This window comes from Roseibium sp., assembly GCF_965276855.1.
GTDB lineage: Bacteria > Pseudomonadota > Alphaproteobacteria > Rhizobiales > Stappiaceae > Roseibium.
The window spans coordinates 2,730,966-2,957,443 of the sequence record NZ_OZ255700.1 but is presented as its reverse complement, the minus strand read 5'-3'; the positions used below and the strand labels follow the sequence as shown (position 1 = coordinate 2,957,443).

Genomic DNA, 226,478 nt, shown 5'->3' with positions numbered 1-226,478 from the left:
ACCGCGGCATCACTTACGAGGCTACGCTCCCGCCGAACTCGGAACTGGCGACCGGTGAATGGTGGCCGCAAGACTATTCCGGGCCTCCACTGGTCTCCTTTGACGCGGAGGCTGCAACAGACCTCGGCCTCAAGATTGGCGACACCGTTTCTGTGAACGTTCTTGGCCGCGAAATCTCTGCAGAGATTGCAAATACGCGGGACGTGGAATGGCAGTCGCTTGGCATCAATTTCGTCATGGTGTTCTCGCCAAACACATTTGCCGGGGCGCCGCATGCGCATCTGATGACTCTTGGCTGGGATGATAACGTCCAGACAGACACCGAGTTAGCCTTGTTGAAGACCGTCTCCAGCAGCTTTCCGACCGTCACTAGCGTCCGCGTGAAAGATGCGATCTCCCAGGTGAACAACATCGTGGCTCAGCTCGCATGGGCGATCCGCGGCGCCTCCTCCATCACGCTGATTGCCAGCATTCTTGTCTTGGCAGGCGCACTCGCCGCCGGGCATCGCAGCCGCATCTATGACGCTGTCATCTTGAAGACCATTGGCGCCACACGAACGCGGCTGATCCTGGCCTATGGCCTCGAATATGCGATCCTTGGCCTTGTCACAGCAGTGTTTGCCGTTTTGGCGGGCGGCATTGCTGCCTGGTATGTCATCACTGCAATCATGGGCGGAACCTTTACGCTGCTGCCGGTCACGGCGTTCAGTGCTGCCCTAATCGCGCTTGTCCTGACTGTCGGGTTCGGTCTGATCGGAACCTGGCGCGTTCTCGGGGAAAAGCCTGCACCGGTTCTTAGAAACCTCTGATACGTCTACAGACGATGTTAACCGTCAGAAAAATTCCATCAAACATACCGCAAATGTGCGCCGGATTGCATCCGGCGCGCCTTGCGTCATGCGGTTATCTTGGATATCGGAAGAGAGATTTATTTCTTAAAGGGGCACTCCGAAATGCCGGGCTATCGTTTGAAATCCATGTTTAAGACCACTCTAGCAGCCTCAATTGCGGCTTTGACCATGCTGTCAGCCGTGCCGGCCGCTCAAGCTGAAAGCCCGTTTCACACAGGCGTTTGGCAGCTGAATGATCCGGCTGGCAAGCGCGGCCTCGTTGTCAGTGACTGGCTGGTTTGGGAAGACGGCCTGCCGAAGCGCTGGCTTTACCGCCGCGCGGGAACCAATGACGCCAACCAATTCGACTTCTTCACCCGTTCTATCGGAGATAGCGGTTTCACGCCGGTCGGCATCCGCGTCTACCGCACCGGTGAACATGAGATGAAATACACCATCTCCGAAAAGGGCAAAGATCCGATTGAGGTTTCCGCAAACCGCTTGTCGATCCCGAACTACAAGAATTCCTGCCTATCGGTAGAAAACAAGGGCAACCGGCTGACCGGCGGCACCTGGACCGGGACACCGCAATCTGCCGGTAAAAAGCTCCGCCTGACCAAATCCAAGCTGACCATTGATGGAAACGCGCGCAATGTGACCGTCGAAGATGTTCGCGTGGGCCGCGTCGGCATCATGGAAGACGGCAAACCGCTGGCGTTTTTCACAGATGCCGGTGGCGACTATGGTGTTCTTCAGTGGTTCAAGCCGGGCGTAACGCCGGAAGTCATGCGCGACACCACCAAAGAAGTCATGGATTTCAAGGCAGAAGAGATTTTCCGCTGGCCACAAGGCACTTGCGACAGGCAGATCGAATCCCGTCTTAAGGCTATGAAATAAGTAACCTTCTTAATCATAAGGGTCGGAATTACGGGCCGTAGCAGAAAGATTGCGATTTTTTCAGGAAAGTCATCTTGTGCTAGGGTCCGTATTCTCCCATATGTTGAGGGAGCTGTGCTGCAGGAATCCCTGCGCGCACAAGTTTTGAATGAAGGGGAAACTTTAGACCATGTCGACCTTTGATCGCCAATCTCAAGGCGCTTACTCGGTTGCCGGCGCTCGTGCCGAGGCCGGCATCGATCAGGGCCTGCGCGCCTACATGCTGGGCGTATACAACTACATGACGTTCGGCCTCGCGCTGACCGGTTTCTTTGCCATCGGTACCTACATGATGTCCGTCGTGACCAACGACGCCGGCTCGATCGTAGGATTGACACCGCTCGGCAACGCCATCTTTGCCTCACCGCTCAAATGGGTGGTCATGCTGGCGCCGCTCGGCATGGTGCTTTGGCTCTCGTTCCGGATCCAGTCCATGAGCGCGTCAACCGCTCGGACGATGTTCCTCGTCTACTCCGCCCTGATGGGTGTATCCCTATCCTCGATCTTCATGGTCTATACCGGCGGATCGATCGCGCGCGTGTTCTTCATCACCGCAGCGTCCTTCGGTGCGCTGAGCATCTTCGGCTACACCACGAAGAAGGACCTGTCCGCTTGGGGTTCGTTCCTGTTCATGGGCCTGATCGGTATCGTGATCGCCTCCCTGGTGAACATCTTCCTCGGATCTTCCGCACTTCAGTTCGCGATTTCCGTGATTGGTGTTCTGGTGTTCGCTGGGTTGACTGCCTACGACACGCAGCAGATCAAGGAAATGTACTACGAGGGCGACTCCGGTGAAGTTGCCACCAAGAAGTCCGTGATGGGCGCTCTGCGTCTCTACCTCGACTTCATCAACATGTTCCTGATGCTGCTGCAGCTTTTCGGCAACCGCGAATAGTCTGCGCGCCATCATAAACGTAGAAAGCCCGGCCATCGCGCCGGGCTTTTTGTTGTCTTCCAACAAAAGACGTCGCTTCCAAATCTCAGATGGTCAGCACGTGAAAAACGGGTAAGTGGAGACCCCTCCGGGTTTCGATCCGTGCGCCCTGTGTCAGGCGTCGACGACCCGAAGATGCTTTTTCTTTTCCAGAACCCTTAGGACCTGCGCCAAATCGTGGCCACGTTTCAGGATCATGCCACCAGTCGCGACGACCGAATATGCGCCCTGCCGCCGCGCAAGTTTAGGATCCTTTTCGATGCGATAAAGAGGCATTTCAGAGGCGCGGCGGAAAATTGAGAAAACAGCCCTGTCATTCAGAATGTCAATTGCATAGTCCCGCCACTCACCATCGGCGACCATGCGGCCATAGAGCCTGAGGATGACATCGAGTTCCCGGCGGTTGAAGGACACCACTGGTAAGGAGGGAGGAGCTTTATGCCCAGGTCCGTTGAGGCTCAAGCTCCGGCTGTGCTGAGATGCGCTATCATCGGCTTCGCTCATTCCGCCTCCCTCTTGAACCGCCTTGCACCTTGCGCTGCCGTCAGCATTTGCTTGGCGCATGTCATCCAGATGTCATGATGGTCGTGGTTCGCCGCGAATTGCAAGTGCAGGCCGGTAGAAAGCTGAGAAACTGTTGCTTTCATTCATCAATCGTGACCGAAAAACATCAAAAACTGACGCTTGGGCAACTTTTCAAGAAAGAATACCAAAATTTTCATGTTTTCGCCGCATTCCAGCCCTTGGCCAGCCAAAAAGCACACCCATATTAGCATCATACCTTGATGGGAACGGTCTACGGGCACCGCGGTATGCAATAGCCCCCCAGCCCCCCGTGGTGAATGTAGAGCGACCAGATTTTTTGAGTCAAACATCAGGGCAACTGAAGGGCCGGCAACACGCCGGCCCTTTTCATTACCGGACACCTTTGGCGGCCAGTCTCAAGAATTCCGGCAGTTTTCCCGAACCGAAAACGTTTCAAGCTTCCCCTGCGAACGCCTTGTAGTATTCTTTTCCCAAGATGACTCTTGACCTGATTGATCTTCGTGCGGCGAGACCGGCAGACTGCGAAGCGCTCGCCAGCATCCATAGCGAAGCCTGGCTCGGCGCTTATCGCGGCGTGTTACATGGCCTTGACCTTCAGCGAATGGTCTCAAGGCGGGGTGAAAACTGGTGGCGCGGAGCTCTGGCGCGCGGCGTCAACATCAAGATCCTATCCGTTGCTGATGTTCCGGCCGGATATGCCACCTTTGGCCCGTGCCGGTTAACGAATACCAGCATGGATGGCGAGATATATGAACTTTATCTCAAACCGGAATATCAGGGCCTGGGATTCGGCCGCAGGCTTTTTGAAGACATCCGGGCATCATTCCTCGAGCAACATGGCTCAGGGCTAGCCGTCCAGGTGCTCAGCGACAACACGCCTGCCCGGGAGTTCTATCGTGCGGTGGGAGGCCAAATCGCCGGGAAATCATGGCACCGGATCGGCGGGAGACGGCTCGAATTGCTCATCTACATCTGGCCGAGGCAAACGCTCTGACAGCTTCACCGTTATGCCTTCCAAGACAAGGATCTGGCGCGCCTGCGCCACTTCCGGGCCATTAATCAATTAGGTGCAATGCAAAACTAAAGACTTGAACTTCTGCCGTCGGATTGCGATAGACGGCGCAACGATCCAACAGGAGTTCACAGATGCGTATTGACGCCGTGCCGATTGGCAAAAACCCGCCGGAAGACATCAACGTGATTGTTGAGGTTCCCGTTGGCGGTGAACCGATCAAGTATGAGATGGATAAAGAAGCAGGCGCGATGTATGTCGACCGCTTCCTCTACACGCCCATGCGTTATCCGGGGAACTACGGCTTCGTCCCGCACACACTTTGCGGCGATGGCGATCCGATCGACGTGGTTGTCGTCAACCAGCGCCCTGTTGTACCTGGCGCCATCATGACCTGCCGTCCGATTGGCGTTCTCCTGATGGAAGACGAGTCCGGCCAGGATGAGAAGATCATTGCGGTGCCGAGCCACAAGATCACCAAGCGCTACGATAATGTTTCGGACATTACCGATCTGCCGCAAATCACGATCGATCAGGTCAAGCACTTCTTCGAGCACTACAAGGATCTGGAGCCTGGCAAATGGGTAAAAGTGACGGGTGTTGAAGGTGCAGAAGCTGCAAAACGCATGATTGTGGAATCCATCGAACGCGCCAAGACGGAAGCTGCCGAATAAGCTAAGGCCCAATTTCCTTGAGGCTGCCGCCGCATCACCTGTCGGCAGCGGCCTCGAGACGCTCCATGTCCTGATCGCTCAAACCGAAATGGTGACCGATCTCATGGATAAGCACATGGGCGACCACATCTCCGAGCGTTTCGTCCATTGCGGCCCAATAATCCAGAATGGGCCGGCGGAAGAGCCAGATACGATTTGGCATTTGCCCGGTATGGGACAACTCTTCGCCCTCGTCCAAGCCGACACCTTCAAACAATCCAAGCAGATCGTGCGGATCTTCGATCGACAGTGCATCGAGAACATCATCAGGTGCATATTCGGCAAGTGTGATCTGCAAATTGCCACAGCGAAGCAACAGATCGTCCGGCATGGTGGCCAGAGTCTCGCTGGCCATTGCCTCAAAGTCTTTCAGGTCCGGCGCTTTGAGGTCGGTCCAGTGGCTTCGGCTGATTGGATGAATTGACGCCATATTTTGTTCCAGGCTCCAGTGAGCGCTGTATTTCCTTTTTCGCGAGCCTCCCAACTCAGTTGGAAGATTACCTAGAGGTAGGTAACGGCAAGGTAAATCACCAGACCAATTGCAAACATCAACCCAAGCGACCGGCCGATGCGCGTACCCCAGACTTCGATGTGGTCATCGGCATCCTTATCGGCCGCGCTCATATGGTCCCGCGCACGATCGGCCATGCGAACAAAGGTCGAGCCAACAACCGTTTCGCTTTCCGCTTGCGCGCGATCGATTGCTCTCAGCGCCTCGTCGCGCCTTTCCTGATCGGCCTTGTGTTTTGACGTGCTCATGCCGGAGACTTTGCCATGGGAACCCGGAATTTCAAAATCCCGGCAGCAAGGAGCCCAAGTCCGGCCAACCCGGCAGATGCAACAGCATTCCACCCGGCAAAGGACAGGCCCAGCATCCGCCAGCTGGCTTCCGTGCAGCTGACCACCCGTGTCGTCTGCAACGCTTGCAGCATGTTGGCAGCAGATGCCGGAGCCGCGGTGCCCCCGCCGCAATCATTCGGGCCATCCCAGAACTGCCACTCCGCACCGGCCTGATAGATCCCGAGACCAGCTCCATATGCGAACACAACCGCAACACCCAGCAACATGAGCGCGGCCAACCCTTTGCGCCCCGACACCAAGGCTCCCAACGCCACCAGAGCCATCGGCAGACCGATGTAATAAGGGACGCGCTGTTCCAGGCACAGCTTGCAGGGAACATAGCCGCCAATCAGCTGAAACCCCCAAGCCGTTCCAATCACCACAAGGCCACCGGCCAATATAAGAAGTGTCACCGACTGAGCCAGTTTTTCAGCGGACATATGATCCTCTTTGCCTAGATAAACTTCAGGGCCGCAAAACCACCGACAAGAAGCACCACAAACAGGGTGAACATAAGACCGAGGCGTTTTTCGATAAAGTCCTTGATCGGCGGACCAAAGAAATACAAAAGCCCGGCGACGATGAAGAACCGGATCCCCCGGGAGACAATGCTTGCAAGAATAAAGATCGGCAGGCTTAGGCCTGCAGCCCCGGAGGCAACTGTAATCACCTTGTAGGGAAACGGGGTCACACCTGCGATAAACACGAACCACCAGCCCCACTCGGCGAAAATATGGCGGAACTCCTCGACGTAATGGAGCTTGCCGTAAAAGGCGAGCACAGGCTGTGCAACCTGTTCAAAGAGGAACATTCCGATGAAATAGCCGAATACACCACCGGCCACAGAGGTCAGCGTGCACAGCAGGGCATACCACCAGGCCTTCTCGCGCCGGGCGATGACCATCGGGATCAACAGGATGTCCGGCGGGATCGGAAAGAACGAGCTTTCGACAAACGAAACCGAACCGAGCGCAGTTGGCGCACGGGGTCCGGCAGCAAGGGACAGGGTCCAGTCATAGAGACGTCTGATCATGACGCCTCCATACCTGTTGCAACGCAAAAAGTCACCTAACGAAATTCAGTCCGCGAAGGGTTCGAAATCAAGGGTAAACAAACCAGCACCGACATGGTGCGAGCTGCGTTATGGATCTCAACAAATGCCAACTGCGGCACCAGTCTGGTGATTACAGCTCTATGAACATTTTCGCTGCGTTGACCTCCTGCCCCTGAAGCTGAACCAACTCCGGGTTCGCCTCAAGGAACGCCGCGCTGTCAAAGGTGATTTCCCGGTTTTCAGCACGGCCAAACTCAATGTAGTGCCGGGCGCCAGCTTCAGCATCTGCCCCGAAGACCTCGATCAGGTCCTGATGCGAGGCAATGTAATCGAGCGCAGAGAAATCGATCGTGCGGCCCTCGGTCAAACCAAACTCGACAAAGTGGTCAAAGAGCAAGTCCTGATCCGTGGCGAATGCAGCTTCGATGTCCTGATAACTCGCGGCATACTCCAGGATTGACAGCTGTGTTTGCGCCAAGACCTGCAGATCGGCATCAGAATAAGCAATGGTTTCGACATTGGTGAGTCGATCGATCCCGTGGGCGCTGAACACGATCGTCTCGCCATTATCAAAGATGTATGTGTCAGCGGCGGTGCGGCTTTGATTAACAGCGAACACATCACTTCCGGCACCCGCATCAATCACGTTGTCCCACTGATTGCCAAAGACCACATCATCGCCCGCACCACCGATTGCGTTTTCGATGACAGCACCGTAAGCGATTGAAATGTTGTTTGTCAGGCCGGCCGCGCTGGAAAAACCGCCTTCATTGAGATTGATGACCGTGTTGACGACATATCCTGAGAAATCGATCGTGTCTGTCCCGCCGGCATCCCAGATCGAAAACACCGGCGTCGTATTCAGACCAAAATCGTAGATCGGTGAGTTTGTGTTGGAATTGAAGCCATAAACCGTGTCATCAGTCCGCGTCGACATGTTCACGCCGTACTTTGCTTGGATGGCCAAGATATCGTGAAGCATCGGGGTCTGGGCATATGCATCGCCGAAATCAGCGCCCGTATGGCTCTCATCCCAATATGACATGATCGAATACTGGGCGCTGTCTTCGGCATAAGCGGCGTTGTTTTGATAGCTCAGCTTACCGCCGTCAGCGTTGTAGTCGCCCGGATGCGGCTGGCCGATCGCATGGCCGATTTCATGAACAAGAACCTTGAAGCCATAGTTTCCAACGTCCGGGGCAGTGTTGTACGCGTAGTTGCTGTTGACCCAGACATCTCCTGCCCAAGATGAAAAGCCTGGCAGGTAAGCATGCGCCGCGGAGTAATCCGCCAAAGTATCGGAGTTGGAGAAGCGGATCGGTGCAAAGTACGAATTGCTCTCCTGAAAAGTGATGTCGGCGACATCAGACCATGCCTCCAGGGCCAGTCGCGCCATGTCCATTTGCTGGCTGTTGAAACTGTTGAACCCGTCGTACTCATCCAGGCCCTTCGCATAGCTTGGGAGGACCTTGGCGAAAGAATAAGTCACAACAGCAATGCCGCCCCAGCTGTAGTCGCCGCGGTTCAACTGCCCGATGATATAGTTGAGGGATGTGGTGCCACCGGGACCCGACGCAGCTGCGGCTGAAAATGTACCGTCTTGGGCATGCTCAATCCCGTCACAAAGAGCACTGTGACAAAGTCCGCACATAGGTTTTCATTCGGTGAAATGAATACACCGCCCCTGTTTATTTGAATGTTTGACGCATTAGCTTGTTATTTGCTTGTGAGGGCAGTATGCGCGGCAGGTGGTAAAAATTATTGAATCGAAATTCTAGTATTTTTTGTTTGTTGGAACGTCATTAATATTTTTTGAACATGCAATTAACTTGAAATTAATACTAAAATTTCGTTATTTACATTTACGATTGCTTAGGCATAGCAAACCGACAGGCATGAAGGTTTTTAGCCAGGCTTCGACCCACGGAAAAACAAAAGAACCATCGCCAGCCATACCAACGCTGCCTGTAATTCAGTGTCTTGGCGTGTCGTTGAGCGCGCAATTGCGTCCGGCGGACAACCATTGGGGAAACGGGTTGCGTCCGGACCAATCCAAAGCGCAAGCAAGAGCTCCGCTTCATATTGCCTCTCTCAGGACATCAGCTTTATAGGCATTCAAAAGGAGAATTTTGGCAGTCTATGCAGCCAAAGATAGAGGTTTCTTTGCCGGGTAATTATATTCATTTAAAACCAAGTAATAAGATAAGGCTTTATTGTAACAATCGGATTGTATCTTTTACCGATAAAATTGACATTCTTTACTTCCAAACTGGACTTAATCGAGGCGCCGCGTTAACCTTTACAAGCAATTAATTCGCAGACTAATGAGAATTAATTGCTTTAAATTCATTACCTTATAGATTTCCGGGGAATTTTCGATTTTCTTCACGTTAATAATCCTATTGATAAATTAAATAAAATATTTAGGTTTCCCAATGCGCAACCATCCCGCTTAATTCGGAGATTAAAACGCAAGCGAAAGCTAGTAGGGGGTATTTATGGCTTTTTCTATTACATCATCATTTGATCCTGCGTACTATCTCTCACAAAATCCTGACGTTGCGGCAGCAATTGAGGCAGGTTTATTTGAGAGTGCGGAACAACACTTCAATCAATTTGGCTTTTCAGAAGGCAGGGATCCAAACCCATACTTCGACACGTCGTTCTATCTGGAACAAAACCCGGACGTTGCTGCTGCCGGCATCAATCCGCTCAACCACTTCAACCAGTTTGGTGAAACGGAAGGCCGCAGCCCGAACGCGATCTTCAATCCCACCTATTATCTGGAACAAAACCCGGACGTCGCCGCATCCGGCATCAGTCCGTTCCTGCATTTCATCAATCACGGTGCCGGCGAAGGCCGGTCTCCGAATGCATCCGTCGCCTCACAGACCAGCGAAGGTTTCGATGAAGCCGCCTATTTGGCCGCAAACCCGGATATTGCTGATGCCGTCGCGAACGGCACCCTTTCCAGCGGTTTTGAGCATTGGCTGCTGTTCGGCTTTGACGAAGGCCGTTCTGGCGCGCAAAACGCCGCCGGCAACCCGATCGATCAACCCAACAACAGCGGCACTCCGAGCGATAATCCGGACGATTCGCCCGCGGATCCAGATGCGCCTGTCGGCGGCGGCGGAGCGCCAGATACTACTCCACCCACGATCACGTCTTCATCAACCTTCGAGATCAATGAAAACGAGACCGACGTAGGCACGATAATAGCCAACGAAGCGTCGACGTTTTCGCTTGTTGGTGGCGTTGACCAGGCGCTTTTCCAGATAGACGCCAACACCGGTGACCTGACGTTCGCGGCTGCTCCTGATTTTGAAATCCCTCAGGATGCAGGCTCAAACAACGTCTATGAGGTCGAGGTTGAGGCTCAGGACGCCAGCGGCAATACTTCAACGGCGGCAATCACAGTCACCGTTGTAGACGCAGCGGAAGTTAATGGCGGTTCGATCCAGGCTGCGATTAATGCCGCGACCGCAGGTGACACTATCTATGTAGCTGCGGGATCATACGCCGAAAATCTTGTCATCGACAAAGCGATCACGATCAAAGCGTTAAACGGTGGGGACGTCAACATCGCCCCGGCATCCGGCGTGGCGGTTACCTTTGCGACCGGTGTGGACGGTGACGTGACCCTCGACGGATTGGATCTTGTCGGCAACGGCACCAGCACGCGAGGTATCGATGTCACTCCGGGCGCAAATATTGGGACGCTGACCTTTACCAATGGTGAAATCAATGGGTTCACTGAACGCGGCATCTTCTCGACCGACGATGCGGACCCGACAAATCTTCTGGCCATGGGCGCATTGGTTGTCAGTAATTCGACGCTCTCAGACAATGGAGATGGCGGCGGGAATACGGCTCATATCAAGTTGTTCGGCTTCAACGGAAATGCCACATTTGAAAACATCAATATCGTTGGTCACCCCGGAGGTCCGGTGATTGGGTCTCGACCAGACAATGCGATCGAATTGATCGGCGGGTTGAATGCTCCCAACTCAGCAAATCCAGCTCCGGCAAGCTCTCCGGACATTGGAACTGTTGTCTTCAACGGTGTGTCCGTCAGCGGCGAGTATGACAAGAACCCGATTGCGATCTTCAACTTTGGTGAACTCGATGGACTGTCGATCACTGGTCTGGATCTCTCTGGCGCGGTTTCCTCATGGAAACTGTTCAACATCGATGGTGTGACAGAAACTAACATCGACGGCTCTTCATATGGCATCACGTTCCCGAATACGACAGACGTTGTCGCCGAATTCCAGGGCGAGAAGTCTGCCAATCAGGGCACTGTTGACTCAACCATTACCGGGACGTCGTCCAGCGACCAGCTGAACGGCAAAGAAGGCAACGATATCCTCAACGGCGGCGACGGAAACGATATCCTGATTGGCGGTGATGGAAACAATCAACTCAACGGTGGAGTCGGTATCGACGTTGCCGTTTTTTCTGGGAACTTTCAGGATTACACAACCGATTTGCTAGCGAATGGCAACTTTCATGTCGAGGACGCCAACGGTGTCAATACGCTGACGGACGTTGAAAACCTGGTTTTTGCGGATGCAGTGTACAACTTGGAACTGGAAGCGCTGACCAGATACGATCAGGACGTTACACCTGAGATTATTTTCGGAAGCGGGAACGCAAATGGCAGCTTTACCACGTCCATCGTAGACAATACCGACCACAGCCTTGAGCTTGGGATTCGCGGGAAGTTGCGATTTGATTCAAACAACCAACCGGCTGGCATTTACAACTCCAATGGCGATGGCACCTTTACGTTTGATGCGGCAATTGCCCCGGGTGGGTTTAGTTTTGATGCTAATTCTCCGACCACACCGGTCTGGAACTTTGAATTTGCTGTAAACACTGACCTTGATGGCGGGTCAGGGAAAGTACTCAGTGACTACACATACGTGTTGGAGTTGGATAGTGATCCTACAATCGACACCAACTTCCTGACCTTCGATCCGATTATCACCGACCTGGGCGCTGATCATGCAATTGGTGACAATTCAACAGGAAACGGAGCTGGGCAAACTGCAAGGGTCGCAACCGTAATAGACGCCGATCTTTATCAGCAGCTCATAGATGCAAACAACGTCGCTCAGCAGTCGTGGAATTATGAGTTCTTCAATGACGGTGCTGACAATCCGCTTGCAACGTTCGACCCAACAGATGAGGGCATCTATACCATTAAGCTGTCTGCTTATGACGGGGGTGATCTCGTGAACGTGGTGTCAATTAACATGGTCACAGAAGCCCCAGTAGTGCCGTAATGTAGAACCATCAACCAAGAAACAGGCCCGTATTTTTTCGGGCCTCTTTCAAACCATCACGGACACTGTAGGTGATGAGGGCAACGATACCCTAATTGGTATCAAACAACTGCGGTTCAGCGATGGAACATCTATCCTCTGATAGGTCCTTGATGCTGCAAACAGGAAAGGCCGGGCACAGCCCGGCCTTTTCGTTTTTTGGTTGAGGACCAGCAAAATGCTGCACACGTCATGGCTCGAGAAGGCACCAGAGGGGGCTGAACGGCACTTCAGAAGGTTGTCAGCTAGCCCATACATTTTTGGCAAGGACTGAGTAGAGATTCGGCGAAACCCGTTGTTTGTTGCAATCCAGTCAGATCAACCTAACGGCACCCGGGCTTATTCAAGAAATAGAAGCTAAAAGAAAAAAGTGGTGCCCCCCGCCGGAATCGAACCGGCACTCCCGAAGGAACGGGATTTTGAATCCCGCGCGTCTACCAGTTCCGCCAGAGGGGCAACTGACACCGAGGTGCGTGAATATCACCGCCCCCGTGCCGATGCAAGCAGAGATACGCCTCAAATCCGCAAACTATCCACGATCATTTCGACAGGCTGTCTGAAGTCAGCAGTAACCTGCCCGGCAGCGGCATCAGTGCACCGTTTGAACTTTAGATCTGAAGCGAAAGGGCACAAGATAGGCTTCAGCGGAGATCCGATATGGAGGCAGACATAAGCATAGGCTCTGACGCTGGCACTCGCACCGCAATTATGTGCCTCAAGGTAATCCAGCAGTGCGCAGGTCAACGCTGCAATGTTATCGGCTTGAGAAAACTCTAGAAAATTTGCCGGCGAAGAAAGGCGCAAATTGTGCGCTTTTTCTAGACAAGCTTTTTGGCTTTCGATACATCTTCACCATGACCAAATCAGTACGTGAAATCGAGCTCAAACTCGAACTGGACCCGGCAGCGCAGGACGAGATCAAGCGGTCTGGCGCACTCAAGGATTTTGCCGCCTCCCGATCGGTCACCAAGACCCTGCAATCCATCTATTTCGATACGCCGGACCAGGCCCTCCGCCAGGCCAAGATCTCCTTGCGTGTGCGTAAATCCGGGCGCAGCTGGGTGCAAACCGCTAAGCTTGGAACCGGTGTCATGGGTGGCCTGTCCTCCCCAGTAGAAGCCGAACATGCCGTTTCCGGACGTGCACTCGATTTTTCTGTCATTGAAGATGCTGACGTGCGCGCAAAACTTGTCGAGACGATCGGCGACGCCGGTGTTTCCGAGTGCTTTGAAACGGTCATGAAGCGCACCACGCGGCAATTGACGCGGGAAACCGACGGTGCCCATATCGAACTTGCCTTCGACACGGGTAACATTCTCGCCGGGCCGGAAAGCCATCCGCTGGTCGAGCTGGAGATGGAACTAAAGGCTGGACCAAGCGCCGCGCTCTTCGAAGTTGCCAAACAGCTTCTAAATGATGTGCCGTTCCGCTTTTCACCCTACAGCAAGGCCGAACGCGGCTACCGGTTCGCCGAAGGCCAACCGGACGGAAAAGCCGTTCCCTTCTTTGCTGAAAACGTGGTCTTTGAGCAAGGCATCACCGTGGAACATGCCTTCCGAGATGTGCTGCGCTCCTGCCTCACTCAGATTGCAGAAAACCGCCTAGCAGTTCTCGCCAGTGAAGACCCGGAAGGGCCGCATCAGCTGAGGGTTGGCCTGCGCCGGCTCCGCAGTGCATTCCGGCTGTTCAAGCCAGCCCTTAATCCGGCGACCATGACGCCGCTGGACCAACTGGCCAGAACCATCGCGGCCGAAGCCGGTGCCTTACGCGATTTCGATGTTCTGATTGACGAGATCGTCGAACCGGTCGTGGACAAAGCACCGGAAAGCATTTCCTTCGACGCCCTGCTCGCCGATCTTCATGCATCCCGCGGCAAGGACACCCGCACCGCACTGGTGACCCATCTGAAATCAGCGGAGGTGAACGCGTTCCTGCTGGATCTGGCGGCTTACACAGAAGGCCGGGGATGGCTCGATCCGGAAAACTTTGACCAAAGCCGCCTCTTGGCGCAGCCAATCGAGGATTTTGCAGCTCAAGCCCTCGCCAAACAATGGAAAAAGGTCAACAAGTACGGCAAGCGTCTGGACGAGTTGACCATCCCGGAGCGTCACGAGATGCGCAAGGCCATGAAAAAACTGCGCTATGGCATTGAGTTTTTCGGGAGCCTTTACCCGAAAGATACGGTCAAACCGCTTCTGAAGCGGATGAAACGGCTACAGGATATCTTCGGCTATCTCAATGATGTCGCCATGGCAGAACGCCTTCCCGAAATGAGCAATGTGACCGGCAAGGATGCGTTGACCGCCGGACAAGCCATCGGATTCACGATCGGCTGGCATGAAGCCCAGAGCCAAGCCATGTGGCAGCACGCCCGGGGTTATTGGGATGCGACCAAGGATGTGCCGAAGTTCTGGTCGTAGAGTATCATCCGCAAATCGGCGGGCATGTCCCGTGAACGTGTTGTCTATCACATTTGTGTTGCATTCGGCCTGATATGCAAACACCAGACTTGATAGGCATTTTCAAAACACGGGATTGATGAAACATGGCAGCCATTGGCACCCAAAACCGCTATGCGGCACCCTCCAGGTTGCTGCACTGGGCAATCGCGCTGCTTGTGCTGTTGACCTGGCCGTTGGGGCTGATGATTGGGTTTGCCAAGAAAGATGTCGTGCTCGATTTCTATCTCTTACACGAAAGCATCGGATTTATCGTCCTGTGGCTCATGCTGATCCGGGTCGGAAACCGCTGGCTGAACAGACCGCCGCGCCACGAGGCTCCCCCGCTTGAGAAATATGCCGCCGAAGCGGTCCACAGTCTCTTGTATCTGTTTTTGGTCCTCATGCCGGTGTCGGGTTTTCTTGCGACCAATGCGCATGGTTTTCCGCTGAAGTGGTTCGGTATTGTTGAGGTATGGAGCCCGATCGGCAAAAGCCCGGATATCGCACCAATCTTTTCAGCAGTCCACGAATGGTGCGCCTGGATACTGCTTGGATTGTTCGCCGTCCATATTGGTGCAGTCCTGATGCATCATGTCATCCGCAAGGACGACACGCTCTACCGGATCATCTGACGCGCCCGGTCTGTGTCTTGGGATTGGCAACCGCGCGCCCGGACCAGATCCTGAGATCCCAGATTGCCTTGAGGGTGGCGACAACCGCGGCAACACAGAGGATTGCCTTGGTGACGGGCTCCATGGTCCCTTCAATCAGAAACGCATGAGCCGAGCCGCCCACCACAACACCCAATGCAAGGGTCGAATGGATCTTCTGCCAGGTTTTCGGACGCCAACGAAGGCCCCGCCGCAGCACCGCAACGAGCGCGGCTGCAAAGATGCACCACATGGCGATGACACCCCATGCGGAAAAGGGTGTCGGGGATCTGAATAAAAGCGCATCGACAACATCTGGAGGGCTGGTGACCCATAATCCGCCAACGTGAAGGACCACCATCAAGACCAGCAGTCCGCCAACCCAGCGATGGACTGACCTGCTCTTTGCAAGAGACACCCCTGGCAACCATCCGCTTGCCAGGAGCGGCTGCAAAACCATCAAGGCCATTGCCAGGATGCCGGCAAAACCTGCGACAATGTAAACGGGATCACGCCATGCCAGCAAAGGGCTCAAAGCGGCCGCCACCAGTGGAGCAATCACGACCGCACCGATGAGACCCCAAAGAATGGCCTTTTGGGATGGTCTCATTCCAAACGCGACCTGCTTATGCCGGGTTCAAAACGAAATGGGCTTCAAGGCTCTTGTCTTGAGAGCTTGGCATCACGGGGCGCAAAAACACGGTTTCAAAGTCGCCACTGTCATAGGCAAGGTGCCCATGGGGCTGGCCAAAGGCCGGCACGATCTGGGGCATTTCCAACCGGAACACACCATTCTCATCGGTCAGGGTCGCGCCGTGGCTCTCCGGATCACGTTCGTGTCCTTCCGTCGTATGAGCCCAAATCTGAATCCGTTGCCCGGCCAATGGCGCGCCGTCACCTGCCCGGCGTACAGTGCCTGACATCCAGAAACCACCACCACCGATCCGGTTCACGATCGGTGCTCCAGGCCGGTAGTTGTTGGCACCGCCGCGCATCGACGGGGTCGGTGCAACGCCTTTCGCTTGCGCAGGAACAATCAGCCCGGAAGCCCCGGTCGCCAGTGCCATACCGCCAGCTGCAAGAATAGTCCGGCGGGAGAAATCGACTGCCATGAACATCCTCCTATCGGTCAGAAAAAGTCGGACGCTGCACTTTGTTGCAGCGCATTACCGGAGGATATAATGCAGATCGGGACATTTCCGAGGCCACGGCCAAGACTTGAGCCATTTCTGAGCCTCACGGTTTCGTGAACCAAAGTCGAACAGCCCCTTCACATCAGGGAAACGAAAGAGCGTGAGCGGACTGAGCTCGCAAATAATTGCCCATAGTTTGCGAGCAAGGTAAGCAAACAAAGATGCAACCAAGACAACATCGACAGGCGCCAGCCGACGCAATTGTCCTGCTGGGAGCTGCGGTCTGGACAGGCGGGCGACCCAGCCCGACACTTCTCAGGCGGATCAAACACGCAGCCGAGCTTTATCACGCCGGCGCGGCGCCAATTATTGTTGGATGTGGCGGGCTTGGAAACCATCCCCCGGCAGAAGCTGAGGTCATGAAACGTGAGTTGGTCGCCTTGGGTGTTCCGGAAAGCGCGATCCGCACCGAGACCCGGTCACGAACCACCTTGGAAAATGCTGTCTTTTCCGCACGTATCCTGCGGCGGGAGAAGCTTGAAAATATTCTGATCGTCTCCGACCGGTATCATCTTCCCAGGGCGGTTTTGTGTTTCAAAACGCTCGGATTTTCAGCGGCAGGTTCTGGCCCTGGACGTTCCGTTTCAAATACACCACTCAACAGATGGCTCTATGCCTGTCTTCGAGAAACGGCAGCTTATCCGCTTTATCTGGCCAAGATGCGTGCGATACGAAAACGGTCTCGCTTTTGATCGGGCCAGCCGCTTACATCATTCCCCAATTCACAACGAGCTGGATCCTGTCAGCAGCGGCGCGCGTGCGGGTGTATTGCAGCGGTCGGCCATCGAGATCGACATTGACGCTCTCAATCACCACAACCGGCTGCCCCAAGGCAATGCCAAGCTGCTGAGCATCTTCGGTATCGACCAGTTCTGCCGAAATCCGGCTTTCCCGCCGGCTGTAGTCCTTGATGCCGCCCCGGCGCAAAGCTTCGGTAATGGTGCCGCATTCCGCGTAGTCGGCCACCAAATTCGGAACCCGGGCCTGCTGAAGCCAGCTGGTTCCAACCATCATTGGCACACTGTCGGCAACCCGTAAGGTCTTGAGGCGGATCAACGGTGTTCCCAGCGGAACCTCCAAGTGCTGCGCCAACAACGCATCCGCATCTTCGATTTCTGATCCAATCAAGCGGCCGCTTGGCGAGCGGTCCTGGCCGGAGACAATCTCCGAAAACCGTGTCCGGGCATTGATGGGGTAGCTCAGCGGAGCGCTCGCCACAAACGTTCCACGGCCTTGATCGGCGCGCAAAAGACCCTCCGCCGTTAACGCAGCGATGGCCCGGCGGACCGTATGCCGATTTACTCCAAACCGGGATGCTATCTCGGATTCCGGTGGAAGGCGGCTGCCTTTCTCGTAGCCACCGGCGGCGATTTCGCCCTTCAGCATTTCCATGATCTGGCGCCAAACGGCAATGCCTGCAGCCCGGTCCAGTTTGCTTTGTCCTGTCATGCGCCCGTCATCAAATTTCGCTACTCAAGAGTCAATAAGTTTATTTGTCTATACAAATAGACAAATTGAGTCTACAACCCGCTCACGCACCGGCCTCAAACTCTCAAAGCGGCCAACAAACACAAAGGCGTGTTCATGACCGAGACCACACCGTCTTCCACAATTGCCGGCGACCAAGCCGCCCGGCAGAAGAACCTTGCCATTCTCGCCCAGGCTCCAGCCGAAATCCTGGACCAGAAGTTCAAAAACCTGACGCCACCATCTTACGAACTTGTGCGCCAGCCGGAGACGGGTCTGGTGATGGTCCGTGGCCGAATGGGCGGGACCGGCAGCCCGTTCAACCTTGGAGAAGTGACCGTGACCCGCTGCGTTGTCCGCCTCGACAGCGGAGAAACCGGCAGCGCCTACGCACTTGGCCGCGACAAAACCAAGGCTCTGCAATCGGCCGTCATTGACGCCCTATGGCAGCGCGGTGAGACGCGGGCACAAATCGAGGCGGACATCCTCGGCCCACTTTCGAACAGCCAGACAGAGCGCAAAACCACCGTCCGCGAGGAAACCGAAGCAACGCGGGTCAATTTCTTCACGATGGTGCGGGGAGACAACTGATGACCGCAACCGCTGCACTTGCCGCCGGATTTGCAGATCCTGTTCACGACGCACAAGGGTGTTTCCGGACCATTATGAACGCTATGGCGCGACCGGGAACGCTTCAGGTCCTTGGTCAAACCCATCTCACACCACCAGCGCCGCTGACACCAGCAGCCGCGGCCATCGCGCTCACCCTGTTCGACTATGACACACCTGTGTGGCTCGACAAACAGCTTGCACAATCCGAGAGCGTAAAGGCCTTCCTTCGGTTTCACACCGGCGCACCAATTGTCAGCGAGCCCGTCGAGGCAGCCTTTGCCCTGATCGCAGATCCGGCCAACATGTTGCCGCTTGCAAGCTTCAATCAGGGCTCGGCGGAATACCCGGACACGTCCACGACACTCATCCTGACAGGCCAAAACCTGAACAACACAGACGGTGTTGTGCTCGAAGGACCCGGCATAAAAGACACGCAGACTTTTGAAACAGGTCCAGTGCCGCAAGTGTTCTGGGATCAGGTCATTTCCAACAACGCCCAATTCCCACGCGGGGTTGATCTGATCTTCGCAGGCAAAGACACCATTGCAGCCCTTCCCCGCTCCACCTCAGTCACTCTAAAGGAGGCCTGAGCCCATGTATGTTGCTGTAAAGGGTGGCGAAAAGGCCATCCGCAATGCCCACAAGCTAACCGCCAAGCGGCGCCGCGGTGATACCTCCGTTCCCGCACTTACATTGGAGCAAATCGCCGAACAGCTGTCACACGCGGTGGCGCGGGTGATGGGAGAGGGTTCGCTCTACGATGAAACGCTCGCTGCTCTTGCAATCAAGCAATCGCGCGGCGACCTGATCGAGGCCGCTTTCCTGATGCGCGCCTACCGGACAACGCTGCCGCGGTTCGGCTACAGCCAGCCTGTCGATACGGCCAAGATGCTTGTCGAACGCCGGATCTCGGCGACGTACAAGGACTTGCCCGGCGGCCAAATGCTGGGTCCGACATTCGACTACAGCCACAGGCTTCTGGATTTTGCGCTGGCCGCTGAAGGGGAAGGCGGGGACCTTGATGCAGAAACGGCTCCGGTCGAAAACGAACCGATGCCGCGCGTCACCGATCTCCTTGGGGATGAAGGCCTCATTGAATCGGACCCGGCAGCCGATGAAAACGCTCCGGTGGGCGATCTCACCCGCGACCCGCTGTCTTTCCCGGCAGACCGGGATCTGCGCCTGCAAAATCTCGCACGGGGCGACGAGGGCTTCTTGCTCGCGCTCGCGTACTCCACGCAGCGCGGTTACGGCCGCACGCACCCTTTTGCCGGTGAAATTCGGTACGGTGAGGTCGAAGTGGAGTTTTTCGCGGAAGAACTCGGCTTTGCCGTCACCCTTGGCACAATCAAGGTGACCGAGTGCCAGATGATCAACCAGTTTGCTGGATCGGCGAAGGCTCCGCCCGCCTTTACGCGCGGCTACGGCCTCGTCTTCGGACAGGTTGAACGCAAGGCCATGTCCATGGCCATGGTTGACCGGTCTCTGCGCTGGGAAGAACTCGGCGAAGAACAGGTTGCCCCGGCCCAGGACGGTGAGTTCGTTCTCTCCCATTCCGACAACATTCAGGCGACCGGCTTCGTCGAACACCTGAAACTCCCGCACTATGTCGACTTCCAGGCCGAACTCGATCTGGTGCGCCGCATGCGCGGCGAGTGGTTCGAAAAACGGGCGCGCGAAGACGCCGAAACTGCTGCCAAAGAGGCTGCAGAATGAGCAGCGGCCTCAGCCATATGACCTTCATCGTCAGTGATCTGGACAAGATGACCCGGATCCTGACGGATGTCTTGAAAGCGCAAGAAGTCTATGACAGCGGCCAGGACACCTTCTCCTTGTCGGAGGAAAAGTTCTTTCTGGTCGGTGATGTCTGGATTGCGATCATGAAAGGCGCGTCACTTTCCGAGCGCACCTACAATCACGTTGCGTTCAAGATCAAAGAACAGGACTTTGAGGCCCGGCTTGCCGCGATCAAGTCCCTCGGCCTTGAGTTTAAGCCGCCGCGCGACCGCGTCGAAGGCGAAGGCCGATCCATCTACTTCTACGACGCCGACAATCATTTGTTCGAGCTGCACACCGGAACACTGGAGATGCGGCTCGAAAGCTACCGCAAAATACTCGATGAACGGAGGGCCGCACAATGAACGCAACGGCTCAGATTTTCGATCAGGGCGAATACAATTTCGCCTATCTCGATGAACAAACCAAACGCATGATCCGCCGCGCGATCCTGAAGGGCATCGCGATCCCGGGATACCAGGTACCGTTTGCCTCGCGAGAAATGCCGATGCCCTACGGCTGGGGCACCGGCGGGGTTCAGGTCACCGCCTCGATCCTTGGCAAGGATGATTGCCTGAAGATGATCGACCAAGGCTCTGATGACACGACCAACGCCGTTTCCTTGCGCGGGTTCTTCGAAAAGACGGCAAATGTGCGCACGACTTACGAAACGTCTGAGGCAACCGTCATCCAGACCCGCCACAGGATCCCGGAAAAGAAACTGCGCGAGGACCAGGTCTTGGTGTTCCAGGTCCCGATCCCTGAACCGCTCCGGTTTCTGGAGCCGCGGGAAACGGAAACCCGCAAGATGCATGCCCTCGAAGACTACGGTCTCATGCATGTGAAGCTTTACGAGGACATCGCCAAGAACGGCCACATCGCCACCACATACGCCTATCCGGTGATGGTCAATGACCGGTATGTGATGGACCCCTCGCCAACACCAAAATTCGACAATCCGAAGATCGACGAAATGGCCGCGCTGCAGCTCTATGGCGCGGGCCGGGAAAAACGCATCTACGCAATCCCGCCCTACACCAAGGTAAAGAGCCTCGACTTTGAGGACTATCCGTTCGAGGTCCAGAAGTTTGACAAGCCGTGCGGCCTTTGCGGCGCAGAGCATGTCTATCTCGACGAGGTCATTCTCGATGACAAGGGCGGGCGCATGTTCGTTTGCTCAGACAGCGACTATTGCGAAGAACGGCGCGCCGCAGGGCATGTCGGACCGATGGCTGCAAACCCGGCGGCCCAGCAAATCGGCGGACACGACACAAACGCAGAGGAGGCGTCCCGATGAACGTCTTTCAAGCTGACGACCCGCTGCTGCAGGTCCATAATGTAACCCGCTATTACGGAGACCGGATCGGATGTACCGACGTCTCCTTCGATCTTTGGCCCGGCGAAGTACTGGCCATTGTTGGGGAAAGCGGTTCAGGCAAAACAACTCTTTTGAACTGCCTGTCGACACGCCTGGCCCCAACTGCAGGCGCTATCGAATACCGCATGCGCGATGGATCGATGCGCAACCTCTATCAGCTTTCAGAAGCCGAACGCCGCTTGCTGATGCGCACAGACTGGGGATTTGTCCATCAAAATGCTGCAGACGGCCTGCGCATGAACGTCTCTGCCGGCGCCAATGTCGGCGAACGGCTGATGGCGGTCGGCGATCGGCACTACGGCAAGATCCGCGAGACGGCAGATGATTGGCTGGGCCGGGTTGAGATCGCCAGTGACCGGATCGACGATGATCCGCGCTCGTTCTCAGGCGGCATGCGGCAACGGCTGCAAATTGCCCGAAATCTCGTAACCCATCCGCGGCTGGTCTTCATGGACGAACCGACCGGCGGTCTGGACGTTTCGGTCCAGGCGCGTCTACTCGATCTTCTGCGCCGTCTTGTGGCGGATCTCGGCTTGTCAGTCGTGATCGTGACACACGATCTGGCGGTCGCCCGTCTGCTGTCGCACCGGATTATGGTGATGCGCCACGGCCGGGTGATAGAAGCGGGATTGACCGATCAGGTGCTGGACGATCCGCGCGAGCCTTACACCCAGTTGCTTGTCTCCTCAATTTTGCAGGTCTGATCATGCCAGTGCGTCTTTATCTGAACAGTGTCGGCAAGTCCTTCACCATGCACCTTCAGGGCGGCACGGTGATCCCGGTTGTCGAAAACGTTGAATTCTCTGTCGAGGTCGGCGAATGCGTGGTCCTTGGCGGCCCGTCAGGAGCGGGCAAGAGCTCAATCCTGAAAATGATTTACGGCAACTACCGCTGCGACCAGGGTCAGATCCTGGTAACTGTTGGTGATGAGATCATCAACGTTGCAGATGCGGAGCCGCGCCAGGTCTTGCAGCTACGAGACAACACAATCGGTTATGTCAGCCAGTTCCTCCGCACGATCCCGCGTGTGTCTGCCGAGGAAGTGGTCGCTGAACCACTGATTGCCCAAGGCACAAGCGAAGCCGAAGGACTCGATACGGCGCGCAGCCTGCTCTCCCGGCTGAATGTTCCAGAGCGGCTCTGGAAGCTCCCACCGGCAACCTTTTCGGGCGGTGAACAACAGCGGGTGAACATTGCCCGCGGTTTCATCGCGCACTACCCGATCCTGCTCCTTGACGAACCCACCGCCTCGCTGGACGCCGCGAACCGCGCTGTTGTCGTTCGCCTGGTGGAAGAGAAGAAAGCCAAAGGCGTTGCCATGGTAGGAATCTTGCACGATGAGGATGTCCGGCAGGAAATCGCCGACCGCATCATCGACGTCACCAGCTTCAGCGCCGACGTGGCTGCTTAACCGAAATAACTTGCCGGGAGCGGTGGCATGTCACAGAACAGTCATCGCTTCTGGTTATGGGCTTTGCTTCTGCCAAGTCCGGTCTCCTAATTCGCGACTTTTTCCATGCGCTACGCCATCTATTTCGCAGCCGACGCTGACGCACCGCTCATGCAGCTGGGCAACACCTGGTTGGGCCGTGATCCCTTCACCGGATCACGCCTGCAGCAACCTTCCATTCCGGGCCTGGATCCCGCTCGCTTTGAAGATTTGACTACCAGCCCCCGGCGGTACGGATTTCATGGCACGTTGAAAGCCCCATTCTCGCTTGCAAACGATGCAACCGAAGAAGCCTTCATCGCTGCCTGCACCGGTTTTGCAAAAACAGTGTCTCCCTTCGACCTGAAGGGACTCAGTGTCAATCAACTTGGCAAGTTCCTCGCGCTGACCCCGGCTCAGACAGAGCCGGATCTGGAAGCCTTTGCGTCTCTTTGCGTGCGCCAGTTTGAACCGTTCCGCGCGCCTTTGAGTACCAAGGATCTGGACCGGCGCCGGCAGGCAAATCTCACGCCCAAACAGGACGCATATGTCGAGACCTGGGGCTATCCATATGTTTTCGACGAGTTCCGCTTCCACATGACGCTGTCCAACAAGCTGGAGGACGACGAAGAGGCTGCACTCCTGGCTCGGAGCGCGGAAACGCATTTTGAAGCCGTCACCAATTCAGCGCTTACCTGCCGCTACTTCGGTCTTTATGTCGAACCAGAGCGCGGCGCCGCGTTTGACGTCGACCGCATATTTGAACTGACGGGCCCGCAAAGCCCTACCGCTGCGCTTAAAAACACGCTGGCAAACTCCAACGAGGAAGTCTCATGAGCACGCATCCGAAACTCTTCAAAAATGCCAAGCTGGTTCTGGCGGAAGACGTGATCAACGGCTCTCTGACCGTCGATCCTGACGGCCTGATTTCCGATATCGGATCAGCAACTGAGGCCGCGGGGCACGACTGTGAAGGCGATTTCCTTCTACCGGGCCTGATCGAGCTGCACACCGATCACCTCGAAGTTCATTATGCTCCAAGGCCAAAGGTCCGGTGGAACCCTGTTGCGGCCGTTCAGGCACATGATGCCCAGATCGCCTGTGCCGGCATAACAACCGTGTTTGACGCCCTTCGCGTTGGCATGGATGAGGATGACGACAGCAACGACACCATGAAGGTCGCGGACATGCGGGCCCTCGCAGATGCGATTGAAACGGGTCAAAAGGAAAACCGACTGCGCGCAGATCACTATATCCACCTGCGCTGCGAAGTCTCCGCGCCGGATGTCATCCGGGCCTACAATTACTTTGATGGGGATGACCGCGTCCGGCTCGTCTCCCTGATGGACCACACACCCGGTCAGCGCCAATTCGTGTCGCTCGATTCCTACATCAGCTACTATCAGGGCAAGCGCGGCTTCACCGATGAGCAGATGGCCGAATTCATTGAAATGCGCAAAGCCAGGGCCGACAAGAACACCCCGGGCAACCGCGAGGCGATTGCCGCACATGCGGACAAAAACACAATCGCAATTGCCAGCCATGATGACGCGACCATTGCCCATGTTGATGAAGCGATTGCGCTGAACACCAAGATTGCCGAATTCCCGACCACAGTGGAAGCTGCCAAAGCCTCGCATGAGGCCGGCATGGCCGTTTTGATGGGCGCACCGAACGTCGTGCGCGGTGGCTCCCACTCCGGCAACGTATCGGCCCGTGAACTCGCCGAAGCCGGATACCTTGATGTTCTGTCGTCGGACTATATCCCGGCATCCCTCCTCCAGGCTGCGTTCCAGCTTGCAGACGAGATCGATGGCATCACTCTGCCAAAGGCGGTTTCAACAGTGACTTCAACACCGGCAACTGCCATTGGTCTTTCCGACCGCGGTGTACTGGAGCCCGGCAAACGGGCGGATCTCATTCAGGTCAAGCTGGTTGGCAATGTACCGATCGTGCGCGGTGTCTGGCGCGAAGGCCGCCGTGTTGCCTGACGCTCAAATGCATGCGCAGGACAAAATCGGCCCGGGACGGATGGTTCTCGTTGTCGGTCCCAGCGGGGCCGGTAAAGACACGCTTATGGCCGCCTTGAAAGACCGCCTGGAAGGCAACGACAGCGTTGTTTTTGCCCGGCGCGCGGTCACCCGGGATGCCGATGCCAGTTCTGAAGATCACGACACGCTGAGCCGGTCGGACTTCGAGACCCTTGTCTCGGCCGGAAACGTGGCCCTTTCCTGGGAAGCCCATGGATTGGGGTATGTTGTGCCCCAATCATATGACCGCGTAATTCGGGACGGCAAAACGGTCATCGCCAACGGCTCCCGCAAGGTGCTGCAAGAAGCCTCAGACAAATATGAAACGGCGATCGTCCTTTTGATCACCGCCCCGATCGAGATCTTAGCAGAACGCCTCGCCGCCCGGGGCCGGGAAACCCGCGAGGACATCGAAGCCCGTTTGAAACGGGCGGATCTGGAACCGCAGAACGTTCCGAACCTCATCCGGATTGAAAACACCGGCACCATAGAGACGGCGGTTTCCGCAATGATGACTGCCTTGCACCTTTAAACGCCCGACATAGTATCCTCCGGCTTTTCGCTTACGCCCGTTTGACGGAAAGCCTCACACTACCCTTGTTGTTGAAATACATCTGCCAAGCATCGTTGGCGAAGGCATACAGGTATCCACCCGACTTCGGAGTATAAGTCACGCCATTGCCTATAACAAAAACTTCATGCTCAATTAACCTGCTGTTTTTCCCAATTCCCTTTCCATTCGCAATCACACCTACCAGAGCAAACCAATCGACGTCCTCATACCTCCGGGTCAACCAAAAGTTGGCCTCATCATTCCCAGTAACCTTTTTAAAGATAGTCTCGATCGAACCAAGCGCTGCTCCCGCCACGTGGAACACTTCCCCCGGTGAAAATTTGCCGTCTTTCGTTCCACTCGGTCCGCATTTGATCGACCTGTCGACCCACTCTCCAAGTGCAGAAAACTCGTATGTCTTTCCTTTTTCCAGGTATAGTCCTGTCGAGTTCCATTTTTCTCTAGCGAAAACATCAACCGTCGTCATTTCCCTGACTGAAAGGGTCTTCGACGGCCAATAATCAGGTTGTGCAAGCGGGGGATTGGCCTGCCGTTCCAAGGCCGAGACATGAAAATTTTTCGGTGCCTTAACTCCACTAATACATGGAACACTGCGAGGCCGTGTTGTCAGGGCTTTAAATGCGCCGGACAATGAGTCATGCAGGACATCGAGAGGATTGGGATCAATTTGGGCTACCGCTCCCTCCCGGAAAACTAGACCGCTAGCCTCCGCTTCCTTTAACATCCACAGCAAAGCACCATCTGAAAGCCCGGTTTGCGGGTAGCCACCCCCAACATCAGAGTGTACTCCTGGGAACCAAATCTGCTTTATGTCATTGTGTGCAGTCTGGTTTGTCCAAAGGGTCGGTGTAAAACTCCGCCGCTGCTCATCCATCGCCACCGCATGCCGAGCATGCATTACCAGATTGCTGAGTTTGGTATCGTGGAAACCATGTTTTTTCGGATTGTCCAGCAGATTCAAAAACGCCACTTCATCCGGAATACCTAAAGCTCCGACGGTATCCCAAACCCCAAGAAAATGAATAGGTGTTTTCCCAGCTCCAATCCTATCAGAACCGGCATTATGAAAGTCCATTCCCTTCAATTTGCTCGGATCCGGTTTTTTCCGGCGGTAATTGGCAAACACCTTGTCGACCCGCCGCCACAGTTTCGCCTCTGTCAATTGAGGGCTACTTAGATCCAGCAAGCCACATGCGCCAATCATGCCTGCCAAGCTTCGAACAGTGAATGCACCTCTACTAAAACCGAAGAGGAAGATCTTATCGTTTGGTTGATAATTGACGGAAAGCCATTTGTAGGCGCTTTTTACATTATCCCCCAGACCAACACCCAACCCACCACCAGCAAGACTATCGATAACTCCGCCGTCTGTTCCAACACCTGGGTGGTAGTATTTCTTTTGCTCTTTTCCCGATGCATCTACTGAAGCAACACAACCGGCTATCTTGACAACATTTGTTGGTGTTGGGACGCCGTCGGCCTCATCATCAGGTGTGTTCCAGGTACCGTCACAACAAACTATGAGATTAGTCATATAATTTTCCCCCAGAAGTTGATTTCCGGGAAATTCTAATCATAGTTTAGTTCTATCCGCTATATTCATCGGAGGTTGCGTAGCGGTTGTGGAGGCGGAATTGATCCAGAGTTAGTTTTGGTCCTGGGCTTGCTCCGGCTCTTGCGCCTTCTGGCGGCCAAAGACGTTGCCGAGCAAACCAGGAGGCAAACCAAAGCCCTCTTCCACGGCCTTCAGGACGTCTTCGTCGTTGACGTCCCCTTCGATCACCTTTTCGATGTCGATCTGGGTTTGACCACCAGTGGCACGTTGGATCACCTGATTGGCGGTGTCGGTCAGGCTTTCCGGCACATCCGCCTCGCCCTTCAGGATCGAAATTAGTTCACCACCGACTTGCTCAAGCTGCTCGTAGGCCGCCTGCGGATTTTCCAGAATGCCTGCAATATCCGGATAGATACGCGGATCACTCCAGGACCCATCCACTACAATAGGTACACCCAGACCGGCCATTTTCTTGTCGGTGCCTTTCGGGCGCGGCATCGGAGCCTGGCCTTCCAGTGTCGCCACAATTCTCGGCTCCACCCGCCAGGACAGCCGTTGATTGGGCATATCCGTGGTGCCGCCGCCGCTCATGCGGATCAACGGCCCGATCAGAGACAGGTCACTGGTGGTCGCAATTCCGTTTTCGATCTGAAAAGAAGCCCCGAGCGACGAAAAGTCCGTCTTCTCGGAGGGGCTCGCCTGCCATCCAAGCAAGGTCTCAACTGAGAGGCTGCGCACCATCTGCGGAATATTGATCCCGCGGATTGCGCCGTCTTCAAACATGTAGCTGGCGGTGCCTTTGAGGTTCTGAACCATTTGCTGCTCGCTGGCTCCTGACGTTGTTACATCCAGGCCAATGAGCGTTTTGCCTTCGATCCAGGTGAAGTCCGCCGCATCCCGTAGAAGCGGATAGGCATTCAAGCCGGAGAGATCAAACTTTGCCGACACTGCAGGTGTTGCAGCTGCGCCATTCAGCCTGACGGAGCCCGTGCCTGTGCCTTCGTAAAGCGACAGTTTCTCAAGATCCGCCGTCAGAACGCCATCCTGGATCGCAACCGAGAGCGCGCTTTGTCCAATCCGGATCTTGTCCATACGGATCTCGTTTGCAGTTGCCTTGAAGTCGACATTCGCAGCTCTAAGACCCGAAAAGTCGATTGGCGCTGCACTCCAGAATGTGCCGCCGGCAGGAGGTGCAGCTGACGCCACTGTTTCCGGAGCCGAACCGCCCTCGCCTCCAGACTGACCGCCCGGTTGGCGACTGGATGGCCCGCCGGCAAGGTAGGGATCCAAAACGAGCTCGCGCAAATCAAGACGCGCCGTCACCGTCGGCTTACCGCCCAGGGTCACACGGCCATTGGCTTCGCCGGAGGTTTCATCCAGCGTGAAGCGTGTCTCCTCGAACGAAATCGTGTCCCCCTGGAACCCGAAAATCCCGGAGGCACTAAACGCACCCAAGCCACCACCGGCGGCCAAGGGTTGGCCCATCCAGGCCATCAAACCTCGAAGGTCGGCCGTTTGTACCCGAGCTGCGCCATCCACAGTGCTTGGCAGTTGAGCTGATCCATCAAATCCAACGCTCAGCCGATTGCCCTTGAGAGAGACAGAAACTCCGCCGGATTGGCCTGCCAACAGTTCGGACGTATCGGCTTCACCAGTCAGACTGAACCGTTCTCCGCGCCAGGTCAGTGCACCGCTTGCAGACAGTGGGGCTTCAAGTCCTTGCATCTCTAGAGCAAGAGACAGTCCGGTAATCCGGTCGGCTTCCGGGTCGCCGCCGACAGCATCTGCGAGGCCCAATCCGCCAATTTCACCTTCGGAGATGTTGACCGATCCGTTGACGTCTAGTCCGGCCAGCATTTCTTCACCTGTCAGGCCAACCGTTTCAAATGCCAGATCGGCGCTCAACAGCCCGCTTGCCGGCAGCTCCTGACCGGCGAGAAGCAACAAATCCGCAATCGACCCGTCTTTCAGGACAAGCCGACCGGAGACTTCCGGCACCAACCCAGAGAGATCCGCATCGGCCGCACCGCCAAGGGAAAGTTGGCCCAATACCAGATGGAGATCTGACACTGAGACCGCTGCTTCAGAGCCCCGCACTTGTGCATCAAACTGGTAAGCGCCTGGATCTGCATCGAGCGACTGTCCGCCCAGCGCGGCTAGAGTTTTTAACGACGGTCCTGACGCAGCGATCGCGAGTTCAGCACGGACCGGCTCCAGTCCTGTGGTCCCCTTGATCGTGATGGAGTTTTCTGACGAAGTCAGAGCCAAATCGACGGGCACCTGGTCGCCGGATGCCAATCCCAGCGGGTTGGACAACGTGCCCGAAACCTCGAGAGGAACGTCCTGAAATTGGAAATCGGAAGTAAGCTGGACATCTCCGGTCAAATCCGGGGCAGTCAGGGACAGATTGAGGGCCTGAATGACAAAGTTCTGATCTGCTGTGGCATCAATGTAGGTCAGCTCGCCGTTGGTGATCTGGAGACTGTCGACACCAATGCTCTCCAGGTATCCCTCGCCGGCATCAGCCGCAGCGTTATCTGCACCGCTGTCCGGCGTGGACTGCGCGCTATCACCTGCCGGAGCGCTGCTTTCTTCTGCCTCGCCGGTCAGAACTTCCAATGACCGGCGCGGTGCCCAACTGGTGGCGCCGTTTGCGTTTTTCTCGAGATAGATCAGCGGTTCGTCGAGTGCGATGCCGGTAACTTTCACATTGCCCGACAGTAGCCCAGACCAGGCAAGACCGAAGTCCATGCGTTTGGCTTTGGCGAACTCAATACCGTCCGCGCCAGCGGCACCGGAGATACCGATATCTTCAGCTGTCAATTGAAAGCCGGGAAACAGTGACAATGAAACAGGGCCATCGAGCCGGACACGCCAACCGAAGCGGTTGTCGATCTGTTGGACCACCTGCTGCTTGATCTGATCCTTGGGCAGGAAAAACGGAACCACAAGAAGAGCGGTGACAACCAGAAACAGGAAGCTGCCCAGACCGATCAAAAGCCGTTGCATATCAATGTCTCCTCGTGGCGAATCGCCACAATGTAGACCAAACCGACCAGCAACATGCCGGTAGATTTTGACAAAAGGTGGAAAAACGGCGGTTTATCAGGAATTTCCGTTGCAAGGCAAGTTCGGCTGGACCGATTTGGTAAGCTTAGATCCGAAGAGCCGTCATGTGATTGTCCCACGCAAAACCTGCGGGTCGGGCCAGTATTTCCGCCCGCTCTCCTGGCTCTGAGAGATAGGAAACGCCACCATTTCCGTCGGAGATCAGAAAACTTCCCTGATCAATAGGGGCAACACCGCACCCATCAGAGATGTTTTGGTGGTCAAGATAGTCCCCGGTCTCCGCATTCCAGAACAAGGTCTTGCCGCCACGCGGCGCGGACGTTGCAATCACACTTTGATCTATGGTGGCCGTCACAGACCCGATATAGTTTTCAAGCTGGCCCATAAGCTTCCCGGGCAGGTCCAACAAAACCGGCGTTTCATCCCTTGAAATGACGGCAACCAGCGGCGGAGTGTCTGTCTTCGAGCCTTCAAACTGCCCACCAACCCAGGCCCGGCCTGCCCCGTCCAAAGCCATGTGACGCAAAGACAACTGGTGCAGGGATTTATCCAAACGATGCTCTGCCAGCAGGTCTCCGGTTTTGACATCCAGGAACACCACGGATGGCGACATTGTCTCCAGATTGAGCTTTTCCCGCCCGTGATCGGGGTGCGTTTCAATCCCGCCGTTCGCAACGATCAGGACATTGCCATCCGGTCTCAACAGAACCTCATGCGGACCGATGCCGTGACTGTCGAGTTCGCCCAGCCGGGTGATGGTCTCTCCACTCACGTCATAGACGCCGACAACACCGCGAGCAGACGCAAAATCATTCTCCACCGCGAAGAGAATTCGCCCGTCCTTTGAAAAACAGCCGTGCCCGTAAAAATGCCGGCCGAGGGCGGCAACGATGGTCTGCATTGGCTTGCCGGAATATGGCCAGGCAACGATCGCAAATGTTCCCGGGCGGCGGGCAAAAGCGGCTAGGCAATCTCCCGTATCGGATACCGCAATGCCGTGACCGCGCCCGGGCAGTGTGATTTCCGCCTGGATCTGACCCAGATCGTCGAACACAGCTATGCCATATCCGCCTGCAGACTTTTTGAAAGCGCTGGCAAAGAGCGGTGCATCTGATGAGCTCAGCAAACTCGCCCCGAGACCGGATCCCGCAAAAGCCGGCAGTGCAGCCAGTCCGCCCAACGCGGACAAAAACCCACGCCTGGTAAACTCGACCGGCCTAGTCACCATCAAGGGCATTGAACCCTCCGGCCAGTCCCAACGCGCCCGCGACCCGCTCACCAACAAGCCGCTGAAGGGAATTCAAAGAGATGACCAAGAGCGACAACTGGCTATGGGCACCAGATGCTTCAAACGTCTCCCGCAAAGGCGACTGGAGCTGATTGAGTGTTTTCAAGGCGTTTTCGAACTCAAAGGTCATCGACCCGATCAGCCAGGCGTGTTCCTCCGGCATCATGGGTTCGAGATCCATGCTCTGGATCGCGTCCAGAATGCCGTTCATTTCGGATGTCAGAAATACAACGCCATTGCCGGACCGGGAGAACGGAATCCGGTTTGGCCTCGCCTTCTCTTTCGAGCTTCCAAGCGCTGGCGCAATGTTTTGGTCCCGAACGACGATCAGCGCCGTGGACAGCGTTTGAAACACATCTTCCAAGGCTTCCTGGTCGGTCTGATAACGGACGTTGTTGCCGCCTGTTTCCAGAAGAGTTTTCGAAAAACCATCCGCATCGAGCCAGGAGCGCATGACGTCCCGGGCAATGCCGGCAACATTCTCAGAGATCGCCAGCGCATAAGAACACGTGAAGTCCCCGCGCTCCCCCTCTTCGCCAAGCACGACGGCGCCGGTCTTGTCGAATGCAATCAACTGAAGCGCTGTCAGCCCTTGCAAAGCCACACTTTTTTCGGACAGGCTTTCCGCCGTCCTTACGCTCTCATCTTGAGCCCCATAGAGCTTGCGGATCTGCCTTTGTGCAATGCCACGTGGATCCGGCTGGAAAGCGAGACGGCTGATGCGATCTTCTTCAATCAGGGGGCCAAGCCGCAGGAAATGGATGCGGGCAAACTGACCAACAGCATCTGAGAAAACAACCCTGAAATCAGCCTTTGCCTCATCCGTCGGTTCTTGGCAGACCTCTTTGACCGCCTCAGGCAAGCGGGCTGCAACATCAGCAAAAATTCTGGTTTCAGGCTGAATGTAACCGGCAATCATCTTCTCGACGGGCTGCGTGAGATCAGCTGCAACTGCCGGCCATGTCATCAGGGCCGCAGCCGCGGAGACAAGAATTCGCTTCATCAAAGGGACTCCAGAAACCGGATAAGAGAGACGCGGTCGTCCGGCTCCATGGCGACCACCTGATTGCGGGCAGCTTTCGCTTCCCCGCCGTGCCACAGGACCGCTTCGAGCAAATTGCTCGCCCGGCCATCGTGCAGGAAACGGGTATGATTGTTGACCGTTTCGGTCAAGCCAATGCCCCAAAGCGGCGGGGTCCGCCATTCGCGGCCGGTCGCATCGCCAACCGGGCGGTTGTCGGCCAGATCTTCGCCCATGTCGTGCAGCAAGAGATCCGTATAGGGCCAGATCAGCTGAAACTGATGCGCCTCAGTTTCCGCATCCCGGCGCGTGACAAACTTCGGCTGATGGCACTTGGCGCAGCCCACTTCGTAAAACAGCTTTTTGCCACGCAGAACTTGCGGATCAGATACATCGCGCCGGGCTGGAACTGCCAGGTTCTCCGAATAGAATGTTACCAATTCCATGACCGGATCAGGCGCTTCCGACACCCCAAGATGCGCCTGTTCGCCGTGCGGCAAGACTCGGCATTCGGTCTGGCGTTGTGTGCAATCGCCATAATTGTCCGGCTTGTCCGGTGAACTGATGCCGATATCACCGGAAAAGGCACCGGCCGTTTGATCGCGGATGTTCGGGTTGGAGGCCTTCCAGCCGAACCGGCCGATGGTCAGCTCACCCGTCCGGCCGTCCCGGACCCGGCTGACTTTGCCGGAGATCCCGTCGCCATTGAGATCATCCGGATCCGCCAAGGCTTCAATATCCCCGGGGTGAATCGCCTGCAGCAATCCGAGACCAATCATCGGCGGTGCGACCCGCGGCGAGATCAAGGCTTCGGGATGCATGTCGCCAAATCCAAGATCCCGGATCTTGTAGACGGGCTTTTGCAAGATAACCGTCTCGCCGCCATTCAGCGGGACCACGATCTCTTCGTGTTCAATGTCGAAACGCCCTTCCCCTGCAAGGCCTGGGACAGCAAATGCCTGAAACTGCCCGCCATATGTGGGCTCCGGAATGCGGAGCAGTCTTTTGTCCTGAAGGGCCGCCCGGTCTTCGTCCGATTGTGGCGGAATGGAAAGGCGCAGGAAGAGAGAAACCGCCTCATCGCCCGGACGCGGCGGCCGCCCGCGGCCATCCTTCAGGTGGCACCCCTGGCAGGAGCGTGCGTTGTAAAGTGGGCCCAACCCGTCGGACGCTTTGGTGGATGCGGGCGACGAGGCCCAGAGCTTCTTGAAAAGCCCGTTGCCAACCTTGAAATTTTGCTCTTGCTCGAACGTCAGATTTGCAGTGGCATGAGAAAAAGCATCGCGGTTGATGCGCTTGCGGGACGTACCGGCACCGCCCTGCATCTGTTCAAAGGTTTCTGCCTTGGAAAAATCATCGGCGAGCGGGAGGACGCTTACAACCTTGGCCCGGTCCTGCTCTGACAGATCATCGCGATGGCTCAACAGCCCATCGGCCAAGGCGGTCTGGCCAATCAGGCCCGCACATAAAACAGCAGCGCCCAAAATGGCGCTTTGTCCTGGGACAGTCATAAGGTTCGCATCCTGATTTACGCCCGCCCGAGCCCCAATTCCGGCGGGGAATAATGGCGGGTAGCAGAGCCACCCGCCACATGGGTCTTACTCAAAAACAGCGGACGGATTGTCAAGGCTGTCGGAGCCTTCGAAAGCAATCTCGTCGAGCTCAAGCGTTTTGACGACACGCTCGATCGACGTGGTCTGGTCAACCAGCGCATCAACAGCAGCCTGAACAACAGCGTTGCCCTCGTCGTTGCCTTCGCCGATCATCTGGTCATACGCTTCACCGGCTTCGGCGCGCGCTTTCATCGCCTCGAATGCGGCCAGCGTGGCATCCAGCTTGGTTTGCATTTCTTCGGCCAGAGCCGGATCTTTCGCGGCGACCATCTCTGCAAGGGATGCGCCCTTCACATCGTTGCCGAGCGGGCTCTTGTACTCACCGAAATAGACGTTCCGGATGCCGACAACATCGTTGTAGTGAGACATGTGCGTGTTGTCTGAGAAGCAATCATGCTCCTCCTCCGGATCATGAAGCATGAGGCCAAGCTTCATCCGCTCACCCGCCAGCTCGCCATAAGAAAGAGAGCCCATTCCGGTCAGGATGGTCGCCAGACCGCCGGCTTCCCCCTTGCCGCCCAGTTCTTCGCGCGCAGCTCCGCCCGGTGCCCAGGCAGCAACCATTTCCTCAAGATCTGTAATCAGAAGATCCGTGGCAGCTTTGAGGTATTGCGCCCGGCGCTCGCAATTGCCACCCGTGCAGTTGGCTGCATCGAAATCACTGGCCGGACGATTGCCGGCACCCGCATCCGTACCGTTGAGATCTTGTCCCCAAAGCAGGAATTCGATTGCGTGGTAACCGGTGGCCACGTTGGCTTCAACTTCGCCTGCTTCCTGCAGGGATTCGGCCAGAAGAGCCGGCGTGATCACGCTGGCATCGATGGTCTCACCCCCGACTTTCAGGGTCGGATTGGCGATTACGTTGGCTGCATAAAACGCGTTCTCTTCGGAATCTTCGCCATAGGAAACGTCGACATAATCGATCAGTCCCTCATCCAGCGGCCAGGCGTTCACCTTGCCTTCCCAATCATCGACAATGGCATTGCCGAAGCGGTAGGCCTCTGTCTGTTGATACGGGTTACGGGCCTCGATCCACGCTTTGCGCGCCGCAGCTAGATTGGCGTCGGTCGGTTCGGCAATCAGCTTGTCGATTGCGCTCTGGAGCGTTTTCGCTGTTTCAAGAGAATCGGAATACTTGGCAAAGGCAATATCGCTGTATGTGCCGAGAACATCGGCAGGCGCTGCGGCCATTGCAGGCGTTGCCAGAAGGGTTGTTGCCGCAAGAAGCGCGCGCGTGAAGGATTTCATTGGAGTGTTCCTAAATCCGGGGCAATGCAGCCGGCCGGAGACCCGATCTGCATGCTTTTTTGAAAAATCCGCAGCGCAATCCTGCGCCGCTCGGACAGTGAAAAACATTTCATGAATAAAAAAGTCAAGTTATAAACTTGAGAAAAATCAATTGATTAGAATGATTCCAAAAAAGTTGAAGGTCAAAACCCACTTTTCTGCACTATTCAAAAGTTTTAAACCGCTTCCCAACTGTTTGATGCTAAACATGGAATGAGCCTAAATGGGCAAGAGAAGAGTTCGAGACTACGTAGTACACCTAAGTGCACTGCCAAATGGCTGACCCTTCGGCCAAACAATAGGGACTGACCGTATGCTGAACGCGCTGAAAAGCTTCGTCCGGGAGATCACATTCGGAGACAGTGGCAAGAAAACATTCGCCGAGGACGACAAGCGGCTGGCAGCCGCTGCACTGCTGTTTCACCTGGTTGATATCGACGGCATCATCGAAGACAGCGAAAGCGAAAAACTTCGGCATATCCTGCAGGTGCGCTACGAACTCACGGACGAAGAGACCAGTGAGTTAATCGCAGCGGCCAAACAGCGCGATGAAGAGGCGGTCGATCTTTACGGCTTCACGTCCGTTTTGAAACGCACGACAGACGAAGCAGAACGCCTCGCCATTATCGAAATGATGTGGGAAATCGTTTATGCGGACGGTCATGTTCATGAATTTGAAGACAACACCATTTGGCGCGTTGCCGAGCTGTTGGGGGTTTCGTCCCGGGACCGCATGACACTGCGCCACAAGGTGGCCAAAACCGCGCCGGAAGCCGATGAGGCTTGATGCTCAGAAATCTTGAGGCTTTATCACAATTGAGACGCAACCAACCCGCGCAAGAGACTCGATTTTTTCAAGCCGCTCGCTAATATTGGATCTATGGATTTTTCTTCGAACCACGGAACGTATCGCCCCAAAGTGCTCATTGTTCTTCACCAGGAGCATTCCTCGCCCGGACGGGTGGGGCACGAGCTGGTGAAACGCGGCTTTGCACTCGACATTCGCAAACCCCGCTTCGGTGACAGCCTGCCGGACACCATGAGCGGCCATGCCGGTGCCGTTATCTTTGGCGGCCCGATGAGCGCCAACGACCCGGACGGCTTCGTTCACAAGGAAATCGACTGGATCAAGGTGCCACTCCAGGAACAAGCGCCGTTTCTCGGCATTTGCCTTGGGGCGCAGATGATGGTGAAGCAGCTTGGCGGCACAGTTTCCGGCCACAGGGATGAACTGGTCGAAATCGGCTATTACCCGCTGAAACCAACCAATGCGGGCAAAGACCTGATGGATTGGCCCAAGAAAGTGTACCAGTGGCACCGGGAAGGGTTCGATCTGCCGTCGGGCGCGGACTTGCTGGCAACCAGCCCAACCTACCCCAACCAGGCCATTCGCGTTGGACCGGCAGCTTACGGGATCCAGTTCCACCCGGAACTCACCCACCAGATGATGGTGAAATGGACCACCAAGGGTGCCCCGCGGATGGAACTGCCCGGCGCGCAGCAGCGCCGCGATCATTTTGCCGGGCGGTTCGTCTACGACACCGCGGTTCGTGCCTGGCTGGACCGATTTCTGGACCTTTGGATCGGCACCGCCGAAGCCCCTGTTCAGCACAACCGCTTGAAAGCAGCCGAGTAAGCCGCTCTTTGCATCGCTTAGTGTAGTAAAAGGGCCGCTTGCGCGGCCCTTTATTTATGCCTCGAAGACCACCAGAAGATCCTTGGCGTCGATCTGGGCGCCCGGACTTACCAGCACTTCGGAGACCTTGCCGTCGCGCTCGGCGTGAAGGGCGGTTTCCATCTTCATGGCTTCGATCGAGACGAGCACATCACCGGCCTTGACCTCCTGTCCGGCAGCAATCGCAACCGTGGAGATAACGCCCGGCATTGGCGCGCCAACATGGGCCGCATTGCCGTCTTCCGCCTTCCTCATGGCGGCGGCGCCGACAGCACCATGCGCCCGGTCCGGAACCTTGACGTTGCGCGGCTGACCGTTGAGCTCGAAGAAAACCTTCTTCTCGCCCTTCTCATCGGTTTCGCCAATCGCCTGACAGCGCACCACGAGTGTCTTGCCGGGTTCCAGGTCAACAAAAATCTCGTCGCCTGCTTCGAGACCGTAGAAATAGACCGGCGTCGGCAGCACGGAGGTTGGTCCATATTGCTGCTGCGCCTTGTCGAAATCGGTGAAGACCTTCGGGTACATCAGATAGGACGCGAGCTCAGCGTCATCGATGTCATGACCCGTCGCGGCAGCGGCAGCGGCCCGTTCCGCTTCAAGGTCTGAATCATCCAGCAACGAGCCCGGCCGCACCGTAATCGGCTTTTCGCCTTTAAGCGCCTTGTCCTGGAGCGCTTGTGGCCATCCGCCAGGAGACTGACCGAGGTCACCGTGCAGCATCTTCACGACGCTGTCCGGGAAGGCAACGTCCTTGGCAGGATCTTCGACATCGGCAACGCTCAGACCCTGACTCACCATCATCAGCGCCATATCGCCAACCACCTTGGAGGACGGCGTCACTTTGACGATGTCGCCAAACATCTGGTTGGCATCGGCATAAGCCTGAGCAACTTCGTGCCAACGGGTTTCAAGACCGAGGGACCGCGCCTGTTCCTTCAGGTTGGTGAACTGGCCGCCCGGCATTTCGTGCAAATAAACCTCTGAGGCTCCTGAGCGAAGGTCGCTCTCAAAGGCCCTGTATTGCGCGCGAACAGCTTCCCAATAGAAGGAAATCTGGCGGATTGTCGCTGCATCAAGTCCGGTATCCCGGTCCGTGCCCCGCAGCGCCTCGACAATAGATCCAAGGCACGGCTGCGACGTCAGACCGGACAAGGCATCCATGGCCGCATCGACTGCATCGACCCCGGCTTCGACGGCTGCCAAAATGGTGGAGGCCGCAATGCCGGAGGTGTCATGGGTGTGGAAGTGGATCGGCAGGCCGACCTCTTCTTTCAGTGCTTTCACCAGGATCTTGGCAGCCTGCGGCTTCAACAACCCTGCCATGTCCTTGATGCCAAGGATATGGGCACCGGCTGCCTCCAGTTCCTTGGCCAGATTGATGTAGTATTTCAGATCATACTTCGGGCGCGCACTATCCAGCATGTCGCCGGTGTAGCAGAGCACACCCTCGCAGAGTTTGCCGGTTTCCTGGACCGCATCCATGGAAACGCGCATATTCTCAACCCAGTTCAGACAGTCAAAGACGCGGAAAAGATCCACGCCGTTTTCGGCCGCCTGATGGACGAAGAACTTGACCACATTGTCCGGATAGTTGGTGTAACCAACCCCGTTCGAGCCCCGCAACAGCATCTGAAGCAGGATATTCGGCGCACGCTCGCGGATCTGATGCAGCCGCTCCCAGGGGCTTTCCGTCAAGAAACGCATAGACACGTCGAATGTGGCACCGCCCCAGCATTCCAGGGAAAAGAGCGTCGGCAGACCGGTCGCATAAGCATCTGCGATGTTGACGATGTCGTGGGAGCGCATGCGGGTCGCCAGCAAAGACTGGTGGCCGTCACGCATGGTCGTGTCGGTGAGAAGCGCTCTTTTTTCCGACTTCATCCAGTCAGCGAAACCTTTCGGACCGAGCTCATCCAGAAGCTGCCGCGTTCCCTTCGGTTTCTCATCACCGAAATCCGGCACGACCGGCGCAGCAGCATCCTTCGGCGGACGGACCCGGTCTTTGGTTTCCGGATGCCCGTTCACCGAGACATCGGCGATATAGGTGAGCAGCTTGGTTGCACGATCCTGGCGTTTTGTCTGTTCAAACAGCGCGGGCGTGTCGTCGATGAAGCGGGTGGTATAGGTCTGGGCGCGGAAATCGGCATGATCGATGATGTTTTCCAAAAACACCAGATTGGTCGCAACTCCGCGGATCCGGAACTCGCGCAAGGCGCGGTCCATGCGTTTGCGCGCATCTTCGGCCGTCGGCGCCCAGGCCGTCACTTTTTCAAGAAGCGGATCATAGAACCGGGTGATCACCGCCCCTGAATAGGCGGTCCCGCCATCGAGACGAATACCGAAACCGGTCGCGCCGCGATACGCGGTGATGCGGCCATAATCCGGAATGAAATTCTGCTCCGGATCTTCCGTGGTGATCCGGCATTGCAGCGCATGACCGTTAAGGCGGATGTTCTCCTGCGCCGGCACACCGCTTTCCGGCGTTCCGATCTTTTCTCCATCTGCGATGTGGATCTGTGCCTGGACGATATCGATGCCGGTGACTTCTTCGGTCACCGTGTGCTCGACCTGGACCCGAGGGTTGACCTCGATGAAGTAAATCGCGCCCGTGTCTGCATCCATCAAGAACTCGACAGTGCCCGCGCCGCGATAGTTCACCGCCCGACCGATTTTCAGACCGTACTCGCAAAGCTCGGCGCGCTTGGCCTCATCGAGATAAGGTGCCGGGGCCCGCTCGACCACCTTTTGGTGGCGCCGCTGGATCGAGCAATCCCGCTCGAAGAGATGGACAACGGTTTCACCGTCCCCAAGGATCTGGACTTCGACGTGGCGCGCCCGTTGAACCAGTTTCTCCAGATAAATCTCGTCCTTGCCGAAGGCGGCCTTGGCTTCCCGCTTGGCAGCCAGCACTTCCTTTTCAAGGGTCGCTTCATCCGGAATGACCCGCATGCCACGGCCACCGCCGCCCCAGGACGCTTTCAACATCACCGGGTAGCCGATCTCCAGAGCCTGCTTCTTGATCTCATTCAGATCATCAGGAAGCGGGTCCGTTGCCGGCATGACGGGTACGCCAGCCTCAATTGCCAGGTTCCGTGCGGCCACCTTGTTGCCCAAACGGCGCATTGTCTCGGATTTCGGTCCGATAAAGGTGATCCCGGCCGTTTCGCAGGCGTCCACGAATTCCGGGCTTTCCGATAACAGGCCGTAGCCCGGGTGGATGGCATCAGCGTTGGAATGTTTGGCAACACGAATAATCTCGTCGATGGACAAATAGGCCTCGATCGGGCCAAGCCCCTTGCCGACCTGATACGCCTCATCAGCCTTGAACCGATGCAGAGCCAGTTTGTCTTGCTCGGCATAGATCGCAACGGTCTTCAGACCGAGTTCGTTGGCAGCCCGGAAAACCCGGATTGCAATTTCAGACCGGTTCGCAACGAGAATTTTTCTTATCGCCAAACGCCCACTCCCCCTAATAATCCGCAACATGCAAGGCACATTTCGGCAAGATTTCTACTTACGTCGAAGCCAATTGAAAAGGGGCAGCATGCTTGTCCTTTTTCCAGAAAGTGAAATATTTTTGCTCTGACGGCGATAAACCTTGGAAAAATGGGCACAAATCCTACGCCAGGGGATGAGCACTTATGGGAGATTTTTCTGCTGTCGGCCCGTTTCACTTCGCAGTGCGAACGCCAAACCACGCCCCAATCTGAAACACTCTCCCGTCACCGACGCGGAAAATCGTAAACACACGGGAAATTTTTTAGGCGCCCAATTGGTCTTTCGAGAAGACAACCTACCAGATCGGGTAGGAACAAATCAAAAACATGATCAAAACACCGATTCGTCAGCGATTCGTTCTGCATGTGTCCATGGTTAATGGCGAAAGGCGCAGCATGCCCGAAAAACGAATCTTTTTTTGATTTGGAGATTGACAGGTTTTTTGCCCTGAACTTCAGCCTCAGGGTGATTTGGCGCAAATCCCTGACCAGACTCAGCATTTCGTACTAAAAGATGGATTCAAATCCACATTTCGTAGGGAACAAATCCTGAATCCCCAAGAGTCCGCGATTCGGTTTCGGTTTGTTCCAGAGTCGTTCTCCACAACTTTCTGGATACACATTGATCCAACAAAGGAATAGCGAGAGCGCGTCGAAAAAGGGCAGGACAGAGCCACAACGCCTATGCTAGACACGCGCATCCGAGTTCAGGGCACGTGCCTTGGGAGAGCAGGCCGCCGGAACGGCGCGCCAAACACTGAGATTTCTGACCGCATCACCTCTATGTCCCGCCCCCAAACCCTGCAATTACCGCCGAGCGCCCGCTCACGCACGGTTACGGCCGTGCTCGGGCCAACCAACACCGGCAAGACGCACCTTGCGATCGAGCGCATGCTGGCGCAGCCGTCGGGCTTGATCGGGCTGCCGTTGCGGCTCTTGGCACGGGAGGTTTATGGACGGATTGCTGAACGCGCCGGGACTGACGCCGTTGCCTTGATCACCGGCGAAGAGAAGATCATTCCGAAACAGCCGCGGTTCTGGGTGTCCACGGTTGAGGCCATGCCGCTCGATCTGAACACCGAGTTTGTCGCCATCGACGAAGTGCAGCTGGCCGGAAATCTCGACCGCGGCCACGTCTTCACGGACAGGATCCTGAACTTGCGCGGCCGCTCTGAAACACTCCTTTTGGGGTCTGCCACAGCACGCCCGCTTCTTGAAAAGCTGATCCCGGGCCTGAATGTCGTCACCCGTCCGCGCATGTCGATCCTCTCTTATGCTGGTTCGAAAAAGGTCTCCCGCCTGCCTGCACGGTCAGCCATCGTCGCATTTTCATCCGATGAGGTTTACTCGATCGCCGAACTCTTGCGCCGCCAGCGGGGCGGGGCGGCGGTGGTCCTTGGCTCGCTGAGCCCAAGAACCCGGAATGCCCAGGTCGACCTGTTCCAGAACGGCGATGTCGATCATCTGGTAGCCACTGACGCAATCGGCATGGGCCTTAATCTGGATGTCCATCACATCGCCTTTGCCGGCAACCGGAAATATGACGGGTATCAGTACCGCCAACTGACGCCTTCGGAGATGGGTCAGATCGCCGGACGGGCCGGACGCCACACTAAAGACGGCACCTTCGGGGTCACCGGCCGCGTCGATCCGCTGGACGATGATTTGATCGAACAGATCGAAAGCCACCATTTTGACAGCCTGAAAGTGCTGCAATGGCGCAACAGTGCTTTGGATTTTTCATCCACCAATGCATTGCGCCGCAGCCTTGATTTGCCGCCTCGGGAAGAGGGTTTGGCCCGCGCGCCTACAGGCGACGACATCACGGCGCTTGAACATTTATTGCGCGATAGCGCAATTTCTGACATGGCAAAGGGCGCAAAATCAGTAGAACTGCTATGGGATGTGTGTCAGGTCCCCGATTACCGGAAGATAGCCCCAGCCAATCATGGGGACCTTCTGGCAACCATTTACAATCACCTGATGCGCCACAATGCGATTGAAGATGACTGGTTCGCCCGTCAATTAGCCTTCGCAGACCGTGTAGATGGTGATATCGACACACTCGCGAACCGGATCGCTCACATCCGGACCTGGACATATGTCGCGAACCGCCCTAACTGGCTGGCCGATCCGGCCCATTGGCAGGACGTGACCCGCGGCATAGAAGACAAACTATCTGACGCCCTTCACGACCGGCTGACACAGCGGTTCGTGGATCGGCGGACAAGTGTATTGATGCGACGTTTGAGAGAGAACGCAATGCTGGAAGCGGAAATTACATCGAGTGGGGATGTGCTCGTCGAAGGTCAGCACATCGGGAATCTGCTTGGCTTCCGGTTTGCCCCTGATGCGGCGGCCGAAGGCCCGGACGGAAAAACGGTCCGTGCTGCCGCACAAAAAGCCCTGACCACGGAAATCGAATCCCGTGCGGAAAAGCTTGGCAAATCAGAGAACAGTGATTTTGTCCTGACATCGGATGGCGCCATCCGCTGGCGCGGTGAACCGGTGGCAAAACTGTCCCCGACCGACGACGTTCTGGCCCCGGCAGCTCTGCTTTTGGCCGACGAGCACCTGACCGGTCCAGCGCGCGACACCGTGCAGAACCGTCTTGATCTTTGGGTCAAGGCCCAGGTTGATACTCTTTTGAAACCGCTGATGGACCTGAAATCCGGTGAAGGGCTCGAGGGCCTCGCGCGCGGCATTGCATTCCGGATCGTCGAAGGCCTCGGCATCCTGGAACGTCAGGAAGCATCCGATGAAATCCGTCAGCTGGACCAGGATATGCGCGCATCCTTGCGCAAGCACGGTGTCCGCTTCGGCGCTTACACGATTTTTGTTCCGGCACTTCTGAAACCGGCTCCAAGCCAGTTGCTGGCCCAGCTTTGGGCGCTGAAGCACGGCGAGTTGGACATGAACGGCATGGAAGAACTGCCGCAATTGTCCGCCTCAGGCCGCACATCCATACCGGTCAATCCGGAGATCCAACCGGCACTTTACAAGGTTGTCGGGTTCCGCGTGTGCGGCCCGCGGGCCGTACGCGTTGACATTCTGGAGCGTCTTGCCGATCTCATTCGGCCGCTGATTGCCTGGAAACCGCTCGACAGCGAAGTCGCTCCGCCAGAAGGGGCAATCGAAACCGGTGGCGGCTTTACCGTGACGGTTGCCATGACGTCTTTGCTGGGCTGCGCAGGCGAAGATTTTTCCGCTGTTCTGAAGTCCCTCGGCTACCGTCTTGAGACCAAGGAAGTGCAGCGTCCGGCAGCACCAAAAACCGACGCGACAGAAGTGACGCCAAACACAGCCGAACCCGCTGCAGTTGAGGACACACCTGCGACTGAGGAAGAGGCGCCTGCCGAAAGTGCTGAGACCGAAGCTGCCGCAACGGAAACAGCTGAAGCCTCTGACACTTCTGCAGTAGAACAAGCTGCCGAAGAAGCGCCTGCGACTGCCGACGCTGAAACGTCCGCAGAGGCACCAACTCCAGAAACCGAGGATGCCCAGACGGCAGAACCAACACCGGCCAGCGAACCGGAAATGGAAACTGTTACCATCGAAATCTGGCGCCCAGGCCGTCACGACCGCCGCCCGCGCGGCCGTCAGGACCAACGCCGGGGCGGTGACAATCGCAAGCAGCAAGGTCCCAAAGGCGCTCCTGGTGAACGTCGCCACGGCAAACCTGGCAAAAGTGGCCCGAACAAGGGGCGCGCAGGTCAGAAGTCCTTTGATGGGAGCAACCGCCGCGACAAAGCACCGAAAGACAAGCCGATTGACCCGAACTCGCCTTTTGCAGCCTTGATGGCGCTGAAGGAGAACATGGGCGACAAGGATAAGAAGTAATTCCGGGCGACGAACAAAAGTCGGCTGCCGCCTCAAATCAGGGCAGCCTGCGTGTCGACAAGTGGCTCTGGTACGCCAGGGTCACAAAATCCCGTTCCCTTGCGCAGAAACTCGCTGCAGGCGGACATGTCCGGATCAACAAGGACAAGATTTCCTCCGCCAGCAAGACCATCAAAACTGGCGACGTTTTAACCATTGCCTTGGAACGCCGCATTCTTGTTTTGAAAGTGGTTGCACTTGGCTCTCGGCGCGGACCTTACGAAGAAGCAAAAAAACTCTACGAAGACCTGTCTCCGCCACCGCCGCCAAAGGCCGAAGCCCCACCTCCGCCCCCCGGTCAGCGGGAGCCCGGCAGCGGGCGCCCAACAAAACGTGACCGGCGCAAAATGGATGCTTTCAGGCAAGAGGATGAACGCTAAAAGCTCTATGAGCCTGATCCGTTTTATGAATCTTGAAAAAAAGGAAATAGCTTTCTCAAACAGAGCTGCGATGCGACCTGTTGAACGCTTGCACCCGCCTCGCAAAAGCGATACCCAACTGCAATAATAAAGGCAGCAGAGGTCAGAGCCTGCGCATCAAACCGACGCCAGATGACTGCATCCGGTTACAGCTTTCGTACCCGATGCTCTGACTAAAGAGGATTGCGATGACCTACGTCGTCACAGACAACTGCATCAAGTGCAAATACACCGACTGCGTTGAGGTGTGTCCAGTTGATTGTTTCTATGAAGGCGAAAATTTCCTCGTCATCAACCCGGACGAATGCATCGACTGCGGTGTTTGCGAGCCGGAATGTCCGGCTGAAGCAATTCTTCCGGATACGGAACCAGGTCTCGAGAAGTGGATCGAAATCAACGCCGAATATTCGGAAAAATGGCCGAACATTACGGAAAAGAAAGATCCATTGCCCGATGCAGATAAATTTGATGGGCAGGAGAACAAACTGGAGAAGTACTTTTCTCCAAATCCGCCGGCATGATTCGCTTATCTGAAGTTGCGATAAATTCGTAAATTTCGATTTCCGCAACCTGAGATAAATTCGAAATACTATTGATTACAGCTGCCTGAGCGGAACCTTCGCTCGGGCCTTAATGCTGTTTCGCGCCCGCGAAAGAGTTCCTCTTTAATTTTCCACAAGAGTATGTTACGTTGTTTCGATAGTCGCCAACCACGAGAATAACCCCAAAAACGGAGTCGTGCTTACGTGTCCCGTGATCTTGATCTTCCGGGCTGCGAGTGATCCCGACAGCTTATGTATCCAAGCAAGGTTCTAGAGTGGAATTCGACGACTGACCAGCCCGACACGCCGCATATCAACAGGCGTTCCAAGATTTGGACGTCAAACCGATTGCGTGCCGCACAAACAAGGACCGTTTCAGCGGTCTATTTCTGGTCTGCAACAGACCGCTAACTGCGCAGGAGAAACTACGAGTATGGCAACAAACACCAAAAAGACCGCGCAGCGTCAAGGTTTCAAGACTGGCGAGTACATCGTTTACCCGGCTCACGGCGTGGGCCAGATTACCGCCATTGAAGAACAAAACGTAGCAGGTCACTCTTTGGAGTTGCTCGTCATCGTTTTTGAACAGGATAAGATGACACTTCGCGTCCCGGTCGCGAAAATCGCATCTGTGGGAATGCGGAAGCTCGGCGACCCGGCTGCTGTCAAGAAGGCACTCGAAACAGTCCAGGGACGTCCGCGTATCAAGCGGACAATGTGGAGCCGCCGTGCCCAGGAATACGAAGCGAAAATCAACTCCGGCGATCTGATTGCAATTTCGGAAGTCGTCCGGGACCTTTTCCGCTCCGAGAGCCAGCCGGAGCAGTCCTACTCCGAACGCCAGCTTTACGAAGCTGCCCTGGATCGTATGGCGCGCGAAATTGCCGCAGTGAACAAATGCTCGGAAACCGAAGCAATCAAGGAAATCGAGCAAAACCTCGCGAAGTCACCAAGCCGCATTAAAGCAGCCGCCGCAGCTGCCGCCGCGGCAGAAGATGACGAAGACGGCGACGACACTGAAGAAGCCGCCTGAAAGGCTGCTGATCGCTGATCCTTCATTTGCGAAGAGGCCCGGAGAAATCCGGGCCTTTTTCTTATAACCAACGGCGAGCAACCCTCTTCGAGATCAGCGGGCGTTATGACGAAACGCTTTCACGCCCGCTGATCTAGGCGGCAGCAAATCTCTACCTTTCTGTCACGACATTGTGCGTATTCGTGCGTCCGTGCGTTTTCGAAGTGATCTATTCTGACTTTGGGTCCGTAGTATCACTAACGTCACGCCTGGAGTGCTACATATGTCCACGTCTATGAGTGAAAGAAGGCATTTGGTGAAAGCGGCGATGAAAGCGCCGTATTTGACCCGCGAGGAGGAGCTGGAGCTCGCCATTCAGTGGCGGGACAACAAAGACGAAAAGGCTCTGGAGAAACTTTCTCTGTCCCATATGCGCTTGGTCATTGCCGTTGCCTCGCGGTTCAAGAACTTCGGCCTGAACCTCGGTGACCTGATCCAGGAAGGTCACGTAGGGCTACTAGAGGCCGCAGCGAGGTTCGAACCGGAACGTGAGGTTCGCTTTTCGACATACGCCACGTGGTGGATCCGAGCCTCAATCCAAGACTATATTCTTCGAAACTGGTCCATCGTCCGGGGCGGCACGTCCTCTTCTCAAAAGGCGTTGTTCTTCAACCTCCGCCGATTGCGCGCAAAGCTGTCCAACAATCAGACACCTCTGACAGACAGCGAGCTGCATCAAAAGATCGCAGACGCCATTGGCGTGAAGCAATCTGATGTCGCTGTTATGAATGCGCGTTTGTCCGGACCCGACACGTCGCTGAACGCACCGGTAACAGACACAGAAGGGTCCAGCGCCGACCGTCAGGATTTCCTCGTTTCTGATGCCCCGCAACCGGATGAGATCGTCACAGAGAACATCGACGCAGAACGGCGCAACACATGGCTCGCATCTGCGCTGGACGTCTTGAGCGAGCGGGAACTCAAGATTGTCCGCGAACGGCGCTTGTCTGAAGACGGTGCGACACTTGAGTCGCTCGGCAAAAAACTCGGCATTTCCAAGGAACGCGTGCGCCAGATCGAAAGCCGTGCACTTCAGAAGCTGAAGTCTGCACTGCTGGCAAACCAACCGGACAAGTCGGTTTACGCCATTTCGATGTAAGACAAGCCCGGGTCATCGCCCGGGCTTTTTAATCATGTTTTTCTAGCTGGTCAGTCCACAACCAACTTGACCGAAGTCCCTGCCGGAATTGGCTCGTTCGGGCTCAGATCATTCAGAATTGAGAAGAATTCCAGGCGCCGGGACGGCTCGACCCCGCTCATGCCTACGGCGAGCTTCCGCGGCGTATCGCCCGCCTGAGTGGTCACCACCTTGATCCTGAGAGATCGCAGGCGCGCACGTTCTGTCGGCGTTAATTGTCGAAAGCTCTCAATCGTTCTCCGGAAATCCTGGTCAAACTGATCCGACGGAGACCGGCTTGCAAAGATGAACCGGTATCCGGTCTTGCCGATCCGGACAACAGCTATCCGGAAGGACCAACCTTGGGTGATGGCAGCGCCTGTCACGGCCGGCAGACCACCGATTGTTGTTTCGCGCACACTTTGCGGCAACAGTCCATTGATCCAGCCGGACGTCATGTAATCGGCAAGACTGGAATAAGTGCTGACGTCAGCTCCATCGAAACGAATCGCCGTACCGGACCCGTTGCTTGCAAGGACAGCTTCCGGCGAGTTCTCCAGGATATATCCGGACGGCACCGTGAAACCTATGCCAAGCGCCTTGTGCAGGAAGGACCTTCCACGCACAAACCCCTCAAGGGGGTCATCTCCATACAACATGCCGTCGATCTGGCTGAGGTACCGGGTCCGATCCCGCTCACCAATACCAGGAGCCCCGATTTGGCGCGCAGAACGCACCGCGATCTGAAGCCGCTCGGGCGTAGACGGGTGCGAAGATAGGAAATCGGGTGCTGAACTGCCTTCTTTTCCAGCCGTTTGGTATTGCGCAAATTTAGCCATGGACCGCAGAAAGCGGGCCGCCGCGTAAGGATCAAACCCGGCTTTCGCCAGAGTTTTGACACCAATAGCGTCCGCCTCAAGCTCCTGGACCTGGCTGAAACGCGCGAAGGACAGTTGGGAGGAGACAATGGCCTTGCGCGCCACTTCCGTATCTTGGACCACATCGGTCAAGATTTGATCTGCAAGTTCCCGCGCTTCTGCCCGTTGCTGGCGTTTGATGGCGTGATTGGCGGTCACGTGCGCCATTTCGTGAGCCAGCACCGCAGCCATTTCGGACGTGTCATTGGCCAAGGCCAAGAGCCCGCGCGTGACATAAAGGTATCCGCCCGGCAGCGCAAAGGCGTTGATCGCCGGGGAGTTCAAAATGGTGATTTTGTAGCTTTGCGACGGATCCTGCGAAGCAGCAACCAGACGGCCAACCACGCTGGCAACAGCGCGCTCAGCGCCGGGGTCTTCGTAGACCCCGCCATAGGTCGCCACGACCCGCGGGTGTTCCCGCGCCCCGATGTCTGCTGCAAGGCTTGGGCGAAGAGTGCCAGGCGCGACAGTTCCAACCGATGTTCCATCGCCAAGCAATTGGCATCCGGCAAGCGCAAGGGCTGCGCCGGCGAGGATAGCCATCCGCAAACGCGCCTTCAAACGCTTACCAAGCCTGCTGCCCATTGGAACAGAAGCTGGTATATCAGCCAAGTTTTCAGTCCCGGTTTTGGCCGTCACGACCTGCCCTTTTTTGCTCGACAACAATCAGCTGCTCTGGATGATCCCACGCCATGAGCGGCCCATCTTTCACATCCAAAACACCGCGAATTTCGACAGCCTTCTGAGCAAGGTCCTCAAATGACAATCCGATCTCAGACAGATGCGTGGCAATCGCGTCCTCTTCGCTGCGCGCGATCGTCACGGTGAAATCCGTTTTCCAGTACCTTCCAAAATTCAGATAGCGGGTGCGCCGGGTTTTTCCAAGGGAAACAATACGGCCTTGGACAATCACATAGTCTCCGGCTGCTTCCAGCAGCAGATCCGGATTGCCCGTCCAGTATACCGGCGCAGCACGGTTCTGCCCCCACAGACCATGCCCGGCACGGCGCGCAGCTTGTTCACTCTCGCGAAGAAGTTTTGCACACGCACCACCGGAGGCTTGCGGCATGAAAATCGCCTCGCCCGCGGCCAGAAGTTCTTTTTGAAACAACGTCGGAGCTGAGTTCGCATTCCTCACGATCATCGCAGGTGTCATTTGCCAGCGGTTTTTAGGACCAATCGGCAATGCCTGAAAGTTGGCCTCATTGGCGGTCGGTCCGACACTTTGATGCCCGCCCGCCAAAACAAGCAAGACTTCACTGGCGTAGTAGTGCTGCCCGGCAGCATCTGAAAATACACCAGTTTCTACGGTCTCAACGACCGGGACAGGCACGACGTTTTCTGAGACACAGGAGCCAAGCTCGGCATGAGCGCTGGTGGCAAGGAAGACAGAGAACGCGGCAACCACGGCACCCGTCCACAATTGTCGTTGCCAGCAAGCCACGACGGTACGCCCTCCCTTGTTCCCTTAAGTTCCGCGCTCGTGTTTTCTGACCTGGAAAATAGGCAGAAAACTCTGATAGCGCTCCTTACCGATGAGCCCTTCCTTCGGGCTAAGCGGGAAATACGGCGCACCTAAGACAGACACGGATTTCCTGTAGAAATATCTGCCGATCCGAACCCACCTGCCATAACACTCGCCATCCCGGACAATTCATGATACTCGAGCAAGCGATAGGCCCCGTAGCTCAGCAGGATAGAGCATCAGATTCCTAATCTGAGGGTCACAGGTTCGAATCCTGTCGGGGTCACCAATTATTTCAATGACTTATAGCATGCATCAGTGAATTTTTCACTCCAAAACCGCGCTCTGGTAAGCACAGGGTAAGCAGACCGCAGCCGTTCAGAACACGCATCCGATGCCGCTACTCGGTCTTCCTTCCCTAGTTTTCAGAAAATGAAAAAGCCCGTCAGAGCCGTCAAAAGCTGTCTTTGCTTCGAAATTCCAACTACATCCGAATAGCTCTGACACCGTCAACGCTTGTCATCAGCCGTCATCCGCGCGCCCATCCTACGGCGAAACATAATGATGAACATGAAGATGACACGTTTTCAAAAACACCGCGTGCCTTTGAGTCCCACGGTCGCGAATAACCCCGTAGGACGTCAAATGCTCTGAAAGGACCCGCGCTAGAAGTAGATCACCTTCGTTAGATGGATGGTTTAACTAGCCGACACTAAAAACGTCATCAGATGCCGCCCGACTGGTCACTTTAAACCACGCCTATGATCATCAAACGTATCAACCGCCAACAAAAGCTACACTGGCATTTTAAGCGACATTGCCCCCACCATCTTTTCTTTTTTACCAACTTAAGGAATGCTCCTGCCAGATTTTCTTTGCTAACAGGAGCCCAAAATGGCTGAAGAAACAGCCGCACCATCTGCGGAGACCGATCCGCAACGGCGTGTCCGCAGGCTCACGTTGATCCTCTTAGCCCTCATGGCGCTTCTATTTGCTTGGTATCTGGTGGCGGACCGGCTAACGCCTTACACGGCAGCCGGGCGTGTTCAGGCGTTTGTCGTTGCCCTGTCGCCCGACGTGTCCGGCTATGTCAGTCGTGTCAACGTGGATCAGAATCAATTGGTCGAAGCCGGGCAACCGCTGTTCCAGTTGGACCCGAAACGGTTTGAGGTCGCCGTACGTGCGGCAGAAGCCGCGTTGGAGGAAGCGGGGCAATCGGTGGGCGCAAATACGGCCTCGGTCGCAGGAGCGACCGCGTCTCTCGTCAAGGCGCAAGCCGAACTCGATGAGGCACGTGTTCAGGCCGAGCGCGTCTTTGCGCTGGAAAAAAAGGGGATCTACGCAAAGGCAAAAGGCGACGAAGCACGCTCAAGGGTCGCAACGTCAGAGGCTTTGGTGGCCCAGGCCGCAGCGGACCTTGAACGCAGCAAAGAGCAACTTGGCGCACTTGGAGAAGACAACCCGAAAGTCCGAGCGGCGCTCGCCAGTCTGGAAACAGCACAGCTCGATCTGGCCAGAACAGTCTTGTCCGCCCCAAGCCGTGGACATGTCGCCAACATCGACATTGATGTCGGCACATATGCGACCGCCGGACAGCCACTTCTGACATTTATCAGCGCAGAAGAAGGATGGGTCGAAGCCTATTTCACTGAGAACAATCTCGGAAACATGAAAGTGGGCGACAAGGTGGATCTTGCTTTTGACGCCTACCCGGGCCGGATATTCAAGGGCGAGGTGACGTCTCTTCCTGTGGGCGTGGCCACGGGCACGGAAGACGCGCCTGGAACGCTCACAACGGCGCAACAAAGCACGGCGTGGCTACGGGATCCGCAAAGGTTTCCGGTGCTGATCGGCCCAAGCGATGTCACCTACTCTCTGGAAGACAAAAACGGGGTGCGCTTCAATTCCCAGGTCGATGTGATTGTTTACACGGGATCCAATTCGCTTTGGAACACGCTTGGCGGAATCTGGATACGTCTCGTGTCGTTTTTCTCTTACCTTTACTAAGGCATGATTCACACATCAGGGCAGCATGGCCGGGACATCGGGGATACAGGATATTGATCTGAAACGGGTGCTGCGGTTTGCCTGCGGCGTCTCCTGCGCGTTCCTCATCGCACAGCTTTTGGCCTGGCCATTGGCCTATGTGACCCCGGTCCTCACGGCCCTCTTGCTGCTCGACCCGGCCCCCTTGGCGTTGCGCACCGCCGGTAAGGTGCTTGTGACGGCCGTCATGAGCATCCTTGCCGGATACCTGATTGCAACAGGTCTGACACCCTACCCCATTATATTCATTCTTGCATTCGGCCTGTTGCTGTTCCGGCTGTATCTCTATCTGCTGATGTCAGGTGCGCATTTTATCGGCATCACCGGCGCACTGCTCGGGTGTCTCCTCATGCCCGTTCTTGTGCGAGTCCATCCAGATGTTGCCGCTGGTGTCGCGCTCGGGATCGTCGTGGATTTGGGTGTGGCGATGATGATAAGCTGGGTCAGCTTTGCGCTATTTCCCGTTCGCAGCGTCCCAACGGCACCATCTGCAAAAACAATCCCACTCGCGATCGCGCTCGGATTGTCCGCGCGGCTGACATGGGTGGCCATGCCTTTGTTCGTGGCCTTTTTGGTATTTGAATGGACCAATGCGCTGACACTCATTTTCGCAGTCTTGTTCGCAACGGGCATGAACAGCCAAGGTGGCGCAGCCCAGGGGATCACGTCCTTGATCGGCAACGTCCTTCTGGGAGGTGCGACGATGCTGCTGTGCTACGAGCTGCTGGTAGCCGCGCCGTTTCTGCCGTTTCTTGGCCTCATGATCATGACCCTCTGTGTCATCTTCGGCGCGCAAATATTGAAGGGTGGAAGACACCGGCAGATCTGGTGGTCCGGCCTGAGCGCGCTTTTGCTGCTGCTCGGATCGGCGCTGGCAAGTGAAGATGTAACGACGACCGGAAAGCTGATCGACCGCGGCGGGATGATCCTGTTGGCCACGCTTTATGTCGTCTTTGCCTACAATTTCCTCGACCTTGTTGAGCACGCTCTGACGAAGCTGAGGACCAAAGACCCTTTCATGAAGGTGGCGGGACAGTGAATGCGTAATTTTGTGTGGATCGGCGTTCTGCTGGCGGGTGTGTTTTGTCTCCTGCCCATCCTGACGGAACCCTCTTTTGCTGCGGCACCGGCCGGAGATCTGGATTTTCCGCCCAGCTTTGAAAGTTATGGAGATGCCGAGCTTGAAAGCATTGGTGCCATCCTTGCGAACCGGATCGCAATGGCCCCGTTTAATCTCATTGCAACACTGATCTTCTTTGCCGCAATCATTCACACATTTCTTGCCGGCAAGTTTCTCGATCTGGCGCATGCCCGCGCCCATGCTCACCAGGAAAGAATCAAACGCGGAGAGGCCAGGGAGACGTCTTCCGACATTCTGGCTGGCGTGTTTCATTTCCTGGGAGAGATAGAGGTTGTCTTCGGCCTTTGGACGGTCCCTCTCTTGATCGCCATTGTCTCCTTCTATGATTGGTCGACTGCGGTTTCTTATATTGATCAGGGTGTCAATCTGACCGAAGCCGCATTCGTCATCGTTATCATGGTGCTTGCGTCAACACGTCCAATTCTGAAACTTGCAGAAAGCCTGATGTTGGCGGTCTCCAGGTTCTTGGGCGGCACTCTTGGGGCATTCTGGGTGACCGCGATGACCATTGGACCGCTTCTCGGCTCCGTCATCACCGAGCCTGCCGCAATGACCATCACCGCGGTGCTGCTGGCACAAAAGTTCTACGATCTGGAGCCTTCAGCCGCATTCAAATACGCAACGCTCGGGTTGTTGTTTGTCAATGTCTCGATTGGCGGCACGCTCACGCATTTTGCAGCCCCGCCCATCTTGATGGTGGCCGGGCCGTGGGGTTGGGATTTCAACTTCATGATCACGACGTTCGGCTGGAAGGCGATCATTGGCATCGTTCTCAGCAACGCGGCTTACTTTCTCTTGTTCCGGCAAGAACTCACTGCCCTTCAGGATAAGTTCGCCCTTCAGGCCCTGAAAGACGATATCAGTCGCCGATTTGTGCCACGCGACCTCATGGAGCAGGAGTACAGGACGGCCGCAGACGAGGTGGATGCTGTCCAAAACACCGGTGCGGCTCTGGAGGCCAAGATCCGGGCGTTTTTCGCGGGCGTCAAGGACCGGATTGAGGCACAGGTGTTGCCGTCCTTGAGATCCGAGGGGGTCGATCAGGAGCTGATCAGGGAAGCACTCGACAAGCGGTTTGATGAAGTCGTTCTCCACCGGGTCCGCAAGTCGATACCCGGAGCCTTACCGGAGGACCAGCGTGCCCCGTTTGAAGATCCGGACTGGGACAAGCGGGAAGACGCAGTGCCACTGTGGGTGACACTCGTTCATGTCGTGTTCATGGCCTGGACCATTTTTAACGCCCACCATGCCTCCTTGTTTGTTTTGGGGCTGTTGTTCTTTCTCGGCTTTGCCCAGGTCACGGCTCAATATCAGAACCGCATCCAGCTTCAGGCCCCGCTCCTGGTCGGCTTTTTTCTGGCTGGACTGGTGATCCATGGCGGGGTGCAGGGATGGTGGATCGCCCCCGTACTCGGAAGTTTGAGCGAGGTGCCGCTCATGGTTGGCGCGACGGTCTTGACGGCATTTAACGACAACGCCGCCATCACGTATCTGAGCACGCTTGTGCCCGGTTTCACCGACGATCTCAAATACGCTGTCGTTGCGGGCGCGGTCGCAGGAGGCGGGCTGACGGTGATTGCCAACGCCCCCAATCCGGCTGGCCAGTCCCTGCTCAAAGGTTATTTTGGAGGCGCCGTTTCCCCGCTTGGGCTGCTCAAGGCAGCAATCGGACCAACCCTGATTTGTTGGCTTTGCCTTGCTCTGCTCTAGATCCATGAGAACATAAAGTTGGTCCGTAGCGCAATGAACGTCGTGTTGTTCGAAACGACACCGACTGGGTTGATTGGGAGCTGAAATGCCGAACAGGAATGCAATCTACAAGGTTTGGGACGTTGACATCCTGAATGAATTTGCGGTCCGGTCAGGATACCAGGCGCAGTACACCCAATTGACCCGGGGCGATCTCCAGGTCGCGGTCTGCCAGCACAATCGTGACGACTGGGGGTATAACCGGAAAGCGGTGTTCGGATCGGTGGAGTGCATTGGAGTCCCCGGGGCCGGATTGTGCAGTTTCATCCTGATCAAGGATCCGTCCAAAACCCGGTTGCACCGGCATGATGCATCCTCTGCCTCGCTCTACTTCGTCCCGCAGAACCAGGAAGTTGAAATTGTTACCCAACCGGGCGCATTCATGCTCACCGCGTCTGTCGCCCAAACGAAAATAAGTGACATCCTTCGGGCACATCGACTGGGGGATACCGTGCCGATCCCAAGACATGCCGGCCCCTTGGATGTGTCGGATCGGCACATTGAACGTGCAAACCAGTTGTTCGACAAGTTTGGTTCGGACGACGAGGCTGTCTTAACCCACAGGCTGGACGATTTTTTCATCGAAGCCCTTGTCGCACATTCCCAACGATCCCTTGATTTTAATGCCTCCTTGCTGAACCGTCGCCAGCAATTCGGCCGGTTGCGGAATTACATTCTTCAGAACCTGTCGCATCAGATCAAAAGCAATGCGATGTGTGATGTCCTTGACCTGAGCGAAAGGTCGCTCCAGCGCCTCGTTTATGCGGAAACCGGCTTATCCCCGAGCGACTATGTGAAGGCCTTGAGACTGGAACACGTGCGCCAGGCACTGGTGCAGTCGGAGGGGCCAAACCGGCGCATAACGGATTTGGCCCTTGAAAGCGGTTTCTCACACCTCGGCCGGTTCCCGTCGATCTTCCGGGAGCATTTCGGGATCCTGCCAAGCCAGGTTTTGCCCTACCGCTGAAGAGAGGCCACGTTGGCGGGCATTGGCTCTTGACGGTCAACGAGCTGCTGCATTCGGGCACCTCCCGGAAAAGATGTATATTGTTTTTCTACGACCATCCTGTCGGAATATGGATATCGCTCTTTAATTCAAAATCTTACCGTCCGCGTCGTTACTGAAAGCACGTGGCGTATCGATGGACAAACCATCTTCAAGCGGCTGTCTCCCTTCTCTGAAATGTTGGGGTGGATCGCATTATAAGTTCATCGCTGATCGACCTGAGTCCAGCGGTCCATCTGACCGCTGCGGCTGGCTCTTTCGAACACAAGCCGTTGCCATTCTTGCGATTTTTGCGGTCGGTTTGGGTGGCGCGAACGCAATGGCCGAGGACACACCGGTTTCTGCTACCACCCTTCCGGCGTTTGGCGGCCCCAATGTACCGGAGGTGTTTCTGGGAGATATCGACCGGCGGGAAAAGGATACTAAGCCAAACTATGTCCTGAAGAGCCTGGACCGGATCATGCAGCCTTGGTTCGCTTTCAAGGGACGCCTTGAAACGACGGCCAACGTCAAATTCGGTGGGCACTATCACTACGTTTATCAGCATGCCAATCCGGTGCTCCAGGATCCGGATTACTCCTCGGCCGGTCTCCTGCGCGTAACCGGAAACTGGACCCCGTTCGGCCGGGACAACCCGGATTCTGGACGGCTGGCGGTCACCGTCGATCATCGTCACAAAATCGGCAATGGTGTCACGCCGACCCAGTTGAGCCAGCAAATCGGATTTGTCGGTCAGACGTCAGTCATTTTGTCGGACAGCAAGTGGGACCTGGTCCACCTTTACTGGGCTCAACCGTTTCGGGATGGCAAAACCGGATTTGTAGTCGGGCGCATTGATCCCAATGATTATTTCTACACGCACGGCTTCGCCAATCCCTGGACAGGCTTCCAAAACAACGAGCTTCAACAAAACACGTCCATCGCACTGCCCGCCTCCAGCTGGGGGGGCTTGGTCGGGCACTATTTTACCGACAACATCTATGGTGTCGCCGGAGCCTTTGATGCCAACGGCAACGCCTCGGATGATGTCACACCTTTCGTGGATGGACCGGAGTTCTGGAAGGCGGCTGAGATTGGCTGGGTGCCGTCACAGGCCGAGCGCTTTGAGAAAAAGATCAGCCTGACGGTCTGGCATGTTGACGCCCGGGATGAGGCGAACATCGATGATGGTGCCGGGGTCGTCTTGTCTGCAAGCTGGACCTTTGGTGATTACAATCCGTTCGTGCGTCTCGGATGGTCGGACGGCGACGCCCCGCGCTACAACGCTGCGATCATGGGCGGCTTCACCAAGAAGATGCGAAACGGCGCTGACCTCTTCGGGATCGGGGTCAACCTCGGCCAGTCCTCGATCGGCCTCGGCAGCCAGCTCACTGTCGAGAGCTTTTACAACTATTACCTTTCCAAGAACCTGATGATCACGCCGAACGCGCAGTACATCCACAATCCACTGCTCAATCCGAAAGACAACGACATCGCCATTTTCGGCGTCCGGTCGCGGTTCACCTTTTGAGCAAAGTTCCACCAGCAATCAACGACACTCGATAAAGATCCAACCAAGGGAGATCCAAAATGGGCCGCATGGACAACAAAGTCGCAATCATCACTGGTGCCGCGTCAGGCATGGGCAAGGAAATGGCGTTGCTGTTTCTCGATGAAGGGGCAAAGGTCGTCGCCGCAGACATCAACCAGGACCGCCTGGATGAACTTGAAGGCGAAGTGAAGGCAAAGGGCCAGGAGGTGACCACGACCATTGCCAACATCGCAGACAAGGCACAGGTGGAAACAATGGTTCAAAAAGCCGTCGACACCTACGGACGGCTCGACGTTCTGGTGAACAACGCCGGGATCATGGACCAGTTCCAGCCCATTGGCGATGTCGAGGACAAGGGTTGGAACCTGATCATGGATGTTGACCTCAACGGGAACTTCTATGGCATGCGGTCTGCCGTTCAGCAGTTCCTCAAACAGGGCGGCGGAGTGATCGTCAACAACGGCTCGATTGCCGGGATCCGGGGCGGCCGGGCGGGTGCATCCTACACAGCGGCAAAACATGCCATGGTCGGCATGACGCTCAATACGGCTCACATGTATGCCAAGGACAACATTCGCTGCAACATGATCGCACCGGGCTCCACCGCCACCAATATCAGCGAGACCTATGGTGATCTGTCGGCCGTTTCTGACCGCATCAAGGACCGGGTCTTTACCGGGATGGCGATCAATCCGCGGCAAGCTCAAGCCATCGAGATCGCGCAGGTTGCTTTGTTCCTGGCAAGCGATGAATCGAGCGTAGTCAACGGATCGATCATCACCGCCGACAGCGGCTTCTCCGCCTACTGATTGAAATAACGACACCGGCCCGGCACCCACGCGGGTTCAACACTCACCTGAAAAGATCAAGCCGGAAATGTCCGGCAGGAGAAAACAATGAGCAGACTGGACGGAAAGGTCGCCATCATTACAGGCGGCGCAAGCGGGATCGGCAAGGCCGCCGCAGAACTCTTCGCCAAGGAAGGCGCGAAGGTATTGATCGCAGATCTCAGCGAAGATGCCTGCAAGGCTGCGGTCGAAGATATCGGCTCCGAAAACGTCAGTTACGTGACCGGCAATGTCACAAAAGCGGAAGACAACATTGCCATGGCAAAGGCGGCTGAAGAGCGCTATGGCGGGATCGATATTTTTGTCGCCAATGCCGGTGTTGAAGGTGATCACGCCAACATCCTGGACATTGACGACGGTGCGTTTGATTTTCCCTGGGAGGTCAATGTCAAAGGTCCGTTCCACGGCATCCGGGCGGTCGCCCCGTCCATGCAGAGCCGCGGCGGCGGCAGTGTCGTGATCACATCTTCCATTGCCGCGACAAGAGGGGGGTTGATTGCCTACACGACCTCAAAACATGCGGCGACTGGTCTGATGCGCTCGGCAGCCAAACAGTTGGCGCCGATGAACATCCGCGTCAACACGGTCAATCCGGGACCGGTCGCCACACCGATGATGGACCGGGTGGAAGCCTCGCCCGGCGGCAAGGAAATCGTCGACGCCATGAAAGCCAAAATCCCGCTTCACCGGTTCGCCAAGCCGGAGGAAGTCGCCGAGGTCATGCTGTTTTTGAGCAGCGATGCCAGTTCCTGGATTACCGGGGCCGTCTACATGGCCGACGGCGGCGAATCCTGCTGATCATGGCAAGACCCTTGACCATGTCTGACGCTTGGGCTAGGGTCGGCTGCGGACTTTGTGAAACGTGAAGGGAGATCAGATATGGCCACAATGAAAGCGGCAGTGGTCCGTGAGTTCGGTGCACCGCTGGACATCAGCGAGGTCGAAAAGCCGGAGGTCAAAGACGGAAAAATTATCGTCAAGGTGATGGCCTCTGGTGTGTGCCATACGGATCTCCACGCAGCGAATGGAGATTGGCCGGTCAAACCCCAGCCTCCCTTCATTCCCGGTCACGAAGGCGTTGGTGTGGTGGCGGAAGTCGGCAAGGGCGTCACCTCTGTCAAGGAAGGAGATCGCGTCGGGATCCCCTGGCTGCATTCGGCCTGTGGCCACTGCAGGCATTGCATGGGCGGTTGGGAGACGCTTTGCAATGATCAGCAGAACACCGGTTACAGCGTCAATGGCGGTTTTGCAGACTATGTACTCGCTGATCCGGATTATGTGGGACATCTGCCCAATGGTCTTGGATATGCCCCCGCGGCGCCGGTGCTATGTGCCGGGGTCACCGTCTACAAGGGTCTGAAGGAAACCGACACCCGCCCGGGCCAGACGGTGGTCATTTCCGGGATCGGCGGTCTGGGGCACATGGCGGTGCAGTATGCCAAGGCCATGGGGCTTCATGTCATCGCCGTCGATATCGCCGACGAAAAACTGGATCTGGCCACCAAGCTGGGGGCAGACCAGGTCATCAATGCGTTCAAATGTGATCCCGTCGCAGAAGTGCAGGCAGGCGGTGGCGCTGAAGGCGTTCTTGTCACGGCCGTGGCTGGCAAGTCCTTTGAGCAGGGTGTGGGCATGCTTGCACGCGGCGGCACCATGAGCCTTGTCGGTTTGCCGCCGGAAGACTTTCCTTTGTCGATCTTCGATACCGTCCTCAACCGCAAAACAATCCGGGGCTCCATCGTTGGGACGCGGCTGGATTTGGCGGAGTCCCTCGCATTTGCAGCGGAAGGCAAGGTTGCGGCGCATTTCACGGAAGAAACCCTTGATGATGTGAACAGCATCTTCGACCGAATGAAGGCTGGAACGATCGATGGCCGGATTGTGATGTCGATTTAGATCCATCCAAACAAACAAGCTTGAGGCAGTTCTCGACCGTAGGACACAACACCCAAGCGAAATGGCTCAACAGGAACAGTAGATATGATCAAGTCTAAACCCCTTTCCGGCATGCTTGCTATCTCTGCCACGTTGTTGTTGTGCACGGTGTCCCTTGCTCAAGAACGCACCGTGGAAGAGAGAACTGCGATCTTCGGTTTGTACGATACCAACAATGATCAAAAGCTCTCCCGCGATGAATTCGCAACCGAGTTGATCAATCTGTTCATATCCGCAGATGTCGATCAAAGTGATTTCATCGAGCGAGACGAGATGACAAATCCGGATCCCGAGGAAATCACCGACAATGACCGCAATAGGGATGGCAAGCTGAGCTTCGATGAGGTGATGCAGGAAAAACTTGCGGACTTCAATGCGGCAGACCGCGACAAGGATGGACATTTGACCTTAAAGGAAGCACTGGAGTTCAAACAATGAGCGCTCCGAAGAAGGCTGGATTGCGCATTGCTTCTGTGGGAGTGGCAGCCCTCATTTTGACAGGGTGCCAAGGCGGTGCTCCGGCAGGTGTTGGAACGGTCGGTGGGGCAGTTCTTGGCGGTGTCGTTGGCAGTGCATTCGGATCTGGAACCGGCAAGACAGCCGCGATAATCGGTGGGTCACTGTTGGGTGGTTTCATTGGAAATCGCACCATCGATAAGCGAAGAGCAGACAACTATCAGCGCCGGTACAAGCAGAATTACTAATGCTTGAGGATTCCATAGTTGCGACTGATGGCTCTTAGGAGCCAAACGAACGCCATTGCAGGATTTTCGCGCGTAGTCATTAGGCCGAACCAATCGTATGCTCATCACAACAGGTGCCCGCTCTGCTCATCAAAAAGCTCAAACTGAGCTAATAGCCTCAATACCAAATGGTAAGAGTCTCCTTTTCACTCATGTCCAAGGCAGAGGATGATCAATCGTCTCGCTCCCGTTGACCTTTTCGTCATCTGAATGCCGCGATGTCTTAAGAGCGGGGCGGCCCGATCGACGGCATTCCCAAGTGCATTCGGCTTTGCAGGCCAAAAACGGGAGCGGCGAAGGTCTTCGGAAACGATCCGATTGAGATGGCCGAGCAACTCCGTGGCGGTCCCCTCCCAGCCATTGGTGGGATGTTCTTCCTGAATGAATTTCAGAATGGCGACCGCGACCGGATCGGACTCAAACACCGCCTCTGTTGTGGCCTGCCTGTTGGCCGTATAGGCTTCCATGAAATCGCCCGCCTCCCAACCAAGCCCCGGTTCAGCCGCGGCCATCATGTGCGCAAAGTCCGCCATGCGCGGTTTCTGTTTAAGATCGGTGGTGTCCCAATTCCGAAGTGCGGCAGAGACTGCGTCGAGCAACGCGCCCAGAACGCCGGGCCGGATGGTCTCCCATGCCGTCCAGAACGCGTCTTCCGATTGGCGGGACGTTTCATCAATCCGCTGAAGCCGCACGGTCAAGGACCGTTCGGCAAGATCGGCCCGCTCCGTTAGGCTTGGAATGCCGTTTAAGAGGACCGGCTTTGACCCTTGAAACCAGAACGGATCGCCATCGGAATGAAGCTTGCGGGTGATAAACCCGGCCCCGGTGGCGAGACGGCAAATCGCGTCGGAAAACCAGGGCTCGACCTTCGAAACATTGTCGAAGGAGAGAACATGGGCGTTCAGCGCCATCACGACCAGGTCCCGTTCATCCTTTGGTGTTGAAAGAGCCGACACATGGCTTGGATCGGTCAGGCTGCGAAGCAATCTGGCCATGGTGGACTTGCCGCTGCCTTGCTCTCCCCCGAGCGCCAGAACCGGATAGGTTCTTGCTTTTCCGAAGAGGCTTGCGACCAACCAGGCAACGATCAGCTTGTAATCGTCATCACTGGCATTCACGAAGGGCCGCAGCTCTTCGATCATCACAGCCTTCTCCGGCTCTGGAAGCTTTTCCATGGTTTCAGTGCGCAGGAATTTCACCGGTGGTTGGTCAATCACCTCCCATCCATGCCGGGTAATGCGCACAGCGCGCCAGCCATCGTCCGCGAGATCCAGCCAACAAGCCTCGCCATCAAATCCGGTTCTGACGTAGGGCTGAAAACAGGGGCCGTCTTCCAGCGCCTTGACTTCCAGAATGCGCAGGGCGTCCGAGATGGACTGGCCGGAGGGAATATGAACAAAGTACTCGTGGATCCGCGCCGAAAACCAGCGTTTGAAGCTCCTGCTGTCCAAAGGCCAGTGCTCGGCGTGCCCGTTGACCGGCACGGTGGCGTAGGCTTGTTTCTGCGGGGAATGCCAGAGCTCCGCGTCTTTGGCCGCATCCAGGATCGACCCCCGTTTCTTTTTCTTGTGTGCAGACCGTGATTTTCGCGCGGTTGTTTTGCTGGGTATTTCAGGCTCTGAAGTCTCTGTTTCTTCTGCTTGGCGGACAAAATCGGCCGTTTGCTTGGATGTCCAACCCGCTTTCGAGGCGTCGGCGGCGTCCCACCCCTGTGAGACGTCTTTCGGCGGTGAAAGGACAACTGCAGAAGCAGCACCCGCACTCATCGCTTGAGCGCAGACCGCCTTGGCATATTTCTGGCCCGGTTCATCGGCATCCGGCCAGATGATGACGGTGCGGCCCTTCAAGGGTGAGTAGTCCACCTTCGCAACGCCGTTTGACCCGCCCGGGGCGGTCATCGTGACAAACTCCGGCAAAAGCTTCTGAGCGGCATCTGCGGCTTTTTCACCTTCGGCCACTAGAACCGTTGCCGCCGGTTTGGCTGCCAGCTTGTCCAATCCATAGAGAGGCCGATCGTCGGGCCAGGCTTGCCAGCGCCATCGAAGCGCCCCCGGTTCTTCATAGAGCGTGAGCGGCCGGAAACTCTTCGCCCCGTTTTCTTCTTCAAAGCGGCAGACAAAGCCGAGAAGGTCTCCTCGCAGGTCTTTGTAGCGCCAAACCTTCGAGGGGTGACCTAGCTTCGGATGCGTGGACGGGACTTCCGGTGCAGTCTCCGGAACGGGCACAATGCAGCGTCGGTTCCTTGTGCCTTGGTTCGATTGCGCACCGCCTAATATTGGCGCAAAGGGATCAGCTGTCATAGGGAGACACACGCAACATCTCAGCAATCCGAAGCGCTGCGTCTTTCTGGGGCATGCGGAAAATATAGGCGGCCAATCCGACGAGGTCGCCGCCCTTGTCACCCGTCGCAAAGTCGGCCCACCGCCCGGTGGAGAGATTGACCTTGAACGATCCAGGTCGCCGATCGGTCCGGCGCGGATTGCGCGCAATCCATTCCCTACCATCCTGGTACCCACCTGGAAGCCAGCGGCGGCACAGACTGTCGGAATGTATCAACGCTGTTCTGGCAATACGGGCGAAGTCGATACTTGGAGTTACCGGCATGGTGACCGCACCTCCAGTTCGATCCGCGCAATGAGAACCCGGTCCAAACCGGGTTCCGGGTCTTTTGGAATGGCCCAGACTTCGACCGCCCCACAGCCTGACAGTGTTGCTGGGATGCTCTCCGCAGCTGGCAATTCCTTGCCACAGATCGCTTGGGCAAACTGGATGAACTGCTGAAGCGCCGGACTAAAGATGCTTAATTTGGGAGGTCTCATGTGCGGACCTCCAGAGCGCTGGTGGAAGCCGCCATACGCTCATTGATCCAGGCATTCAGATCATCCGGCCGATACCGGACCGCCCTTCCTGCCTTGACGAAAGTTGGCCCCCCACCGCGGACCCTCCAGGCCTGCAGTGTCCGAACCGAAAGGCCGAGATACTCGGCTGCCTTGGTCTCGTTCAAAAGATTGGAATTTGAGTTCTCTTGAGGTCTTTCCATAACCATCGTCTCCGTTTGGGTTCGCGATGGTTTGAGGCTCTTCGAAAAGTGCCGACTAAAATAGGTTAAGCAATTCAGATTGCTTGCCTGATTTGATTTATCAAATTGATATTCTTATCTTTTTCAGGAAATTTACCTGCTCTTTTCCAGTCTTTCGGGGCTGTGTTTTTCCAAACCTCCTTAAACTTGAGATGCGACAGATTCGGAAATCTGTCTTTCGCAAGCTCCCAGACGGTCTCCTTGTCGCAAATCTTTTCCGCTCGAAAAATGTTTCCGCCATCCAGGCACCTACCCTTGGTTCAGAGATAGGGCCGTTTCGGGTCAATTGTTCCTGCTCATTGGTGCTTAGATTGAACTCCAGGCACTCGAAGACTTGCACCAGCTTCTTTTTCCGATACCGCTTGAGCGAGTTTTCCTTCCAGTTGAACCACAGCGTTTCAGGTTGGGTAGACCAATCAGACACCAGCAATGTTACAGCGTTCCCGTTTTGGCTCCGTGCTGAAACAATGACGCGGCCATCGGAAATAAGCTTGAACATGGAAGCGAGCTTTTGCCAGACACTCCGGACAGCTTCGGCGTCCCTGTCGGGCCAGGCTGAAATAACGGTATCGTCTTCGACTTTAATTCGTGGGGCTTTGCGTTTTCGCGAGCGCCGTTCATGGGGATCGACATAGAGAGGCTGTGTCTTTCCGATTATTACCCGCCCGCTTGTCATCCAGAACGTTTGCCCCTCGACATCAAAACAGAGATTTATTCTGTAGCTTCCGTACCTGCAAAGAAACGCGTTTGGGTCGGAAATTTTCTCGGCATTTTCACGCGATACGCGTTCCAGAGCGCTTTGAACCTCTGCAGAGCTCCAAACCAAAGTCTCAAACACCTCTGAAAAGGTGAGAGCCGAGATGTTCAAAAGTTCGGACCGAAGAAAACCAGACAATTTATCGCTCAGAATTCAGATTGTTTTCCATACATTACTCGCGCATAGATTGAATATCTAGACTCTAATCCTGATTTCCATTGTCCTCGTATGCAGGCGGCAGAAGTTGCGCAGGCGCATTCACAGTGTCAGCATCAGTGGCCTGATACTTTCCCATTCCTTCCAGAATCCGCTGCCCGATAGCTTCCGACAAAAGCCGGATCGGATTGAAGTCCTGAGAGACATATCGATCGGTAACTTGAATATTGCTGTGCCTCAACAAGTGACTGATAAGAAATGCGTTTCCGCCCGCTTGAGCGGCATAGGTGCCGACCGTGTGGCGCAAATCATGAATGCGAACGTCAGGTATTTCTGCAAAATGCCGGATGCGTCGCCAGCTGCTCTCCATGACCTCGCGGGACACGTGTTCGTCCGGATCGTTGTCGCGCGGCAACACGAAATGACTGCGCCGGTTCTTGCTTAGATCGGCAAGGATATCCATCACGGCAGAGCTCACAGGGTGTGGCCTACGGCCATCACCCTTGCGGCTTGGTAGGGCAACCGTGCCGATATGAAAATCAACGTGCCGCCATTCCAGGGAAATGATTTCATTGAGGCGCGCCCCTGTCATCAGGAGCAACCGTAGCGCCTTGACTGCCATTTCGTTGACCGGCGCGCGTTTGAGTTCCGGGCTCTTTGCCACGTGCCGCGCATTCCGGCCCGTCGCCTTCACAATCCACGGCAAACCTTCGGTTTCCGCTTCGTCCAACACGACCCCCAAACGGGTCAATTCTTCGTTGGTCAAATATCTGTCGCGGGCATTCTCCTTGAATTTCTTGACACCGCGCACCGGGTTGGTCTGCTCCGCACGCCATTCCCACATTTCGGCCAGATTGAACGCCTTGCTCAAATATCCGAGCATGTGATTGGCCTTGGTCGGTGTTTTGGCAAGACCGGTATGAACCTGCAGGATGTCCTTTCGCTTTACGCTTGCAACTTTCAACGAGCCAAGCTTGGGACCAATGACCGTCTCGAACATCCATTTGACGTGTTTCAGCGTCGTTGGCCGGTTGTGCAACTCAACATACTCGGAGATGTACTTGACCATCAAGTCGTTGACGGTCGGCGCTCTCCGGAGCTTGTGACGGTCCGCCATTGGGTCTTGGCCATGTTTGGTCTCCGACAACGCCTTGATGGCCAGTTTACGCGCCTCATCCGGTGTAAGCGCCCCGTAAAGACCAAGCGTCAACCGGCGCGACCTCCCTTCAAGTGTTCGGAACTGCACGATGAAGTTTTTCTTGCCACTTGGCAGAATAACCACGCCGAATCCCTTCAGATCGCCATCCCAGAGAAAGTACTTTTTTCCGCCCGGCTTTGCCGCATCGATCCGGCGTTTGGACAACTTGGGCATTGTCTTCCGAGCTCCTGACAGCTGGCACAGCTTTCCTGTAGGCTGCAACGCATTGAAACAACGGCAACCTTCTGGAATGCTTCGCGTTTAGACGGCCTGACGACTTCTGACGGCAGATCGGGATTTATATGGAACCCTATGCCCTCAGACTTTACGCAAATGCGGCTTACCGGCCATTCTGGTAAGCACATGGTCAACAGATGTAATCAAATAGAAGCGAAATCGTCAATACGCCATCGTAGACAAAAATTCTTAATATATTGAATTATCGCATTTTATCGCAAATTACATGAAAGTATAGCACAAGTAAAATTCGGTTCCTAATCTGAGGGTCACAGGTTCGAATCCTGTCGGGATCACCAATTATTTCAATGACTTATAGCATACCAGCTTTGTGACTGTGACGATACATGGGATCTCAGCTGTAATGCGCTTCGTCTTCCCGGCGTTCAAAGTCGTAGATTTCGCCGGTTGAAGCCAGCTGGCTGATCCGTACGGGCGCGCCATCGTCACTGAGTTCAACCAAACCGATCCCCGGGGCGTTCAAAATACGGCGTCCGTGCGGTGTGCCTTCCGGCTTGCGCGGAATGATGCGCATGCCGCGGCGCTTTGTCAGCCAGTTGAGCGGTGAGCGCGGTGCAAACGCCCAGCGGTTTCCATGATCCAGAACGGCGAGCAACCGGTCCGGCCATTTGTTCTTGATGCCGCTGGAACAGACTTGCCAGATCTCCGGGTTCTGACCGGCTTGCCGGGTGCGCGACTGCCGCCCGTTGCGCAACTCCACGTCATAGACAAAGGAGTAGTGTACGTCTCCGGACAGAATGACGAAGTGTTTGGGCGTGTTCCGATGCTGAAAAATATTGAGGATCGCGCTCGCCGTGCCTGGATGGGCCATCCAGTATTCCGCATCCACCATCAGCGGCTTGCCAAGGAGCGTAAACAGTTTCTGGACGGACTCGATCAGCTTTACTCCGAAGATCGGCGCAGCCGAAACCAGCAAAACAGCATCTTTGTTCCGCAGCCGGGCCTGTAATTCCGTTGCAGCTTCCCAGTCGAGAAGGCCGGACGGAAAGTGGCTGTTGCGCTCAGAGCGCCACCTGCGGGTCCGCGTATCCAGCGCGATCAAGGGCGGATCGGTCGGCCATTCGAAATCCCACTTCTCATAATCCAGAATGTGGTCAATCGCCGCTTCATGGTCTTCGGTTCCCGGTCGTTGCAGGGCCGCCTCGAATACGGTCTTCAGATCTGCCCGAATGGTTTTCGGCCGGTTTCCCCACCCCTGATTGATGCCATAGGCAATGAGCGCATTGCCGATGACCCGCCGGGCAAGCGGATGCCCGTAAGCGGCCTCTTCCCAGGCCAGCGAGAGGTTCCAGTCGTCGGTGACATCGTGATCATCAAAAATCATGGCTGTCGGTATGTGGGCCAGCAACCGGCGAACATTGGCAAGCCCGCTGACAAATCCACCAATATCCCGGACTTCCCGGTCATACATCCGCCGGTCTTTGTCCGAGAGATCCTCTGGCGCGACACGCGCCGGTAACACATCCCAGCAGGCCGGTGACCAGACAAGCAGGTACATCGCCAGCATTTCAGCCAGGGTCATCAGGTGATTTCTGGCATGCAGGGATGTGAAGATCGGTTTTTGCGTCCCACCAAACAGGACATCGAAGACCGAGGCATTCTGATCGATTTTCGGAAGAAGCTGGTCCCGCTTGTACAAAAAGCCGCCTTGATCCCGCAGATCAGTTCCACTAGCCGGCGCCCCAGGCTCAATCCCGGGCAGGTTTTCATCGGGCAGGCCCAGGGCGTGGACCAGCGCGGTGATGGCCTGCACCATCGGACCAGCAGCATCGTCCACATAGACCTGGTCTCCACTCAGGACCAACAACTCCGGCATGGGGTGTTGCGCCTCGTTGTCGGAAATCGCCTGCTCAACAGCCCGGTCGGCAGCAACCAGTCCGTCAGCACAGGAGCTGTGCGGTTTCCTGCATGAGCCGTGCATGACCGAAGAGACTTTCTTCGGGATCCGAATGAACGGAAGTTCGCGGCCCGGATAACAAAGATCTTTCGCCCAATGCGTGTGGTCTTCCCATCTGGGCCCGTCGCCCACTGGGTTTTCTACAAAAAGGCTTAGCCGATAGGGTATCAACACCTCCTCCGGCAAGGGATCAGACAGGACGAGGTCGATCAGAAGATAACTGAGTTGGTCTCCTGCCCTTAGCCACAACAATTCTGGTGCTGCTGGGTCCAATTCGAAGATCCGCGCGTCCATCTCTGGCGGGAACAGCTCAAGTTTGACCGGGCCCTGCGCCGGAACTGCAAGCCAGATTGCCAAACGGTCTGACTGGATACGCCGGATGATGGGTCCGGCTAATACAGTGGGAAGCAAATCAGATTTCTGCGACTTCGGATCGCTCAACAACGTTCTCCAAACTGACAGCCATCCCGTTTGCAACGCGCCGGCACGTTCTACACACAAACTGGACAGTTAGGGCTGCAGGCAAGGTTTTACAAATGTCAGCGTATCTAATTAAAAACAAATGAGATTAGCTGCCCGGACTTACAAGGTGTTGCGATGGCGGACTTCTGTTGGCAGCTCAACACTTTCCGGAGACTGCCCATTTAATGCTTCGATCAGAGCGCGGGCCGCCAATTGACCCATCCGCCGATGCGGAACATGGACAGTGGTCAGCGGGACAGGCGCGACAAAGGCCAACTCGATATTGTCAAAGCCTGTAATGGCGACATCATCCGGAACCCGAAGACCCAGTTCGGCCGCGGCCCTCAAGGCGCCAACGGCCAGAACATCGTTGCCGCACATAACGGCAGTCGGCGCACCTGCGCCGGACATCAACTGGTGGAAGGCCGCCTCGCCGTTTTCGATCGAATAAGACGTCTCGACAACCTTTAAAGTATCCGGGTCAAGGCCGGCATCCCGCATTGCCGCCCAAATGCCTTCCACGCGTTCCCGTGCCCGGTCGTTTGTCGCGGTATCAGCCGATATACAGCCGAGTGTCCGGTGCCCCTTGCCAATGACGTCTGCGGCAAGCTCCTTCATGGCCTTGCGATTGTCGAAGCCAACGGACAGAAAGTCCTGCGACGGTTCCGATGCCCAGGTCAGAACCGCTGGGATTTTGCGCTTTTTCAAAAACTCGTAGATCTGCGGATCCCTCTGATACCCAATCAAGAGCAAGGCATCCGCGCCGCGGGCGGTCAGTGTCCGGATTTGCTCTTCTTCGAGATCCTGCCTGTAGGAGGAGCTGGCAACGAGAAGCGTGCAACCGTTCTTTTGTAGCTCTTCCTGAAAAGCCTGGATGCCGCGCGCAAAAATGGCGTTTTCCATCGTAGGAATGATGGCGCCAATCATGTTTGTCCGTCCGGCAGCGAGCGCGCGCGCACTGTAATTCGGCGCATAGCCAAGATGATTGACGGCGTCCATGACGGTCTTGAGCGTTTTTTCCGTGACGCGGTCCGGTGTGTTCAAACATCTGGAAACGGTTGCCGTCGACACGCCAGCTCTTGCTGCAACATCAGCAAGTGTTGGCACTGAAGTGTCAGGCGATTTTGAAATTTCTTCCATCGATCGAACCGCTCGGAAACCGGTTTGTCACATAACGTTGGACCCGCCTTACAGGGCTTATGAATTAAACAAAACCATTTTTGTGCTTGCAATGAAAAATGTAAGCGCTTACATTTTTTTCAGCCGGGAGAATTGATCGTTGGGAGGTGATCATGCTTTTAGCTTTGGCAGGCGGTCTCTTTGCCGTCTTCGTGATCAACGTGTCGATTGGTTCCTTTGGTGGAACACCGTTTTTCGGAAATGTCGGAGAAATGCTGTGTCTGTTCGCTGTCTCGGCGGCGTTCACCGCGGCTGTGCTCAAGAAGGAAGCAGACAAGTAACCGGCATCATCAGGTTCAGACAGGATTTCTTGGGAGGAAATCATGAAAAAGACGGAAGACTTGGCCTCGCATGAGCGCCGCAATTTCTTGAAGCTCAGCAGCGCTGGCGCATTCACCGCTGCGGTGGTGGCTGGTGCAGCAGGTACTCTCTGGTCCGACCAAGCTGTCGCCCAAACCGCGCAGGAGGAGCGCGAGCGGGAGCAGGCCGCCGACCACACGATGACACTGGCCACCGCCTATGTCCTCGGGGCGTCCCGCAGCTACCCGATCATGCAGCTGGACCTGAAAGAAAACATCCAGAACGCAACAAACGGCAAGGTCTACGTCAAACTCGCACCGGGCGGTCAGCTCGGCGCTGGCGGCGCACTTGCCCAAGCGGTTCAAGGCGGCACCATCCAGGCAGCCCAGCACTCCTTGTCCAACTTCGCTCCGTTCGCATCCGCAGTTGACTTGATCAACATGCCGTATTTCTGCGGCTCCAACCAGCGCTTCACCAACCTCGTGACATCCGAAGCCTGGAAGAAGGAAGTCCACCCGAAGATCGAAGCATCGGGTTTCAAGGCACTCTTCTACGTTGTGATTGATCCGCGAGTCGTCGCGGTTCGAAAGGGCGGCAACAAAGTCATCACTCCAGCTGACCTCGATGGCGTGAAGTTCCGTGTGCCGGGATCTGCCATGCTTCAGCAGTACTACCGCATGGTGGGCGCGAATCCGACACCGGTTGCCTGGGGTGAGACACCCTCCGCGATCAAGCAGGGCGTTGCCGATGCACTCGATCCATCCGTCGGCGCACTCTACGTCTTCGGCTTCAAAGACATCCTGAGCCATGTGACGTTCACCCAGGCGGTGCCGGACAGTCAGGTCTACTCCATGAACCTCGAGTGGTTTAACTCCTTGCCAGCTGATGTCCAGCAAGGCATTGAGTTTGCAGGTGAAATCACTGCTCAGCAGAACCTTGCGAAGGTCCCGGCTGCCCGCTCTTATGCGATGGCCGAACTCGCCAAGTCAGGCGTTGAGTTCCACTCGTTGACAGACGATCAGCTGGCCGAATGGAAGGCTGCAGGCGGATATCAGCGCGAGGAATGGGATCAGTTCAAGGTTGAGCTGGCCGGTTCCATGGAAGCCTTCGGCCGCCTCGAAGAAGCTGCCAATACACAAGGCCGTCTGTACGTGCACGACGCCTAAGGACGAACACTTCTGCCGGCGCCCAAAAAGCGCCGGCAGTCCACACTGTGCGCTTTCCAATTCCCTGTTCAAGCGACCACCGCGTCAGGCATGCCGTCTGATGGGAACGGTCGAGGAGTGCCAATGTCATCTGTCCTTCAAGCTGTAGACAAGAACGGCGAGCGCTGGCTGCTTCTGCTGTTCTACGTCATGCTGGTGCTGACCATGTTCATTGAAGTGGTTCGGCGCGAAGTCTTCTCTTTCTCGTCGATCTGGGGCGAGGAAATTGTCCGTTACTCCTTCATCTATCTCGCATGGATCGGGGCGGCGGCTGCGGTCAAAGAGCGTGGTCATATCCGGATCGACGTCCTGATGCAGTATGTCAGCCCCAAGGTGAAGGCTGCGCTCTACATCTTTGGCGACATTATCATGGCGATCGTGGCGGTCATTGCGTTCTATTGGTCGCTTGAAACCGTGCTTGTCTCTGCAAAGTTCGGATCGGTGACACACGGCTTGCGCATCTCGCAAGTTTGGTTCCTGAGCGCCGTGCCTCTCGGCTTCGCCCTTATCCTTTTCCGTCTCGCCCAGTCGTTCCTGCGCGACTTCCGCGACCTTCGTGATGGCAAGCCCGTCTACGAAGGCGACAAACTCTTCGACTAAAGGGGGCGGCTATGCTTTGGCAACATATGCAACCGCAAACAATTGAACTTGGTTGGGATTTCTACGGTCCGGTTCTCCTGTTCGTTCTGCTTGTCGCGCTTGCGGTACCGGTCTGGGCTGCCATCGGCGCCGCCGCGAGCCTTATGCTGGTCTGGTCCGGGGCACTTCCCCTGTCCCTGGTCGGCGAAAAGCTTTTCAGTGGCATCGATGCGTTCGCATTGACGGCGGTACCGCTGTTCATCCTGACCGGGGATGCATTGGTCCGAACCGGGCTCAGTCGAAAATTTCTCGATGTGGCAGAAGCGCTCACGCAATTCGCAAAAGGTGGCTTCGGCTCTGCCACCGTCCTTGTCTGCGGCATGTTTGCAGCCATTTCCGGCTCGGACGCGGCCGGCGCGGCAGCTGTGGGCCGCATGACCATCGACCGGCTGGTGGAAAGCGGCTACCCGCGCCCCTATGCCTGTGCCCTGGTCGCAGCCGGTGCTTGTACCGGCATTCTGATCCCGCCATCCATCGCTTACATCATCATCGGTTTGGTGCTGGGTATCTCCGCATCAACACTGTTCCTTGCAGCCGTTATTCCGGGACTTGCCATTCTGGTCTCGATCCTTGCCACCAACATCATCATGAACCGGCTCTATGGCTGGGAAGGTGGTGGCAACATCAGCATGAATGAGTATTTTTCCCGTTTGTGGGTTGCCATCAAATCGGGTTGGTATGCCTTCATCGTTCCGGTGATCATTTTCTACGGCATCTTTTCCGGCCGCTTGACCCCAACAGAAGCCGGCGCCACTGCTGTCGTTGTGACCATCGTCATGGGCTTTATCCTGGGAACGCTGCGGTTCTCGGACTTCCCGGCCATGCTGGTGAGTTCGGCCAAGGTCAATGGTGTGATCATTCCGATCATCGCCTTCTCCATCCCCCTTGCCGAGGCCCTTGCCATCATTGGTGTGCCGCAAGGTTTTGTGGCGGTCGCCACCGGCATCAGCGACGAGCCCTGGGTGCTCATCATGATGATGATCCTGGTCTTGATCGCCGCGGGCTGCGTCATGGAAACCACGCCAAACATCGTGATCCTGGCGCCAATTCTGAAACCACTCGCCGACAACATCGGCATGAACGAGATCCAGTTCTGCATCATGATGATCACTGCACTCGGTGTCGGGTTCATCACGCCACCGCTCGGTCTCAATCTGTTCGTCGTCTCCGGCCTCACAGGTGAATCGATATTGAAAATCGCCGCCCGGGCCGTTCCCTTCGTCCTCTTCATGCTCGCCGTGACCTTGCTGATTGCCTACGTGCCGGCAATCTCAACCACGCTGCTGCCTGAAATTTACAAGTAGGCTCTGCCATGACCGTTGAATATCTGAAGAAAGCAGATCTCACCTCAAAAACCGATGCGTCGGAGACCACAAAGATCGTTCAGGAGATCCTCGATACGATTGAAGCTGGTGGCGACGCCGCTGCGATGGAGTATGCCGCCAAATTCGATAAGTATGACGGCGAAATCATCCTGAGCGATGCCGAGATCGAGGCCGCAAGTGCCAAGGTCCCGGAAAAACTGAAACGCGACATCGAGTTCGCCCACGCCAACGTCAAGCGCTTTGCAGAGGCCCAGCGCGAGACCTGCCAGAACATTGAGGTTGAGGTTGTCCCGGGCCTCATCGCCGGCCAGAAAAGCATCCCGGTCAACACGGCGGGCTGCTACATCCCCGGAGGACGCTACAGCCACATCGCCAGCGCGATCATGACGGTTACGACCGCCAAGGTGGCCGGCTGCGAAAACATCGTCGCCTGTTCACCGCCGCGGCCCGGTATCGGTATCAACCCAGCGATCATTTACGCAGCTCATGTGTGCGGCGCCGACAAGATTGTTGCCATGGGTGGGGTCCAGGGTGTGGCCGCCATGACCTTCGGCCTGTTTGGTCTGCCAAAGGCCAACATCCTTGTTGGCCCCGGGAACCAGTTTGTCGCCGAAGCTAAACGGATCCTGTTCGGCCGGGTCGGGATCGACATGTTTGCAGGGCCGACCGACAGCTTGATCCTCGCCGACAAGACAGCGGATCCGGAAGTGGTTGCCGCCGATCTCGTCGGACAGGCGGAACACGGTTACAATTCACCGGTCTGGCTCGTCACCGACACACGGTCTCTGGCCGAAGAGGTTATGGCGCTGGTGCCAAAACTCATTGATGACCTGCCCGAGGTGAACAGCCAAAATGCTGCAGCCGCCTGGCGCGATTATGCCGAAGTGATCCTGTGCGATACCCGTGAGGAGATGGCGGCGACGTCTGATGCTTATGCTCCTGAACACCTGACGGTGCAGGCCGAAGATCTGGATTGGTGGCTGGACCGTTTGTCCTGCTACGGATCCTTGTTCCTCGGCGAAGAAACCACTGTTGCCTTCGGCGACAAGGCATCGGGCACCAACCATGTGTTGCCGACTTCCGGCGCCGCGTCCTATACTGGCGGCTTGTCGGTCCACAAATTCATGAAGATCGTCACCTGGCAACGGGCCACCCGCGACGGCGCCAAGCCAGTCGCCGAGGCAACGGCGCGCATTTCACGCCTCGAAGGCATGGAAGGGCACGCCCGCACCGCCGACATCCGGCTGCGAAAGTACTTCCCAGGTGAGAACTTCGACTTGAGCGCGGAGGCGGCAGAGTAAGGCCATGTCCGGTCTGTTTGACGTATCCGGAAAAGTTGCTTGCGTCACCGGGGCCAGCTCGGGTCTCGGCCGGCGCGCAGCGACGGTGCTCGCCCAGGCGGGCGCGTCCGTGGTGGGCGTTGCCCGGCGTGCGGCTGACCTTGAGAAGTGGCGGCAGGAAACCGGCGGTTCGACCGCAGCCGTCGCGGCAGATTTGAGTGATCGCGAGAGCCTTGCCCAGATTGCAGATAGCATTGCAGAACCATTTGGCCCGCCTCAAATTCTGGTCCATGCGGCTGGGATCAATACCCGCGAAGCCGCCGATGATGTGACGGATGCCGGTTGGGACATCACCATGATGCTCAACCTCACCGTACCGTTTTTTCTGAGCAAGGCCCTTGCGCCCGCCATGAAGGAAAAAGGCTGGGGCCGGATCGTCAATTTTGCCTCGCTTCAGACAACACGGGCGTTCCCGGGCGGCATTGCTTACGGAGCTTCCAAGGGCGGCATTGGCCAATTGACCCGAGCCATGGCCGAGGCCTGGTCGAAAGACGGCATCACGGCAAATGCAATTGGCCCGGGCTTTTTCCCAACCGAACTGACGGCGGCCGTCTTCGGCGATGAAGACCGGGCGCAGCGCAATGCCGCCCAGACCTGTATCGGCCGCAACGGAGCGCTCGACGACATCGACGGGCCAATCCTCTTTCTGTGCTCGGATGCGTCCCGATACGTCACAGGCCAAGTCCTGATGGTCGACGGGGGTTTCACCGCAAAATGAAAGCCCTTGTCTACACAGGCCCGGAAACGCAGGCTTACCGGGATGTTGCTGATCCGACCCCTTCGGCAAGCGAAGCCCTTATCAAGGTGGCCCACACCGGCATCTGTGGCTCCGACATGCATGCCTTTCTTGGCCATGATGAACGCCGCCCGGCACCGCTCATTCTTGGACATGAAGTTGCCGGAACCGTTGTATCGGGCCCGCTTGAAGGAAAAAGGGTGACCGTCAACCCGCTGGTCACTTGTGGGATTTGTGAGGCCTGCCAGTCTGGCCGGGACAATCTTTGCCCGGACAGGCAGATCATCTCCATGCCGCCTCGCGAAGGTGGGTTTGCGGATTACCTCGCTATGCCGGAAGGCAACCTTGTCGTGGTGCCAGACAACATCACGGATTCCCAGGCGGCACTGGCCGAACCCATTGCCTGCGGCTGGCATGCCGTGCGCCTCGCGAAACGGGCCTTGATATCAGATCCGTCAGAGGCAAAAGCGCTGGTGATTGGCGGCGGCGCCATTGGTCTTGGGGCAGCTCTATCCTTGAAGGCGCAGGGCATCACTCAAGTCCGACTGATCGAACCGAATGCGGAGCGGGCACAGTTTCTCAAGTCATCCTGCGGAATCGAGGTTTTGACCCCGGATCAAGCTGAGACGAGCGGGCATTATGACCTGATCGTCGACGGTGTCGGTTATGCCGCAACACGGGCAACGGCAACCAAACTGGCCAAGGCAGGCGGGGTCATCAGTCACATCGGGCTTGGGTCGTCTGACGGCGGTCTCGATATCCGGCGGATGACGCTGCAGGAAATCACCTTCATCGGCACCTACACCTACACCGCCGAAGACTTCCGCGAGACCGCCAAGGCCATGTTCGATGGCCGGTTGGGCACTCTCGACTGGACCGAAGTCCGGCCGTTGTCCGACGGCCTCAAAGCTTTCACCGACCTGCGCCAAGGCGCGGTCGCTGTTCCCAAAATACTACTCACACCCGATAATTGAGGAGACAATTATGTCTGAAATTCCCCATCTTCTCGTCCACGAACATGCCGACAACGTCGGTGTGGTGGTTGTGGAAGGGCTGACGGCCGGCACCGACATGCTGTGCTGTGTCACCCACGACAATTCCACTTTCCGCCTGACCGCCGGCGCGGACGTGCCGATTGGCCACAAGATCGCGCTGAAAGACCTCGCAGATGGCGATACCGCCATCAAATACGGCGAAGACATCGGCAAAATCATTGCCGACATTCCAAAGGGCGGCCACGTCCACACCCACAATTGCAAAACCAAGCGCTGGTAAGGAGCCGCCCGAAATGTCTACCAAATACTCCAATATGACGGTGAAGGCTTACCGGCGCGAAAACGGCCGGGTCGGGGTCCGCAACCACGTGCTCATTCTGCCCGTCGACGATATCTCCAACGCCGCCTGTGAAGCCGTTGCCAACAATGTCAAGGGCACGCTGGCCGTCCCCCATGCCTATGGCCGTCTGCAGTTTGGCGAAGATCTGGAACTGCATTTCCGCACCATAATCGGCACCGGCGCCAACCCCAACGTTGCCGCCGTCGTTGTCATTGGCATCGAGCCGGGCTGGACCAAACGCATTGCCGACGGTATCCGCGAAACCGGCAAGCCGGTCGCCGAGTTTTCCATTGAGCAGAAAGGGGACTTCGAGACGATCCGACAGGCATCCTGGGCTGCGAAGGAATTCGTCCATATGTCGTCCGAGTACCAGCGCGAAGAGTGCTCTATCTCCGAGCTTTGGGTCTCTACCAAATGCGGCGAGAGCGACACCACCACCGGTCTCGGATCCTGCCCGACCGTCGGCAACATGTACGACAAGCTCTTGCCGGAGGGCATCACCGGCTTCTTCGGCGAGACCTCGGAAATCACAGGAGCGGAGCACATCTGCCAGAAGCGTGCGATCAACGAGGAAGTTGGCGAGCGCTGGTACAAGATGTGGAAGGCCTATTCGGACGACGTCATCTTCGCGCACCAGACGGACGACCTTTCCGACAGCCAGCCGACCAAGGGCAACATCGAGGGCGGCCTGACCACAATTGAGGAAAAGGCCCTCGGGAACCTGGAAAAGATCGGCCGCACTTCGCAGTACATCGACATTCTTGATCCTGCCGAGGCGCCGAAGTCGGGCAATGGCCTCTACTTCATGGACTCATCGTCCGCAGCTGCGGAGTGCGTGACGCTGATGGCCGCGGGCGGGGCTGTGATCCATACCTTCCCGACCGGGCAGGGCAATGTGGTCGGTAACCCGATCGTGCCGGTGATCAAGATCACCGCCAACCCGCGCACGGTTCGCACCATGAGCGAACACGTTGACGTTGATGTGTCCGGCATTTTGCGCCGGGAAATGACCATCGATGAAGCCGGCGATGCGTTGATTGAAATGATCTGCCGCACCGCCAATGGCCGGAACACGGCTGCCGAAGCGCTGGGTCACCGGGAATTCTCGATGACCAAACTCTACCGCAGCGCTTAAAACCGACTGGTCTGGTGGCTGGAAACCAGCCACCAGATTCTCAGCCTTACGGCTAGGGCATCGCCAAGCCCTAAAATTTGCAATAAGTGTCGGCGATCTGTTGTTTTTTGAAAGCATACACACCGATGGAAGCGACTGAACGCCTCAGCCTGTGCAACGCAGAACTTTTGATCAAGTCCGCCTTCCTGGCCGTAGGTGTGCCTGACATAGCCGCGCAGTCCGTTGCGAATGCGCTTGTTGCCGCAGAAGCGGAAGGTCAAGTTGGGCACGGGTTCTCCCGCGTCGAGGACTATGCGGCACAGGTTCAATCCGGGAAAATTACAGCCGCGGCGGAAGTCATGATCCACCAGAAAGGCGCCTCAAGCCTTTTGGCCGATGCAGGCTTTGGCTTTGCCTATCCCGCACTGGACGCTGTCATTGAAAAAGGCGCCGAGATCGCGCTGGACCATGGCTGCGCAACGATGGGCATCACGCGGTCGCATCATTGCGGCGCCCTGTCAGTTCAGGTCGAAAAACTCGCCAAAAGGGGACTGATGGCGATCATGGTGGCCAATGCTCCGGCGGCGATGGCCCCGTTCGGGGCGAAGGATCCCGTTTTCGGAACCAATCCGATCGCGTTCGCCGCCCCCCGGCCGGGCAAGGATCCGCTTGTCGTGGACCTATCCCTGTCACGGGTCGCCCGCGGCAAGGTGATGAATGCGCGCAAGGCCGGAAAGGACATTCCGGAGGAATGGGCGCTCGACAAGGACGGCAACCCGACCACGAACGCCGAGGCCGCACTCGAAGGCACGATGCTGCCGATTGGCGAGGCCAAGGGCACGGCGCTGGCGCTGATGGTTGAAATTCTGGCCTCGGTCATGACGGGAGCCTCGAAAAGCACCGAAGCCTCCTCGTTCTTTTCCGCCGACGGGCCGCCTCCCGGTGTCGGCCAGTTCCTAATTGCCATGAAGCCGATGGATACAGAACATTTCGCTGCCCGCATCGACGCTCTGCTCAGCCTAATTGAAACAATGGAGGGTGCGCGCCTGCCCGGCAGCCGCCGCGCTGCCGCCATCGCCAAGGCCAGAACGGAAGGCATTGATGTACCGGCCCGCTATGTCGATGCGGTCCGAAAGCTTGCAGAAGACAATGCCTAACCCTGACCAGTGGCGAAGTCAGGCACGGCTGCAGAAGTTTCAGAAAGGGAGGATTTCGATCCGATGTACAAGCATGTCCTGATACCGGTCGCTCTTGATCATGAGACATTGATCGCCCGAAAGCTGGAAAACGCCCGTCATCTGCTGGTGGACGGCGGGCAAATCACGCTTTTGACCGTCCTTGAGAATATTCCGGGGTTCGTTTCTGAATTCGTGACCATGAAGGTCGACAATCATCTGACAACCAAAGTCGAAAACAAGCTGCGCGAGGCAACAGGCGGCGATGACAGCATTCAGTGCAAGGTCGTGAGCGGGAAGCCGGGGGTGCAGATTGCAGCCTTTGCCGAGGACAATGGTGTCGATCTCATCATCGTCGGATCGCATCACCCGACAGCACAGGACTATTTCCTCGGATCAACCGCATCGCGCGTGGTTCGTCGGGCCGGATGTTCTGTCTTTGTGGTTCGCGATTGAGGCGCCCGCTACATCCGCCCGGCACGCTGAACAGTGAACTGGTAATTGGTCACCTCCGTAAGTAACAAAAGCAAATTGCTTCGGAGATCTGTAATGCCGCGTTTCGCCCCTGCCGCTGTTGTCATTTCCGGTATCCTCGCTGCAACCGGCCAAGCTGTCGCGGCTGATCCTGCGACACAGACGGGCAGCGCCCATAATTTCAGCTTTGAACTCGCAAACGGACTATCCCTGCCGATGAAGGAATACGAGGGCAAGGTGGTCCTTGTGGTCAACACGGCAACGGCCTGCGGTTTCAGTGGCCAGTTGTCTGGACTTCAAGAGCTGCACGAGAGATACGCTGATCAAGGCCTTGTCGTGCTCGGCGTGCCATCGAACGACTTTGGCGGTCAGGAACCGCGCAAGGACGGCGAAATTGCCGCCTATTGCGAAGCGAAATACGGGGCAACCTTCCAGATGACTGCGAAGACGTCCGTGCGCGGGGAAACTGCCCACCCGTTCTATCTATGGGCCGTTGAGGAACTCGGCGCGCTTGCGCGGCCAAACTGGAACTTCCACAAATACCTTGTCGGGCCGGATGGGTCCTTGGTGTCCTGGTTTGGAACTCCGGCCAAACCGACGTCAAAGGCGGTCGTGGCCGAAATCGAGAAGCAACTCAACCAGCTACCAGCTGATCAAAGCTCCTGATCCCGGGTCATGCTTTTTCCAAACTCGCCTGACAATGCGGGTAACGGTTGAAGCGGACTTTCGCAAACATGCGGTAAAGCACGCCTGCAAGCTGGTATATTCCCGGAAGGGAAACAAACCGGCTGAGCAGTGACCATCCCGAAAATTGACGCCAAAGTGCTATAAAAGCGTCAACTTCGGTCCGCATCACCCCCTCCGCATCGCGAACATGCATGAACATCAGGGCTTCTGCCTGGGACACGCCTGTGCCTTCCAGTTGCGCAGGATCGTTGGCGATGTCGTGCCACAAGATTGGGTGCTTCGGGGTCCGCCGCTTGAAGAAATTGATTTCCTTGGAGCACAAGCCGCATTTTCCATCGTAATAGACCGAGATCACCAAACCACTCCTTGTTTCTGGCTGATCTGTCTACGAGCGGAAAAACGGGATGGATTGGGATTGGCAAAGGGCACCGCCATCTGTGCGGTTTCGTCTCAGCTGGTCTTTTTTGTGTGTTCGTAGGTGGCATCCAGACGAGACCAGAGATAATCAGCCCCGGAGATCGGCGCGTACCGGGGCGGCCTGTCTGCACTGACGCACCCCGGAAGACAGGAGACTTCGGCATCCGGGTTTGGGTCCAGGAAAAACGCGATCGAATACCGCTCCCGTCTGCTGCTGTTCACGACGCGATGCGGCGTGGACACATAGACATCATTGGTCCAGCGCATCAGGCAATCGCCAATATTGCAGATGAATGTGCCGTCGATTGTCGGGGCTTGGAGCCATTCACCGTCCCGGCGCCGGACCTCCAGTCCGCCAACCTCGTCGGGGAGCAAAATGGTGATGTTGCCATAGTCTGTATGCGTCCCGGCCCCAATTTGACCGGACGCCGCATCGGCAGGCTGGGGCGGATAGTGAAGCAGGCGTAGGGTCGCCATTGGCGCGTCTAGCTTGTCTTCGAAAAAATCAGGTGCTGCCTTCAGATCAAGCGCGATGGCCCTGTGGATCCTCCGGCCAAGCCCCCAAACAGCATTGAAGTATTTGAGAACCGTGTCCCGCCATCCCGGAATATGCGGCCATTGGTTCAGTGCCCGGAAAGGCTCTCCGGCCAAAATACGCGGATCATCCGGCGCGAGTTCAAGGCCGACATTAAATGCTTCCTTCAGATCAGCCGGTTTGGATGGATCAAGGTTTTCGCCTTCTATCGGAACATAGCCACGGTTGGTCTTGTGGAAGTCCTTTGTCAGCACCAGTTTATCGGCGTCAGGCAAAGCAAACACGGCATGGGCAGCCACATTGATCCCGGCAATCAGGTCCGCTTCAATGCCATGGTTCTTAACATAGAAGAACCCAGTCTCCCGGGCCGCCTGGCCGATCTCTCGTGCGGCTTGCTCAAGCCCGCCGGGCGCACTGTCCACCAAACCGCCCAGGTCGATGATTGGAATATGCGCATTGTCCAAGAGGAAGTCCTTTCAGGAAATCGGCATGCCGGCGGCACACCCCGTTCCCTGAACTTCCAACTCTGGCTCAATGGTCGTCAAGGGCATTCCGGTCAGTTTGCCGGCTCTTCCTTTGGAGCGCGCCGCAACTCCGCCAGTTGCCGGGTATAGGCAGCGATTTCTTCCAAAACCGTCTGCGCCGCCACACTATCACGATTGCCCAGCGCGTCGCGAAGGCGGTTATGAAGGCCGGCAATGTGCTTTTTATCTCGAAGCCGGTAGACCAGCATGTTCATCAAGGGCTGCATAGCCTCGATTGCGCCCGAGACCTGAAACATCAGCAACGGGTTTCCGGTTGCCTTGGCAATGACCGAGTGAAACCGGACATCTGAATCGCAGAAGTCTTCGTCCGACAGATCCCCGCTTTGAAGGCTGATCTCCCGGGCCATTCCCGTCAGATCGCCTTCGCTGCGGTTTTCGCAAGCGAGTGCCAAACAAGAAGACTCCAGAAGGTAACGGGCTTCGATGGCATCTTCGAACGGGATATTGTTCATGCCGATGAGAAGTCGGGTCGTGCCCACCAGGTCGCCCCGAGCTTCATCAAACGTAATACGGTTGACGAACGCGCCGCCGGACGCGCCCCTTTCTGAGCGAATGAGGTTCTGGGCCGCAAGACGCTTCATCGCTTCGCGTACGGTTGCCCTGGACACTCCGAACCGATCAGCGAGTTCTGTTTCACTCGGCAAACGCTCTTCTACGCTCAACGCGCCATCGAGAATGGCCTTACGGATCGCATTGGCAATCTGGGTCGACAAACCCTCCTTGCGGATCGCCTGATATTCGATTGCCAATGGTGTCTCCTTTGCGCGCACCCGTCCCCGATGCCTCTCTACAAGACTAGGCCCGGCTCTGGAACAGGGTCAATGCAATTATTTTAAATGTCAGACAATTAATTATTTGACTTTTGCAACAGATGCGCTCAGCCTTTTCTCAACGATATGGGAGGACATTGGGTGCAGATCGCCCTTCACTTAGTTGACCGGCGCCAGGCCGCCTGGATCGCGTTTTTTGTCGCGGTGCTCGGCGCGTGGGCAGCTCTTTTCCTCATGCAACCGGATCTCGATCTGCCTGCAGGCTGGCAAGCGCTTGGCCTGGATTACCTGGCATCTCTCTGCCGTCCGGCTGCAGACACAAGCCTTGCCGGATTGATCGCAATGTGGGGCTTAATGTCCCTTGCCATGATGGCGCCAACCGTTGCGCCCGCGCTCAAGACGTATCTCGACCTCACCCACACGCAAGGCGCCACAATTGCCGGATTTTCGGCGCTGCTTACCGGCTACCTGCTCGTGTGGATCGGCTTTTCGGTTCCGGCAGCTCTTCTGCAGGCAACGCTGGACACACAAGGTTGGTTGGACCCCTTCGGCCGCAGTTCCGAAGTCTATCTGACAGCCGGTCTTCTGGCCCTTGCCGGAGCGTACCAGTTCAGCAAGCTGAAAGAGGCCTGTCTCAACCAGTGCCAGAGCCCGCTGATGTTCTTCATGGGCAAATGGCAAGATGGGCTTTCGGGCGCTTTCCGGATGGGATTGCACCTTGGCGCGATCTGCCTCGGCTGTTGCTGGGCCCTCATGCTGCTCGCCTTTGTTGCCGGCACCATGAACCTCGCCTTCATGGGCCTCGCGATGGTGCTGATGACCTTTGAAAAACTCCCACAGCTCGGACGTTACCTGACCGTGCCTGTCGGTTTTGCACTTCTGGGATCTGCCGCCGCGATCCTCATTATCGAACTCATAAAACATCTATAGTGGAGACAAAAATGACTGGATGGGCCATCCGTGGGGAATTGATCCTCAACTGCAACTGCACCGTTTTCTGCCCGTGCGTCGTTTCGCTTGGCAAACACGCGCCGACAGAGGGTTACTGCCAGGCCTGGGCCGGTGTCCGGATCGATGAAGGTCATTACATGGGCGAAGACCTGTCCGGTTTGAATGTCGGTCTCGTCCTCGAAATCCCGGGCCTGATGGCGCGCGGCAATTGGAAAGCCGCTGCCTATATCGACGAACGCGCCTCGGAAGCCGCCTATGATGGCCTTTTGAAGATCTTCTCCGGTCAGGCCAAGGGCACAACAGGTCTCTTCAAGGTCCTGGTGAGCGAATTCCTCGGCGCTGAACGCGCGCCCGTGACTTACGAAAACGAAGGCAAGAAGCGCCGCCTGATTGTTGGCAAGGCGATCAAGGGCGAAGTCGTTCCGGTTGGCGGATCTGATCCGGACCAGGATATCGTGGTCACTAACACCGAGTACTGGATGGGCTCGGACATCACGGTCGCAACCGCCACACAGGGCCGTGTCCGTGCCTATGGCCGTGTTTGGGATTTTGATGGCCGCAGCGCCGAAATCTGTCAGATCGACTGGTCCGGCCCAGCCGTCGAACAGGCCGCATAGGGAGGACCCGGCATGCAGGTCCCGTCTCTGTCCATCTCCCGGCGCACGCGCAAGACACCGTTTTCGCGCCGTGTCCAGGAAGCCGGTGTCAAAGCCTACACCGTCTACAACCACATGCTTCTTCCGACTGTCTTTGAGTCGGTGGAAGAGGACTATAAGCATCTGAAATCAAAAGTTCAGATCTGGGACGTGTCCTGCGAACGCCAGGTCGAACTCTGGGGCCCGGATGCCGGACGTCTGGCGCAAATGCTGACGCCGCGGGACCTGTCGGACATGGCGCTCAACCGCTGCTACTACACGCCGATGGTGGATGAGACCGGGGGAATGCTGAACGATCCGGTCACAACGAAACTCGCCGAAGACAAGTACTGGGTTTCGGTTGCCGACAGCGATTTGCTTTTCTGGATCAAGGGGCTTGCACACGCGTTCCGTCTGGAAGTCGATGTTGATGAGCCGGACGTTTCGCCTTTTGCCATTCAGGGACCCAAGGCTGAGGACCTTGTCGCCCGGGTCTTCGGAGAACGCATTCGGTCCATCCGGTTCTTTCACTATGACTATGTAGAGTTTGAGGGGCAGCGCATGGTGCTGGCGCGCTCTGGCTACTCAAAGCAGGGCGGGTTTGAGCTATATGTCGATGGCAGCAAATGGGGCGAACCTGTCTGGGATGCCTTCATGGACGCGGGAGCGGACATGGATGTCCGGGCCGGGTGCCCCAACCTGATCGAGCGGATAGAGGGGCAATTGCTGTCCTACGGCAATGACATGACCCGCAACAACACACCGCATGAGTGCGGGCTTGGCAAGTTCTGTCAGACACAACAGGCAATCGGCTGCGTCGGCCGGGACGCGCTGCTCCGTGTTGCGGTCGAAGGGCCTGTCCGCCAGATTCGCAGTGTCGCGATCGATGGCGATCCCGTGCCGCCCTGTGACGAATTGTGGCCGATCATCGGCGGAGGCCGTCAGGTTGGAACCATCAGCTCGGCCGCCTATTCCCCGGATTTCAGAACCAATGTCGCCATCGGCATGGTCCGCATGACCCATTGGGACGACGGCACGAAGGTTCAAGTCGACACACCGCACGGCATGCGCAGCGCGACGGTCTGGGAAACCCCATTCTCCAACCAGGGGGGCTAGCGTGAAAGACAATTACGACGCCCTGCCGCCGCAAACCGCCAACCACGTGCCGTTGTCACCGCTCTCTTTTCTGGAGCGGACAGCAGCTTTGTTTCCGGACCGGCTGGCTGTTGTCTACAACGACCGCCGCTACACCTGGTCCGACGTTCTGGTGCGGGTGCGCCGGATTGCTTCGAGCCTCAAGCAGCGCGGCATCGGGCTTGGCGACACAGTCTCTGTGATGGCGGCGAACACACCGGAGCTGTTTGAGCTTCACTATGCGATCCCGTTGACCGGCGCGGTGCTGAATACAATCAACACCCGCCTCGAACCGGAAACGGTCGCCTACATCCTTGAGCACAGCGACGCCAAACTGGTGATCGCGGACACCGCCTTTTCCGGCGTGATCTCTCAAGCGTTCGACAGCAACGGCAAGACTCTTCCGGTCATCAACATTGCCGACCCCGACGGCCCCGGCGGCGAATTGATCGGCGATAAGGTATTCGAAGATTTGGTCGAAAGGGGCGATCCGGAGTTTCCCTGGCAAGGCCCGGCCGATGAATGGCAGGCGCTGACGCTGAACTACACATCCGGCACGTCAGGCCGACCGAAAGGCGTCGTCTACCACCATCGCGGCGCTTATCTCATGGCGATGGGGACGCCAATCGCATGGGAACTGCCGCGCCATCCGGTTTATCTCTATTCCGTGCCGATGTTCCACTGCAACGGTTGGTGCCATGCCTGGACCATGACCTTAATGGCCGGCACGATCATTTGCATCCGGCAGGTGACTGGCGCTGCCGTCTTCGACCTGATCGCCAAGCACCAAGTGAGCCATTTGGGCGGTGCGCCCATCGTGCTCTCCATGCTGGTCAACACACCAGAGGCAGACCGGAAACCCTTGCCAGGCAAGGTCAAGATCATGACCGCAGGTGCCCCACCCCCGGCAGCTGTTCTTGCCGCCACCAAGGCGCTCGGTTTTGAAGTGATGCAGGTTTATGGCCTTACTGAAACCTATGGTCATGTCGCCCAATGCCTGTGGCGGGAGGAATGGGACGACCTTTCCTCCGACGAACAGGCCGAGCTTCAGTCCTGGCAAGGCGTTGGCTTCCCAATGACCGAGAGCGTCGATGTCGTTGATCGCGAGACCGGCGAACCAGTGCCATGGGATGGGGAAACGCAGGGCGAGATCGTCATTCGCGGCAACACCGTCATGAAGGGCTACTACAAGAACCGGGACGCGACGGATGAGGCCTTTTCCAGTGGTCATTTCAAGTCCGGCGATGCCGCCGTACGGCACGAAAATGGCTATGTGCAGATCCGCGACCGGCTCAAGGATGTCATCATTTCAGGGGGCGAAAACATCTCGTCCGTCGAGGTCGAAGGAGTACTGCACCGCCATCCGGATGTGGTCCTTGCGGCTGTTGTCGCCCTGCCCGACGAAAGGTGGGGCGAAGTCCCTTGCGCCTTTGTCGAGCTTAAGGAAGGCAGCCAGGAAACCGAAGACAGCCTGATCGCCTTTTGCCGGGAGAACATGGCCGGGTTCAAGCGGCCGAAGAAAATCATCTTTACCGAGTTGCCGAAAACGGCCACCGGCAAAATCCAGAAATTCGTCCTGCGGCAAGAGGCCCGGACACTCTCAAGTGAAACCGCATAACAGGGATATTTCACATGACTTTCAAAGCACTTGTTGTCGACAAGAACGAAGACGGAAAAACCAGCGCCGCCGTCAAGGAAATCGACGAGAACCAACTGCCGGACGGCAATGTCACGGTTGCCGTTGAGTACTCGACCTTAAACTACAAGGACGGCCTTTGCGTCGGACCGGGCGGCGGACTGGTCAAGGACTATCCGCATGTCCCGGGCATCGATTTTGCCGGCACTGTCGAGGAGTCCTCTGACGAATGGTACAAGCCGGGCGACAAGGTCGTTTTGACCGGCTGGCGTGTCGGCGAAGTCTGGTGGGGCGGCTATGCGCAAAAGGCCAGCGTCAAGGGCGAATGGCTGGTGCCGTTGCCGGATGGCCTCACCACCCGCGATGCAATGGCGGTCGGCACCGCCGGTTTCACCGCGATGCTTGCCGTCATGGCGCTGGAAGACCATGGCTTGAAGCCGGAAAACGGTCCGGTTCTGGTCACGGGTGCTGCGGGCGGTGTCGGCTCTGTCGCGGTCGCGATCTTGGCCAACCTTGGCTATGAAGTGCATGCCGTTACCGGCCGCGAAAGCACCTGGGACTACCTGAAATCCCTCGGCGCCAGCGCCATTGTTCCGCGGGATGATGTCGCCGAAACCATCAAGCGACCATTGGAGAAAGAGGTCTGGGCCGGCGCGATTGATGCCGTTGGCGGTGACATGCTCGCCCGCATCCTCGGTCAGATGAAATACGGCTGCTCGGTCGCCACCATCGGTCTTGCAGGTGGGGCAAACCTCCCGGCCAGCGTTATCCCGTTCATCCTGCGCGGTGTAAACCTCCTCGGCATCGACAGCGTCATGCGTCCTTATGATGACCGTGTCCGCGCCTGGCAGCGGATCGCCAAGGACCTGCCGCTCGACAAGCTGCATGGAATGATCCACCCGGCGACCCTTGAAGACCTGCCAGGCCTCGGCAAGGACATCCTGAAAGGTCAGGTCAAAGGCCGCGTGGTTGTCGACGTGAACGCCTAAGAGACATCGGGCGGCTAGCTTTCTAGCCGCCCGTATTTCTCCCTTAGAAAGTCGATCATCACCCGAACTTTTTGCGGCAGGTACGAGCGGCTCGGGTAAACCAACCAAGCTGCGGTTTCAAAAGATGCCGCCGCGCAAGCATAGTCGGGAAAAAGATCGATTAAACTCCCGCGCCTCAAATCTCTCTCAACGAGCATGATCGGCAACAACGCGACCCCCATTCCAAGACGTGCTGCAGACCGAATCGACAAGGCATTTGAGATCACCGTTGCGCCGCCAACCGGCACATTGAACGGCTCTTGGTCACCTTTTTTGAATTGCCACAACGTGCGGAAACCGGGAATAGCGAACCGAATACAATCCCGCTCGGAGAGATCGTTTGGATCACCAACGCGCCCCTCACGTTCCAGGTATTCCGGAGACGCAACGACCCGGTAGCGTGTCGTCATCAGTTTGCTAACAATCCAGTCGCCCTTCGGCATGGATCCGAACCGGACGGCCAGATCAATACTGTCGGCCCGAAGATCCAGATTGGCGTCAGAAGCCAGGAGTTCGATCTCAATATCAGGAAATCTATCCCGAAACTCCGGGAGAACCGGCACCAGGCACTCTTGTACGAACGAAATACTTGCTGTCATTCGCAAAGTGCCACGTGGCGACACCGTGGTTGTCCGAGCTTCATCGCCTGCTGCCTCCAACTCTTCAACCAGTGGCGCGATCCGATTCAGGTAGAGTTCACCCTCACCTGTTGCCGCGAGACTGCGAGTGCTGCGTTGGAATAAACGGAATCCAATATCCTGTTCCAGCTGGGCAATGACACGAGAAACGCTGGAGGCGTCGAGATCCAAGATCCGGGCGGCGGCAGCAAAACTGCCTAGGTCCCGAACGAGCAATGCGGTCTTAAGAGCTGCAAGATCCATTCATGCACAATACGCACGACTTCAGTGATCAGCGAACTATTTTCCGAATTCGCGCAGGGAACTAAGTCTCCTTTGCCAAACAAGAAGGAGGCAAAGTCATGACACAGTTGCTCCGCATCAACTCCAGTTCTCGCTTAGCCGGTTCTCATTCAGCCGCGATAGCAGATGCATTTGAAGCCGGTTTTCGCGCAAAACATCTGGCCTGCACTGTCATCACAAGAAATGTCGCAGATGGCTCCATTCCCTTCATCGCACAATCAACCATAGAAGGGTTCTATGCTCCTCAAGAAAATCTGTCGGAAGACCAAAAAGCGGCGACAGCCTTGTCTGATAAGCTGATCGCCGAAATTCAGGCATCGGATACGCTGTTGCTTGCGGTTCCGATATACAACTTCACCATTCCAGCAGCCCTCAAAGCTTGGGTGGACCAGATCTGCCGCATCGGACACACATTTGCTATGGACGAAAACGGATTCCAGGGGTTGGCGACAGCAAGACGTGCGATTGTCATCTGCACATACGGTGCGGAAGGCTACCTCTCTGGTGAACCGTTCGAAGCTGCGAACTTCGTTCAGCCCTATCTGACATTCCTGCTGGGGTTTCTGGGAATTGAAGATGTCGCGTTCATAAATGTTCAAGGCACAGCAACGAGCACTCCTGGCGATGTCGAAGACCGATTGAACAGTGCCAAGGAGATTGCCCGGTTAGCTGCGTGATGGATCTCAAAGGATAATTCACACGACCCGGCAGGATTGCCAGGAATCAATTGCACCTGCCGGGATTCCGGTTGCTTTTGCCTAAAACCTCCCATATAAGCGCCCGGTCCAGAGTCGTCCGGCTCGTTTTGGGCTGTCTTTTTGCATCTTGATGTAAGGCCAGGTCGAAACAACCAAGGGCATGCCGTGTCGGCTCTGAATGCACCAACAATGAAGTGTCTGCTTGCAGGCACACCAAAGAAAGGATGCAAAATGCCCAAGTTGAAGACGAAGTCCGGCGCTAAAAAGCGCTTCAAGGTGACTGCAACCGGCAAGGTGAAAACCGCGCAGGCCGGCAAGCGCCATGGCATGATCAAGCGCACGAACAAGTTCATCCGGAACGCCCGTGGTACCACCACGCTGAGCGATCAGGATGCAAAGATCGTGAAGCAGTTCCTGCCATACGCCTAACGCCAGCCTTTTAAGGAGATCACCTAGATGTCACGCGTCAAAAGGGGCGTTACCGCCCACGCTCGTCACAAAAAAGTTTTGAAGGCAGCCAAGGGTTACTACGGCCGCCGCAAGAACACCATCCGCGTCGCCAAGCAGGCCGTCGAGAAAGCGGGTCAATACGCTTATCGCGACCGTAAGGCCAAGAAGCGCAATTTCCGCTCTTTGTGGATCCAGCGCATCAACGCGGCAACCCGCCAGCACGGCATGACCTACGGCAACTTCATCAACGGCCTGAACAAGGCTGGCGTAGAAGTCGACCGCAAGGTTCTGTCCGACCTCGCCATCAGCCAGCCGGATGCCTTCAAGGCACTGGTTGACAAGGCTCAGGGCGCCCTGGCTGCTTAAGTTCTGTCGAACTAAAACAGAATAAAAAAAGCGCGGTCTTTCGGGGCCGCGCTTTTGTTTTGAGGATCAATTTCATTCCTTCCCGCGTCGTCCTCGGCTAAAGGCCGAGAAGCCATGTTTCGGATAGCTTATGGATGTTCGGAACACGTCCGAACATGACGCTAAATGGGAACTGCGCTCAAAGCCCTTCAAAAAGCGCAGTTGATAGATATCGTTCTGCAAAGGAGGGGATAATGACGACAATGGTTTTGCCCGCCATATCGTCCCGCTGACCGACCTTGAGCGCGGCAGACAGGGCCGCGCCGGAAGAAATGCCGACCGGAATGCCTTCGGTTTTCGCAACTTCACGGGCCATGGCAAAGGCGTCTTCATTACTCACCTTGGCGATCTCATCGAAGACACCTGTATCCAGCACACCCGGCACAAATCCCGCGCCGATGCCCTGGATCTTGTGCGGACCCGGCTGGCCTCCGGAGAGGATCGGGCTGTCTTCCGGCTCGACAGCCACCACATAAAGGTCCGGCTTGCGTTCTTTTAGGGTCTGCGAAACCCCGGTAATGGTGCCGCCGGTCCCAATGCCGGAAACAAAGACATCAACCGCACCGCTGGTGTCGTTCCAGATCTCTTCCGCCGTGGTGTTGCGGTGAATTTCCGGGTTGGCCGGATTCTCGAACTGTTGCGGCATAACGGCACCATCGATCTCGGACAAGAGTTCTTCTGCCCGGGCGATCGCACCCTTCATGCCCTTGGCCCCTTCCGTCAATTCAAGCTCTGCACCCAGGATCTTGAACATCTTGCGGCGTTCCACGGACATAGTTTCCGGCATAACGAGAATGAGGCGATATCCCTTGGCCGCCGCCACAAAGGCGAGCGCGATCCCGGTGTTCCCGGACGTCGGCTCCACAAGGGTCGTCTTGCCCGCTTCAATCTTGCCGTCGCGTTCCATGGCATCGATCATGGCAACGCCAATACGGTCTTTCACGCTGGCGATCGGATTGAAGAATTCCAGCTTACCGAGAAGGGTCGCCTTGACACCATGAGCATCCGCTAAACGATCCAAACGAACCAATGGTGTGTCACCAATGGTGTCCGTGATCGAGGAGTAGATCTTACCGCGTCCGTGCGTCTTGATTGTCATGGAAGTCTCCCAGCTAAAGCGAATGCGGTGCCAATCGCACCTTTCTAAATTGTGACTTCAAGATAGTACGGCACCGCGGGAGATATAAGGGGAAGAACCCCTAGAGAGCGCGCCCTTCGTAAAATGCCTTTTCACGAAAAGCTCACGGCTTAGAAAACAGCAAACCTGGGAGTGCGGACATGTCGTCGAAGAGATGCGCACCGGCTTCTGAAAGCGCTTCACGGTCGCAGGCAGGATCCTCGACATACGCGTAAACAGCCATACCGGCAGACCGCGCCGCCTGCACGCCCGGCAAACTATCTTCTATGACAACACAGTCTTTCGGCGGATATCCCATCGTGCTTGCCGCAAGAAGAAACACATCGGGCGCCGGTTTGCCGTTGGCGCAGTCTTCTGCGGAAAACAGTTTGCCCTCAAGGCGGGGCAAAAGCCCCGAACTGCCAAGCGTTGTCTTCATCTTGGCGTATTTGCCGGACGAGCCGACACAATACGGCAGGTTGCGCCGGTCAAGCTCGTCCAGAACTTCTGCAATTCCCGCAATGGCGGGAACGCCCGCCACGAACACTTCCAGATCGCGTTTCCGAACCTGATCGGGCCAATCGTCTGGCAGGCTCCGGCCAGTCAACGCCTCAACCATCTCCTTGACGTTTTCCAGGGTCCGGCCCATGAAGCGCTGCTGGCACTCCGGACCGGTGATCGGAAACCCAAGTTCTGTCACCATGTCCGCAAGACTGGCATTCACCATCCGCTCGGTGTCCACCAGAACACCGTCGCAATCGAAAATGACGAGTTTCGGATCCATGGTGAAGTCCCTTGTGTACCAGTCCTAGCGCTGTCCAGTCGACCCAAAACCACCGGTACCCCGGCTTGTTTCAGACAGGATTTCGACTTCCTCGATCTCAGCCTGCAGCACAGGCGCAATCACCATCTGGGCAATGCGATCGCCACGGGTAATCTCAAAGGCCGTGTTACCGTGATTTATCAGGATCACCTTAACTTCGCCGCGATAGTCCGCATCAATCGTCCCCGGCGTATTGAGCACCGTTACGCCATGTTTTGCAGCAAGGCCGGACCGGGGACGAACTTGGGCTTCAAAGCCGGCCGGCAACGCCATCGCCAGGCCGGTCGGCACAAGTGCCCGGCTGCCAGGTTCCAGCCACAGCGGGTTTTCGACAGCTGCAAGAAGATCGAAACCCGCAGCCAAATCACTTTGATAGGCCGGCAAGGGCAAATCCTGCCCATGGTCGAGGCGTTTGAATTCGAGCTTGATGGTCATGAAGCCGTCCCGTTTCGTTTGGGAACGGTTGACGACATTCGCGGGAACCTGTCAACCACAGCCTTGCCATGAAGCGGATATTCGAAAAATATCAAAAGGCTACTTGCAGCCGTCACGCTGTCCTGAAACTATCTGCCGTATCGGAAAGTTTTTCGAGCTGGGAGATCCTAAGAATGAAGTATTTGCTGAGCGCGATTGCCGCGGGAATGATTTTCGCCGCCGGCATGACGGCACAGGCGCAGACCGTTGGGTTTGCCGATGCCATCAAGATCCTTGCCGTCAGCTGCGGTGCAGACATCGACAAGTATTGCAAGTCAGCGACCCTCGCCAATAACGGTATTGGCCAGTGCCTTGATCAGAACCAGGCCAAGGTCTCGCAAAAATGCAATGCAGACCGGGCCGTTGTGGCCGGCCTTATTGCAGAACGGCTGGCCGCTCAAGCCGCAGCTCCGAAAATTTGCGCACGCGATGCCACCCAGTATTGCAAAGGCGTCAAGCCTGGTGCCGGTCACATCCTGCGCTGCCTGCTCAAGGCACAACCGTCGGTCAGTGAGAAGTGCAACACCGCGATTGACCTCGCAGGATACCGCTAAGCCGGGTTAAGGAGATTTTTCATGAAAAACCTGTTTCTTGCCAGCGCGGCCGCATGTGCACTCTGCTTCTCGGCAACACTTGCCAGCGCTCAAACTGAACTGAGCCGCAATCAGATCATCAACTCGCTTCAAGGCGCCCAACAGAAGGTGGAAGTGAGCGCGGATGCGCTGCAACGCGCCGCTCTGGAAAACATCCAGAAGTATCCGGGTGCGGATTCGCCGCAAACCATCCCGATGTATCAGCAGCTCGCGTCCTTGCGTCAGTTCAACATCGAAATCACGTTTGATTTCGACTCAGCGCGCATCCGGCCGGAATCCTATGAAGCCGTTGGCTTGATCGCCGATGCACTGCATACGCCGTATCTCCAAGGCCAGACGTTCTTCATCGTCGGACATACCGACGCCAAAGGGGACCGGACATACAATCTGGAACTGTCTCAGCGGCGCGCCCAAGCCATTCGTGAGGCCCTGGTGACGACATTCCAGGTACCGGGCTCCACCCTCTTCTCGGTTGGTCTTGGCGAAGAGCAATTACGCGATCCGGCGGACCCGTTTGCGGCTGTGAACCGCCGAGTTCAGCTCATCAATATGGGCTATAACTAAGTTATAGTGGTGCGGGTGCTCAGCGCCCGCTCCTCCTTTTCAGACTTCAAATTATCTCTCTTGATATAACCAATATTATCTATTCTGCAGTCGTTGTTTGATTTTACTGAACAATGTGTCAAGCAGCTCTGATCTTCAGAAAAGGCTCGAACGGTTTATTTCTATGATGAGGCCAACTTGGCCGTAAGCATGGAGTAGACCAATGCCGGATCATCAAACGCCAATACCTCCTGTTTTCTTCGCCCATGGCGCGCCGACACTGGCCGTGCGGGACACACCGGCGAGCCGCTTCTTGAAGAGTTTCGGCAAGAACATGCAACAGCCGCGCTTCATTTTGATCCTGTCCGCGCATTGGGAAACCGAAGGACTCAAGATCTCGGCTCCAGGACCCTTGCGCACTTATCACGATTTCCGAGGCTTTCCGGACGAGCTTTATGAAATCTCCTACCCCGCTTCGGCAGACGCCAGTGCGGTCGAAGAGGTGATTTCTGTCCTAAAGACTGCCGGACTGGAGCCTGAGCAAGACGCTGAATGGGGTCTCGATCATGGGGCCTGGGTGCCCTTGTCACTGGCCTTCCCGAACGCAGACATCCCGGTTGTTCAGATTTCGCTTCCAAACGACAGTTCGCCGGAAACGATCTACGCGCTCGGAGCGGCCGTGGCACCATTGTCCGAAAAAGGTGTCCTGATCGCCGGTTCCGGCAGCACCACCCACAATTTGAGAGCCATTGGGCCGGATGGATCGCAGGTTCCCGCCTGGGCAACGGGTTTCGACGCCTGGCTCGACAAGGGACTAGATGCTGGGCAGCTGAACTACTTTGACAACCTGGGAGCTGCGCCGGATTTTCGCCAAAACCACCCGACAGAAGAACATCTTTTGCCGCTGTTCTTCCCGTTTGGCGCTGCCGGCGAAGGAAAAAAACCAGAGCTCCTGCACCGGAGCTACGAGTACGGTTCGATTAGTATGAGCTACTATCGGTTCCAGTGATCCGCCCACGAAGCAGCTGCTCTTGAATAGAGCTGCCGCCGCCCTCAGTCTGGTTCACGGCCCAATTTTTCTGCAGCCCGGGCAATCAGCTGGCGAGCAACGTCTTTCTTGTCCATCGCCGGCCAGTCTTCCACACCGTTGGCGCTGACCAATCTGATTGTGTTGGCGTCGCCGCCCATGATGCCCGTTGCAGGGCTGACATCGTTGGCGACGATCCAATCGGCCCGTTTTCGCTCCAACTTCGAGGTCGCGTTTTTGATAAGGTCCTGGGTTTCGGCGGCAAAGCCGATCAGAAGTGATGGCCGCAGCGTTTCGTGGTGCCCGACGGTCTTCAAAATGTCCGGATTCTCAGTGAGTTCCAAGCCAGGCGGTTTGCCACTGCCGTCTTTCTTGATCTTCTGATCGCCTTCCGAGACAACGCGCCAGTCCGCAACAGCTGCCGCCATGAATGCGATATCCGCAGGCAGGTTTTGCTCAACAGCTGCCATCATCTCTGCCGCGGATTCAACGTGGATCGTCGTAACATGATCCGGGTCGGAGATCGTCACAGGACCTGAAACCAGTGTCACCCGCGCACCAGCTGCGAATGCGGCTTCGGCAAGCGCATGGCCCTGCTTGCCCGAAGAACGGTTCGCGATGTAGCGCACCGGGTCGATCGGCTCATGTGTCGGCCCGGATGTGATCAGGACATGCCTTCCCGCCAACGGCAGTTCCCCGGCTGCAATCGCCTGATCTCGTAACAGAAGCTCAGCTGCTGCGGCAATGTCCAGAGGCTCGCTCATGCGGCCGACCCCGGCTTCTCCTCTTTCGGCCATTTCACCGCTGGCAGGGCCGATGAACGCAATGCCGCGCTCCCGCAAGGTATCGGCATTTTTTAGTGTTGCCGGGTTTTGCCACATCTTCGGGTTCATCGCCGGGGCAAGCAAAACCGGTTTGTCAGTTGCAAGTAAAACGGCCGTCGCAAGATCGTCGGCAATGCCATGGGCTATCTTGGCCAACAAATTGGCCGTTGCAGGCGCGACAAGGATCAGATCATGATCCCGCGCCAAGCGGATGTGACCGACATCATGCTCCGCTTCCCGGTCGAACAGGTTGGTGAACACCTTTTCAGCGCTCAAGGCCCCCACCGCAAGCGGCGTCACGAACTCCTGCGCTCCATCCGTCATGACCGGGACAACCCGTGCGCCCCGTTCCTTGAGCCGCCGGATCAGGTCCAGAGATTTGTATGCGGCGATGCCGCCGCTAATGATCAGCACAATCTCTTTGCCGGCAAGCATCGGAACTATACTCCCAGGAGGCGATGGCGGTCAGAAACCGGAACGGAAATCCCGCGGAGCGGCGGACACAACCTGACTGCCGGAGCCTGTCACCTGATACACCGCAAGTCCGCGTTCATTAAGACCATTCGGCTTGAAGCGGAACAAGCCGTCAATTCCAAGGAACCCGTCCCGGTTGGTCAGGATGCTCTGTTGGAACCTTTGAGGTCCAGCGGAGCGGATCAGGCCGGCTGCCAATGTAACGCCGTCATAGACAAGGCTCGCATTGCGCGGCGGGGGTGCGCCATAGGTCTGTTGATAGCGCTGCGCAAACCCGCGGAACCCGCTGTCTTCGGGTCCTGCGAACCAGGATCCGGTTAGTGTGGGGTTGTTCTTGACCTGCGGCGTATCCCACTGCCCTGAACCGAGCAGTTTGATGTTGCCGATCTCCGCATTCAGTCCCATCAGGGTCTGCATCACCAGGCCAGGCACAGGTCCGCCTGCCGGGACAAAGAGAGCGTCAATGCTGGTCAAAGACGACTGAAGGGCGTTGGCCTTTGCAACCAGGTCGGACGTGTCCGAACCGCTCACGTTGTAGCGCTGAATCGTTGCAATGCGTCCGCCGGTGCGGCCAACTTCCTGACGGAACGCCGCCTCAACCACACTGCCATAAGAATCGTTCGGCAGGAGCGCTGCGTAAGATCGTTTCTGCTGGCTGCTGGCATATCCAATGATGCGCTTCACATCACTTTCCGGAAGGAAGCTCAACAGGTAGATGCCGCGCGCGGCAACTGACGTATCCGTCGAAAACGCTATCACTGGAACACCCGCCGCCCGTGCAGCGGAACCGGCACCCGACACTGCCGGCGCAAAGACAGGACCAAGAATTAGCTCGGCGCCCTCAGAGATCGCCTGCTGCGCGGCAGCACGGCCACCTTCCGTTGTCCCTCCGGTGTCTTTCACCAGAAGCTGCACATCCGAATTTGGAAAATTTTGAAGCGCCAGCGCAGCGGAGTTTTTGAAAACGGTTCCAATCGACGCATTGCCCCCACTTGAGGACAGAGGCAGCATAAGTCCGACCCGAACCGCGCCCGTGCCGATTGTTTCTCCAGTCACCTGCGGTTGGGCGCCCGGCTGGATCTGTTCGCCGGGCAACGTTCCAAGGGATGAGCCCAAACAGCCCCCGAGCGCCAGCGTGCTGGCACCGGCCAAAGCGGTTTTCAAGAATGTGCGTCTGCGATGCCGAACGACGGCGTCCGTTTCGTCCATGTGTCTGATTTCCATCCACCCTTTGCTCCAGACTTAAGGATTAACGAATGCGCTGTCCAGTTTTCAGCCGCACATCGCGGCATGAATGGTGGATTTGCCTTGCATTGCGTGTTTCTGACAGGTAGCGCAAGAAAATCGGGACATCCTTGAGATCGGAACCGAGTGTTTGAATTGAGGTGAAGGGATCCGTGATGACAGAGCCAGGCGGCGGACAAACAGGTTCCAAAAACCGTTACAGCTTGTCGGAACACGCCTTCACGGCGCCCAATTTGGAACCGGCGCTGTACATTGTCTCCACGCCGATCGGAAACCTCGGCGACATCACTGTGCGGGCACTGGAAACACTCGCGGCTGCGAGCATGATCGCGTGCGAAGATACGCGGATCACGTCGACGCTTACGCAGAAATTCGGCCTCAAGACCCCGCTTCTTCCTTACCACGAGCACAACGCCGATAAGCAGCGACCGAAAATTCTCGGAGAACTTGAAGCTGGCAACGCGGTTGCCCTGGTGTCCGATGCCGGCACGCCGCTGGTGTCGGACCCCGGCTACCGGTTGGTCCGGGACGTTGTGGCCGCCGGATACAAGGTGTTCCCGATCCCAGGCGCTTCCGCCCCCCTCGCAGGTCTGGTTGCGTCCGGGCTCCCCAGCGACACGGTTCTGTTTGCCGGTTTTCTGCCGCAAAAAGGTGGCCCAAAGACCAAGCGTCTTGAAGAGCTTGCCAAAACACCGGCGACACTGATTTTCTTTGAATCGCCCCATCGGACTGCGGCAACTCTGGAACTCATGGCAACGGTTTTCGGCGGAACGCGAGAGGCGGTGGTCGCGCGCGAGCTCACCAAACGCTTTGAGACCTTTGAGCGGGGAACGCTGCAAGAGCTTGGCAACCGGTTCACAGATCAAACCGTGAAGGGCGAGATCGTTATTTTGGTGGGGCCACCAGAAGAAAAACCGGAAGCAGACGCGGAAGACCTCGACACCCTGCTCCGGGAGGCGCTCTCGGATATGCCCGTCAGCGCAGCCGCTAAACAGGTTTCCAAGGCAACGGGTCTGGATCGCAGCGAGGTCTACAAGCGGGCGCTCGAACTCAAGGCTGGCACCTGACCATGGCAGAAGGCGACGGCCGCACTACCGAACACCGCCGCAAGGCTCATTCCCGCGGCCTTTCCGCAGAGACTTATGCGGCCTGGTATTTGCGCCTGACCGGTTGGCGCATCCTGAAACAACGCTACAAGACGAAGGCGGGCGAAATCGACTTGATCGCCAAGAAACGCAAGACCGTCGCCTTTATCGAGGTCAAGGCTCGTAAATCCAGGCAAGCCGCGCTTGAAGCCGTGACCCCGGCCAGCCAACAGCGGATCGTCCGGGCCGCAAAGATCTTCGTTGCAGAGCATCCGAAAGCAGGCTTTTTCACACTCCAGTTCGACGTCATGATCATTCGCCCGTGGGCCCTGCCTGAGCGGATCGTGAACGCCTTTGAGGCGAGAGACTGACACCAGGCCTCTAGACAAACCCTGTCGCGGACCGCATATCTGCCGCGAACAGTCTTTTGCCCCAAGCGCACCGTTTCAAACGGATGGCGCCCCGCCGGGAGTGGCCTCATGCCGATAAAAGTCGCGGTCCAGATGGACCACATCGAATCCATCAACATTGCCGGCGACAGCGCCTTTGCAATGATGCTGGAGGCCCAAAAGCGCGGCCACGAACTCTATCACTACACACCGGACCGGCTGGCAATGCGTGGGGATGAGGTCTTTTGCGCGCTTGAGCCTGTCACAGTGCGGGATGAAAAGGGCAACCACTTCACGCTCGGTGAGCGGACGCGCACCAACATGCGCGAGATCGATGTGGTGCTGATGCGGCAGGACCCGCCGTTCGATCTGTCCTACATCGCAGCGACGCACATCTTGGACAAGATCCACCCGGACACTCTGGTGGTGAACGATCCAACCGAAGTGCGCAACGCGCCGGAAAAACTGTTCGTCACCGAATTTCCGGATTTGATGCCGCCGACCCTGATCACCAAGGACCGTTCGGAGATCGATCTCTTCCGGGAAGAATACGGCGATATCGTCATGAAGCCGCTCTTCGGCCATGGCGGCGCGGCGGTGTTCCGGATCACAAAAGATGATCTGAACTACGGATCGCTGTACGACTTCTTTGCCGCCACATTCCGCGAGCCCTGGGTCGTTCAGCAGTTCCTGCCGAACGTGAAACATGGCGACAAACGCATTCTCCTCGTCAACGGGGAGTTTGCCGGTGCGGTGAACCGTGTCCCGGCGGCTGGCGATCTGCGGTCCAACATGGTGCGTGGCGGCGCGCCGACAGACAGCGATCTGACAGAGCGCGAACGGGAAATCTGCGCCCGCCTCGGGCCGTCCCTGCGCGAAAAAGGCCTGATCCTGGTCGGCATCGACGTGATCGACGGCATGCTGACAGAAATCAATGTCACAGCCCCAACCGGCATCCGCGCCATCCAGAACCTCGGCGGCCCCGATGTCGCGGCAAAGGTCTGGGATGTCCTGGAGCAGAAAATCAAGGACTGAACTGCAGTCCGGCTGCAGCAGCCAGAAAAAAACCCTCACACCGAGGTGTGAGGGCTGAAGTATGTGCTTAGACAATGCAATAGAGGGCCTGTTCAGGAGCCTCTGTGTTTAAAACACCCGGATAGATCCAATCTTCCGCGACCGCTTCAAAAAATATTCTAAACCTTCAAAAACAGTTTCAAGCCTCCTCTGCGAGCAAAAGGTATTTGGCGTGACATACGCCGAAATCCTCAAGACAAGAACTGTAGTCTCAAACAATAACCACAGCTTCAACGTTATTTAGGCACCCAATAGAAATTGGTTAACAATTGATTACCATATTCGAATCTTAACCAATTAAATCACTGAGGATATTTTCTTTTCAAGACCAATCTTGCGGCTCCGCTCAGACGTATAGCAATTCGTTAACCAAGAAAAAGTAGCGTCTTTTGAAATAATAACGCAAAGGAAGTTTTACATTTCTTTGGCTTGGGAGACACCGAATTCACCGACTATTGGAGGCACCATGCCCAGCCAGTATCCCTTGAAAGTTATGAGCGCCGCAGTCGTCGGCATTGGCTCCCTACTGCCACTCACCGCAGCAGCTGCAGACCTGCCAACACTCGATCCGATTATCGAAGCACGCCCTGTCAGCAGTTGGACCGGCTTTTATGCTGGCGCGTTCTTGGGCTGGGGATGGTCCGATGACGATGCGACCACAACGGGCACGAGCGGCTTTCAATCCCTCGGCAGTACGATTGTTCCATCGTCCCTCGACCTCTCAGGAAATGGGTTCCTGGGTGGCCTGACCGCTGGATATGATCATCAGATCAACAGCTTTGTGGCCGGTCTTGAAGGCGACATTTCCTGGGCCGACATCAACAAAAGCAGCTCGTTTACAGGTGCTGCGGTTCTCGGAACCCGCCTGACAACATCCGCAAAGAAGCGGATGAGCTTCTTCAGCACAGTGCGCGGCCGTCTCGGCTACGCCGCGTCTGACCGTTTTATGGTCTTTGCCACTGGCGGTCTGGCCATGGGACAGGTTGAACTCGAGACGTCCGTCAACGGTGTCGATGCACCCGCACTTGCGTGGAATGGCAGCGACGATGAGCTGAAATTCGGCTGGACCCTTGGCGGCGGCGCGGAAGTCAAAGTCACCGACAACATTTCAATGAAGCTCGATGGCCTCTACTATGATCTGGCAGACAGCAATGTCACAGCCACCGGGAATGCGGCCGTGCGATCGGTCGGAGCGCTGGATGGTATTGATTACGCAGCAGAATCCGACAACACAGGCTTTCTTGCCCGCCTCGGCGTGAATTACCGTTTTTGATTGGATATCAGACAAGGAAGCCCCCTCAGGCGCTCAGCCTGAGGGGGCTTTTCTTTAGGTACCGCCGTTATTCGGCAGCGTCTGTTGCCAGCACGCCCCGGCGGATCTGATCCTCCTCGATCGATTCAAAAAGCGCCCGGAAATTTCCTTCGCCGAAGCCTTCATCGCCTTTTCTTTGAATGAATTCAAAGAAGATAGGACCGATGACGGTTTTGGAAAAAATCTGCAGAAGGATCTTGGTCATGCCGCCATCGATGACACCTTCGCCATCGATCAGAATGCCGTGACGCTTCATCCGCTCGATCGGTTCATCATGACCGTGCACCCGGTCACGAGACATCTCGTAGTAAGTGTCCGGCGGGCCCGGCATGAACTTCAGCTCGTTATCTGCCAGCTTGTCCGTGCTGGTATAAATGTCGTCCGAGCCAACCGCGATGTGCTGAATGCCTTCGCCCTTGTATTTGCGCAAGTACTCTTCGATCTGGCTGGTATCATCCTTGGATTCGTTCAGCGGAATGCGGATCTTGCCGCACGGCGAAGTAATCGCCCGGCTGACAAGGCCGGTGATCCGGCCGTCGATGTCGAAGAAATGGATCTGTTTGAAGTTGAAGAGGTCGCGGTAAAAATCCCACCACTTGTCCATATTGCCGCGGTAGACGTTGTGCGTCAGGTGATCGAGGTAATAGAAGCCGACGCCTTCCGGTTTCGGATCCACTTCATCCAGCCAATCGAATTCCGCCGAATAGGCTGACCCCTTGTCGCCGTAGGCTTCAATGAAATACAGCAGCGAGCCGCCGATGCCCTTGATGGCGGGAACGTTTAGGGTCTTGTCATTGTCGGCGTAAGGCACCGCCCCTTTTGCAATGGCGTGGTCATAAGCCTTTTGCGCATCGACCACCCGCCAAGCCATGGAAGGAGCACAGGGTCCGTGATCTTCGACGAAACGCATGGCGTGGCTGCCAGGCTCCGCATTCAGAACATAGGTAATGTCACCCTGCCGGTAGAGCGTGATCTCTTTGGTCTTGTGTTTCGCGACCGGCACATACCCCATCTTGCGGAACAGGGCATCGAGCTTCTCCGGTTCCGGATGGGCAAACTCGACAAACTCGAAACCATCCGTGCCGGCCGGGTTCTGCGGGGTTATTTGCGCCGGCGGCGCATCATGCGGGAACGGTCCCATGGCGGATCCTCCTGGAAAGTGCAAACTTTACGTCTAGAATGCCCGGGACCGCGCGCAGGGTGTGTGCAATCTGCGTGATTTGCCGTATAGTGATGCGTGTTTCGTGCGCAGTTAGAGAAAAATCAGCATGCAAATTGCACTAGACAGCTTTGATGTGAAGTTGCTCGCCGCCCTTCAGGAAAACTCAGCTGCAACAAATGCGGAGATTGGCGAAACGATCGGCCTATCCGCCAGCCAGGTCTCCCGGCGCCGGCAGAAGCTGGAGGACAACGGCATCATCCGCCGGTACCGGGCAGCTTTGGATCCCGAAGCCCTGGGCTTTACCGTGACAGCCTTTGTTGGGGTGACCTTGGGCGCCCACAGCCGGGAGAACGCCCGCAAATTCCGCAACATGGTCACCGCCATGCCGGAAGTTCAGGAGGCCCATACGCTCACCGGGGACGTCGATTACATGCTGAAAGTGGTCGTCCGGGACCTGAAAGCTCTCAGCCGGATCGTCAACGACGAGCTCTTGCCCCAAGAAGCTGTCCAGCACGTGAAGTCCTCCATTGCGATGGACACGTTGAAGGACGACAATTTGCTGCCTTTGACGTGAATATAGGCACGGCGGTCGCTACCCAAACTGTTTGATGAAAAACCGTCATGAATCACGGCATAACCTTGCGACCGGGCGCAAAAATCCCATCTGAAGAACGATGATTTCGTCCTCGGCGGACATAGGGAGCCAAACATGTTTGATGCAAAATCCTTGCTGGATCAGTTTTTGGGTAGCCAGGGCGGCGCCCCCGGCGGGCAAGGCGGCCAGTATCCTGGTCAAAACCAGCGTGGCGGATCCGGTGATCTCCTCTCCCAGGGCAAGGATTTTCTGTCCTCACAAGGTGGCGGCCTGGCACTTGGCAGCCTTGCCGGTTTGATGCTTGGCTCAAAGTCCGGCCGGAAGATCGGCAAAAAGGCAGTCACCTATGGCGGTTTGGCGCTGGTAGCCGGTCTTGCCTACAAGGCTTATCAGGGCCATCAGGCCAACAAGCAAAACGCGCCACGCCCGCACTATCCGCAAGACGCGCCCATCCCGCTGGAAGCCCCGCGCGGCACCGCCTTTGACCCGGCGCAGCAGCCGGGCGGCGAAAATCAGTTCGCAGTCAACCTTCTCACCGCCATGATTTCCGCCGCCAAGGCTGACGGTCATATCGACCGGGACGAGCAGGACCGGATCTTTGAAAAGATTGATGAGGCCGGTCTCGACAGCGAAGCCAAGGCGTTCCTGATGGATGAGCTGCGTTCGCCGCTTGATCTCGACAAGGTCGTCGCCAGCGCAACTTGCCCGGAAACGGCCGCGGAGATCTACGCCGCGTCCCGGCTCGCCATTGACCCGGACCATCCGGCGGAAAAAGCCTATCTTCAGATGCTGGCCGCCCGGCTTGGCCTCGAAGAGGGTCTGGTGCAGGAAATTGAAATGGCGGTCCGCGAAGCGGAAATGGCCGGTTGAGACCTTCAGCCGGTGGGGGATCCGGGACGCGAGTTACGCCCCCGGCTCCCAGCCTTCTGGTGCCATTTCAAATCCTTCGAACTGAAATCCCGGAGCGACGGTGCAGCCTACAAGCGTCCACTCTCCGAGTGAGCGGGCTTGCTGCCAGGCCTCACGCGGCACGATTCCTTGCGGGCGCTCTCCGCCAACCAAGTCATTTCCAAGCACGATCACCTGCTTGTCGTTGCCATCCAAGCTGATGGACAGTTCCAACGCCGCACCGGCATACCAATGCCAGGTCTCCACGGCGTCCACCTTATGCCAGCGTGATACGATGCCGTCCGGCAACAGGAAATAGATCAGCGTGGAGGCCGCACGTCCTTGCGCGTCCGTGACATCATCACGAAAGGTTTCAGCATAAAACCCACCCTCCGGATGCGGCTGCATCTTCAGGAGGTCAACGATGTTGTCGGCGGAAAGAGTTGGATCAACCGGCATACCAGTCCCATGGTCTAAGGCAATTGGAACACCTGAATAGCAGGTGTTTCCAATCCGCGCCGGAGATTTGTGGGGAGTTGGACAATAATGTCAGTGATTGGGTTTGGACTCAGTGCAAAACGCGATGTCATCGACGGTTTCCCGGAGAGCGGCGACGATTTCTTCGTAGAGCACTTGCATATCGAGGCGGTGGCCACCGCCGTGGGTGAGTGGAATGGGTTCGGCCTGGCTTGCAATTCTCTGCACCACATCCTGGGCGCGTTGTTCCGGAGTCCGTCCGGATGGGTCTAAAGACCTATCAGCCGTCATGGTTTCTGCCCCTTACAGGATCACAACGACTTGGATATAGGAGCGGTTGGCCTGCGTTTTTAGCGGTCCGGTCAAAGTTTCTTGATCGAGCCGCACCATCAGGCGGGTGGTGAATGCAGCGTCAAGACGCTGCACCACGATCAGGCATTGTCTTTGCGCGTGCGGATTTCAGAAAACACTGCCTCTGCCGGCTGCCCCGCCATGCCCAGCGCGCCCGCGACCGACGCTTCACCTGCGCGAAGAAACGGGTTGGTTGCCTTTTCCGCTGCCATTGTCGTCGGGAGTGTTGGCTTGCCCAGAGCGCGGATGTCGGCGATCTCCTTCGCACGCGCCTGCAAGGCTTCATTGCCCGGCTCGATGGTCAAGGCGAACTTCGCATTGGCCTCGGTGTATTCGTGCCCGCAATAGATCGTGGTGTCATCCGGCAACCGGTGCATCAGATGGGACAGGGAGGCCCACATCATCTCCTTGTCGCCTTCAAACACCCGGCCGCAGCCCAGCGCAAACAGCGTGTCGCCCGTGTGAGCGACTTTGATTGAGGGAATGTACCAGGAGATCTGATCCAGCGTGTGACCGGGCGTTGCAATCGCCTTGACCTCATAGGGTCCGCACACAACATCGTCGTCGTCCTCTACGGTCCGGTCGAGCTCCGAAATCTTTTGGCGTGAGCGCTCCGGACCGATAACCTCCGCACCGGTTTTGGTCTTCAGCTCCCCCAGCCCCTGCACGTGATCCCAATGATGGTGGGTGATCAGGATATGGCTGAGTTTCCAGCCGGTTTCCGCCAAGGCCGCCTCATAGGCGGCTGCATCAGGCACATCGACAGCCACGGTCGTGCCGCTCTCGCGGTCATGTATGAGGACACCAAAATTGTCGTCCAGGCAGGCAAACTGATGAATTTCGGTGGTGTCGCTTAAAGACATGAGAAGCTCCTCGGCCGGGGATCGGAATGCGCGCCACAGTGGCAAAGACCGGCGCTGCGGGCAAGCCATTGAGGTGTATCCGCTTTGCGGGATTTCAAGTCTTGCGCTCCACAACAGTTCCCTGTTCAATCGCCGTCCGAGCTTCCATCAGGCGAATTTTATGTATCTCGACGTCGTTCATTTGCGGGCCTTTTATGATCTTCCACTTGGGCAGTTGCTGCGAGGCTTGATCGGCGCCCCGGTCGCGCAGATGTGGCCGGATATTCAAGGGCAAAGCCTATTGGGTCTCGGGTATGCCGGTCCGTTCATGCGCCGGTATCATGGGTCGGCCGAACGGGTGATCTCCGCCATGCCGGCCCCCCAAGGCGCCATTCACTGGCCGCGAGAACATGCCAATTCCTGCGCCCTGGTCGAAGATGAGGCTCTGCCGTTTTCCGACGCGACATTCGATCGGATCATGCTGGTCCACGCACTGGATCATTGTTCCGATCCATCGGCGATGCTCCGGGAAGTGTGGCGCGTGCTCGCCCCGGGTGGCCGCGTGATCGTTGTTGTGCCCAACCGGCGCGGATTGTGGGCCCGTTCGGAACTCTCCCCATTCGGTTACGGCCGGCCATACTCGGGAAGCCAGCTGAAGGAACTCATGAAGAATTGCCAGTTCAATGTCCTGAGCGATTCTGAAGCCCTCTTCATGCCGCCATCGCGGGCGGTCAGCATCCAGCGAACGGCGAGGACCTGGGAGAACCTAGGGCGCCGTTTCTGGCCGGCATTCGCCGGCATCCTGATCCTCGAAGCAGAAAAACTAGTGTTCCGCAGTTTGCCGGTGGATGGCAAGAAAAGCCGCCTCCGGGTTCTGCGTCCCGTGTTCATTCCAGACGGCGCCGCGACCGGGTTGAAACCGGTGCGCCGGGAACGGTCGGAGCAGTAGCGCCAGGTCCGGAATTCTTTTGCCTTTTTGCGACCGGATACATATGACTAGGCCGCGCTTGCACACGCTTGTTTTGAGGAATTTTAAATGACCCGGAGCCCGGATAACGGCGCATCAATCGATACCGCCCGCGCCCGTCTCGCCGAAATCGATGCGCGCATTCACGATGCGCTGGTGGAACGTCACCAAACAGAGACCAATCTCGCCGCTCTGCAAGAGGGCGCAGACACCTCCTCCCGAGCCCAAGACTTTGACCGTGACACCGACCTGATCCGGTCATTGGCAGAGCTCAATCAAGGCGCATTGCCGTTGGTTGCCCTTGAAGAAATCTGGCGCGCAATCCTCTCAACAAGCCTAAACCCGCCCGCTGGGTCCGCGATCCATCTGGACGGCAGCGGTGATCTCGTGGGCATGCTGGATCTTGCCCGTTACTATTTCGGGTTTTCGGCGGACCTTGTGCCAGGAAGCGATGCCGCGGATGTTGCCGGTGCTGTAAGCGATGCCGTCTCAGACATCGGACTTGTGGCCTTGACAGACCGGGCGGATTTGCCTTGGTGGCGCGGGCTGAATGAGAGCGGTGCTCAGATCCGGGCGCGCTTGCCCCTCGTTCTTGTTGATGAACGACCGGCAGATTTGCCGGCGCTGGTTCTTGCCAAATCCGACAGGATCATCGACAAGCCGGAAATTGCGGTTTATGACGCGCGTTGGTCTGACCGTTTGCCAGGCAAATTGATGGACCAGGGGATCGAAGTTCTAAGCTTCTACCGCTCGGCGACCGGTGTGGATGCACTGCTTGCCGTTTCCGGCGATCTGCCGGAGGACGCTGTCCTGGCAGCTTGCCTGGAAGCAGGCGCCGCACCAGACGTCTTGCGAGCGGTTGGCGGGTATGCAGCGCCAATTGACGGAGCCAGCGATCCAGATGATGTGTTTGACCCTGCAGATGCAGGGGACTTGGGATGAATGACATGACGATTGCAGTGACTGAAGTCGATCAGACGGCCGTTCAGAGCCGCCCGCAGCCGAAACAAGGCGTGTTGGATATTGCCCCCTATGTTCCGGGCAAATCCAAGGGCTCTCATGGCAAGACGCTTCATAAACTCTCGTCAAATGAAACGCCGCTTGGTTTCAGTGACGCGGTGTCCGCAGCAATCGAAGGCGTTGCAAAGTCTTTGGAGCTCTATCCGGACGGCGGGGCGACCGAATTGCGGGCCGCGATCGGGGATGTTTACGGCCTCAATCCGGATCGCATCATTTGCGGTGCAGGTTCGGATGAAATCCTGAGCATGCTCGCCAATACCTATCTCGATGAAGGTGATGAGGCGATCTATTCGGAGCACGGGTTCCTCGTTTACGAGATCGCCATCCGCGCCGCTGGGGCGACACCGGTTGTTGCGCCGGAAAAAGACTTCACCACCGATGTGGACGCGATCCTGGAACGGGTGACCGGCAAAACAAAGATGGTTTTCCTGGCCAATCCGAACAATCCGACCGGCACTTACATCCCGTTTGAGGAAGTCAAGCGCCTGCACCAGGCTCTGCCGCCGCATGTTCTGCTCGTGCTAGATGCCGCTTATGGCGAATATGTCCGCCGGAACGATTATGAGAGCGGGATCGAGCTGGCCGCGACAGCCGACAACGTCGTCATGACCCGGACCTTTTCGAAGATCTATGGTCTTGCCAACCTGCGTCTCGGTTGGGGCTTCGGCCCGGCGCACGTGATTGATGCCATGAACCGCATCCGCGGGCCGTTCAACGTCTCCGGTGTTGCGATTGCAGCAGGCACCGCAGCTGTCCGCGACCGGTCCTTCGTGACCGCATCAGTCGAGCACAATGAAAAATGGCTGCCGTGGGTGACGTCCGAATTGGAAAAACTCGGCCTGACCGTTACTCCGAGTGTCGGCAACTTCGTTCTGGTCCATTTCCCGGACGTTGACGGCAAACGGGCCACAGATGCGGATGCCTATCTTCTGGAGCGAGGCTGTGTTCTGCGCTTGGTGGGCAATTACGGCCTGCCGAACGCAATTCGCATGACCATTGGCAGCGAAGAGGCCAACCGCACCGTGGTTGCGCATCTGAAGGATTTTCTGGCGCAAGCCTAAAAACAAAAAGACCTTATGACCAACGCCCCCATTTTTGAGCGCATGGCCCTGATCGGGATTGGCCTGATCGGGTCATCCCTTGCCCAGGTTGCCCGCCAGCGCGGCCTTGTGAAAGAAATCGCAATCTCCACCCGCTCCGAAGCGACGCTACAGCGGGCTGAGGAGTTGGGGCTTGGAGACAGCTATTCGGTCGATGCCGCTGTTGCGGTCGAAGGTGCAGATCTTGTGATCCTCTGCGTGCCGGTTGGGGCAAATGAAGCGATCGCAAAATGGATTGCTCCCGCCTTGAAAAAGGGGGCAATCCTTACAGACGCCGGCTCGACCAAAGGGTCTGTTGTCGAGCAGGTCGCGCCGCATGTGCCGGAAGGTGTGCATTTCATCCCGGGCCATCCGATCGCGGGTACTGAACAGTCCGGTCCGGATGCCGGCTTTCCAACCCTGTTTGATCAGCGCTGGTGCATTCTGACACCGCCGGAAAACACCGACCCGGACGCGCTGGAAAAGCTGAAGGCTTTCTGGCAGGGCTGCGGTTCTGATGTCGATCTGATGGATCCCAAGCACCACGACCTCGTGCTCGCGATCGTGTCTCACCTGCCGCATGTCATTGCCTACAACATCGTTGGCACGGCCGACGATCTGGAAGCGGTCACGAAATCAGAGGTAATCAAGTATTCGGCCTCCGGTTTCCGGGACTTCACCCGTCTTGCCGCGTCGGACCCGACCATGTGGCGGGATGTGTGTCTGAACAACAAGGACGCCATCCTGGAGATGCTGGCACGGTTTTCGGAAGATCTGTCGGCCCTGCAAAGGGCCATCCGCTGGGGCGACGGCGACAAGTTGTTCGATATGTTTGAGCGGACCCGCAGCATCCGCCGCTCAATCATCGAGGCAGGTCAGGAAACCGATGCACCAGACTTCGGTCGCCACTCAGGCGACTGATTGGGCTTTAGGGTCAGGACCCATCAATTTGAGCGCGTGACGATGTAGTCCGCCAATGCGTTAAGCGCAGTGGCCTTGTTCCCATAAGGCGCCATCAGACCATTGGCTTCCTCAAGAAGCGCCTGCAGCTCTGCACGGGTCTTCTCTATGCCCATCAGACCGACAAGCGTCGCCTTTCCCGCTTCTGCGTCCTTGCCCGTTGCCTTGCCCATGGCTTCCGGACTTGCCTCGACGTCAAGAAGATCATCTGCCAGCTGAAAGGCGAGACCGATGACTTCTCCAAAGCGGGTCAAGCGGTCCACATCGGCATCTGAAGCATCGCCCAGAATGGCACCTGCCCGGCAGGCATAGCGCAAAAGCGCGCCGGTCTTCATCGATTGAAGGTGGCGGATCTCGGCCTCGGACCGGTCCCGGTGCTCCGATTCCAAATCCAGCATTTGCCCCCCGGCCATGCCGCCAATGCCGGACGCCCGGGCAAGCTCCCGGCATAATCTTAGCCGGGTTCCTGCCTGCGGATGCACCGCCTCATCGGTGATGACATCAAAAGCCAGCGTCAAAAGAGCGTCACCTGCAAGAATGGCGGTCGCATCATCATAGGCCTTGTGCACCGTCGGCTGGCCACGGCGCAGATCATCATCATCCATGGCTGGCAGGTCATCATGAACCAGCGAATAACAATGGATGAGTTCCAGGGCACAGCCCGCCTGAACCACACCGTTATCTGCCCGGCCGAAAAGCCCTGCCGCATCCATGACCAGCACCGGGCGCAGACGTTTGCCGCCGTTAAGCGCGCCATGACGCATGGCATTGATCAACCGCTCCGGACGGGAAATTTCGCCATCGCTCGGGCGGTTCTCAAGCAGGCTGGTAAGAGCCGTCTCGATACGTCCGGCCTGTGCCGCCAGATGGGATTTCAGGTCAAATGTCACACAAGGGCTCCCGAGCCGGGTTTACAGTCTTTGCCAATGGGGTTTCCCTGAAGCGAAATCGCTGTATCGTCAAGACTTGTCTTTGGAATTAGTCCGCTTTTGCCTACCCGCCGCACCGGCTGTAATCCCTTGGAGAATTGACATATGAAATTGCTGTCCAGCTTGCTCCGCACCTTCATCAAGAACGGACGGATGCGCGTTTATGATGTGTCCGGTGGGTTGCATGAATTTGGGTCCGGCGAGAACGGACCGACTGTCACGATCAGGCTGCATGACAAGAAGCTTTACACATCGCTGTTTCTCAATCCGGAACTGGCAGCGGGCGAAGCCTACATGGACGGCACACTCACCATGGAAGAAGGGTCGACCTGCTACGATTTCTTGTTTTTGTTTTCGATCAACCGGGCACCTTTGGGAGCGCATCCGGTCCAGGGGCTCCTCCGCAAGGGCTGGAAGGCTTTCCGCCGCCGCCAGCAAGCCAACAGCGTCGACAAAGCCAAGAAACAGGCGCGGCATCACTATGATCTCTCCACCGACCTCTACCGCCTGTTTCTTGATGACGGGATGAATTACTCCTGCGCCTATTACACCAGCCCGGACGACAGCCTTGAGGACGCCCAGGCGGCCAAGTTGACCCACCTGGTCGCAAAACTCGACTTGAAACCGGGCATGGAGGTTCTCGAGATCGGCGGCGGCTGGGGCTCGCTCGCGATCCAAATGGCGAAGGCCGGGGCCAAGGTCACCTCGCTGAACGTATCGCCTGAACAGGTAAAAATCGCGGAAGAGCGCGTTCGCGAAGCCGGCGTTGAAGACAAGGTCACATTTGTCCTCAAGGATTACCGGGAATTTGAAGGCCAGTTCGACCGGGTGATTTCCGTCGGCATGATGGAGCATGTCGGGATCGGTCATCAGGATGAGTATTTCGCCAAGGTGAAGGAGTGCCTGACCGATAATGGCTTTGCCGTGATCCACTCGATCGGCCGCATGACCCCTCCAGGAACCACCGGCCCGTTTTTCCGCAAGTACATTTTCCCCGGCGGCTATGTGCCCGCGCTCTCGGAAGTCTTTGCATCGACCGAACGCCTTGGGCTATGGGTGTGCGACGCAGAAATCCTGCGCCTGCACTACTATTACACCTGCCGGGACTGGCGGGGCCGGTTCCTGGACAAGTGGCAGGAAGCAGCCGATCTTTATGACGAACGCTTCTGCCGGATGTGGGAATTCTATCTATGTGCGGCGGAGCTCGGGTTCCTGCACGGGTCGAACATGGTGATGCAGTTGCTATTGTCCAAAGAGCGCAACGCCGTGCCGATCATCCGGGACTTTATCGTCGACAACGAACGGGAAATGAATGCCACGGGCTGAGGCCAAAACGGACAAGATCCGAAGGTCCAAACATGGGATCTTGACCTGGAAGGGGTTCCGCAAGCGGCTGGTTCAGCTTCTCGTGGTTCTCCTGTTGGTGCCGCCGATCCTGACAGTGATCTACTCTGTCGTGCCACCGGTCAGCACCTTGATGCTCGCCCGTTATGTCCAGTTCCTTTGGGTAGACCGCCAGTGGGTTCCGCTGGAAGACATTTCGCCCAATCTGATCCGCTCGGTCATCGGGTCCGAGGACGGTGGTTTTTGTTTCAATCACGGTGTGGACTGGGGTGCCTTGCGGGAACAGGTCGAAGCCCTGAGTGAGGGCGAGCGTCCACGCGGTGCCAGCACCATCACCATGCAGACGGCCAAAAACCTCTTCTTGTGGAATGACCGGTCCTACATCCGCAAGGGTATGGAAATACCGCTGGCGCTCATGCTGGACGCGATCCTGACCAAAAAACGGATCCTGGAAATCTATTTGAATGTCGCCGAGTGGGGTGAGGGCATTTTTGGGGCCGAAGCAGCCGCCCACGCCTGGTTTGGCAAACCTGCCAAAGACTTGAGCAACCGGGAAGCAGCGCGGCTGGCAACTGCTCTGCCCAATCCGCTCGGGCGGAACCCGGCAAAACCGTCGGCCGGACACGAGCGTCTTGCGTCCAAGAACGTCGCCCGGGTCCGCAGTGCTGGGCCCATTTTCGAATGTGTTCTGGGGAAATAATCACAAGCCCCTATCCGCTGGCCGGTATCCCGCCTATCAGGTCAAAAGAAAATTTCATCAATGGGGTGGCAAAACGCCGGCGTTGCCTGTATAACGCCGCGCATTCGAACACCTGCGTGCAGCCACGCCCCGGGCTTTCCCGGTCCGGGCCGCATGGGTATGGACCACGGAGAAAAACAAAATGGCCGTTCCAAAGAGAAAAACCTCGCGCATGAAGCGCGGTTTTCGCCGTTCTTCGGACGCCCTGAAACAGCCGACCTATGTCGAAGACAAGGATTCGGGCGAACTGCGTCGCCCGCATCATGTTGATCTGAAGACTGGCATGTACCGGGGCCGTCAGATCCTGTCCGCTAAGGACGACGCCTAAGACGGACATGCTTTCGGGCTAGTCCTGAAAGCAGCCGTTATCAGGCTGGATCGCCGTATGGCAAAACAAGATTGAGGCTGACCTTGTTCCGACAGGTCGGCCTTTTTCTTTTTGGGTTCGAATAAGTGGCTCGGTTGGCTGCAGTCTTCCTCAGAGACTTTCCGGGCCGAAGTTGCTAGACCTTCTGCAAGGATTTTCTTGTTTCACACCGGAGCCGCCTGATGCGCCTATTGTCCGCTCTTCCGTTCACGCTGTTCGCCCTTTTGATCTACAACGGCTTTGCGTTCACTGCAGGCGCGGCGGACCCGAATTTCTGGTCAACGCCGGTCCTCTCAATCGCAATGGTCTCCGGTGCCGACTTTCAGCTGCTCGCCAGCGATCTCCTGATCACGGCGGGCCTGTTCTTCTTGTTTATCGAAATCCTGAAAGCCACCCGGATCGGCAAGGCCGCGGTTGTCGATCACATGCTGTCCGTACTGGTGTTCGTTGCCTTCCTGGTGGAGTTCCTGATCATTCCGCAGGCGGCAACGTCCGTGTTCTTCATCCTGATGGTGATTGCCCTGATTGATGTCATCGCAGGCTTTTCAATCTCCATCACCGGCGCCCGCCGCGATGTCGCTTTTGGCCACGGTGAGATGCATTAATGGCAGTGACCTGGCCGGTTTGATGTTCAGGCTATCCCGGAAGAATACTGGCGACCAAGTTGGATACCATTTGTGTCACTCTTCCACGTAGGAACAACCAATCAGAAAACAGACAGGCAGCGAACATCATTCCGAGCTGGTAAGCAGGCGCGGCCCAGTCCTGGAGAAGTATAGAAAATGCCCAGTTTTGGTTGAAGATGTAGCCGTAAGCTGCCCATACCACATAACCCGTTACGACAATCGAGAACGCCCAAAAGCGCCAAGTCAACTGATTACGAAACAGTCCCAAGCCCATCATCAACGCTAGAACTACAGCATTGACAAGCCCGAAACGGCGCAGATCCCGAAGAAATCCATCCAAAGACTTTTCATAACGCTCAAGTACGAATTCTTGGAGCATTGCTTGTCCCAAACGGAGTTTGTAAATCCGTGCAAGCATAACCTCATCTATGGAACGTGACGCTTCGCTCCAAAAGTCGCAGTTTTCAGTGCAATTTTCAGAAAGTGTCTGAGCAAGCATTGCTTGCACAATTTGCTCTCTCTTCCGATCCAGGGTGAGTGCAGCGCCCCCCAACTTGTCAGATAATGCACCTAGACGCTCTACACTGCTGCTATCCCCATTCAGGCCAGCTGCAAACCATGCAGCATCGGCAGCAGCTTGAACTTCGGCAACCACAAACTGTTGCAACCGCTCTTCGATTTGTTTTGGGTTCAAATAGGTCAGAAAGACCAGTGCCACGGACAATATCAGCCCCGTGAGCTGAACTAAGACGACAGTGATTTTTGCAACGGATCGCAAACAAGCCTCTATTCTCGAAATTAATGGTTCTAAGAATCAAACTTCCAAAGCCGGCTGAACCGGGATTTATAAAACGGTGACTTTGGCCGCACTTTTTGAGCGCGTAGCAAGTGAATTCAACTCTGAACTATGAGACTTAACTCAAGCCCCCTCTTCGTCCTCGACGATTGCATGTTTCTGGATCAGGGGAAGCTGGGTGAGGGTAAAAATCAGGGTGATCGGCATGACCCCGAAAACCTTGAAGCTGACCCAGAAGTCGGTCGAAAAACTGCGCCAGACGATCTCGTTGATCGCCGCCAGCACAAAGAAAAAGACACCCCAGCGGAAGGTCAGCTTGCGCCAGCCTTCATCGGTCAATTTGAACGCGCTGTCGAACACGTACCCGAGCAGGGCCTTGCCGAAGAACAGACCGCCGAGAAGGATGGCGCCGAACAGGCTGTTGACGATGGTCGGCTTCAACTTGATGAAAAGCTCATCGTGGAGCCACAAGGTCAAGGCGCCGAACACGATCACGACCACGCCGGAGACCAGCGGCATGATCGGCAAACGCTTCGTCAGATAGAGGGATGCAACAAGCGAGATGGTGATCGCCACCATGAATGCGGCCGTTGCCAGAAAGATCGGTTCACCCACCGCTTTGAGGACCGGAAAACTCTCCGCAATTTGCTCACCTCTGGAATTGAAGAGAAAGAAAACGCCGAGCGGTCCCAACTCCAAGGCCAGCTTCAAGAGCGGCGACAGTTCCTTGCGGGACGGGTCATTCGGGGCGCGTTCCAATTCCATAAAGTCTCTCCGGTGCTCAGCTGTCCCGGAAATAGGGATAACCGGGGCGGCCGGTCAAGGCTTGGGGCGCGATAAAGCGCTCAAACCGTTCTGAAAGACACCATGGTCAAGGTTTTCGCCCGGAAACCAAATGGATATTCAAGTTGGCAAAACACCGGCCGGCACGGTCCCGCTCTTCAAGATCCTGCCAGAACCTTGCGTTTTCCGATGACGTGATGACGCCTGCTTCGACACTGCGGGCCGTAATATCGCCAAGGACACACATGCGGTTGAGGTCGGCCAAACTCTCGAACAACAGGGAATGCACACTGTGGTGGGTCAACTCCGTTTGCGTTCCGATCAAATCCAGAAGGTCCCGGCCGATCCGCGGATTGACGAGGGCACAGGCATAAACGGCGGCAATCTTTGTTGCGATCTCCGGGTAGCTTGAGGCAATCACGAAACTTCCCCAATCCGGCTCTGCCGCGCAAATGATCCCACCCGGCCGGACGATCCGGAGCATCTCTGCAATCGCCACCCCGGGCTCCGGGATATGCTGCAGAGACCGGTCAATGCGAACAGCATCAAAAGCACCTGTGTCAGCGGCCAAGGCCTTGATGTCGCTTTGCTGGAAGTAGATAGAGGCATCGATGCCGCCTGCTGCGGCCTGAATGCGCGCCCTTGCCGAGGCAAGAAACTTGGCGCTCAGGTCAAAGCCTGTCACAGCCCCCCTTGGAACCAGCGCTTTCAGGTGCGGCAGGTCGAAACCAAGGCCACAGGCCACATCTGCGACGTGGCTCTCGGGCGACAGTTCCAAAAGTCCATACGAGACCTCCTTGTAGGCCTGAAAGCCTGGATGCGCTGCCATCAGGTGTAAGAGGCCTTCCAGATTTTCCAACTCCGAACCGGAAAAAGCGTCTGCATTCTGGTAAGCTTGCGCAAGGAACTTCATAAATCACCGCCGCCCTTAAAACGTATAAGGCGATCATTGCAAGTGAGAGTTGCGCGCGCAAGGGATTATGTTCTTATGGCTTGGAGCAAGCCAACAGGTTTGCGCCGCGCTGCAACTGCCTTTGTCTACGCGGCGCTGACTTTTGCGATTGCGGTCGGTCCGGCAGCGGCCGTCACACCGATTGACTGGCCTGATCTCAAGGACCCGGCTGCCGCCCGGTATGAGGATCCTTTCGAAAACCTCTACCTTTCCGAAATCAGGTCACTTGCCGCAGTTTACAGGATCCGCAAAGCGCTGAAGAGCGATGGGCTGACCCTTGAGGAGCGCGCCAAGCTGGAGCGCCGCCTGAAGGATGAGGAGGCCAAACTTGCCGCAGCGGGAATCCAGACCGATCAGCTTCTCGCCCAGCGCGATGAGGTCGCGAAAAAAAGAGCCGAAGCGCGTTTGAAGGGCAATTCGGATCTCGCAGGCAAAGATGTTGCGATCACCGGCTACGTGATCCCGGTCCTGGATGAAACGGGCGCTGCGAAATACGGCTATCTCGTCTCAGGCTATGGCATGTGCAGTCATGTCCCGGCACCTGCGCCCAACCAGATCATCTTCTACAGGCTCGAAGAAGATTGGGCGGAGGCCGAACTCTACAAACCCGTTCTTCTGCAAGGCCGCCTGGATCTGAGTGTCTCAAGACAGACGATCAATCTTCTGGATGGCGATGTGACGATCACCGCATCCTTCGACATGGACGTGACCGATATCCGGACGCTGGAGCCGCAAAAAAGGGAAGTCGAAGATCGCGGTTTCCGCTCCTTCACACGGTAGCCTTAACAGCAAAAAGGCGCCCGTAGGCGCCTTTTCGGTAGATCGAACCGTCAGGCATTAAGCCATGTACTGGCCACCGTTGATGGTCATAACCGCACCGGTCATGAAACCGGCCTTGTCGGAAGCCAGATAGACAACTGTCTCTGCAATTTCTTCCGGTTTGCCAAGCCGGCCAACCGGGATACCGCCGACGATGGATTCCAGGACCTTCTCAGGCATGGCAGCAACCATATCGGTGCCGATGTAGCCCGGGCACACGCAGTTGACGGTGATGCCTTTGAAGGCGTTTTCCTGAGCCAGCGCCTTTGTAAAGCCGATCACACCGGCTTTTGCGGCGGAGTAGTTGGTCTGGCCCATCTGACCCTTTTGGCCGTTGATGGACGAGATGTTGATGATACGTCCAGAGCCCCGGCTGCGCATGCCGTTGATCACCGGGTGCGTCATGGTGAACATGGAATCAAGGTTGGTGGACATTACGGCCCGCCATTGATCGAAGTCCATCTTGTGGAACATGCCGTCACGCGTGATGCCGGCGTTGTTGACCAGAACTTCAACTGGACCGAGATCGCTTTCCACCTGGGCAATGCCGGCAGCGCAAGCGTCCGGATCGGAAACGTCCCACTTGTAAACATGAATGCCGGTCTCTGCCTTGAAGGCTTCAGCCTTCTCGGTGTTGCCGGCGTAAGTGGCCGCCACGGTGTAACCCGCTTCCTTCAATCCGCGTGAGATTGCCTCGCCAATACCGCGGGTGCCTCCGGTAACCAATGCCACCTTGCTCATGTATTCCCCTCCTGGTTTCCCCTCTACGGCCTTTCCGGCACGTTTGAGTTCATTACAAGTCTGTTCCGGGATGTAGTCATGGCAGGGCGCCTCCTGCCCAACCATGACCAATGTCAAAGAAACCTCTCTTTGGTTTCAGACTTTCGGGTAAGCCGTCTTAGCGCTCCAGGCACATGGCAACGCCCATGCCGCCGCCGATGCAGAGCGTGGCAAGGCCTTTCTTGGCGTCGCGGCGAACCATCTCGTGCAGCAAGGTGCAGAGAATGCGGGCACCGGACGCTCCGATCGGGTGACCGATCGCGATGGCACCGCCGTTGACGTTGACGATGTCCGGGTTCCAGCCCATGTCCTTGTTGACCGCGCACGCCTGAGCAGCGAACGCTTCATTGGCTTCCACCAGATCAAGCTCTTCCGCGGACCAGCCGGCTTTTTCCAGCGCTTTGCGCGAGGCCGGGATCGGACCGGAGCCCATGATGGTCGGGTCAACACCGGCTGTAGCCCAAGAGGCGATCTTAGCAAGCGGGGTGAGGCCGCGCTTTTCAGCTTCTGCTGCACTCATGACAACAAGCGCTGCCGCGCCGTCATTGATGCCAGACGCGTTCGCAGCGGTCACAGTGCCTTCCTTGTTAAAGGCCGGGCGAAGCTTTTGCATGGCGTCAATTGTCGCCCCGTGGCGGATGTACTCGTCATCTTCGACAACGATATCGCCCTTGCGGGTCTTCACCGTGAACGGAGTGATCTCGTCCTTGAACTTGCCGGCCTTCTGGGCAGCTTCCGCCTTGTTTTGGGAGGCAACGGCGAACTCGTCCTGCTGCTCACGCGTGATCTGCCATTTCTCGGCAACGTTCTCTGCGGTCTGACCCATGTGGTAGCCGTTGAACGCGTCCCACAGGCCGTCCTTGATCATGGTGTCGACCATCTTGTAGTCGCCCATCTTGTAGCCGGCACGCATAGGAGCACAGTGCGGCGACTGGGTCATGTTCTCCTGACCACCTGCAATCATGACAGACGCATCACCGGTCTGGATTTGCTGCGCTGCAATCGCAACGGTGCGAAGACCAGAACCGCACACTTGATTGAGGCCCCATGCCGTTGCGCTGTCGGGAATGCCAGCCGCCATCGCAGCCTGCCGGGCCGGGTTTTGGCCCTGCCCTGCGGTCAAGACCTGTCCGAACACAACTTCATCCACATCGCTGCCGTCGACCTTGGCCTGCTCCAGAGCGGCCTTGATCACGTGAGCTCCAAGCTCATGTGCTGGCGTGTTTGCGAAAGATCCGTTGAAAGACCCAACCGGGGTGCGGGTCGCACTGACAATAACAACGTCGGTGGAAGCGCTCATATTACTCTCCAAACTTCTGGCCGTCTGATGGCCTTGGATGGGTGACCTCTTTCACGGCCTCCCTGAGCCGTGACGATGAAGGGACTAGAACTTGCAGCGGGTAGTGTGTCAACCGTGACAACCCCTATGACGGCGTTGTTTTCGCTGTTGCGGCATTATCCTTTCGTCACTGCACATAAAAAGGCTGGCACGAGACAATACGATTGGCTTAGTCTCATAGTCGGAGGAGATGACAAGTCTGCGAAGACCTTGTCGTCAATAGATAAACAGCCACTGCAGGCGCGCAGCTGCGGAATGAAAGGCGGAACCATCCGATGGCCAAGACCAGCGAGCCGACAATCATCAAGAAATACGCCAACCGGCGGCTCTACAACACCGGCACCAGCACGTATGTGACCCTTGAGGATCTCGCGGTGATGGTAAAGGGGGAGGAAGATTTTGTCGTTTATGATGCCAAGTCCGGGGACGACATCACCCGGTCTGTTCTGACCCAGATCATTTTTGAGCAAGAAGCAAAAGGAACGAACCTTTTGCCCGTGTCCTTCCTTCGCCAGCTGATCGGCTTTTATGGAGACAGCATGCAGGGTCTCGTGCCCAGCTATCTGGAATACTCCATGACTTCGCTGACCAAGGAACAGGAAAAACTGCGCGCCCAGATGAGTGAAGCTTTCGGCGCGACCGCCTTCGACGCCATTGAAGATCAGGTCAAACGCAACACGGAAATGTTTGAGCGGGCGATGAAAATGTTCATGCCGTTCCCAACCGGTGAAGGTTCGGCAGCTGCAGCGGCGGGTTCTGAGAAGAAACCCGCGCAGCCGGAATCCAGCGACCTTGACGACATGAAACGGCAGCTGGAAGAAATGCAGAAGACGATCAGCAAACTGACTGACAAGCCCTGATCGGACGTCTTTCTGATACGAAAAAGCGGCGGTCCATCGGGACTGCCGCTTTTTTGCTTATCTGATCAGCCGCAGTCTGCGACGAGTTTGACGGCCTCAATGCCGGCGACCGCACAGGCTTCATCGTTTTCAGACGTATCACCGGTGATGCCGACGGCACCGAGGGTTTCGCCCTCTTCGTTTTTCACCAGCACGCCACCCGGCACCGGAATGATCGCTCCGCCGGAAGCTCCGTTCAGAGCATTCACAAAATGCGGACGGGTTTCTGCGTTGGCGTTGAGCCAGCGTGTGCCTGTGCCCACCGCCAGTGCACCAACCGCTTTGCCGGTTGCGATCTGCGGACGCATGATGGAAGACCCGTCCTGGCGTTTCAGCGCAATCGCATGACCGCCGGCATCGAGAACCACCACCGTCAATGGTTTCAGGCTAAGTTCTGCTGCTTTTTCGAATGCGGCAGAAATGATGGTCTCTGCGGTTGAAAGTGTGAGTTTGCGCATTGAGCTCGTTCTCCTTAAGGTGCGGGCCAAGATTGCCAGCTTGCTAACAGAGCAGCCCGGCATGGAATAGAGTGATTATTCAACAAGCATTTGCGGCCAATAGGAAACAATCGCCAGCCGCCATGGGGGGAATTCAGTGAAGCGGGACTTTCAAGCACCAGGCAGATCACCGGTATTTGCACGAGAAGCTGCTGTTGCGACCTCCCATCCGCTGGCGACAAGCGCCGCGATCGAAGTGCTGCAAGATGGTGGCAATGCCGTTGATGCAGCCATTGCGGCTGCGGCCGTACAAGCTGTTGTTGAACCACATATGACCGGCATTGGCGGTGATTGCTTTGCAGTCGTCACCGAGCCGGACGGCCGGCTCACCGGGTTCAACGGTTCTGGCGCTGCGCCGCGTGCCGCCAGTCCTGAAAAACTGGCAGAGCTGGGCGTTTCTGAAATCACCGACACCTCGCCGCATGCAGTCACGGTACCGGGTGCAATCCGGGCTTGGGAAACCCTCCTGAAAGCCCATGGCACTCGCCAGTTCAAATCCCTGTTCAAGCGTGCAATCGATTACGCGCGGGACGGTTTTCCGGTTGCGCCGCGTGTTGCAAGCGACTGGGCAAAGAACGTTGACAAACTGGCAGCAGATCCGGTCTCCGCAGCCCGGTATCTGGTCAACGGAGCCGCGCCCGAAATTGGACAGGTTCTCAAATACCCGCATCTCGCGGCAACACTGGAGGCCATCGGCGACGAGGGGGCAGATGCCTTCTATTCCGGCGCGATTGCTGAAGACATCGTTGGCGCCCTTGCCGCCAAGGGCGGTGTCATGACAACCGATGATCTTGCTGCCTGCCACACAACGGCCGTTTCTCCGGTTGTCCGCGAGTACAAGGGCCATGCGATTGCAGAGCTGCCGCCCAACGGGCAGGGCGTCATTGCGCTGATCATGCTGGGCATTCTGGAGCGCTTTCATCTTGAAAGTCTCGACCCGTTCGGGACCGAGCGCTTCCACCTGGAAATGGAAGCCGCCCGCCTCGCCTATGCGGTCCGTGATCACTATGTCACCGACCCAGGCTATATGGACATCTGCCATACCCGGTTGATCGGCGAAGACTACATCGATCAGCTTGCGCAGCGCATTTCCATCGACAAACGGCAGACCGACATTGCCGAAACCAGCCTCGCGCCGCAGACCGACACGATCTACCTCAGCATCGTCGACAAGGACGGATTGTCGGTCTCCTTCATCAATTCCCTGTTCAGCGATTTCGGCAGCGGCATCGTCGCACCGGAAAGCGGAGTGCTTCTGCATTGCCGAGGCCGCTCGTTCAAAGCGCAACCAGGCTTTGCCAACTCCATCGCTGGCGGCAAGCGTCCGATGCACACGATCATTCCCGCCGTGGCCTTGAAAAACGGCGCTCCATGGCTCTCGTTCGGCGTCATGGGCGGTCATTATCAAGCCTGCGGTCATGCGCATTTGCTGACCAACATCATCGATTACGGCATGGATGTGCAGGCGGCAATCGACTTCCCACGGATGTTCTTCGATCTGGAAACTCATGCCTTGCAGGCCGAGAGGCTCGTTCCGCCCTCCACAATTGAGGGCCTGAAGGCGCTTGGACATACTGTTGTGCCGGCACAGGGCGCCATTGGCGGCAGTCAGGCGATCATGATCGACAAGGCGCGCCATGTCCTGACAGCAGGATCCGATCCACGCAAGGACGGCCACGCGGCAGGGTATTAAAATCATTGCGCAACTCTAGGAAGAAATTAGACGGCCTCAAGTTAAGGGCAATCGGTTGGACAATTTGGGATCCGATCGGAATGCGGCCAGACGTAAAAAGCTGGGACGATGATGAAAACTGCACTTATCTGGATGAGTATGACCCATATCTTGCGAATGCCGCCGGCCGATTGAGGAATGGTGTTCCAGAGGCTGATGTGGTTTCATATTTGGTAGAAATCGAAACTGAGCATATGGGCTTGGGTCTCTCAGAAACTACAATAAAGCGCGCCGAAGAAGTTGTGACCGCTATGCGTACCGATGAGAGACTGTGGGTAGATTGAGGGCATGATCTTTGGCCTGAAGAACCACGCCTTGCAGGCCGAACGGCTGGTACCGGCCTCAACGGTCGAGGGCCTCTAGAGGCTTGGCCATTCCGTGATCACAGCTCCGAGCGCGATTGGCGGCTGCCAGGCTATCATGATCGACAAGGCGCGCCATGTCCTGACGGCCGGCTCGGATCCACGAAAAGACGGCCACGCGGCGGGGTATTGATCCAAAGCATGTCTCTGGACGGCCTGCGTCAGTAAATCTCCTTGAGCAAAACACGGTCCGGGTGCAGAACTGCACTTGGACGCGCCGATGACTTTTGGAGATTTTGAGATGTTGGGACTTTCCCGGCGCGAGCTGCTGCTTGGATCAGCGGCAACAGGTGCAGCCTTTGCAACCGGCGGACTGGCAGCGCGCGCGGCCAACAGCCCAGATCACACGCTGACCATCTCCCCATATGAACACAGCTTTCTGCCGGGAACCGTCACCCGTGACATGATGAGTTTTGCTCCAGACGGTCCGCCGCCGGTCCTGCGGATGAAACGGGGCGAGAAGGTCGTCATTGACGTCCAGAACACTTTGGATGAGGCAAGCGTCGTGCATTGGCACGGCCTCAGGATCGCCAACGCAATGGACGGTGTGCCGTATCTTACCCAGCATCCGATCGAAACCGGTCAGTCCTTTCGATATGCGTTTACCCCGCCGGATGCAGGCACCTTCTGGTATCACCCGCATTGCAACACTTTGGAGCAGATGGGCCGGGGCCTGACCGGTGTCCTGATCGTTGAAGAAGACGAAGACCCGGGGTTCGATCTGGATCTTCCGCTCAATATCCGGGATTTCCGTCTTGGCGGAGATGGTCAATTCATTGAAATGTTCAAGGCCCGCAACGCCGCCCGCGGCGGCACATACGGCACTGTCTCCACGGTCAATTGGCAGATCGATCCGCTTTATGAGGTACCAGCGGGTGGTCTGGTCCGGCTAAGGTTGGCCGTAACCGATGTCACGCGGGTCGGAACGTTCGGCGTTGAAGGCGGTGCGGCTCACGTGATCGCAATTGATTCCAATCCGCTCCCCGGACCAATGTCGGCAGAAAATATTCTGTTATCTCCCGGTCAGCGCGCCGACGTCGCCCTAAAGGTACCTGATGAGGAGGGACAAGACGTCACGCTGTTCTTGCGCCGGCCAAATGGAGACAAGGCACTGGCACGTTTCAGAGCGACGGGCACAAGCGCCAACCGCCAGCTGGCAGATCTCAAAGCTCTTCCAGCCAATCCGGTTCCGAGACCGGACCTTGCCAATGCAGAGGTGATCGATTTTGTCTTTGGCTGGTCGCCAGAAGGGGATGCCCCTCAAGCCAGCATTTGCGGGTCTCTTGGCTATACCTTCTGGTCGATCAACCGCGAGGCCTGGCCAGGCGATGTGCCGGGGCCGCTAGACCCGTTGGCCCGGATGAAACTCGGCAAATCCTATGTCTTGCGGTTGCGCAATGAATCGCCCAATGCGCATCCGATCCACCTGCACGGCGTCTCGTTTCAGCTGCTTCGATCCAACAAACGCAAACTCCCGCCGCTCGTCACAGACACGGCTCTGTTGCTTAAGGAAGAAACGATGGAGGTCGCGCTTGTCGCGGACAATCCCGGCGACTGGGCCTTTCATTGCCACGTGATCGAACACCAGAAAACCGGGCTTGCCGGCTTCTTGAGAATTGAAGACTAGATCAGAAAAGCATCAGACAGAAAACGAGACGCTTGGCACCGAACGCGCGGAGCGGTTGGCAGCCGCATAGCTTTCCAACTGGCTCGACCGGTCAAGCGCTGTTTGGGCATATGCCTGATGGGTAATCAGCAGGTGTGCCGTGCGCTCGGAATAAGCATGGGGCCTGGTTTCGACTGGAGTGGCAACAGCCGCTGGCGTAGCTTCTGTGCTGGTTGGAACAAATTCCGGCTGTGCGCGAGTTTCGCTATCGCCGGCTGAGGGAAGATCCGCAGCTGGACGCTGGCGGATTTTCGGTGGCCGGATGGCAATGATCGGCTGAACTTGCATTTGCATCTTCTCCGGTTTGGGCCAGTCCATGGCCAATCTGTTCGGAGGTCCGGGCTCTGTCCGGAACCAGGGTCACAATAGACCCTGTCCCGAAATGAAACTGTGTTTTCAGTCACAGTTTACCGTTCTGCTTGGATCCACTTGCATGCGCCCCAGAAACGAAAAAGGCCCGGAGCAACAGCTCCGGGCCAAGGTGTCCAGTGGTACGTCTGGAAACGTCAAACCTCACCGCTCCGTCTTCAGGACGTGACCGGCCCCCCGCTGGCGGGGAAGGGCAGCGGTCGCCCGGTAGGTGTTGACCCCGGTGAGGGGTTCTGTCTGCCTGCCGGACCTTGCCTGAAGCTCACCATCGCGGGTGGCGATCAAGTGAGCGAGAAAAATCGAATTCGGGCGATACCGGCCCGCAAAAGCATCCTGCTTGCGTTCAAGAACCGGCTCGAGCGGAACCGGCACATGCGCAGAAAAGGCCGTTCTGCGTTCACTTTCCGTCTCACCGACAGATGGACGCTTGCGCCTCACATTGGCACGGCCGGTTGATGTAACAGGGTTCACTCGCACGTTTTGACGCCTCATTGTGTCAGAATGGCACGCTTTCCGCGGCTCTCCCTCTGACCTCGCAACTCATGTGCCAGTTTAACGAGGCGTTAACCTTTTGTCCGCAGAAATCGGCCATTTCCGCTCTCAAAAAGTTAACAGCTTGATCAAATTTAGGACATTTCAGGCGAAAAACGGGGATTGTGGTGGAAACATCAATCCCGTCTTGAAACTTTGCGTTTCGATTTTCCGGTAGTGATTCCCAAGTTGGAAAACCTTGTGTTTCCCGAGTTCGCCCGGTCATGTTTCCAAGGTTGTGGCCAAAGCGTCCCGGTTGTTTAGCCCGAAAAACGCTCCCGGTAGGCCTGGGGACTGACGCCAAAGCGGCGCTGAAACGCCTGCCGTAAGGTTTCTTCCGTGCCGAATCCGCTGCGGCTTGCAGCTTGCGCAACCGGGCGATCCTGCTCAAGCAGCTGACGGGCCTGATCGAGCCGCAACTCTTCCAGTGTGCGCATCGGGCTGCGGCCAGTTTCCTTCTTGTAGTGACGGGACAGTGTGCGCGGGCTCATGACCGCCTGTTCGGCCATGTCATTCAGGGTAATTGGGTTCTGAAGGTTCTCGATCATCCAGGAATGCAGCTGATCGAAACGGCCACTGTCGTTTTGAAGTGTTAACGCGGCACTGAATTGGGATTGCCCGCCGGGACGTTTCAAAAACACGACCAACTGCCGGGCAACCTGTAGAGCCAGTTCCCGGCCGAGATCTTCTTGCACCAGAGCAAGGGCAAGATCTATTCCGGCCGTCACGCCCGCAGACGTCCAAATGCTGCCGTCCTGAACATAGATCGGATCGGCTTTCAGCCGGACTTCCGGAAACCTACGTTTGAATTCGGCGCAGCGTTGCCAATGCGTTGCGGCCTGTTTGCCATCCAGAAATCCGGCTGTCGCCAGCAGAAACGCACCGCTGCACACGGAAGCAATCCGCCGGGCATTCGCGGCCCGAGCGGTCAGCCAGCAGAGAATATCCGCGTCCTCACATAGGCGGTCGATCCCGTATCCGCCTGGAACCAGAAGCGTATCGATGGCGCTGACATCGTTCGGCAACGGACTTGCGAGAAGGGCAAGCCCGCTGGAACTCTTCACAGGAGAAGCCGTCGAAACCGTTTCGATCTCATAGGCAGCGGTTTTTCCGGCTGCGATCAACTGTTCATTGGCCGAGGCAAACACCTGCATTGGCCCGGTAATGTCCAGCACTTGGACGGCGTCATAAGCAAGAATTTCAATGCGGCGTGTCATTTGGCTTAATTCTTGGGGTAATTGTCCAGATCGCCAGATGGTGGGCTGCTATCACGGGCCTGTCAATATGGAGGTTCTCATGACCCTGTCTTTCGGAATTCTCATCTTTCCAAATGTTCAGTTGCTGGATGTTGCGGGACCAAACGATGCTTTTGCAGCCGTGCCGGGCGCGAAGGTTCATCTGATCTGGAAAAACTGTGACCCGGTCACAACGACCAGCGGTATGGAAATCCGGGCAAATACAACGTTTTCAGAGTGTCCGGACCTTGATGTCCTGTGCATTCCGGGCGGCGGCGGCGTCAATCCGTTGCTGCAGGACGAAGAGGTGCTCGGCTTTGTGCGCGGCGCGGCGGCAAACGCGCGATACATCACCTCCGTTTGCACCGGATCGCTGGTTCTTGGCCGGGCCGGGCTTTTGAAAGGCAAACGCGCGACAAGCCATTGGAACGCCGTCGACTTCCTGCCACAACTGGGCGCCGTCCCGGTCCGGGAACGGGTGGTGAAAGACGGCAACCTCTATACGGCCGGCGGTATCACCTCCGGAATTGATTTCGGACTGGAAATCCTTGCCGAGCTGCTCGGAGAAGAAGAGGCACGCACCGTCCAGCTCGCAATTGAATACGCCCCGGCCCCGCCATTTGCATCCGGCACTCCGGACGAAGCGGCACCCAATATCATTGCCGAGGCACGAAAGCGCATGGCGCACTCCCGCCAGGAGCGGCTGGACCTTCTTGGCGAACCGGCCTGACGGTTGTTTTAGCCTTTAAACACATACAATCTGTGCTTTTGCGGTCCCGGACCCGATCCGGGATCGGCAACCCTCCTGAATTGGTCCCGGCTCAAGGCCGGGACAGGGACGGACAACTGCTACGACCAAAAAACTCTCACCTCTCCTGCGAGCCGCTCCTGCGTCAGTCTGATTGGAAGAACGCGATCTGATTCGCGTAGCTTTTAGAGTATTGCTCGGGGTGAACAGCAGTATGTGTTCCCTGATCTGGTCAAAAACCGGCAGGCACCGGACAGTTCCTGCCGATTTTAACCAACGTCATCCCGACGTTGCGAAAGACACCTAAGTATCTGTATCCACTGGACAGATCGGTGCATTTTCGAACTCGACAATCCGAAAAAATACGTCGGCTCTCCGACGGTCAAGGAACACCGCAAACAATCGATCGCGAATTGTCTCCTGTCAGACTTGGGTAAGTCAGCTTCAAGTATGGTATCAGTGATATTTATGCGATGACGTAAGCGTGTTTGGCAGTTTGACTTTGGATCATTCGGATTGATGGAGATTGATATGACACCAAAACGGGCCGCACTGCGAATGGTGGCGATTGTTGCCGCTGCTTTGATAGCCACACCGGCCTTGGCCGCATCTTGTATTACCAGCAAGGGGCAATTTGGGGCCTACAAACAACAGCTGGCGCAACAGGCCGCCGCGTCAGGTGTCAAGAAACGCGGCCTTCAAGCGCTACAACAGGCAAAACTGTCCGGCATCACATGGCGGTTTGAATCAAATCCGGCGTCACAATCCAGTATGCGTTACCGCAGCCCTGAACAGTTCCTCAAGAGCCGCTTCTCGAGCGTGAACACGTTTGTTTCCGGTGCCAAACGCAAACTCAAACAAAACGCCAGACTGTTCCAGTCTATTGAGCAACGCTATGGCGTACCCGGATCGATCCTGGTGGCGATCTGGGGGTATGAAACCAACTGGGGCGGGTATACCGGCAACACGCCCATTGTCAGCGGCGCAGTTACGCTCGCGTCCTATTGCCGCCGTCATCCGCGCTTTGAAGACGATGCCATCGCCGCTCTTCAACTGGTCGACCGAGGCCTGATCACCGGCAACAGCCGCGGCGGACCGTCAGGTGAACTCGGGCATATGCAGTTTCTCGCAGGCAACTGGGTGCGCTTTGCCGTCGACGGTAATCGGGACGGCCGTTCAGATCCCAACAATGCAGCCGACGCGCTTGCGACAGCTGCAAATATGCTCCGCCGCAACGGTTGGCGGGCCGGACGGTCCTTCGCGGACGGGTCAGCCAATTTCCGGGTTCTTTCAACCTGGAACGACAGCGGCAACTACCAGCGCGCCATTGCCTATGCTGCCGGTTTGATCGACCAATAAGCCTGGTTCTGACGCATTAACCCTCAACAAATAAAACGGGCGCTTAAAAGCGCCCGTTTTTTTCATGTCCGATTAATGAGAACCGGAGCGCCCCTGAGCTCGCTCCGGATGCAGATATCTCAGTTTGTTACCAGGTTGCGCAGGACATAGTGCAGGATGCCGCCGGCCTTGATGTATTCCAGCTCGTCTTCGGTATCGACGCGGCACAGGCACTCAATGGTTTTGGTGGCGCCGTCCTCATAGGTCACTTCCACATCCATCATCTGACGCGGCTGGATGTCCGCTATGCCCTTGATGGTCACGCTTTCGTTGCCGGTGATGTTGTGCGACTGCCAGCTTTCTCCCTCTTTGAAGGTCAGCGGGATGACGCCCATTCCGACAAGGTTGGAACGGTGAATGCGCTCAAAGGACTGGGCGATGACGGCACGCACACCCAATAGCTTGGTGCCTTTCGCGGCCCAGTCGCGGGATGAACCGGTGCCGTATTCCTTGCCGGCGAACACCACCAGCGGACGGCCCGCTTCCTGGTATTCCATGCAGGCGTCGTAGATCCACTTTTGCTGACCGTCCTTCATGGTGACGCCGCCTTCGACGCCCGGAACCATCTGGTTCTTGATGCGGATATTGGCGAAGGTGCCGCGCATCATGACCTGATGGTTGCCCCGGCGCGAGCCATAGGAGTTGAAGTCCTTGCGGGCGACTTGATGCTCGGAAAGATACTGACCTGCCGGGCTGTTTTCCTTGATGGCACCGGCCGGTGAGATGTGGTCGGTGGTAATCGAATCCAGGAACAGCCCCATGACCGCCGCGTTCTCGATGTCCTCAAGCGGCTTCGGCTCCATGGTCATGCCTTCAAAATAAGGCGGGTTCTGCACATAGGTGGACCCGGCTGGCCAGCCATAAGTCATGCCGCCTTCGACCTTGATCGCCTGCCAGTGCTCGTCCCCCTTGAAGACGTCGGAGTAGCGTTCGCGGAACATCTCTTCGGTGATGGACGAACGGATCAATGCAGTAATCTCTTCTGTGGTCGGCCAAAGATCCTTGAGATAGACCGGGTTGCCGTCGCGGTCTTCACCGAGCGGGTCCTCAACCACATTGATGTGCATGGATCCGGCCAGTGCGTAGGCGACCACCAGCGGCGGCGAGGCCAGATAGTTGGCGCGCACATCCGGGTTCACCCGACCCTCGAAGTTGCGGTTGCCGGACAGAACAGAACAGGCGACCAGGTCATTGTCGTTGATGGTCTTGGAAATCGCCGGATCGAGTGGGCCGGAATTGCCAATACAGGTGGTGCAGCCATAGCCGGTCAGGTTGAAGCCGAGCGCATCCAGGTCCTTCTGGACATCGGCCTTTTCCAGATAGTCGGTGACCACTTGCGAGCCCGGGGCCAGCGAGGTTTTCACCCACGGCTTCACCTTGAGACCTTTTTCCAGCGCCTTTCGGGCAACCAGCCCGGCACCGATCAGAACAGATGGGTTGGAGGTATTGGTGCAAGAAGTGATCGCGGCAATCACTACGTCGCCCTCACCGAGATCGAAATCCTTTCCTTCAACTGCATAGCGCTGACCCGGCTTGTCCAGCACAGCCACATCACCGGCAGTTGCTGTCGCGCTCTTTATGTCTTTCAGCGCCTTGGCAAACTCCGGTGCGGCTTCAGACAAAGTTACCCGGTCTTGCGGACGCTTCGGGCCGGCAAGCGAAGGCACGACGGTAGAGATATCGAGCTCCAGGGTGTCCGTGAAGGCCGGTTCTTCCGAACCTTCCCGGAACATGCCTTGGGCTTTGGCGTATTCTTCCACCAGCGCGACGCGGTCCTTGTCGCGGCCGGTTGCTTCCAGATATTTCAGCGTGTCACTGTCCACGGGGAAGAAGCCGCAGGTCGCGCCGTATTCCGGCGCCATGTTGGCGATGGTCGCTGCATCTTCGAGGGACAAGTTGTCGAGGCCTGGACCATAGAATTCCACGAATTTACCGACCACGCCCTTGGCGCGCAGCATCTGTACTACGGTCAGAACCAGGTCGGTGGCGGTAATTCCCTCGTTCAGCTTACCGGTCAGCTTGAACCCGATGACTTCCGGGATCAGCATGGAGATCGGCTGGCCGAGCATGGCCGCTTCCGCCTCGATGCCGCCAACGCCCCAGCCAAGGACTGCAAGGCCGTTGACCATGGTGGTGTGGCTGTCCGTGCCGACCAGCGTGTCCGGATAGGCGATTTCCTCGCCGTTTTCCTGTTTGGTCCAAACGGTCTGAGCGAGATATTCAAGGTTCACCTGGTGGCAGATACCGGTGCCCGGTGGCACGGCGCGAAAATTGTCAAACGCGGATTGGCCCCAGCGCAGGAACTCGTAGCGTTCGCCGTTGCGCTCATATTCCAGTTCGACGTTTTTTTGGAACGCGTCGCCGGTCCCGAAGTAGTCGACCATCACCGAGTGGTCGATGACGAGATCCACCGGCACCTGCGGGTTCACCTTCTGCGGATCGCCGCCAAGCTTCACCGCTGCATCACGCATGGCGGCAAGATCGACCACGGCCGGAACGCCGGTAAAGTCCTGCATCAGGACCCGGGCCGGGCGGTAGGAAATCTCTTGCGTGGAGGTACGCGTCTTCAGCCACTCCGCGCAGGCCAGAATGTCGTCTTTCGTGACCGTGCGCCCGTCTTCAAAACGCAGCAGGTTTTCCAGAACAACCTTCAGTGAAAACGGTAGTTTGGAGACGCCCTCAAGGCCGTTCTTCTCGGCCTCTGGAATGGAGAAGTAGGTGTAGGTCTTGCCACCAGCGGTGAGGGTTTTCTTACACTTGAAACTGTCGAGGGACTGGGTCACGACGTGCGCTCTCCTTCGCATCCGTGGCAGCCTCGACGCGTTTTGCCGGCCGCCGGTCTACACATTTTGCAGGTACCCCGGAAAGAAAAGACACTTCATCCCAGAAGGTTCCGCAATGGACGCGAACAGAGCCTCTCCCCCATCCTTGTCCCAAAGAAACTTGCGAGAGTCCTATACAAAATTCCAAGCGATTTCACCAGAACAGGCGCAACACCCAGGGCAATAGACGGGTTCAAAAATGCATTATCTCCGCCCGGCAGACCCTTTTAGGAAACAGGACCTCATTTCCGATGGAGATGTATATTCATTATGGAATTACAAGGGCTTCTACACCGCAAAGGCATTTGTAGTATCTATCGGCAGACACCGGTGACTTAACCTGTGGAAGCACCACTCAATCCACGTCGTCATCGTCAGACATGTAGGCATCCCAAAGATCCGGACGCCGTTCGCGGGTCAAGCGCTCAGCTTCGGCGAGACGCCATTCGTGGATTTTCTTGTGATTGCCGGAGGTCAGGACATCCGGGATGGTCAGGCCCTCGAACTCCGCCGGGCGTGTGTAGTGAGGATGCTCCAGAAGACCGGTTTCGAAGCTTTCCGTATCCGCGCTTTCCATGTTGCCCATCACACCCGGGATCAGGCGAACGATCGCATCCAGCATTGTGATAGCACCGATCTCTCCTCCCGACAGAATGTAATCCCCGATTGAGATTTCCTCCAGGTTCCGCGTATCGATGACACGCTGATCAATGCCCTCAAACCGGCCGCAGACGATGATCGCCCCGGGGCCCTCCGCGAGCTCGTGAGCGCGGTCTTGCGTCAGCGGCTTGCCGCGCGGGCTCATCAGGATGCGGGGGCGGGGATCTTCGGCGGGAGCTGCGGCGTCAATCGCCTTGGCCAGAATGTCCGCCCGGAGAACCATGCCGGCGCCGCCGCCTGCCGGTGTATCATCGACCGACCGGTGCTTGTCCGTTGCAAAATCGCGGATCTGGCTGATTTCAAGATCCCACAGCCCCTTCTCCAACGCACGGCCGGACAGGCTCTGCCCGAGAGGCCCTGGAAACATGTCAGGGTAAAGCGTCAGAATGGTTGCCTTGAAGGCCATTGGAGCACCGCCTGTTTGCCGCAGTGGGTCAAGTTTGCACCGGACCAGCCTTAACGATCGATTTACCAAGTAAATTAGTAATTCTGTTGCTGTTTGCCCGTTTTAGGAGTTTGAAAGCTCTGATTAATCGTCCTTGTGCTAAGTGACAAGGAGATAACAATCAGGTGGTCTGTCGTGCGCCGTTTTCCGAGGATAAAATTCAAGCTTCCAGACATCTTTCTTCTTCGGGAAGACCCGCATTTCATTGAGTTGTCTGTGGGCCGTGTCCTGCCGCTTGCTGCGCTTGTAACCTTCGGCGTTCTGGTCGGGTTGGTGTTCCAGACCGGCGTCGATCACCCCTATGACAAAATCCTGCATATCGCGTTTTTCGCGCTTCTGACGCTCTCAATCCACGCCTTGTTTTGCTGCCGGCTGCGGATCTCGGCTTTCATCGCAATGAGCCTTGGCATCTTGGGCGAAATCGTTCAAGGCATGCTGCCGCATCACCAAATGTCGGTGCCGGACATCGTTGCAAACGCAATCGGCGTCTCACTCGTGGTCGCTCTGATCGCGCTGGTCCGCTCAGAAACCAGACAGGCCTTGAGTGACGAAACCGATGACATTGATCTTGGGGAAATGGGTTTGAAACCCGTACCGACCCGTTATTTGTCCGGGGAATCGGTCGACGAGCCCGGATCCGGTTTTTCGTCCGACAAATAGTCTTCCGGAAGATCGGCAACCACAAAGCCGTTTTCCAGATTGATCTGCGGAACGAATTCCTTGGTAAAGGGGATGTAGAAAGTCTTGCCACGCTTCGGGCGGATCTCCAGGAGATCGCCTGCGCCAAAGTCCTGGACCGCCACGATCTTGCCGAGCGGTTCACCTTGCGGGTCCTTCACGTCCAACCCGTTCAGGTCGGAATAGTAGAACTCGTCTTCGTCTGTCTCAGGCAGCTGGTCCCGGTCGATATAAAGCTCGGTGCCGTTAAGCTCCTCTGCCCTGTTGCGGTCTGTCACTTCCTTGAATTTCGTGACGACAACCGTCTTCTGCACCCGCGCACTAACCACTTCGAAGGACTGTTTGCCGTCCTTGGTCGTCAGCACACCGTAGTCGGTGAAGGAAAGCGGGTCATCGCCAAACGGCTTGACCCGCACTTCCCCGCGAACGCCATGCGCCGCGCCGATTTTGGCCATCAGTACCTTTTGTGTCTCTCTTGAGCTCATCTCAAAAGGCCCTCAAGCCGGATATCCACGCGGCGCAGTTGGTCTTATTCAGCAGCAGCTTCTTCAGAAGCGGCAGCTGCAGCAGCAGCGGCTTCTTCTTCAGCAGCCTTCTTCTCGTCGAGACGCTCTTGCGCCTTACGGCCGAGCTGGGCTTTCTTCGGGTTGTTGCGCGGCTCACGCTTCAGGAGACCGGCAGCGTCGAGGAAGCGGTGTACGCGGTCGGTCGGCTGTGCGCCGTTGCCGAGCCAGTACTGGATCCGCTCAACGTTCAGCTGAACGCGCTCGTCGGAATCCTTCGGCAGCATCGGGTTGTAGGAACCGACTTTTTCGATGAAACGGCCATCACGCGGAGCGCGGATGTCAGCAACAACGATGCGGTAGTACGGGCGTTTCTTGGAACCGCCACGTGCAAGGCGAATTTTCGTAGCCATTTTATGTCTCCAGTATGTTTCAGTTGCCGGCTTCAGCGGCAATGGCTTCATGGTGCCGGATCACTTCGCGAACGATGAAGTTCAGAAATTTCTCGGCAAAGTCAGGATCGAGATTGGCGTCGGCTGCGAGTGTCCGCAGCCGCTCGATCTGAATTTTCTCCCGCGCCGGATCAGCCGGCGGCAGGTCGTTTGTGGCTTTCAAGACACCAACCTTCTGGGTGCACTTGAAACGCTCTGCGAGCATGTGAATGAGCGCTGCGTCGATGTTGTCGATCGAACCGCGCAAGGACTTCAGCTCATCAAGAGCCGCGCTTTGTCCCAGTTGGGTTTCAGCCTGGCTCATCGTTTCTTACCCTTCCCCATGCCGGGAAGACCCGGCATTTTCGGACCGCCAAGGCCTGGCAAACCCGGCATTCCTGGCGGCAGGCCCGGACCACCGAGACCCGGCATTCCGCCCGGCAATCCTTTTGGCAGATCCATGCCGCTTGGCATCTGGCCGGACTTGGCCATTTCTTCCAGCTGCTTCGGATCGACATCCGGCATGCCGCCGCCCATGCCGCCCATCAGCTTGCCGAGCATACCTTTGCCCTTGCCCATCTTTTTCATCATGTCCGCCATCTGGCGGTGCATTTTCAAAAGCTTGTTGACCTCGGCCACCTCAACCCCGGAACCGCCGGCGATGCGCTTCTTCCGGCTCGCTTTCAGGAGATCGGGCTTCTTGCGCTCGGTCGGGGTCATCGACTGGATGATCGCAATCTGGCGCTTGAACATCTTGTCGTCGAGACCGGCGGCGTCGATCTGCTTTTTCATTTTGCCGACGCCCGGCAGCATGCCCATCATACCGGACATTCCGCCCAGCTTTTCCATCTGTTTGAGCTGCTCGGCGAGATCTTCCAGGTCGAAGTGACCCTTCTGCATCTTCTTCGCCATCTTTGCGGCCTGTTCCGCATCAATGGCTTCGGCCGCTTTCTCAACGAGCGAGACAATGTCGCCCATGCCGAGAATCCGGTCGGCGATCCGTTTCGGGTAAAAGTCTTCCAGTGCGTCGGACTTTTCACCCGTACCGATCAGCTTGACCGGCTTTCCGGTGACCGCCTGCATGGAAAGTGCAGCCCCGCCGCGCCCGTCACCGTCCATACGGGTCAGAGCAATACCGGTGATGCCAACGCGCTCGTCAAAGCTTTGCGCCAGATTGACGGCGTCCTGACCGGTCAAACTGTCGGCAACAAGAATGATTTCATGCGGGTTGGCGGCGGCCTTGACCTCGGCCATTTCCACCATCAACGGTTCGTCGATGTGGATACGGCCCGCAGTATCGAGCAGAACCACATCATACCCGCCTAGTTTGGCCGCGGACATGGCACGGTTGGCAATCTCGACCGGGCCCTGGCCTTCGATGATCGGCAGGGTGTCAACGTCGTTCTGTTCACCCAACACCTTCAGCTGCTCTTGCGCGGCCGGACGGCGGGTGTCGAGCGAAGCCATCAGCACCTTGCGCTTGTCACGCTGGGTGAAACGGCGGGCAATCTTGGCCGTGGTGGTGGTCTTACCGGAGCCTTGCAGACCGACCATCATGATCGCGACCGGAGCCGGTGCGTTCAGGTCGATCGGCTGACCTTCTTCGCCGAGCATCTCGACAAGCTGGTCGTGAACGATCTTCACCACCATCTGGCCCGGGGTGACGGATTTGACGACCTCTGCGCCAACGGCACGATGACGGACCTTGTCGGTGAAAGAGCGAACGATCGGCAGGGCGACGTCGGCCTCGATCAGCGCGCGGCGGATTTCGCGCAGCGCTTCGTTGACGTCGTTTTCCGACAGCGCACCACGGCCGGTGAGCTTGTCGAAAATACCGCTTAGTCGATCGGACAGGCTTTCAAACATCAAAGGGTCCTTGGCTCAATTCGTTTCGGGAAATCTCCCGAACCATATGGGGAACCGGCCCTCAAATCCAACCAATTGACCTGCGCAAAGCAGTTTGGCACCCGAGGGCGCATCGCGCTGTCGGGTGTGAACCTCCGGGATCTCTTTACACCTTTGCGGGTCCCGGTCGGCGGATTGAAATGTCAGTCACTCATATGGAGTTCGCGGGCTTATGCCGGAAAGAGAAAGGAGAGTCAAGGAAGGCTGCGGATTTCTGGTCTTTATCAGCGCCAGACACCGTCTGCCTTTACGGCATCAAGCTGCTCTGGACAAAGAAACCCCACGCAACACACCGCCCCATGGCTCCAAAACAACAAAACGGCTCCTGGATCACTCCAGAAGCCGCCTTGCGAAACGGGGCTTGAGAGCTGCTTATTCGGCAGCGGTCTCTGCAGCAGCTGCTTCTGCTTCGGCCTTTTTGGCTTCAGCCTTGGCTGCCTTTGCAGCAGCAGCTTCCGCGCGGGCGTCTTCGTTGAGACGCTTGGAGCGGGCGTTGGTGTTCTCTGTGATACGAGCAGACTTACCGCGACGGTCGCGCAGGTAGTAGAGCTTCGCACGGCGGACTTTACCGCGGCGGACAACCTCTACGCCTTCCAGCATCGGAGAGTAAATCGGGAACACACGCTCAACGCCTTCGCCGTAGGAAATCTTGCGGACGGTGAAGCTTTCGTTGATGCCGCCACCGGAACGCGCAATGCATACGCCTTCATAAGCCTGTGTACGGGTCCGGTTGCCTTCGGTGACCTTCACCAGAACGCGGACGGTGTCGCCCGGAGAAAATTCAGGAAGCTTACGCTGAGCTTCGATTTTCGCCATTTCTTCAGCGTTCAGCTGCTCGATGATATTCATGGCATGTTTCCCTTTTCAATTACAAAGCGGTCAGAGCGTCCTTGGGATCTAAGGTGCCAAGAACGGGTTCACCAGCTTTGGGCCATGTTGCATATCCGCCGGATTTTTATGGAGTTCGGTGCCCGGTAAAAGCATCGACCAGAACACAAGGCTTCCTGCCGGAAGACAAGCATTCATCCAACTTGGGCGGGCGTATACAGGATTTTCGGGCCGTTGTCATGCGGATTCTTGCCGTTTGTCTCAGAGGCAGGCCGCAGAGGTCTGCGGCCTGGCATTATTTGGCAAAGTCAGTTCACTGATACAATTTGTTCTGAGATTTCCTAAAACACAGAAAGAGCCGATTAGGCCGATTACAGCAGCAAGTTACTCGAACACCGGCGGCATTCCGCAGCGCCTCACAATTAAACGCTTGGAGCGTATTTACAGGAAATTCTATCTATGGTGCATTTGCACTATGATTTTGTTTAATTGATCTGTTTTTTATATTCAGGGGGATGCGGAATTATGGCAACCAATCTGGATACGTTATTAAGCAGGCTTTATTCTGCATCGCTTTTGGATGGCGGGCTAACTGGGGTCTTGTCAGACCTTGGAGCAGCCTATCCAGATCTGCCTCTATCTTATCAAGCACAATGTGTATTCCGGAATTCTCTCTATGAAGGCGCAGTCTTTAATTACGGCCCAAATGCACTGGAAGAAATCAGCGCAGCGGAGTCGCCAAACCCGTTCCCTCCGATAGCGCTAAAATGCTCGCTTAATCGTGTTGCTGTGACCAGCGACCACATACCTCCGGACGACATCGAACGGAGCGATTTCTTTGATGAGCACTTGAGGAAGCACGGTGAAATAAACCGGGCCTTAGGTATCATTCTTCATCGTCAAGGTCAGGATTCTGCCTTTATCGCAGCCAACTTGCCAAAACGCCTGAAACAACGGGAAGAAGATCATATCTTGCGGCTGTTTGAGACGCTCCGGCCACATCTGCAAGGGGCCTTCCGGCTTCTCATGGAGGTCAAACAAAGGGAAGTAAAGCTTCAGACTGGCGGTTTCTGGTTGGAGCAGATCCCGACCGCAGCCTTTGCCGTTACCCCGGACTACAAGGTTCTTCAAATGAACAGCCATGCGAACAAAATGACCAAGGCCGCACGCCACCTCCAACTCGACCGGTCCGTTCGGCTGTGTACCGTAAACCGTTCGGCGCAACGCGTGCTTGAAGCAAGTTTGCACAAGGCGCACGACGTGCAAAGGCCTATAGGGCCGATTAGCCTGACATCCGGCAAACAAGGCGGTCCACTCCTGTTTGTGATTCCGGTTCGGTTCCAGGATCAGATGCACCCGTCTCTTGCGCCCTTTCTGAGGCACTCCATGCCACTTCTGGTGACAGTTTTTGACCCGTCCGATACACCGCTTTCGTCAAACAAAGCTTTAAAAATGGCCTTTGGAATTACCGACGGTGAGAGCCGGCTTTTGCAGGAATTGATCCGCGGCGGGTCGCTACGCGATGCTGCAAACCGGCTGGAGATTTCCTATCACACTGCCCGCAATCAGCTGGCCAGCACCACTTCAAAGACCGGAACCCGGTCACAAACAGAAATCGTTCGCCGCGCAAGCGAGCTGTTGTCACGCATGTCCACACCAACAGTCCTGAATAGCTTTTCTAAGCTGGCCTCAGAAAAGAACGGCCCAAACTAACGCAGGGTCAAAGGGCACGCACAGCTTTTCAAAAAGCTGCTTGACTCTCTGGCCGTTCTCCGGAATCAATAAGAACAAATAGAGAACAAAAACCAGCGTGATTGGAATCAACGTGCACAATGTCCGCCGCATCCGAACATAGCACATCTCTTGCCGAGCTGCGTCGCCGCATTGCGGATCTTGAGGGTCGCCTCCCCTTTAAGACGCAGTTTGGTCCGGCCCCTGCGACCGCCGCCAACCCGCAGGGGCCGGACAGTTTTTTGAAAGACCGTCCGGCGGACGGCAAGACGCAGGCTGAGGGCTTCGAAGCTAAGCCGCCCGGAAAGGACGGATCAGACGATCTCGCCGCACGGTGCCCCTTGGGCCTGGAGACACTCGATCGGCTGTTTCAACCCGGCAGCAGCTTGTCGGGCAGCGGACTGAAACTGGGGGCCTTGCATGAGGTGGTCAGCTCCGAAAGCCGCAATGCCGGGGCACTCAGTGGCTTCGGCCTTGCGCTTCTTGCACGGCTTCTGGCCATAAGGTCCGGGCCGGTTCTGATGGTCCAGGATATCCGGGCCACTCAGGAATCCGGCCGGTTTCACGGCGCAGGGCTGCTGGACTTCGGCATTGATCCGGCCCGGTTGATCGTGGTGCGGGCGAAAAAGCTGGAAGACGTTCTGTGGTGCCTTGAGGAAGGCGCGTCCTGCAGGGCCCTTGCCGCCGTTGCCGGCGAAATCCAGGGCGGGGAGCGTCTCGTGGATCTCACGGCAAGCCGCCGAATTTCCCTGCGGGCCAGCCGCAGCACGGTCCCGGTCATCTTGCTCCGTCATGGAGCAGCACAGGAACCGACCGCAGCCGTCACCCGCTGGCAGATTTCTCCGGCCGCCTCAAAGGCTCCGGAGTTCTTGAAAAAAGCACCCCATGCGGGCCTGGGAGCGCCAGCATGGCACATCGACCTGACGCGGAACCGGGAGGGCCGTCCCGGCCGCCTGACCGTGGAGTGGGACCATGCGAGACAAACATTTGCCGCACCAGCGCATCCTCTCGCTCTGGATCGCGGATCTTCCCTGCGACCGGATCCTGCGCCGGCTGCGGGTCAGCTCCACACCCTCCGCCCGGCAGGCTGAACCGCCGCTCGCCGTTTTGGAAAAAATCCGGGGCGCCCGCCGGATTGTCTCCTTGAATGAAACCGCAAGGGCCTGCGGCTTGCGTCTCGGCGAGGCGGAAGCCGATGCTCGGGCCCGGGTCCCGCATCTTTTGTGTGAAGACGCCGATCCGGAAAAAGATGCTGCCTTGCTGGGCGCTGTCGCGGATTGGTGCGCCCGCTACACGCCTTTGGTGGCGCTCGACGGCAAGGACGGGCTGTTTCTCGACATCACGGGCTGCGCGCACCTCTTCAACGGAGAAGAGGCCCTTTTGAAAGATGCCTTGGAACGGCTTCACCGGCAGGGGTTTTGCGTTGCCGGTGCGATCGCTGGAACCGCAGGGGTGGCCTGGGCGCTTGCCCGCTTCGGTTCCGGCGGTGTCTTGGCGGACAGCCAAGAACGGCAAGCCCTCGCCCCCTTGCCCCTTGCAGCTCTTCGGGTGCCTCCTGAAGCTGTCTCCGGCCTGAACCAGGTTGGATTGAAAACCATTGGTCAGCTGTATGACCGGCCGCGTGCACCGCTCACAAACCGCTTTGGCGCAGACCTCATCCTCCGGCTTGATCAGGCACTTGGGCTTCAGGGGGAGGCAATCTCTCCCCGGTTCGAAGCTCCGCTGATTTCCGCAGAGCGGCGGTTCTTCGATCCCATCTCACAGTTGGAGGACGTCAAGGCGGTCGCGCTCTCCCTGGCTGGTCAGGCCGCCAAGGCGCTGGAACGCAGGGTCGAAGGCGGCCGCGTCTTTGAATTGAGCTTGTTCCGGGTCGATGGCGCGGTTCAAAAATTCCGCGTCGGCACCAGCAGCCCACTGCGCGACCCCAAACGTGTTCTCCGGCTGTTTGCCGAAAAACTGAAGGCTGATGAAGGGGCAATCGATGCCGGCTTTGGCTACGACCTTGTCCGCCTGGACGTTTTGGTCGCCGACAAGGTCCCGGCCGTTCAATCGGCGCTCACAGCACACGGTGCAGTAGAAGCCGATGCCAGCCTGGACGATCTGGTGGACCGGTTGGGTGCCCGCTTGGGCCCTGAGCGTATCACTCGGCTTTTGCCGGTCGACCGGCATCTGCCGGAGAGCCAGACCGGGTATGTACCGGCAGCCTTCGCCCAACAAGACGCGCTCATCTGGTCCGGATTTTCAAAAAGCGTAGCCGCTCCCGATCTTCACCGCGCGCACCCCTCATCCAGTCCTCAACTCGGGTTTGCTGAAGACACCCGTCCGGCTGGCGGGACAGAGACCTCCAGCTGGCAGGAAGGCCTGATGACACGTCCCTTGCGGCTGATCGAACCGGCAGAAGAAGTCGAGGCCCTGGCCATGGTTCCGGACGGGCCACCGTTAAGGTTCCGCTGGCGCCGCAGCATCTACCAGGTCGTCCGCTCTGAAGGTCCGGAACGCATTGCTCCGCCCTGGTGGATTGGCGCGAACGACCGGCCCTCAGAGGCCAAGGAGGGCGTGACCCGGGATTATTTCCGCATTGAAGACACCGAAGGTCGGCGGTTTTGGCTCTACCGGGAAGGTCTTTATGAGCGCGAGACCAGCCGCCCGCGCTGGTATCTGCAGGGTCTGTTCGCATGACATGGCGCCCTTCAATCACGGAGCCGCCCGCTTACGCGGAGCTGTGCGCTGCGACCAATTTTTCCTTTCTTCATGGCGCTTCCCATCCGGAAGAACTGGCGCTTCAAGGCGCACACTTGCAACTGGCCGCCCTTGGCATTTGTGACCGCAATTCCATGGCCGGTGTGGTCCGGGCGCATATGGCAGCAAAAGAGACCGGATTGAAGTTCGTGCCCGGTTGCCGTCTGGCGTTTCTCGACGGCACGCCGGATCTTCTTTACTGGCCGAAAGACCGTGAGGCCTATGGCACGTTGACCCGGCTTCTGACCATCGGCAACCGGCGGGCGGAAAAGGGTGCCTGTCATCTGACCCTGGATGATGTGAACCTGCTCTGCCCGGGCTCTCCAACCGCACTGATCCTGCCGTCGGGCCTGCCGGATCCAGATCCGGTCCTGAAGGTGCTGGAACAGCTGAAAATCCACTTTGAAGGCACGCTCCGGCTTGCCGTCGCCCTCCACCGCAAGGCGGAAGACCGGCGGCGGCTCGCTCTTGCCCGTAACATCATGCAAACGGCGGATGTGCCGATGCTCGCCATCAACGATACGCTCTACCATGCGCCGGACCGGCGCCCCTTGCAGGATGTTCTAACCTGCATCCGCCTGCATGAGCGGCTGGAGAGTGCCGGCCGCCAACTGCAGCAAAATGCCGAACGTCATTTGAAGCCGGCAGAAGAAATCCTGCGGCTTTTTGAAAACGATCCGGCGCCTTTGCATGAAAGCCTGAAGATCCTTCAAGAGGTCCGGTTCTCGCTGGATGACCTTCGCTATGAGTACCCTGAAGAACCGGCCGGGGAGAGTGCCTGCCCGCAGGCCGAACTGGAGCGGCTGACCTTGGAAGGTGCTAAACGGCGCTACCCGGAAGGCGTTCCGGACAAGATCCGAGCAACCATTGATCATGAACTGAAACTGGTCGCGGACCTCGACTACGCGCCGTATTTTTTGACCGTTTACGACATTGTCCGGTTTGCCCGCACACGCGGCATCCTGTGCCAGGGTCGGGGATCAGCCGCCAACTCCGTAGTCTGCTTCTGCCTTGGCATCACCGAGGTTGACCCAACCAGGGCAGATCTCCTGTTTGAGCGTTTCATCTCACCCGAACGGCGCGAGCCGCCGGACATTGATGTCGACTTCGAACACGAGCGGCGGGAAGAGGTCATCCAGTACATTTATGCCAAATACGGCCGCGAACGCGCCGGGCTTGCGGCCACTGTCATCACCTATAGGTCCCGCTCCGCCCTTCGGGAAGTCGGCAAGGTGTTCGGCCTTTCCGAAGACGCGATAGCGTCCCTTGCAGGGACGGTCTGGGGGCGTGCGTCGGCCGGAACCGAAGAGGACCAAGTGCGCGAGGCCGGGCTGGATCCGTCAGATCCCTTAATCACACAAATGCTGGAACTGGCCCGCACGCTGATCGGTTTTCCCCGGCACCTGTCCCAGCATGTTGGCGGCTTTGTCATCACCCGTGGCCGGCTCGACGAGGTCATTCCGATCCAGAACGCGGCCATGGAAGACCGCACCGTGGTGGAATGGGACAAGGATGATCTGGATGCCCTCGGGATCCTGAAAATCGACATCCTTGCACTTGGCATGCTGACCGCAATCCGTAAGGCCCTCACCATGCTGTCGGAAAACTATGGCCAGGATCTCACCATCTCCACCATCCCGGCTGAGGAGGCACCCGTCTATGACATGTTGTGCCGGGCCGATTCCGTCGGCGTTTTCCAGGTGGAAAGCCGGGCCCAGATGACCATGCTGCCGAGGCTCAGACCAAGGGCGTTCTACGATCTCGTCATCGAGGTTGCCATCGTCCGACCCGGCCCAATCCAGGGCGACATGGTCCACCCTTACCTGCGCCGCCGTCAGGGCAAGGAGCGTGTCAGTTACCCGAGCAAGGAGCTGGAAGCCGTCCTCGGCAAGACCATGGGTGTGCCGCTGTTTCAGGAACAGGCGATGAAGATCGCCATTGTAGCCGCCGGGTTCACACCCGGCGAAGCCGACAAGCTGCGCCGCGCCATGGCGACCTTCCGAAGGGTCGGCACGATCGGCACGTTCCAAACCAAGATGATCGAGGGCATGGCAAAAAACGGCTACGACCGGGACTTTGCCGAACGCTGCTTCCGCCAGATTGAGGGCTTTGGCGAATACGGGTTTCCCGAAAGCCATGCAGCAAGTTTTGCGCTGCTCGTTTATGCCTCGTCCTGGATCAAGGCCTATTACCCGGATGTCTTTTGCGCCGCGCTTTTGAATTCCCAGCCCATGGGGTTTTATGCCCCCGGACAACTGGTCCGCGATGCGCGCGAACATGGTGTGGATGTCCGCGAGGTTGATATCAACCTGTCAGACTGGGACGCAAAACTGGAACCTGGCTGGCAGGCAGCCCGGCATCTCCACCCCCGTCACCGGGAGATGAAGGAGATCGTGCGTACCAATCATGCGATCCGGCTCGGTTTCCGGACAGTCAAAGGCCTTAAACAGGACGATATGGACAAGCTGATCGAACACCGCGGTGATGGCTATGACAGCATCCGGGATCTCTGGCTGAGATCCGGCCTCAGCCGCCCGGTGATCCTGCGCCTTGCCGAGGCCGATGCGTTCCGCTCACTCGGTCTTGACCGGCGCGCGGCGGTCTGGGCGGCGCAAGGTCTGGAAGCTGGCAATCAGCGCGACCGGCTGCCGCTGTTTGATGTTGCCGATTTTGGAGACTTGCGGCCAGAACCGGACGCAGACCTGCCGCCGATGTTGCCGGGCGCCCATGTCATGGCCGACTACCAAAGCCTGAGCCTGTCCTTGAAAGCCCATCCGGTTGCTTTTGCCCGGCCTGCGCTCGCTGGTCAGCGCGTTGTTCCGTGCATGAACCTGCCGGATGTCCGCCAGGGCCGCCAAATTTCCGTGGCCGGACTGGTGCTGGTCCGCCAACGGCCCGGCTCGGCCAAGGGCGTCATTTTTCTCACGCTGGAGGACGAAGGAGGCATCGCCAACATTATTGTTTGGCCGAAGGTGTTTGAAAAATACCGGCCATTGGTAATGGGAGCGCGCTTCTTGAAGGTTTCAGGGCGCGTCCAGAATGAAGCCGGGGTCATTCACGTGGTGGCAGATCATGTCGAGGACGTCACCGCGCTGCTGTCCGATCTGTCCGACAAGTCCCTGGACGATGCCGGCCTTGCCCGCGCGGATGAGGTCAAACGCCCCGTGATTGAATTGACCGAAAAGATCAAGCCGGCCAGCCGCCTGGTCCAGCTGATCCGCGATGTTCCGGAACTTCGAAAGGATGTCGCACAGATCAAACCGCACAAGGCCGCCGCCCTTGAGCGGCAAACAGTGAAAGCTCTGCCCGGCGGGCGGAATTTTCACTAGATCAGGCTGGTTCCTTTTTGATCGAAGGCTTGCCGCGAAATCCTGCGATCCGCTCACTAATCGACTGGAAGACAACATAAAGAACCGGGATCATCAAAAGCCCGAGGGTGCTGTCGATGATCATCCCCACGAACACGGGAAAGCCGATCGACACACGCCCGGCAGCTCCTGCGCCGCTTGCCAGAACCAGCGGGAGAACACCAAGAATGAAACATAACCCTGTCATGGTCACAGGCCGGAACCGCATGTGAGCTCCCTGAATCGCAGCCTCTTGAATGCTGTGCCCCTCTTCCCGAAGGTTCTTGGCGAACTCAACCACCATGATTGCCTTCTTCGCGGCCAACCCGATCAGCAACACCATGCCGATCTGGGCGTAGATGTTGTTGTTCAGGTTCGGGATAAATTGCAGCGGGATCAATGCGCCGAACACTGCAAACACGGTCGATGCCATGACAGACAGAGGCAACACCCAGCTTTCATATTGGGCGACCAAGCAGAGATAGGCGAAAATCACCGCCAGGATCAGGATATAGGTGACCAAACCACCGGCATCGACCTCCTGAAGCGTGATGTCCGTCCAGTCAAAACCATAGCCTTCCGGCAAGGATGTTTGGGCGACCTCTGCGAATTTCTGAATGCCAGTGCCGGAACTGAAGCCCGGTTGGAGCTGGGCGTTGATCGAAGCCGATGTAAAAAGATTGTATCGGTAGATCGTCTGGGCGCCCAACACCGGTTCCGCCGTGATGAAGGTCCGCAGCGGCAACGCTTCACCGGCCGCATTCTTTACGTAAATGCCCCGGACCTGGCTGGTAGTCTGCCGGAACTGCGCATCAGCCGACATCACCACCCAGTAGACGCGGCCGTCCTTGACGAAATTGTTCACATAAAGAGAACCAAAGCTCGCCTGCAGCGCCGTAAAGATGTCGCTGACCTTGACCTGCAGGGCTTCGGCGCGATCGCGGTCGATCGTCAAACTGTATTGGGGGGCCGTGGCCGAAAAGCTGCTGAAGGCCGACTGGAATTCCGGCTCCTTCATCAGCGCCGACAGGAATGCTGTTTTGACAGCGTCGAAATCCTCAATGTTGTTGGCCTTGTAATCCAAGAGCTGCGCCGACAAGCCGCCGCTTGACCCAACGCCCTGGATCGTCGGCAATGGGAACACAAAGGACGTTGCTTCCGGGATCGCGGCCAGGGACCGGTTCAAGGACATCATGATGGCCCACCATTGGGTGTCGCGCGTCTTGCGTTGATCCCAAGGGTCCAGCAACAACACCAGAATTCCAACGTTCGACCTGTTGCCGGCGAGCAAACTGAACCCGGCGACAGACGTAATGGCTCCTACGCCCGGGTGCTTTTGAACCTGTGCGCTGATGTTTTGCACCACCTCTTGGGTCCGCTGGAGCGAGGCACCATCGGGCAGTTCAATGCTAACAAACAACACGCCATTGTCTTCCGGGGGAATGAAGCCGGTCGGCGTGGTTTCAAACATGTAGATCGTGGCAGCGACAACGCCCGCGAACACAGCCAAAGAGACAGGAATAAACCGGAGCATGAGCCGGACAATGGCAACGTAGCCATCCCGAAGCTTGTCGATCAGCATCGGGATTAGGCGGAAAAGACCTTTCGGATGCCCGGTCCGGCGCGACAGGAACAGCGAACAGAGCACCGGGCCAAGCGTCAGTGCATTGATGGCAGACAGCGCGAAGGCAAATGTGATCGTCAAAGCGAACTGGAGATAGATCTCGCCCGTGATTCCGGGAAAGAAGCACACCGGGACAAACACCGCCGCCAGAACGAATGTGGTCGCGATGATCGGCCGCGTCACCTGGCTCATCGCTTTCAACGTGGCTTCGCGCGGCTCAAGTCCATCCTCTTCCATGATCCGTTCGGTGTTTTCGATGATAACAATCGCATCATCGACCACCAGCGTGATCGCAAGCACGATGGCAAAGAGCGTGATCATGTTGGCGCTGAACCCGATCACATAGATGAGCGCCATGGTCCCAAGCAGGGAGACAGGAATTGCGATCGCCGGGATCAAGGTTGCCCGGATACTGAGGAGAAAGAAAAAGGTGACCGAGATGACCAGGGCCGCCGTTATCGCCAGGGTCGATGCGATCTCTTCGATTGATTTTCGAACCGCAGTGGTCACGTCATAGGCAAGGACATATTCCATGTCCTCGGGGAACTGTTTTGAAAGCTCCTCCATCTGGGAGCGGACGGCGTCCGCAACATCCAGGGCGTTTGCTCCGCTTTCCTCGAAAATCGCAATGATCGCAGACGGTTCGCCGTTGTAGAACGATGTCGCCGCATAACTCTCAGCGCCAAGCTCCACCCGCGCGATGTCTTTTAGCCGGATGAAAGAACCATCATCCTGCGCTCCGAGGATGATTTGCTCAAACTGCTCTGCAGTCTCCAGCAGCCCTTGAGCGTCTAATGTGAATTGAAAAGACGTCTGCGCGTCGCTGAAAGGTGGGGCGCCAATCTGACCTGCGGCAGCTTCGACATTTTGCGCCTCGATGGCCGAGGAGACATCCGACGCGGACAAATTCAGTGCCGCCATTTTTTCCGGGTTCAGCCACACCCGCATGCTGTAGTTCAACGGCCCAAACTGATTGACCAGCCCGACACCATCAATCCGGCTGAGCGGATCCTGAATGAAATCAGCTGCATAGTTGCTCAAATAGAGCTGACTGAACGTCCTGTTCGGTGACAGCAGATTGATCACCTGCAGCATGTCGCTGTTCTGCTTCGACGTGGAAATGCCGAGCTTTGTGACGGCTTCGGGCAGCAGAGGCGTGGCGAGCGCCACCCGGTTCTGGACATTGACCGCGGCAATGTCGGGGTCCGTGCCGATTTCGAACGTGACGGTCAGCTGATAGGTGCCTTCACTGGACGATTGGGACGACATGTAAATCATCCCGTCGACACCATTCACCTGTTCCTCGATCGGTGTTGCGACGGCATTTTGAATGAGGGCTGCGTTGGCGCCCGGGAAACTCGCAGTCACCTGAATTTGCGGTGGCGCAATGTTTGGAAACTGGGCGATTGGCACAAACCGGATGGCGAGTGCGCCAACCAGGACCGTGAGGACCGCGATGACGATGGCAAAGTTGGGCCGATCGATAAAGAATCTTGCAAGCATCGGACCGCCCCGGTTCAGGATTACGTTTCAGTCGGGCTGACTTTGACGCCCTCATGGATCTTCTGCAGCCCCTGGATGACCACCGGATCTCCGGCCTTCAGGCCTTTGCTGACAACCCAATCCCGCCCGATCTGATTGCCTAGGGTCACATCCCGCCGTTCAACGACATCGTCTTTTCCAACGACAAACACAAAGTGCCCCTTTGCATCGAGCTGAATTGCCGTTTGCGGAACAACGACAACTTCGCTTGCATTCGGGTCCTCGAATGTCACGGTAACCACTTGGCCGGGCACCAGAAGCGCATCCTTGTTGTTAAATGCGGCACGCATTTCGACCGTGTCTGTGGCTGTTTCGACTTTGTTGCTGATGTAGTCGATCTTCCCGGCAGCAGGGTAACTGGCGCCGTCTGAGAGCTGCAATTTCACATCAAGTGTCGAAGAATTTTCAGCAACGAGACCTTCCTGACGCTTCAGGATCAGGTCCCGCTCGCTGATAAAAAACTTCACATGGATCGGGTCTATGCTGGTGATCGTCGCGAGAACGCCAGTGTTCGACGTTATGAGGTTGCCAACATCGACAGGCGAGTCGGAGATCCGGCCATCGATCGGACTGGTGATGGTCGTGAAGCCCAGATTGATTTTGGCTGTATCGAGATCTGCTTGAGCCTCTCCGACTGCAGCTTGATCACCCTTGTAATCCGCTTCAGCTGAATCGTAGACCGCCTGCGAAACATCGCCCCGATCCAGCAGCTGTTTTTGTCGGTCGAGGTTGATTTTGCCGTTCAGGGCCGTGGCCTTCGCCCCGTCCAACGTCGCCTCTGCCTTGTCGGCACTTGCCTGATAGAGATCCTTTTCAATCTGGAAGAGCACATCACCCCTTTTGACGAGCCCCCCATCGGTGAATTTCTGGCTTTCCAGAACGCCTTCGACCCGCGCTTCCACTTTGACGGTGCTCACGGCTGCGACGCGGCCAACATAAACATCGGCCATTCCAGGCTTGGTGTTGGACGCCCGCTCCACCAGAACCGCAGGCGCCGGATCGTCGGCGTGAGCCGGGATTAAACCAATTGCGAAAATAAAAAAAACGAAAGCTGAGGCGAAAAACTTCATGAAGTCAGGCTCCTGCCGTTTGGCGGCTTGAACCTAGACTTGCACCCATTTGCAGACCGGTCAAATGAACGACTTAGGAAGCACCACGGAATTACTAGGCAGGCACGCCATCCATCTCAATGGATCACCGTGCGAGCTGCGGTCTCAGCGTTGTCAGGAGTGCCGGGTCATTTCGAACCCGCGCAATGATCATGCCTCCCTCAAGAAGTGCCAGAGCTGACAAGGCCTCTGCCTTAATCTCTTCTTCTGACCGATTTTGGGCCCATTCGGTTCTGCTCAGGCTCACGGTCATCCACTCTGAAACACGGTCAAAAAACGACTTGGCTTCAGAGACAACACTTTCCGGAAGCCCCGCGGATTCTGCTGCCAGAATTCCGCAAAGACACATTTGCCCATCTGAACCAAGCGCGGAGACAAACAGGCCGTGAAGCTTTTTAACTATTTCAGACGCGGTCACTGGCCCGTCTTCAGGATCACCGAGCGCATTTAAGAAACGGTCCGTATAGCGGCGCGCCACCTTCGCGCCGAGATCTTCTTTCGTCGGGAAATAATAATGGACACTTGAGCTCTTCACCCCAACGCCGGACGCCAGGTCGCGGAAACTCACACCGTTATAGCCATTCTTGCGAATGAGGCTCTCGGCGAGGTCCAAAATTTTTCCTTCTGTTTCGGCAGCATTCCGGCTCATAGCACCCTCAGTATCTATCAATCAGTAGATAGGCCTTGACACAAGCTTCTGCAATCCCGATATCCCGGTCATCGTATTCTACCTATCAGTAGATAGATATCATGGAGAAGCTGAAATGACAGAGACCGTAGCAATCATTCAAGGCGGAACGTCCGGCATGGGCCTTGCAACTGCGAAACGGCTGGCCGCCAGGAACGCGCCTCTTGTTCTCATCGGGCGGAACGCGGACAAACTCTCAACCGCAAAGGCAGAGATTGAAGCTGCATACGAGGTCAATGTTCAAACATGGCAAGCTGATGTGACCGATCAAAACGACGTTGCTGAGCTTGTTGAGCGTATTGAAGATCTGCAAACACCGATCGGATATCTGGTCAATGCAGCCGGTGCCTTCAGCCCAAAACCGTTCCTCGATCACTCACCGGAGGACTACGACCTCTATCACGCCTTCAACCGCGGCACGTTTCAGATCACTCAGGCCGTTGCGCGGAAAATGGTGGAGCGGGCAGCCGGATCTATCGTCAATCTCGGCTCGATGTGGGCACACCAGGCTGTGAAGGCGACGCCGTCTTCCGCCTACTCCATGGCAAAGGCCGGCTTGCACGCTCTCACACAGCATTTGGCCATGGAGCTTGGAGATTATGGGGTCCGGGTTAATGCAGTTGCCCCGGCTGTTGTCGAAACGCCGATTTATGGCGCGTTTATCCCGGAGGACCAGATCACGCAAACTCTGCAGGACGGGTTTGACGCCTTCCATCCGATCGGACGGATCGGCACGGCGGACGATGTTGCCGCGACCGTAGACTTTCTGCTCTCCGATCAGGCCGGTTGGGTGACCGGAGCAATCTGGGACGTTGACGGCGGTGTCATGGCCGGCCGGTGCTAAGCGTCAACTGAAACACAAAGGGCCGCCCAAATCGGGTGGCCCTGTTTTTCAGATCGCTTCCACATAATACCAGCGGCCGGATTTTTTCCGGAACCGGCTGTTTTCCCGGTGGGTGTGCAGCATGCCGCCGGATAGATACTTCGCCTCGAAGAGCACAGTTCCGTCGCGATCAACTTCGCTTCCTTTGCCGGTCTCAAGAACGCTCAAGCCCGTCCAGTGGTTTTCCGACGCCCATCGGGCCGTCGCCGCAAAATCGAACCCTGCCTGATACTTAGGCCAAAGTGTCTCTTTCAGATACGCGATGTCCTCACGCACATAAGCCGTGTAACGCGACCGCATCAAAGCTTCTGCGGTCTTTGGGGCTTGGCGTCCCTCCAGATAAGGACCGCAACAGGTCGAAAATGCTGCTCCGGATCCACACGGGCAATCCGTATCCGCCATGTCCAAATTCCGTTCCTGTTCTCACTCTCAGCTGCAGTCTCTATCACCGCCTGTGACAGGACGCTATGCTGCTCCCAACTTGATCAGATCAACTGCGGCGGCGGAATGAAACTTGCGACGTTTAACCTGGAATCCTTTGGGACAGACAAAGTGGATGAAGATCTGCTCGCGCGGCGGATCGACGCTCTGAGGCCAAAGCTTCTGGAGCTCGAAGCTGACATCTTGTGTCTTCAGGAAGTCAACGCCCAAAAAATCAAGGGCCAATCCAGCCGGCAGTTTCACGATCTGGAGCGTCTGATTGAAGGCACACCTTATCAGGACTTCTCCCTGTCCGGCAGCTTGCGTCCATCCGGCAAAGGGCCTGGCGACCGGCACAATCTTGTTGTGCTCTCGCGGTATCCGGTTCTTTTGGGAGAGAGCCTTTACCATCGTTATGCGGAGCCCCCATTGTGGCGGCCTGGAACCGCCAATCCTGGATATGACGGGCCACAGGCAACCGCTTTCGACCGGCCGGTTCAGCAGCTTCAAATCGATATTGGCACAGGACGCCCCTTACACGTGTTCAACGTGCATCTGCGCGCCCCGATCGCGGCCCAAATCCGGGGCGGGAAAGACGCGGAGCACAATTGGGCCTCTGTCTCTGCCTGGGCAGAGGGGTATCATCTCTCGGTCTTGAAACAGACTGCGCAAGCGCTTGAACTTCGTCTTGGGGCGGAGGCTTTGTTCGATCAGGATCCGGACGCCCAGATCATTCTGACCGGCGACTTCAACGCGACCGGCGAAACCCGGGCGCTGCGGCTATTACGCGCCGATCCACACGATACCGGCGTTCCGGACCTTGGCTACCGGCAACTTTATCAACTGGACGCAGCCCTTCCTTTGGAGCAACGGAAAACCGTGCTTCACAAGGGCCGGGCCCAAACCCTGGATCATGTGCTCGCGAGCCGCTCAATGACAGACCGGGTTGCGCACATCAAGGTGTTCAATGCGGCTTTGCCGGATGAGATCCTTGAAGGTGACAACCCGGATTATGCCGGCTCCTACCACGCTGCAATGTGCGTGGACTTCGACATGTCGTAAGAGGTTCGGTTATTCGTTTGCCAACGACTGAATATACCCGGCGAGATTGGCAATCTCGATGTTGCCGAGTGTCATGTTTGGCATTTGCGGGTGGGGGTTGGCGAGAAAGGTCGCCAGTTTCTGTGCATCCCAACTCTGATCCTTGGCCATGTCATAAAAACTCGGCAACGACACACTGGACGCCGTTGCCTGATCGTTGGAGACGAGATGACAGGACGCACACCATTGAAGCGCCAAGTCTTTTCCTGCAGCGACATCGGCCGCGAACGCCGACGACAGAGGAGTGACGACCGCTAGGCTCAAGCCCAAAACGAGCGCTCGAAAACCTCTCCGCCACATTTTGGACCGTTCAACCATTTTCGCTCTCTCCACATCTCAATCACGGTTCGCAGTCTGTCTGACCGAACCGGCCTCTTCCTTGTCCTGCATCAAATCATGCTCATAAGCCTGTCTGCAACTTTTCAGAAAACCCCATTGCCGCGTCCGGCATCCTCGTCCACAGTCTGGAGTTGAGGAAACATAAAAACAATCGGAGATCCGGATGATTCACCAAAGCCTGATCCGTGCGGCAACGGCAGTGAGCCTGAGCTTTGCGCTGGCCATTGGCGCAGGCGCGCCGACACTTGCTCAAGAAACGCCGATCTACTCCGGAAAAGACCGGTTTCATCCTGTGACCGCCGTCAACGGCATGGTGGCCAGCCAGGAAGCCGTCGCCACCCGGGTAGGCGTCAGCATTCTTGAAAAAGGCGGCAACGCCGTCGATGCAGCGATCGCGACCGGTTTTGCACTGGCAGTGACCTTGCCGCGTGCCGGCAACCTTGGTGGTGGCGGCTTCATGATGATCCACAAGGCTGACACCGGCGAAACCGAAGCGCTGGATTATCGGGAAAAAGCGCCAGCGAGCGCAACGCGTGACATGTTCCTGGGACCAGACGGAGAACCGGACAACGACAAGTCCCGTTTTTCGGGCTTGGCCATTGGGGTTCCAGGCACGGTGGCCGGCTTTGCGGCTGCATTTGAAAAACACGGCAGCGGAAATGTGACGTGGGAAGACCTGGTTGCACCTGCAATTGCGCTCGCAGAAGACGGCATTGAAGTAACACCGGACCTCTCGGCCTCACTGGCGGCCCGCATCGCCCGGCTGAGCAAAGACCCGGCAACGGCAGCCATCTTCTTCAAGGCCGGTCTGATCCCTTATGTGCCCGGCGAAACACTGAAACAGACCGATCTGGCAGCAACGCTGCGTTTGATCGCCGACAAGGGCGCTGCGGGGTTTTATCTGGGCGATGTTGCAGAGAAGATCGCAGCAAAGGTTCAGGCGGCCGGTGGAAGCATGACAGCTGCCGACCTTGCCGACTACAAACCCGTCTGGCGGGATCCGGTGACCGGCAGCTATCGGGGATATGAGATCGCCTCCATGCCGCCTCCGTCCTCCGGCGGCGTTCACATCGTGCAAATCTTGAACATGCTGGAGGCCTATCCGATGGCCGATTTCGGCCCCAACTCTGCCGATGCAATTCATGTCATGGCCGAAGCCAAGCGCCGCGCTTACGCCGACCGGTCCAAATATCTCGGAGATCCGGATTTTGCTGAAGTTCCGGTAAAGGGCCTGACCGATCCAGCCTATGCAGCAAGCCTCGCAGAAACCATCAATATGGAGACCGCCACCGATTCAAAGGACGTTGCACCTGGCAACCTCATTCCCTACGAAAGCAATGAAACGACGCATTATTCCGTTGTCGACAAGGACGGCAATGCAGTTTCGAACACCTACACGCTAAACTTTTCCTATGGCGTTGGTCTCACCGCCGACGGCACCGGCGTTCTTTTGAACAACGAGCTGGACGATTTCTCCGCAAAACCCGGCGCACCGAATGCCTATGGGTTGATTGGCGGAACAGCGAACGCGGTCGAAGGTGGCAAACGGCCCCTATCTTCCATGAGCCCGACACTGGTGTTCAAGGACGGCGACCTGTTCCTTGTCACCGGCTCGCCGGGCGGCAGCCGGATCATCACGACAACGTTGCAGGTCATCCTGAATGTGATCGACCACCAGATGAACATCGCCGAGGCAACGGCCGCACCGCGCGTCCACCATCAATGGTTTCCGGATGAAATTCGAATTGAAGAAGGTTTGTCCCCGGACACGATCCGGCTTTTGGAAGCGCGTGGCCACAAGGTCGAGGTCAAGAACGTGATGGGCTCAACTCAATCAATCATGAAAGTGGGCGGTCTTCTAGCCGGTGCTTCCGATCTACGCCGGCAGGGCGCACTGACAGCTGGCCACTGAAACAGGGTTGACGGAGACCGATGACATTTCATCGGTCTCATCGCTCCGGTCCAAGCTGCTTCTGCGGAATTAATTCGGCTCTGGTGGATAACGGCGGTTGATTGTGCTGTCGCTGTCGAGATCCTTGAGGTGCTGAAAGAAACTTTCAGCTGCGACCGCAAGGAAAGAAACCAGCAGGACGCCAACATAAGTCGAGTGCTCCAACAGCTCAGCCCTGTCGCCAACGACCACATCGAAGATTGCAAACCCAAGAAAAACGGCGATCGACACTGCAATCGCGAGGTCGGTCCGGTAGGCAACACCCGGCTGGTTTTTGACAAGCCGGATCCCGGCCACCAAAAACAAAGCGGCCGCAAAAAACTCGACAATGCCCGCGAATATGAGCGTCGCCGTTACGAAACCTGGATCGATGTCCAAGCGATCAAAATACATGGTGAACTTTTCGACGCGGTGATTGCCCCACCAATGGACAAACCCAATGTCCTGACGGGCAAAAAATTTATCGAGGCCGTTCAGAAGCCAAAAGCAAAACCAGAAAGCGATCACGACGGCGGTAACGGGTTGGCGCAAAATAGCCATATCTATCTTCTGTCTTGAATGTCGGAACTATCGTCAATTCATACAGGGCGAGTCCTTGAAAACTGGTTACACTCAACGCGCAAAACCGGTCCGTAAATCCACTTATCAAAGATCGCTGAAGACAAACCGATCTATTTCTGAGGCTGTTTCGCGCCGCGAGAGACAAGGTCTGCAAATTGCTGATCTAGTTTGAGGCGCTCTTCGGCAGTCATTTCCGGCCAGATGATCTGAGCGCCGACAAAGGCAGCGTATTCAATTTTCGCAATGCTGTTTGCAGTGGCATCATCCAGCCCTTGCGCAAGATACAACTGAACAATGAACTGGGTTCGGAGATCATCGACCTCGCGTACGGTTTGCCGGGCCGTCTGGTTGATCTGCGCAAACTGGCGCATGGCACGGTCCAGGTCATGATCGAGTTGAGCCGCCTTCAGTGCCAGCGTGCGCGCCTGGTCTTCGGGCGCACTCGCAAGCGTTTCTTCGGCAACATCAAGTGTGTTTTGTTTCTTCCAGGCATGAGCCAAAGCGGTCAGGAAAGCCTGATGATCCTTGAAGTGATGGTAAAAAGAGCCTTTGGTCCGTGACGCCGTCTGGCACAACGCATCGAGGGTCAGCCCCCCGATGCCCTCTTTGACGAGTTGCCCAAATCCGAGCGTGATCCAGTCCTCTTTGCCGAACCGTTTCTTCTCGCTCATAGGCTCCCACCCAACACACCGAGAATGACGATCGGCAGGAACAACCACCCTTGCGGCATATCCTTAAATGCTTGGTTCTTGAAGACCGGGACGGCTAGGCCGAGCACGCAGTAGCAGAATGTCAGTATGGTTGCCACCCACCCGAGATCCGTTCCGCCAGCATAGAGCGCCGCATAGCCGAACATCCCGGCAATGACTGCCAGTGTGATGGTGACGATGTGCCAACAATAGTAGGTCGTAAGTTTGGGAACTGGATGCAGCCCGGGCGCGTTCAAAAGCGGCTCGGCAATCGCCCTGCCTCCCAAGAAGGTATGGATCAGGCACACAATGGCGGCCAGTCCTCCAGCACTCGCAAAATAAACGTTCATTTCAATCCTCGAATTTACATACCATACTTTATGGTATGTATTGATATTTGAAATAGCAAGTGACAATTCCTGTGCCTTTCAAAGGAGCACAAAGTCACAAAAAAAACAGCGGAACCTGTTGGTCCCGCTGGAAAAGTCACTGAAGCAGTCGCAATCGCGTCTTGGGACGAAATACTGACAATTTCGCCATCCGCAGTTTGCACATGTAGATTAGTGGCCGGGCAATAACGCTAATATAAAGTTGCAAGACTTATTTGTTTCAATCATAGGGAAAATTGTCGCAAACAATCAGCGCAACAAAAAAGCCAGCTGCTTTTCTGCAACTGGCTTTTAGCACCGTTCGGTGAAATTGGAGCGGGCGATGGGATTCGAACCCACGACCCCAACCTTGGCAAGGTTGTGCTCTACCCCTGAGCTACACCCGCATAGTGTGCCAACTCGGTGGCGGCTGCCTCGTCGTTGGTGGCGCAGTATATGAACTAAGCCGAAACAGAATGCAACACCGAAAATGCAGAAATTTTTTTAGCTGTCTTTTTGTGGATTTTACAGCTTCGACACCCGCAAAAACGGCAGAAAATAGCCGCTCCGTGCGAAACACTCGCCTTGCGGATCAGCATCAAAACACGCTAGAGAGCTGGAAACAGTCAAATTTTTTCAGGAAAAGTCATGCCAGCCACCCGCGACGAGCTCATGGGCTTCTTTCAGGATCTGGGGATCTCTGTCACCACTGTGGATCATGATCCGGTGTTCACGGTCGCCGAATCCGGCGACCTGCACGACCGCATTCCAGGCGGCCACACCAAGAACCTGTTCGTCAAAGACAAGAAGGGTCGGCTGTTTCTTATAACCACCCTGCACGATGCCGACATTGATCTGAAGAAAGTGCATCAGGTGATCGGAGCTCAAGGACGGGTGTCGTTTGGCAACGCTGACCTTTTGATGGAAGTGCTTGGCGTTGAGCCCGGGTCTGTGACCCCCTTTTCGCTGATAAATGACCGGGAGGCACAACGTGTCACGCCCGTTTTTGATGCAGCGATGATGGCACATGACGTCCTGAACTATCACCCGCTGAAGAATGATGCGACAACGGCGATTTCTTCCGGCGACCTGATCAAGTTCGCGAAGGCCTGCGGACATGATCCGCAAGTGCTGGCAGTCAGTGCGCAGGCACAGGCAAGCGAAGTGCAGGGTTGAGAATTGTAATCCGATTGTAGCCGCGCCATGTTAGGTGCGGTTTTTCCAGCGAGACGGCCAACAAGGCCAACGTTCACAGCAGCCGAACAGCAAGAGGCAGATTAATGAGCAACGGCGACTACAGCATTGGCGGTCAAGTCGGTGGCGGTTTCGGCGCCAGCATGGGTGGCGGATATGGTGGCCAAGGCGGCGGTTTCGGCGGCGGTGGTGGCAACGGCTCTGGCGGCGCGCCGGATGGCGACCTGATTTTCGACGTCACCACACAGACATTTATGGCTGATGTGATGGAGGCCTCCCGCCAGCAGCCGATACTCGTGGACTTCTGGGCGCCTTGGTGCGGCCCTTGCAAGCAGCTGACACCGCTGATCGAGGCCGCTGTGAAAGCAGCTGGCGGCACGGTGAAGCTTGCCAAGATGAACATTGACGACCATCCGGAAATTGCCGGCCAGATGGGAATTCAATCCATCCCGGCCGTGATTGCCTTTAAGGACGGTCAGCCGGTCGACGGCTTCATGGGCGCTCAGCCGGAAAGCCAAATCAAGGCGTTCATCGAAAAGCTGGGCGGCCCGGCTCCTGCCAATCCTGCCGAAGCTTACCTGGAACAAGCGAACGCGTTATTGGCCGATAAGGATTACGGGCAGGCCGCTCAGCTGTTCGGGGCATTGATGCAGGCGGAACCGGATAATGTTCAGGCCATTGCGGGACTGACCCAGTGCTACCTCGGGGCCGACGACCTGGAACGCGCCAAACAGGCACTGGAGCTCGCACCGGAAGAAAAACGCACGGATGAAGCTTATTTGGCAGCCAAAGCTGCTGTGGACCTTGCCGAACAAGCCGCATCCCTTGGAGACTTGGCTGGTTTTGAGGAGCGCATCGCCCAGAATCCGGACGATCATCAGGCCCGCTTTGATCTTGCGCTCGGGCTGAATTCAAAGGGTGCCAAAACAGCGGCAGTTGACCAGCTCATAGAGATCGTCCGCCGCGACCGCGAATGGAACGAAGACGGCGCCCGCAAACAATTGCTGCAGTTCTTTGAGGCCTGGGGTTTCAAGGATGAAGCAAGTGCCTATGGCCGGCGCAAACTGTCTGCCGTGTTGTTTTCTTGACGATAGGCCACTCGCGCCACACATACCCAGTTATGCGGTACAACCGCACAAAGCGGTTGGTCGAGAACAACAACACAAAGGCCCACTCATGCAGGCTGGTAACGCCATTTACGAGACGATTGCTGATCTTCCTCCGGTCTTGCCTGTGTTCCCCTTGTCCGGCGCGTTGCTGCTTCCCAGAACGCAGCTTCCGCTGAACATTTTTGAGCCGCGCTACATCGACATGATTGATAGCGCCTTGGCGGGCAACCGTCTCATTGGGATGGTGCAACCGTCGGGACGGCAGAACACGAAAGACACGGATCAACCCTTGCTGGAAGGAGTCGGCTGTGCGGGTCGTTTGACCGGGTTCCAAGAAACCGGCGACGGCCGGTACCTCATCACACTCCAAGGTGTGACACGGTTCCGTGTCGCGCAGGAACTGACCGCATTGACGCGCTTTCGGCAGGCGGAAGTCGATTTTGCTCCGTTCGCTGCCGATCTCAGATGCGGTCAAGGCGAAGACGACGTCGATCGGAACGGACTTCTAACAACCTTGCGGGCTTATCTGGACGCCAACAATCTGGAAGCAGATTGGGACAGTGTCAAAGAAGCCGAGACGGAAGTTCTGGTAAACGCGTTGTGCATGATGTGCCCCTACGGTCCGCAGGAAAAACAGGCACTTTTGGAAGCGCAGGACCTCAAGACCCGCGCCGAAACCCTGATTGCCATTACCGAGATGGATCTCGCCAGGAACGACAATGACGGCGGCGCAACTCTTCAATAAGCCAGAACTGGCGGAAACTGGACAATGAACGAAACAACTGACCGGCCTATCGACCGGAAGCTATTGGAACTACTGGTGTGCCCCGTGACAAAGGCAACATTGGAATATGATGCGGAAGCGCAAGAGCTGATCTCCCGGACGGCCAAGCTGGCATATCCGATCCGAAACGGAATTCCGATCATGCTGCCGGATGAGGCAAGAAAACTCGAAGACTGAAATTGAAAAACCCGGGCTGAGACCCGGGTTTTTTGTATCTGCGCCTAGAAGCCGCGGAACATCGGCATCAAATTGTTCTGAATGATCATCTGAATGAAAATGATACCGAGCAGAAGAACCACAGGCGAAATGTCGACACCACCAAGGTCCGGCATGAAACGCCGGATGGGCCGCAACACGGGTTCAGTGAGGTTGTAAAGGACCTGCCCGATCATGCCGATGATCTGGTTTCTCGGATTGACGATATTGAAGGCATAGAGCCAGGAAAAGATCGCGCTCGCGATCACCACATAGGTATAGAGCTGCAGCGCGATGAGGATCACTGTGAAAAGGGCTGTCATTGTGCGGTCCGTTGCCTTTGGAAGCAGGTGTTGTTCTTCATGTAGCTTTCTGCACCGCTGCCTGCAACCCACTGTGCGCAGGCGGTTGGCAACCAAGGAGACTCTAGTCCCCGGTTACGCAGATGCGAAAATGCAACAGTCTGGCAAAACCCGACTCAATTAGCCTTTGCGTTACCGGTCTTCGTGCTATCTTCGCGCTCAACATTTTCCATACGTATGTGGGTCTCATGAAAAAAACCATTTTGCGCGCTGCAATGGCGCTCTTGGCCGGATCATTGCCAGGTTCAGCACTTGCGCAGGGCGGAAGCCTATCCGCTGAAGATGCGACGCGGCAATTCGTGATCGACCTCGGCGTCGGAGCTATGGTGAAGCCGCGCTATGAGGCCTCCGATTCCTATCTTGTTTATCCCTTCCCGTTGATTCAGATGGGGCGTTTCTATGTTCCCGGCCTCGGTCAGGTCGTTGAAGGCCGCGGACGGACTGGCGTGTTTTTCTATCCGTCCTTCGGATTTGTCGGTGAACGCAAAGCAAGCGATACGACTGATCTGACTGGCACCGACAAGATTGATTGGGCCTTGGAGCTCGGACTTGGTGGTGGTTTCCGGACCCAGCATTGGCGCGCATTTGGCGAGATCCGCCAGGGCATTAACGGCCACAATGGTCAGGTCGGTCAATTCGGTTTTGATGGAATCCTTTATCCGGGCGAGAAGTGGGAGTTGAGCTTCGGACCTCGCGCTGACTTTGCTTCTGGCAGCTACATGGACACCTATTTCGGCGTCACCTCTTCTGAGGCAGCCGCGAGCGGTGGCCAGCTGAGTGAATACAATCCGAGTGCTGGCTTTAAGTCAGTCGGCCTGGCAGCACGTGTCAGCTACGATCTCAATGATGATGTGCGCCTGCACCTTCAGGGCGGGTATGATCGCCTCGTCGGCGATGCCGCTGACAGCCCGATCGCAAAGGTCGGTAGCGAAAACCAATTCAATATTGGGCTCGGCTTTACATACCGGTTCGCGTTCGACGTATTCAAGTAACGTTGGCAAGAAGCTGGTACTGATTTGACAACACGGGGCTCTCACGGGCCCCGTATTTTGTTTCGTCATAAAGAAGGGAAACTTCCTGAAAGCTCTTTTGGCGACAGGAAACAAAAATCGGCTGAAGAATCCATACGAGAACTGATTTGACCTTGACGGTTACGTAAACGGCATGCTTCAAAGGGTCAACAGATGGCTTCGGCCTTAATCAATGGGAGAAAACACAATGTCCTTGGAACAACTCACCAACGATATCCGTGACAAGGTTTCTGGCGGCGGCATCGAAGAAAGCGTCAAATTCGACCTTGGCGATGACGGCACGATCTTTTTGCAGGGCTCTGAAGTCAGCAACGACAATGGCGATGCCGACTGCACCATCAAGATGTCCGCTGAAGACCTGGCTGACATGCTGTCCGGCGATCTCAACCCGACGGCCGCTTTCATGGGCGGCAAGATGCAGGTTGAAGGCGACATGAGCGTTGCCATGAAGCTTGGCAGCGTCGTCTGATTACATCTCTTCCCTAAGAAGCAGATACCTTGCAGCCGGTCTCTTTGGAGGCCGGTTTTTTTGTTGGCCCTATATAGAGGTCACCCAAAATGGCGAGCCGTCACCAAAGATCAAGCTCACCGTTTTCTTTCAGCGATTGGAACCACTCCTCAGGACTAAGCCCGATCTTGGCGTGCTTGACCATCGCTTCATTCATATCCGCCATGCCCTCGGTATTCGGCCAGGCCTCCGGCTGCCACAGCCCGGACCGGAAAACACATTTCGGACAGTGCATGAAAGCTGCGTGAACGTGAACGGCAAGAGCCAGCTTGGGAGGACGCCCCTCAACAGACAAGTCCTCAAGCAGCTTTGGATCGGTCGTCAACCGGCCTTCACCCCGAATTCGCAGGGTTTCTCCGCGCCCGGGGATCAGGAACACAAGACCAATACGCGGGTCTTTCAAAAGGTTATGGAAGGTGTCGAGGCGGCGGTTTCCGGGCCGGTCAGGGATCGCAAGAAGGCTTGGGGTTAAAACCTTCACAAAACCAGCCGGATCGCCTTTCGGCGAAACATCGACATGACCATCCGGATTGGCAGATGCGATAAAGCAGAACGGCGCTTTCGAAATGAAATCCTGACAAATCTCATCGAGCGCCGGCAACTCCTTTGCGGCGATCTGCGGTAAAGGGTGTCCGCAAACAGCCTCAAGTTCTTCCGCAGTGGCAATAAACCCGGAAAGAGCTTCGAACGGATCAGAATCAGACGGCATCAGCAACTACCCCAACCAGACCAGACAGCAGTATTACCCGCCGCTTTTAATACAATTGCGATGGTTTGTGGCGCCTTGATGGAAGAATGGGACAGCAGCATCAGCGGGCCTTGTTGGATGCGATCGCGGCATCGATGACATCGGCACCAATATCGTCCCGGAACATGTCCCAGACCGGCTTCATGATGGTGATCCATTCATCGCGCTGATCCGGGGTCAACTCCCGTACGACTCCGCCGTTTTCGATGATGCTTTGCTTGCTGTCTTCGTTGATCGCGTTTGAACGGGCGTTGTAGTCCTCAGAGACCTCGGTAAAGATCGTCATGAACTGGCTGTGCACATCTTCGTCCAGACTGTTCAACCACTCCTGAGATGTCACGGCGAGATAGGTCAGAAGCTGGTGATTGGTTTCCGTCGTACCGTCCTGAACTTCATAGAATTTCTGAGTCTGGATGTTGGACCAGGTGTTTTCCTGTCCGTCGACAACACCGGTTTGAAGGGCTTCAAAAACGTCCTTGAAAGCCAGTTTCCGTGCACTTCCACCCATGGCTTCGATCATGGCCACTGCAACATCAGACGGTTGGACACGAAATCTCAAGCCTTTGGCATCATCTGGCGCAATCAAGGGCCGGTTTGCGGAGAACTGCTTGAGGCCATTGAAAATATATCCAAGACCGACAAATCCGTAATCGGACATCGCACCAAGAAGCTCTTGCCCCTTTTTGCCTTCGGTGAAGGTGGTCACGGCATCCATGTTGGAGAAAACAAACGGCAAATCGAACACCCGGTATTTCAAGGTGTAGGCTTCGAATTTGGAAAGCGATGGGGCCGCCAGCTGGACGTCCCCCAACAAAAGCGCCTCCATCACCTGATTGTCGTCGAAGAGCTGCGATGATGGAAACACCTGCATACATGCAGTGCCGTCCATTTCCGCGTTTATCCGGTCCGCCAATGCGCTTGCCATTTCGCCCTTCGGATGGCCTTCGGCCGCAACGACATGACTGAACTTGATAACGATTTCGCCGTCATCACAGGCACCTAACGCATACGCAGCGCTGAACAAGAAGGAGGACAAAACCGCAGCGGTAAGGCCGGCGATCTTTATCATATGAGTTCCTCCCGGGTGTTCATGAATGGGCGTTACGTGTGTCGAACGGCCTCGACCCTAACCCAACGCCTCTTGCCGAACATTAAACACGCAGGAAGGAAAACCCTTTGTTGAAACTGCGATCAGTTCGGCTGAAGAGCACCGTTTCCGGTGTCGTGCCGGATCGACAGCGCCATCCCGCGCAGCTTATCCGGGTTCCGCATAATGAAAATCTGATCAATCAAGCCGTCCCCGCTGTATCCAAAATTAACGACTGAGACCAGTTTCCCGCCTTCATACAGCGCCAGACCTTCGATCCCGTTTATGATCCTGCGCTCCAGAGTTCCGCACGAGCCAACCCAAAGCCGCGACATGATCTTGGCAACGTATTTGGAGACATCTCGGCTGCCCGAAAGGATCCTGCCGAGGGCCGTCGCCTTGCCGCCACCATCTGACTGATATTGCACACCTTCAGACAACAGCCCGGCCAACTGTTCCGTCGAACCGGACATCACGGCATCAAGAAAGGCTGTCAGCATCTTTTCCTGATGCTCCGCTGACGGAACAAAACGCGCGCTCGGCCCCTGCACATGACGGCTTGCGCGGGAGACGAGCTGACGGGAGGCGGATTCACTCATTCCGAGAACACCTGCGACCTGTCTGTGCGATTGGCCGAACACCGAATGTAGCAAGAAAGCAGCCCGTTCTTTTGGCGACAGACGTTCCATCATGTGCAGGAATGCAATCGTGAGGGATTCAGCCCGCTCAATATCGCCTTCCGGTGTTTCACCGGCTTCAATATGAAGCGGCTCGGGGATCCAGGGGCCGACATAATCGACGCGCTTGTTGTGCGCGGATTTTAACAAATCAAGACACCGGTTGGTGCACGCGGTCGTCAACCATCCATCCGGATTCAGGATCGCGGCACCGTCGGTGCCCTGCCACCGCAAAAACGTATCCTGCACAGCATCTTCGGCATCCGCCCAAGAGCCGAGCAGGCGGTAGGCCAGCCCCAAAAGACGGGGTCTGGCCTGCTCAAATGTTTCGAGTTTCGATTGCTCGCTCATATCAGTAATTCGAGATCTGCACCCGATTCCAGAGGTTGATCATGCCGATCGCAGCGGTCAACAAGCTGATCTCCGCTTCGGTAAAGTGTTTTCTGAGTTCCGCGCGCAGCGGTCCATAGCTTTGCTCCGACTTCATGTAAGTCAGCGCTTCGGCATACGCCAAAGCAGCCTTTTCTTTCTCGCTGAAATCATCCACATGCCGCCAGACGATCAGACGTTCCAGGCGTTCACTGTATTCACCGGCTGCCAGTGCTTCCTTGATATGCATCTTCACGCAAAAGGCGCATTGATTGATCTGTGAAACACGCAGATCGACCAAATGTTGAAGCTTTGGATCCAGTCCTTCCTTGGCAAAGGACGCCGAAACGCCGCCGAGGGTCTGTGCAATTCCAGGGATCTGCTGGTGGTGATTTACAGGTGCAGTAGTCGCAGTCATTTGAAGTTCCTCATTCAGAACCTGAATTGGTTCCATACTCAAATGACGACCCAGCTTTGCCGCTTGTGACATGCTCTAAATTTTTTTCATCGCCTCACATGAAACCGCATAGATTTCAGCCTCTTACCCCGGCACCGGAGCGCGCTGGCGTTTGTCGATGGCGACACTCTTGATGAGGACCGTTACCGTTTTTCCAACTACCAGACCAAGATCGGCAACCGATGCCCGCGTGATCCGGGCACGGATCGTCTGCTCGCCGACGACGCAGAGAATTTCTGCATAAGGTCCGCTTTCTTCCGAAATGCTGCGGATCGTTCCCTTCAGCCTGTTTCGGATCGAAAGCCCTTTGGGAAATTCGGTCGCCAGCGCGACATCTCGTGCCCGAATACGCAACCGGATTGGCTCGCCTGGCGCAGCTCCAAGATCAGGGATCTGAATGGTCGCACCGCCAATGTCGATATGCGTCAGCCCCCATTCGCTGTCCGTGTAACTCACAGTGCCTTCCAGGAGCGCCCCGGCCTCATGCCGGCCGGTTGCCTTGCCAAGATCCGTTCTGGCGAGCATCTCGGCAACCGGTCCAAAGGCCGGTGTCTGGCCATCGGACAGGATCACCAAGGTCTGGGACAGGCGAGCCACCTCTTCGATCGAGTGGCTGACGTAAAGGATCGGGATCCCGGCTTCCGCGCAAAGGCGATCCAAATAAGGAAGAATATCATTGCGCCGGGCCTGATCCAGATTGGCCAAGGGCTCATCCATGATCAAAAGCCGCGGATCCGACAGCAGCGCCCGTCCGATTGCGACCCTCTGACGCTCACCGCCGGACAGCGTTGTGGGTTTGCGGGCCAAGAGCGGCTGCAAACCCAATAGCTGCACCACCTCGTCCATCGAGCGTGTCGTTTTCCGGCGCCCGGCCCAGCGCGCATAGGTCAGATTGGAGCGCACACTCATGTGAGGAAACAGGCGCGCATCCTGGAAAACATGCCCGATCCGCCGGGCCTGAACCGCAAGATTGATGTTCTTGTCTGCATCAAAAAGCGTTGTGCCGTTGACGGTAATCCGGCCGGATACCGGGCGGATAAGACCGGCAATCATGTTGGTGAGGCTTGTTTTCCCAGCGCCCGACTGACCAAACAGGGAGGTGACGCCCCCCTCGCTTTTGAACCGTGCAGTCAGCGGCAGCGCACCGACCTGGCCCTTGATATCAACGTCAAGCATCCGCGCCTCCAAGACGTTTCCGGAGACGACGAGCGAGCAGTTCAGAGGCTATCAAGGCGCCGAAGGCGACGATGGTTGCGATGATGGTGAGGCGAAAGGCCGCCAAGTCACCGCTTGGGCTTTGGGTGGCTGTGTAGAGCGCCAAGGCGAGCGTTCGTGTCTCCCCCGGAATGTTGGAGACGAAAGTGATGGTCGCGCCGAACTCACCCATGGCCTTGGCAAAGCCGAGAATGGCACCTCCGAGAATGCCCGGGAGCGCAAGCGGCAACGTCACGGTCAAGAAACTGACCAGCCGCCGCGCACCCAGGGACCGGGCAGCATCCTCCAGTTTGGGATCCACAGCTTCAAAAGACAGGCGGATCGGACGGACCATCAGGGGGAAGGCCATGACCCCGGCGGCCAGCGCGGCCCCGGTCCAGTTGAAGGCAAACGTGATGCCGAAGGTGTCTTGCAGCACGGACCCAATCGGCCCATTCCGGCCAAAAGCAAGCAATAGAACATAACCGGTGACGACCGGTGGCAGGACCAACGGCAAATGTACCAGTGCGTTGACAACACCATGACCCGGAAATCTGTACCGGGCCAGGCCATACGCAACCATCACTGCAAGCGGCAGGGCCACAAGCAAGGCTGCTGCTGCAACCTTCAAGGTGAGAAGAAGCGCCTGCCATTCGGCGGGCTGAAGGGTGAGAAAATCCACGCGCGCTCAGATCGGTTTGCCGTTGGACCTTCCTCCTGGAAGGCTATTCTTCCTTATGGGTCACAAAGCCAAAGGAACGCAAGATCTTCACAGCTTCGGGACCAGTCAGAAAGTTCAGAAAGGCCGCCGCTTGCGGGTGATTGGCACCCGTCGTTAGCCCGGCTGGATATTCGATTTTTGGATGACTATCCGCCGGTAGTTCCGCGAGCACTTGAACATTCGGCTCAATTGCAGCATCCGTTGCATAGACGAGCGCTAGAGGCGTGTCACCGCGCGCCGCCGCGGCCAGCGCAACGCGAACGTTTTCCATCGGCGCCAATCGGCTTTCCACCGAGGGCCATAACCCAAGTGCTGTCAGCCCGGCCTTGCCATAGCGCCCTGCAGGAACAGTATCCGGGTCGGCAATTGCCAGCCGTCCGTCGCCCAGCCGCGCAGCAACTGCGTCAGCGGACAGATCCAATGGTTCGCTGTCCAGCGCGCCAGCCAAGACTAACCGGTTCGAAGCGATAACCGTTTCGCTTTCCGTCTGAACGGCACCCCGGTCCGTCAAGTACCCCATCCAGAGCGTGTCGGCAGAAACGAAGGCATCAGCGGGCGCGCCTGCCTCAATCTGACGCGCAAGCGTACCAGTGCCGGCAAATGAGAATGTCACCGGCACACCGCTTTCAGCTTCAAATGCCTCACCGATCGCCGCCATCGCCTCGCTCATGCTCGAGGCTGCAAAGACGGTCAGTGGTCTTTCCGCAGCAGCAACAGTAGTCTGAGCGAGCACAAAAACGGCAGCCACAATGAGGCTCAAGCGCACAGCAATGTCCTTTCGCTTTACAGCCTTTGCAAGGTACGTTGCCAACCGGTCAGATCAAGAAACAGATCATCCTGCCCGCCGGTCGGCCTTGATCATGTCCGCGCCCTTTTCCGCGATCATGACAGTCGGAGCATTTGTGTTGCCAGAGGTGATCGTTGGCATCACGGATGCATCAATCACCCGGATGTTTTCAAAACCACGCAAACGCAGGCGGTCATCAACCACAGACTTCTCATCGACACCCATCCGGCAAGTGCTGACGGGGTGAAAAATCGTGGTGCCGATGTCTCCCGCGGCTTTAATCAACTCGTCTTCGCTGGTGAGATCGGGACCCGGCAGATATTCCTCCGGCTCGAACCGTGCCATGGCAGGCGATGCCATGAGTTTGCGCGTGAGCCGGATACTGTCGGCAGCCACCCGGCGATCGGCTTCTGCAGAGAGATAGTTCGGCTGGATTTCCGGCTGCGCGCCTTTATCCGATGACGTAATGTGCACATGGCCCCGGCTTTCAGGGCGCAGGTTGCAAACACTCGCCGTCATCGCCGGGAAGTCATGCAGCGGCTCGCCAAACTTGGGCAGCGACAGCGGCTGAACGTGATATTCCACGTTCGCCGTCTCGAACGATGGATCGGTCTTGGCGAACACACCAAGCTGGCTCGGCGCGGACGACATGGGCCCGGATCGCTTGAGGAGATATTCCAGACCAATCTTCGCTTTGCCGGTCCAGGTCTTCGCCATCTTGTTCAGGGATTTTGCGTTCTTCACCTTGAACACGGGACGAAGTTGCAAATGGTCCTGCAGGTTCTCGCCAATGGACGGCAGCGCGTATCGTGTTTCAATCCCTGCGTTCGACAGGACCTCCGGATTACCGATGCCTGAGAGCTCCAGAAGCTGCGGTGATCCAATTGCGCCGGCAGCCACCAAGAGCTCCCCGGAAATCGCTACCGTTGCCGGTTCGCCCGCAATCTCCAGATCCAGACCGGAGGCCCGGCCGTTCTCGGAACGGATCTGGGCCACATGAGCTTCCGTAACGATGTTGAGGTTCGGCCGGTTCGCGGCCGGCTTCAAAAACGCTTTCACACCGTTCCAGCGCATGCCTGATTTCTGAGTCACCTGAAAATAGGCAGATCCGAAATTGTCACCCTTGTTGAAGTCCCGGATCTTGGGAATGCCGTTTTCTTCACAGGCATCCCGAAAGGCATCAAGCAATTCCCAGGAAATGCGCTGCTCTTCAACGCGCAAGTTGCCGCCCTGAGCATGGAGCTCGTCGTTCCACGCATAATGATCTTCCGATTTCCGGAAATAGGGCAGAACGTCATCCCAGCCCCAACCGGCAAGTCCAAGCTGGCGCCAATGGTCATAATCCCAAGCCTGGCCGCGCATGTAAATCATGCCGTTGATGGACGAACTGCCGCCGAGCACCTTGCCGCGCGGATAGACCAGTGACCGGCCGTTCAACCCCTTGTCGGGTGCGGTCTTGAAACCCCAGTCAACGCGCGGATTGCCGATGCAATAGAGATAGCCAACGGGAATGTGGACCCAGATGTAATTGTCACGCTTTCCCGCTTCCAGAAGCAGAACCTTGACGCCTGGATCCTCTGACAAACGGTTGGCCAGGACACACCCGGCTGTTCCCGCGCCAACAATTACATAATCCCAATCACCCAGGTCGCGCATCGTTCCTCCCGCACCTTTATTTGAGCATGATGGAGACACGGTCGGACCAACTGGTCAAGTCAGCCAGAGGGCATAAGCGGCCTGAGTGCGCAGAGGCCGAACGTCACGTGTTTACGTATTTCTCACAAGTCCCACCTAAGCTGCAGGCTGCTTTCAGCTGAAGGGGCCCTTCGTGTCTAATCCTGCTCAACGCCTGTTGGGATATGCAAAAACAAAGGGCTCCGGGCAAACAACAAGGCCAGTCTCAAGCCGGTTACACAGCAGCATTTTCAATCTTTGTTGATGTCGCTTGAACCCGCTACGCCTTGCCGTTCGACCTGCAAGAGACCCATTCTTCAAACAAATCAAACACATGATTCCCGAGGCATATTTTGACATTTGAGATCAAGACCCAAGTCCCAGAACCTGAGACCTATTTGCAACTCCGCAATGACTGCGGCCTTGGTGGTTATGAATTGAAAGCAGCAGAACTTGGACTGAAGAACAGTCTGCATGCCGTGATGGTGTTTGACGGTGATGATCCAATCGGCATGGGGCGCCTTGTCGGAGATGGCGGACTGTTTGTTCAGGTTACCGATATCGCCGTGCTGCCCGCGCACCAGGGCAAAGGGCTGGGCCGGATGATCATGGAAAGCCTGCTGTCCTGGGCTGAATTAGAACTGCCAGTGTCGGCTTATATGAGCCTGATCGCGGACGTCCCGGCCAACAAGCTCTATGAGAATTTTGGCTTTCAGGAAACAGCACCGCGGTCTGTGGGTATGGCACGCCGTGTTGGGACTTATCCCTAATGTGTCCCTTGAGGACGTTACGGCGGGCGAGCGTGTGTTTCTTCTGAATTTCGAGCATCAGCCGGGAAATTCACCCTACCGCTCCCGGCACGCGATCTTCGTGAAAGAAGGTGCCGAAGAAGCGCATCCGGACCAGGGCACTATCCCGGCCTCAATCACAAGCCGCCTTTTGTCGGTTCGCGCATTTAACGAAGCGCACGAAATCGTGGACGCGGAAATAATCGAAGGAACTGAGGTCCAAGATGTGATCGCGAAGTTCTTCGAAAATACCGCTGTGGATTACATCCATCTGCATTATGCACGCCGCGGATGTTTCGCGGCCCGCGTTGTCCGCCCCGAACCAAAGGCATAGGCCCTCAATGACCGGCGTTGCATTTAGATAATCCGGCAGATGTCACGTTCGTTTTTCCGACGTTGGGCTATACTCAGATTCAAAATGGTTTGGGAGAACACTGATGGTCACTTCTGCGCAACGCCGGTCTGCCTTCAAGGCCCTTCATGTAAAGGGCAAAGCCTTTTTGATGCCCAACCCGTTCGACATCGGCTCCGCCCGTATTCTGGACGGCATGCGCTTTGATGCGTTGGCAACCTCCAGTGCCGGGTTTGCCTGGGCCCGGGGTGTTCGAGACGCTGAAGGCCTGATTGGGCGGGATGATGCGCTGGCTCATGCTGCTGATATCATTTCGGTGACCAGCCTGCCGGTCAACGGTGATCTTGAGAATGGGTTTGGTGACAGTCCAGAAGACGTGGTTGAAACCATCAAGGGTGCGATCGAAGTTGGTCTTGCCGGATGCTCCATCGAGGACTATTCCCAGAATCCCAAAAACCCATTCTACCCGCTGGACTTGGCTGTTGAACGGATCAAGGCGGCCAACGCCTACGTCAAGGAAAATGCGCCTGAGTTTGTTCTGACGGCGCGCAGCGAAGGCCCGGTAAAATCGGAGCATGAGCTGGAACAGACCATCAAACGTCTCAATGCCTTCAAAGATGCAGGCGCTGATTGCGTTTACGCACCGATGCTCAAGGACAAGGCAAAAATTACCAAAGTGCTGGAAACCGTCGATGCCCCATTGAACATCCTGGCCGGCCGCCCGAATTTTCATCTCACCCGCAAAGAACTCGGAGATCTCGGTGTTGCCCGGATCTCGATTGGCGCTGGCCTGGCGCGGCTGGCTTATGGCGCCTTCACGGCCGCGGCAGAAGACATGAAGGACGGCGGCTCGTTCGGCTGCTTCGATCGGGACCCAAGTGCAGAAATGCCAGTCAATTTCGAAGACTTCATGAAGGCAAAGCCCTGATCTTTCCGCTTATTCTGCCCAATAGGTCAGTACAAGCGGAAGCGTCAGCAATGTCATCAACGTCGACAGAAAAATGAAGCCTGCGACAGCAGGTGCGTCGTCAGGACGGTGTTGCGATACCGCCAGGTAGGTTGCGACAGATGGCGGCATGAAGCAGAGCAGAATGACCGCTTTTTGCTGTGCCCCACTGAACGGAAATACGCTTGTAAGCGCCAAAGCAGCAACCACAGAAAAGCAGATATGGATCACGGATAACGTGGCTGCGCGGCCGAGATTGCCGAATTTCAGCGTCGCAAGACTGTGGCCCAGCGTCAACAGCATGATGGGAACGGCAAGCCCGGCGAGAATGCTGAGGCTCTGATCCACCGGGCCGGGCAAGCTCCAATCCGTCTCCATGAGAAACAAAGCAACCATGACGGCATAAATCACCGGTTGCTTGGCAAGGGTTTTGAAGTCGGGTTTGCCAATAGGTAGCGCAACCCCAATGGTGAAGATCGCGGCAAGGACCACGACGACAAAGCCCAAAGCGACCGCCGCGCCTTCTGCACCGAAAGCCAGCGTTGTCACCGGCAAACCGATGTTCCCGACATTCGACAGCATCATGGGAGATAAATAGGCCTGAACCGGCAAACCCAGCAGCTTCAGGATCCCGAAGCCTAGAACACCGAAAATCAATATCATGCAAGCAGCGGCCAGCAGCACATTCAAAAAGGCGCCGAGTTCGATGTGGTCTTTGGCAAGGTGAGACAGGATCAAGGCCGGGTAGCCGACATTGGCGACAAGGCTGCCAAACATTTTCCGGTCAAACGGTGCTTTCAGAATCGCCAGGCCATATCCGAGCAGCACGCACAAAAGCACGGGCAGCATGACAGTAACGATATGTCCGAAGATTACGTCCAAGACAGCATCCGCTCCGGCGAACCCAACAATTTTAAAAGCTTAGCCGCGTCGCAGGTACCTATTCAATCGAATAGCCATCAATTGTCGCGAATTCCGACATACGTAGCGCGCGGCCGGATCTGTTCTTGCGCGCCATATTGTTCCAGCGCGTGCGCAATCCAACCGGCCATCCGCCCGGCGCAGAAAATGATCTTGCCGCTGTCTTTCGGCAGATCATATGTCTTCTGCATGGCGGCGAGGGCAAAGTCGATGTTTGGAAAGAGGCCAAAGAGGTCATGGCCTGCCTTCAGGATTGCCGGCAATTTCTGGACGAAGGGATGATCCGGTTCTGAAGCCATTAGATTGGTGATCAGCCAGTGGCCGCGCGGATCCTTGTCGACATAGATCTTATGGCCGAACCCTGGAAGGGTTTCACCGCGTCCCAGCCTGTCGGCAATCAAGGCCTCGACATCCGTATCCGCATCGATTTCGGCCATCCAGGCATTTGCCCGGCCAGACGCCGCACCATGGCGAGGTCCTGTAAACGCCCCCAGGCCGGACAAGAGCGCCGCATGCAAAGGCGCCCGCGTAGATGCTGCGCAGCGCGCAGCGAAGGTGCTTGTGTTCAGCTCATGATCGGCAGAAAGAACGAGCGCCGCCCGGATCAAGTTCTTTGCGCGCGACGAAACGTCAAAGGCTTGTGCGATCTGGGTGTGAACTGGGATGGTTTGCGGTTCGGTTTCAAGAAGAGCGGCAACACCGTAGCGCAGCAGCGCTGCCCCCTTTGTCCGCAGCAGTTTCACGGCCTGCGTATGGGCTGCCCGGTCTTGCAGGGGCCAGGCTGCCAGCGCCATCATCACCCTGTCCAGCGGCCCCAGCCCATCAGGAAGTTCGGGCGGCGCAGAGGGGGCAGGTTCGGCAAAGGGATCATCGTCGCAATCCCAAAGAAGCGTGGCAACGCTCTCCAGTGTGGCATTTTCTGCAAGATCAACAGCCGGACGCCCACGGTAAATCGCGCCCTCCTGGGAGATCATCGTGAGCTCGGTTTCCAGCACCGGGTCGCCAGTTAAGGGTCGGCTTCCGGACACCTCCTCCGTCGTTCTCCGCCCCTTAAGACGACGCACGTCAGCCGCATCATAGCGCCTTTGTTTGCCGGGTCCGGCAACAGACTCAATCAGCCCCCGGCTGACATAGGCATAAAGGGTGGCCGGCTGAACGCCAAGTTCAGCGGCCGCTTCTTTTGCAGAGAGATAGATTGGCGTATTCATATATTGATTGTATTTATCAAGATTGATCAATGCAATGACTTCTCCTTAGGTACTTTCAAGAAAATGGAGATGATCATGACAAAAGCACCCGATCCCGGAACCCTGACCGCCGATCCAGCCTCTGGCCTGGAAGGTATTGTCGCGGCCCATACAGGCTTGAGCGATGTCGATGGTCTGAACGGCCAGCTGGTCCTGCGCGGCAAACGGATTGAAGACCTCGCCGGCAAACTCCGGTTCGAAGATGCCATCCTTCATCTCTGGCACAGTTATGTCTTTTGTGATGCCGATGAACTTAGAAAGGCCATGGGCGATGCACGCCAGGCTGCGTTTTCCAGTGTGCCGCTGATTGAGGCCTCCTCAAGCAAGCTCAGCATCTATGAACGGATGCAGCTCGGCCTCATCGCCCTGCCGCTTGATCCGGCTCGCCCGCAAGCCGTGGCTATCAGCGGTGCCCTGCCGGTGTTTCTTGCCGCCGCCTGCCGTATTTCTGACAGCGAACACCCAATCGCACCAGATCCGAATTTAACGACCGCAGAAGACCTGTTGCGCATGATGGGAGACGAGGAGCCAGACGCAGAACACATTGCCGCGCTTGACCGGTATCTGGTCACCATTCTGGATCACGGATTGAATGCGTCAACGTTCACTGCCCGGGTCATTGGTTCTTCGGAAGCCGACATGAAACAAGCCGTGCTTGGCGCCATGGGGGCCTTGAGCGGCCCGCTTCATGGCGGCGCGCCAGGACCGGTGCTCGATATGATTGATGCCATTGGAACTCCGGAAAACGCAGCAGACTGGATTTCCGAAGCCTTGAACCGCAAAGAGCGTTTGATGGGGTTTGGGCACCGAATCTACCGGACGCGCGACCCGCGTGCGGACGTCCTAAAAGCGGGTCTTAAAACGCTTCAGGCTAGAAATCCAAAAGTCAGCCTTGCCGAAAAGATCGAAGAAGCCGCACTCACCGCTCTGCGCAAGGCAAAACCGGACCGGGCACTCGACACCAATGTTGAGTTTTATACAGCGGTCCTGCTTGATGCGATCGGAATAGACCGCACGCTGTTTACGCCACTCTTTGCCGTTGGACGCACGCCGGGCTGGTGCGCGCATGTCATGGAGCAGCAGACAACAGGAAAACTGATCCGCCCGGCGTCCCGATATGTTGGCCCAAAACCGGTGTAAAGTAACCCCGCCCGGCATTGCCGGGCGGTTTGTCAGTGTGTTTTAAGCAAGCCCTGCAATTGCCGAGGCGAAATCCTTGGCGGAGAACGGTTCAAGATCTTCCACGCCTTCGCCAACCCCGATAAAATGGACCGGCAGGCCGTGTTTGGCGGCAATGGCCACCAGAATGCCGCCGCGCGCCGTGCCGTCGAGCTTGGTCATGACAAGTCCGGTAACGCCAGCAACCTTGCCGAATATCTCGACCTGATTGAGCGCGTTCTGACCCGTTGTCGCATCCAGGGTGAGGAGACAGGTGTGCGGCGCGTCCGGGTCATGTTTCTTGATCACGCGGATGACCTTTTCCAGCTCATCCATCAGCTCGGCCTTGTTCTGAAGGCGACCGGCGGTATCGATCAAGAGAACATCGACTTGTTTTTCGGTCGCTTCCTTCATGGCGTCAAAGGCAAGGCCGGCAGCATCTGCGCCGGTATCGCGCGCAATGACTTCAGCGCCGGTGCGCTCACCCCAGATCTTGAGCTGTTCGACAGCAGCCGCGCGGAAGGTATCGCCAGCGGCCAGCATGACCGTCTTGCCCTCTTCGCGCAGCTTCTTGGAGAGTTTGCCGATGGTGGTGGTCTTGCCGGTGCCATTGACGCCGACCATCAAAACCACATGAGGTTTCTTGCCGGAATTCAGATCCAGCGGCTCGGCGACAGGTGCCAGAACCTTCTCGACTTCCTCTGAGAGGATTTCGCGGACCTCTTCAGGGGAGATTTCCTTATCGTAGCGGCCGTCGGACAGGCGCTCTGTGATCGCCATCGCCGTATCAACACCAAGATCCGCCTGAATCAGGATGTCTTCCAGCTCTTCGAGCATCGCCGCATCAAGCTTGCGCTTGGTGAAGATGGACGAGATGCCGTCCGTCAATGCGGAAGAAGACCGCGAGAGACCCTTTTTCAGCCGTTGGAACCAGGAGAGTTTTTCTTCTTCAACGGGAGCCGGTGCAGGCGTTGCCACGACCGGTACGGCGGGTGCAGATGGCTCTGCGTCCGGCTCAATCTCCGCCGGTTGTTTGATCGTCTCGACTGGTTCTAGAACTTCCGGTGCCTCTTCGGTCGCTGTTTCGTCCGAGGGGTTTTCAACCGGCGCGTCCGGGAGGTCGGGTTCTTTTTCACCTGCACCAAGATCAGCCGAAATATCGACATCAGGCAGCACAGGCGGAACGGTTGGAGCGATCTGCGGCGACAAATCCGGGCCGGTCTGTGCAGACAGGACACTTGGCTCGCTGCCCAGTGCGGCAACGGGCGCAACTTCCATCTCAACGGGCGTCGGCGCCTCGTCCGACGTTTCCGCGGCTGGAGAAGCTTCCTCTAGCGCATCAACAGCTGGGGTTTCAGGCTCGTCCGGCGCATCCTTGCCGCCAAAGAGCCGCCCAAAAAACCCGCGCTTCTTCTCGCTCATAAATCCGCCTTAAAAACTCGGCCGCCGCTCAAGCCGCCTTGGAAAGGGCTTCGCCCAACAGATGGCGTCCGGTATGGCCGATAATTCTCGTTTCGACAATCTCTCCGGCCGTTCCGCCTGCAAGTTCAACCTGGGTGAACTGTTCCGTGCGGCCAAGGCCTTCTTTCTCTATGAGAACGGGTCGGACCTTACCGACTTCCATCGCCAAATGCTGTGCAAGAACTTCCGCGCCTTTTTCGCGCAGACGCGCGCCGCGTTCCTTGATGATGCTCCGGTCAAGCTGGGGCATCCGCGCCGCCGGTGTTCCCGGACGCGGCGAAAACGGAAAGACATGGAGATGGGTCAGGCCGCACTCGTCGACGATCTTGAGCGAATTCAAAAACATCTCTTCGGTTTCTGTCGGAAACCCGGCGATAATATCCGCGCCGAACACCACATCCGGGCGCATCTTGCGGACATCTTCGCAGAACTTGATCGTATCCGCCCGCAAATGGCGGCGCTTCATCCGCTTCAGGATCATGTCGTCACCCGCCTGCAGGGACAGATGAAAATGCGGCATCAAGCGATGATCGTCCGCAATCACCTGCATCAGATCCTCATCCGCCTCGATGGAGTCGATGGAGGACAGGCGCAACCGCTTGAGATCGGGCACCATTTTCAGGATCTTTGCCGTCAAGGTGCCCAGCTTCGGTTCACCCGGCAGATCCGCGCCGTAAGACGTGATATCGACGCCGGTCAGGACAATTTCGTTGTAGCCGTTGTCGACCAGCCGTTTGATCTGATCGATCACAACGCCCATCGGCACGGAACGGGAATTGCCGCGACCATAGGGAATAATGCAAAAGGTGCAACGGTGATCGCAGCCGTTCTGGACCTGAACGAATGCCCGGGCACGGCCGGTCAAACCGTCGATCAGGTGACCGGCGGTTTCCTCGACACTCATGATGTCGTTGACGCGCACCTTCTCGGTCTCTGAAATGCCGAACGCTGCGACATCGGCGTAGGATTTACGCTCCAGCTTCTCGGTGTTGCCGAGAACCAGATCAACCTCGTTCATCTCCGAAAACGTATCGGTTTCGGTTTGCGCCGCACAGCCGGTAACAATGACCTTGGCGTCCGGATTGTCGCGCTTGGCCTTGCGCACGGCCTGGCGCGCCTGGCGCACGGCTTCATTCGTCACCGCGCAGGTGTTGATGAGGATGGCGTTCTTGAGACCCGCGGCCTCGGCTTCACGCTTCATCACCTCCGACTCGTAGGAATTGAGCCGGCAGCCAAAAGTAACAACGTCGATGGTCATGACGCAGCCCCAGCTTCCAGGGGCGCGTCCCCGCCGGCCGTCTTGCGCCAAGTGAGCGTCTCGAGATCGACTTCGCCTTCGAACTCGACTTCCGTCAGGCCGGTCATCAGCACATGACCATCCCTTTCCCGCCATTCAATGCCGATCGGACCGCCAGGCAGGTGAATGGTGGTTTTACGTCCAGTCTTGTCGTCTCGCGCAGCTGCAACCCCGACAGCACACGCAGCTGTGCCGCAGGCCAGTGTCAGACCGGCCCCGCGTTCCCAGACCTTCACACGGATCTGATCGTCATCGAAAATATGCGCCAGCGAGATGTTCGCGCCCTCCGGAAAGATCGGATGACGCTCCAAAAGCGGACCAACCCGGGCAAGATCGTAGGCCTCGACGTCCTTGACCCAGAAGATCGCGTGCGGATTGCCCATGTTGACCACGGCCGGCGTGTGCAGGATGGGCTCATCGATCGGCCCGATTTGCAGTTCGATCGCCCGTGTATCGGCAAACTCTTCAGCCAAGGGGATCTGATCCCAATTGAGGCGCGGCTTGCCCATGTCGACGGTCACATTTCGCAGACCAGCAGCGTCAAAGGCATGCAGAAGACCGGCATTGGTCTCGATTGTGACGAGATCCTTGGTGTTTTCTTCCATCAGGAGACGGCCAATACAGCGCGTGGCGTTGCCACAGGCGTCGACCTGACCGCCATCACTGTTGTGAATGCGCATGAAGGCATCAACACCGCACGTGGATCGCTCAACCGTGATCATTTGATCAAAGCCGATGCCATGCTCCCGATCGCCCAATTTGGCAATCTGATCCTTGGTCAGTCGCAGCGGTTTATCCCGCGCGTCCCAGACTACGAAGTCATTGCCAAGGCCGTTCATCTTCAAAAAGGGTCTGGTTTCAGACGCCATACCGGGTGCACTTTATCTTTTGGGTGTTGAGATCCAGGCGCATTTCATCGCCATAATCCGCCTTATATGGCGGATTTGTGAAGAAATTACCAGATCTCTCCACCCAAAGGGTTAGCAGTGCAGGTGTGCAATGACGGCATGGCGCTGCTGAATGGTCCTGTCTGTTTAGTGCGCCTCATCCCAGTTGTCGGCGGCGCGGGCATCGACCTGGAGCGGCACCGACAATTTCAGCGCGGGATCGCAAGCGTTTTCCATCACGTCCTTGATGAGCGGGATGGTCGCCTCAACCTGATCCTCCGGCACTTCAAAAATCAGTTCATCATGCACCTGCAGCAACATCTGCGCGTCCAGCTTTGAGGCGGTGAGACGGTCTTCCATGCGCACCATGGCCCGGCGCAGGATATCGGCCGCCGAGCCCTGGATCGGCGCATTGATCGCCGCCCGTTCATAGAAATTGCGCATGTTCGGGTTCTTGGTGTTCACGTCCGGATAATGCGCCTTGCGGCCAAAGATCGTGGTGACATAGCCGTCCGCATGCACCTGTTTCTTGACCGCTTCCATATATTCCTTGATGCCCGGGAACCGTTCGAAATAGGTCTTGATGTAGTCGCCCGCCTCGCCGCGTGAGATGCCCAGCTGATTGGCAAGGCCGAAGGCCGAAATGCCATAGATAATACCGAAGTTGATGGCCTTCGCCTGCCGGCGGACCATCGGGTCCATGCCCTCAATCGGCGTCCCGAACATTTCGCTTGCCGTCATCGCGTGAATGTCGAGCCCGTCCTCGAAGGCCTTTTTCAGCTGCGGAATGTCCGCCATATGGGCGAGCACACGCAACTCGATCTGGCTGTAGTCGGCCGAGATCAGCTTCTGGCCCTTTTCCGCAATAAAGGCCTGGCGGATCTTGCGGCCCGCTTCCGTTCTGACAGGTATGTTCTGCAGGTTCGGCTCGGAGGAAGAGAGCCGTCCGGTGGTTGTCGCCGCAAGCGAATAGGACGTGTGCACCCGTTTTGTTTCCGGGTTGATGTAGCCCGGCAGAGCGTCTGTGTAGGTGGATTTCAGCTTTGACAGCTGCCGCCACTCAACGATTTTCGACGGCAGCGGATGACCTTCGGCTGCAAGATCCTCCAGAACCTGCGCCGAGGTCGACCAGGCCCCGGTCTTTGTCTTCTTGCCGCCGGGAAGACCCATCTTGCCGAACAGAATATCGCCGAGCTGTTTCGGTGAACCGACGTTGAAGGTTTCGCCGGCAAGTTCGTAGATCTCGCTTTCCAGAGCGGCTGCGCCCTGTGCGAAATCGCCGGACAGGCGGGAGAGCATCTGGCGGTCCACGGAAATGCCGCGCCTTTCCATGCGCGCCAGCACCGGCACCATCGGCCGCTCCAGCGTTTCATAGACCGTTGCCATGTGATCGCTGGCAAGCCGCGGTTTCAGGATCAGCCACAAGCGCAAGGTGACATCAGCATCCTCGGCAGCATAAGCAGTTGCCTTGTCAATCGCCACCTTGTCGAAGGTGATCATCGATTTGCCCGAGCCGCAGACCTCCTTGAACGGGATCGGCTTGTGACCGAGCCAGCGCTCCGAGAGCTCGTCCATGCCATTGCCGCCTTTGCCCGCATCCACGGTGTAGGAGAGCAGCATGGTGTCGTCGTAAGGGCCGACGTCAACGCCGTGGCGGGTCATCACCAGCCAGTCGTATTTGAGGTTTTGCGCGATCTTCAGGACGCCGCGGTCCTCCAGCATTGGCTTCAGCGCTTTCAGCGCATCGTCCAGCGGGATCTGGTTTGGCAAAAGTCCGCCACCGCCGAGAAGATCGCCTTCGCCGTCCTTGTGGGTCAGCGGTATGTAGCAGGCCTTGCCCGGTTCGGAGCTTAAGGAGATCCCCACCAGCTCGGCCTGCATGGCATCAAGCGAGGTGGTTTCCGTGTCGAAGGCGACATAGCCCTTTTCATAGGCCGCATCGATCCAGGGCTGCAGCTGTTCGAGAGTTGTGACAGTATCATAAGCAGTGGAATCGACCGGCATCGCGCCGATCCTGGCCGCCCGTTCATCAGCCACGGTCTGCGGCACCATCAGTCCGTCCGGCGCAGTGTTGCCGCTGGCACTGCTGCTGTCTGCATCAGGCGCGGACATACCGCCCGGGCGGTCCATTATCCGGCCCTTGTGGTCCGGCACATCCCAGCCAGGAACCTCAAGGTCCAATGCCTCTACATTGGTAAGATCCGCTCCGGTCACTTCCGCAACGCGTTTGGTGAGTGTCGAAAAGCCCATCGCCTTCAAAAAGCCGACGGCTTTCGGCCCGTCGATGTCACAAACTGAAAGATCTGCAACAGGAATTTCGACCGGCACGTCCTGCTTGAGCGTCACCAACTGTTTGGAGACGCGGGCCTGATCGGCAAACTCGATCAGGTTTTCGCGGCGCTTCTTCTGCTTAATGGTTTCGGCTTGTTCCAGCAGCGTTTCCAGATCGCCGAATTCATTGATCAGGAGCGCTGCGGTTTTCAGGCCGATGCCCGGAACGCCCGGCACATTGTCGACGCTGTCGCCGGCGAGTGACTGAACCTCGATCACCTTGTCTGGGCCAACGCCAAACTTTTCAAAGACTTCCGCTTCCCCAAAAGTCTTGTTTTTCATCGTGTCGATCATGCCGATCTTAGGGCCGATCAGCTGCATCAGGTCCTTGTCGCCGGATACAATGGTCACGCGCGCGCCCTGTTCGGCGGCTTGCCGGGCATAGGTCGCGATCAGATCGTCGGCCTCAAAGCCTTCCTGCTCGATGCAATGAGTGGAAAACGCGCGCGTCGCCTCACGAATCAGGCCGAATTGCGGCACCAGGTCTTCCGGCGGGGGCGGGCGCTGCGCCTTGTATTCCGGATAAATGTCGGACCGGAACGTTTTGGCGGAATGGTCGAAAATCACCGCGAAATGGGTGGGCTCGTCGCCTTCTTCAGGCGTAAGGCCTTCCTGCAGCAACTTCCACAGCATGTTGCAGAAGCCGGAGACAGCACCAACCGGCAAGCCATCCGGCTTGCGCGTCAAAGGCGGCAGCGCGTGATAGGCGCGGAAAATGAAAGTGGAGCCATCAACCAGGATCAGGTGGTCGTCGGCAGTCAGGGCGGCGGAAGTTTCTTGTGTCGACATGGCGCGGACGATGCCCTTGAACGCTCTGCTGAGCAATAGTCTATTTTATATTTCCAGAATGAGTGTATGTTTAATAAATACAATCAATGGACGAAATTTGATGGCTAAATCCGCATCAGTTCCTGCGCCCTTATCAAAAAGCGATGTTGGATTTTCTATCCTAATTGCTTCGGGTGTCTATGTTTTCTTGCTGGACATAAAAGCGTTTGAATTCACCACAGCATTTACCATTCTCCTCCTATCCCTTTTGTGGATTGCAATATATCGCGTGTTCGACAGGTACGCGGGTATGATCGAAAAACTAGAAGAAACTGGGTCTGACCGGGAGTGGAAATCTCTCCTTAAAGCGTATTCATACCGCGCTTTACCGCCTGCATTTTTTGCAATTTCGATCTTTATGTTCATGGCAATCAAGAGCGATAGCTATGATTTCATGAGTAAGGTCGGCCTTGTCGCTTTGCTTCTTTTTGTTTGCTTGATTTTTCTAGAACACTTTATCCTTCACCCGTATCGCAAGGCATCTAGGCTTGAGAGAGCCAAGGCCTCTAAGTCCAAGGCTTGAAGGGTGCGGAAATTCTCCTGTCACTCCGCCGCTTGGGGCGCCGCTTTCCGGCCGTAGGTGCCGCCGAGATAGGCCCATTCCGGCCGTTTGAACAGGAACCAGCCAATTCCGGTTTTCTGGATAAACCACAACAGGATCACCGGCGCGACGACGGCGACGACATTGACGATCAAAGACACTGTGCCGATGTCAAGAATATCAAGTTTCAGCAGGATCACCCGCGTGAGGCCCATCGGGAAGAAGAACGCCAGATAGATCACAATGGAGTTCGCGCCGAAATGGCGCAGGAAATCCATGCTGCCTGCTTTGACGATGAGTGCACTGGTGAGAATGATCGCGCCCGCGCCGGCTGCTCCAAGTGCCAGCGACACGAACGGCAATTCAGACCAGCCAATAAAGACCAGACCACCGTTGATGACGCCCCAGACGAGTAGCAGCGCGAGGCTCAGGCTGACCCGGTTCCGCGCCCACTCTGCAAGCTCAAAGATTTTTGGCGCGAAAATGTAGCCGGCATAAAAATAGACGAAGCGGGAGGCGAATTCGTCGACGAGGAGCCAGCCGGTATGAATCGGTGCGATCTGCAAAAGGGCAGCAATCCCGAGCATTACTTGCCAGGGCACGCCTTTGTCATGCGCCAGTTTGCAGACGACAAAGAAGATCGGCAGCATATAGATGAACCACAATGTACCAAACGGTTGGAAGAAGCTGACCAGATAGAACTGAAACGCCCCGGCCCAGCCCATTTCACCGGCGAAGACCGGTGCCTTCACCGCGAACTGAATGGTCATCCAGAGGACATAAAAGTAAGCGAAATGAACGACTTTCCGGTCGAGATAGAGCTTCCAATCCCGCGTGATGACATTTGACAGGAAAAGACCGGAGATCAGAAAGAAGTCCGGCATCCGGAAGGGGGCGGCAAAGGCGATGACCGCATGCATCCAGCCAGTTTCTCCAGCCGCTGCCTCCACGCCCAAAACGGCGTGCATCATGACGACAAAGACGATGCAGATGCCTTTTGCCGTATCTACCCAATCGACGCGCGGGGCCTGTACCATATCCGTTTACCTGCTGCGGAAATCTCCAATCCGGGCAGGTCTAGCGCGCAACTGGTAAAAATTACGCATAAAGCAAAGTCACGTTTCGGTGATTTTTTGCGGAAATGGCAAACAGTCTATGAGTTCGGTTTTTCCGACCCGTCGTTCCATGGGCTGATGCGCGGCTGACCGGACGATTGGCTTCCGGCCTCCGGGCCATGGTTGGTTTCTTTCCAGTCTTCCTCATCCAGATCCACAACACCATCCTCGTTCCGCGGACGCATGGTTCCACCCTCCATGATCACAACATTGGAGCGCGCGATGATGAACTTCGCAAGACTTTCGCGGACCGGCGGAATAAACAGCAGCAAACCAATGGCGTCCGTGACAAAACCTGGGATCAAAAGCAGGATACTCGCCAGCACAATCATAGCGCCTTGCATGACCTCGTTGCCCGGCGCCCGTCCTCCATCGAGTTCCTTCTGCATCCGCATCAAAAGCGACAGCCCCTGCTGACGCAGCATGAGTGTGCCGGCCATGGCTGTCAGCACGGTCAAAAGGATCGTCGGCAGAACCCCAAGAAGCTCGCCAACCCAAATGAAAACCGAGATTTCGATCAGAGGCAGGAGTATAATGCCTGCTATGATATAAAGTCCCACGGAGGCTCCATCGTCTGGTAGGGTGGAAATCTGTACTATCTGACCCAGAGATGTAGACACTCTGTCACAAAAATGCGAGCGGCCGGTCGCAAGGAATGTTCACTTCGATCAAATTCAGTCTTGCTCTTGGGTCTGGATGCTGGTTGAAGAACCCACTAAATAGAACATATCTGACCTAAACGTGCGTCGCACGGGCCTTGCAAAACAAGTCAGAGGCAGCCTACCAGCCTCTGAAAGGGTAGCCGGAATAGAAGATGAATGAAATTTTTGATCCCCTAAATCTGCTGCTTCTTGGACTGGCGGTGTTCATTTTGTTCCGGTTGCGCTCTGTTCTCGGCAAACGCACCGGCGAGGAACGCCCGCCGTTTGACCCGTACTCCAAGCCAGAGCAGCAAAATGGTCAGGCCAACGGCCAGGACAACGTCATTCCGATGCCGCATCAGGGGCAACAATCGCCGGACGGTTACGACGACATGGCTCCGGCGCGGCAGGAAGAAGATGGTGAAGTCGTCATCGACAAGGTCGCACCGGCTGGCTCTGCACTGAACAACGCGCTGAAGCAAATCCTGTCCGTTGATCGCAGCTTCGAGCCCGAACCTTTCCTGCAAGGAGCAAAAGCCGCATACGAAATGATCGTGATGGCGTTTGCCGATGGCGACAAGAAGGCTCTCAAAAATCTTCTGTCCCGTGACGTGTTTGAAGGTTTTAGCGCTGCGATTGACGATCGTGAAAAACGCGGTGAGACAATTGAATCCACGTTTGTTGGCATCGACAAGGCCGAAATCGTGGAAGCGGCCCTCAAGGACACCACCGCACAGGTTACTGTCCGGATCCATAGCCAGCTGATATCAGCAACACGCGACAAAGGCGGCGAAGTTGTTGACGGTGACCCCGCTAAAGTGACGGAAGTCATTGATATCTGGACCTTCGCCCGTGACACCGCTACGCGGGATCCGAACTGGAAGCTGGTCGCGACCGAATCCGCCGAGTAAATTCGTGAGTGCCCCGGCAGGCATGCGCGGATCAACGCGGCCGTCTGGTTTGGCAATACTATTTAAGGGCGCGGCTTTTGCCGCGTCTCTTTTTGTTGCAGGACCTTTAACTGCCATGGCGCAAGGCCCGATCCAATCTGCCGATCTTATACCAGTCCAATTCGCCGATCTCAGCGGTTGGCCAACAGATCAGCACGCGGACGCACTCGTTGCGTTCAAGCGGTTTTGTGGGCCTGGTGCACCGTCAGCTGCAAACAGGGGACCGTTCCAGCTTTCCAAAGGCCATCGCCAAGCGCTGTGCAAGGCGGCGCTAGCGTCAAAGGATGCGCGTTCGTTTTTTGAAACCCATTTCGAGCCATTTCAGGTTCGAGAGCCGGGGTTCGTGACCGGGTATTTCGAACCTGAGGTGGCCGCATCCCGGGAAAAAACGGCCGAATTCAACGTGCCCCTTCTGAAAAAACCCGATGGGCTCGTTCACGTGCCGGCAAAGGCCCGTCCTTCTGGGTGGCCAACACACCTGACACATGGCCGCAGGATCAACAACCAGGTGACCGAAATGCCCGACCGCGGGGCCATCATGGATGGTGCCCTTGACGGTGAGGGGCTGGAACTGGTCTGGCTTCGCAGTTCGATCGACGCCTACTTCATTCATGTCCAGGGCTCGGCGCGCCTGAAACTCGTTGATGGCTCGACGATGCGGGTCGGGTATGCGGGAAAAACCGGGCACCCCTACACCGGAATCGCCCGGCTTTTGGTTCAGCGCGGTGAAGGCACTCCGGAAGATTTCACGATGTCCGGCTTGCGCCGCTGGCTGGAACAAAACCCGGATGACCGGGACCCGCTTTTCAAGGAAAACCGGTCCTACATTTTTTTCCGAGAAGTCACTGAAGCGGCACCAGACGAAGGGCCGATCGGCGCAGCAAGGCTACCTCTCGTGCCCGGTCGAAGTCTGGCAATTGACGACAGCGCCATGCCGTATGGGGTTCCTGTCTTTGTTTCCGCGGAGTTTGAAGATCCACAGCAACCCGGTCAGCAATACCGCCGCCTGATGGTGGCCGACGACACAGGTTCTGCAATCAGGGGTCAATCCCGAGGCGACATCTTTGTCGGCTCCGGAGACGACGCCGGACGCATTGCCGGTGAGATCCGGCATGGAGCCACCTTTACTGTGTTGCTGCCCAGGCGCTCAACTGGCCTCGGGAACTGACGGCATGAGCAAGCGCGGCAGAAAGGGCATGCTGTCTCCCGAAGACCGGGAACTCTGGGGCAAGGTCGCCAAAACAGCGACACCGCTTGATACAGAGCGCGCAAAGGCTCAAATGGCAGAGCTGGAACAGTTCATAGATGCAACACCCAAGGTGGCTGCAAAATCTCCCCAAACATCAACCGCAATCCATCCGCCAGAACCGGCGAAACCTGTGGCGCCGCCACCTTTGCGGCAGCTTGAGCACCGTTACCGCAAGAAACTGGTGCGCGGTGTCAAACAAATCGACGCCCGGATCGACCTGCACGGCCTGACGCAGGACAAAGCCCATGACCGCTTGCGCGGATTTCTCTATGAAGCCCAGGCACGGGGGCACAAGGTCGTGCTGGTGATTACCGGAAAGGGCGGCGGGCCCGGCTATGCCTATATGGACGAACGCGGAGTTTTGCGCAGAATGGTACCGCAATGGCTGGCAATGCCGGATGTGCGCCATCTTGTCGTGGGCTACGAAGAAGCCCATACAACCCACGGCGGCTCCGGTGCGCTGTATGTGCGAATAAGAAGACGCAGGTAGGAACGTGACACCTCTTGGGGCTAAAATCCGTGAACTCAGAACAAAACAGGGCGTTTCCTTGAAAGAAATGGCAGCGGCCCTGTCCGTCTCCAGCGCCTATCTCTCCGCACTGGAACATGGCAAGCGGGGCAAGCCGACCTGGTTTTTGGTGCAAAGGATCATTGCCTATTTCAATGTGATCTGGGACGAGGCAGAGGAAATCCAACGGCTTGCCGAGCTCTCCGATCCCCGCATCACCATCGACACTGCCGGCATGAACCCCAAGGCAACGGAACTCGCCAATCAACTCGCCCTGAAAATTGGCGGCCTCTCCGATACCTCCCTCGATGGGCTGCTGCACCAACTGCGCGTTGCCGCCGTAAAAGACGACATCTGACGTGCATCAAAGTTTACATGTCCTTATTATCAAGGCGCTATAAAGCCGCGCGCGCCGCTGCCCGGCAATGACCTTTTGGAAGTTTGAGATCGGTATGACATCCACCCAAGACGACCACTCCGGATTGATCGATGCCGATGCGCTGCGGACGCGCCTGACAGCGCTGACTGAGGCGACCGATGGTGAGGGGTCTGATCCCAAGGTCCGCAACGCTGTTCTGGGCGAGCTGAAAACGGCAGTTCGGGATGCCCGGAAAATCGCCGAAGACAAACTGGCAGATGATGGTGGCGGACTGTTGTGTGCCCAGCGGCTGTCTTTCATCCAGGACGAAATCATCCGGGTCATCTACGACTTCGCGCTTTACCACGTCTACCGGATCAAGAACCCGTCGGCAGCCGAACGCATGTCGGTCGTCGCCGTTGGCGGATATGGACGCGGCACACTGGCTCCTGGCTCCGATATCGATCTGTTGTTCGTCCTGCCGTACAAGCAGACCCCTTGGGGTGAGCAGATCGTCGAATACATCCTCTACATGCTCTGGGATCTTGGTTTCAAGGTCGGTCATGCAACGCGCAACATCGACGAGTGTATCCGGCTTTCAAAGGCGGACATGACGATCCGCACGGCAATTCTGGAAGCCCGCCATATCTGGGGCGACGAAGCGTTGTTTGATGAGCTCGTCACCCGTTTCCAAAAGCAAGTGGTGGAAGGCACCAGTTCCGAGTTTATTGCCGCCAAGCTGCAGGAACGGGACGAACGGCACCGCCGCCAAGGCACCTCCCGCTATCTTGTCGAGCCGAATATCAAGGAGGGCAAGGGCGGCCTTCGGGATCTGAACACCCTGTTCTGGATTGCCAAATACCATTACCAGGTGTCGAGCCAGTCAGAACTGGTAAAGATCGGAGTTCTGAACCGGTCAGAAACGAGCCGTTTCAAGCGCGCGGAAGACTTTCTTTGGGCCGTCCGTTGCCATTTGCACTTCCTGACCGGTCGACCGGAAGAACGGCTGTCGTTTGATGTCCAGCGTGAGATTGCGGTGCGGCTCGGCTACACCCAGCATCCGGGTATGAAGGATGTGGAGCGGTTCATGAAACACTACTTCCTGATCGCCAAGGAAGTCGGTGACTTGACGCGCATCCTGTGTGCCGCCCTGGAAGATGAACACGTCAAGGACCCGCGCGGACGCGGTATTTCAGGCATCATGCGGCGCTTTCGTGTGGGCCGGTCGGACAACAATGCACCGCAACCGGTCAAGGGCGCATCCGGGTTCGTTGTAGAGAACAACCGGTTGAGTGTGACTGCGGACACCATCTTTGAGACCGACCCGGTCAATCTCTTGCGTGTGTTTCAGCTCGCGGACAAGCATGATTACAACCTGCACCCGCGCCTGACGCGACTGATCCGCCATTCGCTGAAACTGATCAACAATGAGGTGCGCAAGGACCCGGAAGCAAACCGGCTGTTCCTGTCCGTGCTCACATCGCGCAACCATCCGGAAAAGATTCTTCGAAAGATGAATGAGACCGGCGTCCTCGGCCGGTTCGTGCCCGAGTTCGGCAAAGTCGTCGCGATGATGCAGTTCAACATGTATCACCACTACACGGTTGACGAACACCTGATCCGCTCGATCGGCGTTCTGGCCGAGATCGAGCGTGGCGATTCCGGCGAAGATCATCCGCTGTCCACGGACCTGATCCGCACGTTACAGAACCGCAAACTGCTTTATGTCACGATGTTCCTGCATGACATCGCCAAGGGGCGCCCTGAGGACCACTCCATTGCCGGCGCAAAGGTGGCACGCAAGCTCTGCCCGCGGTTTGGGTTGAACGAAGCGGAAACCGAAACCGTTGCGTGGTTGATCGAACACCATCTCGACATGAGCACGATTGCCCAGTCGCGCGATCTGTCGGACCGCAAGACAATCACCGACTTTGCCCATACGGTCCAATCTCATGAGCGTTTGAAACTGCTCCTTATCCTGACCGTCGCGGACATTCGCGCCGTTGGACCGGGTGTTTTCAATGGCTGGAAGGGGCAGCTGCTCAGGACACTTTACTATGCCACCGAACCGCATTTGACGGGCGGACATTCCAAGATGTCCCATGGTCAGGCGATCTCTCAGGCTAAGGAAGAACTGGTTTCGCGGCTGGAACATTGGACCGATAGCGACCGGAAGGCCTATTTGAAACGCCATTATCCGGCTTATTGGCTGAGAACGGAGCCGGACCGGCTTACCGCACATGCAGAGCTGTTGCACAAGGCGGACAAAAACGGCGATCAGCTTTCTTTTGATGTGACACCGCGGGCCTTTGAAGGGGTCACCGAGCTCACAATCATGGCACAGGACCATCCGCGCCTCCTCTCGGTGATTGCCGGTGCTTGTTATTCGACAGGCGCCAATATCGTTGATGCGCAGATCGATACGACAACGGACGGTTTTGCGCTTGATACGATTTTCATCGGCCGCGAGCTGCCGGGCGACGACGATGAACGCCGCCGCGGCGAGCGCATCACCGCATTGATCGAAAAAACGTTGCGCGGTGATGAAAGAATCCCGGAACCGGTTGCGAAAAAAGGATCGGTGAAAGGTCGGATGAAGGCCTTCAAGGTGGCCAGTGAAGTGCTGTTGAACAACACCTTGTCCGATGACTACACGGTTCTGGAGGTGTCCGGCCTTGACCGTCCAGGCCTGCTTTACGACCTCACCCGGTCCATCGCGACACTCAATCTCAACATAGGTTCGGCGCATATTTCCACCTTCGGTGAAAAAGTGGTCGACGTTTTTTATGTGACCGATCTGACAGGCCAGAAAATCGCTAATATCGGCCGTCAGGAAATTATCCGGGAACGCCTGGAAGCTGCCGTCGAAGGCCAGGTGGAGCTGGATCCGGCCGCACCAGTTGCACGCAAAGTCCGCCGCCAGGCATCCTGAGCGGCTATCCCATGAGGAAGTACATACCGTTGTCTGGAGCCCCGCTGGCATGAACCTGGTTCGAAATTTCGCAACTGTCGGCGGTGCCACCCTGATGAGCCGTGTTCTCGGTTTTGTACGGGATGTACTGCTTGCTGCCGCTGTCGGCGCAGGCCCGGTGGCCGATGCTTTCGTGGTCGCCTTCCGACTGCCGAACCTGTTCCGCCGGTTGTTTGCCGAGGGCGCGTTCAACTCCGCGTTCATTCCCCTTTTTGGGCGCACTGTCGAAGAAGACGGCGAGGAAGGTGCCCGGCGTTTTGCAGGTGAAATTGGTTCGGCCTTGCTATTTTGCCTTCTGGCTTTGACCGCACTCGCCCAGATCTTCATGCCCTTTGTTGTCTGGGCTTTGGCCCCGGGCTTCGTGTCTGATCCGGAAAAGTTCGATCTGACAGTTTTGATGTCGCGGATCGCCTTTCCATATCTGATTTTCATGTCGATGCTCGCCTTCATTGGCGGCATCTTGAACACATATCAGCGCTTTGCTGCTGCCGCTTTTGCACCGGTCATGCTGAATGTGGTCATGGGACTGGTCCTCGGCGGTGTTTTGTTCTGGGGCGTCGAAGACAGCACAACTCTTGGCATCATCCTGACACTCGGCATCACATTCGGCGGCATCGTTCAGCTGACCGTGGTGGTGATTGATCTGAAGCGTCTTGGCTTCCGCATTCCCGTTTACCGGCCGCGCTATACAAAATCGGCCAAACGCCTGCTGGTGCTTGGCATTCCAGGTGTGATTGCGGGGGGCGTTACACAGATCAACATCGCGGTCGGACAGGTGATTGCCTCGATGCAGGACGGGGCAAATGCCTTGCTCTATTACGCTGACCGGCTGTATCAGCTGCCGCTTGGCGTCATCGGCATTGCATTCGGCGTGGTGCTTCTTCCAAGCTTGACCCGGCAGCTCCGATCTGGCGAAACAGCCGCCTACCAAAAGACCCTGAACCGGTCACTGGAATTCTCTCTGGTTCTGACCTTGCCCGCAGCCGTCGCGCTGGCAGTTATTCCTGACGAGATCGTATCAGTCTTGTTTCAGAGAGTCCGGTTCGATGAGGCCGCCGTTGAAGGAACGGCAGCTGCCTTGATGGCATTTTCGTTCGGCTTGCCCGCATTTGTCCTGAACAAGGTGTTCTCGCCCGGCTATTTTGCCCGCGAGGATACTAAAACTCCAATGAAGTTCGCCGCGATTGGCATGGTCGTCAATGTCGCGTTGTCGATCGCCTTCTTTCCCTTCCTGCAGCATGTCGGGATCGCGCTGGCAACCACGATTGCCGGTTGGGTGAACACCGGCTTCCTGGTCATCGTGCTTTGGAAACGGGGACATTTCGCTCCAGACACCACAGTCTTGAGAAAACTGATGCTGGTGCTTCTGGCGAGCCTCTTGATGGGTCTTGTCATTCATTTCGCAGCAGATGTCCTTGCGCCTTACCTGAAGGATGGATGGCTGCTGGTACGTGTCGCCAGCCTTGGGGCCCTGGTGCTGATCGGCATTGCCGTATTTGCCCTTTTTGCGCAGATCAGCGGCGGCAGCGATCTGGTTGGTCTTGCGAAATCGTTGAAGCGGCGCAACACCTGACGCGCAAACGCTTGTCTGAACGGCATCTTTGCTTGCATCGAAGCACGCTGAGGCCTAAACCCGTCGCGCCCAAAACATTCACAGCGCCCTTCCAACCGGCCGCACCAATAAGGGATATGAAATGACGGCGTTCCAGCCCCGTGTCTTTTCCGGCGTTCAGCCCACAGGCAATCTCCACCTTGGCAACTACCTTGGCGCCGTGTCGCGCTGGGTTCCGCTGCAAGACCAGATGCCTGCGATCTTCTGTGTCGTGGACTCCCACGCGATCACAGCAGGTTTTCCGGACCCGAGCGAACTGACAAACGCAACGCGTGAAGTAACGGCAGCTTATCTGGCAGCCGGGATCGATCCGAAGAAGTCGATCATCTTCAACCAGTCCCAGGTCCGTGAGCACATGGAACTGGCCTGGATCTTCAACTGCGTTGCCCGGATGGGCTGGCTCAACCGCATGACCCAGTTCAAGGAAAAGGCGGGCAAGAACAAGGAAAACGCGTCAGTTGGCCTGTTCGCCTACCCGAACTTGATGGCGGCGGACATTCTGGCCTATCGCGCGACCCACGTCCCGGTAGGCGATGACCAGAAACAGCACTTGGAACTGACCCGGGACATCGCGGCAAAGTTCAACAATGACTTTGGCGCGCGGATCAAGGAACTGGGGATTGGCGTTCCAAACCCGACACCGTCTCCTGAGTTGCCGGAAGAGCTGTATTTCCCGATGACTGAGCCGATGATTGCCGGTCCGGCCACCCGGATTATGTCATTGCGCGACGGTACGAAAAAAATGTCGAAATCCGACCCATCGGATCTTTCGCGCATCAACCTGAAGGACGATGCGGACGCGATCGCCAAAAAGATCAAAAAGGCAAAGACCGACCCGGACGCACTGCCGAGTGAAACCGACGGTCTGGAAGGCCGGCCGGAAGCAGACAACCTGGTCGGCATCTATGCGGCACTCAACGGCATGTCCAAGGACGAAGTCCTGAAAGAGTATGGCGGCCAGCAGTTCTCCGCATTCAAGCCGGCTCTTTCCGATCTCGCGGTAGCAAAACTTGCTCCGATGACAGACGAGATGCGCCGCCTGACCGGCGATCCGGTACAGATCGATGCGATTTTGAAAGAAGGTGCGGAAAACGCTTCTGCGATTGCAGAGCCCGTCTTGAAGGACGTCCGCAAGATCATTGGTTTTCTGAATGTCCGGTAAAACCAGCTGAACTCAAGAAGAGGGCCGGGTTCTCATCGAACACCGGCCTTTTTTGGTTTCGCTCGCTGCGGAGAACTCAGTAGGAGCACGGCTCCAGCGTAATGCCGTCTGGCAACTTTGTGTTTTCATCGCCGCAAGCATCAATGATCCGGCTTGGGTCGAGATTGGAAGCTCCCGTCAAATCCGCACCTTTCAGCCGCGTCCGCCGCAACAAGGCCCCGTCGAAATCCACGTTTGTCAGATTAGCGCCGCTCAAATTGGTGCTGACCAAGCGAGCCCCGGACAAATCCGCTCCTGAAAAATCCGCATTGACGGCCTGGGCACGGTCCAGCTTGACATTACGCATGCGAGCACCCTGAAAGACGGAATTCAGAAGATCCATCCGCTCCAAGTTGGCGTTGTCCAGTTTGGCAGATTTGAACGATGTGTTCTGAGCAACAGCACGGATCAACGTCACATTGCGCAGGTCTGCACCCTCGAACGTGGAGCCGGTCATGACAGCTGCATTCAAGTCCGCATCGCGAAGATCTGCATCGCGGAAAATCGAACTGTTGAGGTTTGATTTTTCCAGATCTACGGCCCGCATCGACGCACCAGCAAAATCACTCGCCGAAAAATCGGCCCGTTCGGCCTCGGTTCGCCGGAAATCGGATCGTTCAAAGTTCGATCGCGGCATGACGGCCTCTTTGAGATCAACCTCACGCAGATTGGCCCGATGGAAGTCAGCGCCCTCCAGCTCCATCCCACGCAAAGTCGCAAGAGATAGATTACACCGCGGGCAGCCGCCGTCTTCGAGAATTTGTGGAACGCGCGGATCCAACTCCATCGCGCTAACGTGCGGTGCCAAGGTGACAATGACCGCGCTCGCTGCCAAATAGCTGAAAACCGACTTTTTCATAACCGATCCTTTTTTCATAACTCTTGACATAAGTGCGATCTGCGGCGGTTCAAAGGCCAAGAATTTCACGATCTCCAAAACCGGATCGTAAGCTGAGATCACTAAAACCGAAAACCATGAAGATTGTGTGCGAATTGCATCCCTGAACGGGAGCAAAAGTTGGAACGGAAGAAACAGGCGGGGTCGCAGGTGCCTGCTTCTTCCATTCACAATGTCGCTGACGACGCACTACCTGACAATCAGCGTGCCGAATAAGCAGCAAAAGGCTTGCCAATTGGTTTCTTTATTCAAACACGCAAGATCTAGAATCTACAGTATCCGCAATCACAAGATACTGAATTTGTTTAGATATTGTTCAGGCCTCGCGCATTGCAATATGCAAGGCGAGTTGCAAACATTCTAAATGAGAGGTTAACAAACCAACCGCACCGGCGAACCAGCGATCAAGCGAATTCCTTGCGCAGATCAATGGTGGAGCGCTCGCCTATGTCGTCAAAATGCCGGTCGAGCCATTCCTTGGCCGTCTGGCGCCCAACGTCACGCAAGTGCGTCAGGAAATCCCACTCAGCATTCAGCTTGGACGAGGCCTGAAGTGGTTTGAGTTCTTCGGCGGCAATCCGGTGCAGATGCACCTTAGTGTATTCCTTGCGGTCCAGCTTGCCGTCTTCGATCAGGCGGGTGACGAAGTCGATTGCCCTGAGTTCCCTCAAGAGCGTGGAGTTGAAGGTGATCTCATTGAGACGGTTGACGATTTCGCGAGCCGTCCTGGGCACTTCACGCCGCTCGATCGGATTGATCTGAATGAGGACGACATCCGATGTTTCGGTTTCATAAAAGAGCGGATAGAGCGGCGGATTGCCCATGAACCCACCGTCCCAATAGGGTTCTCCATCGATCTCCACCGCTTGGTAGAGCTGTGGCAGGCACGCCGAGGCCATCACCGCATCAAGCGTCACTTCCTTTTCGCTGAAGACCCGGATCTTGCCTGTAAAGACATTGGTGGCTGCGATGAACAGCTTCAGACCGGAGCAGCAGTGCACCTTTTCAAAATCGACCGTCCGTTCCACGATGTCGCGGAGGGGATTGAAATTCAGCGGGTTGAATTCATACGGCGAAGCGAACCGCGAGAGCACATCGAAATAGAGATAACTCGGCGAATAATCGAGGCTCCAATGGCCCAGGAGCACATCCAGCGGCGAGCGCTGAATGGGACTGGTGCGCGCCTCGGTGCTGACTTCGCGCCAGAAGGCTTCCAGCGTTGCACGCGCACCCTCTTCCCCGCCAGCTTCCATGCCGCTGGCCAACACAACCGCATTCATTGCTCCGGCGGATGTCCCGGTGATCCCGTCGAGCTCGAACCGGCTGTCTTCTAGGAACCAATCGAGCACACCCCAGGTGAAGGCACCATGCGCGCCTCCCCCTTGCAAAGCCAGATTGATCTTTTTTGGATCTGACATGGCTCTTTTCGCTCCTGCGGACTTGTGTCTGTTGACTTACTGAGCAGTCCAGCCGCCATCCATCGTCATGATGGCACCGGTAATCGAAGACGCCGTGTCGGAGCACAAGAAGACAGCGTATCCGGCGACCTGTTCGATGGTGACGAATTTCTTGGTTGGCTGGGCCTTTAAGAGCACATCTTTCTTGACCTCTTCCTCGGTCATGTTCCGTGCTTTCATCGTGTCCGGGATCTGGGCTTCAACCAGTGGCGTCCAGACATAACCGGGGCAGATGGCGTTAACGGTGATGCCTTGCTCGGCCACTTCGAGCGCAACGGTCTTGGTCAAGCCGGCAATGCCGTGCTTGGCGGCAACGTAAGCAGATTTATAGGGGGACGCGACGAGAGCGTGCGCGGAGGCTGTATTGATGATCCGGCCCCAACCGTTTTCTTTCATTCCCGGCACCGCCGCGCGGATCGCATGGAAGGCAGAAGACAGATTGATCGCAATGATGGCGTCCCATTTGTCGATCGGGAACTCATCAACCGGGGAGACATATTGGATGCCTGCGTTGTTCACCAGGATGTCGACAGACCCGAATTCCTTCTGAGTGTCAGAGATCATTCCTGCGATTTCATCGCCTTTCAGCATGTTGGCCGATGAGTAGACACACTTCACGCCAAAATCAGCTTCAATGGCAGCGCGGGTCTTTTCAATTTCATCGGCGTCGCCGAGACCGTTGATGACCACGTTGGCGCCTTTTTCAGCGAAAGCGCGGGCACATCCGAGGCCAATCCCGGACGTTGACCCTGTAACAACTGCTGTCTTGTTGGCGAGCATCAGAAAATCCTCCCGAAATGAATGAAACGTCTGGCGGGACTTTTGACCAGTTATCGCCGCACTGCAACATGAGAATCAAAATTCGCGCCGGAAATGGCGGCTTCACGTCACGCCACTCAACGGCGGCGCATTTTTTGCGCCCCCGCCAAAGCCTTGCGCGCCTTTGACCGCGTTTTTTCGTTGGCGGCACTGCGGGTTTCTTCGACCTGCTGCAGATCTTCGGCCCGCAGGCCAAGACGGGCGGCAAACCGCTCGCGGACCATGCCATAAAACGTTGCATGAAGATTGGCGAAGACCCATACAGTGATCAGCATCGTCGCCATTGGAAAAGCGGCTGACCGGATCTGCTGCCAGAACACATTGGCGGCAAGAAAGTTCTCCATGAGGCTCAGGACCAGGCCGACGCCGGCGACAAGAACGGCAGCAAGCAAGCTCATCACCAGCGCCGCAAACGCCATCGGCCAACCAAGCCCGTTGGTGGCGCGCCAGCTTTCCTTGAAAGTAAGGGGATCATCAACGGCAGCAGCCGGCAGAACGAGAGAGAACTTCTGGGTCACCATCAGCGCGATGAAGGGCGCCGCTAGAAACGCGATTGCGCCCAATCCACCTGTAATCGCAGCGAGGATGCTGGCGGCAATCCCGAGCGGGATCAAAGACAAGAACCCGATCAGGTTCAAAACAATCATGTTGATGATCACCTTGAACGTTCTGGGCCCCACAAACAGAGGGAAGTCGCGCGCATCAATCAGGATCTTGCGAACATAGGCAATGGCAATCGAGAACCCGACCAAAAGGTTCGCAAGGGCCGCAAGTGCTCTCAGTGCCCCCTCGTCCACCGTCTCAACCGGTTCGGTCATATAGGAAATGGTGCTGAACCCGCCGCTCGGCATCAAAGAAGACCCGATCGCGAAGTTGAGCGCGACCAGCACCAGAATGTAGGCCCAGCCGGTCTTGAACAGCGTACCAATATTATGCTGCGCCAGTGAAAGCGACCGTTCCAAAACGGTGATAAACATGGGTTCCCCTTAAATGCCAGTTCTCACCCAAGATAGGTCATTTCGGGAGATCCGCTAGCTTTGCAGCGCTTGAGCCTGCCTTTCCATCGCCATACGGTATCCTGCAGTGATGACCGAGATCCCAAGCACCGTCACGATAATCTGCAACAATACATTCAAGATCATGACCTTGATCTGGATGAACAAGGCAGGCAGCCCGATGGACACGACTGAAAGGACCCACTGAAGCCCCATCGTTGCAAGAACAAAGGGCAGGGACAGAACCACTATTGCCAATAGCATCCGCCATCCGAGCCCTTTGCCGATCCTCAGGGCTTCGCGAAATCCCAGCGGCCGTTCGATCGCCGTCGCCGGCAGCACAAGATTGAGTCGCATCAAAAACGGCATGATGACGAGCGCAAACCCCAGAACAAGTGCAACGATTGCCAGGCCAGATGCGGAGTCGGACGGCATGAAGGCAACAAAAACGAGGGGCAGAGAAACGAGGAACCCAAATAGGCCGATCAGAAGCATCCGCCAGATGAACTGGATTTCGATTTTGCCAAAGCGCAGATAGATGTTGCCGACCCTTTCACCAAGAAGGCCAAACCGGTGCCATGCAACGGATATGGATGCAGATGAGATCAGCGCGACAAGAGTACTTGTCATCAACAACAAGCCTGCAGCTGGCGGCAATGTTTCGGCATCGGCGGGAACACCGGCGGTCGCAGTCAGAAGCAGAATTGAAATCAAAAACTGGATCAAAAACCAGGCGCCGCAGACCTTGAAGACTGTTTCAAGATGTCCGAAGACCAGTGATGCCGCGTCACTCAGCAACCGTTTGAGCATTGTCGAACCCGCCACGTTACTATTGTTGGGACCAATGCCCCGCCAAAATCTTGCTTGTCATATGGGGCAAACCGCACGCACGCAATGACAACAAGCGCAAGTTCCGCCTCCACCGAGCGCGCTGCCATTGCCCTTTTTTTGCAGACACCCTATTGATGCGCTGGAAAACCCAGGCACACTCCCACATATGGGACGCATGAACGACAACCGGTTGGCCTTGCCATGATTGATGATTTCGCAACTCCCCTACCGCGCCGCAAATCAGTTGGGGTAAAAGTCGGCTCAGTGATGGTCGGAGGCGGCGCGCCGATCGTGGTTCAGTCCATGACCAACACGGATACCGCAGACGCGGATTCAACAGTCGCGCAGGTGTCGGCGCTCGCGCGGGCAGGCTCGGAAGTCGTTCGGATCACTGTCGATCGTGCAGAAGCAGCCGCCCAGGTCCCGCATATCAAGGAACGGCTCGACCGCATTGGTGTGAACGTGCCTCTGGTGGGCGATTTTCACTATATCGGCCACAAGCTCCTCACCGACTATCCAGACTGCGCTGCAGCTCTCGACAAGTACCGGATCAACCCGGGCAACGTCGGGTTCAAGGCCAAGCGCGACACGCAGTTTTCCCAGATCATCGATATCGCCCAAAGGCACGACAAACCGGTGCGGATCGGCGTCAACTGGGGCTCGCTGGATCAAGAGCTTCTGACAAAGCTGATGGACGAGAACGCAGATAGCGCTTCCCCCGTCTCGGCAAACGCCGTTATGCGTGAAGCCATTATCCAGTCCGCACTGTTATCGGCGGAACGCGCAGAAAACCTTGGCATGGGCCGCGACAAGATCCTGTTGTCGGCCAAGGTGAGCCAGGTGCAAGACTTGATTGCCGTTTATGCCGACCTTGCCCGCCGCTGTGACTACGCCTTGCACCTCGGCCTGACGGAGGCGGGCATGGGAACCAAGGGCATTGTGTCCTCCGCAGCGTCGATGGGAATTTTGCTGCAACAAGGTATCGGCGACACGATCCGCGTGTCCCTGACACCAGAGCCGGGCGGTGACCGGACCCGTGAGGTCCAGGTCGCGCAGGAACTCCTGCAGGTGATGGGGTTCCGCGCATTCGTGCCGGTGGTGGCAGCTTGTCCGGGTTGCGGTCGCACGACCTCCACGGTCTTCCAGGAACTTGCGCAGGACATTCAGGACCACATTCGGGTGTCAATGCCGAAGTGGCGCGAACAGTATCCAGGTGTTGAAAGCCTGAACGTTGCCGTCATGGGCTGCATCGTCAATGGCCCGGGCGAATCCAAGCACGCCGATATCGGCATTTCGCTTCCCGGGACGGGCGAAACACCCTCTGCACCGGTCTTTATCGATGGCGAGAAAGCCACCACCTTGCGCGGCGAGGGCATTGCGGACGAGTTCAAGCAAATGGTGCTGGAATACATCGAAAAGCGCTATGGTGGCGGCAAAACAACCAGCACCGATGCCGCCTGATCGCCAATCCGGCGAACCCTCAGTTGAAAGCCGCCTATGACGCAGCCGCCTGCCGGATCTGAACCGGTAACAAAACCGATCCTTGTCATCACATCTCAAGTGGTGCGCGGCGGCATATCCGGCCGCGGTCTGACGTTTGCACTGGAGCGGAACGGTCATGATGTCTGGTTTCTTCCGACCATCTTGCTGCCTTGGCACCCGGGACACGGCAAGGGAACGCGGATTGTGCCGCCAACCGCTGAATTTTCTGCAATCTCTTCCGACCTGGCGGGATCGGCGAAGCTCAGCGAGATTGGGGGTATAATCACCGGGTATCTCGGCAGCCCGGACCAGGCTCCGGTAATTGCGGATCTGATCAAGGCGGTTAAAACCGCCAACCCAGAAGCGCCTTATCTGTGCGATCCGGTGATGGGCGATCACACATCTGCTTCAGGTGGCGGGCTTTACGTTCCTGAAGCGACTGCTGAAGCCATTCGGGACCATCTGGTTCCTCTGGCCGATATTGTCACCCCAAACAGATTTGAACTTGGTTGGTTAACCGGCAGAGAAATCTCCAGCGAGCTGGAGGCTCTATCGGCGGCCCGGGATTTGGGCACCGAGCGCGTCCTTGTGACTTCGGCACCGGCCTTGCGCCGCAACGCGATCTCTAATCTGCTCGCCGGCCCAAAGGGTGCCGTTGCCGCTGAACATGCAGCCATTGCCAACCCGCCGCATGGTACGGGTGATCTGATAGCCGGTCTGCTTTTGATCAACCGGCTCGCTGGATTGGACGATGAGGAGGCCGTAAAGCGCGCTTCAGCCTCTGTTTTTGAACTTGTCGCGCGCAGCGTCAAAAAAGGCGCGGATGAGCTCCTCTTTGCCGATGAACAGCAGTCCGTGGTCCGGGCCATGGCGCTGGTCACTTCCCGGCGTGTTATGGAAGCCAAGGTCCGTGCCTGAGAGCGCCGGGACCTGGGTCGCCGGTGTTGACGGCTGCCGGGCTGGCTGGATCGCAGTTTTCCGAAACATGAGCGATCCCAAAGATCTCAAACTTCAACTTTTTGAACACTTTGCGGATCTTCTTTCCTTCCAGCCCGAGTTGACGATCATTGCGGTCGACATGCCGATCGGGTTGCCGGACCACCTTGGACCTGATGGCAGGGGGGCTGAAAAGGCGGCTAGAAAGCACCTCGGAATGCGTCAGTCTTCGGTCTTTTCCGTGCCGTCGCGCTCTGCTGTCTACGAGGAGGATTACAGAGCGTCTTGTGAGACGTCGCTTAAAACCTCAAGCCCACCCCGCAAGGTGTCAAAACAATGCTTTTATCTGTTCCCCAAAATCCGTGAGATCGACGGCCTGATGACACCCGCACTGGAAGAGCGGATCTATGAAGTGCATCCAGAGCTCGCGTTCTGGCGCCTGAACGAAGAGGCCGAAATGCCCCTTCCGAAGAAGGTCAAGAGCCGCGCCAACCCGGAAGGCTTGGATCTGCGCCGCGAGCTTCTTGTTTCCAAGGGCCTGCCCAAAGACTTCCTGGATCAAAAACCACCAAAGGGATGCGGCAGGGATGATCTCCTTGATGCGGCGGCCAACAGTTTGATTGCAGAGCGGATTTTGAACCGGCAGGCCGAACCGTTTCCCGAAACGTATCAGCGTGACGGCAAAGGTTTGCGCATGGTGATCTGGGCCTGACACGCACGCACCCTCAAAGTCTCTTCCCTTTTTGCGCAAGCCTGTTATAAGGCGCGCCGCTTGCTTCAACGGCAGGCCACCGGTCGCAGCCTACCCGGTGACGGGCGTTTCAACGAACGTCCACAGCGAAAACAAGGGACCAATACGTTGAAAACACTTGTCATCTGTTCCGGCGGAATGGATTCCGTCACCCTTGCGCACAAAATCGCGCAGGAAAACGAGCTGATCGGCCTGATCTCCTTCGACTATGGCCAGCGCCACAAGAAGGAGCTGGACTATGCCAAAGCCTGTGCCGATGCGCTCAAGACCGAGCACATCCTGATCGACATCACGAACATAGGCCGCCAGCTGACCGGCTCGGCGCTGACCGACAACATTGATGTGCCCGACGGCCACTATGCCGAAGACACCATGAAGATCACCGTGGTGCCCAACCGCAACGCGATCATGCTGACCATCGCCTATGGAATTGCGTCTGCACGCGGCGCCGAGGCCGTCGCAACGGCCGTTCATGGCGGCGATCATTTTATCTATCCGGATTGCCGGCCCGCCTTCACCGAGAGCTTTGAAGAAATGCAGCGCCATGCTTTGGAAGGTATGGGCGAGATCAAGCTCTACACACCGTATGTGCGTGTCAGCAAAGCCGATATCGCAGCCGAGGGCGCACAGCTTGGCGTGGACCACACCAAATCCTGGTCTTGCTACAAAGGCGGGGAGATCCATTGCGGACGCTGTGGCACCTGTGTCGAGCGTCGGGAAGCCTTCCACCTGGCTGGCGTGAACGATCCGACGACCTATGCCGACCCCGACTTCTGGAAAGGGGCCTGCAATGTATAGGATCACCAAGGAATTTCACTTCTCCGCTTCGCACCAGCTGATTGGCCTTCCGGACGATCATCCCTGCGCCCGGTTTCACGGCCACAATTACGTGGTTGATGTCGAGTTGGCATCTTCTGAGCTCAATCAGGTCGGCTTTGTCCGGGACTACAATGAGCTGAAAGCCCTGAAGACCTATATCGACGACACGCTCGATCACCGGCATCTCAATGATGTGCTTGGCGATGACTGTGTCACTGCGGAGCATCTCGCCAAGCATCTTTTCGACTGGTGCGTGGAAAAATGGCCCGAGACGACAGCTGTCCGGGTCAAGGAAACACCCAAAACATGCGCCGAGTACCGGCCGCTGACCTATATTCCGGTGGAGGCCCGCTAATGAGCATTGGACAAATCCGGGTCAATGAAATTTTCGGACCGACGATCCAGGGTGAAGGTGCCCTGATTGGTCAGCCAACGGTGTTTGTGCGCACGGGCGGTTGCGATTACCGCTGCAGCTGGTGCGATACACTGCACGCCGTCGACAGCGCCTACCGGGACGACTGGCACCCAATGACGCCGCAGGCGATCTTGATGCAGATCGAAATCCTTAGCGGTGGCAAGCCTTTGATGGTCTCGCTGTCCGGGGGCAATCCGGCGATCCAGCCACTTGGATCGTTGATCGAGCTCGGCAAACGCGAAGGCTATCGTTTTGCCCTGGAAACACAAGGGAGCATCGCCAAGGACTGGTTTGCGGCGCTCGATGTCCTGACCTTGAGCCCCAAGCCGCCCTCCAGCGGCATGGACACCGATTGGCAAAAACTCGCGGAATGTGTCGAGGCGGCCGGAGCAGACACCAAGACAGTCTTGAAAACCGTGATCTTCGATGACACGGACTACGACTATGCCAAGGATCTTGCTGCGCGCTATCCGGAGCTGCCGCTTTATCTGCAGCCCGGCAACCACACGCCGCCGTCACCGGCCGCAGCAGATGCTCCGATCGACATGCCCGGCATCATGGACCGGATGCGTTGGCTGGTGGACAAAGTGGCTGGTGACCGGTGGTACACACCAACGGTCCTGCCGCAGCTTCATACCCTAATCTGGGGCAACTTGAGAGGCGTTTGAGATGAGCGACAAATCCATATACGAAAACCTCACCCAGCTTGGCGCATCAACAGAGCTGCCCGACAGCCCGGAAAACGCTGTTTTGGAAAAGGTTCCAAACCCGCAATCCGGCACGAAATACATGGTGCGCTTTGTGGCACCAGAGTTTACCTCGCTGTGCCCTTTGACCAGCGCCCCGGATTTTGCGCATCTCGTCATCGACTATGTACCCAAGGACTTCCTGGTTGAGAGCAAGTCGCTGAAACTCTTCCTGGGGTCTTTCCGCAATCACGGCGCATTCCATGAAGACTGCACGGTCTCAATCGGCAAGCGCCTTGTTGAACTGCTGGATCCTGAGTGGTTGCGGATCGGCGGATACTGGTATCCGCGCGGCGGGATTCCGATCGACGTATTTTACCAAACTGGCCCAGCCCCGGAGGGGGTCTGGATCCCAGAGCAGGGCGTACAGCCTTACCGGGGCCGCGGCTAGTCCGGCGGCCCTTTAAGAAATCGATCGGCAGGCTTGACCGACCTGCGCTTTAATTCGCAGGCTGGCCGGCGTGCGCAAGGACATCGCGAATCGTTGCAACGACTTCTGCGCAGGCCTGCGGATCCATGCCCGACGGGTGCGGGTCTGCGAAGCGTCCGGAATCATTATCAAAATAAGCTCCAGACCGGCCTTCAAACTCTTCAGACATGGAGGCCCGTATCAGGATGTCAACGCCGACACCGATGTCACTACCGGACACACCGAACCCCTCTTTCACCATCTTGGTGCCAAGAAGGGAGGCTGGATTGACGGCGACGATGACCGGCCCGTCAGTGCCCAGCTCGCGCGCCAAATCCCGTGTCCACATGGTGATGGCAAGCTTACTCTGCGCATAAGCCTCCATATCAGAGGCCCGCTGTTGACCGGCCAAGGCCTTCAGATTGACTGGCGCCTGAGCAGCAGAAGACAGGTTGACCACCCGGCCCGCATTGCCCATGAGCGGCAACAGCTTCCGGGTAAGGAGATACGGCGCGATCGTGTTGACCACAAAGCGAACATCCATACCATCTTTGGTCAAAGGATCCTGGGTGCGAAGGATCCCGGCGTTATTGATCAGAACGTCCAGATGATCGTGGTGGCTGCGAATGGTATCGGCCAGATTGTTCACATCGGCCAGATCTGAAAAATCAGCCAAATACGCCTCAACCTCACCGGCGCCCGGAAGAGCCTCCAGATCAGCTTTCACCCTGGCCAGCTTGTCCGGGTTTCGTCCATGGATCAACAGCGTGTGACCGTCCGCGGCAAGCCGCTTTGCCGTTTCCAGCCCAATGCCATCAGTGGCCCCGGTCAGAAGAATAGTCTTTTGCATCAGTAACCTCACGCGTGAAAGTTGGGCAGCAGCTCATCGGCGAGCCGGGCCAAGGTGTTTTCGATGTTTGCTTGATTGAACCGGAGATTCAGGGCCACGTGGTTCACACCAATTTCTTCGAGGGACCCTAGATAGCGATTCAGCGCCCGAACCCCAGACCGGAAGCCGAGATGGATCGGCTGGGGTGGCGCGTCCTTGTCTTCAAGCAAGTCGACATAGAGCGGTTGCATGACCGGTTTGTCCGCCAAGCCCGCAGCGGCAACGCGCCGCCGGTAGTCCTCGATCACCTCGGCTTGGTGCGAAACGTTTCGAGGGTAGGTCATCCACCCATCTGCATTATGGGCAATCCAGTCCGGCTCCTGTTGGCTGCCACCTGTGATCAGCATTGGCAAACGGCCCGCGACCGGTTTTGGCAGCATGTCCATCCCTCCGGATGGTGCGCCAAGTGGGCTGTTGAAAGCCGGAGCAGGATCAGCCATACGGCGAATGTAGTCATAGCTTTCACGAAAGGCATTGCCGCGGGCCTCAAACGAGACATTCAACGCCGGGAATTCCGTCGGCCTGTCTCCGGACGCAATCCCGAGCAGCAAACGGCCACCAGAGAGCACATCCGCTGTCGCCGCCGCCTTTGCAACATGCGCCGGATGGCGAAGCGGCAAGATAATGCTCGAAACGCCCAGCGCTATGCGGTCTGTGACAGCCGCCAATGTTCCCAGATAGACAAACGGGTCAAAGGTCTGCCCCGCATCCCCGAAAGACGGGACGTCAAACGGTACATCGCGTAACCAAACAGCAGCAAAGCCCAGTTTTTCCGCCAACTCTACCCGATCCAAATGATCCCGCATCGTCGGCACGGCGCTATTGGCATAGTTTTCAATCGGCACGACGAGGCCGATGCTCATCCTGTTCTGCCGGAAGGTGGCATTGTAGGCGGTGTTCAGCGACTGAAAACCGCCGTCTGCGGTGCGTTTCAGCATGACGTGCATCCTCACCCATGGAGTGCTTGTTCAAATTAAAGATATTTCTTTTATTCTCTCCATAAACAGCATATTTGAGACTTCACTATTCTGAATTTCGGGATAATAAAATGGACACCGAATGCCTGCGCCTGTTCGTTTTGGCCGCCGAAAAAAGCAACATCAGTGCAGCCGGCAAGGCGTTGGGGCTTGCCCCGTCCATAGCAAGTGCACGGCTTGCAAAACTGGAACGCTCTCTCGGTTCGGATCTCCTGCACCGCTCCACGCGTAAAGTCTCGCTATCGCAAGAAGGTGCGGAGTTTCTTCCCTATGCCCGGGAAATTTTGGCGCAGGAGGACGCGGCACGTGCCGCACTCGGGCATGGCAAACCGGAGGCGACCGGGACCTTGCGTTTCACCGCACCAAGCACTTTTGCCCAACTTTACGTCGTTCCGCTGTTGCCAGAGTTCATGGAAAGGCATCCCGGCATCCGTCTCGATCTGCGATTATCGGACGTCAAATATGATTTGATTGACGGGAGTTTCGATCTTGCACTCCGAAACTCGGCGATGGAAGACACCAGCCTGAAGGGCCGGAAGCTCGCGGATGACACACGTATTCTGTGCGCCTCACCGGGATATCTTGCATCGCACGGTGTGCCCACGGCGCCTGATGAGCTTCAGCAACACCAACTGATCGGTTTTGCCGCCCGCGCAGTGAAACCTCTGATGAGCCCAACAGGTCCGGAAGGCGTGTTCGATACCCGGGGTCCCAACGCCCGGTTAACGATGGACAACGGTCTCTCTCAAAAGCTCGCCACTCTGGCCGGCGCCGGTATTTCGGCCAATTCTCTCTGGAGTGTGCATCAGGAGCTGAAAACAGGAACACTCATTCGGGTACTGCCGAACCACATCGTCGACGATCCTTCCATGCTCTGGCTGATTTACCCGAAATCAAATGTCCTGACTGCAAAAGTGCGCGTTTTCATTGATTTTCTGCTTGAAAAAATCGGAAAGGCGCCGCCTTGGCTGAAGCCTTAAGATCTCCTCGGCAATTGAGAAAACTCGCGGAACCTCAATAGCTGGTTTTACCGCCAGCCCGCATCGTCATGAGTAATGCTCTTTCTGGCCATCCGCCCCGGCCCCCACGTGCCCGGATCTCGCGGAGTTGGTCGACCGCTCCGGCTTTGTCGCCGCGCTCAAACAACCCCATCCCCATGTAGGACCGCGTCATCAGGCTGTCCGGATCCGCCGCGAGCGCTGCGAGATAATACTTCTCAGCTTGCGGCCAATCCCCGGCCTTCCGTGCAAGAAATCCCCGATAGGTGAGAACATGCGGGCGATCTTGCTCCCGAATAGCATCCAACGCCTGCGCAGACGCTGTTAGGCGTCCTGCATAGGCGAGTTCACGCGCGGCTAGGAACCGGTCATCGTCGTCAAAGAGGTCCGATTTGATATCAATGCAGCGTTTGCTCTCTTTGTCCCAAGCTTTCCCGTCCGGACATTCGGTCGATGTCTGTGTCGGCTTGGGTGGCAGGTCCTTAGTGTCGGAGGGCACAGCGAAAGCTGCGCCGTTCAATCCCAGGACAAACAAAACCGCCAAAGGCGCTCCGCGTATTTTCATCAAAAGCCCCTCGTCTACTGCACCGAATTTGTCGCCAAATCATAAGTACCGCTGCAGTCTCCTTTGGCAACTCTCCGCGATCAGTCCGACCGGACGACGCCTTTTCAATTCAGGCTCGGCCAGTTCTGATTGGCCTTGGAAATAAATCCGGGCACGTCGCGGCTCCAGGTTCGCTGCACAGAGCGCGAGTAGTTCACGTAAAGCTTTCCATCGACGACCTTATAGGCCAGCGGGTCGACGCCCACCTTATAGCCGCGGGCAACACCATAAGCGCAATAACCATCATATTGCGGGGCGAAACGGCTGGGATTGGCTGCAAACGCATCCCGGTTTTGAGCGCTGGAAAACTGATACGTCTTGCCGCGATGTTTTGCTGTGAACTTTGAAGACCCCTTCACCGGAGCCCGGCCCGAAAAATAAGACACCGGATCATAACCAGTAAGAGCTAACGGTCCTTTTGCGAAAGCAGGGGATTGCGGAAGTGCGATCACAGCAACGCTGGCTGCTGCAAGGCCAAGAAATATGCGTCGGTTCATCATGAAGAGTCTCCCAAATGGCTCCTTAAATAGGAGATGTTTGGCTGGCAGCTAACGTTCAATCCACAATCCTGTGAGCTGGCATCGACCGCAACATTTTAATCCCAGGCATCAACAGTGCTCGAACCCAGGATAGGAGCGCCCGTTTTAAGGCCAGGCCGCACGCCATCTAGGCTGACCGGAAATGCAACGCTTTTGACCTCTGGGCGGGCAGGATCGGTCTGCACCATTCCAAGTGCCTGAGTTTGCGCATGACCAAGCACTTCGGGAATGGTGTTCACAGGCGAGCAGGGCACGCCGGCTTCGTTGAGAAGGTCGAACCAATGACCAAGGCTTTCTGTCTTGAGAATGTCCCCGATCACGGTCTCTATCGTTGCCTTATGCAAGACGCGGCTCGGGTTATCCTTGAACCGCTCGTCGTCACCAAGCTCCGGACGGCCGAGGGCATGGACCAGTTTCTTGAAAAGAGCATCGCTGGCACAGGCGAGCATTATGGGCCGTGTCCGGGTTTCAAAATATCCGTACGGCGCAATGAGGTGATGTCCGCCGCCCATACGAACCGGTGCATCGCCGGAGGCAAGATACGTACTCGCGGAAACAGTCGTCCAGGACAAAGCTGTCTCCAACAAGGATGTTTGAACAAGCCCGCCTTTTCCCGTCCGCGCCCGTTCATGCAAGGCAGCCAAAATCCCGATTGCCAGCCACATTCCCGACCCGAAATCACACAAGGACGGACCGCACCGCACAGGGTCCCGATCAGGCTCACCGGTAATGCTCATGATGCCGCCAAAGGCCTGGCTCAGGATTTCATACCCCGGGAAATCCTTCAAAGGGCCGACATGACCATAGGCGCTGATTTCAGCAAAGATGAGCTTGGGATACAGCGTTTTGAGATCGTCTGCGCCAAGTCCGAGTTTATCGAGCGCACCCGGCCGCATATTGTGAATAAGAACATCTGCACCGCCGATCAGTATCTTACAGGCTTCCAGATCGCCCGGATTCTTCAAGTCCAATGCAACAGACTTCTTGTTGCCATTGATCGAATGAAATACGGCGGCGTCCTCACCCCAGAACGGTGGTCCCCAGCGACGGGTTTCGTCGCCTGTTCCAGGACGTTCGACCTTCACGACGTCGGCCCCAAGATTTGCCAGAATTTCCGCCGAAAAAGGCGCCGCGAACGCCTGTCCTATCTCAACAACCCGTATTCCTGTCAGCGCCATAAGCCGGCGTCCTTCCAATTTCCTGGTCTGTTTATACTGACGTTTTAACGCTGTTTGCCCGTTCTGGCCCGGTCTTGTTTTCCGAGCGACAAACGCCACACCAAAGCCTCGCCGGTATCTTCGACCTCAAGATCCAGGAAAATGCGATGGGACGCTACGGCCCCGCGCCAGAGTTCTGTCCAGCAAGCAAGCATATCGCCGCGGTCTGTTTCCTTCATGCCGCGGACAATCCGCAAACCGCCTTGGTATAGAGTGGCGGTCCGACCATCAGAGGCCAAGTTGAGCGTTACGGCGTCTCCCATGCCTTCTAGGGCAGCACACAGGAAGTGCGCAGCATCACCGATGTCGCCGTCCTGACAGCCAAGCTGTTGCGCCATGTGCCTATACTGTTGAAGACCTGTTAGCCGGGCGGCACGTTTCCCGATTTTCACCGCCTTGTCCCGGCCAATCACACCGACGAGCTCGCGGATCCCATTACGGCAGTACTCCATCGCATAATTTCGAGACGCTTTGGCAAGGCGTTCCTCGCTCCAGTGTTCATCGGGCGGCGTCGGCTGTTTTTCCGGATCAAAGGGTGGCGGAATTTCATTTGGAGCAAACCGGAGCCGTTCTTCAGGCTCCAGATCAAGATCGTATTCCTGAAAATAGCCGCACAATCCGAACTGACCGGTTAGATCTTCAGAAACACAGACGTATCCAAGACGCGGATTGTTCAAAGAAACGCCGTTCTGCGCATACCATCCTTTCAAAAAGCCACGACTGGCCTCCACTGGAATGCCGCAGATGGCCGGGCCATCATACATCCAGCGCGGGTAGCGGAAGCGCACCCAGGCCTTGCGGTCGGACTCTTCCATGTACTCGACACGCACCCCACCGACACCATTCGACAAGACATGGTATTTCGCGCAAGCAACCGCATGCGGCAGATCGCTCAAACCGAGTTTTTCAAAGCTAGAGAGGAATTTGTCCGTGTGTTGACGTCGAAAAAGACGGAACATCCAGTCCCCGACCACGTCACGTCCTTCTTCCACGGCAACCATCAACTGCAATCCAAGAAAGTACTGGTGATGAAGATTGGCCTGAACTTCAATGGCAGCCTTGGCAGTCATGGGGTGCCTGTCTTTTCAATGGTTCCGAACCAATTTGGTACGGGGTCAATCGATAAAAAAGTTTCAACTGGACCTGAATCCATCTGTCCTCACCGAGAATGTTCAATCCCAGCGGCTCGCAGGTGCGGTCGATTCCCGAACGATCAGCGAGCCCCGGATGGCATGATCCGAGGGGGCGTCTATCTTGGCGACGATGCGATCAACGGCAACCGAAGCAATGTCCTCGATCGGCTGACGCAGGGTCGTGAGCCGTGGGACAACGAGAGATGCCAAGGTGATGTCGTCGAAGCCAATCACGGAGACATCCTGCGGAACGTGTACACCAAGGTCACGCGCGCACCGCAAAACGCCGATTGCCTGCTGGTCGCTTGCCGTTGCTATGGCGGTGATGCGAAAGCCCCTGCGCAGCTGCAAAAGAATGTTTCGAGCAACAGCCTCGCCGGATGCAAAATCAAACTCACCTGTGTGAACGGTCAGGTCAATCTCATCATCCGACGTGGAAAGCTCATTGACCCGCTCAATGAAGCCGTCACGTCTTTCTCGGGCAACTTCCAGATTTTCCGGCCCGGCAATATAGGCAATGATCCGGTGGCCAAGACCATGCAGGTGATCGACAACCTTGCGCGCGCCATCCCGCTGATCGGTCGCAACCAGGGGACATGTGCCGTAACGGCGATCAAGGGATATGATCGGCAGCTTAGCTGAATAGGACCGGCTGGCATCGGATCCGGCCACCACGATAACCCCCGTGACCGGCCAATCGTGCATGGCCCGAACCTGCTTCAGTTCAATGTCCGGATCATCATGGGAGTTTGCAAGCATCACCATGCCGCCCCGGGTCGCAACTTCCATCTCGATGCTTTTTGCCAGCTGAGCAAAGAACGGGTTGGTAATGTCCGGTACGATCAGACCGATGACCACGCCTTTGGCACCTTGTTGCGCCTCAGCTGCCAAGTCAGTCATGGACGGTGACCTCACATAAAGAATTTACCCTTGAAGATTTTCAAGCACCTCTCAGTTGGATAATCAAGGAAATCCGCATGATGTCGCCAAACAGCTCCATACCCAATCAGCAATCCCGGCATGTTTTGCAACCCTAATGCGCCATTCAACAATTGGTCTGCATCCGAACCCATCCTGAGTTGAATTGGACGCTCTTATGACTTGGGCCGATGGTGCAGGATCCGGCCGATGGTGTTCATCAGGATTTGAGCCGCCAATATGCCGGTAACACCAGCGGGATCATAGTCCGGAGCAACTTCGACCAGGTCCATTCCGACAATGTCTCCCTGCTGCGACAGCCCATCGATCAGCTCCAGGACTTCGTAGTACAGAAACCCACCGTGGCTCGGCGTGCCCGTGCCCGGCGCGATGGAAGGATCGAAAGCATCGATGTCGAGCGTCAGGTAGTAGCGTTTGCCTTTCGGGATCTTGGCAAGAAGCGCGTCTGTGCCGAGCTTTCTGGCTTGGCGGACCGACACGATTTCAGACCCCATCTGACGCGCAGCCTCGTATCCGTCGCGGGCCGTTGACGAGACATTGCGGATACCAATTTGGGTGAGACCCGTCACATAAGGCTTTTCAGCCGCCCGGTGCATCGGATTGCCATGGCCATAGCGCACTCCATGACGTTCATCGACAAAATCGAGGTGGGCATCAATCTGCACAACATGGATGGGCCCTTGGCCATCAAACGCGTTGATGCAAGGGATGTTGATTGAATGATCTCCGCCCAGCACAACCGGCAAGGCCCCGGCCCCAAGTATCTTGCGGACGCCAAACTCGATGCGTTTGTGGCTCTCGATCGTGTCGGTGTGCACGATATCTGCATCACCAATGTCGACGATCCGCGTGGTTTCCGCAGGCAGGTAGGTGATGTCATCTTCGAAATCATACGCCCCGGCATGGCCGAAGGAGAACAGCGTTGACGCCTCCCGGATCGCCCTTGGCCCCATGCGCGCACCCGACCGCCATTGGGTTCCGAAATCAAACGGCGCGCCTAGAACGGCAACATCAGCGTCAATGGCATCCCAGTCCGGCTGGTAAGGGTACTTTCCGAACGTGCAAATTCCGACAAAGGGCAGGTTGAGCCGCCCGCTTTCATATCCGTGGGATGTCATGAAGCGCTCCGGGTTGGTCTTTCCACGCGGAGCTTCCCGTGCGGATCTGGCGGCGTCAAGCGGCTTGCAACGGCTTTTCCATGCGCGTCACAGATGAAAACCCGAAAATGTATTTGAACGGTCCGGTTTCCTCAGTGCCTGCCGGGACAAATCCCGACCGCTCATAAAGCGCCCTTGCCCGTGGGTTGGTGTCGATCACATCGAGCCGGACCCTGGAGCAGCCGCGCGCAACGGCAGCCGAGCAAATTGCATTCAAAAGGGCTGTGCCGACACCAAGACCGCGCGCTTCGGCACTCACAAAAATCCCGTCCATCAACAATAGTCCGGGCTCTGGATCTCTCTCCAGGAGATCCAGCACAATCCCGCGCCACAGCCCGCCAAACAGACCATAGACGGCTGTCATGTCGGACAGGCTGCCAGCAACCAGCGCGCCCTCCTTGGTCTTGAACCCTGCCATTCCGATAAGCCCGCCGTCTTCATCCAGCGCGCTGATTGCGAAGGCAGGATCGAGCAGGCGGCTAATCAACGAGAGCGCCTTGGCATCCGGAGCCAGGATCTTGCCGAGCTTTCCGGAAAAAGCTTCCCAGAACAAGGCAGCAGCCTTCTCCCGTTGATCTTCAGGAAAACCGGACACAATCTGAAACTGTTGATCTACGGGGTCCGCCATCAGCGCATTGTGACAGCGGTACCAGTTGCACTCACCATCAGCATGGAGCCGTTCTGGCCCACAGTTTCATAATCGATATCAACGCCGATCACGGCGTTGCCACCAAGCCGTTGTGCCTGTTGGCACATCTCTTCAACTGCAATCTGGCGGGCCTTGGCCAGCTCTTCTTCGTAGGCTGCAGACCGGCCACCGACGATGTCACGAATACCGGCGAAAATGTCCTTGAACAAGTTCGCGCCGAGGATGGCCTCGCCGGTCACCAGGCCCTTGTAGTCGAGATCCTTGCCCTGAATGGTCGGCGTTGTCGTCACCAGCATGCGTTATCCTCCGAATATGAATGCAAGACATGAGATGGGACGGCGTCCGGACGAATACAAGGAAAGTGAGCCGGTTCGGTTACGCTGCGCGGCGTGACAGATCCTGACCGCGATAACTGAGCGCTTCAGCCAAATGGATGCGGGCAACCGTCGCAAGACCGTCCAGATCGGCAAGGGTCCGGGCAAGTTTCAGCACCCGGTGATAGCCACGCGCCGAAAGCTGCAGTGCCTCGGCGGCTTCCCGCAAGAATGCAAGGCCTTTGTCATCAGGTTGCGCCATTTTTTCAACCACGGAAGCCGGGGCTTGCGCGTTGGTCCGCGCTGCAACCCCGAGATCAAAAAAACGCTGTTCCTGAAGTTTGCGGGCCGCCAAAACGCGCTTGGCGACCTCCGAAGATGGTTCACTCTCTGCCGGACCGATCAGATCGGCTGCCGTAACCGCGGGGACCTCAATCCTCAGATCAATGCGGTCCAGAAACGGCCCCGATATCCGGGCTTGATATTCGGTCACACACCGCTCTCCGCGCCGGCATTGGTGCCCCGGTTCCCCGGCATGACCGCACCGGCAGGGGTTCATCGCCGCCACCATCTGGATGCGCGCAGGGTAGGTCACCCGGTGATTGGCTCGGGCAATAATGGCTTCACCCGTTTCCAGCGGCTGACGCAGGCTGTCGAGCACCTGGGGATTGAACTCGGGTAGCTCGTCCAGAAACAGAACCCCGTTGTGGGCAAGCGAGACTTCACCGGGTTTGGCGCGCAAACCACCGCCCACAAGAGCTGCCATGGAAGCGGAGTGGTGCGGCGCGCGAAACGGGCGGCGGTCGGACAGCTTGCCATCCGCAAGTTCCCCTGCAAGCGAGGCAATCATGGAGACTTCAAGAAGTTCGCGCGGGGTGAGTGGCGGCAAAATGGAAGGCAAACGGCTGGCGAGCATGGACTTGCCGGATCCCGGTGGTCCGACCATCAGCAAGTTGTGCCCACCGGCCGCTGCGATCTCCAAAGCGCGTTTTGCGCTTTCCTGGCCCTTCACATCTGCAAGATCCGGAATGCCTTGCGGATCGCCCCGAAGTTTGGCTGCGGGCCTGGAGAGGACCTGCGTTCCCTTGAAATGATTGGCGAGCTGGATCAAGGACCGCGGCGCCAAAATGTCCATCTCACCGTCCGCCCAAGCAGCTTCTCCCCCGCACTCAAACGGACAGATCAACCCTTTCTCCAGAGCATTCGCTCCCATGGCAGCTGGCAGAACCCCAGCGACGGGAGCCAGGGTCCCATCCAGCGCCAATTCTCCCAGAATGACGTAGTTTTCCAAGAACTCTGCCGGAATTGCGCCGATGGCCGCCATCACCCCGAGCGCTATCGGCAGATCGTAATGGGAGCCCTCCTTTGGAAGGTCCGCTGGCGCCAGATTGACCGTGACGCGCTTGGCCGGAAGCGCGAGACCCGAGGCGGACAGAGCCGCGCGGACCCGCTCCCGGCTTTCTGCAACCGCCTTGTCTGGCAAGCCCACGATGGTAAAGGCGACCATGCCCGGGCCGACATGCACCTGCACGTCGACCGGAACCGCTTCAATGCCCTGGAAGGCCACCGTGGTCACGCGGCTGACCATCAAATTCTCCTTTAAAGTTATGCCAACGATATTGCAATTTATACGCGAGAGCAAGATACGTACTCAGAGGGTCAGTCACGCTGCCGATTGGTATCTTTCGGACATGTCGCTTGCTGAAAAGCTGCAAGCCTCGCACACTGGCAGGGAAGCCAACGCAGAACCGGAGAACAAACCCATGTGCGATCTTTGCGTCATCAAGTCGGTGAAAGACAAAATGCTGTCACGGCGCGATGTTTTCAGGGCTGCAGCCGCCGGAGCCGGTGTTGCGGCGGCGACCTCTGTCGCAGGCGCTCTTCCGGCAATGGCGCAGATACCAGCGCAAATCCTGGATCTCACACACGAACTCTCTGAGGACTTTCCAACATTTGGGGGTGAGCCTGGATACAGGGCAGAGAAAATCTTCGATTTCGCCAAGGACGGGTACAATCTCTACAGCCTTTCAATCGATGAGCATTCGGGCACACATCTCGACGCACCGCTGCATTTTTCCGCAGATGGGCAATCCGTTGCCGAGATCCCCGTCGACAAACTGGTTACGCCCCTCTGCATCATCGACATCAAGGAACGCGCCGCTGAAAACCCGGACGCGCAAGTCACGCCGGACGATCTCAAGGCGTGGATTTCGACAAACGGAGACATTCCGGCAGGCGCGTGTGTTGCGATGAACTCTGGCTGGAGCGCACATGCGTCTTCAGACATGTTCCGCAATGCAGATGCCAATGGTGTCATGCATTTTCCCGGCTTTCATATAGAAGCGGTTCAGATGCTGATGGAAGAAGCCGACGTTGCCGGGCTTGCCGTTGACAGCTTGTCACTCGATCATGGGATTTCGCAGGATTTTGCCGTCCATTACGCCTGGCTTCCATCCGGCCGCTGGGGTCTGGAATGCATCGCCAATCTTGATGCGTTGCCGCCGAGCGGCGCAACACTCATTGTCGGCGCCCCGAAAAACCGTGGCGGCACTGGTGGCCCGAGCCGGGTCATGGCGATGGTTTAAGGCAGGAGAAAAAAGCGGGCTCAGCCCTCTTCTTTCGCCCGGCGCTCCGCATTGAGCTGTTCCAGTTCGGCCATTTTATCGCCTATGGGCTTCAGACGGCCCATGGTCGTGCGGAACCGTGCGGCCCGTTGATCGAACAGACGCTGCGCAAGTTCCGGGTATTCGGACACCATGCGTTTGAAAAGAGCTCTGCGGATACGGATGATGCGGACAGGTTCGGCAGCTTCTGCGCGGCAGGGACGCTTGGTTTCCACCAGCAGCGCGCTTTCGCCCAAAAGGGTTCCCGGACCAACCTTGTCGACTTCTTCAAAGCCGTCTTCGCCGCGCGTTGACAGCGTCACCAGACCATCGGTGATCACAAGCCCGCCGTCTGCACGCTCATCCTGATCGAAGAGGCGCAGTCCGGCGCTGTAATCCATGCTCTCGGCACTAAAGGCGAGCAGGCGAAGCTGATCGTCCTGAAAGTCCGAAAACATCGGTATCTTTTTGAGAATCGCTATGTCTTGGGCAAGGCTCATGCCCAAGATTTACGCTGATTGATCGTGTCTGTCCAAGCGAATATGCGCTTCACAAACAAGTCTGTGGCTCAAGGGACGAGCTTATAGCCGCCCGCCTCAGTCACCAGAAGCTCGGCATTGGACGGGTCCCGCTCGATCTTCTGGCGCAACCGATAGATATGCGTTTCCAGAGTGTGGGTCGTGACACCGGAATTGTAGCCCCACACTTCGTGTAAAAGCACATCCCTCGTAACCGGTTTTTCACCGGCGCGGTACAGGAACTTGAGGATCGAAGTTTCCTTTTCTGTCAGGCGCACCTTTGAACCGTTGTCTTCCTGCATGACCTTTGCAGCCGGGCGGAAGGAATAGCGGCCAATGGCGAATGTCGCATCTTCGCTTTGCTCGTGCTGGCGTAAATGGGCGCGGACCCGGGCGAGCAGAACGGCGAACTTGAACGGCTTGGTGACATAGTCATTGGCGCCAGCCTCAAGGCCAAGGATCGTATCACTGTCCCCGTCGTGGCCGGTCAACATGATGATCGGAGCCTTGAACCCGTTTTTGCGCAGGAGCTTCACTGCTTCACGGCCATCAATGTCCGGCAAGCCGACATCCATCAAGAGAAGGTCGATGTGTTCTTCCTTGGCCATGCCAATTCCGGAGGTCGCCGTGTCCGCCTGAAGGGTTTCAAACTCGTCGTAAAGGGACAATTGTTCGACAAGCGCTTCGCGCAGTTCAGTATCATCATCGACAATCAAAATGGTGCGGGCGGTCATCTTGTCGGGTCCTCGCCAAAAATCTTCAGTGTTCACGCGGGTTTGTGCAATCTACACAAGCGCGTTGCCGTCTCTATGTGCGCGGGAAAGTGTCGCCTTACAAGCAGGGTCCCGTCAATTCTTCTTCACGCGGGCTTTAGCTCCGGTTTATCAAGACCTTTTGCGGCACCGAACAAACAAGCAGGGTCAACCATGCAGGAGAGCACAAAACCGGCAGATATCCTTGAGGTTCACGCGTTGCCGCGTGACCGGACCAAAGGAATTCTGCGATGTGGATCGATCACGGTTCCGTGTGCATTGGGCCGGTCCGGCATCATCACCCGCAAGCGGGAAGGGGACGGAGCGACCCCGACCGGGACGTTCGAGCTTCTGCAGGTCTACTATCGTGCAGACAGAAGCCAAAGGCCGCAAACGGTTCTACCACTTGAAGTTTTGAAGCCCCAACTCGGCTGGTGTGATGATCCGGGTCATCCCCGCTACAACCGTCTGGTGGATTTGCCGTTTCAGGCCAGTCACGAGAAAATGTGGCGTGATGACAGGCTGTACGACATCGTCGTCGTTCTGGATTGCAACATGTACCCGCCGGTCAAAGGCAAGGGCAGCGCCATCTTCTTCCATATCGCCCGGGAAGACTACCTGCCGACGGAAGGTTGTGTCGCGGTCTCTCCGCAGCATATGCGGCTCATCCTGTCGAAGGTCTCTCGAGGCTGCCGCATGGAGGTGCGGGGTTAGAGCACTGCTCACTCCAACAAAAAAGCCCGGCGCAGGGCACCGGGCTTATGGATTTAAGTAGACGAGATGACGCTTAGACCCAGGGGCGGCTCTCACCCATCTTGTCTTCAAAAGTGTCGATCTGGCCGGCCTTTTCCATGGTCAAGCCAATGTCATCGAGACCGTTGATCAAGCAATGCTTGCGGAAGTGGTCGATTTTGAAGGCAATGTCGCCGCTCTCCAGACCCTTGATCTCCTGGTTTTCCAGATCGATCGTCAGGGTGAAGTTGGCGCCGCGCTCTGCGGCATGCAGCAACGTTTCCAGTTCGTCTTCAGAGACCTGTATCGGCAGAATGCCGTTCTTGAAGCAGTTGTTGTAGAAAATGTCGGCAAAGGACGTGGAGATCACGCAGCGGATACCGAAATCCAGCAGCGCCCATGGAGCGTGCTCCCGCGATGAGCCGCAACCGAAGTTGTCGCCGGCGATCAGGATATTGGCATCACGGTACGCTGCCTTGTTCAAAACGAAGTCGACGTTTTCGGACCCGTCGTCATTGGTGCGCATTTCATGAAACAGCGCGGTGCCGAGACCGGTCCGCTTGATCGTCTTCAAGAACTGCTTCGGGATGATCATATCCGTATCGATGTTGACGATCGGCATCGGAGCTGCGACCCCGGTGAGGGTCTCGAATTTTTCCATGGTTTCCTCTCCTGAAAACGGGTTCCGGCCCGATCACCTCAAGCAGCAAGACTTGTGGTCTGATCAACACCGAGCATGAGATTGAGGTTCTGGACGGCTGCGCCCGACGCGCCTTTGCCGAGATTGTCGTAAACGGCAATGATGGCGGCCTGTGCGCGCGCGTCATTTGCAAAAACGTGCAGCCGCAGCCGGTTGGTATCGTTCAAAGCCTGCGGATCCAGATCATCAGAGCGCTCCAGTCCATCCAGTGGTGCAACATCGACAAAACCGCCAGGCGCAGCTGCGAAGTGATCGGCCAATGCGGCGTGGATCTGCTCGCCTGTCGGGACTTTGTCCAGACGTGCGAGATTGAGCGGCACCACGGTCAGCATGCCCTTGTAGTAGTTGCCAACAGCCGGAGTGAACAGCGGCGCGCTGTCCAAAAGGCCGTATTCGGTCATTTCCGGCAGGTGCTTGTGGTTGAAGCCCAGCGCATACGGGGCAAACATGTTAGCGCTGGCGCCTTTCGCGTCATAATCCGCGATCATGCCCTTACCGCCGCCCGAATAGCCGGAAATCCCGTTCACGGTGACCGGAAAGTCCGCCGGAAGCAGGCCAGCGGCAATCAGCGGGCGCACTGCAGCAATAAGCCCCTGCGGCCAGCAGCCCGGATTGGCGACTCGCATGGCAGCCGCAATGATGTCAGCCTGGTCGGCGTCCATTTCCGCAAAACCATAGGCCCAGCCATCGGCGACCCGATGGGCGCTGGATGCATCAATCACACGTGTCGTGTTATTCTCGATGAGCGCCACACTTTCCTTTGCCGCCGCATCCGGCAGGCACAGGATCGCAACATCTGCCTTGTTCAGGTAGTCTTTCCGGGCAGCCGGATCTTTCCGGCTGTCTTCCGGAATGGAGAGCAGCTCGAGGTCGCGGCGCATGGCGAGACGCTCGCGGATTTGCAAACCCGTCGTGCCAGCTTCACCATCAATAAATACGCGCGCGGTCATGACCCGCTCCTCTCCTCAAGTTCGAGAATTGAAAAACGAGTGGGTCATACACCCAATCGTGGGATTTGTCACCGGTTTGGCGCGCCCCAAGACCTCAACGGGCCATTGAGTGATACTCATCATTCGGGCGCATGTCGCTGGCAGCAGCAACCCGGTTGGTCATATTGAAGAAGGCGGCAACGGAGGCAATATCCCAGATGTCACGGTCACTGAACCCGGCATCCCGCAATCCCTGCCGGTCGCTTTCCAGGATCTCCGCCGGCTTTTCAGTCAACTTAACAGCAAAATCGAGCATGGCACGCTGACGGTCTGTCAAATCAGCGACACGATAGTTCATCACCATAAGCTCACCGAGCACCGGATCGCCGGACAACTCGCGCACAGCCGCACCATGAGCTGTGAGGCAATAAAAACAGCGATTGACGGAGGATACCGCAACGGCAATCATCTCTCTCTCAAGCTTGCTCAGTCCGCAGTCCGCAAGCATGAGGTCGTTGTACATGTCGGTGAAAGCGCGCAGCTTGGCGTCATCAAAGGCATAAGCCTGGAGCACATTCGGAACCAGGCCGAGCTTTTCCTGACACAAATCGAAATAGGCCTGCGTTTTTTCACTTAATGTTACATTTGAATCGATTTGCAAGGCAGTGACTTTACTTGACAATTCGGGCCTCCCGTCCTGAAACAATTGTGTCGCGAATATAAAACGATAGCACGCGGCTGAGCCAAACCAAATGACCGCCCAAGGGGAAAAAAATGCCCGACAAGCACGACGTCGAGAAACTCAAGCTGATCGACGCGGTCCACCAGAAACTCTCCAAGAAAGATCCCAATCTCGCTGAATTCGTGAACGCCTTTTATGACCGGGGCGCGGCCGAAGATCTGGTGACCTATTCGGCGGAGGAGCTGACCGGGTTCGCCATGGATGCATGGCAGGACTTCCAATCGCACGATTTGGGCACCCACAGGGTGAGCATTTCCGATCCAAGTTTCAAAACGAAGAGCGGTAAAACCAAAAACCTTACCGTTATCGAGATCGTCAACGACAACATGCCGTTCCTGGTCGACTCGGTGATGGACGAGCTTCAGGACAGCAAGCTGGAAGTACACCTTGTCCTGCATCCGATTTTCATCGTTGAGCGGGATGACAAGGGAGCTCTGATCTCTGCAATCGGCCGGAAGAAACCGGCGAAGCGGAAGGATCGCCAGGAAAGCCTGATCCATATTCACGTCACCCGTATTGACGATGCCGATCAGCGCGAAGCACTGGAAACAAGGCTCAACACGGTCTTGAACAACGTTCGCTCAGTTGTGCACGATTTCAAACCGATGCAGGAACGGCTCGGCGAAGCGATTGATACCTACAAGACAACGCAAATCCGGGGCAGCAGCGATGAATTGTGGGAAGCCATTCATTTCCTGGAATGGATGGAAAAGGACAATTTCATCTTCCTGGGAATGCGGGAATACAAATTCGAAGGCGGCGTTGAAGAGGGTGAACTCTCTCCTCACGAGGGAACTGGCCTTGGCCTTCTCACGGATCCCGATGTCCGAGTCCTGCGCCGCGGCTCCGAGTTTGTTCAGATCACCCCGGAAATCCGCGAATTCCTGAAAAAACCCGAACCTCTGATCATTGCAAAAGCCAATGTGAAGAGCACGGTGCACCGCCGGGTTCACATGGACTATGTCGGGGCCAAGCTCTACGACGACGACGGCAACATGATCGGAGAGCTCCGCATTGTGGGCCTGTTTGCATCAACCGCCTACACAGAGCCGGTTAGCACCATCCCCTTCCTGCGCCGTAAGGTGGCGAGTGTATTGGCGCGAGCCGGATATCATTCGGAAAGCCATTCCGGACGGGCACTCAGAAACGTTCTGGAAGCTTTTCCGCGCGATGAGCTCTTCCAGATCGACCGCGACCGTCTCTTTGACTTCTCAACAGCCATCCTTCAACTGGACGAACGGCCGCGCATCCGTGTTCTGTCACGCCCGGACAAGTTTGATCGCTACGTGTCGATCCTGGTGTTTGTCCCGCGGGACCGCTACACGACCGAAGTCCGGCTGAATGTCGGCACGTATCTGGCCTCGGTCTATGAGGGGCGTCTGTCTGCCTGGTATGTAACTTACCCGGAAGGTCCGCTTGCGCGGGTTCATTATATTGTGGGCCGCGACAAGGGAGAAACGCCAACTCCACCACAAGAAGAACTGGAAGCCGCCGTTGCGGACATGGTCCGAAATTGGCCGGATGCCGTGCGCGGTGCGCTTGCCGCAGAATTTGCACCCGCCCAGGCCCGCCAGCTCGCCGACCGCTACGCGCTCGCGTTCCATGGCGGCTACAAGGAAGTCTATAACGCCCAGTCCGCGCTGTTCGACATCGTTCAGCTTGAAACGCTGAGCGACACCCGCAGCACCACAATTACTTTCCACCGTCCCGTTGGCACAAAAGACAACCGGCTGGCGCTCAAAGTCTATCACCGCGGTGCGCCAATCCCGCTGTCCGCCCGTGTTCCACTGCTGGAGAACATGGGTTTCAAGGTTATCAATGAGCGGACATACCGGATCACACCGACCAACGCACCGTTCTCATACCTCCATGAGATGACCCTTGAAGCGCACAGTGGGGACAGCATCGATTTCAGCGATGCTCTGCAGAGCCGGCTGGAAAGCATGTACATGGCTGTCTGGACCGGACGGGCCGAAGATGACGGGTACAACCGCCTTGTCATGAGCGCCAGTCTCGCATGGCGCGATGTTGCGATCCTGCGCTCCCTGTCAAAATATCTGCGTCAGGCCGGTATCCGGTTCTCCGAAGACTACATGTGGTCGACGCTGAACAACTACCCAGCCATCGCCTCAACTCTGGTCGATTTGTTCCATCTGCGCTTCAACCCGAACACATCGAAAGAAGACCGCGATGCGGGCGAGGAGCGGCTTGAAGGCGAGTTCTCTGCAGCTTTGGAAGATGTTTCCAGCCTGGACGACGACCGCATCTTGCGGCGGTTCAAGAATGTGATTGAATCGATCCTGCGCACGAACTTCTATCAACTTGATCAGGGCGGCCAGCCGAAGGCGACCTTCGCCTTCAAGATCGAAAGCCGGAAGATTGACGAGCTGCCGCAACCGCGTCCGTTCCGCGAGATTTTCGTTTACAGCCCGCGTGTTGAAGGGGTTCACCTGCGCTTCGGCATGGTTGCACGTGGCGGTTTGCGCTGGTCCGATAGACCGCAGGACTTCCGCACCGAAGTGCTGGGCCTCGTAAAGGCGCAGCAGGTCAAGAACGCGGTGATCGTTCCCGTCGGCGCAAAGGGCGGCTTTGTTCCAAAGCAATTGCCACCTGCGAGCGACCGCGAGGCCTGGTTCAAGGAGGGTACGGAGAGCTACAAGATCTTCATTAATGCGCTTCTTGATGTCACCGACAATCTGGATGAAGACGAGATCCTGCCACCGGACCGGGTTACCCGATTTGACGGCGACGATCCTTATCTGGTCGTGGCGGCCGACAAGGGGACGGCAACGTCCTCCGACACGGCTAACGCCATTTCCGAGGGCCGGGATTTCTGGCTTGGCGATGCGTTCGCATCCGGCGGTTCTGCCGGATATGACCACAAGAAAATGGGCATCACCGCCCGGGGTGCCTGGGAAGCCGTCAAACGGCACTTCCGGGAGATGAACCGGGACATCCAGACCGAGCCGTTCACAGCCGCCGGTGTTGGCGACATGTCCGGCGATGTTTTCGGCAACGGGATGTTACTCTCCAAGGCGACAAAACTGGTCGCAGCCTTCGACCACCGGGACATTTTCATCGACCCGGACCCGGATCCAGCGAAAACATGGGACGAGCGGAAACGCCTGTTCGATATGGGCCGCTCGTCATGGAAAGACTACGACACGAGCCTGATTTCAAAGGGCGGCGGCATCTTCTCACGGCAGCTGAAGTCGATCCCGCTGTCACCAGAAATCCGCGCCCTAATCAACCTCGACAAGGCAACGGCAACGCCTCAGGAAGTCATGATGGCAATCCTGAGAATGAAAGTGGACCTGCTCTGGTTTGGCGGCATCGGCACCTACATACGCGCGACGACTGAAACAGATGCCGACGCCGGCGACCGGGCGAACGATCATATCCGGATCACCGCGCCGCAACTTGGCGCAAAGGTCATCGGCGAAGGCGCCAATCTTGGCCTGACCCAGCTCGCCCGGATCGAATTCAACAAGAGTGGCGGCCGCTGTAACTCCGATGCGATCGACAACTCCGCCGGGGTGAATTCCTCGGATATGGAGGTCAATATCAAGATCGCCCTCGGTGCCGCAGTAAAGGCAGGCAAACTCGACATCGAGCAGCGCAATGAACTGCTGGCACACATGACCGATGAGGTCGCCGATCTGGTCTTGCGAAACAACTATTTGCAGACGCTCGCGATTTCCATGACGCATCTGCAGGGAATGGAAGACTTCGGCTATCAGGTTCGCATGATGCGCCAGTTGGAGCGTGAGGGTCTTCTGGACCGCGTCGTCGAGCAGTTGCCAGATGATGTCCAGCTCGATGAATTGCGCAATGCCGGGCAGCTGCTAACCCGCGCCGAACTCGGCGTCCTGCTGGCATACGCGAAGATCACCCTGTACGACGCGATCCTGGAGAGCTCGGTCCCCGATGATGACTACTTGGCGCGCGAGCTGTTCCGGTACTTCCCGGATGAAATGGCAGCCGACTACGAGGGTGAAATCAACGGCCACCGTCTGCGCCGGGAAATTATCTCCACCATGCTCGCGAACTCCATGGTCAACAGAGGTGGTGCGACCTTTATCACCCGCCTGATGGATCAGACCGGCGCGACAACGACGGAAATCGCCCAAGGGTTCGTTGCCGTGCGCAACAGCTACGGACTAACCGAACTCAACGGAGAAATTGACCGTCTCGACACCAAAATCGACGGTGAGTTGCAATTGGAACTCTATTCGGAGGTCCAATCCCTGCTTCTGGAACGCGTCGTCTGGTTCAAAAGGAACGTGTCCTTTGAACAAGGACTGGCAGCCGTTGTAGAGCGGTTCCACGCTGGTATTTCAGACCTTCGCGACCGGCTGGAGAGCTTGCTTCCCGAAGAACCTGCGGCAGAGCTCAAAAGCCGCGTGGAAACCTACGTCTCGAAAGGGGTGCCTGAAGACCTGGCACGCCGGATTGCCTGGCTACCAGTGGAAGGTGCCATTCCGGACATCGTGATCGTTGCGGAAGAAACCGGAGCGGATCTCGATAAGGCCGCGGTGGCATTCTTCGATGTGGCGCATCATTTCCGTCTCGGCGCGATGAGCGAAATGGCGGGTGATCTGGAAGTCCATGATTACTATGATGGACTTGCGCTCGACCGCGCACGGGCAACGCTCGCATCGGCGCATCGCGCGATCGCCATCTCTGCCATTCAGGCGGACGGTTTTGCCAATTGGCTGGAGAAAAAGCAGTCGGTTGTGAACCGGACCACACAGGCAGTCGCCGAAATTCTCGACGGCGGTTTGAGCGTGTCCAAGTTCTCTGTCGCAGCAAGCCTTCTTGCTGAGATCAGCGACCGGACATGATCTGGGCGGTCATAACCGCACCAGAGGCAGACTAACTGATAAAAAGGCCGGGAGTTTCACGACCGGCCTTTTTGGTTGATGAGTGCGCTTGGCTCCGGGCCGTGCCATGATTGACGCTGAAGTTCTCAGAGATCCCAGGAGAGCAAATATCTGATGACCGCCGCATCTGATACAGCATTTGTAAGTCCGGGCAGGCGCGCAATCGTTGCCTGGGGTTTCTTTGACTGGGCCGCACAGCCCTTTTTCACCCTCATTACCACCTTTGTGTTTGCACCCTATTTTGCGTCCGCATTGGCCGACAATCCCACGCAAGGCCAGAGCCTTTGGGGATATGCCACCGCTGCGGCAGGGTTGGGAATTGCGTTGTTGGCCCCAATCCTTGGCTCCGTTGCCGATGCAACCGGCCGCCGAAAGGTTTGGATCTTCTGCTTTTCAATCCCCTTTCTCGTGTGTTGCTGGGCCTTTTGGTACGCCGCGCCGGGCAATCCACATGGCGTCATGATTGCGCTTCTTGCTTTTGCGATTGGAACACTGTCGATCGAGATCGCAGCGGTCTTCAACAATGCAATGATGCCACAGCTGGTCCCATCGACACATATCGGCCGTCTGTCGAGTTTTGGCTGGGCTCTCGGATATGCAAGCGGATTGGTGACGCTCGTTATCGTGCTTGGATTTTTAGCCGCGAACCCTGACACCGGACGCACGCTGCTCGGGTTCACCCCCCTGTTTGGCCTTGATGCTGCGACCTACGAAGGCGACCGGGCATCCGGGCCGTTTTCTGCGATCTGGTACGTGATTTTCGCTTTACCGATGTTTCTGTTCGTTCCGGACGCTCCATCACGCGGAAAGATCGGAGCAGCTGTTTCCAAAGGCCTCAGTGATCTGCGGCACAGCCTTCGGCACGCACGGGAAAACCGCGATATCTTCATGTTTCTGATCGCAAACATGGTCTTCAAAGACGGTTTGGTCGCCTTGTTTGCCTTTGGCGGGATATATGCGGCTGGTCAGCTCGGCTGGGGATCCATCCAGATCGGCACTTTCGGTATCATCTTGACGATCACCGGAACACTTGGCCTCTTACTCAGTGGCAAGGTGGACGACCGGTTCGGGCCCAAGATCGTCATCGCCTTTTCGCTGATCGTTCTGATGATCTGTGGGCTGGGCATGATATCCGTCGACAGAACGACGGTGTTCTTTTTCTTTCATACACCAGCCGCGCCGGAAGGTGCGTTGTTCGCGTCCCTGCCGGAACAAATCTTCATCACGCTTGGTGCAATCATCGGCGCAGTGTCAGGCCCGCTGCAAGCGTCCTGCCGGAGCCTTCTCATCCAGTTGGCGCCGAAAGATCTGATGACCCAGTATTTTGGTCTGCTGGCGCTCTCCGGAAAGGTGACCAGCTTTCTGGCACCACTCGCCGTCGCGGTTGTGACAGCTGCAGCTGATAGCCAGCGGGCTGGTATGTCCGTCATTCTGGTTTTCTTTGCTGTGGGCCTTGGTCTGCTGATGATGGTCAAAGAAAAACGCGCCGGGCAATGACCCGGCGCGTTTTATCAATCCAAAAATTCTGAGGCTTAAGCGACGTCGCGAACACCTACGAGGAAGTTGTCGACTTCTTGTTTCAGGCGCACAGCCTCGCTCTGCAGGACGTTGGCCGACTGGCTGACCTGACGAGCCGCGTTGCCAGTATCGTCCGCGGACGCTGCCACCTTGACGATGTTTTGGGCAACTTCCTGCGTACCGTTGGAGGCTTCCTGAATGTTCCGCGCGATTTCTTCGGTCGCCAGCCCCTGTTGTTCGACAGAGTACTGAATGCTCGAGGAGATCTCGTTCATTTTCTCGATCGTTTCTGAGATGCCCTTGATCGCATCCACAGAGCCTGCGGTCTCGGACTGGACCGATTGGATCTGCAGGGAGATCTCTTCGGTCGCCTTGGCCGTCTGGTTGGCAAGTTCCTTGACTTCAGCAGCAACAACCGCAAAGCCCTTGCCGGCTTCACCAGCACGCGCAGCTTCGATTGTGGCGTTCAAAGCCAGCAAGTTGGTCTGCTCTGCGATGTCGGTGATGAGCTTTAGAACTTCGCTGATACGCTGCGCTGCTTCGGCCAAACCCTCAATTTTGGAGTTGGTTGCCTGCGCCTGATCGACCGCATGCGAGGCGATCTCCGTGGATTGTGTCATCTGACGCGAAATCTCACCAACCGACGCCATCAACTCTTCAGCCGCAGAGGCAACT

221 protein-coding genes and 3 tRNA genes (2 of these 224 cut by a window edge) are annotated in these 226,478 nt (G+C 56.9%); 119 read left to right on the top strand and 105 right to left on the bottom strand.

The genetic code is table 11. The annotated features are described in order from the left end of the window. From ACQY4Z_RS13620 to ACQY4Z_RS13610, 3 genes are all read left to right on the top strand, one after another. A protein-coding gene (locus ACQY4Z_RS13620) for an ABC transporter permease (RefSeq protein WP_428522085.1) crosses the window boundary here: on the top strand, positions 1–809 show its end. Its footprint begins 1,774 nt before the window's first position; 809 of the gene's 2,583 nt are visible here — the last part of the coding sequence; the start codon falls outside the window, past its left edge; the stop codon is at positions 807–809. A 168-nt stretch (positions 810–977) separates the two neighbouring features. Further along, positions 978–1,727 (top strand): hypothetical protein, encoded by a 750-nt coding sequence (locus ACQY4Z_RS13615; protein ID WP_428522083.1) that lies wholly within the window; start codon positions 978–980, stop codon positions 1,725–1,727. Between the two features lie 169 nt (positions 1,728–1,896). Beyond that, positions 1,897–2,661 carry a Bax inhibitor-1/YccA family protein gene (locus ACQY4Z_RS13610; RefSeq protein ID WP_133952443.1) on the top strand — a complete coding sequence of 255 codons (765 nt, stop codon included), beginning with the start codon at positions 1,897–1,899 and terminating at the stop codon, positions 2,659–2,661. Positions 2,662–2,814: 153 nt separating this feature from the next. Here the strand turns inward: ACQY4Z_RS13610 and ACQY4Z_RS13605 are convergent, their stop codons facing one another. Continuing rightward, complete coding sequence (locus ACQY4Z_RS13605) at positions 2,815–3,204, bottom strand: DUF2794 domain-containing protein (RefSeq protein WP_306149727.1); 390 nt, start codon at positions 3,202–3,204, stop codon at positions 2,815–2,817. A gap of 517 nt (positions 3,205–3,721) precedes the next feature. On the opposite strand from ACQY4Z_RS13605, the gene ACQY4Z_RS13600 reads away from it, so the two are divergent. Then, complete coding sequence (locus ACQY4Z_RS13600; protein ID WP_306149728.1) at positions 3,722–4,240, top strand: GNAT family N-acetyltransferase; 519 nt, start codon at positions 3,722–3,724, stop codon at positions 4,238–4,240. A 152-nt stretch (positions 4,241–4,392) separates the two neighbouring features. Further along, positions 4,393–4,932: an inorganic diphosphatase gene (ppa, locus tag ACQY4Z_RS13595; protein WP_133952449.1), complete on the top strand. Its 540-nt coding sequence runs from the start codon at positions 4,393–4,395 to the stop codon at positions 4,930–4,932. 34 nt (positions 4,933–4,966) lie between these two features. On the opposite strand, the gene ACQY4Z_RS13590 is transcribed toward ppa, so the two are convergent. The 5 genes from ACQY4Z_RS13590 to ACQY4Z_RS13570 form a co-directional block, all read right to left on the bottom strand. Further along, a complete protein-coding gene (locus tag ACQY4Z_RS13590) occupies positions 4,967–5,401 on the bottom strand; it encodes a metallopeptidase family protein (RefSeq protein ID WP_133952452.1) in 435 nt (144 codons plus the stop codon). 71 nt (positions 5,402–5,472) lie between these two features. Further along, on the bottom strand, positions 5,473–5,730 hold the full coding sequence (locus tag ACQY4Z_RS13585; RefSeq protein WP_133952454.1) for a hypothetical protein: 258 nt from the start codon (positions 5,728–5,730) through the stop codon (positions 5,473–5,475). Further along, positions 5,727–6,251 carry a disulfide bond formation protein B gene (locus ACQY4Z_RS13580; RefSeq protein WP_428522079.1) on the bottom strand — a complete coding sequence of 175 codons (525 nt, stop codon included), beginning with the start codon at positions 6,249–6,251 and terminating at the stop codon, positions 5,727–5,729. Before ACQY4Z_RS13580 ends, ACQY4Z_RS13585 begins: the two co-directional genes overlap by 4 nt. 14 nt (positions 6,252–6,265) lie before the next feature. Next, positions 6,266–6,844, bottom strand: a complete 579-nt coding sequence (locus ACQY4Z_RS13575; protein ID WP_209180081.1) for a YqaA family protein — start codon at positions 6,842–6,844, stop codon at positions 6,266–6,268. Between the two features lie 151 nt (positions 6,845–6,995). Beyond that, positions 6,996–8,516 (bottom strand): M10 family metallopeptidase C-terminal domain-containing protein, encoded by a 1,521-nt coding sequence (locus tag ACQY4Z_RS13570; RefSeq protein ID WP_428522077.1) that lies wholly within the window; start codon positions 8,514–8,516, stop codon positions 6,996–6,998. An 847-nt stretch (positions 8,517–9,363) separates the two neighbouring features. Between ACQY4Z_RS13570 and ACQY4Z_RS13565 the strand changes: the two genes are divergently transcribed. Continuing rightward, a complete protein-coding gene (locus ACQY4Z_RS13565) occupies positions 9,364–12,153 on the top strand; it encodes a hypothetical protein (protein WP_428522075.1) in 2,790 nt (929 codons plus the stop codon). Between the two features lie 410 nt (positions 12,154–12,563). Here ACQY4Z_RS13565 and ACQY4Z_RS13560 read toward each other — a convergent pair. Continuing rightward, a tRNA-Leu gene (locus ACQY4Z_RS13560) sits at positions 12,564–12,648 on the bottom strand. A gap of 398 nt (positions 12,649–13,046) precedes the next feature. Between ACQY4Z_RS13560 and ACQY4Z_RS13555 the strand changes: the two genes are divergently transcribed. Together ACQY4Z_RS13555 and ACQY4Z_RS13550 are read left to right on the top strand one after the other, a co-directional pair. Continuing rightward, positions 13,047–14,612 (top strand): CHAD domain-containing protein, encoded by a 1,566-nt coding sequence (locus ACQY4Z_RS13555; protein ID WP_428522073.1) that lies wholly within the window; start codon positions 13,047–13,049, stop codon positions 14,610–14,612. A gap of 125 nt (positions 14,613–14,737) precedes the next feature. Further along, a complete protein-coding gene (locus tag ACQY4Z_RS13550; protein WP_428522071.1) occupies positions 14,738–15,265 on the top strand; it encodes a cytochrome b in 528 nt (175 codons plus the stop codon). Here ACQY4Z_RS13550 and ACQY4Z_RS13545 read toward each other — a convergent pair. Both ACQY4Z_RS13545 and ACQY4Z_RS13540 read right to left on the bottom strand, forming a co-directional pair. Further along, a complete protein-coding gene (locus ACQY4Z_RS13545; protein WP_428522069.1) occupies positions 15,258–15,893 on the bottom strand; it encodes a ferric reductase-like transmembrane domain-containing protein in 636 nt (211 codons plus the stop codon). The two genes, ACQY4Z_RS13550 and ACQY4Z_RS13545, sit on opposite strands and share 8 nt — an antisense overlap. Before the next feature lie 16 nt (positions 15,894–15,909). After that, positions 15,910–16,395 (bottom strand): twin-arginine translocation pathway signal, encoded by a 486-nt coding sequence (locus ACQY4Z_RS13540; RefSeq protein WP_428522067.1) that lies wholly within the window; start codon positions 16,393–16,395, stop codon positions 15,910–15,912. Between the two features lie 242 nt (positions 16,396–16,637). Here ACQY4Z_RS13540 and ACQY4Z_RS13535 point away from each other — a divergent pair, with 242 nt between their 5' ends. Continuing rightward, a complete protein-coding gene (locus ACQY4Z_RS13535; protein WP_428522065.1) occupies positions 16,638–17,168 on the top strand; it encodes a YdcF family protein in 531 nt (176 codons plus the stop codon). Between the two features lie 13 nt (positions 17,169–17,181). Here ACQY4Z_RS13535 and phnF read toward each other — a convergent pair whose 3' ends face one another. Further along, complete coding sequence (gene phnF / locus ACQY4Z_RS13530; protein WP_428522063.1) at positions 17,182–17,925, bottom strand: phosphonate metabolism transcriptional regulator PhnF; 744 nt, start codon at positions 17,923–17,925, stop codon at positions 17,182–17,184. A gap of 135 nt (positions 17,926–18,060) precedes the next feature. Between phnF and phnG the strand changes: the two genes are divergently transcribed. From phnG to phnN, 10 genes are all read left to right on the top strand, one after another. Further along, positions 18,061–18,534: a phosphonate C-P lyase system protein PhnG gene (gene phnG / locus ACQY4Z_RS13525; RefSeq protein WP_428522061.1), complete on the top strand. Its 474-nt coding sequence runs from the start codon at positions 18,061–18,063 to the stop codon at positions 18,532–18,534. Next, a complete protein-coding gene (gene phnH / locus ACQY4Z_RS13520; RefSeq protein ID WP_428522059.1) occupies positions 18,534–19,145 on the top strand; it encodes a phosphonate C-P lyase system protein PhnH in 612 nt (203 codons plus the stop codon). The genes phnG and phnH overlap by 1 nt, the downstream gene beginning before the upstream one ends. Before the next feature lie 4 nt (positions 19,146–19,149). Beyond that, positions 19,150–20,271: a carbon-phosphorus lyase complex subunit PhnI gene (locus tag ACQY4Z_RS13515; RefSeq protein WP_428522057.1), complete on the top strand. Its 1,122-nt coding sequence runs from the start codon at positions 19,150–19,152 to the stop codon at positions 20,269–20,271. Continuing rightward, positions 20,268–20,696, top strand: coding sequence for a FosX/FosE/FosI family fosfomycin resistance hydrolase (gene fosX / locus ACQY4Z_RS13510; protein WP_428522055.1), 429 nt, complete (start codon positions 20,268–20,270; stop codon positions 20,694–20,696). Before ACQY4Z_RS13515 ends, fosX begins: the two co-directional genes overlap by 4 nt. Beyond that, positions 20,693–21,628, top strand: a complete 936-nt coding sequence (locus tag ACQY4Z_RS13505) for an alpha-D-ribose 1-methylphosphonate 5-phosphate C-P-lyase PhnJ (protein WP_428522053.1) — start codon at positions 20,693–20,695, stop codon at positions 21,626–21,628. The genes fosX and ACQY4Z_RS13505 overlap by 4 nt, the downstream gene beginning before the upstream one ends. Beyond that, positions 21,625–22,413 (top strand): phosphonate C-P lyase system protein PhnK, encoded by a 789-nt coding sequence (gene phnK / locus ACQY4Z_RS13500; protein WP_133952478.1) that lies wholly within the window; start codon positions 21,625–21,627, stop codon positions 22,411–22,413. The genes ACQY4Z_RS13505 and phnK overlap by 4 nt, the downstream gene beginning before the upstream one ends. 2 nt (positions 22,414–22,415) lie before the next feature. Beyond that, positions 22,416–23,120 (top strand): phosphonate C-P lyase system protein PhnL, encoded by a 705-nt coding sequence (gene phnL / locus ACQY4Z_RS13495; protein WP_428522051.1) that lies wholly within the window; start codon positions 22,416–22,418, stop codon positions 23,118–23,120. Positions 23,121–23,225: 105 nt separating this feature from the next. Next, entirely contained in the window at positions 23,226–23,975 is a 750-nt protein-coding gene (locus ACQY4Z_RS13490; protein WP_428522049.1) for a DUF1045 domain-containing protein, read from the top strand. Further along, entirely contained in the window at positions 23,972–25,129 is a 1,158-nt protein-coding gene (locus tag ACQY4Z_RS13485) for an alpha-D-ribose 1-methylphosphonate 5-triphosphate diphosphatase (RefSeq protein WP_428522047.1), read from the top strand. The genes ACQY4Z_RS13490 and ACQY4Z_RS13485 overlap by 4 nt, the downstream gene beginning before the upstream one ends. Next, positions 25,119–25,700, top strand: a complete 582-nt coding sequence (gene phnN, locus ACQY4Z_RS13480) for a phosphonate metabolism protein/1,5-bisphosphokinase (PRPP-forming) PhnN (protein WP_428522045.1) — start codon at positions 25,119–25,121, stop codon at positions 25,698–25,700. Before ACQY4Z_RS13485 ends, phnN begins: the two co-directional genes overlap by 11 nt. Positions 25,701–25,731: 31 nt before the next feature. Here phnN and ACQY4Z_RS13475 read toward each other — a convergent pair whose 3' ends face one another. From ACQY4Z_RS13475 to ACQY4Z_RS13450, 6 genes are all read right to left on the bottom strand, one after another. Further along, on the bottom strand, positions 25,732–27,276 hold the full coding sequence (locus tag ACQY4Z_RS13475; protein WP_428522043.1) for a DUF2235 domain-containing protein: 1,545 nt from the start codon (positions 27,274–27,276) through the stop codon (positions 25,732–25,734). A 111-nt stretch (positions 27,277–27,387) separates the two neighbouring features. Beyond that, on the bottom strand, positions 27,388–30,306 hold the full coding sequence (locus ACQY4Z_RS13470) for an AsmA family protein (RefSeq protein WP_428522041.1): 2,919 nt from the start codon (positions 30,304–30,306) through the stop codon (positions 27,388–27,390). A 145-nt stretch (positions 30,307–30,451) separates the two neighbouring features. Further along, complete coding sequence (locus ACQY4Z_RS13465; RefSeq protein WP_428522039.1) at positions 30,452–31,603, bottom strand: DUF1513 domain-containing protein; 1,152 nt, start codon at positions 31,601–31,603, stop codon at positions 30,452–30,454. Then, the gene (locus ACQY4Z_RS13460; protein ID WP_428522037.1) at positions 31,584–32,657 is read right to left on the bottom strand and encodes an imelysin family protein; all 1,074 of its coding nucleotides are present in this window, start codon (positions 32,655–32,657) and stop codon (positions 31,584–31,586) included. The genes ACQY4Z_RS13465 and ACQY4Z_RS13460 overlap by 20 nt, the downstream gene beginning before the upstream one ends. Beyond that, positions 32,657–34,186, bottom strand: a complete 1,530-nt coding sequence (locus ACQY4Z_RS13455) for a di-heme oxidoredictase family protein (protein WP_428522035.1) — start codon at positions 34,184–34,186, stop codon at positions 32,657–32,659. The genes ACQY4Z_RS13460 and ACQY4Z_RS13455 overlap by 1 nt, the downstream gene beginning before the upstream one ends. A gap of 87 nt (positions 34,187–34,273) precedes the next feature. Next, complete coding sequence (locus ACQY4Z_RS13450; protein ID WP_428522033.1) at positions 34,274–35,536, bottom strand: imelysin family protein; 1,263 nt, start codon at positions 35,534–35,536, stop codon at positions 34,274–34,276. 352 nt (positions 35,537–35,888) lie between these two features. On the opposite strand from ACQY4Z_RS13450, the gene ACQY4Z_RS13445 reads away from it, so the two are divergent. Together ACQY4Z_RS13445 and ACQY4Z_RS13440 are read left to right on the top strand one after the other, a co-directional pair. Further along, entirely contained in the window at positions 35,889–36,362 is a 474-nt protein-coding gene (locus ACQY4Z_RS13445) for a TerB family tellurite resistance protein (RefSeq protein WP_428522031.1), read from the top strand. A gap of 93 nt (positions 36,363–36,455) precedes the next feature. Continuing rightward, on the top strand, positions 36,456–37,211 hold the full coding sequence (locus ACQY4Z_RS13440) for a glutamine amidotransferase (RefSeq protein ID WP_428522029.1): 756 nt from the start codon (positions 36,456–36,458) through the stop codon (positions 37,209–37,211). A gap of 54 nt (positions 37,212–37,265) precedes the next feature. Here ACQY4Z_RS13440 and pyc read toward each other — a convergent pair whose 3' ends face one another. Beyond that, positions 37,266–40,706, bottom strand: a complete 3,441-nt coding sequence (pyc, locus tag ACQY4Z_RS13435) for a pyruvate carboxylase (RefSeq protein ID WP_428522027.1) — start codon at positions 40,704–40,706, stop codon at positions 37,266–37,268. An 824-nt stretch (positions 40,707–41,530) separates the two neighbouring features. On the opposite strand from pyc, the gene ACQY4Z_RS13430 reads away from it, so the two are divergent. From ACQY4Z_RS13430 to ACQY4Z_RS13410, 5 genes are all read left to right on the top strand, one after another. Continuing rightward, entirely contained in the window at positions 41,531–44,587 is a 3,057-nt protein-coding gene (locus tag ACQY4Z_RS13430) for a helicase-related protein (RefSeq protein ID WP_428529552.1), read from the top strand. Positions 44,588–44,634: 47 nt separating this feature from the next. Beyond that, entirely contained in the window at positions 44,635–45,006 is a 372-nt protein-coding gene (locus ACQY4Z_RS13425; RefSeq protein ID WP_428529550.1) for an RNA-binding S4 domain-containing protein, read from the top strand. A 227-nt stretch (positions 45,007–45,233) separates the two neighbouring features. Beyond that, positions 45,234–45,566 carry a ferredoxin FdxA gene (fdxA, locus tag ACQY4Z_RS13420; RefSeq protein ID WP_428522025.1) on the top strand — a complete coding sequence of 111 codons (333 nt, stop codon included), beginning with the start codon at positions 45,234–45,236 and terminating at the stop codon, positions 45,564–45,566. 454 nt (positions 45,567–46,020) lie between these two features. Then, complete coding sequence (locus ACQY4Z_RS13415) at positions 46,021–46,620, top strand: CarD family transcriptional regulator (protein WP_428522023.1); 600 nt, start codon at positions 46,021–46,023, stop codon at positions 46,618–46,620. A gap of 262 nt (positions 46,621–46,882) precedes the next feature. Then, on the top strand, positions 46,883–47,758 hold the full coding sequence (locus tag ACQY4Z_RS13410) for an RNA polymerase factor sigma-32 (RefSeq protein ID WP_166672828.1): 876 nt from the start codon (positions 46,883–46,885) through the stop codon (positions 47,756–47,758). Between the two features lie 50 nt (positions 47,759–47,808). On the opposite strand, the gene ACQY4Z_RS13405 is transcribed toward ACQY4Z_RS13410, so the two are convergent. Together ACQY4Z_RS13405 and ACQY4Z_RS13400 are read right to left on the bottom strand one after the other, a co-directional pair. Continuing rightward, on the bottom strand, positions 47,809–49,236 hold the full coding sequence (locus ACQY4Z_RS13405) for a M48 family metalloprotease (RefSeq protein ID WP_428522021.1): 1,428 nt from the start codon (positions 49,234–49,236) through the stop codon (positions 47,809–47,811). 73 nt (positions 49,237–49,309) lie between these two features. Continuing rightward, complete coding sequence (locus ACQY4Z_RS13400) at positions 49,310–50,101, bottom strand: hypothetical protein (protein WP_428522019.1); 792 nt, start codon at positions 50,099–50,101, stop codon at positions 49,310–49,312. A 269-nt stretch (positions 50,102–50,370) separates the two neighbouring features. Here ACQY4Z_RS13400 and ACQY4Z_RS13395 point away from each other — a divergent pair. The 11 genes from ACQY4Z_RS13395 (at position 50,371) to ACQY4Z_RS13345 (ending at position 61,118) form a co-directional block, all read left to right on the top strand. Further along, a tRNA-Arg gene (locus tag ACQY4Z_RS13395) sits at positions 50,371–50,447 on the top strand. A gap of 605 nt (positions 50,448–51,052) precedes the next feature. Next, the gene (locus tag ACQY4Z_RS13390; protein WP_428522017.1) at positions 51,053–52,165 is read left to right on the top strand and encodes an HlyD family secretion protein; all 1,113 of its coding nucleotides are present in this window, start codon (positions 51,053–51,055) and stop codon (positions 52,163–52,165) included. A 25-nt stretch (positions 52,166–52,190) separates the two neighbouring features. Then, positions 52,191–53,243 (top strand): DUF2955 domain-containing protein, encoded by a 1,053-nt coding sequence (locus ACQY4Z_RS13385; RefSeq protein ID WP_428522015.1) that lies wholly within the window; start codon positions 52,191–52,193, stop codon positions 53,241–53,243. Continuing rightward, positions 53,244–55,055, top strand: a complete 1,812-nt coding sequence (locus tag ACQY4Z_RS13380; RefSeq protein ID WP_428522013.1) for a putative Na+/H+ antiporter — start codon at positions 53,244–53,246, stop codon at positions 55,053–55,055. A gap of 85 nt (positions 55,056–55,140) precedes the next feature. Then, positions 55,141–56,061 carry a helix-turn-helix domain-containing protein gene (locus ACQY4Z_RS13375; RefSeq protein WP_428522011.1) on the top strand — a complete coding sequence of 307 codons (921 nt, stop codon included), beginning with the start codon at positions 55,141–55,143 and terminating at the stop codon, positions 56,059–56,061. A 358-nt stretch (positions 56,062–56,419) separates the two neighbouring features. Continuing rightward, a complete protein-coding gene (locus ACQY4Z_RS13370) occupies positions 56,420–57,610 on the top strand; it encodes a carbohydrate porin (RefSeq protein ID WP_428522009.1) in 1,191 nt (396 codons plus the stop codon). A gap of 59 nt (positions 57,611–57,669) precedes the next feature. Further along, a complete protein-coding gene (locus tag ACQY4Z_RS13365) occupies positions 57,670–58,440 on the top strand; it encodes an SDR family NAD(P)-dependent oxidoreductase (RefSeq protein ID WP_428522007.1) in 771 nt (256 codons plus the stop codon). Between the two features lie 87 nt (positions 58,441–58,527). Continuing rightward, positions 58,528–59,277, top strand: coding sequence for an SDR family NAD(P)-dependent oxidoreductase (locus ACQY4Z_RS13360; protein WP_428522005.1), 750 nt, complete (start codon positions 58,528–58,530; stop codon positions 59,275–59,277). An 81-nt stretch (positions 59,278–59,358) separates the two neighbouring features. After that, positions 59,359–60,375 (top strand): alcohol dehydrogenase AdhP, encoded by a 1,017-nt coding sequence (gene adhP, locus ACQY4Z_RS13355; protein ID WP_428522003.1) that lies wholly within the window; start codon positions 59,359–59,361, stop codon positions 60,373–60,375. 84 nt (positions 60,376–60,459) lie between these two features. Beyond that, positions 60,460–60,852 carry a hypothetical protein gene (locus tag ACQY4Z_RS13350; RefSeq protein WP_428522001.1) on the top strand — a complete coding sequence of 131 codons (393 nt, stop codon included), beginning with the start codon at positions 60,460–60,462 and terminating at the stop codon, positions 60,850–60,852. Then, positions 60,849–61,118 (top strand): glycine zipper 2TM domain-containing protein, encoded by a 270-nt coding sequence (locus ACQY4Z_RS13345; protein WP_428521999.1) that lies wholly within the window; start codon positions 60,849–60,851, stop codon positions 61,116–61,118. Before ACQY4Z_RS13350 ends, ACQY4Z_RS13345 begins: the two co-directional genes overlap by 4 nt. A gap of 185 nt (positions 61,119–61,303) precedes the next feature. On the opposite strand, the gene ACQY4Z_RS13340 is transcribed toward ACQY4Z_RS13345, so the two are convergent. The 8 genes from ACQY4Z_RS13340 to ACQY4Z_RS13305 all read right to left on the bottom strand — a co-directional run bounded on the left by ACQY4Z_RS13340 (position 61,304) and on the right by ACQY4Z_RS13305 (position 70,071). Continuing rightward, positions 61,304–63,382 carry a DUF6371 domain-containing protein gene (locus ACQY4Z_RS13340; protein ID WP_428521997.1) on the bottom strand — a complete coding sequence of 693 codons (2,079 nt, stop codon included), beginning with the start codon at positions 63,380–63,382 and terminating at the stop codon, positions 61,304–61,306. Between the two features lie 64 nt (positions 63,383–63,446). Next, positions 63,447–63,761 (bottom strand): hypothetical protein, encoded by a 315-nt coding sequence (locus tag ACQY4Z_RS13335; RefSeq protein ID WP_428521995.1) that lies wholly within the window; start codon positions 63,759–63,761, stop codon positions 63,447–63,449. Next, complete coding sequence (locus ACQY4Z_RS13330; protein ID WP_428521993.1) at positions 63,752–63,976, bottom strand: hypothetical protein; 225 nt, start codon at positions 63,974–63,976, stop codon at positions 63,752–63,754. Before ACQY4Z_RS13330 ends, ACQY4Z_RS13335 begins: the two co-directional genes overlap by 10 nt. After that, positions 63,973–64,197: a helix-turn-helix transcriptional regulator gene (locus ACQY4Z_RS13325; protein ID WP_428521991.1), complete on the bottom strand. Its 225-nt coding sequence runs from the start codon at positions 64,195–64,197 to the stop codon at positions 63,973–63,975. The genes ACQY4Z_RS13330 and ACQY4Z_RS13325 overlap by 4 nt, the downstream gene beginning before the upstream one ends. A gap of 100 nt (positions 64,198–64,297) precedes the next feature. Next, a complete protein-coding gene (locus ACQY4Z_RS13320; protein WP_428521989.1) occupies positions 64,298–65,131 on the bottom strand; it encodes a hypothetical protein in 834 nt (277 codons plus the stop codon). A 64-nt stretch (positions 65,132–65,195) separates the two neighbouring features. Next, positions 65,196–66,521 carry a tyrosine-type recombinase/integrase gene (locus ACQY4Z_RS13315; protein ID WP_428521987.1) on the bottom strand — a complete coding sequence of 442 codons (1,326 nt, stop codon included), beginning with the start codon at positions 66,519–66,521 and terminating at the stop codon, positions 65,196–65,198. Between the two features lie 418 nt (positions 66,522–66,939). Beyond that, positions 66,940–68,943 carry an alkaline phosphatase family protein gene (locus ACQY4Z_RS13310; RefSeq protein WP_428521985.1) on the bottom strand — a complete coding sequence of 668 codons (2,004 nt, stop codon included), beginning with the start codon at positions 68,941–68,943 and terminating at the stop codon, positions 66,940–66,942. 141 nt (positions 68,944–69,084) lie between these two features. Next, positions 69,085–70,071 (bottom strand): LacI family DNA-binding transcriptional regulator, encoded by a 987-nt coding sequence (locus tag ACQY4Z_RS13305; protein WP_428521983.1) that lies wholly within the window; start codon positions 70,069–70,071, stop codon positions 69,085–69,087. A gap of 185 nt (positions 70,072–70,256) precedes the next feature. Between ACQY4Z_RS13305 and ACQY4Z_RS13300 the strand changes: the two genes are divergently transcribed. The 12 genes from ACQY4Z_RS13300 (at position 70,257) to ACQY4Z_RS13245 (ending at position 80,452) form a co-directional block, all read left to right on the top strand. Further along, positions 70,257–70,424 (top strand): hypothetical protein, encoded by a 168-nt coding sequence (locus ACQY4Z_RS13300; RefSeq protein WP_428521981.1) that lies wholly within the window; start codon positions 70,257–70,259, stop codon positions 70,422–70,424. Positions 70,425–70,466: 42 nt separating this feature from the next. Next, positions 70,467–71,609: a TRAP transporter substrate-binding protein gene (locus ACQY4Z_RS13295; RefSeq protein ID WP_428521979.1), complete on the top strand. Its 1,143-nt coding sequence runs from the start codon at positions 70,467–70,469 to the stop codon at positions 71,607–71,609. Between the two features lie 123 nt (positions 71,610–71,732). Then, positions 71,733–72,248, top strand: a complete 516-nt coding sequence (locus tag ACQY4Z_RS13290) for a TRAP transporter small permease (RefSeq protein WP_428521977.1) — start codon at positions 71,733–71,735, stop codon at positions 72,246–72,248. Between the two features lie 11 nt (positions 72,249–72,259). Continuing rightward, positions 72,260–73,591, top strand: coding sequence for a TRAP transporter large permease (locus tag ACQY4Z_RS13285; RefSeq protein ID WP_133952539.1), 1,332 nt, complete (start codon positions 72,260–72,262; stop codon positions 73,589–73,591). A gap of 8 nt (positions 73,592–73,599) precedes the next feature. Then, positions 73,600–74,913: a histidinol dehydrogenase gene (gene hisD / locus ACQY4Z_RS13280; protein WP_209180247.1), complete on the top strand. Its 1,314-nt coding sequence runs from the start codon at positions 73,600–73,602 to the stop codon at positions 74,911–74,913. A 4-nt stretch (positions 74,914–74,917) separates the two neighbouring features. Then, positions 74,918–75,670, top strand: a complete 753-nt coding sequence (locus ACQY4Z_RS13275; RefSeq protein ID WP_428521974.1) for an SDR family NAD(P)-dependent oxidoreductase — start codon at positions 74,918–74,920, stop codon at positions 75,668–75,670. Next, positions 75,667–76,662 (top strand): zinc-dependent alcohol dehydrogenase, encoded by a 996-nt coding sequence (locus tag ACQY4Z_RS13270; protein ID WP_428521972.1) that lies wholly within the window; start codon positions 75,667–75,669, stop codon positions 76,660–76,662. Before ACQY4Z_RS13275 ends, ACQY4Z_RS13270 begins: the two co-directional genes overlap by 4 nt. A 10-nt stretch (positions 76,663–76,672) precedes the next feature. Continuing rightward, positions 76,673–76,963 (top strand): UxaA family hydrolase, encoded by a 291-nt coding sequence (locus ACQY4Z_RS13265; RefSeq protein ID WP_428521970.1) that lies wholly within the window; start codon positions 76,673–76,675, stop codon positions 76,961–76,963. 13 nt (positions 76,964–76,976) lie between these two features. After that, positions 76,977–78,158, top strand: coding sequence for a UxaA family hydrolase (locus ACQY4Z_RS13260; protein ID WP_428521968.1), 1,182 nt, complete (start codon positions 76,977–76,979; stop codon positions 78,156–78,158). A gap of 125 nt (positions 78,159–78,283) precedes the next feature. Continuing rightward, positions 78,284–79,294, top strand: coding sequence for an Ldh family oxidoreductase (locus ACQY4Z_RS13255; protein WP_428521966.1), 1,011 nt, complete (start codon positions 78,284–78,286; stop codon positions 79,292–79,294). 63 nt (positions 79,295–79,357) lie between these two features. Next, positions 79,358–79,768: a universal stress protein gene (locus ACQY4Z_RS13250; protein WP_428521964.1), complete on the top strand. Its 411-nt coding sequence runs from the start codon at positions 79,358–79,360 to the stop codon at positions 79,766–79,768. A 93-nt stretch (positions 79,769–79,861) separates the two neighbouring features. Beyond that, the gene (locus ACQY4Z_RS13245; RefSeq protein WP_428521962.1) at positions 79,862–80,452 is read left to right on the top strand and encodes a glutathione peroxidase; all 591 of its coding nucleotides are present in this window, start codon (positions 79,862–79,864) and stop codon (positions 80,450–80,452) included. A gap of 7 nt (positions 80,453–80,459) precedes the next feature. Here the strand turns inward: ACQY4Z_RS13245 and ACQY4Z_RS13240 are convergent, their stop codons facing one another. The 3 genes from ACQY4Z_RS13240 to ACQY4Z_RS13230 form a co-directional block, all read right to left on the bottom strand. Next, positions 80,460–80,828 (bottom strand): thiol-disulfide oxidoreductase DCC family protein, encoded by a 369-nt coding sequence (locus ACQY4Z_RS13240; protein ID WP_209002587.1) that lies wholly within the window; start codon positions 80,826–80,828, stop codon positions 80,460–80,462. 95 nt (positions 80,829–80,923) lie between these two features. After that, positions 80,924–81,889, bottom strand: a complete 966-nt coding sequence (locus ACQY4Z_RS13235; protein ID WP_428521960.1) for an isopenicillin N synthase family dioxygenase — start codon at positions 81,887–81,889, stop codon at positions 80,924–80,926. Between the two features lie 92 nt (positions 81,890–81,981). After that, positions 81,982–82,719, bottom strand: a complete 738-nt coding sequence (locus ACQY4Z_RS13230) for a FadR/GntR family transcriptional regulator (protein ID WP_428521958.1) — start codon at positions 82,717–82,719, stop codon at positions 81,982–81,984. Positions 82,720–82,881: 162 nt separating this feature from the next. Here ACQY4Z_RS13230 and ACQY4Z_RS13225 point away from each other — a divergent pair, with 162 nt between their 5' ends. The 5 genes from ACQY4Z_RS13225 to ACQY4Z_RS13205 are packed head-to-tail and all read left to right on the top strand — an operon-like array spanning position 82,882 to position 88,085. Continuing rightward, complete coding sequence (locus ACQY4Z_RS13225; RefSeq protein WP_428521956.1) at positions 82,882–83,670, top strand: DUF2182 domain-containing protein; 789 nt, start codon at positions 82,882–82,884, stop codon at positions 83,668–83,670. Positions 83,671–83,681: 11 nt separating this feature from the next. After that, positions 83,682–84,308: a DUF1326 domain-containing protein gene (locus tag ACQY4Z_RS13220; protein ID WP_209176307.1), complete on the top strand. Its 627-nt coding sequence runs from the start codon at positions 83,682–83,684 to the stop codon at positions 84,306–84,308. A 12-nt stretch (positions 84,309–84,320) separates the two neighbouring features. Next, on the top strand, positions 84,321–85,442 hold the full coding sequence (locus ACQY4Z_RS13215; RefSeq protein WP_428521953.1) for a dimethylsulfoniopropionate demethylase: 1,122 nt from the start codon (positions 84,321–84,323) through the stop codon (positions 85,440–85,442). A gap of 1 nt (position 85,443) precedes the next feature. Next, positions 85,444–87,078 carry an acyl-CoA synthetase gene (locus ACQY4Z_RS13210; RefSeq protein WP_428521951.1) on the top strand — a complete coding sequence of 545 codons (1,635 nt, stop codon included), beginning with the start codon at positions 85,444–85,446 and terminating at the stop codon, positions 87,076–87,078. 14 nt (positions 87,079–87,092) lie between these two features. Then, positions 87,093–88,085, top strand: coding sequence for an MDR family oxidoreductase (locus tag ACQY4Z_RS13205; protein ID WP_209176310.1), 993 nt, complete (start codon positions 87,093–87,095; stop codon positions 88,083–88,085). 14 nt (positions 88,086–88,099) lie between these two features. Here the strand turns inward: ACQY4Z_RS13205 and ACQY4Z_RS13200 are convergent, their stop codons facing one another. Further along, positions 88,100–89,005, bottom strand: a complete 906-nt coding sequence (locus ACQY4Z_RS13200; RefSeq protein WP_428521948.1) for a LysR family transcriptional regulator — start codon at positions 89,003–89,005, stop codon at positions 88,100–88,102. A 98-nt stretch (positions 89,006–89,103) separates the two neighbouring features. Here ACQY4Z_RS13200 and ACQY4Z_RS13195 point away from each other — a divergent pair, with 98 nt between their 5' ends. The 3 genes from ACQY4Z_RS13195 to rplT all read left to right on the top strand — a co-directional run bounded on the left by ACQY4Z_RS13195 (position 89,104) and on the right by rplT (position 90,558). Continuing rightward, on the top strand, positions 89,104–89,721 hold the full coding sequence (locus ACQY4Z_RS13195) for an FMN-dependent NADH-azoreductase (protein ID WP_428521946.1): 618 nt from the start codon (positions 89,104–89,106) through the stop codon (positions 89,719–89,721). A gap of 252 nt (positions 89,722–89,973) precedes the next feature. Then, entirely contained in the window at positions 89,974–90,171 is a 198-nt protein-coding gene (gene rpmI, locus ACQY4Z_RS13190; RefSeq protein WP_023002610.1) for a 50S ribosomal protein L35, read from the top strand. Between the two features lie 27 nt (positions 90,172–90,198). Beyond that, entirely contained in the window at positions 90,199–90,558 is a 360-nt protein-coding gene (rplT, locus tag ACQY4Z_RS13185; protein WP_133952557.1) for a 50S ribosomal protein L20, read from the top strand. 178 nt (positions 90,559–90,736) lie between these two features. Here the strand turns inward: rplT and cysK are convergent, their stop codons facing one another. The 3 genes from cysK to dut form a co-directional block, all read right to left on the bottom strand. Beyond that, positions 90,737–91,696, bottom strand: a complete 960-nt coding sequence (gene cysK, locus ACQY4Z_RS13180; RefSeq protein ID WP_428521943.1) for a cysteine synthase A — start codon at positions 91,694–91,696, stop codon at positions 90,737–90,739. A 142-nt stretch (positions 91,697–91,838) separates the two neighbouring features. Continuing rightward, positions 91,839–92,498, bottom strand: coding sequence for an HAD family hydrolase (locus ACQY4Z_RS13175; RefSeq protein WP_428521941.1), 660 nt, complete (start codon positions 92,496–92,498; stop codon positions 91,839–91,841). Positions 92,499–92,522: 24 nt separating this feature from the next. Continuing rightward, positions 92,523–92,972: a dUTP diphosphatase gene (gene dut, locus ACQY4Z_RS13170; RefSeq protein ID WP_428521939.1), complete on the bottom strand. Its 450-nt coding sequence runs from the start codon at positions 92,970–92,972 to the stop codon at positions 92,523–92,525. Between the two features lie 173 nt (positions 92,973–93,145). On the opposite strand from dut, the gene ACQY4Z_RS13165 reads away from it, so the two are divergent. From ACQY4Z_RS13165 to ACQY4Z_RS13155, 3 genes are all read left to right on the top strand, one after another. Beyond that, positions 93,146–93,565, top strand: coding sequence for a hypothetical protein (locus ACQY4Z_RS13165; RefSeq protein ID WP_428521937.1), 420 nt, complete (start codon positions 93,146–93,148; stop codon positions 93,563–93,565). A 21-nt stretch (positions 93,566–93,586) separates the two neighbouring features. Further along, on the top strand, positions 93,587–94,168 hold the full coding sequence (locus ACQY4Z_RS13160; RefSeq protein WP_209180275.1) for an OmpA family protein: 582 nt from the start codon (positions 93,587–93,589) through the stop codon (positions 94,166–94,168). A 202-nt stretch (positions 94,169–94,370) separates the two neighbouring features. Further along, entirely contained in the window at positions 94,371–95,156 is a 786-nt protein-coding gene (locus tag ACQY4Z_RS13155; RefSeq protein WP_428521935.1) for a DODA-type extradiol aromatic ring-opening family dioxygenase, read from the top strand. 44 nt (positions 95,157–95,200) lie between these two features. Here the strand turns inward: ACQY4Z_RS13155 and coaBC are convergent, their stop codons facing one another. Together coaBC and ACQY4Z_RS13145 are read right to left on the bottom strand one after the other, a co-directional pair. Next, the gene (gene coaBC, locus ACQY4Z_RS13150; RefSeq protein WP_428521933.1) at positions 95,201–96,433 is read right to left on the bottom strand and encodes a bifunctional phosphopantothenoylcysteine decarboxylase/phosphopantothenate--cysteine ligase CoaBC; all 1,233 of its coding nucleotides are present in this window, start codon (positions 96,431–96,433) and stop codon (positions 95,201–95,203) included. 30 nt (positions 96,434–96,463) lie between these two features. After that, a complete protein-coding gene (locus tag ACQY4Z_RS13145; RefSeq protein WP_428521931.1) occupies positions 96,464–97,696 on the bottom strand; it encodes a penicillin-binding protein activator in 1,233 nt (410 codons plus the stop codon). Between the two features lie 176 nt (positions 97,697–97,872). Between ACQY4Z_RS13145 and rsmI the strand changes: the two genes are divergently transcribed. The 4 genes from rsmI to ACQY4Z_RS13125 all read left to right on the top strand — a co-directional run bounded on the left by rsmI (position 97,873) and on the right by ACQY4Z_RS13125 (position 101,538). Further along, positions 97,873–98,784, top strand: coding sequence for a 16S rRNA (cytidine(1402)-2'-O)-methyltransferase (gene rsmI, locus ACQY4Z_RS13140; protein WP_428521929.1), 912 nt, complete (start codon positions 97,873–97,875; stop codon positions 98,782–98,784). A 2-nt stretch (positions 98,785–98,786) separates the two neighbouring features. Next, on the top strand, positions 98,787–99,173 hold the full coding sequence (locus ACQY4Z_RS13135; protein WP_428521927.1) for a YraN family protein: 387 nt from the start codon (positions 98,787–98,789) through the stop codon (positions 99,171–99,173). A gap of 108 nt (positions 99,174–99,281) precedes the next feature. Continuing rightward, positions 99,282–100,226: a glutathione synthase gene (gene gshB, locus ACQY4Z_RS13130; RefSeq protein ID WP_428521925.1), complete on the top strand. Its 945-nt coding sequence runs from the start codon at positions 99,282–99,284 to the stop codon at positions 100,224–100,226. Positions 100,227–100,731: 505 nt separating this feature from the next. Further along, positions 100,732–101,538, top strand: coding sequence for an outer membrane protein (locus ACQY4Z_RS13125; protein ID WP_428521923.1), 807 nt, complete (start codon positions 100,732–100,734; stop codon positions 101,536–101,538). 67 nt (positions 101,539–101,605) lie between these two features. On the opposite strand, the gene hppD is transcribed toward ACQY4Z_RS13125, so the two are convergent. Next, positions 101,606–102,718: a 4-hydroxyphenylpyruvate dioxygenase gene (hppD, locus tag ACQY4Z_RS13120; protein WP_409686676.1), complete on the bottom strand. Its 1,113-nt coding sequence runs from the start codon at positions 102,716–102,718 to the stop codon at positions 101,606–101,608. 127 nt (positions 102,719–102,845) lie between these two features. On the opposite strand from hppD, the gene ACQY4Z_RS13115 reads away from it, so the two are divergent. Together ACQY4Z_RS13115 and ACQY4Z_RS13110 are read left to right on the top strand one after the other, a co-directional pair. Further along, positions 102,846–103,313, top strand: a complete 468-nt coding sequence (locus ACQY4Z_RS13115) for an Lrp/AsnC family transcriptional regulator (RefSeq protein WP_422020499.1) — start codon at positions 102,846–102,848, stop codon at positions 103,311–103,313. 135 nt (positions 103,314–103,448) lie between these two features. Further along, complete coding sequence (locus ACQY4Z_RS13110) at positions 103,449–104,204, top strand: tellurite resistance TerB family protein (protein ID WP_428521920.1); 756 nt, start codon at positions 103,449–103,451, stop codon at positions 104,202–104,204. Between the two features lie 33 nt (positions 104,205–104,237). On the opposite strand, the gene ACQY4Z_RS13105 is transcribed toward ACQY4Z_RS13110, so the two are convergent. From ACQY4Z_RS13105 to gloB, 3 genes are all read right to left on the bottom strand, one after another. After that, on the bottom strand, positions 104,238–104,681 hold the full coding sequence (locus tag ACQY4Z_RS13105) for a cupin domain-containing protein (protein WP_428521918.1): 444 nt from the start codon (positions 104,679–104,681) through the stop codon (positions 104,238–104,240). 90 nt (positions 104,682–104,771) lie between these two features. Beyond that, entirely contained in the window at positions 104,772–104,990 is a 219-nt protein-coding gene (locus tag ACQY4Z_RS13100; protein WP_428521916.1) for a hypothetical protein, read from the bottom strand. Between the two features lie 140 nt (positions 104,991–105,130). After that, positions 105,131–105,913 (bottom strand): hydroxyacylglutathione hydrolase, encoded by a 783-nt coding sequence (gloB, locus tag ACQY4Z_RS13095; RefSeq protein ID WP_428521914.1) that lies wholly within the window; start codon positions 105,911–105,913, stop codon positions 105,131–105,133. Between the two features lie 160 nt (positions 105,914–106,073). On the opposite strand from gloB, the gene ACQY4Z_RS13090 reads away from it, so the two are divergent. From ACQY4Z_RS13090 to ACQY4Z_RS13075, 4 genes are all read left to right on the top strand, one after another. Further along, the gene (locus tag ACQY4Z_RS13090; RefSeq protein WP_133952658.1) at positions 106,074–106,841 is read left to right on the top strand and encodes a class I SAM-dependent methyltransferase; all 768 of its coding nucleotides are present in this window, start codon (positions 106,074–106,076) and stop codon (positions 106,839–106,841) included. A gap of 87 nt (positions 106,842–106,928) precedes the next feature. Continuing rightward, positions 106,929–107,801 carry a chorismate mutase gene (locus tag ACQY4Z_RS13085; RefSeq protein WP_428521912.1) on the top strand — a complete coding sequence of 291 codons (873 nt, stop codon included), beginning with the start codon at positions 106,929–106,931 and terminating at the stop codon, positions 107,799–107,801. Then, positions 107,798–108,940 (top strand): histidinol-phosphate transaminase, encoded by a 1,143-nt coding sequence (hisC, locus tag ACQY4Z_RS13080; RefSeq protein WP_428521910.1) that lies wholly within the window; start codon positions 107,798–107,800, stop codon positions 108,938–108,940. The genes ACQY4Z_RS13085 and hisC overlap by 4 nt, the downstream gene beginning before the upstream one ends. 15 nt (positions 108,941–108,955) lie before the next feature. Next, positions 108,956–109,879, top strand: a complete 924-nt coding sequence (locus tag ACQY4Z_RS13075; protein WP_428521908.1) for a prephenate/arogenate dehydrogenase family protein — start codon at positions 108,956–108,958, stop codon at positions 109,877–109,879. Positions 109,880–109,902: 23 nt separating this feature from the next. On the opposite strand, the gene ACQY4Z_RS13070 is transcribed toward ACQY4Z_RS13075, so the two are convergent. Beyond that, complete coding sequence (locus ACQY4Z_RS13070) at positions 109,903–110,808, bottom strand: polyprenyl synthetase family protein (RefSeq protein WP_428521906.1); 906 nt, start codon at positions 110,806–110,808, stop codon at positions 109,903–109,905. A gap of 144 nt (positions 110,809–110,952) precedes the next feature. Between ACQY4Z_RS13070 and ACQY4Z_RS13065 the strand changes: the two genes are divergently transcribed. From ACQY4Z_RS13065 to ACQY4Z_RS13050, 4 genes are all read left to right on the top strand, one after another. Then, positions 110,953–112,173 carry a class I SAM-dependent methyltransferase gene (locus ACQY4Z_RS13065; RefSeq protein WP_428521904.1) on the top strand — a complete coding sequence of 407 codons (1,221 nt, stop codon included), beginning with the start codon at positions 110,953–110,955 and terminating at the stop codon, positions 112,171–112,173. Continuing rightward, a complete protein-coding gene (mtgA, locus tag ACQY4Z_RS13060) occupies positions 112,160–112,891 on the top strand; it encodes a monofunctional biosynthetic peptidoglycan transglycosylase (RefSeq protein ID WP_428521902.1) in 732 nt (243 codons plus the stop codon). Before ACQY4Z_RS13065 ends, mtgA begins: the two co-directional genes overlap by 14 nt. Positions 112,892–113,072: 181 nt before the next feature. Continuing rightward, entirely contained in the window at positions 113,073–113,258 is a 186-nt protein-coding gene (gene rpmF / locus ACQY4Z_RS13055) for a 50S ribosomal protein L32 (RefSeq protein ID WP_008193743.1), read from the top strand. A 221-nt stretch (positions 113,259–113,479) separates the two neighbouring features. Further along, on the top strand, positions 113,480–113,902 hold the full coding sequence (locus ACQY4Z_RS13050) for a hypothetical protein (RefSeq protein ID WP_420339434.1): 423 nt from the start codon (positions 113,480–113,482) through the stop codon (positions 113,900–113,902). Positions 113,903–113,933: 31 nt separating this feature from the next. Here the strand turns inward: ACQY4Z_RS13050 and ACQY4Z_RS13045 are convergent, their stop codons facing one another. The 3 genes from ACQY4Z_RS13045 to ACQY4Z_RS13035 form a co-directional block, all read right to left on the bottom strand. After that, complete coding sequence (locus ACQY4Z_RS13045) at positions 113,934–114,641, bottom strand: hypothetical protein (RefSeq protein ID WP_428521899.1); 708 nt, start codon at positions 114,639–114,641, stop codon at positions 113,934–113,936. Between the two features lie 201 nt (positions 114,642–114,842). Then, positions 114,843–115,484 carry a septation protein A gene (locus ACQY4Z_RS13040; protein WP_428521897.1) on the bottom strand — a complete coding sequence of 214 codons (642 nt, stop codon included), beginning with the start codon at positions 115,482–115,484 and terminating at the stop codon, positions 114,843–114,845. Positions 115,485–115,590: 106 nt separating this feature from the next. After that, positions 115,591–116,415 (bottom strand): methyltransferase domain-containing protein, encoded by an 825-nt coding sequence (locus tag ACQY4Z_RS13035; RefSeq protein WP_428521895.1) that lies wholly within the window; start codon positions 116,413–116,415, stop codon positions 115,591–115,593. A gap of 75 nt (positions 116,416–116,490) precedes the next feature. On the opposite strand from ACQY4Z_RS13035, the gene ACQY4Z_RS13030 reads away from it, so the two are divergent. Beyond that, on the top strand, positions 116,491–117,234 hold the full coding sequence (locus ACQY4Z_RS13030; protein WP_428521893.1) for a DUF3299 domain-containing protein: 744 nt from the start codon (positions 116,491–116,493) through the stop codon (positions 117,232–117,234). Positions 117,235–117,291: 57 nt separating this feature from the next. Here the strand turns inward: ACQY4Z_RS13030 and phbB are convergent, their stop codons facing one another. Both phbB and ACQY4Z_RS13020 read right to left on the bottom strand, forming a co-directional pair. Beyond that, complete coding sequence (phbB, locus tag ACQY4Z_RS13025; RefSeq protein WP_055671741.1) at positions 117,292–118,014, bottom strand: acetoacetyl-CoA reductase; 723 nt, start codon at positions 118,012–118,014, stop codon at positions 117,292–117,294. A 157-nt stretch (positions 118,015–118,171) separates the two neighbouring features. Beyond that, complete coding sequence (locus ACQY4Z_RS13020; RefSeq protein ID WP_428521891.1) at positions 118,172–119,353, bottom strand: acetyl-CoA C-acetyltransferase; 1,182 nt, start codon at positions 119,351–119,353, stop codon at positions 118,172–118,174. A gap of 314 nt (positions 119,354–119,667) precedes the next feature. Between ACQY4Z_RS13020 and phaR the strand changes: the two genes are divergently transcribed. Continuing rightward, positions 119,668–120,252 carry a polyhydroxyalkanoate synthesis repressor PhaR gene (gene phaR / locus ACQY4Z_RS13015; RefSeq protein ID WP_428521889.1) on the top strand — a complete coding sequence of 195 codons (585 nt, stop codon included), beginning with the start codon at positions 119,668–119,670 and terminating at the stop codon, positions 120,250–120,252. 65 nt (positions 120,253–120,317) lie between these two features. Here the strand turns inward: phaR and ACQY4Z_RS13010 are convergent, their stop codons facing one another. Further along, a complete protein-coding gene (locus ACQY4Z_RS13010; RefSeq protein ID WP_133952587.1) occupies positions 120,318–120,749 on the bottom strand; it encodes a GlcG/HbpS family heme-binding protein in 432 nt (143 codons plus the stop codon). 136 nt (positions 120,750–120,885) lie between these two features. Between ACQY4Z_RS13010 and ggt (ACQY4Z_RS13005) the strand changes: the two genes are divergently transcribed. From ggt (ACQY4Z_RS13005) to ACQY4Z_RS12995, 3 genes are all read left to right on the top strand, one after another. After that, positions 120,886–122,481 (top strand): gamma-glutamyltransferase, encoded by a 1,596-nt coding sequence (gene ggt, locus ACQY4Z_RS13005; protein WP_428521887.1) that lies wholly within the window; start codon positions 120,886–120,888, stop codon positions 122,479–122,481. 80 nt (positions 122,482–122,561) lie between these two features. Continuing rightward, a complete protein-coding gene (locus ACQY4Z_RS13000; RefSeq protein ID WP_428521885.1) occupies positions 122,562–122,804 on the top strand; it encodes a hypothetical protein in 243 nt (80 codons plus the stop codon). A gap of 319 nt (positions 122,805–123,123) precedes the next feature. Next, positions 123,124–124,509 carry a multicopper oxidase family protein gene (locus tag ACQY4Z_RS12995; RefSeq protein ID WP_428521883.1) on the top strand — a complete coding sequence of 462 codons (1,386 nt, stop codon included), beginning with the start codon at positions 123,124–123,126 and terminating at the stop codon, positions 124,507–124,509. Between the two features lie 12 nt (positions 124,510–124,521). On the opposite strand, the gene ACQY4Z_RS12990 is transcribed toward ACQY4Z_RS12995, so the two are convergent. From ACQY4Z_RS12990 to ACQY4Z_RS12980, 3 genes are all read right to left on the bottom strand, one after another. Beyond that, positions 124,522–124,836 carry a hypothetical protein gene (locus ACQY4Z_RS12990; RefSeq protein WP_428521881.1) on the bottom strand — a complete coding sequence of 105 codons (315 nt, stop codon included), beginning with the start codon at positions 124,834–124,836 and terminating at the stop codon, positions 124,522–124,524. A 225-nt stretch (positions 124,837–125,061) separates the two neighbouring features. After that, positions 125,062–125,394, bottom strand: a complete 333-nt coding sequence (locus tag ACQY4Z_RS12985; protein ID WP_409686634.1) for a hypothetical protein — start codon at positions 125,392–125,394, stop codon at positions 125,062–125,064. 314 nt (positions 125,395–125,708) lie between these two features. Continuing rightward, positions 125,709–126,665, bottom strand: coding sequence for a GlxA family transcriptional regulator (locus ACQY4Z_RS12980; protein ID WP_428521879.1), 957 nt, complete (start codon positions 126,663–126,665; stop codon positions 125,709–125,711). 79 nt (positions 126,666–126,744) lie between these two features. Between ACQY4Z_RS12980 and ACQY4Z_RS12975 the strand changes: the two genes are divergently transcribed. Continuing rightward, a complete protein-coding gene (locus ACQY4Z_RS12975; protein WP_428521877.1) occupies positions 126,745–127,413 on the top strand; it encodes a DJ-1/PfpI family protein in 669 nt (222 codons plus the stop codon). Positions 127,414–127,962: 549 nt separating this feature from the next. Continuing rightward, on the top strand, positions 127,963–128,790 hold the full coding sequence (locus tag ACQY4Z_RS12970) for a lytic murein transglycosylase (RefSeq protein WP_428521875.1): 828 nt from the start codon (positions 127,963–127,965) through the stop codon (positions 128,788–128,790). A gap of 119 nt (positions 128,791–128,909) precedes the next feature. On the opposite strand, the gene acnA is transcribed toward ACQY4Z_RS12970, so the two are convergent. Both acnA and trmD read right to left on the bottom strand, forming a co-directional pair. Beyond that, the gene (gene acnA / locus ACQY4Z_RS12965) at positions 128,910–131,612 is read right to left on the bottom strand and encodes an aconitate hydratase AcnA (RefSeq protein WP_428521873.1); all 2,703 of its coding nucleotides are present in this window, start codon (positions 131,610–131,612) and stop codon (positions 128,910–128,912) included. Positions 131,613–132,006: 394 nt separating this feature from the next. Beyond that, positions 132,007–132,717 carry a tRNA (guanosine(37)-N1)-methyltransferase TrmD gene (trmD, locus tag ACQY4Z_RS12960; protein ID WP_428521871.1) on the bottom strand — a complete coding sequence of 237 codons (711 nt, stop codon included), beginning with the start codon at positions 132,715–132,717 and terminating at the stop codon, positions 132,007–132,009. Between the two features lie 174 nt (positions 132,718–132,891). On the opposite strand from trmD, the gene ACQY4Z_RS12955 reads away from it, so the two are divergent. Then, positions 132,892–133,416, top strand: a complete 525-nt coding sequence (locus ACQY4Z_RS12955) for an antibiotic resistance protein VanZ (protein ID WP_428521869.1) — start codon at positions 132,892–132,894, stop codon at positions 133,414–133,416. Here ACQY4Z_RS12955 and rimM read toward each other — a convergent pair. The 5 genes from rimM to rplS form a co-directional block, all read right to left on the bottom strand. Further along, positions 133,359–133,919, bottom strand: a complete 561-nt coding sequence (gene rimM, locus ACQY4Z_RS12950) for a ribosome maturation factor RimM (RefSeq protein WP_428521867.1) — start codon at positions 133,917–133,919, stop codon at positions 133,359–133,361. The two genes, ACQY4Z_RS12955 and rimM, sit on opposite strands and share 58 nt — an antisense overlap. A gap of 44 nt (positions 133,920–133,963) precedes the next feature. Then, on the bottom strand, positions 133,964–134,350 hold the full coding sequence (gene rpsP / locus ACQY4Z_RS12945; RefSeq protein WP_428521865.1) for a 30S ribosomal protein S16: 387 nt from the start codon (positions 134,348–134,350) through the stop codon (positions 133,964–133,966). Between the two features lie 19 nt (positions 134,351–134,369). Then, positions 134,370–134,693, bottom strand: coding sequence for a chorismate mutase (locus tag ACQY4Z_RS12940; protein ID WP_428521863.1), 324 nt, complete (start codon positions 134,691–134,693; stop codon positions 134,370–134,372). Next, positions 134,690–136,234 (bottom strand): signal recognition particle protein, encoded by a 1,545-nt coding sequence (gene ffh, locus ACQY4Z_RS12935; protein WP_428521861.1) that lies wholly within the window; start codon positions 136,232–136,234, stop codon positions 134,690–134,692. Before ffh ends, ACQY4Z_RS12940 begins: the two co-directional genes overlap by 4 nt. 411 nt (positions 136,235–136,645) lie before the next feature. Next, positions 136,646–137,122, bottom strand: coding sequence for a 50S ribosomal protein L19 (rplS, locus tag ACQY4Z_RS12930; RefSeq protein WP_306149296.1), 477 nt, complete (start codon positions 137,120–137,122; stop codon positions 136,646–136,648). Positions 137,123–137,626: 504 nt separating this feature from the next. Between rplS and ACQY4Z_RS12925 the strand changes: the two genes are divergently transcribed. The 4 genes from ACQY4Z_RS12925 to ACQY4Z_RS12910 all read left to right on the top strand — a co-directional run bounded on the left by ACQY4Z_RS12925 (position 137,627) and on the right by ACQY4Z_RS12910 (position 144,900). Next, positions 137,627–138,814 carry a helix-turn-helix transcriptional regulator gene (locus ACQY4Z_RS12925; protein ID WP_428521859.1) on the top strand — a complete coding sequence of 396 codons (1,188 nt, stop codon included), beginning with the start codon at positions 137,627–137,629 and terminating at the stop codon, positions 138,812–138,814. A 119-nt stretch (positions 138,815–138,933) separates the two neighbouring features. Next, positions 138,934–139,923, top strand: coding sequence for an ImuA family protein (locus ACQY4Z_RS12920; protein WP_428521857.1), 990 nt, complete (start codon positions 138,934–138,936; stop codon positions 139,921–139,923). Beyond that, positions 139,805–141,511, top strand: a complete 1,707-nt coding sequence (locus ACQY4Z_RS12915; RefSeq protein WP_428521855.1) for a DUF6504 family protein — start codon at positions 139,805–139,807, stop codon at positions 141,509–141,511. The genes ACQY4Z_RS12920 and ACQY4Z_RS12915 overlap by 119 nt, the downstream gene beginning before the upstream one ends. Then, a complete protein-coding gene (locus tag ACQY4Z_RS12910) occupies positions 141,508–144,900 on the top strand; it encodes an error-prone DNA polymerase (protein ID WP_428521853.1) in 3,393 nt (1,130 codons plus the stop codon). The genes ACQY4Z_RS12915 and ACQY4Z_RS12910 overlap by 4 nt, the downstream gene beginning before the upstream one ends. Before the next feature lies 1 nt (position 144,901). Here ACQY4Z_RS12910 and ACQY4Z_RS12905 read toward each other — a convergent pair whose 3' ends face one another. The 3 genes from ACQY4Z_RS12905 to ACQY4Z_RS12895 all read right to left on the bottom strand — a co-directional run bounded on the left by ACQY4Z_RS12905 (position 144,902) and on the right by ACQY4Z_RS12895 (position 149,842). Beyond that, on the bottom strand, positions 144,902–148,045 hold the full coding sequence (locus ACQY4Z_RS12905) for an efflux RND transporter permease subunit (RefSeq protein WP_428521851.1): 3,144 nt from the start codon (positions 148,043–148,045) through the stop codon (positions 144,902–144,904). Between the two features lie 20 nt (positions 148,046–148,065). Then, the gene (locus tag ACQY4Z_RS12900; protein WP_428521849.1) at positions 148,066–149,154 is read right to left on the bottom strand and encodes an efflux RND transporter periplasmic adaptor subunit; all 1,089 of its coding nucleotides are present in this window, start codon (positions 149,152–149,154) and stop codon (positions 148,066–148,068) included. A gap of 124 nt (positions 149,155–149,278) precedes the next feature. Next, positions 149,279–149,842 (bottom strand): TetR/AcrR family transcriptional regulator, encoded by a 564-nt coding sequence (locus ACQY4Z_RS12895; protein WP_133952604.1) that lies wholly within the window; start codon positions 149,840–149,842, stop codon positions 149,279–149,281. A 115-nt stretch (positions 149,843–149,957) separates the two neighbouring features. Here ACQY4Z_RS12895 and ACQY4Z_RS12890 point away from each other — a divergent pair, with 115 nt between their 5' ends. Then, the gene (locus ACQY4Z_RS12890; RefSeq protein WP_428521847.1) at positions 149,958–150,725 is read left to right on the top strand and encodes an SDR family NAD(P)-dependent oxidoreductase; all 768 of its coding nucleotides are present in this window, start codon (positions 149,958–149,960) and stop codon (positions 150,723–150,725) included. 48 nt (positions 150,726–150,773) lie between these two features. Here ACQY4Z_RS12890 and ACQY4Z_RS12885 read toward each other — a convergent pair whose 3' ends face one another. Next, positions 150,774–151,166 carry a YchJ family protein gene (locus ACQY4Z_RS12885; protein ID WP_428521845.1) on the bottom strand — a complete coding sequence of 131 codons (393 nt, stop codon included), beginning with the start codon at positions 151,164–151,166 and terminating at the stop codon, positions 150,774–150,776. A 105-nt stretch (positions 151,167–151,271) separates the two neighbouring features. On the opposite strand from ACQY4Z_RS12885, the gene ACQY4Z_RS12880 reads away from it, so the two are divergent. Then, entirely contained in the window at positions 151,272–152,246 is a 975-nt protein-coding gene (locus tag ACQY4Z_RS12880; RefSeq protein ID WP_428521843.1) for an endonuclease/exonuclease/phosphatase family protein, read from the top strand. 9 nt (positions 152,247–152,255) lie between these two features. Here the strand turns inward: ACQY4Z_RS12880 and ACQY4Z_RS12875 are convergent, their stop codons facing one another. Then, positions 152,256–152,603, bottom strand: coding sequence for a c-type cytochrome (locus ACQY4Z_RS12875; protein ID WP_428521841.1), 348 nt, complete (start codon positions 152,601–152,603; stop codon positions 152,256–152,258). 184 nt (positions 152,604–152,787) lie between these two features. On the opposite strand from ACQY4Z_RS12875, the gene ggt (ACQY4Z_RS12870) reads away from it, so the two are divergent. Continuing rightward, positions 152,788–154,536, top strand: coding sequence for a gamma-glutamyltransferase (gene ggt, locus ACQY4Z_RS12870; protein WP_428521839.1), 1,749 nt, complete (start codon positions 152,788–152,790; stop codon positions 154,534–154,536). A gap of 69 nt (positions 154,537–154,605) precedes the next feature. Here the strand turns inward: ggt (ACQY4Z_RS12870) and ACQY4Z_RS12865 are convergent, their stop codons facing one another. The 4 genes from ACQY4Z_RS12865 to ACQY4Z_RS12850 form a co-directional block, all read right to left on the bottom strand. After that, positions 154,606–155,115, bottom strand: a complete 510-nt coding sequence (locus tag ACQY4Z_RS12865; protein ID WP_209176358.1) for a hypothetical protein — start codon at positions 155,113–155,115, stop codon at positions 154,606–154,608. 131 nt (positions 155,116–155,246) lie between these two features. Beyond that, positions 155,247–155,807 carry a TetR/AcrR family transcriptional regulator gene (locus tag ACQY4Z_RS12860; RefSeq protein ID WP_428521836.1) on the bottom strand — a complete coding sequence of 187 codons (561 nt, stop codon included), beginning with the start codon at positions 155,805–155,807 and terminating at the stop codon, positions 155,247–155,249. Beyond that, entirely contained in the window at positions 155,804–156,175 is a 372-nt protein-coding gene (locus ACQY4Z_RS12855) for a hypothetical protein (protein ID WP_428521834.1), read from the bottom strand. The genes ACQY4Z_RS12860 and ACQY4Z_RS12855 overlap by 4 nt, the downstream gene beginning before the upstream one ends. Positions 156,176–156,525: 350 nt before the next feature. Then, positions 156,526–156,600, bottom strand: a tRNA-Gly gene (locus tag ACQY4Z_RS12850). A 241-nt stretch (positions 156,601–156,841) separates the two neighbouring features. On the opposite strand from ACQY4Z_RS12850, the gene ACQY4Z_RS12845 reads away from it, so the two are divergent. The 4 genes from ACQY4Z_RS12845 to ACQY4Z_RS12830 all read left to right on the top strand — a co-directional run bounded on the left by ACQY4Z_RS12845 (position 156,842) and on the right by ACQY4Z_RS12830 (position 159,457). Beyond that, on the top strand, positions 156,842–157,369 hold the full coding sequence (locus ACQY4Z_RS12845; protein WP_428521832.1) for a prolyl-tRNA synthetase associated domain-containing protein: 528 nt from the start codon (positions 156,842–156,844) through the stop codon (positions 157,367–157,369). A gap of 161 nt (positions 157,370–157,530) precedes the next feature. Continuing rightward, positions 157,531–158,475 carry a thioredoxin gene (gene trxA, locus ACQY4Z_RS12840; RefSeq protein ID WP_306149367.1) on the top strand — a complete coding sequence of 315 codons (945 nt, stop codon included), beginning with the start codon at positions 157,531–157,533 and terminating at the stop codon, positions 158,473–158,475. Positions 158,476–158,563: 88 nt separating this feature from the next. Further along, a complete protein-coding gene (locus ACQY4Z_RS12835; RefSeq protein WP_428521830.1) occupies positions 158,564–159,241 on the top strand; it encodes an LON peptidase substrate-binding domain-containing protein in 678 nt (225 codons plus the stop codon). Between the two features lie 24 nt (positions 159,242–159,265). Further along, the gene (locus ACQY4Z_RS12830) at positions 159,266–159,457 is read left to right on the top strand and encodes a Trm112 family protein (RefSeq protein WP_428521828.1); all 192 of its coding nucleotides are present in this window, start codon (positions 159,266–159,268) and stop codon (positions 159,455–159,457) included. Positions 159,458–159,501: 44 nt separating this feature from the next. Here ACQY4Z_RS12830 and ACQY4Z_RS12825 read toward each other — a convergent pair whose 3' ends face one another. Then, positions 159,502–159,798, bottom strand: a complete 297-nt coding sequence (locus ACQY4Z_RS12825) for a YggT family protein (RefSeq protein ID WP_420339405.1) — start codon at positions 159,796–159,798, stop codon at positions 159,502–159,504. Positions 159,799–160,025: 227 nt separating this feature from the next. Here ACQY4Z_RS12825 and ACQY4Z_RS12820 point away from each other — a divergent pair, with 227 nt between their 5' ends. Together ACQY4Z_RS12820 and ACQY4Z_RS12815 are read left to right on the top strand one after the other, a co-directional pair. Then, positions 160,026–160,829, top strand: coding sequence for a MipA/OmpV family protein (locus ACQY4Z_RS12820; RefSeq protein ID WP_428521826.1), 804 nt, complete (start codon positions 160,026–160,028; stop codon positions 160,827–160,829). A 226-nt stretch (positions 160,830–161,055) separates the two neighbouring features. Continuing rightward, on the top strand, positions 161,056–161,337 hold the full coding sequence (locus ACQY4Z_RS12815; protein ID WP_133952617.1) for an SCP2 sterol-binding domain-containing protein: 282 nt from the start codon (positions 161,056–161,058) through the stop codon (positions 161,335–161,337). Positions 161,338–161,437: 100 nt separating this feature from the next. Here ACQY4Z_RS12815 and ACQY4Z_RS12810 read toward each other — a convergent pair whose 3' ends face one another. The 8 genes from ACQY4Z_RS12810 to ACQY4Z_RS12775 form a co-directional block, all read right to left on the bottom strand. Beyond that, on the bottom strand, positions 161,438–162,085 hold the full coding sequence (locus ACQY4Z_RS12810) for an MSMEG_1061 family FMN-dependent PPOX-type flavoprotein (protein WP_428521824.1): 648 nt from the start codon (positions 162,083–162,085) through the stop codon (positions 161,438–161,440). A 100-nt stretch (positions 162,086–162,185) separates the two neighbouring features. Further along, a complete protein-coding gene (locus ACQY4Z_RS12805) occupies positions 162,186–163,193 on the bottom strand; it encodes a DctP family TRAP transporter solute-binding subunit (RefSeq protein WP_428521822.1) in 1,008 nt (335 codons plus the stop codon). A gap of 122 nt (positions 163,194–163,315) precedes the next feature. After that, positions 163,316–164,239 (bottom strand): RNA polymerase sigma factor SigJ, encoded by a 924-nt coding sequence (sigJ, locus tag ACQY4Z_RS12800; protein ID WP_428521820.1) that lies wholly within the window; start codon positions 164,237–164,239, stop codon positions 163,316–163,318. A 1-nt stretch (position 164,240) separates the two neighbouring features. After that, complete coding sequence (locus ACQY4Z_RS12795) at positions 164,241–164,675, bottom strand: carboxymuconolactone decarboxylase family protein (RefSeq protein ID WP_055671903.1); 435 nt, start codon at positions 164,673–164,675, stop codon at positions 164,241–164,243. A 123-nt stretch (positions 164,676–164,798) separates the two neighbouring features. After that, on the bottom strand, positions 164,799–165,890 hold the full coding sequence (gene modC / locus ACQY4Z_RS12790) for a molybdenum ABC transporter ATP-binding protein (protein WP_428521818.1): 1,092 nt from the start codon (positions 165,888–165,890) through the stop codon (positions 164,799–164,801). Further along, complete coding sequence (gene modB / locus ACQY4Z_RS12785; RefSeq protein ID WP_422020408.1) at positions 165,883–166,590, bottom strand: molybdate ABC transporter permease subunit; 708 nt, start codon at positions 166,588–166,590, stop codon at positions 165,883–165,885. The genes modC and modB overlap by 8 nt, the downstream gene beginning before the upstream one ends. Before the next feature lie 43 nt (positions 166,591–166,633). Beyond that, positions 166,634–167,395, bottom strand: a complete 762-nt coding sequence (gene modA, locus ACQY4Z_RS12780) for a molybdate ABC transporter substrate-binding protein (protein ID WP_428521815.1) — start codon at positions 167,393–167,395, stop codon at positions 166,634–166,636. A 66-nt stretch (positions 167,396–167,461) separates the two neighbouring features. Beyond that, entirely contained in the window at positions 167,462–169,072 is a 1,611-nt protein-coding gene (locus ACQY4Z_RS12775; protein WP_428521813.1) for a GMC family oxidoreductase, read from the bottom strand. 371 nt (positions 169,073–169,443) lie between these two features. Between ACQY4Z_RS12775 and ACQY4Z_RS12770 the strand changes: the two genes are divergently transcribed. The 3 genes from ACQY4Z_RS12770 (at position 169,444) to ACQY4Z_RS12760 (ending at position 171,158) form a co-directional block, all read left to right on the top strand. After that, entirely contained in the window at positions 169,444–169,860 is a 417-nt protein-coding gene (locus ACQY4Z_RS12770; protein WP_428521811.1) for a GNAT family N-acetyltransferase, read from the top strand. Further along, positions 169,841–170,212 carry a DUF1203 domain-containing protein gene (locus ACQY4Z_RS12765; protein WP_428521809.1) on the top strand — a complete coding sequence of 124 codons (372 nt, stop codon included), beginning with the start codon at positions 169,841–169,843 and terminating at the stop codon, positions 170,210–170,212. Before ACQY4Z_RS12770 ends, ACQY4Z_RS12765 begins: the two co-directional genes overlap by 20 nt. Positions 170,213–170,315: 103 nt before the next feature. After that, positions 170,316–171,158 (top strand): isocitrate lyase/PEP mutase family protein, encoded by an 843-nt coding sequence (locus tag ACQY4Z_RS12760; protein WP_428521807.1) that lies wholly within the window; start codon positions 170,316–170,318, stop codon positions 171,156–171,158. A gap of 9 nt (positions 171,159–171,167) precedes the next feature. Here the strand turns inward: ACQY4Z_RS12760 and ACQY4Z_RS12755 are convergent, their stop codons facing one another. Then, positions 171,168–172,058 carry an AEC family transporter gene (locus tag ACQY4Z_RS12755; RefSeq protein WP_428521805.1) on the bottom strand — a complete coding sequence of 297 codons (891 nt, stop codon included), beginning with the start codon at positions 172,056–172,058 and terminating at the stop codon, positions 171,168–171,170. A gap of 77 nt (positions 172,059–172,135) precedes the next feature. Beyond that, a complete protein-coding gene (locus ACQY4Z_RS12750) occupies positions 172,136–173,335 on the bottom strand; it encodes a citrate/2-methylcitrate synthase (RefSeq protein WP_428521803.1) in 1,200 nt (399 codons plus the stop codon). A 45-nt stretch (positions 173,336–173,380) separates the two neighbouring features. Between ACQY4Z_RS12750 and ACQY4Z_RS12745 the strand changes: the two genes are divergently transcribed. Continuing rightward, complete coding sequence (locus ACQY4Z_RS12745; protein WP_428521801.1) at positions 173,381–174,484, top strand: citrate synthase/methylcitrate synthase; 1,104 nt, start codon at positions 173,381–173,383, stop codon at positions 174,482–174,484. A gap of 42 nt (positions 174,485–174,526) precedes the next feature. On the opposite strand, the gene ftsY is transcribed toward ACQY4Z_RS12745, so the two are convergent. The 4 genes from ftsY to polA all read right to left on the bottom strand — a co-directional run bounded on the left by ftsY (position 174,527) and on the right by polA (position 181,240). After that, positions 174,527–175,924 carry a signal recognition particle-docking protein FtsY gene (gene ftsY / locus ACQY4Z_RS12740; RefSeq protein ID WP_428521799.1) on the bottom strand — a complete coding sequence of 466 codons (1,398 nt, stop codon included), beginning with the start codon at positions 175,922–175,924 and terminating at the stop codon, positions 174,527–174,529. A 28-nt stretch (positions 175,925–175,952) separates the two neighbouring features. Continuing rightward, on the bottom strand, positions 175,953–177,221 hold the full coding sequence (gene mtaB / locus ACQY4Z_RS12735; RefSeq protein ID WP_428521797.1) for a tRNA (N(6)-L-threonylcarbamoyladenosine(37)-C(2))-methylthiotransferase MtaB: 1,269 nt from the start codon (positions 177,219–177,221) through the stop codon (positions 175,953–175,955). After that, positions 177,218–178,129, bottom strand: a complete 912-nt coding sequence (gene dapF / locus ACQY4Z_RS12730; protein WP_428521795.1) for a diaminopimelate epimerase — start codon at positions 178,127–178,129, stop codon at positions 177,218–177,220. The genes mtaB and dapF overlap by 4 nt, the downstream gene beginning before the upstream one ends. A gap of 165 nt (positions 178,130–178,294) precedes the next feature. Beyond that, positions 178,295–181,240, bottom strand: coding sequence for a DNA polymerase I (gene polA / locus ACQY4Z_RS12725; protein WP_428529547.1), 2,946 nt, complete (start codon positions 181,238–181,240; stop codon positions 178,295–178,297). A gap of 127 nt (positions 181,241–181,367) precedes the next feature. Between polA and ACQY4Z_RS12720 the strand changes: the two genes are divergently transcribed. After that, entirely contained in the window at positions 181,368–181,829 is a 462-nt protein-coding gene (locus ACQY4Z_RS12720; protein WP_428521793.1) for a hypothetical protein, read from the top strand. A gap of 20 nt (positions 181,830–181,849) precedes the next feature. Here ACQY4Z_RS12720 and ACQY4Z_RS12715 read toward each other — a convergent pair whose 3' ends face one another. Together ACQY4Z_RS12715 and ACQY4Z_RS12710 are read right to left on the bottom strand one after the other, a co-directional pair. Beyond that, complete coding sequence (locus ACQY4Z_RS12715; RefSeq protein WP_428521791.1) at positions 181,850–182,884, bottom strand: acyltransferase family protein; 1,035 nt, start codon at positions 182,882–182,884, stop codon at positions 181,850–181,852. Positions 182,885–183,000: 116 nt separating this feature from the next. Beyond that, entirely contained in the window at positions 183,001–183,522 is a 522-nt protein-coding gene (locus ACQY4Z_RS12710; protein ID WP_428521789.1) for an FxsA family protein, read from the bottom strand. A gap of 254 nt (positions 183,523–183,776) precedes the next feature. Here ACQY4Z_RS12710 and ACQY4Z_RS12705 point away from each other — a divergent pair, with 254 nt between their 5' ends. The 7 genes from ACQY4Z_RS12705 (at position 183,777) to trpS (ending at position 192,413) form a co-directional block, all read left to right on the top strand. After that, entirely contained in the window at positions 183,777–184,514 is a 738-nt protein-coding gene (locus tag ACQY4Z_RS12705) for a Tim44/TimA family putative adaptor protein (RefSeq protein WP_409686549.1), read from the top strand. A 115-nt stretch (positions 184,515–184,629) separates the two neighbouring features. After that, positions 184,630–185,721 carry a murein transglycosylase A gene (gene mltA, locus ACQY4Z_RS12700; protein WP_428521787.1) on the top strand — a complete coding sequence of 364 codons (1,092 nt, stop codon included), beginning with the start codon at positions 184,630–184,632 and terminating at the stop codon, positions 185,719–185,721. A gap of 4 nt (positions 185,722–185,725) precedes the next feature. Then, positions 185,726–186,292, top strand: coding sequence for a Smr/MutS family protein (locus ACQY4Z_RS12695; RefSeq protein ID WP_428521785.1), 567 nt, complete (start codon positions 185,726–185,728; stop codon positions 186,290–186,292). A 4-nt stretch (positions 186,293–186,296) separates the two neighbouring features. Further along, complete coding sequence (locus ACQY4Z_RS12690) at positions 186,297–186,668, top strand: helix-turn-helix domain-containing protein (RefSeq protein ID WP_428521783.1); 372 nt, start codon at positions 186,297–186,299, stop codon at positions 186,666–186,668. A 94-nt stretch (positions 186,669–186,762) separates the two neighbouring features. After that, on the top strand, positions 186,763–189,600 hold the full coding sequence (locus ACQY4Z_RS12685) for a [protein-PII] uridylyltransferase (protein WP_428521781.1): 2,838 nt from the start codon (positions 186,763–186,765) through the stop codon (positions 189,598–189,600). 49 nt (positions 189,601–189,649) lie between these two features. Further along, positions 189,650–191,212: a murein biosynthesis integral membrane protein MurJ gene (murJ, locus tag ACQY4Z_RS12680; protein ID WP_428521779.1), complete on the top strand. Its 1,563-nt coding sequence runs from the start codon at positions 189,650–189,652 to the stop codon at positions 191,210–191,212. Between the two features lie 121 nt (positions 191,213–191,333). Continuing rightward, complete coding sequence (trpS, locus tag ACQY4Z_RS12675; protein WP_428521777.1) at positions 191,334–192,413, top strand: tryptophan--tRNA ligase; 1,080 nt, start codon at positions 191,334–191,336, stop codon at positions 192,411–192,413. A 76-nt stretch (positions 192,414–192,489) separates the two neighbouring features. On the opposite strand, the gene ACQY4Z_RS12670 is transcribed toward trpS, so the two are convergent. The 5 genes from ACQY4Z_RS12670 to ACQY4Z_RS12650 form a co-directional block, all read right to left on the bottom strand. Further along, positions 192,490–193,311 carry a pentapeptide repeat-containing protein gene (locus ACQY4Z_RS12670; RefSeq protein WP_306149254.1) on the bottom strand — a complete coding sequence of 274 codons (822 nt, stop codon included), beginning with the start codon at positions 193,309–193,311 and terminating at the stop codon, positions 192,490–192,492. A 443-nt stretch (positions 193,312–193,754) separates the two neighbouring features. After that, the gene (locus ACQY4Z_RS12665; RefSeq protein WP_428521775.1) at positions 193,755–194,768 is read right to left on the bottom strand and encodes a patatin-like phospholipase family protein; all 1,014 of its coding nucleotides are present in this window, start codon (positions 194,766–194,768) and stop codon (positions 193,755–193,757) included. Between the two features lie 36 nt (positions 194,769–194,804). Beyond that, on the bottom strand, positions 194,805–195,587 hold the full coding sequence (locus ACQY4Z_RS12660) for a 3-hydroxybutyrate dehydrogenase (RefSeq protein ID WP_306149252.1): 783 nt from the start codon (positions 195,585–195,587) through the stop codon (positions 194,805–194,807). Positions 195,588–195,703: 116 nt separating this feature from the next. After that, entirely contained in the window at positions 195,704–196,603 is a 900-nt protein-coding gene (locus tag ACQY4Z_RS12655; protein WP_428521773.1) for a 4-hydroxy-3-methylbut-2-en-1-yl diphosphate synthase, read from the bottom strand. Positions 196,604–196,657: 54 nt separating this feature from the next. Next, entirely contained in the window at positions 196,658–197,431 is a 774-nt protein-coding gene (locus ACQY4Z_RS12650) for a hypothetical protein (protein WP_428521771.1), read from the bottom strand. 222 nt (positions 197,432–197,653) lie between these two features. On the opposite strand from ACQY4Z_RS12650, the gene ispG reads away from it, so the two are divergent. The 7 genes from ispG (at position 197,654) to queF (ending at position 202,992) form a co-directional block, all read left to right on the top strand. Then, on the top strand, positions 197,654–198,913 hold the full coding sequence (gene ispG / locus ACQY4Z_RS12645; protein ID WP_428521769.1) for a flavodoxin-dependent (E)-4-hydroxy-3-methylbut-2-enyl-diphosphate synthase: 1,260 nt from the start codon (positions 197,654–197,656) through the stop codon (positions 198,911–198,913). 36 nt (positions 198,914–198,949) lie between these two features. Further along, positions 198,950–199,852, top strand: a complete 903-nt coding sequence (gene pdxY / locus ACQY4Z_RS12640; protein ID WP_428521767.1) for a pyridoxal kinase — start codon at positions 198,950–198,952, stop codon at positions 199,850–199,852. Next, positions 199,845–200,582, top strand: coding sequence for a DUF429 domain-containing protein (locus ACQY4Z_RS12635; protein ID WP_428521765.1), 738 nt, complete (start codon positions 199,845–199,847; stop codon positions 200,580–200,582). The genes pdxY and ACQY4Z_RS12635 overlap by 8 nt, the downstream gene beginning before the upstream one ends. 147 nt (positions 200,583–200,729) lie before the next feature. Then, positions 200,730–201,419: a 7-cyano-7-deazaguanine synthase QueC gene (gene queC, locus ACQY4Z_RS12630; protein WP_428521763.1), complete on the top strand. Its 690-nt coding sequence runs from the start codon at positions 200,730–200,732 to the stop codon at positions 201,417–201,419. Then, positions 201,412–201,795 carry a 6-carboxytetrahydropterin synthase QueD gene (gene queD, locus ACQY4Z_RS12625; RefSeq protein ID WP_428521761.1) on the top strand — a complete coding sequence of 128 codons (384 nt, stop codon included), beginning with the start codon at positions 201,412–201,414 and terminating at the stop codon, positions 201,793–201,795. The genes queC and queD overlap by 8 nt, the downstream gene beginning before the upstream one ends. Then, on the top strand, positions 201,795–202,523 hold the full coding sequence (gene queE / locus ACQY4Z_RS12620; RefSeq protein ID WP_428521759.1) for a 7-carboxy-7-deazaguanine synthase QueE: 729 nt from the start codon (positions 201,795–201,797) through the stop codon (positions 202,521–202,523). Before queD ends, queE begins: the two co-directional genes overlap by 1 nt. Position 202,524: 1 nt before the next feature. Further along, positions 202,525–202,992: a preQ(1) synthase gene (queF, locus tag ACQY4Z_RS12615; RefSeq protein WP_428521757.1), complete on the top strand. Its 468-nt coding sequence runs from the start codon at positions 202,525–202,527 to the stop codon at positions 202,990–202,992. 49 nt (positions 202,993–203,041) lie between these two features. Here the strand turns inward: queF and ACQY4Z_RS12610 are convergent, their stop codons facing one another. Continuing rightward, positions 203,042–203,860 (bottom strand): SDR family NAD(P)-dependent oxidoreductase, encoded by an 819-nt coding sequence (locus tag ACQY4Z_RS12610; RefSeq protein WP_428521755.1) that lies wholly within the window; start codon positions 203,858–203,860, stop codon positions 203,042–203,044. 8 nt (positions 203,861–203,868) lie between these two features. Further along, positions 203,869–204,837, bottom strand: a complete 969-nt coding sequence (locus ACQY4Z_RS12605; RefSeq protein WP_428521753.1) for an LLM class oxidoreductase — start codon at positions 204,835–204,837, stop codon at positions 203,869–203,871. A 110-nt stretch (positions 204,838–204,947) separates the two neighbouring features. On the opposite strand from ACQY4Z_RS12605, the gene ACQY4Z_RS12600 reads away from it, so the two are divergent. Then, on the top strand, positions 204,948–205,856 hold the full coding sequence (locus ACQY4Z_RS12600; RefSeq protein WP_428521751.1) for a LysR substrate-binding domain-containing protein: 909 nt from the start codon (positions 204,948–204,950) through the stop codon (positions 205,854–205,856). A gap of 34 nt (positions 205,857–205,890) precedes the next feature. On the opposite strand, the gene ACQY4Z_RS12595 is transcribed toward ACQY4Z_RS12600, so the two are convergent. The 9 genes from ACQY4Z_RS12595 to ACQY4Z_RS12555 form a co-directional block, all read right to left on the bottom strand. Further along, positions 205,891–206,439, bottom strand: coding sequence for a tetratricopeptide repeat protein (locus tag ACQY4Z_RS12595; RefSeq protein ID WP_428521749.1), 549 nt, complete (start codon positions 206,437–206,439; stop codon positions 205,891–205,893). A gap of 104 nt (positions 206,440–206,543) precedes the next feature. Next, positions 206,544–206,978 (bottom strand): YHS domain-containing (seleno)protein, encoded by a 435-nt coding sequence (locus tag ACQY4Z_RS12590; RefSeq protein WP_428521747.1) that lies wholly within the window; start codon positions 206,976–206,978, stop codon positions 206,544–206,546. 95 nt (positions 206,979–207,073) lie between these two features. Next, positions 207,074–208,195 (bottom strand): CaiB/BaiF CoA transferase family protein, encoded by a 1,122-nt coding sequence (locus ACQY4Z_RS12585; RefSeq protein WP_428521745.1) that lies wholly within the window; start codon positions 208,193–208,195, stop codon positions 207,074–207,076. A 44-nt stretch (positions 208,196–208,239) separates the two neighbouring features. Continuing rightward, complete coding sequence (locus ACQY4Z_RS12580) at positions 208,240–209,304, bottom strand: hypothetical protein (protein WP_428521743.1); 1,065 nt, start codon at positions 209,302–209,304, stop codon at positions 208,240–208,242. Between the two features lie 102 nt (positions 209,305–209,406). Further along, complete coding sequence (locus ACQY4Z_RS12575; RefSeq protein WP_428521741.1) at positions 209,407–210,267, bottom strand: LacI family DNA-binding transcriptional regulator; 861 nt, start codon at positions 210,265–210,267, stop codon at positions 209,407–209,409. A gap of 194 nt (positions 210,268–210,461) precedes the next feature. Continuing rightward, positions 210,462–211,424, bottom strand: a complete 963-nt coding sequence (gene speB / locus ACQY4Z_RS12570) for an agmatinase (RefSeq protein ID WP_428521739.1) — start codon at positions 211,422–211,424, stop codon at positions 210,462–210,464. Between the two features lie 55 nt (positions 211,425–211,479). Beyond that, positions 211,480–212,091 (bottom strand): GNAT family N-acetyltransferase, encoded by a 612-nt coding sequence (locus tag ACQY4Z_RS12565; protein WP_428521737.1) that lies wholly within the window; start codon positions 212,089–212,091, stop codon positions 211,480–211,482. Then, entirely contained in the window at positions 212,091–212,408 is a 318-nt protein-coding gene (locus ACQY4Z_RS12560; RefSeq protein WP_055673029.1) for a heavy metal-binding domain-containing protein, read from the bottom strand. The genes ACQY4Z_RS12565 and ACQY4Z_RS12560 overlap by 1 nt, the downstream gene beginning before the upstream one ends. 79 nt (positions 212,409–212,487) lie before the next feature. Continuing rightward, a complete protein-coding gene (locus ACQY4Z_RS12555; protein ID WP_428521735.1) occupies positions 212,488–214,014 on the bottom strand; it encodes a YifB family Mg chelatase-like AAA ATPase in 1,527 nt (508 codons plus the stop codon). A gap of 175 nt (positions 214,015–214,189) precedes the next feature. On the opposite strand from ACQY4Z_RS12555, the gene ACQY4Z_RS12550 reads away from it, so the two are divergent. Then, the gene (locus ACQY4Z_RS12550; RefSeq protein ID WP_428521733.1) at positions 214,190–215,011 is read left to right on the top strand and encodes a cyclase family protein; all 822 of its coding nucleotides are present in this window, start codon (positions 214,190–214,192) and stop codon (positions 215,009–215,011) included. 20 nt (positions 215,012–215,031) lie between these two features. Here the strand turns inward: ACQY4Z_RS12550 and ACQY4Z_RS12545 are convergent, their stop codons facing one another. Both ACQY4Z_RS12545 and ACQY4Z_RS12540 read right to left on the bottom strand, forming a co-directional pair. Continuing rightward, on the bottom strand, positions 215,032–215,487 hold the full coding sequence (locus tag ACQY4Z_RS12545; protein WP_209002687.1) for a Crp/Fnr family transcriptional regulator: 456 nt from the start codon (positions 215,485–215,487) through the stop codon (positions 215,032–215,034). Between the two features lie 110 nt (positions 215,488–215,597). Then, a complete protein-coding gene (locus tag ACQY4Z_RS12540) occupies positions 215,598–216,281 on the bottom strand; it encodes a response regulator transcription factor (protein ID WP_008195291.1) in 684 nt (227 codons plus the stop codon). Between the two features lie 192 nt (positions 216,282–216,473). Here ACQY4Z_RS12540 and ACQY4Z_RS12535 point away from each other — a divergent pair, with 192 nt between their 5' ends. Further along, on the top strand, positions 216,474–217,013 hold the full coding sequence (locus tag ACQY4Z_RS12535; protein WP_428521730.1) for a L,D-transpeptidase family protein: 540 nt from the start codon (positions 216,474–216,476) through the stop codon (positions 217,011–217,013). 73 nt (positions 217,014–217,086) lie between these two features. Here ACQY4Z_RS12535 and leuD read toward each other — a convergent pair whose 3' ends face one another. The 3 genes from leuD to ACQY4Z_RS12520 form a co-directional block, all read right to left on the bottom strand. Beyond that, positions 217,087–217,692: a 3-isopropylmalate dehydratase small subunit gene (gene leuD / locus ACQY4Z_RS12530; RefSeq protein WP_428521729.1), complete on the bottom strand. Its 606-nt coding sequence runs from the start codon at positions 217,690–217,692 to the stop codon at positions 217,087–217,089. Positions 217,693–217,730: 38 nt separating this feature from the next. After that, on the bottom strand, positions 217,731–218,681 hold the full coding sequence (gene argC, locus ACQY4Z_RS12525; protein WP_428521727.1) for an N-acetyl-gamma-glutamyl-phosphate reductase: 951 nt from the start codon (positions 218,679–218,681) through the stop codon (positions 217,731–217,733). 94 nt (positions 218,682–218,775) lie between these two features. After that, on the bottom strand, positions 218,776–219,342 hold the full coding sequence (locus ACQY4Z_RS12520) for a peroxidase-related enzyme (RefSeq protein WP_422020323.1): 567 nt from the start codon (positions 219,340–219,342) through the stop codon (positions 218,776–218,778). 92 nt (positions 219,343–219,434) lie between these two features. Between ACQY4Z_RS12520 and ACQY4Z_RS12515 the strand changes: the two genes are divergently transcribed. Both ACQY4Z_RS12515 and ACQY4Z_RS12510 read left to right on the top strand, forming a co-directional pair. Continuing rightward, complete coding sequence (locus ACQY4Z_RS12515; RefSeq protein WP_428521725.1) at positions 219,435–224,246, top strand: NAD-glutamate dehydrogenase; 4,812 nt, start codon at positions 219,435–219,437, stop codon at positions 224,244–224,246. A gap of 153 nt (positions 224,247–224,399) precedes the next feature. Continuing rightward, positions 224,400–225,782 (top strand): MFS transporter, encoded by a 1,383-nt coding sequence (locus ACQY4Z_RS12510; RefSeq protein ID WP_428521723.1) that lies wholly within the window; start codon positions 224,400–224,402, stop codon positions 225,780–225,782. Between the two features lie 35 nt (positions 225,783–225,817). Here the strand turns inward: ACQY4Z_RS12510 and ACQY4Z_RS12505 are convergent, their stop codons facing one another. Next, on the bottom strand, positions 225,818–226,478 hold the 3' end of the coding sequence (locus tag ACQY4Z_RS12505; protein ID WP_428521721.1) for a methyl-accepting chemotaxis protein. The gene runs 1,445 nt beyond the window's last position; the window shows 661 of its 2,106 coding nt (coding positions 1,446–2,106); its start codon lies beyond the right edge, outside the window; it ends in the stop codon at positions 225,818–225,820.

Bases quoted from the DNA above. Each gene is read 5' to 3' on its own strand.
- ACQY4Z_RS12670 (WP_306149254.1), bottom strand. From the start codon at position 193,311: ATGAAAAAGTCGGTTTTCAGCTATTTGGCAGCGAGCGCGGTCATTGTC.
- ispG (WP_428521769.1), top strand. From the start codon at position 197,654: ATGATTGATGATTTCGCAACTCCCCTACCGCGCCGCAAATCAGTTGGG.
- ACQY4Z_RS13200 (WP_428521948.1), bottom strand. From the start codon at position 89,005: ATGGATCTTGCAGCTCTTAAGACCGCATTGCTCGTTCGGGACCTAGGC.
- ACQY4Z_RS12860 (WP_428521836.1), bottom strand. From the start codon at position 155,807: ATGAGCGAGAAGAAACGGTTCGGCAAAGAGGACTGGATCACGCTCGGA.
- ACQY4Z_RS13250 (WP_428521964.1), top strand. From the start codon at position 79,358: ATGTACAAGCATGTCCTGATACCGGTCGCTCTTGATCATGAGACATTG.
- ftsY (WP_428521799.1), bottom strand. From the start codon at position 175,924: ATGAGCGAGAAGAAGCGCGGGTTTTTTGGGCGGCTCTTTGGCGGCAAG.
- ACQY4Z_RS12910 (WP_428521853.1), top strand. From the start codon at position 141,508: ATGACATGGCGCCCTTCAATCACGGAGCCGCCCGCTTACGCGGAGCTG.
- ACQY4Z_RS12970 (WP_428521875.1), top strand. From the start codon at position 127,963: ATGACACCAAAACGGGCCGCACTGCGAATGGTGGCGATTGTTGCCGCT.
- rplS (WP_306149296.1), bottom strand. From the start codon at position 137,122: ATGAATATCATCGAGCAGCTGAACGCTGAAGAAATGGCGAAAATCGAA.
- ACQY4Z_RS12920 (WP_428521857.1), top strand. From the start codon at position 138,934: ATGTCCGCCGCATCCGAACATAGCACATCTCTTGCCGAGCTGCGTCGC.
- ACQY4Z_RS13335 (WP_428521995.1), bottom strand. From the start codon at position 63,761: ATGCCGGTAACTCCAAGTATCGACTTCGCCCGTATTGCCAGAACAGCG.
- mtgA (WP_428521902.1), top strand. From the start codon at position 112,160: ATGCCACGGGCTGAGGCCAAAACGGACAAGATCCGAAGGTCCAAACAT.
- ACQY4Z_RS13085 (WP_428521912.1), top strand. From the start codon at position 106,929: ATGACCCGGAGCCCGGATAACGGCGCATCAATCGATACCGCCCGCGCC.
- ACQY4Z_RS13615 (WP_428522083.1), top strand. From the start codon at position 978: ATGTTTAAGACCACTCTAGCAGCCTCAATTGCGGCTTTGACCATGCTG.
- adhP (WP_428522003.1), top strand. From the start codon at position 59,359: ATGGCCACAATGAAAGCGGCAGTGGTCCGTGAGTTCGGTGCACCGCTG.
- ACQY4Z_RS12875 (WP_428521841.1), bottom strand. From the start codon at position 152,603: ATGGTTGAACGGTCCAAAATGTGGCGGAGAGGTTTTCGAGCGCTCGTT.
- hisD (WP_209180247.1), top strand. From the start codon at position 73,600: ATGACCGTTGAATATCTGAAGAAAGCAGATCTCACCTCAAAAACCGAT.
- rimM (WP_428521867.1), bottom strand. From the start codon at position 133,919: ATGAGCTCAAGAGAGACACAAAAGGTACTGATGGCCAAAATCGGCGCG.
- ACQY4Z_RS13315 (WP_428521987.1), bottom strand. From the start codon at position 66,521: ATGCCCAAGTTGTCCAAACGCCGGATCGATGCGGCAAAGCCGGGCGGA.
- ACQY4Z_RS13540 (WP_428522067.1), bottom strand. From the start codon at position 16,395: ATGGCAGTCGATTTCTCCCGCCGGACTATTCTTGCAGCTGGCGGTATG.
- ACQY4Z_RS12810 (WP_428521824.1), bottom strand. From the start codon at position 162,085: ATGCCGTCTGATTCTGATCCGTTCGAAGCTCTTTCCGGGTTTATTGCC.
- ACQY4Z_RS12815 (WP_133952617.1), top strand. From the start codon at position 161,056: ATGTCCTTGGAACAACTCACCAACGATATCCGTGACAAGGTTTCTGGC.
- ACQY4Z_RS12995 (WP_428521883.1), top strand. From the start codon at position 123,124: ATGTTGGGACTTTCCCGGCGCGAGCTGCTGCTTGGATCAGCGGCAACA.
- ACQY4Z_RS13380 (WP_428522013.1), top strand. From the start codon at position 53,244: ATGCGTAATTTTGTGTGGATCGGCGTTCTGCTGGCGGGTGTGTTTTGT.
- ACQY4Z_RS13550 (WP_428522071.1), top strand. From the start codon at position 14,738: ATGGCAGCCATTGGCACCCAAAACCGCTATGCGGCACCCTCCAGGTTG.
- ACQY4Z_RS12885 (WP_428521845.1), bottom strand. From the start codon at position 151,166: ATGGCGGATACGGATTGCCCGTGTGGATCCGGAGCAGCATTTTCGACC.
- ACQY4Z_RS13430 (WP_428529552.1), top strand. From the start codon at position 41,531: ATGTCCCGCCCCCAAACCCTGCAATTACCGCCGAGCGCCCGCTCACGC.
- ACQY4Z_RS13515 (WP_428522057.1), top strand. From the start codon at position 19,150: ATGTATGTTGCTGTAAAGGGTGGCGAAAAGGCCATCCGCAATGCCCAC.
- ACQY4Z_RS13020 (WP_428521891.1), bottom strand. From the start codon at position 119,353: ATGAGCGCTTCCACCGACGTTGTTATTGTCAGTGCGACCCGCACCCCG.
- ACQY4Z_RS13365 (WP_428522007.1), top strand. From the start codon at position 57,670: ATGGGCCGCATGGACAACAAAGTCGCAATCATCACTGGTGCCGCGTCA.
- ACQY4Z_RS12540 (WP_008195291.1), bottom strand. From the start codon at position 216,281: ATGACCGCCCGCACCATTTTGATTGTCGATGATGATACTGAACTGCGC.
- rpmF (WP_008193743.1), top strand. From the start codon at position 113,073: ATGGCCGTTCCAAAGAGAAAAACCTCGCGCATGAAGCGCGGTTTTCGC.
- ACQY4Z_RS12880 (WP_428521843.1), top strand. From the start codon at position 151,272: ATGAAACTTGCGACGTTTAACCTGGAATCCTTTGGGACAGACAAAGTG.
- ACQY4Z_RS13575 (WP_209180081.1), bottom strand. From the start codon at position 6,844: ATGATCAGACGTCTCTATGACTGGACCCTGTCCCTTGCTGCCGGACCC.
- ACQY4Z_RS13135 (WP_428521927.1), top strand. From the start codon at position 98,787: ATGGCAGAAGGCGACGGCCGCACTACCGAACACCGCCGCAAGGCTCAT.
- phnL (WP_428522051.1), top strand. From the start codon at position 22,416: ATGCCAGTGCGTCTTTATCTGAACAGTGTCGGCAAGTCCTTCACCATG.
- ACQY4Z_RS13535 (WP_428522065.1), top strand. From the start codon at position 16,638: ATGCAACCAAGACAACATCGACAGGCGCCAGCCGACGCAATTGTCCTG.
- hppD (WP_409686676.1), bottom strand. From the start codon at position 102,718: ATGGGACCGTTCCCGCATGATGCGCCGCCGGCGCAAATAACCCCGCAG.
- ACQY4Z_RS12560 (WP_055673029.1), bottom strand. From the start codon at position 212,408: ATGCTGGTGACGACAACGCCGACCATTCAGGGCAAGGATCTCGACTAC.
- ACQY4Z_RS13265 (WP_428521970.1), top strand. From the start codon at position 76,673: ATGTCTGAAATTCCCCATCTTCTCGTCCACGAACATGCCGACAACGTC.
- ACQY4Z_RS13090 (WP_133952658.1), top strand. From the start codon at position 106,074: ATGTATCTCGACGTCGTTCATTTGCGGGCCTTTTATGATCTTCCACTT.
- ACQY4Z_RS12900 (WP_428521849.1), bottom strand. From the start codon at position 149,154: ATGAAGTTTTTCGCCTCAGCTTTCGTTTTTTTTATTTTCGCAATTGGT.
- ffh (WP_428521861.1), bottom strand. From the start codon at position 136,234: ATGTTTGAAAGCCTGTCCGATCGACTAAGCGGTATTTTCGACAAGCTC.
- trmD (WP_428521871.1), bottom strand. From the start codon at position 132,717: ATGGCCTTCAAGGCAACCATTCTGACGCTTTACCCTGACATGTTTCCA.
- cysK (WP_428521943.1), bottom strand. From the start codon at position 91,696: ATGACAATCAAGACGCACGGACGCGGTAAGATCTACTCCTCGATCACG.
- ACQY4Z_RS13270 (WP_428521972.1), top strand. From the start codon at position 75,667: ATGAAAGCCCTTGTCTACACAGGCCCGGAAACGCAGGCTTACCGGGAT.
- ACQY4Z_RS12915 (WP_428521855.1), top strand. From the start codon at position 139,805: ATGCGAGACAAACATTTGCCGCACCAGCGCATCCTCTCGCTCTGGATC.
- ACQY4Z_RS13035 (WP_428521895.1), bottom strand. From the start codon at position 116,415: ATGAAGTTCCTTGCGCAAGCTTACCAGAATGCAGACGCTTTTTCCGGT.
- ACQY4Z_RS13255 (WP_428521966.1), top strand. From the start codon at position 78,284: ATGGAAGCGACTGAACGCCTCAGCCTGTGCAACGCAGAACTTTTGATC.
- ACQY4Z_RS12650 (WP_428521771.1), bottom strand. From the start codon at position 197,431: ATGCTCAAACGGTTGCTGAGTGACGCGGCATCACTGGTCTTCGGACAT.
- phaR (WP_428521889.1), top strand. From the start codon at position 119,668: ATGGCCAAGACCAGCGAGCCGACAATCATCAAGAAATACGCCAACCGG.
- ACQY4Z_RS13360 (WP_428522005.1), top strand. From the start codon at position 58,528: ATGAGCAGACTGGACGGAAAGGTCGCCATCATTACAGGCGGCGCAAGC.
- ACQY4Z_RS13220 (WP_209176307.1), top strand. From the start codon at position 83,682: ATGACTGGATGGGCCATCCGTGGGGAATTGATCCTCAACTGCAACTGC.
- phnG (WP_428522061.1), top strand. From the start codon at position 18,061: ATGACCGAGACCACACCGTCTTCCACAATTGCCGGCGACCAAGCCGCC.
- murJ (WP_428521779.1), top strand. From the start codon at position 189,650: ATGAACCTGGTTCGAAATTTCGCAACTGTCGGCGGTGCCACCCTGATG.
- ACQY4Z_RS13160 (WP_209180275.1), top strand. From the start codon at position 93,587: ATGAAAAACCTGTTTCTTGCCAGCGCGGCCGCATGTGCACTCTGCTTC.
- trxA (WP_306149367.1), top strand. From the start codon at position 157,531: ATGGGTGGCGGATATGGTGGCCAAGGCGGCGGTTTCGGCGGCGGTGGT.
- ACQY4Z_RS12925 (WP_428521859.1), top strand. From the start codon at position 137,627: ATGGCAACCAATCTGGATACGTTATTAAGCAGGCTTTATTCTGCATCG.
- ACQY4Z_RS13565 (WP_428522075.1), top strand. From the start codon at position 9,364: ATGGCTTTTTCTATTACATCATCATTTGATCCTGCGTACTATCTCTCA.
- ACQY4Z_RS13215 (WP_428521953.1), top strand. From the start codon at position 84,321: ATGCAGGTCCCGTCTCTGTCCATCTCCCGGCGCACGCGCAAGACACCG.
- ACQY4Z_RS13195 (WP_428521946.1), top strand. From the start codon at position 89,104: ATGACACAGTTGCTCCGCATCAACTCCAGTTCTCGCTTAGCCGGTTCT.
- dapF (WP_428521795.1), bottom strand. From the start codon at position 178,129: ATGGCGTCTGAAACCAGACCCTTTTTGAAGATGAACGGCCTTGGCAAT.
- ACQY4Z_RS13600 (WP_306149728.1), top strand. From the start codon at position 3,722: ATGACTCTTGACCTGATTGATCTTCGTGCGGCGAGACCGGCAGACTGC.
- ACQY4Z_RS13545 (WP_428522069.1), bottom strand. From the start codon at position 15,893: ATGAGACCATCCCAAAAGGCCATTCTTTGGGGTCTCATCGGTGCGGTC.
- ACQY4Z_RS13580 (WP_428522079.1), bottom strand. From the start codon at position 6,251: ATGTCCGCTGAAAAACTGGCTCAGTCGGTGACACTTCTTATATTGGCC.
- ggt (WP_428521839.1), top strand. From the start codon at position 152,788: ATGATTCACCAAAGCCTGATCCGTGCGGCAACGGCAGTGAGCCTGAGC.
- rpmI (WP_023002610.1), top strand. From the start codon at position 89,974: ATGCCCAAGTTGAAGACGAAGTCCGGCGCTAAAAAGCGCTTCAAGGTG.
- leuD (WP_428521729.1), bottom strand. From the start codon at position 217,692: ATGGAAAAATTCGAGACCCTCACCGGGGTCGCAGCTCCGATGCCGATC.
- ACQY4Z_RS13290 (WP_428521977.1), top strand. From the start codon at position 71,733: ATGTCATCTGTCCTTCAAGCTGTAGACAAGAACGGCGAGCGCTGGCTG.
- rsmI (WP_428521929.1), top strand. From the start codon at position 97,873: ATGACAGAGCCAGGCGGCGGACAAACAGGTTCCAAAAACCGTTACAGC.
- ACQY4Z_RS13040 (WP_428521897.1), bottom strand. From the start codon at position 115,484: ATGGAATTGGAACGCGCCCCGAATGACCCGTCCCGCAAGGAACTGTCG.
- ACQY4Z_RS12990 (WP_428521881.1), bottom strand. From the start codon at position 124,836: ATGCAAGTTCAGCCGATCATTGCCATCCGGCCACCGAAAATCCGCCAG.
- ACQY4Z_RS12545 (WP_209002687.1), bottom strand. From the start codon at position 215,487: ATGTTTTCGGACTTTCAGGACGATCAGCTTCGCCTGCTCGCCTTTAGT.
- ACQY4Z_RS12510 (WP_428521723.1), top strand. From the start codon at position 224,400: ATGACCGCCGCATCTGATACAGCATTTGTAAGTCCGGGCAGGCGCGCA.
- ACQY4Z_RS13610 (WP_133952443.1), top strand. From the start codon at position 1,897: ATGTCGACCTTTGATCGCCAATCTCAAGGCGCTTACTCGGTTGCCGGC.
- ACQY4Z_RS12565 (WP_428521737.1), bottom strand. From the start codon at position 212,091: ATGGCGGACCCCGTAGATCAACAGTTTCAGATTGTGTCCGGTTTTCCT.
- ACQY4Z_RS12855 (WP_428521834.1), bottom strand. From the start codon at position 156,175: ATGAACGTTTATTTTGCGAGTGCTGGAGGACTGGCCGCCATTGTGTGC.
- ACQY4Z_RS12515 (WP_428521725.1), top strand. From the start codon at position 219,435: ATGCCCGACAAGCACGACGTCGAGAAACTCAAGCTGATCGACGCGGTC.
- ACQY4Z_RS12695 (WP_428521785.1), top strand. From the start codon at position 185,726: ATGAGCAAGCGCGGCAGAAAGGGCATGCTGTCTCCCGAAGACCGGGAA.
- rpsP (WP_428521865.1), bottom strand. From the start codon at position 134,350: ATGGCTACGAAAATTCGCCTTGCACGTGGCGGTTCCAAGAAACGCCCG.
- ACQY4Z_RS12685 (WP_428521781.1), top strand. From the start codon at position 186,763: ATGACATCCACCCAAGACGACCACTCCGGATTGATCGATGCCGATGCG.
- phbB (WP_055671741.1), bottom strand. From the start codon at position 118,014: ATGAGCAAGGTGGCATTGGTTACCGGAGGCACCCGCGGTATTGGCGAG.
- ACQY4Z_RS12745 (WP_428521801.1), top strand. From the start codon at position 173,381: ATGACAAAAGCACCCGATCCCGGAACCCTGACCGCCGATCCAGCCTCT.
- ACQY4Z_RS12655 (WP_428521773.1), bottom strand. From the start codon at position 196,603: ATGTTTATCACCGTTTTGGAACGGTCGCTTTCACTGGCGCAGCATAAT.
- phnH (WP_428522059.1), top strand. From the start codon at position 18,534: ATGACCGCAACCGCTGCACTTGCCGCCGGATTTGCAGATCCTGTTCAC.
- ppa (WP_133952449.1), top strand. From the start codon at position 4,393: ATGCGTATTGACGCCGTGCCGATTGGCAAAAACCCGCCGGAAGACATC.
- ACQY4Z_RS12865 (WP_209176358.1), bottom strand. From the start codon at position 155,115: ATGGCTATTTTGCGCCAACCCGTTACCGCCGTCGTGATCGCTTTCTGG.
- ACQY4Z_RS13450 (WP_428522033.1), bottom strand. From the start codon at position 35,536: ATGAAATCCTTCACGCGCGCGCTTCTTGCGGCAACAACCCTTCTGGCA.
- ACQY4Z_RS13605 (WP_306149727.1), bottom strand. From the start codon at position 3,204: ATGAGCGAAGCCGATGATAGCGCATCTCAGCACAGCCGGAGCTTGAGC.
- ACQY4Z_RS12805 (WP_428521822.1), bottom strand. From the start codon at position 163,193: ATGATAAAGATCGCCGGCCTTACCGCTGCGGTTTTGTCCTCCTTCTTG.
- ACQY4Z_RS13485 (WP_428522047.1), top strand. From the start codon at position 23,972: ATGAGCACGCATCCGAAACTCTTCAAAAATGCCAAGCTGGTTCTGGCG.
- ACQY4Z_RS13155 (WP_428521935.1), top strand. From the start codon at position 94,371: ATGCCGGATCATCAAACGCCAATACCTCCTGTTTTCTTCGCCCATGGC.
- ACQY4Z_RS12535 (WP_428521730.1), top strand. From the start codon at position 216,474: ATGCAGGAGAGCACAAAACCGGCAGATATCCTTGAGGTTCACGCGTTG.
- ACQY4Z_RS13325 (WP_428521991.1), bottom strand. From the start codon at position 64,197: ATGGAAAGACCTCAAGAGAACTCAAATTCCAATCTTTTGAACGAGACC.
- mtaB (WP_428521797.1), bottom strand. From the start codon at position 177,221: ATGACCATCGACGTTGTTACTTTTGGCTGCCGGCTCAATTCCTACGAG.
- ACQY4Z_RS13475 (WP_428522043.1), bottom strand. From the start codon at position 27,276: ATGACTAATCTCATAGTTTGTTGTGACGGTACCTGGAACACACCTGAT.
- gloB (WP_428521914.1), bottom strand. From the start codon at position 105,913: ATGTCTTTAAGCGACACCACCGAAATTCATCAGTTTGCCTGCCTGGAC.
- ACQY4Z_RS13115 (WP_422020499.1), top strand. From the start codon at position 102,846: ATGCAAATTGCACTAGACAGCTTTGATGTGAAGTTGCTCGCCGCCCTT.
- ACQY4Z_RS12845 (WP_428521832.1), top strand. From the start codon at position 156,842: ATGCCAGCCACCCGCGACGAGCTCATGGGCTTCTTTCAGGATCTGGGG.
- ACQY4Z_RS13440 (WP_428522029.1), top strand. From the start codon at position 36,456: ATGGATTTTTCTTCGAACCACGGAACGTATCGCCCCAAAGTGCTCATT.
- ACQY4Z_RS12835 (WP_428521830.1), top strand. From the start codon at position 158,564: ATGCAGGCTGGTAACGCCATTTACGAGACGATTGCTGATCTTCCTCCG.
- queE (WP_428521759.1), top strand. From the start codon at position 201,795: ATGAGCATTGGACAAATCCGGGTCAATGAAATTTTCGGACCGACGATC.
- ACQY4Z_RS12830 (WP_428521828.1), top strand. From the start codon at position 159,266: ATGAACGAAACAACTGACCGGCCTATCGACCGGAAGCTATTGGAACTA.
- ACQY4Z_RS13405 (WP_428522021.1), bottom strand. From the start codon at position 49,236: ATGGCTATCCTCGCCGGCGCAGCCCTTGCGCTTGCCGGATGCCAATTG.
- ACQY4Z_RS13410 (WP_166672828.1), top strand. From the start codon at position 46,883: ATGTCCACGTCTATGAGTGAAAGAAGGCATTTGGTGAAAGCGGCGATG.
- ACQY4Z_RS12895 (WP_133952604.1), bottom strand. From the start codon at position 149,842: ATGAGCCGGAATGCTGCCGAAACAGAAGGAAAAATTTTGGACCTCGCC.
- ACQY4Z_RS13110 (WP_428521920.1), top strand. From the start codon at position 103,449: ATGTTTGATGCAAAATCCTTGCTGGATCAGTTTTTGGGTAGCCAGGGC.
- ACQY4Z_RS12605 (WP_428521753.1), bottom strand. From the start codon at position 204,837: ATGCTGAAACGCACCGCAGACGGCGGTTTTCAGTCGCTGAACACCGCC.
- ACQY4Z_RS13465 (WP_428522039.1), bottom strand. From the start codon at position 31,603: ATGCCCTTGATGGTGACTAGGCCGGTCGAGTTTACCAGGCGTGGGTTT.
- ACQY4Z_RS13470 (WP_428522041.1), bottom strand. From the start codon at position 30,306: ATGCAACGGCTTTTGATCGGTCTGGGCAGCTTCCTGTTTCTGGTTGTC.
- ACQY4Z_RS13385 (WP_428522015.1), top strand. From the start codon at position 52,191: ATGGCCGGGACATCGGGGATACAGGATATTGATCTGAAACGGGTGCTG.
- modC (WP_428521818.1), bottom strand. From the start codon at position 165,890: ATGCTTGACGTTGATATCAAGGGCCAGGTCGGTGCGCTGCCGCTGACT.
- ACQY4Z_RS13205 (WP_209176310.1), top strand. From the start codon at position 87,093: ATGACTTTCAAAGCACTTGTTGTCGACAAGAACGAAGACGGAAAAACC.
- ACQY4Z_RS13590 (WP_133952452.1), bottom strand. From the start codon at position 5,401: ATGGCGTCAATTCATCCAATCAGCCGAAGCCACTGGACCGACCTCAAA.
- rplT (WP_133952557.1), top strand. From the start codon at position 90,199: ATGTCACGCGTCAAAAGGGGCGTTACCGCCCACGCTCGTCACAAAAAA.
- ACQY4Z_RS13165 (WP_428521937.1), top strand. From the start codon at position 93,146: ATGAAGTATTTGCTGAGCGCGATTGCCGCGGGAATGATTTTCGCCGCC.
- ACQY4Z_RS13375 (WP_428522011.1), top strand. From the start codon at position 55,141: ATGCCGAACAGGAATGCAATCTACAAGGTTTGGGACGTTGACATCCTG.
- ACQY4Z_RS13570 (WP_428522077.1), bottom strand. From the start codon at position 8,516: ATGTGCGGACTTTGTCACAGTGCTCTTTGTGACGGGATTGAGCATGCC.
- ACQY4Z_RS13175 (WP_428521941.1), bottom strand. From the start codon at position 92,498: ATGGATCCGAAACTCGTCATTTTCGATTGCGACGGTGTTCTGGTGGAC.
- ACQY4Z_RS13555 (WP_428522073.1), top strand. From the start codon at position 13,047: ATGACCAAATCAGTACGTGAAATCGAGCTCAAACTCGAACTGGACCCG.
- ACQY4Z_RS13345 (WP_428521999.1), top strand. From the start codon at position 60,849: ATGAGCGCTCCGAAGAAGGCTGGATTGCGCATTGCTTCTGTGGGAGTG.
- ACQY4Z_RS12575 (WP_428521741.1), bottom strand. From the start codon at position 210,267: ATGACTGACTTGGCAGCTGAGGCGCAACAAGGTGCCAAAGGCGTGGTC.
- ACQY4Z_RS13445 (WP_428522031.1), top strand. From the start codon at position 35,889: ATGCTGAACGCGCTGAAAAGCTTCGTCCGGGAGATCACATTCGGAGAC.
- speB (WP_428521739.1), bottom strand. From the start codon at position 211,424: ATGACATCCCACGGATATGAAAGCGGGCGGCTCAACCTGCCCTTTGTC.
- sigJ (WP_428521820.1), bottom strand. From the start codon at position 164,239: ATGAGCGAGCAATCGAAACTCGAAACATTTGAGCAGGCCAGACCCCGT.
- ACQY4Z_RS12610 (WP_428521755.1), bottom strand. From the start codon at position 203,860: ATGCAAAAGACTATTCTTCTGACCGGGGCCACTGATGGCATTGGGCTG.
- ACQY4Z_RS12905 (WP_428521851.1), bottom strand. From the start codon at position 148,045: ATGCTTGCAAGATTCTTTATCGATCGGCCCAACTTTGCCATCGTCATC.
- ACQY4Z_RS12705 (WP_409686549.1), top strand. From the start codon at position 183,777: ATGAATGAAATTTTTGATCCCCTAAATCTGCTGCTTCTTGGACTGGCG.
- ACQY4Z_RS13295 (WP_428521979.1), top strand. From the start codon at position 70,467: ATGAAAAAGACGGAAGACTTGGCCTCGCATGAGCGCCGCAATTTCTTG.
- ACQY4Z_RS12715 (WP_428521791.1), bottom strand. From the start codon at position 182,884: ATGGTACAGGCCCCGCGCGTCGATTGGGTAGATACGGCAAAAGGCATC.
- ACQY4Z_RS13105 (WP_428521918.1), bottom strand. From the start codon at position 104,681: ATGCCGGTTGATCCAACTCTTTCCGCCGACAACATCGTTGACCTCCTG.
- queF (WP_428521757.1), top strand. From the start codon at position 202,525: ATGAGCGACAAATCCATATACGAAAACCTCACCCAGCTTGGCGCATCA.
- ACQY4Z_RS13390 (WP_428522017.1), top strand. From the start codon at position 51,053: ATGGCTGAAGAAACAGCCGCACCATCTGCGGAGACCGATCCGCAACGG.
- gshB (WP_428521925.1), top strand. From the start codon at position 99,282: ATGCCGATAAAAGTCGCGGTCCAGATGGACCACATCGAATCCATCAAC.
- ACQY4Z_RS12550 (WP_428521733.1), top strand. From the start codon at position 214,190: ATGTGCGATCTTTGCGTCATCAAGTCGGTGAAAGACAAAATGCTGTCA.
- pdxY (WP_428521767.1), top strand. From the start codon at position 198,950: ATGACGCAGCCGCCTGCCGGATCTGAACCGGTAACAAAACCGATCCTT.
- ACQY4Z_RS13010 (WP_133952587.1), bottom strand. From the start codon at position 120,749: ATGCGCAAACTCACACTTTCAACCGCAGAGACCATCATTTCTGCCGCA.
- ACQY4Z_RS12775 (WP_428521813.1), bottom strand. From the start codon at position 169,072: ATGCGCGACCTGGGTGATTGGGATTATGTAATTGTTGGCGCGGGAACA.
- ACQY4Z_RS12975 (WP_428521877.1), top strand. From the start codon at position 126,745: ATGACCCTGTCTTTCGGAATTCTCATCTTTCCAAATGTTCAGTTGCTG.
- phnF (WP_428522063.1), bottom strand. From the start codon at position 17,925: ATGACAGGACAAAGCAAACTGGACCGGGCTGCAGGCATTGCCGTTTGG.
- ACQY4Z_RS13275 (WP_428521974.1), top strand. From the start codon at position 74,918: ATGTCCGGTCTGTTTGACGTATCCGGAAAAGTTGCTTGCGTCACCGGG.
- ACQY4Z_RS13030 (WP_428521893.1), top strand. From the start codon at position 116,491: ATGGCTTGGAGCAAGCCAACAGGTTTGCGCCGCGCTGCAACTGCCTTT.
- ACQY4Z_RS13585 (WP_133952454.1), bottom strand. From the start codon at position 5,730: ATGAGCACGTCAAAACACAAGGCCGATCAGGAAAGGCGCGACGAGGCG.
- ACQY4Z_RS13100 (WP_428521916.1), bottom strand. From the start codon at position 104,990: ATGACGGCTGATAGGTCTTTAGACCCATCCGGACGGACTCCGGAACAA.
- phnK (WP_133952478.1), top strand. From the start codon at position 21,625: ATGAACGTCTTTCAAGCTGACGACCCGCTGCTGCAGGTCCATAATGTA.
- ACQY4Z_RS13285 (WP_133952539.1), top strand. From the start codon at position 72,260: ATGCTTTGGCAACATATGCAACCGCAAACAATTGAACTTGGTTGGGAT.
- ACQY4Z_RS12820 (WP_428521826.1), top strand. From the start codon at position 160,026: ATGAAAAAAACCATTTTGCGCGCTGCAATGGCGCTCTTGGCCGGATCA.
- ACQY4Z_RS12555 (WP_428521735.1), bottom strand. From the start codon at position 214,014: ATGGTCAGCCGCGTGACCACGGTGGCCTTCCAGGGCATTGAAGCGGTT.
- ACQY4Z_RS12760 (WP_428521807.1), top strand. From the start codon at position 170,316: ATGGTCACTTCTGCGCAACGCCGGTCTGCCTTCAAGGCCCTTCATGTA.
- ACQY4Z_RS13455 (WP_428522035.1), bottom strand. From the start codon at position 34,186: ATGACTGTCCCAGGACAAAGCGCCATTTTGGGCGCTGCTGTTTTATGT.
- ACQY4Z_RS13075 (WP_428521908.1), top strand. From the start codon at position 108,956: ATGACCAACGCCCCCATTTTTGAGCGCATGGCCCTGATCGGGATTGGC.
- ACQY4Z_RS13125 (WP_428521923.1), top strand. From the start codon at position 100,732: ATGCCCAGCCAGTATCCCTTGAAAGTTATGAGCGCCGCAGTCGTCGGC.
- ACQY4Z_RS13415 (WP_428522023.1), top strand. From the start codon at position 46,021: ATGGCAACAAACACCAAAAAGACCGCGCAGCGTCAAGGTTTCAAGACT.
- mltA (WP_428521787.1), top strand. From the start codon at position 184,630: ATGGCGCAAGGCCCGATCCAATCTGCCGATCTTATACCAGTCCAATTC.
- ACQY4Z_RS12585 (WP_428521745.1), bottom strand. From the start codon at position 208,195: ATGGCGCTGACAGGAATACGGGTTGTTGAGATAGGACAGGCGTTCGCG.
- ACQY4Z_RS12825 (WP_420339405.1), bottom strand. From the start codon at position 159,798: ATGACAGCCCTTTTCACAGTGATCCTCATCGCGCTGCAGCTCTATACC.
- ACQY4Z_RS13370 (WP_428522009.1), top strand. From the start codon at position 56,420: ATGGCCGAGGACACACCGGTTTCTGCTACCACCCTTCCGGCGTTTGGC.
- fosX (WP_428522055.1), top strand. From the start codon at position 20,268: ATGAGCAGCGGCCTCAGCCATATGACCTTCATCGTCAGTGATCTGGAC.
- ACQY4Z_RS13000 (WP_428521885.1), top strand. From the start codon at position 122,562: ATGCGGCCAGACGTAAAAAGCTGGGACGATGATGAAAACTGCACTTAT.
- ACQY4Z_RS12795 (WP_055671903.1), bottom strand. From the start codon at position 164,675: ATGACTGCGACTACTGCACCTGTAAATCACCACCAGCAGATCCCTGGA.
- trpS (WP_428521777.1), top strand. From the start codon at position 191,334: ATGACGGCGTTCCAGCCCCGTGTCTTTTCCGGCGTTCAGCCCACAGGC.
- argC (WP_428521727.1), bottom strand. From the start codon at position 218,681: ATGACCGCGCGCGTATTTATTGATGGTGAAGCTGGCACGACGGGTTTG.
- ACQY4Z_RS12665 (WP_428521775.1), bottom strand. From the start codon at position 194,768: ATGTCAGATCCAAAAAAGATCAATCTGGCTTTGCAAGGGGGAGGCGCG.
- ACQY4Z_RS13245 (WP_428521962.1), top strand. From the start codon at position 79,862: ATGCCGCGTTTCGCCCCTGCCGCTGTTGTCATTTCCGGTATCCTCGCT.
- ACQY4Z_RS12940 (WP_428521863.1), bottom strand. From the start codon at position 134,693: ATGAGCCAGGCTGAAACCCAACTGGGACAAAGCGCGGCTCTTGATGAG.
- queD (WP_428521761.1), top strand. From the start codon at position 201,412: ATGTATAGGATCACCAAGGAATTTCACTTCTCCGCTTCGCACCAGCTG.
- fdxA (WP_428522025.1), top strand. From the start codon at position 45,234: ATGACCTACGTCGTCACAGACAACTGCATCAAGTGCAAATACACCGAC.
- ACQY4Z_RS13065 (WP_428521904.1), top strand. From the start codon at position 110,953: ATGAAATTGCTGTCCAGCTTGCTCCGCACCTTCATCAAGAACGGACGG.
- dut (WP_428521939.1), bottom strand. From the start codon at position 92,972: ATGACCATCAAGCTCGAATTCAAACGCCTCGACCATGGGCAGGATTTG.
- ACQY4Z_RS12595 (WP_428521749.1), bottom strand. From the start codon at position 206,439: ATGAAAATACGCGGAGCGCCTTTGGCGGTTTTGTTTGTCCTGGGATTG.
- ACQY4Z_RS13460 (WP_428522037.1), bottom strand. From the start codon at position 32,657: ATGAAGCGAATTCTTGTCTCCGCGGCTGCGGCCCTGATGACATGGCCG.
- ACQY4Z_RS12890 (WP_428521847.1), top strand. From the start codon at position 149,958: ATGACAGAGACCGTAGCAATCATTCAAGGCGGAACGTCCGGCATGGGC.
- coaBC (WP_428521933.1), bottom strand. From the start codon at position 96,433: ATGCTTGCCGGCAAAGAGATTGTGCTGATCATTAGCGGCGGCATCGCC.
- ACQY4Z_RS13145 (WP_428521931.1), bottom strand. From the start codon at position 97,696: ATGGAAATCAGACACATGGACGAAACGGACGCCGTCGTTCGGCATCGC.
- hisC (WP_428521910.1), top strand. From the start codon at position 107,798: ATGAATGACATGACGATTGCAGTGACTGAAGTCGATCAGACGGCCGTT.
- ACQY4Z_RS13300 (WP_428521981.1), top strand. From the start codon at position 70,257: ATGCTTTTAGCTTTGGCAGGCGGTCTCTTTGCCGTCTTCGTGATCAAC.
- ACQY4Z_RS13330 (WP_428521993.1), bottom strand. From the start codon at position 63,976: ATGAGACCTCCCAAATTAAGCATCTTTAGTCCGGCGCTTCAGCAGTTC.
- ACQY4Z_RS13350 (WP_428522001.1), top strand. From the start codon at position 60,460: ATGATCAAGTCTAAACCCCTTTCCGGCATGCTTGCTATCTCTGCCACG.
- ACQY4Z_RS13505 (WP_428522053.1), top strand. From the start codon at position 20,693: ATGAACGCAACGGCTCAGATTTTCGATCAGGGCGAATACAATTTCGCC.
- ACQY4Z_RS12980 (WP_428521879.1), bottom strand. From the start codon at position 126,665: ATGACACGCCGCATTGAAATTCTTGCTTATGACGCCGTCCAAGTGCTG.
- ACQY4Z_RS12660 (WP_306149252.1), bottom strand. From the start codon at position 195,587: ATGCTCGCCAACAAGACAGCAGTTGTTACAGGGTCAACGTCCGGGATT.
- ACQY4Z_RS12590 (WP_428521747.1), bottom strand. From the start codon at position 206,978: ATGATGAACCGACGCATATTTCTTGGCCTTGCAGCAGCCAGCGTTGCT.
- ACQY4Z_RS12720 (WP_428521793.1), top strand. From the start codon at position 181,368: ATGGCTAAATCCGCATCAGTTCCTGCGCCCTTATCAAAAAGCGATGTT.
- ACQY4Z_RS13260 (WP_428521968.1), top strand. From the start codon at position 76,977: ATGTCTACCAAATACTCCAATATGACGGTGAAGGCTTACCGGCGCGAA.
- ACQY4Z_RS13490 (WP_428522049.1), top strand. From the start codon at position 23,226: ATGCGCTACGCCATCTATTTCGCAGCCGACGCTGACGCACCGCTCATG.
- ACQY4Z_RS13050 (WP_420339434.1), top strand. From the start codon at position 113,480: ATGCGCCTATTGTCCGCTCTTCCGTTCACGCTGTTCGCCCTTTTGATC.
- ACQY4Z_RS12580 (WP_428521743.1), bottom strand. From the start codon at position 209,304: ATGACTGCCAAGGCTGCCATTGAAGTTCAGGCCAATCTTCATCACCAG.
- ACQY4Z_RS12600 (WP_428521751.1), top strand. From the start codon at position 204,948: ATGGACACCGAATGCCTGCGCCTGTTCGTTTTGGCCGCCGAAAAAAGC.